The sequence below is a fragment of the Curtobacterium sp. VKM Ac-2852 genome (genome assembly GCF_013205045.1).
Classification (GTDB): Bacteria; Actinomycetota; Actinomycetes; order Actinomycetales; family Microbacteriaceae; genus Curtobacterium; species Curtobacterium flaccumfaciens.
In genome coordinates this window covers 425583-651119 of the sequence record NZ_JABMLI010000002.1, presented here as the reverse complement: position 1 = coordinate 651119, position 225537 = coordinate 425583, and the positions used below count along the sequence as shown (strand labels likewise).

Annotated in this window: 224 protein-coding genes, 6 tRNA genes and 1 pseudogene; 106 read left to right on the top strand and 125 right to left on the bottom strand. The window is 71.4% G+C overall.

Translation table 11 applies throughout. From position 1 onward, the window contains the following. Positions 1-43: 43 nt before the first annotated feature. Together HQQ79_RS09540 and treS are read right to left on the bottom strand one after the other, a co-directional pair. Positions 44-790, bottom strand: coding sequence for a 3'-5' exonuclease (locus HQQ79_RS09540; RefSeq protein WP_027465668.1), 747 nt, complete (start codon positions 788-790; stop codon positions 44-46). 35 nt (positions 791-825) lie between these two features. Further along, positions 826-2535, bottom strand: coding sequence for a maltose alpha-D-glucosyltransferase (gene treS / locus HQQ79_RS09535; protein ID WP_027465667.1), 1710 nt, complete (start codon positions 2533-2535; stop codon positions 826-828). A gap of 113 nt (positions 2536-2648) precedes the next feature. Between treS and HQQ79_RS09530 the strand changes: the two genes are divergently transcribed. Together HQQ79_RS09530 and HQQ79_RS09525 are read left to right on the top strand one after the other, a co-directional pair. Beyond that, on the top strand, positions 2649-3641 hold the full coding sequence (locus HQQ79_RS09530; RefSeq protein ID WP_254066182.1) for an alpha/beta fold hydrolase: 993 nt from the start codon (positions 2649-2651) through the stop codon (positions 3639-3641). Between the two features lie 5 nt (positions 3642-3646). Further along, the gene (locus HQQ79_RS09525; RefSeq protein ID WP_173034343.1) at positions 3647-4717 is read left to right on the top strand and encodes a glycosyltransferase family 1 protein; all 1071 of its coding nucleotides are present in this window, start codon (positions 3647-3649) and stop codon (positions 4715-4717) included. Positions 4718-4870: 153 nt separating this feature from the next. Here the strand turns inward: HQQ79_RS09525 and HQQ79_RS09520 are convergent, their stop codons facing one another. The 3 genes from HQQ79_RS09520 to HQQ79_RS09510 form a co-directional block, all read right to left on the bottom strand. Continuing rightward, positions 4871-5602, bottom strand: a complete 732-nt coding sequence (locus HQQ79_RS09520; RefSeq protein WP_173033918.1) for a hypothetical protein — start codon at positions 5600-5602, stop codon at positions 4871-4873. A 49-nt stretch (positions 5603-5651) separates the two neighbouring features. Then, positions 5652-6290, bottom strand: a complete 639-nt coding sequence (locus tag HQQ79_RS09515; RefSeq protein WP_111056426.1) for a histidine phosphatase family protein — start codon at positions 6288-6290, stop codon at positions 5652-5654. A gap of 100 nt (positions 6291-6390) precedes the next feature. Continuing rightward, entirely contained in the window at positions 6391-7224 is an 834-nt protein-coding gene (locus tag HQQ79_RS09510) for a Sir2 family NAD-dependent protein deacetylase (RefSeq protein ID WP_367948093.1), read from the bottom strand. Between the two features lie 217 nt (positions 7225-7441). Between HQQ79_RS09510 and HQQ79_RS09505 the strand changes: the two genes are divergently transcribed. After that, positions 7442-8260, top strand: coding sequence for an RNA methyltransferase (locus HQQ79_RS09505; protein WP_173033914.1), 819 nt, complete (start codon positions 7442-7444; stop codon positions 8258-8260). On the opposite strand, the gene HQQ79_RS09500 is transcribed toward HQQ79_RS09505, so the two are convergent. The 3 genes from HQQ79_RS09500 to HQQ79_RS09490 are packed head-to-tail and all read right to left on the bottom strand — an operon-like array spanning position 8257 to position 11629. Further along, positions 8257-9846, bottom strand: coding sequence for an AtzH-like domain-containing protein (locus HQQ79_RS09500; RefSeq protein ID WP_173033912.1), 1590 nt, complete (start codon positions 9844-9846; stop codon positions 8257-8259). The two genes, HQQ79_RS09505 and HQQ79_RS09500, sit on opposite strands and share 4 nt — an antisense overlap. Beyond that, entirely contained in the window at positions 9843-10955 is a 1113-nt protein-coding gene (locus tag HQQ79_RS09495) for an acetamidase/formamidase family protein (RefSeq protein ID WP_173033910.1), read from the bottom strand. The genes HQQ79_RS09500 and HQQ79_RS09495 overlap by 4 nt, the downstream gene beginning before the upstream one ends. Further along, a complete protein-coding gene (locus tag HQQ79_RS09490; protein ID WP_071244719.1) occupies positions 10952-11629 on the bottom strand; it encodes a FadR/GntR family transcriptional regulator in 678 nt (225 codons plus the stop codon). The genes HQQ79_RS09495 and HQQ79_RS09490 overlap by 4 nt, the downstream gene beginning before the upstream one ends. Positions 11630-11776: 147 nt before the next feature. On the opposite strand from HQQ79_RS09490, the gene HQQ79_RS09485 reads away from it, so the two are divergent. Genes HQQ79_RS09485 through HQQ79_RS09470 form a run of 4 tightly spaced genes read left to right on the top strand, consistent with a single transcriptional unit; the run spans position 11777 to position 16368 of the window. Then, the gene (locus tag HQQ79_RS09485; RefSeq protein WP_173033908.1) at positions 11777-13090 is read left to right on the top strand and encodes an amidohydrolase family protein; all 1314 of its coding nucleotides are present in this window, start codon (positions 11777-11779) and stop codon (positions 13088-13090) included. Continuing rightward, positions 13083-13733 carry a DUF1097 domain-containing protein gene (locus HQQ79_RS09480; RefSeq protein ID WP_173033906.1) on the top strand — a complete coding sequence of 217 codons (651 nt, stop codon included), beginning with the start codon at positions 13083-13085 and terminating at the stop codon, positions 13731-13733. Before HQQ79_RS09485 ends, HQQ79_RS09480 begins: the two co-directional genes overlap by 8 nt. Positions 13734-13758: 25 nt before the next feature. Then, positions 13759-14991 (top strand): D-alanyl-D-alanine carboxypeptidase, encoded by a 1233-nt coding sequence (locus HQQ79_RS09475; RefSeq protein ID WP_173033904.1) that lies wholly within the window; start codon positions 13759-13761, stop codon positions 14989-14991. A gap of 42 nt (positions 14992-15033) precedes the next feature. Next, a complete protein-coding gene (locus tag HQQ79_RS09470; protein ID WP_173034341.1) occupies positions 15034-16368 on the top strand; it encodes a serine hydrolase in 1335 nt (444 codons plus the stop codon). Positions 16369-16428: 60 nt separating this feature from the next. Here HQQ79_RS09470 and HQQ79_RS09465 read toward each other — a convergent pair whose 3' ends face one another. Beyond that, positions 16429-17223 (bottom strand): SGNH/GDSL hydrolase family protein, encoded by a 795-nt coding sequence (locus tag HQQ79_RS09465; RefSeq protein WP_071244716.1) that lies wholly within the window; start codon positions 17221-17223, stop codon positions 16429-16431. Between the two features lie 23 nt (positions 17224-17246). On the opposite strand from HQQ79_RS09465, the gene HQQ79_RS09460 reads away from it, so the two are divergent. From HQQ79_RS09460 to HQQ79_RS09430, 7 genes are all read left to right on the top strand, one after another. Further along, a complete protein-coding gene (locus HQQ79_RS09460; RefSeq protein ID WP_173033902.1) occupies positions 17247-18410 on the top strand; it encodes an acyl-CoA dehydrogenase family protein in 1164 nt (387 codons plus the stop codon). A 176-nt stretch (positions 18411-18586) separates the two neighbouring features. After that, positions 18587-19831 carry a DNA polymerase IV gene (dinB, locus tag HQQ79_RS09455; RefSeq protein ID WP_027465653.1) on the top strand — a complete coding sequence of 415 codons (1245 nt, stop codon included), beginning with the start codon at positions 18587-18589 and terminating at the stop codon, positions 19829-19831. A gap of 188 nt (positions 19832-20019) precedes the next feature. Continuing rightward, positions 20020-21810, top strand: a complete 1791-nt coding sequence (locus HQQ79_RS09450; protein WP_027465652.1) for a DEAD/DEAH box helicase — start codon at positions 20020-20022, stop codon at positions 21808-21810. 7 nt (positions 21811-21817) lie between these two features. Then, positions 21818-22027, top strand: a complete 210-nt coding sequence (locus HQQ79_RS09445) for a hypothetical protein (RefSeq protein WP_173033900.1) — start codon at positions 21818-21820, stop codon at positions 22025-22027. A gap of 32 nt (positions 22028-22059) precedes the next feature. Beyond that, positions 22060-23388 (top strand): NAD(P)/FAD-dependent oxidoreductase, encoded by a 1329-nt coding sequence (locus HQQ79_RS09440; RefSeq protein WP_027465651.1) that lies wholly within the window; start codon positions 22060-22062, stop codon positions 23386-23388. Between the two features lie 156 nt (positions 23389-23544). Then, on the top strand, positions 23545-24684 hold the full coding sequence (locus HQQ79_RS09435) for a zinc-dependent alcohol dehydrogenase (RefSeq protein ID WP_173033898.1): 1140 nt from the start codon (positions 23545-23547) through the stop codon (positions 24682-24684). Positions 24685-24695: 11 nt separating this feature from the next. Continuing rightward, entirely contained in the window at positions 24696-25280 is a 585-nt protein-coding gene (locus tag HQQ79_RS09430) for a hypothetical protein (protein ID WP_173033896.1), read from the top strand. A 362-nt stretch (positions 25281-25642) separates the two neighbouring features. On the opposite strand, the gene HQQ79_RS09425 is transcribed toward HQQ79_RS09430, so the two are convergent. Beyond that, a tRNA-Leu gene (locus HQQ79_RS09425) sits at positions 25643-25728 on the bottom strand. 161 nt (positions 25729-25889) lie between these two features. Between HQQ79_RS09425 and HQQ79_RS09420 the strand changes: the two genes are divergently transcribed. From HQQ79_RS09420 to mshC, 3 genes are all read left to right on the top strand, one after another. Beyond that, positions 25890-27218 carry a M20/M25/M40 family metallo-hydrolase gene (locus tag HQQ79_RS09420; protein ID WP_173033894.1) on the top strand — a complete coding sequence of 443 codons (1329 nt, stop codon included), beginning with the start codon at positions 25890-25892 and terminating at the stop codon, positions 27216-27218. A 62-nt stretch (positions 27219-27280) separates the two neighbouring features. Further along, positions 27281-28111, top strand: a complete 831-nt coding sequence (locus HQQ79_RS09415) for an undecaprenyl-diphosphate phosphatase (RefSeq protein ID WP_027465647.1) — start codon at positions 27281-27283, stop codon at positions 28109-28111. After that, the gene (gene mshC, locus HQQ79_RS09410; protein WP_027465646.1) at positions 28108-29352 is read left to right on the top strand and encodes a cysteine--1-D-myo-inosityl 2-amino-2-deoxy-alpha-D-glucopyranoside ligase; all 1245 of its coding nucleotides are present in this window, start codon (positions 28108-28110) and stop codon (positions 29350-29352) included. Before HQQ79_RS09415 ends, mshC begins: the two co-directional genes overlap by 4 nt. A gap of 660 nt (positions 29353-30012) precedes the next feature. Here the strand turns inward: mshC and HQQ79_RS09405 are convergent. Beyond that, positions 30013-30936 carry a proteasome assembly chaperone family protein gene (locus HQQ79_RS09405; RefSeq protein WP_027465645.1) on the bottom strand — a complete coding sequence of 308 codons (924 nt, stop codon included), beginning with the start codon at positions 30934-30936 and terminating at the stop codon, positions 30013-30015. 147 nt (positions 30937-31083) lie between these two features. Here HQQ79_RS09405 and HQQ79_RS09400 point away from each other — a divergent pair, with 147 nt between their 5' ends. The 9 genes from HQQ79_RS09400 (at position 31084) to HQQ79_RS09360 (ending at position 41724) form a co-directional block, all read left to right on the top strand. Further along, a complete protein-coding gene (locus HQQ79_RS09400; RefSeq protein ID WP_367948082.1) occupies positions 31084-31833 on the top strand; it encodes an HAD family hydrolase in 750 nt (249 codons plus the stop codon). After that, a complete protein-coding gene (locus tag HQQ79_RS09395) occupies positions 31830-33008 on the top strand; it encodes a tRNA (adenine-N1)-methyltransferase (protein ID WP_173033892.1) in 1179 nt (392 codons plus the stop codon). The genes HQQ79_RS09400 and HQQ79_RS09395 overlap by 4 nt, the downstream gene beginning before the upstream one ends. 42 nt (positions 33009-33050) lie before the next feature. Beyond that, positions 33051-33971, top strand: coding sequence for an FKBP-type peptidyl-prolyl cis-trans isomerase (locus HQQ79_RS09390; protein ID WP_083404126.1), 921 nt, complete (start codon positions 33051-33053; stop codon positions 33969-33971). A 71-nt stretch (positions 33972-34042) separates the two neighbouring features. Further along, positions 34043-35095: a WYL domain-containing protein gene (locus tag HQQ79_RS09385; RefSeq protein WP_173033890.1), complete on the top strand. Its 1053-nt coding sequence runs from the start codon at positions 34043-34045 to the stop codon at positions 35093-35095. Next, positions 35088-36059 (top strand): YafY family protein, encoded by a 972-nt coding sequence (locus tag HQQ79_RS09380; RefSeq protein ID WP_027465640.1) that lies wholly within the window; start codon positions 35088-35090, stop codon positions 36057-36059. The genes HQQ79_RS09385 and HQQ79_RS09380 overlap by 8 nt, the downstream gene beginning before the upstream one ends. A gap of 412 nt (positions 36060-36471) precedes the next feature. Next, a complete protein-coding gene (tatC, locus tag HQQ79_RS09375) occupies positions 36472-37224 on the top strand; it encodes a twin-arginine translocase subunit TatC (RefSeq protein ID WP_173034331.1) in 753 nt (250 codons plus the stop codon). After that, entirely contained in the window at positions 37221-39659 is a 2439-nt protein-coding gene (locus tag HQQ79_RS09370; protein ID WP_071244709.1) for an RNA helicase, read from the top strand. Before tatC ends, HQQ79_RS09370 begins: the two co-directional genes overlap by 4 nt. An 11-nt stretch (positions 39660-39670) precedes the next feature. Beyond that, a complete protein-coding gene (lnt, locus tag HQQ79_RS09365; protein WP_367948081.1) occupies positions 39671-41263 on the top strand; it encodes an apolipoprotein N-acyltransferase in 1593 nt (530 codons plus the stop codon). Positions 41264-41373: 110 nt separating this feature from the next. Beyond that, positions 41374-41724 carry an RNA polymerase-binding protein RbpA gene (locus HQQ79_RS09360; protein ID WP_027465636.1) on the top strand — a complete coding sequence of 117 codons (351 nt, stop codon included), beginning with the start codon at positions 41374-41376 and terminating at the stop codon, positions 41722-41724. A gap of 72 nt (positions 41725-41796) precedes the next feature. Here the strand turns inward: HQQ79_RS09360 and HQQ79_RS09355 are convergent, their stop codons facing one another. Continuing rightward, complete coding sequence (locus tag HQQ79_RS09355) at positions 41797-43002, bottom strand: SPFH domain-containing protein (protein WP_138803362.1); 1206 nt, start codon at positions 43000-43002, stop codon at positions 41797-41799. Further along, on the bottom strand, positions 42999-43472 hold the full coding sequence (locus HQQ79_RS09350; RefSeq protein ID WP_071244706.1) for an NfeD family protein: 474 nt from the start codon (positions 43470-43472) through the stop codon (positions 42999-43001). The genes HQQ79_RS09355 and HQQ79_RS09350 overlap by 4 nt, the downstream gene beginning before the upstream one ends. A gap of 154 nt (positions 43473-43626) precedes the next feature. Here HQQ79_RS09350 and HQQ79_RS09345 point away from each other — a divergent pair, with 154 nt between their 5' ends. From HQQ79_RS09345 to HQQ79_RS09320, 6 genes are all read left to right on the top strand, one after another. After that, on the top strand, positions 43627-44388 hold the full coding sequence (locus HQQ79_RS09345) for an SDR family oxidoreductase (protein WP_173033888.1): 762 nt from the start codon (positions 43627-43629) through the stop codon (positions 44386-44388). Positions 44389-44398: 10 nt separating this feature from the next. After that, on the top strand, positions 44399-44851 hold the full coding sequence (locus HQQ79_RS09340) for an NUDIX hydrolase (RefSeq protein WP_173033886.1): 453 nt from the start codon (positions 44399-44401) through the stop codon (positions 44849-44851). 91 nt (positions 44852-44942) lie between these two features. Then, the gene (locus tag HQQ79_RS09335; RefSeq protein ID WP_173033884.1) at positions 44943-47336 is read left to right on the top strand and encodes an excinuclease ABC subunit UvrA; all 2394 of its coding nucleotides are present in this window, start codon (positions 44943-44945) and stop codon (positions 47334-47336) included. Between the two features lie 123 nt (positions 47337-47459). Then, entirely contained in the window at positions 47460-47726 is a 267-nt protein-coding gene (locus HQQ79_RS09330) for a DUF4190 domain-containing protein (protein WP_173033882.1), read from the top strand. A 127-nt stretch (positions 47727-47853) separates the two neighbouring features. Then, a complete protein-coding gene (locus HQQ79_RS09325) occupies positions 47854-48009 on the top strand; it encodes a hypothetical protein (protein ID WP_163343611.1) in 156 nt (51 codons plus the stop codon). Between the two features lie 202 nt (positions 48010-48211). After that, positions 48212-48847, top strand: coding sequence for a copper resistance CopC family protein (locus tag HQQ79_RS09320; protein ID WP_173033880.1), 636 nt, complete (start codon positions 48212-48214; stop codon positions 48845-48847). A 16-nt stretch (positions 48848-48863) separates the two neighbouring features. Here the strand turns inward: HQQ79_RS09320 and HQQ79_RS09315 are convergent, their stop codons facing one another. Then, entirely contained in the window at positions 48864-49895 is a 1032-nt protein-coding gene (locus HQQ79_RS09315) for an alcohol dehydrogenase catalytic domain-containing protein (RefSeq protein WP_173033878.1), read from the bottom strand. Between the two features lie 155 nt (positions 49896-50050). On the opposite strand from HQQ79_RS09315, the gene HQQ79_RS09310 reads away from it, so the two are divergent. Continuing rightward, the gene (locus HQQ79_RS09310; RefSeq protein ID WP_027465627.1) at positions 50051-50491 is read left to right on the top strand and encodes a GNAT family N-acetyltransferase; all 441 of its coding nucleotides are present in this window, start codon (positions 50051-50053) and stop codon (positions 50489-50491) included. Positions 50492-50505: 14 nt separating this feature from the next. Here HQQ79_RS09310 and HQQ79_RS09305 read toward each other — a convergent pair whose 3' ends face one another. Next, the gene (locus HQQ79_RS09305; RefSeq protein WP_111057104.1) at positions 50506-51186 is read right to left on the bottom strand and encodes an SDR family NAD(P)-dependent oxidoreductase; all 681 of its coding nucleotides are present in this window, start codon (positions 51184-51186) and stop codon (positions 50506-50508) included. A gap of 102 nt (positions 51187-51288) precedes the next feature. On the opposite strand from HQQ79_RS09305, the gene HQQ79_RS09300 reads away from it, so the two are divergent. Continuing rightward, complete coding sequence (locus HQQ79_RS09300; RefSeq protein WP_173033876.1) at positions 51289-52122, top strand: helix-turn-helix domain-containing protein; 834 nt, start codon at positions 51289-51291, stop codon at positions 52120-52122. Here HQQ79_RS09300 and HQQ79_RS09295 read toward each other — a convergent pair. Continuing rightward, entirely contained in the window at positions 52109-53329 is a 1221-nt protein-coding gene (locus tag HQQ79_RS09295) for a beta-ketoacyl-[acyl-carrier-protein] synthase family protein (RefSeq protein ID WP_173033874.1), read from the bottom strand. The two genes, HQQ79_RS09300 and HQQ79_RS09295, sit on opposite strands and share 14 nt — an antisense overlap. Positions 53330-53383: 54 nt before the next feature. Between HQQ79_RS09295 and HQQ79_RS09290 the strand changes: the two genes are divergently transcribed. Continuing rightward, positions 53384-53962 carry a TetR/AcrR family transcriptional regulator C-terminal domain-containing protein gene (locus tag HQQ79_RS09290; RefSeq protein WP_027465623.1) on the top strand — a complete coding sequence of 193 codons (579 nt, stop codon included), beginning with the start codon at positions 53384-53386 and terminating at the stop codon, positions 53960-53962. A gap of 42 nt (positions 53963-54004) precedes the next feature. On the opposite strand, the gene dhaM is transcribed toward HQQ79_RS09290, so the two are convergent. From dhaM to dhaK, 3 genes are all read right to left on the bottom strand, one after another. After that, positions 54005-54739 carry a dihydroxyacetone kinase phosphoryl donor subunit DhaM gene (gene dhaM, locus HQQ79_RS09285; RefSeq protein WP_027465622.1) on the bottom strand — a complete coding sequence of 245 codons (735 nt, stop codon included), beginning with the start codon at positions 54737-54739 and terminating at the stop codon, positions 54005-54007. After that, on the bottom strand, positions 54736-55362 hold the full coding sequence (dhaL, locus tag HQQ79_RS09280; protein WP_173033872.1) for a dihydroxyacetone kinase subunit DhaL: 627 nt from the start codon (positions 55360-55362) through the stop codon (positions 54736-54738). The genes dhaM and dhaL overlap by 4 nt, the downstream gene beginning before the upstream one ends. Positions 55363-55498: 136 nt before the next feature. Further along, positions 55499-56500 carry a dihydroxyacetone kinase subunit DhaK gene (gene dhaK, locus HQQ79_RS09275; protein WP_173033870.1) on the bottom strand — a complete coding sequence of 334 codons (1002 nt, stop codon included), beginning with the start codon at positions 56498-56500 and terminating at the stop codon, positions 55499-55501. 316 nt (positions 56501-56816) lie between these two features. Here dhaK and HQQ79_RS09270 point away from each other — a divergent pair, with 316 nt between their 5' ends. Together HQQ79_RS09270 and glpK are read left to right on the top strand one after the other, a co-directional pair. Then, positions 56817-57542 (top strand): MIP/aquaporin family protein, encoded by a 726-nt coding sequence (locus HQQ79_RS09270; protein ID WP_071244695.1) that lies wholly within the window; start codon positions 56817-56819, stop codon positions 57540-57542. Positions 57543-57621: 79 nt separating this feature from the next. Then, complete coding sequence (gene glpK / locus HQQ79_RS09265; RefSeq protein ID WP_017887334.1) at positions 57622-59133, top strand: glycerol kinase GlpK; 1512 nt, start codon at positions 57622-57624, stop codon at positions 59131-59133. A 187-nt stretch (positions 59134-59320) separates the two neighbouring features. Here glpK and trpD read toward each other — a convergent pair whose 3' ends face one another. After that, on the bottom strand, positions 59321-60376 hold the full coding sequence (trpD, locus tag HQQ79_RS09260; protein ID WP_173033868.1) for an anthranilate phosphoribosyltransferase: 1056 nt from the start codon (positions 60374-60376) through the stop codon (positions 59321-59323). A gap of 70 nt (positions 60377-60446) precedes the next feature. On the opposite strand from trpD, the gene HQQ79_RS09255 reads away from it, so the two are divergent. From HQQ79_RS09255 to HQQ79_RS09235, 5 genes are all read left to right on the top strand, one after another. Next, a complete protein-coding gene (locus HQQ79_RS09255) occupies positions 60447-61085 on the top strand; it encodes a heme-copper oxidase subunit III (RefSeq protein ID WP_027465617.1) in 639 nt (212 codons plus the stop codon). Between the two features lie 21 nt (positions 61086-61106). Continuing rightward, positions 61107-61916 (top strand): cytochrome c, encoded by an 810-nt coding sequence (locus HQQ79_RS09250; protein ID WP_027465616.1) that lies wholly within the window; start codon positions 61107-61109, stop codon positions 61914-61916. Between the two features lie 33 nt (positions 61917-61949). Then, the gene (locus tag HQQ79_RS09245) at positions 61950-63014 is read left to right on the top strand and encodes a ubiquinol-cytochrome c reductase iron-sulfur subunit (protein ID WP_027465615.1); all 1065 of its coding nucleotides are present in this window, start codon (positions 61950-61952) and stop codon (positions 63012-63014) included. Beyond that, entirely contained in the window at positions 63014-64702 is a 1689-nt protein-coding gene (locus HQQ79_RS09240) for a ubiquinol-cytochrome c reductase cytochrome b subunit (RefSeq protein WP_071403835.1), read from the top strand. Before HQQ79_RS09245 ends, HQQ79_RS09240 begins: the two co-directional genes overlap by 1 nt. Before the next feature lie 165 nt (positions 64703-64867). Next, a complete protein-coding gene (locus tag HQQ79_RS09235; protein ID WP_071244690.1) occupies positions 64868-65827 on the top strand; it encodes a phosphodiesterase in 960 nt (319 codons plus the stop codon). A gap of 585 nt (positions 65828-66412) precedes the next feature. Here the strand turns inward: HQQ79_RS09235 and HQQ79_RS09230 are convergent. From HQQ79_RS09230 to HQQ79_RS09215, 4 genes are read right to left on the bottom strand one after another with little or no spacing between them, the layout of a single operon-like run. After that, on the bottom strand, positions 66413-67966 hold the full coding sequence (locus tag HQQ79_RS09230) for a stealth conserved region 3 domain-containing protein (RefSeq protein WP_173033866.1): 1554 nt from the start codon (positions 67964-67966) through the stop codon (positions 66413-66415). A 49-nt stretch (positions 67967-68015) separates the two neighbouring features. After that, positions 68016-68447: a DUF6804 family protein gene (locus HQQ79_RS09225; protein WP_173033864.1), complete on the bottom strand. Its 432-nt coding sequence runs from the start codon at positions 68445-68447 to the stop codon at positions 68016-68018. Further along, positions 68447-69031 carry a GDSL-type esterase/lipase family protein gene (locus HQQ79_RS09220; protein ID WP_071244688.1) on the bottom strand — a complete coding sequence of 195 codons (585 nt, stop codon included), beginning with the start codon at positions 69029-69031 and terminating at the stop codon, positions 68447-68449. The genes HQQ79_RS09225 and HQQ79_RS09220 overlap by 1 nt, the downstream gene beginning before the upstream one ends. Beyond that, positions 69028-70560 (bottom strand): SDR family oxidoreductase, encoded by a 1533-nt coding sequence (locus HQQ79_RS09215; protein ID WP_035808300.1) that lies wholly within the window; start codon positions 70558-70560, stop codon positions 69028-69030. Before HQQ79_RS09215 ends, HQQ79_RS09220 begins: the two co-directional genes overlap by 4 nt. Positions 70561-70603: 43 nt before the next feature. On the opposite strand from HQQ79_RS09215, the gene deoC reads away from it, so the two are divergent. The 3 genes from deoC (at position 70604) to HQQ79_RS09200 (ending at position 73222) form a co-directional block, all read left to right on the top strand. Next, positions 70604-71335, top strand: coding sequence for a deoxyribose-phosphate aldolase (gene deoC / locus HQQ79_RS09210; protein ID WP_173033863.1), 732 nt, complete (start codon positions 70604-70606; stop codon positions 71333-71335). A 147-nt stretch (positions 71336-71482) separates the two neighbouring features. Then, entirely contained in the window at positions 71483-72436 is a 954-nt protein-coding gene (locus HQQ79_RS09205; protein WP_110860105.1) for an ROK family protein, read from the top strand. Between the two features lie 195 nt (positions 72437-72631). Further along, positions 72632-73222, top strand: a complete 591-nt coding sequence (locus HQQ79_RS09200) for a hypothetical protein (RefSeq protein ID WP_173033861.1) — start codon at positions 72632-72634, stop codon at positions 73220-73222. A gap of 669 nt (positions 73223-73891) precedes the next feature. Here HQQ79_RS09200 and HQQ79_RS09195 read toward each other — a convergent pair. The 17 genes from HQQ79_RS09195 to ybaK all read right to left on the bottom strand — a co-directional run bounded on the left by HQQ79_RS09195 (position 73892) and on the right by ybaK (position 92281). Next, positions 73892-76216 carry a bifunctional (p)ppGpp synthetase/guanosine-3',5'-bis(diphosphate) 3'-pyrophosphohydrolase gene (locus HQQ79_RS09195; RefSeq protein ID WP_231495664.1) on the bottom strand — a complete coding sequence of 775 codons (2325 nt, stop codon included), beginning with the start codon at positions 76214-76216 and terminating at the stop codon, positions 73892-73894. A gap of 69 nt (positions 76217-76285) precedes the next feature. After that, positions 76286-76633, bottom strand: a complete 348-nt coding sequence (locus tag HQQ79_RS09190; RefSeq protein ID WP_173033859.1) for a rhodanese-like domain-containing protein — start codon at positions 76631-76633, stop codon at positions 76286-76288. Next, positions 76633-77637, bottom strand: a complete 1005-nt coding sequence (secF, locus tag HQQ79_RS09185; protein ID WP_138803340.1) for a protein translocase subunit SecF — start codon at positions 77635-77637, stop codon at positions 76633-76635. Before secF ends, HQQ79_RS09190 begins: the two co-directional genes overlap by 1 nt. Then, positions 77637-79388 carry a protein translocase subunit SecD gene (gene secD / locus HQQ79_RS09180; protein ID WP_110860016.1) on the bottom strand — a complete coding sequence of 584 codons (1752 nt, stop codon included), beginning with the start codon at positions 79386-79388 and terminating at the stop codon, positions 77637-77639. The genes secF and secD overlap by 1 nt, the downstream gene beginning before the upstream one ends. A gap of 91 nt (positions 79389-79479) precedes the next feature. After that, a complete protein-coding gene (yajC, locus tag HQQ79_RS09175; RefSeq protein ID WP_111024399.1) occupies positions 79480-79881 on the bottom strand; it encodes a preprotein translocase subunit YajC in 402 nt (133 codons plus the stop codon). Positions 79882-79971: 90 nt separating this feature from the next. Then, on the bottom strand, positions 79972-81015 hold the full coding sequence (ruvB, locus tag HQQ79_RS09170; RefSeq protein ID WP_027465603.1) for a Holliday junction branch migration DNA helicase RuvB: 1044 nt from the start codon (positions 81013-81015) through the stop codon (positions 79972-79974). Beyond that, positions 81012-81632: a Holliday junction branch migration protein RuvA gene (gene ruvA / locus HQQ79_RS09165; RefSeq protein ID WP_027465602.1), complete on the bottom strand. Its 621-nt coding sequence runs from the start codon at positions 81630-81632 to the stop codon at positions 81012-81014. The genes ruvB and ruvA overlap by 4 nt, the downstream gene beginning before the upstream one ends. Beyond that, positions 81629-82276 (bottom strand): crossover junction endodeoxyribonuclease RuvC, encoded by a 648-nt coding sequence (gene ruvC / locus HQQ79_RS09160; protein ID WP_173033857.1) that lies wholly within the window; start codon positions 82274-82276, stop codon positions 81629-81631. The genes ruvA and ruvC overlap by 4 nt, the downstream gene beginning before the upstream one ends. Before the next feature lie 2 nt (positions 82277-82278). Next, positions 82279-83046: a YebC/PmpR family DNA-binding transcriptional regulator gene (locus HQQ79_RS09155; RefSeq protein WP_017887357.1), complete on the bottom strand. Its 768-nt coding sequence runs from the start codon at positions 83044-83046 to the stop codon at positions 82279-82281. A 119-nt stretch (positions 83047-83165) separates the two neighbouring features. Further along, a complete protein-coding gene (gene pdxT, locus HQQ79_RS09150) occupies positions 83166-83777 on the bottom strand; it encodes a pyridoxal 5'-phosphate synthase glutaminase subunit PdxT (RefSeq protein WP_173033855.1) in 612 nt (203 codons plus the stop codon). After that, positions 83767-84687 carry a pyridoxal 5'-phosphate synthase lyase subunit PdxS gene (gene pdxS, locus HQQ79_RS09145; protein WP_173033853.1) on the bottom strand — a complete coding sequence of 307 codons (921 nt, stop codon included), beginning with the start codon at positions 84685-84687 and terminating at the stop codon, positions 83767-83769. Before pdxS ends, pdxT begins: the two co-directional genes overlap by 11 nt. A gap of 13 nt (positions 84688-84700) precedes the next feature. Further along, positions 84701-85369 (bottom strand): HIT domain-containing protein, encoded by a 669-nt coding sequence (locus HQQ79_RS09140; RefSeq protein ID WP_254066181.1) that lies wholly within the window; start codon positions 85367-85369, stop codon positions 84701-84703. After that, positions 85369-87273 carry a threonine--tRNA ligase gene (gene thrS / locus HQQ79_RS09135; RefSeq protein ID WP_367948092.1) on the bottom strand — a complete coding sequence of 635 codons (1905 nt, stop codon included), beginning with the start codon at positions 87271-87273 and terminating at the stop codon, positions 85369-85371. The genes HQQ79_RS09140 and thrS overlap by 1 nt, the downstream gene beginning before the upstream one ends. 240 nt (positions 87274-87513) lie before the next feature. Further along, complete coding sequence (locus HQQ79_RS09130; RefSeq protein ID WP_017887364.1) at positions 87514-88056, bottom strand: adenine phosphoribosyltransferase; 543 nt, start codon at positions 88054-88056, stop codon at positions 87514-87516. Positions 88057-88242: 186 nt separating this feature from the next. After that, positions 88243-88476 (bottom strand): hypothetical protein, encoded by a 234-nt coding sequence (locus HQQ79_RS09125; RefSeq protein WP_146238520.1) that lies wholly within the window; start codon positions 88474-88476, stop codon positions 88243-88245. A 616-nt stretch (positions 88477-89092) separates the two neighbouring features. Further along, a complete protein-coding gene (locus HQQ79_RS09120) occupies positions 89093-91699 on the bottom strand; it encodes an ATP-dependent Clp protease ATP-binding subunit (RefSeq protein ID WP_173033847.1) in 2607 nt (868 codons plus the stop codon). Between the two features lie 96 nt (positions 91700-91795). Continuing rightward, the gene (gene ybaK / locus HQQ79_RS09115; RefSeq protein WP_071244681.1) at positions 91796-92281 is read right to left on the bottom strand and encodes a Cys-tRNA(Pro) deacylase; all 486 of its coding nucleotides are present in this window, start codon (positions 92279-92281) and stop codon (positions 91796-91798) included. A gap of 66 nt (positions 92282-92347) precedes the next feature. Here ybaK and HQQ79_RS09110 point away from each other — a divergent pair, with 66 nt between their 5' ends. After that, complete coding sequence (locus HQQ79_RS09110; RefSeq protein ID WP_173033845.1) at positions 92348-92641, top strand: hypothetical protein; 294 nt, start codon at positions 92348-92350, stop codon at positions 92639-92641. 61 nt (positions 92642-92702) lie between these two features. Continuing rightward, a complete protein-coding gene (locus HQQ79_RS09105) occupies positions 92703-93440 on the top strand; it encodes a membrane protein insertase YidC (protein WP_173033843.1) in 738 nt (245 codons plus the stop codon). Here the strand turns inward: HQQ79_RS09105 and HQQ79_RS09100 are convergent. Continuing rightward, positions 93437-93652, bottom strand: coding sequence for a hypothetical protein (locus tag HQQ79_RS09100; RefSeq protein WP_027465592.1), 216 nt, complete (start codon positions 93650-93652; stop codon positions 93437-93439). The genes HQQ79_RS09105 and HQQ79_RS09100 overlap by 4 nt on opposite strands. Positions 93653-94024: 372 nt before the next feature. Between HQQ79_RS09100 and HQQ79_RS09095 the strand changes: the two genes are divergently transcribed. Together HQQ79_RS09095 and HQQ79_RS09090 are read left to right on the top strand one after the other, a co-directional pair. Further along, positions 94025-94675: a hypothetical protein gene (locus HQQ79_RS09095; protein WP_216852350.1), complete on the top strand. Its 651-nt coding sequence runs from the start codon at positions 94025-94027 to the stop codon at positions 94673-94675. A gap of 229 nt (positions 94676-94904) precedes the next feature. Beyond that, positions 94905-96266, top strand: coding sequence for an MFS transporter (locus tag HQQ79_RS09090; protein ID WP_173033839.1), 1362 nt, complete (start codon positions 94905-94907; stop codon positions 96264-96266). 732 nt (positions 96267-96998) lie between these two features. Here HQQ79_RS09090 and HQQ79_RS09085 read toward each other — a convergent pair. Both HQQ79_RS09085 and HQQ79_RS09080 read right to left on the bottom strand, forming a co-directional pair. Next, positions 96999-99080, bottom strand: coding sequence for a collagen binding domain-containing protein (locus HQQ79_RS09085; protein WP_173033838.1), 2082 nt, complete (start codon positions 99078-99080; stop codon positions 96999-97001). 208 nt (positions 99081-99288) lie between these two features. Further along, positions 99289-99768: an NUDIX domain-containing protein gene (locus HQQ79_RS09080; RefSeq protein ID WP_367948080.1), complete on the bottom strand. Its 480-nt coding sequence runs from the start codon at positions 99766-99768 to the stop codon at positions 99289-99291. A gap of 176 nt (positions 99769-99944) precedes the next feature. On the opposite strand from HQQ79_RS09080, the gene HQQ79_RS09075 reads away from it, so the two are divergent. Continuing rightward, entirely contained in the window at positions 99945-100814 is an 870-nt protein-coding gene (locus tag HQQ79_RS09075) for a universal stress protein (RefSeq protein ID WP_173033836.1), read from the top strand. Here the strand turns inward: HQQ79_RS09075 and HQQ79_RS09070 are convergent. From HQQ79_RS09070 to HQQ79_RS09060, 3 genes are all read right to left on the bottom strand, one after another. Further along, complete coding sequence (locus tag HQQ79_RS09070) at positions 100771-101778, bottom strand: SGNH/GDSL hydrolase family protein (protein ID WP_173033834.1); 1008 nt, start codon at positions 101776-101778, stop codon at positions 100771-100773. The two genes, HQQ79_RS09075 and HQQ79_RS09070, sit on opposite strands and share 44 nt — an antisense overlap. A gap of 134 nt (positions 101779-101912) precedes the next feature. After that, complete coding sequence (locus HQQ79_RS09065; RefSeq protein ID WP_027465587.1) at positions 101913-102269, bottom strand: PRC-barrel domain-containing protein; 357 nt, start codon at positions 102267-102269, stop codon at positions 101913-101915. 50 nt (positions 102270-102319) lie between these two features. Then, entirely contained in the window at positions 102320-103303 is a 984-nt protein-coding gene (locus tag HQQ79_RS09060) for a glycosyltransferase family 9 protein (protein ID WP_173033832.1), read from the bottom strand. Positions 103304-103403: 100 nt separating this feature from the next. On the opposite strand from HQQ79_RS09060, the gene HQQ79_RS09055 reads away from it, so the two are divergent. The 7 genes from HQQ79_RS09055 (at position 103404) to HQQ79_RS09025 (ending at position 110268) form a co-directional block, all read left to right on the top strand. Then, entirely contained in the window at positions 103404-103961 is a 558-nt protein-coding gene (locus HQQ79_RS09055; protein ID WP_173033830.1) for an HAD-IIIA family hydrolase, read from the top strand. Next, a complete protein-coding gene (locus tag HQQ79_RS09050) occupies positions 103958-105037 on the top strand; it encodes a glycosyltransferase family 9 protein (RefSeq protein WP_173033828.1) in 1080 nt (359 codons plus the stop codon). The genes HQQ79_RS09055 and HQQ79_RS09050 overlap by 4 nt, the downstream gene beginning before the upstream one ends. An 87-nt stretch (positions 105038-105124) precedes the next feature. After that, positions 105125-106126, top strand: coding sequence for a glycosyltransferase (locus HQQ79_RS09045; protein ID WP_173033826.1), 1002 nt, complete (start codon positions 105125-105127; stop codon positions 106124-106126). Continuing rightward, a complete protein-coding gene (locus HQQ79_RS09040; protein ID WP_071244668.1) occupies positions 106123-107451 on the top strand; it encodes a glycosyltransferase in 1329 nt (442 codons plus the stop codon). The genes HQQ79_RS09045 and HQQ79_RS09040 overlap by 4 nt, the downstream gene beginning before the upstream one ends. After that, the gene (locus HQQ79_RS09035; protein ID WP_035808290.1) at positions 107448-108071 is read left to right on the top strand and encodes an SIS domain-containing protein; all 624 of its coding nucleotides are present in this window, start codon (positions 107448-107450) and stop codon (positions 108069-108071) included. Before HQQ79_RS09040 ends, HQQ79_RS09035 begins: the two co-directional genes overlap by 4 nt. After that, positions 108068-109501, top strand: a complete 1434-nt coding sequence (locus tag HQQ79_RS09030) for a PfkB family carbohydrate kinase (protein WP_216852349.1) — start codon at positions 108068-108070, stop codon at positions 109499-109501. The genes HQQ79_RS09035 and HQQ79_RS09030 overlap by 4 nt, the downstream gene beginning before the upstream one ends. A 62-nt stretch (positions 109502-109563) precedes the next feature. Next, positions 109564-110268, top strand: a complete 705-nt coding sequence (locus HQQ79_RS09025; protein ID WP_027465581.1) for an SDR family oxidoreductase — start codon at positions 109564-109566, stop codon at positions 110266-110268. 710 nt (positions 110269-110978) lie between these two features. Here the strand turns inward: HQQ79_RS09025 and HQQ79_RS09020 are convergent. Beyond that, a complete protein-coding gene (locus tag HQQ79_RS09020) occupies positions 110979-112067 on the bottom strand; it encodes a glycosyltransferase family 9 protein (protein WP_173033824.1) in 1089 nt (362 codons plus the stop codon). A 134-nt stretch (positions 112068-112201) separates the two neighbouring features. Here HQQ79_RS09020 and HQQ79_RS09015 point away from each other — a divergent pair, with 134 nt between their 5' ends. From HQQ79_RS09015 to HQQ79_RS08990, 6 genes are all read left to right on the top strand, one after another. Then, positions 112202-113728, top strand: a complete 1527-nt coding sequence (locus tag HQQ79_RS09015; protein ID WP_173033822.1) for an aldehyde dehydrogenase — start codon at positions 112202-112204, stop codon at positions 113726-113728. Continuing rightward, entirely contained in the window at positions 113725-115218 is a 1494-nt protein-coding gene (gene rfaE2 / locus HQQ79_RS09010; RefSeq protein ID WP_173033820.1) for a D-glycero-beta-D-manno-heptose 1-phosphate adenylyltransferase, read from the top strand. The genes HQQ79_RS09015 and rfaE2 overlap by 4 nt, the downstream gene beginning before the upstream one ends. After that, positions 115215-116099 carry a glycosyltransferase family 2 protein gene (locus HQQ79_RS09005; protein ID WP_071244664.1) on the top strand — a complete coding sequence of 295 codons (885 nt, stop codon included), beginning with the start codon at positions 115215-115217 and terminating at the stop codon, positions 116097-116099. The genes rfaE2 and HQQ79_RS09005 overlap by 4 nt, the downstream gene beginning before the upstream one ends. 93 nt (positions 116100-116192) lie before the next feature. Then, on the top strand, positions 116193-116900 hold the full coding sequence (locus HQQ79_RS09000) for a VTT domain-containing protein (RefSeq protein ID WP_173033818.1): 708 nt from the start codon (positions 116193-116195) through the stop codon (positions 116898-116900). Continuing rightward, positions 116897-118144 (top strand): histidine kinase, encoded by a 1248-nt coding sequence (locus tag HQQ79_RS18920; RefSeq protein ID WP_173033816.1) that lies wholly within the window; start codon positions 116897-116899, stop codon positions 118142-118144. Before HQQ79_RS09000 ends, HQQ79_RS18920 begins: the two co-directional genes overlap by 4 nt. Further along, complete coding sequence (locus HQQ79_RS08990; protein ID WP_173033814.1) at positions 118141-118803, top strand: response regulator transcription factor; 663 nt, start codon at positions 118141-118143, stop codon at positions 118801-118803. The genes HQQ79_RS18920 and HQQ79_RS08990 overlap by 4 nt, the downstream gene beginning before the upstream one ends. An 86-nt stretch (positions 118804-118889) precedes the next feature. Here the strand turns inward: HQQ79_RS08990 and HQQ79_RS08985 are convergent, their stop codons facing one another. The 8 genes from HQQ79_RS08985 to HQQ79_RS08950 all read right to left on the bottom strand — a co-directional run bounded on the left by HQQ79_RS08985 (position 118890) and on the right by HQQ79_RS08950 (position 127997). Next, entirely contained in the window at positions 118890-119393 is a 504-nt protein-coding gene (locus HQQ79_RS08985) for a Dps family protein (RefSeq protein ID WP_071244661.1), read from the bottom strand. Between the two features lie 123 nt (positions 119394-119516). Beyond that, complete coding sequence (locus HQQ79_RS08980; protein ID WP_173033812.1) at positions 119517-119939, bottom strand: SIP domain-containing protein; 423 nt, start codon at positions 119937-119939, stop codon at positions 119517-119519. Positions 119940-119968: 29 nt separating this feature from the next. Next, positions 119969-120613, bottom strand: a complete 645-nt coding sequence (locus HQQ79_RS08975; RefSeq protein ID WP_173033810.1) for a TetR/AcrR family transcriptional regulator — start codon at positions 120611-120613, stop codon at positions 119969-119971. Beyond that, on the bottom strand, positions 120610-122706 hold the full coding sequence (locus HQQ79_RS08970) for a CocE/NonD family hydrolase (RefSeq protein WP_173033808.1): 2097 nt from the start codon (positions 122704-122706) through the stop codon (positions 120610-120612). Before HQQ79_RS08970 ends, HQQ79_RS08975 begins: the two co-directional genes overlap by 4 nt. Then, a complete protein-coding gene (locus HQQ79_RS08965; protein WP_173033806.1) occupies positions 122703-124490 on the bottom strand; it encodes an ABC transporter ATP-binding protein in 1788 nt (595 codons plus the stop codon). Before HQQ79_RS08965 ends, HQQ79_RS08970 begins: the two co-directional genes overlap by 4 nt. Then, positions 124487-125374, bottom strand: coding sequence for an ABC transporter permease (locus HQQ79_RS08960; protein ID WP_173033804.1), 888 nt, complete (start codon positions 125372-125374; stop codon positions 124487-124489). The genes HQQ79_RS08965 and HQQ79_RS08960 overlap by 4 nt, the downstream gene beginning before the upstream one ends. Further along, positions 125371-126399 carry an ABC transporter permease gene (locus HQQ79_RS08955; RefSeq protein WP_173033802.1) on the bottom strand — a complete coding sequence of 343 codons (1029 nt, stop codon included), beginning with the start codon at positions 126397-126399 and terminating at the stop codon, positions 125371-125373. The genes HQQ79_RS08960 and HQQ79_RS08955 overlap by 4 nt, the downstream gene beginning before the upstream one ends. Next, complete coding sequence (locus HQQ79_RS08950; RefSeq protein WP_027465569.1) at positions 126396-127997, bottom strand: ABC transporter substrate-binding protein; 1602 nt, start codon at positions 127995-127997, stop codon at positions 126396-126398. The genes HQQ79_RS08955 and HQQ79_RS08950 overlap by 4 nt, the downstream gene beginning before the upstream one ends. A 235-nt stretch (positions 127998-128232) precedes the next feature. Here HQQ79_RS08950 and HQQ79_RS08945 point away from each other — a divergent pair, with 235 nt between their 5' ends. From HQQ79_RS08945 to HQQ79_RS08935, 3 genes are read left to right on the top strand one after another with little or no spacing between them, the layout of a single operon-like run. Continuing rightward, complete coding sequence (locus HQQ79_RS08945; protein WP_173033800.1) at positions 128233-128826, top strand: molybdopterin-dependent oxidoreductase; 594 nt, start codon at positions 128233-128235, stop codon at positions 128824-128826. Then, positions 128823-129614, top strand: a complete 792-nt coding sequence (locus HQQ79_RS08940) for a ferredoxin reductase (protein ID WP_173033799.1) — start codon at positions 128823-128825, stop codon at positions 129612-129614. The genes HQQ79_RS08945 and HQQ79_RS08940 overlap by 4 nt, the downstream gene beginning before the upstream one ends. Continuing rightward, positions 129614-129883 carry a DUF6510 family protein gene (locus tag HQQ79_RS08935; protein ID WP_173033797.1) on the top strand — a complete coding sequence of 90 codons (270 nt, stop codon included), beginning with the start codon at positions 129614-129616 and terminating at the stop codon, positions 129881-129883. The genes HQQ79_RS08940 and HQQ79_RS08935 overlap by 1 nt, the downstream gene beginning before the upstream one ends. Before the next feature lie 284 nt (positions 129884-130167). Here HQQ79_RS08935 and HQQ79_RS08930 read toward each other — a convergent pair. Continuing rightward, a tRNA-Gly gene (locus HQQ79_RS08930) sits at positions 130168-130239 on the bottom strand. Between the two features lie 133 nt (positions 130240-130372). On the opposite strand from HQQ79_RS08930, the gene HQQ79_RS08925 reads away from it, so the two are divergent. Next, positions 130373-130579 (top strand): hypothetical protein, encoded by a 207-nt coding sequence (locus HQQ79_RS08925; protein WP_027465565.1) that lies wholly within the window; start codon positions 130373-130375, stop codon positions 130577-130579. A gap of 84 nt (positions 130580-130663) precedes the next feature. On the opposite strand, the gene HQQ79_RS08920 is transcribed toward HQQ79_RS08925, so the two are convergent. The 3 genes from HQQ79_RS08920 to HQQ79_RS08910 form a co-directional block, all read right to left on the bottom strand. Continuing rightward, entirely contained in the window at positions 130664-132046 is a 1383-nt protein-coding gene (locus HQQ79_RS08920; protein WP_173033795.1) for a hypothetical protein, read from the bottom strand. 65 nt (positions 132047-132111) lie between these two features. Continuing rightward, positions 132112-132327, bottom strand: coding sequence for a hypothetical protein (locus HQQ79_RS08915; RefSeq protein ID WP_139178758.1), 216 nt, complete (start codon positions 132325-132327; stop codon positions 132112-132114). Between the two features lie 74 nt (positions 132328-132401). Next, positions 132402-132995: an HdeD family acid-resistance protein gene (locus tag HQQ79_RS08910; protein WP_173033793.1), complete on the bottom strand. Its 594-nt coding sequence runs from the start codon at positions 132993-132995 to the stop codon at positions 132402-132404. 261 nt (positions 132996-133256) lie between these two features. Here HQQ79_RS08910 and HQQ79_RS08905 point away from each other — a divergent pair, with 261 nt between their 5' ends. The 7 genes and pseudogenes from HQQ79_RS08905 to HQQ79_RS08875 all read left to right on the top strand — a co-directional run bounded on the left by HQQ79_RS08905 (position 133257) and on the right by HQQ79_RS08875 (position 139232). After that, positions 133257-134000: an aldolase/citrate lyase family protein gene (locus HQQ79_RS08905; protein ID WP_173033790.1), complete on the top strand. Its 744-nt coding sequence runs from the start codon at positions 133257-133259 to the stop codon at positions 133998-134000. Positions 134001-134159: 159 nt separating this feature from the next. Then, positions 134160-135815: a catalase gene (locus tag HQQ79_RS08900; protein WP_173033788.1), complete on the top strand. Its 1656-nt coding sequence runs from the start codon at positions 134160-134162 to the stop codon at positions 135813-135815. Positions 135816-136118: 303 nt separating this feature from the next. Next, positions 136119-136571 (top strand): hypothetical protein, encoded by a 453-nt coding sequence (locus tag HQQ79_RS08895; protein WP_173033786.1) that lies wholly within the window; start codon positions 136119-136121, stop codon positions 136569-136571. Next, entirely contained in the window at positions 136568-137743 is a 1176-nt protein-coding gene (locus tag HQQ79_RS08890) for a zinc-dependent alcohol dehydrogenase (RefSeq protein WP_173033784.1), read from the top strand. The genes HQQ79_RS08895 and HQQ79_RS08890 overlap by 4 nt, the downstream gene beginning before the upstream one ends. A 51-nt stretch (positions 137744-137794) precedes the next feature. Continuing rightward, a pseudogene (locus HQQ79_RS18665) lies at positions 137795-138432 on the top strand (DUF1345 domain-containing protein). Between the two features lie 35 nt (positions 138433-138467). Beyond that, positions 138468-138701, top strand: a complete 234-nt coding sequence (locus HQQ79_RS08880) for a DUF4190 domain-containing protein (protein ID WP_173033783.1) — start codon at positions 138468-138470, stop codon at positions 138699-138701. 30 nt (positions 138702-138731) lie between these two features. Continuing rightward, positions 138732-139232: a GNAT family N-acetyltransferase gene (locus HQQ79_RS08875; protein WP_301565223.1), complete on the top strand. Its 501-nt coding sequence runs from the start codon at positions 138732-138734 to the stop codon at positions 139230-139232. Positions 139233-139235: 3 nt separating this feature from the next. On the opposite strand, the gene HQQ79_RS08870 is transcribed toward HQQ79_RS08875, so the two are convergent. From HQQ79_RS08870 to HQQ79_RS08855, 4 genes are all read right to left on the bottom strand, one after another. Then, a complete protein-coding gene (locus HQQ79_RS08870; RefSeq protein WP_173033781.1) occupies positions 139236-140288 on the bottom strand; it encodes a BLUF domain-containing protein in 1053 nt (350 codons plus the stop codon). Between the two features lie 245 nt (positions 140289-140533). Then, the gene (locus tag HQQ79_RS08865) at positions 140534-141028 is read right to left on the bottom strand and encodes a hypothetical protein (protein WP_173033779.1); all 495 of its coding nucleotides are present in this window, start codon (positions 141026-141028) and stop codon (positions 140534-140536) included. A gap of 76 nt (positions 141029-141104) precedes the next feature. Then, on the bottom strand, positions 141105-141251 hold the full coding sequence (locus HQQ79_RS08860) for a hypothetical protein (protein WP_173033777.1): 147 nt from the start codon (positions 141249-141251) through the stop codon (positions 141105-141107). 645 nt (positions 141252-141896) lie between these two features. After that, positions 141897-143081, bottom strand: coding sequence for an MFS transporter (locus HQQ79_RS08855; protein ID WP_367948079.1), 1185 nt, complete (start codon positions 143079-143081; stop codon positions 141897-141899). A gap of 149 nt (positions 143082-143230) precedes the next feature. Here HQQ79_RS08855 and HQQ79_RS08850 point away from each other — a divergent pair, with 149 nt between their 5' ends. Further along, entirely contained in the window at positions 143231-143692 is a 462-nt protein-coding gene (locus HQQ79_RS08850; protein ID WP_173033774.1) for a hypothetical protein, read from the top strand. 299 nt (positions 143693-143991) lie between these two features. Then, positions 143992-144981, top strand: coding sequence for a hypothetical protein (locus HQQ79_RS08845; protein WP_173033772.1), 990 nt, complete (start codon positions 143992-143994; stop codon positions 144979-144981). Here HQQ79_RS08845 and HQQ79_RS08840 read toward each other — a convergent pair. The 3 genes from HQQ79_RS08840 to HQQ79_RS08830 form a co-directional block, all read right to left on the bottom strand. After that, entirely contained in the window at positions 144978-145952 is a 975-nt protein-coding gene (locus HQQ79_RS08840; protein WP_173033770.1) for a hypothetical protein, read from the bottom strand. The genes HQQ79_RS08845 and HQQ79_RS08840 overlap by 4 nt on opposite strands. Before the next feature lie 98 nt (positions 145953-146050). Further along, positions 146051-147184 carry a hypothetical protein gene (locus HQQ79_RS08835; protein ID WP_173033768.1) on the bottom strand — a complete coding sequence of 378 codons (1134 nt, stop codon included), beginning with the start codon at positions 147182-147184 and terminating at the stop codon, positions 146051-146053. 166 nt (positions 147185-147350) lie between these two features. Further along, complete coding sequence (locus HQQ79_RS08830; protein WP_173033766.1) at positions 147351-147533, bottom strand: hypothetical protein; 183 nt, start codon at positions 147531-147533, stop codon at positions 147351-147353. 188 nt (positions 147534-147721) lie between these two features. On the opposite strand from HQQ79_RS08830, the gene HQQ79_RS08825 reads away from it, so the two are divergent. Beyond that, complete coding sequence (locus HQQ79_RS08825) at positions 147722-147919, top strand: hypothetical protein (protein ID WP_173033764.1); 198 nt, start codon at positions 147722-147724, stop codon at positions 147917-147919. A 195-nt stretch (positions 147920-148114) separates the two neighbouring features. Here HQQ79_RS08825 and HQQ79_RS08820 read toward each other — a convergent pair whose 3' ends face one another. From HQQ79_RS08820 to HQQ79_RS08805, 4 genes are all read right to left on the bottom strand, one after another. Further along, positions 148115-148495: a hypothetical protein gene (locus HQQ79_RS08820; protein WP_173033762.1), complete on the bottom strand. Its 381-nt coding sequence runs from the start codon at positions 148493-148495 to the stop codon at positions 148115-148117. A 123-nt stretch (positions 148496-148618) separates the two neighbouring features. Beyond that, positions 148619-148693: transfer RNA gene (locus HQQ79_RS08815), tRNA-Val, on the bottom strand. A 47-nt stretch (positions 148694-148740) separates the two neighbouring features. Continuing rightward, a tRNA-Cys gene (locus HQQ79_RS08810) sits at positions 148741-148814 on the bottom strand. 82 nt (positions 148815-148896) lie between these two features. Next, positions 148897-148968: transfer RNA gene (locus HQQ79_RS08805), tRNA-Gly, on the bottom strand. A 215-nt stretch (positions 148969-149183) separates the two neighbouring features. Between HQQ79_RS08805 and HQQ79_RS08800 the strand changes: the two genes are divergently transcribed. The 5 genes from HQQ79_RS08800 (at position 149184) to HQQ79_RS08780 (ending at position 155986) form a co-directional block, all read left to right on the top strand. Continuing rightward, positions 149184-149256, top strand: a tRNA-Val gene (locus HQQ79_RS08800). Between the two features lie 115 nt (positions 149257-149371). After that, the gene (locus HQQ79_RS08795; protein WP_173033760.1) at positions 149372-150937 is read left to right on the top strand and encodes a DUF3375 family protein; all 1566 of its coding nucleotides are present in this window, start codon (positions 149372-149374) and stop codon (positions 150935-150937) included. After that, positions 150934-151722 (top strand): DUF4194 domain-containing protein, encoded by a 789-nt coding sequence (locus HQQ79_RS08790; RefSeq protein WP_173033758.1) that lies wholly within the window; start codon positions 150934-150936, stop codon positions 151720-151722. The genes HQQ79_RS08795 and HQQ79_RS08790 overlap by 4 nt, the downstream gene beginning before the upstream one ends. Then, entirely contained in the window at positions 151719-155087 is a 3369-nt protein-coding gene (locus HQQ79_RS08785; RefSeq protein WP_173033756.1) for an SbcC/MukB-like Walker B domain-containing protein, read from the top strand. The genes HQQ79_RS08790 and HQQ79_RS08785 overlap by 4 nt, the downstream gene beginning before the upstream one ends. Before the next feature lie 611 nt (positions 155088-155698). Further along, the gene (locus HQQ79_RS08780) at positions 155699-155986 is read left to right on the top strand and encodes a hypothetical protein (RefSeq protein ID WP_173033754.1); all 288 of its coding nucleotides are present in this window, start codon (positions 155699-155701) and stop codon (positions 155984-155986) included. Positions 155987-156152: 166 nt separating this feature from the next. On the opposite strand, the gene HQQ79_RS08775 is transcribed toward HQQ79_RS08780, so the two are convergent. Further along, a complete protein-coding gene (locus HQQ79_RS08775) occupies positions 156153-157619 on the bottom strand; it encodes a peptide MFS transporter (protein ID WP_173033752.1) in 1467 nt (488 codons plus the stop codon). Positions 157620-157817: 198 nt separating this feature from the next. On the opposite strand from HQQ79_RS08775, the gene HQQ79_RS08770 reads away from it, so the two are divergent. After that, on the top strand, positions 157818-159956 hold the full coding sequence (locus HQQ79_RS08770; RefSeq protein WP_173033750.1) for an acyl-CoA dehydrogenase: 2139 nt from the start codon (positions 157818-157820) through the stop codon (positions 159954-159956). Positions 159957-160046: 90 nt separating this feature from the next. On the opposite strand, the gene csrA is transcribed toward HQQ79_RS08770, so the two are convergent. The 13 genes from csrA to HQQ79_RS08705 form a co-directional block, all read right to left on the bottom strand. After that, the gene (gene csrA / locus HQQ79_RS08765; protein WP_173033748.1) at positions 160047-160325 is read right to left on the bottom strand and encodes a carbon storage regulator CsrA; all 279 of its coding nucleotides are present in this window, start codon (positions 160323-160325) and stop codon (positions 160047-160049) included. A gap of 4 nt (positions 160326-160329) precedes the next feature. Beyond that, entirely contained in the window at positions 160330-161295 is a 966-nt protein-coding gene (locus tag HQQ79_RS08760; protein ID WP_173033746.1) for a hypothetical protein, read from the bottom strand. Continuing rightward, complete coding sequence (locus HQQ79_RS08755; RefSeq protein ID WP_173033744.1) at positions 161270-163324, bottom strand: flagellar biosynthesis protein FlhA; 2055 nt, start codon at positions 163322-163324, stop codon at positions 161270-161272. The genes HQQ79_RS08760 and HQQ79_RS08755 overlap by 26 nt, the downstream gene beginning before the upstream one ends. Then, positions 163321-164514, bottom strand: a complete 1194-nt coding sequence (locus HQQ79_RS08750) for an EscU/YscU/HrcU family type III secretion system export apparatus switch protein (RefSeq protein ID WP_173033742.1) — start codon at positions 164512-164514, stop codon at positions 163321-163323. Before HQQ79_RS08750 ends, HQQ79_RS08755 begins: the two co-directional genes overlap by 4 nt. A gap of 4 nt (positions 164515-164518) precedes the next feature. Then, positions 164519-165277: a flagellar biosynthetic protein FliR gene (locus HQQ79_RS08745; protein WP_173033740.1), complete on the bottom strand. Its 759-nt coding sequence runs from the start codon at positions 165275-165277 to the stop codon at positions 164519-164521. Continuing rightward, positions 165277-165552 (bottom strand): flagellar biosynthetic protein FliQ, encoded by a 276-nt coding sequence (locus HQQ79_RS08740; protein ID WP_027465541.1) that lies wholly within the window; start codon positions 165550-165552, stop codon positions 165277-165279. The genes HQQ79_RS08745 and HQQ79_RS08740 overlap by 1 nt, the downstream gene beginning before the upstream one ends. Positions 165553-165561: 9 nt before the next feature. Next, positions 165562-166398, bottom strand: a complete 837-nt coding sequence (gene fliP, locus HQQ79_RS08735; RefSeq protein ID WP_173033738.1) for a flagellar type III secretion system pore protein FliP — start codon at positions 166396-166398, stop codon at positions 165562-165564. Next, a complete protein-coding gene (locus tag HQQ79_RS08730; protein WP_173033737.1) occupies positions 166395-166955 on the bottom strand; it encodes a flagellar biosynthetic protein FliO in 561 nt (186 codons plus the stop codon). The genes fliP and HQQ79_RS08730 overlap by 4 nt, the downstream gene beginning before the upstream one ends. A gap of 9 nt (positions 166956-166964) precedes the next feature. Further along, positions 166965-167669, bottom strand: coding sequence for a flagellar motor switch protein FliN (gene fliN, locus HQQ79_RS08725; RefSeq protein ID WP_173033735.1), 705 nt, complete (start codon positions 167667-167669; stop codon positions 166965-166967). Further along, on the bottom strand, positions 167669-168547 hold the full coding sequence (locus tag HQQ79_RS08720) for a flagellar motor switch protein FliM (protein WP_027465537.1): 879 nt from the start codon (positions 168545-168547) through the stop codon (positions 167669-167671). Before HQQ79_RS08720 ends, fliN begins: the two co-directional genes overlap by 1 nt. A gap of 143 nt (positions 168548-168690) precedes the next feature. Then, on the bottom strand, positions 168691-169620 hold the full coding sequence (locus HQQ79_RS08715; protein WP_173033733.1) for a flagellar motor protein MotB: 930 nt from the start codon (positions 169618-169620) through the stop codon (positions 168691-168693). Between the two features lie 2 nt (positions 169621-169622). After that, on the bottom strand, positions 169623-170447 hold the full coding sequence (locus HQQ79_RS08710; protein WP_071244627.1) for a motility protein A: 825 nt from the start codon (positions 170445-170447) through the stop codon (positions 169623-169625). 1 nt (position 170448) lies between these two features. Then, positions 170449-170751, bottom strand: coding sequence for a flagellar FlbD family protein (locus HQQ79_RS08705; protein ID WP_110863815.1), 303 nt, complete (start codon positions 170749-170751; stop codon positions 170449-170451). A gap of 128 nt (positions 170752-170879) precedes the next feature. Between HQQ79_RS08705 and HQQ79_RS08700 the strand changes: the two genes are divergently transcribed. The 5 genes from HQQ79_RS08700 to HQQ79_RS08680 all read left to right on the top strand — a co-directional run bounded on the left by HQQ79_RS08700 (position 170880) and on the right by HQQ79_RS08680 (position 174963). Further along, on the top strand, positions 170880-171959 hold the full coding sequence (locus tag HQQ79_RS08700; RefSeq protein ID WP_173033731.1) for a hypothetical protein: 1080 nt from the start codon (positions 170880-170882) through the stop codon (positions 171957-171959). Between the two features lie 109 nt (positions 171960-172068). Next, a complete protein-coding gene (locus HQQ79_RS08695) occupies positions 172069-172908 on the top strand; it encodes a DUF4397 domain-containing protein (protein WP_071403907.1) in 840 nt (279 codons plus the stop codon). A 14-nt stretch (positions 172909-172922) separates the two neighbouring features. Beyond that, positions 172923-173555 carry a class F sortase gene (locus tag HQQ79_RS08690; protein ID WP_173033729.1) on the top strand — a complete coding sequence of 211 codons (633 nt, stop codon included), beginning with the start codon at positions 172923-172925 and terminating at the stop codon, positions 173553-173555. A 68-nt stretch (positions 173556-173623) separates the two neighbouring features. Next, positions 173624-174169, top strand: a complete 546-nt coding sequence (locus HQQ79_RS08685) for an RNA polymerase sigma factor (protein ID WP_071244624.1) — start codon at positions 173624-173626, stop codon at positions 174167-174169. Further along, positions 174166-174963, top strand: a complete 798-nt coding sequence (locus HQQ79_RS08680) for an anti-sigma factor (RefSeq protein ID WP_173033727.1) — start codon at positions 174166-174168, stop codon at positions 174961-174963. Before HQQ79_RS08685 ends, HQQ79_RS08680 begins: the two co-directional genes overlap by 4 nt. 48 nt (positions 174964-175011) lie before the next feature. Here HQQ79_RS08680 and HQQ79_RS08675 read toward each other — a convergent pair whose 3' ends face one another. Then, positions 175012-175632: a response regulator transcription factor gene (locus HQQ79_RS08675; protein ID WP_071244614.1), complete on the bottom strand. Its 621-nt coding sequence runs from the start codon at positions 175630-175632 to the stop codon at positions 175012-175014. Beyond that, positions 175629-176807 (bottom strand): sensor histidine kinase, encoded by a 1179-nt coding sequence (locus HQQ79_RS08670; RefSeq protein ID WP_173033726.1) that lies wholly within the window; start codon positions 176805-176807, stop codon positions 175629-175631. The genes HQQ79_RS08675 and HQQ79_RS08670 overlap by 4 nt, the downstream gene beginning before the upstream one ends. 151 nt (positions 176808-176958) lie before the next feature. On the opposite strand from HQQ79_RS08670, the gene HQQ79_RS08665 reads away from it, so the two are divergent. The 8 genes from HQQ79_RS08665 (at position 176959) to HQQ79_RS08630 (ending at position 185250) form a co-directional block, all read left to right on the top strand. After that, entirely contained in the window at positions 176959-178044 is a 1086-nt protein-coding gene (locus tag HQQ79_RS08665) for an ABC transporter permease (protein WP_071244612.1), read from the top strand. Then, positions 178041-178715, top strand: a complete 675-nt coding sequence (locus HQQ79_RS08660) for an ABC transporter ATP-binding protein (protein ID WP_173033724.1) — start codon at positions 178041-178043, stop codon at positions 178713-178715. The genes HQQ79_RS08665 and HQQ79_RS08660 overlap by 4 nt, the downstream gene beginning before the upstream one ends. A 108-nt stretch (positions 178716-178823) precedes the next feature. Beyond that, the gene (locus HQQ79_RS08655; RefSeq protein WP_173033722.1) at positions 178824-180392 is read left to right on the top strand and encodes a UDP-N-acetylglucosamine 1-carboxyvinyltransferase; all 1569 of its coding nucleotides are present in this window, start codon (positions 178824-178826) and stop codon (positions 180390-180392) included. Positions 180393-180607: 215 nt separating this feature from the next. Next, positions 180608-181741, top strand: coding sequence for a DUF475 domain-containing protein (locus HQQ79_RS08650; RefSeq protein ID WP_173033720.1), 1134 nt, complete (start codon positions 180608-180610; stop codon positions 181739-181741). Between the two features lie 115 nt (positions 181742-181856). Beyond that, positions 181857-183458 (top strand): Na+/H+ antiporter, encoded by a 1602-nt coding sequence (locus tag HQQ79_RS08645; protein ID WP_111223767.1) that lies wholly within the window; start codon positions 181857-181859, stop codon positions 183456-183458. A 265-nt stretch (positions 183459-183723) separates the two neighbouring features. After that, a complete protein-coding gene (locus tag HQQ79_RS08640; protein WP_173033716.1) occupies positions 183724-184572 on the top strand; it encodes a pentapeptide repeat-containing protein in 849 nt (282 codons plus the stop codon). Positions 184573-184683: 111 nt separating this feature from the next. Next, positions 184684-184839 (top strand): hypothetical protein, encoded by a 156-nt coding sequence (locus HQQ79_RS08635; RefSeq protein ID WP_017887460.1) that lies wholly within the window; start codon positions 184684-184686, stop codon positions 184837-184839. 120 nt (positions 184840-184959) lie between these two features. Next, positions 184960-185250, top strand: a complete 291-nt coding sequence (locus HQQ79_RS08630) for a helix-turn-helix transcriptional regulator (RefSeq protein WP_071244608.1) — start codon at positions 184960-184962, stop codon at positions 185248-185250. 25 nt (positions 185251-185275) lie between these two features. On the opposite strand, the gene HQQ79_RS08625 is transcribed toward HQQ79_RS08630, so the two are convergent. The 20 genes from HQQ79_RS08625 to HQQ79_RS08530 form a co-directional block, all read right to left on the bottom strand. Next, positions 185276-185965, bottom strand: a complete 690-nt coding sequence (locus HQQ79_RS08625) for a cation diffusion facilitator family transporter (RefSeq protein ID WP_173033714.1) — start codon at positions 185963-185965, stop codon at positions 185276-185278. Beyond that, on the bottom strand, positions 185947-186273 hold the full coding sequence (locus HQQ79_RS08620) for a helix-turn-helix transcriptional regulator (protein WP_111101187.1): 327 nt from the start codon (positions 186271-186273) through the stop codon (positions 185947-185949). Before HQQ79_RS08620 ends, HQQ79_RS08625 begins: the two co-directional genes overlap by 19 nt. 23 nt (positions 186274-186296) lie before the next feature. Next, the gene (locus HQQ79_RS08615; protein WP_173033712.1) at positions 186297-186482 is read right to left on the bottom strand and encodes a hypothetical protein; all 186 of its coding nucleotides are present in this window, start codon (positions 186480-186482) and stop codon (positions 186297-186299) included. Positions 186483-186665: 183 nt separating this feature from the next. Continuing rightward, complete coding sequence (locus HQQ79_RS08610; RefSeq protein ID WP_173033710.1) at positions 186666-187841, bottom strand: flagellar hook protein FlgE; 1176 nt, start codon at positions 187839-187841, stop codon at positions 186666-186668. Positions 187842-187921: 80 nt separating this feature from the next. Continuing rightward, positions 187922-188365 carry a flagellar hook assembly protein FlgD gene (locus HQQ79_RS08605; protein WP_027465521.1) on the bottom strand — a complete coding sequence of 148 codons (444 nt, stop codon included), beginning with the start codon at positions 188363-188365 and terminating at the stop codon, positions 187922-187924. A gap of 25 nt (positions 188366-188390) precedes the next feature. Beyond that, positions 188391-189806 carry a flagellar hook-length control protein FliK gene (locus tag HQQ79_RS08600; protein WP_173033708.1) on the bottom strand — a complete coding sequence of 472 codons (1416 nt, stop codon included), beginning with the start codon at positions 189804-189806 and terminating at the stop codon, positions 188391-188393. Next, positions 189803-190540 (bottom strand): C40 family peptidase, encoded by a 738-nt coding sequence (locus HQQ79_RS08595; protein WP_027465519.1) that lies wholly within the window; start codon positions 190538-190540, stop codon positions 189803-189805. The genes HQQ79_RS08600 and HQQ79_RS08595 overlap by 4 nt, the downstream gene beginning before the upstream one ends. Continuing rightward, on the bottom strand, positions 190537-190968 hold the full coding sequence (locus tag HQQ79_RS08590; RefSeq protein ID WP_071403924.1) for a flagellar FliJ family protein: 432 nt from the start codon (positions 190966-190968) through the stop codon (positions 190537-190539). Before HQQ79_RS08590 ends, HQQ79_RS08595 begins: the two co-directional genes overlap by 4 nt. Then, a complete protein-coding gene (locus HQQ79_RS08585) occupies positions 190968-192311 on the bottom strand; it encodes a FliI/YscN family ATPase (protein WP_110863829.1) in 1344 nt (447 codons plus the stop codon). The genes HQQ79_RS08590 and HQQ79_RS08585 overlap by 1 nt, the downstream gene beginning before the upstream one ends. Next, on the bottom strand, positions 192308-192979 hold the full coding sequence (locus tag HQQ79_RS08580) for a hypothetical protein (RefSeq protein ID WP_173033706.1): 672 nt from the start codon (positions 192977-192979) through the stop codon (positions 192308-192310). Before HQQ79_RS08580 ends, HQQ79_RS08585 begins: the two co-directional genes overlap by 4 nt. After that, the gene (gene fliG / locus HQQ79_RS08575; protein WP_173033704.1) at positions 192972-194012 is read right to left on the bottom strand and encodes a flagellar motor switch protein FliG; all 1041 of its coding nucleotides are present in this window, start codon (positions 194010-194012) and stop codon (positions 192972-192974) included. The genes HQQ79_RS08580 and fliG overlap by 8 nt, the downstream gene beginning before the upstream one ends. 8 nt (positions 194013-194020) lie before the next feature. After that, a complete protein-coding gene (gene fliF / locus HQQ79_RS08570; RefSeq protein ID WP_173033702.1) occupies positions 194021-195691 on the bottom strand; it encodes a flagellar basal-body MS-ring/collar protein FliF in 1671 nt (556 codons plus the stop codon). Next, positions 195691-196029, bottom strand: a complete 339-nt coding sequence (gene fliE, locus HQQ79_RS08565; protein WP_173033700.1) for a flagellar hook-basal body complex protein FliE — start codon at positions 196027-196029, stop codon at positions 195691-195693. Before fliE ends, fliF begins: the two co-directional genes overlap by 1 nt. After that, positions 196029-196424, bottom strand: a complete 396-nt coding sequence (locus HQQ79_RS08560; protein WP_071244596.1) for a flagellar basal body rod protein FlgC — start codon at positions 196422-196424, stop codon at positions 196029-196031. The genes fliE and HQQ79_RS08560 overlap by 1 nt, the downstream gene beginning before the upstream one ends. After that, entirely contained in the window at positions 196421-196765 is a 345-nt protein-coding gene (locus tag HQQ79_RS08555) for a flagellar basal body protein (RefSeq protein WP_017886135.1), read from the bottom strand. Before HQQ79_RS08555 ends, HQQ79_RS08560 begins: the two co-directional genes overlap by 4 nt. A gap of 508 nt (positions 196766-197273) precedes the next feature. After that, positions 197274-197600, bottom strand: a complete 327-nt coding sequence (locus tag HQQ79_RS08550; RefSeq protein ID WP_173033698.1) for a hypothetical protein — start codon at positions 197598-197600, stop codon at positions 197274-197276. Continuing rightward, positions 197590-198063 carry a flagellar export chaperone FliS gene (gene fliS, locus HQQ79_RS08545; RefSeq protein WP_027465510.1) on the bottom strand — a complete coding sequence of 158 codons (474 nt, stop codon included), beginning with the start codon at positions 198061-198063 and terminating at the stop codon, positions 197590-197592. The genes HQQ79_RS08550 and fliS overlap by 11 nt, the downstream gene beginning before the upstream one ends. Positions 198064-198074: 11 nt before the next feature. Continuing rightward, entirely contained in the window at positions 198075-199463 is a 1389-nt protein-coding gene (gene fliD, locus HQQ79_RS08540; RefSeq protein WP_367948078.1) for a flagellar filament capping protein FliD, read from the bottom strand. 106 nt (positions 199464-199569) lie between these two features. Further along, on the bottom strand, positions 199570-200427 hold the full coding sequence (locus HQQ79_RS08535) for a flagellin (protein ID WP_216852346.1): 858 nt from the start codon (positions 200425-200427) through the stop codon (positions 199570-199572). A gap of 118 nt (positions 200428-200545) precedes the next feature. Next, the gene (locus HQQ79_RS08530) at positions 200546-201361 is read right to left on the bottom strand and encodes a sigma-70 family RNA polymerase sigma factor (protein ID WP_027465507.1); all 816 of its coding nucleotides are present in this window, start codon (positions 201359-201361) and stop codon (positions 200546-200548) included. Between the two features lie 443 nt (positions 201362-201804). On the opposite strand from HQQ79_RS08530, the gene HQQ79_RS08525 reads away from it, so the two are divergent. The 5 genes from HQQ79_RS08525 (at position 201805) to HQQ79_RS08505 (ending at position 206177) form a co-directional block, all read left to right on the top strand. Then, a complete protein-coding gene (locus tag HQQ79_RS08525; RefSeq protein ID WP_027465506.1) occupies positions 201805-202290 on the top strand; it encodes a flagellar protein FlgN in 486 nt (161 codons plus the stop codon). Positions 202291-202294: 4 nt separating this feature from the next. Then, positions 202295-203716 carry a flagellar hook-associated protein FlgK gene (gene flgK / locus HQQ79_RS08520; RefSeq protein ID WP_173033693.1) on the top strand — a complete coding sequence of 474 codons (1422 nt, stop codon included), beginning with the start codon at positions 202295-202297 and terminating at the stop codon, positions 203714-203716. A 2-nt stretch (positions 203717-203718) separates the two neighbouring features. Then, positions 203719-204600: a flagellin gene (locus tag HQQ79_RS08515; protein WP_173033691.1), complete on the top strand. Its 882-nt coding sequence runs from the start codon at positions 203719-203721 to the stop codon at positions 204598-204600. Beyond that, positions 204597-204965: a flagellar assembly protein FliW gene (gene fliW, locus HQQ79_RS08510; RefSeq protein WP_027465503.1), complete on the top strand. Its 369-nt coding sequence runs from the start codon at positions 204597-204599 to the stop codon at positions 204963-204965. Before HQQ79_RS08515 ends, fliW begins: the two co-directional genes overlap by 4 nt. Positions 204966-205214: 249 nt before the next feature. Continuing rightward, on the top strand, positions 205215-206177 hold the full coding sequence (locus HQQ79_RS08505; protein WP_173033690.1) for a hypothetical protein: 963 nt from the start codon (positions 205215-205217) through the stop codon (positions 206175-206177). A 17-nt stretch (positions 206178-206194) separates the two neighbouring features. On the opposite strand, the gene HQQ79_RS08500 is transcribed toward HQQ79_RS08505, so the two are convergent. Then, positions 206195-206842, bottom strand: coding sequence for a hypothetical protein (locus HQQ79_RS08500; protein WP_173033688.1), 648 nt, complete (start codon positions 206840-206842; stop codon positions 206195-206197). A 38-nt stretch (positions 206843-206880) separates the two neighbouring features. On the opposite strand from HQQ79_RS08500, the gene HQQ79_RS08495 reads away from it, so the two are divergent. Continuing rightward, entirely contained in the window at positions 206881-207753 is an 873-nt protein-coding gene (locus tag HQQ79_RS08495; RefSeq protein WP_216852345.1) for a hypothetical protein, read from the top strand. Positions 207754-207823: 70 nt separating this feature from the next. Here the strand turns inward: HQQ79_RS08495 and HQQ79_RS08490 are convergent, their stop codons facing one another. Both HQQ79_RS08490 and HQQ79_RS08485 read right to left on the bottom strand, forming a co-directional pair. After that, positions 207824-208792 carry a beta-ketoacyl-ACP synthase III gene (locus HQQ79_RS08490; protein WP_027465501.1) on the bottom strand — a complete coding sequence of 323 codons (969 nt, stop codon included), beginning with the start codon at positions 208790-208792 and terminating at the stop codon, positions 207824-207826. Positions 208793-208854: 62 nt separating this feature from the next. Then, positions 208855-209262, bottom strand: coding sequence for a ChaB family protein (locus HQQ79_RS08485; RefSeq protein WP_111057211.1), 408 nt, complete (start codon positions 209260-209262; stop codon positions 208855-208857). Positions 209263-209361: 99 nt separating this feature from the next. Between HQQ79_RS08485 and HQQ79_RS08480 the strand changes: the two genes are divergently transcribed. Next, a complete protein-coding gene (locus HQQ79_RS08480; RefSeq protein ID WP_173033686.1) occupies positions 209362-210333 on the top strand; it encodes an aldo/keto reductase in 972 nt (323 codons plus the stop codon). A 119-nt stretch (positions 210334-210452) separates the two neighbouring features. Here the strand turns inward: HQQ79_RS08480 and HQQ79_RS08475 are convergent, their stop codons facing one another. Further along, a complete protein-coding gene (locus HQQ79_RS08475; protein WP_173033684.1) occupies positions 210453-211109 on the bottom strand; it encodes a tyrosine-protein phosphatase in 657 nt (218 codons plus the stop codon). On the opposite strand from HQQ79_RS08475, the gene HQQ79_RS08470 reads away from it, so the two are divergent. Continuing rightward, positions 211081-211686 (top strand): hypothetical protein, encoded by a 606-nt coding sequence (locus HQQ79_RS08470; RefSeq protein WP_216852344.1) that lies wholly within the window; start codon positions 211081-211083, stop codon positions 211684-211686. The two genes, HQQ79_RS08475 and HQQ79_RS08470, sit on opposite strands and share 29 nt — an antisense overlap. A 183-nt stretch (positions 211687-211869) precedes the next feature. On the opposite strand, the gene HQQ79_RS08465 is transcribed toward HQQ79_RS08470, so the two are convergent. The 14 genes from HQQ79_RS08465 to zapE form a co-directional block, all read right to left on the bottom strand. Then, positions 211870-212217, bottom strand: coding sequence for a hypothetical protein (locus HQQ79_RS08465; protein WP_173033680.1), 348 nt, complete (start codon positions 212215-212217; stop codon positions 211870-211872). Positions 212218-212615: 398 nt separating this feature from the next. Further along, entirely contained in the window at positions 212616-213449 is an 834-nt protein-coding gene (locus HQQ79_RS08460) for a hypothetical protein (protein ID WP_173033678.1), read from the bottom strand. Positions 213450-213562: 113 nt separating this feature from the next. Next, positions 213563-214402 carry a hypothetical protein gene (locus HQQ79_RS08455; RefSeq protein ID WP_216852343.1) on the bottom strand — a complete coding sequence of 280 codons (840 nt, stop codon included), beginning with the start codon at positions 214400-214402 and terminating at the stop codon, positions 213563-213565. 436 nt (positions 214403-214838) lie between these two features. Then, positions 214839-215327 carry a hypothetical protein gene (locus HQQ79_RS08450; RefSeq protein WP_173033675.1) on the bottom strand — a complete coding sequence of 163 codons (489 nt, stop codon included), beginning with the start codon at positions 215325-215327 and terminating at the stop codon, positions 214839-214841. Between the two features lie 78 nt (positions 215328-215405). Continuing rightward, entirely contained in the window at positions 215406-215930 is a 525-nt protein-coding gene (locus HQQ79_RS08445; RefSeq protein WP_173033673.1) for a hypothetical protein, read from the bottom strand. Positions 215931-216351: 421 nt separating this feature from the next. Further along, positions 216352-216699 carry a hypothetical protein gene (locus HQQ79_RS08440; protein WP_173033671.1) on the bottom strand — a complete coding sequence of 116 codons (348 nt, stop codon included), beginning with the start codon at positions 216697-216699 and terminating at the stop codon, positions 216352-216354. A gap of 3 nt (positions 216700-216702) precedes the next feature. Then, positions 216703-217014, bottom strand: coding sequence for an RNase A-like domain-containing protein (locus HQQ79_RS19160; RefSeq protein ID WP_173033669.1), 312 nt, complete (start codon positions 217012-217014; stop codon positions 216703-216705). Beyond that, positions 216948-217319: a hypothetical protein gene (locus HQQ79_RS08430; RefSeq protein WP_173033152.1), complete on the bottom strand. Its 372-nt coding sequence runs from the start codon at positions 217317-217319 to the stop codon at positions 216948-216950. Before HQQ79_RS08430 ends, HQQ79_RS19160 begins: the two co-directional genes overlap by 67 nt. Then, entirely contained in the window at positions 217319-219472 is a 2154-nt protein-coding gene (locus tag HQQ79_RS19155; protein WP_173033667.1) for an RNase A-like domain-containing protein, read from the bottom strand. Before HQQ79_RS19155 ends, HQQ79_RS08430 begins: the two co-directional genes overlap by 1 nt. Continuing rightward, a complete protein-coding gene (locus tag HQQ79_RS08420; protein ID WP_027465489.1) occupies positions 219469-219828 on the bottom strand; it encodes a DUF6507 family protein in 360 nt (119 codons plus the stop codon). The genes HQQ79_RS19155 and HQQ79_RS08420 overlap by 4 nt, the downstream gene beginning before the upstream one ends. A 45-nt stretch (positions 219829-219873) precedes the next feature. Then, positions 219874-220230 carry a hypothetical protein gene (locus HQQ79_RS08415; protein ID WP_173033665.1) on the bottom strand — a complete coding sequence of 119 codons (357 nt, stop codon included), beginning with the start codon at positions 220228-220230 and terminating at the stop codon, positions 219874-219876. Continuing rightward, on the bottom strand, positions 220227-221348 hold the full coding sequence (locus HQQ79_RS08410) for a DUF6177 family protein (protein WP_173033663.1): 1122 nt from the start codon (positions 221346-221348) through the stop codon (positions 220227-220229). The genes HQQ79_RS08415 and HQQ79_RS08410 overlap by 4 nt, the downstream gene beginning before the upstream one ends. Positions 221349-221446: 98 nt before the next feature. Then, a complete protein-coding gene (locus HQQ79_RS08405) occupies positions 221447-222691 on the bottom strand; it encodes an ammonium transporter (protein WP_254066179.1) in 1245 nt (414 codons plus the stop codon). Positions 222692-222932: 241 nt separating this feature from the next. Further along, entirely contained in the window at positions 222933-223883 is a 951-nt protein-coding gene (gene zapE, locus HQQ79_RS08400) for a cell division protein ZapE (RefSeq protein ID WP_254066213.1), read from the bottom strand. Positions 223884-224095: 212 nt separating this feature from the next. Between zapE and HQQ79_RS08395 the strand changes: the two genes are divergently transcribed. Further along, positions 224096-225007: a sulfurtransferase gene (locus tag HQQ79_RS08395; RefSeq protein ID WP_173033659.1), complete on the top strand. Its 912-nt coding sequence runs from the start codon at positions 224096-224098 to the stop codon at positions 225005-225007. Then, positions 225004-225462, top strand: a complete 459-nt coding sequence (locus HQQ79_RS08390; RefSeq protein WP_173033657.1) for a SufE family protein — start codon at positions 225004-225006, stop codon at positions 225460-225462. Before HQQ79_RS08395 ends, HQQ79_RS08390 begins: the two co-directional genes overlap by 4 nt. Positions 225463-225537: the final 75 nt, after the last annotated feature.

Sequence of the window (225537 nt, the reverse complement as noted above, 5' to 3'; positions counted from 1 at the left end):
GTTCGGCGCGCGAACACCGTTGTCTTGCGGGGGCAGTGCAAGGTCAGGCGCCGTTGCGGTGCGGCCAGCGGCCGTCGGCGGTGAAGTTCGGGTCGCGCTTCTTGCGCATGTAGTCCTGGAACGAGGTGGCCTGCTCGGCACACCAGCCGACCTGCTTGCGGTGGAGTTCCTCCGCGGAGATGCCGAGCTCGTCCGGGTACTTGCCCGCGATGGCCTGGGCGACACGCCCGGCAGCGATCGCGTCGGCGCCGGCGTCGTGGGCGTCGTCGAGCGTGACGCCGTAGAGCTCCGAGGCGGCTTCGAGCGTGCGCTTGCCCTTGCGGAAGGTGTCGAGCGCCTTGTCGATCACCAGCGGGTCGACGACGTTCCCGATGACGGGGGAGGCGAACCCGTGCCGCTTCGCTTCGCGGTCGAGGACGGTGAGGTCGTACGGGGCGTTGTAGATCACCAGCGGGATGCCCCGGGCGAACACGGCCTCGATCGCGGCGATGATCTCGGCCACGACCTCGGCCGCGGGACGCCCCTCGGCCTGGGCACGCTCGGTGGTGTACCCGTGCACGGCGGCCGCGCCCTCGGGGATCGGCACGCCGGGGTCGGCGATCCACGCACCCTCGACGATGGAGGCCCCGGTCATGTCGATGAGGCCGACGTGGGCGGTGACGATGCGGGCCGTCTCGACGTCGACCCCGGTGGTCTCGAGGTCGAAGACGCCCAGCGCGTGCCACCAGGGGCGACCCGTGAGGTCCTGGGACGGAGCGGGCGCGTCGAGCTGTGCTGTGGGGAACGTCACGCGGTCAGGCTAACGGGACGCACCGACACCCCCGACTACCGGGTCGGCGCGCCGACGTGCAGCCAGTAGAACGACTGCGTGCCCATGGTCAGGGTCACGTTGCCGTCCTCGTCGAAGGACGGGAACGAACCGCCGCCGAACAGGTCGTAGAGCGGACGCCCCGCGAACTCCGGAGCGGACACCGTGACCGAGGTCGGGTTCGTCGCGAACGAGAACACGCAGAGGACGTCCTCGGCGGACGGGCCGAACTGCTGGCCGGAGCCCTCCCACGAGCGGACGAAGGCGAGGACCGAGTCGTTCGAGGTCTCCTGCACGTGCAGGGACCCGAGGCCGAACACCGGGTGGGCCTTGCGCGTGTGGATGACGTTCCGGACCCAGTGCAGCAGCGAGCGCGACTGGGCGAGCTGCGCCTCGACGTTGACCTGCGCGTAGTTGTACACGAGCGACTGGACGACGGGCAGGTAGAGCTTGCCCGGGTCGGCCGTGGAGAAGCCGGCGTTGCGGTCCGGCGTCCACTGCATCGGCGTGCGCGAGGAGTCGCGGTCCGGCAGCCAGATGTTGTCGCCCATCCCGATCTCGTCGCCGTAGTACAGGAACGGCGATCCCGGCAGTGAGAACAGCAGCGCGTGGATGAGCTCGAGCTCGGCGCGGGAGTTGTCGAGCAGGGGAGCGAGGCGTCGGCGGATTCCGATGTTCGAGCGCATCCGCGGGTCGTAGCCGTACCAGCCGTACATCGCCTGCCGGTACTCCTCGCTCACCATCTCGAGCGTGAGCTCGTCGTGGTTGCGGAGGAAGACACCCCACGCCGCGCTGGCCGGCACGTCGAGGGTCTCGGAAAGGATCGCCTTGAGCTCGGCGGCGTGCTGGGCACGGAGCGAGTAGAAGATGCGCGGCATCACCGGGAAGTCGAACGCCATGTGGCACTCGGGCTCCTCGTCGGTCCCGAAGAACGCCGCCGTCTCGCGCGGCCACTGGTTCGCCTCGGCCAGGAGCACGCGGCCGGGGTACTCGTCGTCGACCATCGCGCGGAGCTTCTTGATGAACTCGTGGGTCTCCGGCTCGCCCTCGCCGTTGCCCTCCTCGGACTCGAACAGGTAGGGGATCGCGTCGAGCCGGAGCCCGTCGACGCCCATGTCGAGCCAGTGCCGGACGACGTCGTAGATCGCCTCGATGACCGCGGGGTTCTCGAAGTTCAGGTCGGGCTGGTGCGAGAAGAAGCGGTGGAAGAAGAACTGGCGTCGGACCGGGTCGAAGGTCCAGTTGGACTCCTCGGTGTCGACGAAGATGATGCGGATGTTCGAGTAGTCCTCGTCGGTGTCCCGCCAGACGTAGAAGTCGCCGTAGGGGCCGTCCGGGTCCTCGCGGGACTGCTGGAACCACTCGTGCTGGTCGCTGGTGTGGTTGATCACCATGTCGATCACGATGCGCATGTTCCGCTCGTGCGACTTCGTGACGAGCTCGCGGAAGTCGTCGAGCGTGCCGAACTCCGGCAGGATCGCCCGGTAGTCGGCGATGTCGTACCCGCCGTCGCGCATCGGCGACTGGAAGAACGGCGGCAGCCACAGGGCGTCCACGCCGAGCCACTGCAGGTAGTCGAGCTTGCCGATCACGCCCTGGATGTCGCCGATGCCGTCTCCGTTGGAGTCGACGAACGACCGGATCATGCACTCGTAGAAGACCGAGCGCTTGTACCACTGCGGGTCGAGCGTCAGGCCGGGCAGCTGGATCGGGGCTGTGAAGGTCACCGTGCTCCTCGTCGTCATCGACGGACCGGTCGACGGCCCGCCCCGGACACGATAGGCGCGAGATGCTGCGGGTGTCCGGGGTTTCGTGCGGTTCGCTCCCTAGACTGGCGCGGATGCAACCGCCCGTGCTCTCCCCGTACCAGTCGTTGATGGCCGCCACCCCGGTCGTGCACCGGGCCGTCCAGGTCGACGGCCGGACCACGCACTACTGGGTCTACGGGCCCGAGGACTCGGATCGCACCGTGCTCGCCGTGCACGGGTTCCGCGGGGACCACCACGGCCTCGAGACCATCGCCGCGCACCTGGAGGGTGTGCGGGTGATCGTGCCCGACCTGCCCGGCTTCGGCGTGTCCGATCCGCTGCCGGTGTCGGACGTCGACGCGTACGTGGCCTGGTTGACCGGGTTCCACGCCGCGCTCGGGCTCGGCCGCGACACCGTGGTGCTCGGGCACTCGTTCGGGTCGATCGTGGTGTCGGCCACCGTCGCCGCCGGGCTCGACACCCGACTGCTCGTCCTCGTCAACCCCATCGCCGCCCCGGCCCTGCAGGGACCGCGTGCCGTGGGGACCGCGATCGCGATCGGGTACTACCGCGCCGGCGCGGTGCTGCCGAAGCCGATCGGGCTCGGGATCCTGCGGAACGGCGCGATCGTCCGGGCGATGAGCATCGCGATGCTGAAGTCCCACGACCCCGCGGTCCGCCGGTGGGTGCACGACCAGCACGACCGGTACTTCTCGGCCTTCGCGAACCGCACGAGCGTGCTCGAGGCGTTCCGCACCTCGGTCACCCACGACGTCTCCGAGTACGCGGACCGGATCGAGGTGCCCGTGCTGCTCGTCGCGGCCGAGCACGACGACATCACCGCCGTCCCCGAACAGCGCGCACTCGCCGAGCGCCTGCGTGACGCCGAGCTCGTCGTGATCCCGGGTGTCGGCCACCTGGTGCACTACGAGACGCCGGCTCCGGCCGCGGCGGCGGTGCTCCGCCGGATGGCGGACACGACCCGACGTACCGGACGCCAGGGACGACCTGGACGCGGCGCTGCCACGACGGACAGCCGACCGTCGGGGGCGGGGCGGGCCTCCCGGACGGCGGACGCGTCGTGACGCGCCTGCGCATCGGCATCGACTGCCGGTACGTGCGGATCGGTCGGCACGACGGCATCAGCCGGTTCACCGCCGGGGTCGTCGCACACCTGCCGGACCGGCACGAGTACGTGCTGCTCGTCAGTGACGAGCGCCAGCTCGAGTCGCTGCCGAGCGACCTGCCGTGGGAGCTGCTGCCCGCACCGACGGACGCGGGGGAGCCGCTCGTCGCCCGGCGCGTCAACCGGCTCGGGCTCGACGCGGTGTTCTCGCCGATGCAGACGATGGGGTCGCGGGGCCGTCGGTACGCGCTCGTCCTGACGCTGCACGACCTGATCTACTACCGCAACCGCACGCCCCCGCGGGAGTTCTCGTGGCCGCTGCGGCTCGGCTGGCGGGCGTTCCACCTGTCCTGGGCACCGCAGCGGTTCCTGCTGAACGGCGCGGACGGGGTGGTGACGGTGTCGGAGACGACCGCCGGGCTGATCGCCGAGCACCGGCTGACGAAGCGACCCGTGACGGTCGCCTACAACGCGGCCGACCCGGCGACACCGCGGTCGACCGGAGCGCCGCGTCGACGCTCGCTCGTCTACATGGGCTCGTTCATGCCGTACAAGAACGTGGAGACCCTGGCGGCGGCGCTGCCGCTCCTCGGGGCGGACTGGACGCTGCACTGCATGTCGCGGGTGTCCGACGCGGACCGGGCACGGCTCGAGGGGCTCGCGCCCGCGGGGGCGATCGAGTTCCACGACGGCGCCACCGACGAGGAGTACCTGTCCGTGCTCCGTTCGGCCACGGCGCTGGCGACCGCGTCGTACGACGAGGGGTTCGGCATCCCGCTCGTCGAGGCGATGGGCGTCGGGACCCCGGTCGTCGTCAGCGACATCCCCATCTTCCGGGAGATCGGCGGCTCCGCTGCGGAGTACTTCGACCCGGCGTCGCCGTCCGCCGTCGCCGCCGCCGTCCGGCGGGTCGAGGAGCGGTGGGACGAGGCCTCGCGACAGTCGATCGAGCGTGCCGGCCGGTTCCGGTGGCAGGACTCGGCGGAGCAGGTCGTCCGGGCCGTCGAGCGGGCCGTGGGGGACCGGCGGGGCTGAGGGATGGCGCTGGTGCTGGCGCTGGCGTGGTCTCGCGGTTCGTGGTCTCGCGGTTGGTGCCGATGCGGAACGACGATGTCGATGTCGTACGACGTCGACGGTGTCGTTCCACGTCGTCCGCCCCGCCCCGCCCCGCCCCGCGACCACCGCCGATCACTTCGCCGCGATGACCTGCACGTCCGCCCCGGGGAACACCTTCTGCGTCTCCTGGGTCGCCCGCGCCACGATCGGCGGCACCGCGGCACCCCGACCCGGGGTCCGGACGACGACGGACTGGTCGCCCGCGGTGTCGGATGGGGCACCACCGCGCTCCCACGAGCAGCGGACCTCGGTGACACCGCCGATGTGGTCGAGCGTGTCCGCCAGTGCCAGGCGCTTCGCCGCGACCTCGCCGGCACCGGTGACGCCGATCTCCAGGTTGCCGAGGTCGGCGATCACGACGACCCGGACGCCGTTGCCTCCCGACTCGTCGGCAGCCCGACTGATGGCGGCCACCAGGTCACCCCGCGCCGCGGTGTCGAGCGTGGGGTCGGCGCGGACGGTGGCGACGGCGTCGTAGCTGGCGAACGCGGTCTTCGACGGGGTGTGGTGCCGTACGTCGGTGACGCCGGGCAGGGCACTCACCCGCTCGTCGAACCGGTCGAGCGCGACGTCCGGCCGCGGGAAGACCCCACCGATGCCGTTCTGGACACTCCCGATGATCGAGCCGAGCACCACGGCGATGACCACGGCGACCGCCAGGACACTCCCGCCGATGATGAACCAGGTGCGCGCCCGGGTGCGGGTCGGGACGCTCGCCGTCTCGGGACCGAACACCCGGTCGAGGTCGTCGTCCTGTTGGTCGAGGGCATGCTGGCCGTGTCGGCTGGTCCCGTCGTCGGACATGTGGCTCCCCTCACCCCGGTGTGCGGGTGCGTCGGAGCCTAGTCCCCGGTCAGCCCCGGCGTTCCAAGGGGTTCTGGTACTCGAACGCCGACCCACCGGTGTCGTCGGACACGTCGTCGATCGGGTCGTCGAACCGGACGAGTTCGGCGTGGAAGCGTTCGGGGTCCCACCGGAACGAGTGGATGGACCCGTTCCGGATCGGGGTGTGGCGGCGGTCGGCGGTGCCGGGGGCTGCGGCGTTCACGACGCTGCGGATCACCGCCCCGTGGGTCGCGACCACGACGACGCCGGCGTCGAACCGGACCGCGATCTCGCCGAGGGTCTCGGTGACGCGGGCGAGCAGCGCGGAGCGGGACTCCCGGCCGGGGATGTCGTCGTGCGGGTACCGTGCCGACACCTCGTCGTCGGTCAGGCCCTCGGCTTCTCCGTAGGAGCGCTCGGCCAGGCCCGGGTACGTCGTCGGTGCGTCGAGGCCCAGGCGGTCGGCGATGATCGCGCCCGTCTCGGCCGCACGCGACAGCGGGGACGCGACGACGGCGTCGAACGGCCGGCGGGTCAGGAGCTCGGCGGCCTCGGCGGCCTGCCGTCGTCCGGTGTCGTTGAGCGGGATGTCGGTGGAGCCCTGGATGCGGCGTTGCGCGTTCCAGTCGGTCTCGCCGTGCCGGACGAGGTACAGGAGGGTCGTCACCCGTCGATCTTCGCAGACGCGCCCGGCAGGCCCGTCCGGCGACCGTGCCCGGCAGGCCCGTCCGGCGACCGCGCAGGCCCGTCCGGCGACCGCGACCGCGCTAGTCGGTCGAAGCCGCCGCGCTGAGCCGCTCCGCCAGGCACACGAGCGTCTCGGTGGTGCCGGCGTCGAGCTTCACCGCCGCACGGCGGTCACTGCGGGTCTCGCCGCGGTTCACGATGACCACCGGGTTCTTGCGGCGTGCAGCGTGGTCGACCAGCCGCACGCCCGAGTTCACGGTGAGGGAGGAACCGACGACGAGCAGCGCGTCGGCGTCGGCGACGATCGACACGGCCTCTCGGAACTTCTCGGCCGGCACGAACTCGCCGAAGAAGACGACGTCGGGCTTCAGGTCGCCGCCGCACACGGAGCACGTGGGGACGACGAACCGCTCGACGTCGGTGATCTCGACGTCACCGTCCGGCTGCAGCTGCACGGACCCGGGCTCGTCGATCCAGGGGTTCGCCCGGTCGATGGTGGCGGCGAGGTCGGAGCGGGAGAACACCTGGCCGCACCGCAGGCACACGGCGCGGTCCATCGAGCCGTGGATCTCGACGACGCGGCGGGACCCGGCGCGCAGGTGCAGGCCGTCGACGTTCTGCGTGATGACCCCGGCGACGATCCCGGCGTCCTCGAGTGCGGCGAGCGCCCGGTGCCCGTCGTTCGGCACGGCGGCCGCGAAGCTCCGCCAGCCCAGGTGCGATCCGGCCCAGTAGCGCTGGCGCTTCGCGGGGTCGGCCAGGAACTCCTGGAACGTCATCGGCTTGCGCACCACCCGCCCGGCGCCGCGGTAGTCGGGGATGCCGGAGTCGGTGCTCAGACCGGCACCGGAGAGCACGGCGATGCGCTTGCCGCCGAGCACCTCGACGACGCGGTCCAGGTCGTCGGCGACCACCGACCCGGCGGCCGCCCCGGTGGTCGGTCCGGTCGTCGACGCAGCATCATCCAGCACCCTGTTCACGGTACCCTCAACACCCGACCGTCCCGGTCGCTTCCCAGGCGGATCGGACCGTCGGCGGACCCGCGCCAGCGCCGCCCCACCGGACCCACGCTGCGACCCACGCCGCGCCCCACACCACCCACACCCCCCGCACCACACCGAAACGAGCCCCGTGCACCCCGTCCGCATCGACTCCCTCGACGATCCCCGTCTCGACGACTTCGCCCGGCTCACCGACGTGGCGCTCCGCCGGGTCTCGGAGCCCGCGGGTGGCCTGTACATCGCCGAGTCGAACACGGTCATCGAGCGCGCGGTCCGCGCGGGTCACGTGCCGCGGAGCATCCTGGTGCAGGAAAAGTGGCTCGACAGCGTCCTGCCTCTGGTCGCGGAGCACGACGGCCCCGTGTTCGTCGGTGCCGACGCCCTGCTCGAGGAGCTCACCGGGTTCCGCATGCACCGCGGTGCGATCGCGGCGATGGAGCGCCCCGAGCTGCCGAGCGTCGCCGACGTGGTGCGGGACGCGAAGGTCGTCGTCGTGCTCGAGGACATCGTCGACCACACGAACGTCGGCGCGGTGTTCCGCAGCGTCGCCGGCCTGGGCGCCGACGCCGTGCTCGTCAGCCCGCGGTGCGCCGACCCGCTGTACCGCCGGAGTGTCCGCGTGAGCATGGGCACGGTGCTGCAGGTGCCGTGGACCCGCATCGGCGACTGGCCCGCGGCGGGCGAGGAACTCCGCGCGCAGGGCTTCCACCTGGCCGCGATGGCACTGACCGACGAGTCCGTCGACCTCGACGCCTTCGTGGCGGACCTGCCCGACAGGGTCGCGCTCGTGATGGGCACCGAGGGGCAGGGGCTGACGCCGGCCGCGATCGCGTCGGCCGACACGACCGTCCGGATCCCGATGGCGCACGGCGTCGACTCGCTCAACGTGGCCGCGGCGAGCGCCGTCGGTCTGTGGGCGGTCACCCACGCCCGGCGGCTCGCCTCCTAGCGCACCACCGAGACCGTCGGGAGGCCCGGGGCGGCCTGGTCGGGCAGCATGCCCCCGGCGCGGATCACCAGGGCACGGTCGGCGTCCGGCCCACCGACCAGGCAGACGCCGACGGGCGCGCCGTCCACGGACAACGCCGGTGCGCTCACCGCGGGCAGCCCACCGACGCTCGCGAGCGCGGTCATCGCCGTGGTGGCGGTCCGGGTTCGCTCGAGCGCCGCGGCGTCCTCGTGGAGCAGGGGTGCGGGTCCGGGGACGGTCGGGAACAGCAGGGTCCGACCGTCCAGGGCACGGCGGATCGTCGCACGGACCTCGTCGAGACGTGCCACGGCGTCCGCGGTCGCGTCGGGGTCGTTCGCCCGTGCCACGCGGAACCGGTCACCGACGACGGTGCTCAGGGCGCCGGGGTGCGCGTCGATCCAGGAGCCGTGGGCGGCGAGGGCCTCGGCGGCCTGGACGAGCCGCATCTGCTCCTGCAGCGCTGCGGGGTCCGGGATGCCGAGGTCGCGCAGCCGGACGGTCGCGACGGGTTCGTCGAGCGCTTCGACGAAGGCGGCGAAGGCCCGGCCGACGGCCGGTTCGACGAGTGCGACGAGTTCCTCCGGCACGACGAGCACGGTCGCATCGAGCGGCCCGCCGGGCACCGACGGTGGCGGGACGGTGGCGTCGAGTGCGGCGAGCAGCACCACGGGGCTCCGCGTGAGCCACCCGACGGTGTCGAACGACGGCGCGAGCGGGAGCAGCCTGTCGCGGGACACCGTGCCGTGGGTCGTCCGGAGACCCCAGAGCCCCTGGTACGAGGCGGGGACCCGGACCGATCCCGCGGTGTCCGTGCCGATCCCGATCTCGGCCGTGCCGAGGCCGACGGCCGATGCGGATCCGCTGGACGAGCCTCCAGGCAGTCGGGTGGGAGCCGCGCTGTTCGGCGGCGTGCCGTGGTGCGCGTTCCGGCCCGTCAGGTTGTACGCGAACTCGTCGGTGCGCGCGATCCCGCGGATCGACGCACCGGCGGCGAGGAGCGCGGCGACCGCTGCGGCGGGCGCGGTCTCGACCGGTGCTTCGCGCAGGTACGTCGGGTTGCCCGCGCCGACCGGTTGGCCGGGGACCGCGTAGAGGTCCTTGACGGCGACGGTCAGGCCGTCGAGCGATCCGGAGGCGGTGGGGGCGACGAGCGGGTCGCCGACGGCCCGCCAGACGGTGGTGTCGACGGCCTTCGGGCGGCCGGTGACGTGGGCCGCTTCGATGCGCCAGCCGGTGCCGCCGTCGCGGCACCAGAGCTGGGTCTGGAGGCCCTGCCCACCCGCGGCGAACCGGGACACCGACACGACGAGGGCGCGGTCCTCGGTCAGGGGGCGGACCTCGACGTGCGTCAGCGACCGGGTCGGCACCCCACCCCGCGCCCCGCGGAACGCGCTGATCGCGTCGTGCCCGACGAGCAGGCCACGGTCGTCGCCGCGCATCGTGCCGGGGGAGTCGACGAAGGCGGCGTCGAGGGCGTCGAGGTCGTTGGCCAGCAGGGCGGTCTCGTAGGCGTCGAGCGCCTCGAGCAGTCCGTCGGGCGCCGTCGACGTGGGGGGCGTGGTCATCGGACGGGCTCCTCGAAGTCGGCCTTGCGGATGCGGGCGTGGACACCGGTGACCAGGTCCACCACCTGCGAGATGTTGAAGTCGGTCGCCGCGGACAGGTACGCGTACGCCAGGTGGCGTTCCATGCCCCAGCGCGCGCCGAGGATCGCGACGGCGTGCCGGACGCACTGCCGGACGGCCTCGTCGAGGTCGGGGTCCATGCCGGTGGGCACGAGGAACTCCTGCGTCTCGGCGACGGGCCAGACCAGGTCCCCGAAGCGCGCAGTTGCCTCGGAAGCCGGGGTCAGGTCGAAGCGGATCGTGGCGCGGAGCGAGGCCTCCATCGCGGTGAGCGCCACCTCGCCGTCGCCCTGGGCGAAGTGCGGGTCACCGACGTGGGCGAGCGCGCCGGGGACGAGCACCGGCAGGTGCAGCTGCGACCCGGCCTGCAGCAGGTTGACGTCGATGTTGCCGCCGTGGCGACCGGGCGGGACGGAGTGCAGCCGCTCCCCGGGGGTGGCGACGCCCATGATCCCGAGGAACGGGGCGAGGGGGAAGTGCGCGAAGCGGTCGCGGGCGGCGGTGAGCGGGATGCGGCCCCGCCGGCCCCCGTCGGTGTCCACGACGTCGGCGAAGACGCTCACCGTCGTGCCGTCGACCGGGAACTCACCGTGCAGGGCACCGCGGCCGTGCCGGTTCGACACGACCCCGTAGTGCACCCGGGGCAGGGTCTCGAGGACCGTCATCGTCAGCACGTCCCCGGGACGGGCACCGCGCACCGCGATCGGCCCGGACACCACGTGTGGACCGTCCGCCGCGGGGTCGCGGTGGCCGGAGCGGGCGATCGCGACGGCGTCGGCGAGGACGTGCTCCGGTGCGACGCCGTGGCCGCCGAACCAGGCAACGGGGTCGCTGCCCTGGTCGGGGAGGATCCCCTCGTGGCTGACCGTGTCGATGGTGACCGACTCACCCGGGGCGATCGTCAGGGCCGGGGTGTCACCCTCGCCCGGCAGGCGACCCCACAGGACGGCCTCAGGGTCGACCGGCAGGAAGTGGTCGCCGCGGACGGGTCCGGCGCCGGGCTGCAGGGTCGCCACCGCCGGGGCGGTGGTCTCGTGTGCGGTGGTCATCGGTCCGTCCTCCGTTCGACCAGGTGGGCCACGTCGGCGAGGTGGTCGGCCATCGCCCGCGTCGCGCCCTCGACGTCGTGCTCCCGGATCCGCCCGAGGATCCGCTCGTGCCACTCGAACGACGACCGGCGCCCCTCGCTGGTGCTGTGCGAGCGGGCGCGCACGTCCTGCACCCAACCGCTGCTGAGCTCGCACAACGACACGAGCAGGGGGTTGCCCGAGGTGCGGGCGACCTGCACGTGGAAGGCGACGTCCTGGGCGAGCGACTCCTCCGGGCTCAGACCAGCGTGCGTCGCGGCGAGGATGCGTTCCAGGGTCAGCAGGTCGGCCTCGCCAGCCCGCGCCGCCGCGAGTCCGGCGACCTGCGGCTCGACGACGGTCCGGAACTCGGCCACGTGCTCGGCCCGGTGGTCCAGGTCGTCGCGGTGGTGGTCGAGCAGGGCGGACGCCTCCTCCGGTCGCGGCAGCACGACGGTGCCACGGCCGGGGGTCCGGGAGACCAGACGACGGCGCTCGAGTTCCTGCAGCGCCTCGCGGATGGTCGTGCGGGACACGGCGAGGTCCTCGGCGAGGGTGCGTTCCGGCGGCAGCTTGTCGCCGGGCTGCAGGTCGTCGAGCACGAGCGTGCCGAGGTGGGCGGCGGTCGCCGCGCTCAGGGTCCGTCCACGGTGCATGCCCTCGACCGTAGGGCCGGTTGGTCTGCTTGGTTCATTGGTACGACCATCTTTTACACGGCCGTCACACGCGGCGTCGGAACCCGAAACACGGCGGGCGAATGGTGGACCACGTCCCCACCCGCACCGACCGGAAGAGGGTTCGACGTGGACCTGGTCCTCACCAACGCACGGCTGACCGACGGCCGATCCGTCGACGTCGCGATCGCCGACGGCGTGATCGTCAGCGTGACCGACGCGCTGCCCGGTCCGGGCTCGGCGCACGGCACCGACACCGGTGCTGCTCCCACCCGCGTGGTCGACTGCGCCGGGCGCGTGGTCATCCCCGGGCTCATCGAGGCGCACCTGCACGTCGACAAGGCCCTGCTCGACCGGGAACGCCCGAACCCCGACGGCACCCTCGCCGGCGCCATCGCCGTCACGGGGGAGCTCAAGCGCGGCTTCACCCACGCCACCGTCCGCGACCGCGCCCGCACCCTGCTCGACCAGGCCGTCACGAACGGCACGACGCTCGTCCGCGCACACCCCGACGTCGACCCGATCGTCGGACTCACCGGCGTCGAGGTGCTGCTCGACCTGCGCGACGAGTACCGGGAGGCCCTCGACCTGCAGATCGTCGCGTTCCCCCAGGAGGGCATCGCCAAGGCACCGGGCACCCTCTCGCTGCTCCGTCAGGCGCTCGCCGCGGGGGCGGACGTCATCGGGGGCTGCACCTACAACGAGCACACCCTGGCCGCGTGCCACGAACACGTCGAGACCGTCCTGGACCTCGCCGAGGAGTTCGGGGTGCCGGCCGACCTGCACGCCGACTTCGCCGACGACACCTCCGACCCGCGGTACGCCCTCGCCGGGCACATCGCCGACCGCGTGACCGCCCGCGGGCTGCAGGGACGGGTGGCGCTCGGTCACGTGACCTCGGTCGCGAGCCTGCCCCGCGGCGAGCGCCGGGTGCTGTTCGACCGCCTCGCTGCCGCCGGGGTCGCCGTGGTGCCGCTGCCCGCGACCGACCTGCACCTGGGGGGACGGTCCGACGACCACGACGTGCGGCGCGGGGTCGTGCCGGTCCGCGAACTCTGGGACGCCGGGGTCACGAGCGCCTACGCGTCGAACAACGTCCGGAACGCCTTCACCCCGTTCGGCAACGCCGACCTGCTCGACGTCGGGCTGCTCCTGGCGCAGACCGGACACCTGTCCGGCCCGGACGACCTGCGACGGGTGCTCGCCATGGCCACCAGCGGGGCGGCCGAGGTCGTCGGTGTCGCGGACACCCACGGCATCCGGCCCGGCGCCGCCGCCGACCTCGTCGTGCTCTCCACCACCGACCCGGACGGCGTCCTGCTCGACCGGCCGGACCGTGCCCTCGTCGTCAAGCGCGGCCGGGTCGTCGCCGAGACCACCCGGACCGTCCGTCTCACCACCAGCCCCACCACGAACCGATCGAAGGAACTCAGCCATGCGTGAACGGATCCCGCACGAGATCGTCGCCTCCGTCCTGGCCGGTGCCACGGCGTTCATCGGGGGCAACGCCCTGCACCTGCCGACCTGGGCGATCTTCATCAGCTGGGCGGGGATGTTCCTGCTCGGCGGCAAGCCGACGCTGCGGAACGCCACCCGCCTGTGGGCCGCGATGCCGATCGGGTCGGCGTTCGCCCTGGTCATCGTCCTGCTCGACCAGCGGTTCGGCACCCTGTTCGGCGAGGGGCAGGCGGCGCAGAACACCGTGCTGGCGCTGCTCATCCTCGTCGTGAACTGCGCCCTGATGTACACGGGTCGCACGAAGCTGTTCGGGCTCGTCCCGGGGATGTTCCTCGGGTTCGCCTCGTTCTTCGCGACGTGCTTCGGCGGCTTCGGCTTCGACCCGGGAAACGCCTGGGCAGCCTGGGTGTCGGTCGTGCTGATGAACGCGCTCGGTCCGGTGTTCGCGTACCTGTCCCGCCGCCTGACCTTCGCCCGGCCCGAGCCGGCCGGCACCGTCGTCGAGGCCGAGGCCGAGGCCGACGCCGTCGTCGCGGCCAGCGGCGCAGTGGCCACCGGCGCAGTGGCCCCGGCCCCGGCCCCGGCTCCGGAACGCCAGCCCGACCAGCCCGTCGCAGCCTCGGCCTAGGAGCGGACCGGTACGCTCGGGTCCCGTGTCACCAGTCGTCCGCCGCCCCCGCTCCGCCGTCCGGAGGCCGGTCACGATCTCGGTGGTCGCCGTCCTGCTCCTCGTCGCCGGCTACCTCGTCGCTGCGGCGGTCGTGCCGTTCGCCCCCGCGAACGCGAGCACCACCACCTACTCGGCACCCACGACGAGCGTGCCGGACCTGCGGTTCCCCGGCTACGGTGCCACGGCGGTCGAGGCGACCGACTTCCCGGAGAGCCTCCGCACCAGCGGCGACACGAAGCCCCGGCCGATCGCGAGCATCTCGAAGATCGTCACCGCTCTCGTCGTCCTCGACGCGAAGCCCCTCGAGCGGGGCGAGCCGGGGCCCTCGATCGCGTTCAACCCGGAGATGCAGGGGTTGTACGCCAAGTACGCGGCGGTAAACGGCGAGGTCGCGCCGATGCCAGCCGGACTGAAGCTGTCCGAGTACCAGACCCTGCAGGTCATGCTGATGAAGTCGGCGAACAACTACGCCGGGGCCCTCGCCATCTGGGCGTTCGGGTCGCTGGAGGCGTACGACCGTGCCGCGGACGCGTGGCTCGACCGGCAGGGCCTCGACGACACCACGATCGAGGAGCCGACCGGCCTCGACGCGGACAACCGGTCCACCGCGACCGACCTGGTGGCGCTCGGTCAGCTCGCGCTCGCGAACCCGGTCGTGCAGCAGGTCGTCGGGACGAAGCAGGCGACCGTGCCCGGTGCGGGGCAGATCGAGAACTCGAACAAGCTCCTCGGCCTCGACGGCATCGAGGGGATCAAGACCGGCACCCTCGACGAGGCCGGCGCCTGTCTGCTGTTCGCGGCGACGTACGAACGCGGTGGCAGGAACGTCACCGTCGTCGGTGTGATGCTCGGCGGTGTCGACCACGACTCCCTCGACGTCGACGTGCAGCGGTTGCTGCGGTCCGTGGCGGACAACTTCCAGGTGGTGACCCTCACCCACCAGGGGCAGACCTTCGGCACCTTCTCGACCCCGTGGCAGGACGAGGCCGACGCGGTCACGACGAAGGCCGCCGAGGTGCTCGTGTGGGGCAAGACCACCGTCACCGCGAAGGCGAAGCTGCAGCAGGTGACCTTCGGCACGAAGGGCGAGCGGGTCGGGCAGGTCCGGTTCCGCATCTCCGACCACGACCCGGTCACGGTGCCGCTCGCGCTCGAGCGCACGATCGACGACCCCGGCGTCTGGTGGCGCTGGACGAACCCGTTCCAGGGGGCGTGACGCCCGTCGTCCGCCGACCGTAGAGTCGGTCGGGTGACGACGATGACGACGTTCCCCCGGACCACCCCCGCCGCCCTCGGCATCGATCCCGGCGGCGTGACCGCCCTGCTCGACGCCCTCGAGTCCACGCCCGACGTGGAGCCGCACAGCATCATGCTGCTCCGGCACGGCCAGGTGGCGGCCGAGGGCTGGTGGCACCCCTACGCCGCCGACCGCGTGCACCTGCTCTACTCGTTGAGCAAGAGCTTCACCGCCGCGGGGGTCGGCATCGCCGTCCGGGCGGGCCTGATCGACCTCGACGCGACCGTGCTGTCGTACTTCCCGGAGCTCGACGCCGACGTCACCGACGAACGCAGCCGCCGCATCCGCGTCCGGCACCTGCTCGCGATGGCGAGCGGCCACCGCGAGGAGACGATCGACCGCGCCCAGGCCCTCGACCCGACGAACACCGTGCGCGGGTTCCTGCTGCTCCCGCCGGACGCGGAGCCCGGCACGGTCTTCGCCTACAACCAGCCGTGCACCTACACCCTCGCCGAGATCGTCCGGCGGGTGACCGGCGGTTCCCTCGTCGCGTGGCTCCGCCCGCACCTGCTCGACCCGCTCGGCATCGACGACCTCGCCTGGCGCCGCGACGACACCGGCGCGGAACTCGGGTACAGCGGGTGCTACGCCCCGACCGACGCGGTCGCCAAGCTCGGCCAGCTGTACCTGCAGGGCGGCGTCTGGGACGGCGAGCGGATCCTCGACGCCGACTGGGTCGAGCAGGCGACCAGCACGCAGGTCGCCAACCCGGACGAGGCCAACCCCGACTGGTCCCAGGGCTACGGCTTCCAGTTCTGGATGGCCCGTCACGGCTTCCGCGGCGACGGCGCCTACGGGCAGTTCTGCGTCGTCCTGCCGGAGCAGGACGTCGTGCTCGCGATGACCGGCCAGAGCCTCGACATGCAGGCCGTCCTCGACGCGGTCTGGGAGCACCTGCTGCCCGCCGTCGACCGCACGCCCGACGCGGGCTCGGCATCCGCCCTGGAGGCCCGGCTCGCCTCCCTGGGACTGCCCGCCGTGGACGGTGGTCCGCTGCAGGGCCTCGCCGACGTCGGTCCGCTGGCCCGCGACGGCGACGGGTGGCGGCTCACGCTCGACGTCGACGGCGGATCCCTGTCGGTGCCGGTCGGGCAGGGGGAGTGGGCCGTCGAGGGCCCGCTCGCCGCGAGCGGTGCCGTCGCGGACGACGGGACGGTCCGTCTCGACGTGCGGTTCGTCGAGACCCCGCACCTGGCGCACGTCCGGATCGACCTCGGCACCGGATCGACGACGACGAGCTGGCAGACCGAGCCGCTGCACGACGGACCGCTCACGCTGCGGCGCCCCGCGGACTGAGGGCTCCGCGGCCCCGCGGCACCTCGGCCCCGCGCCGCGTCGCGTCGCGTCGCGTCGCGTCTACGGGGTGTCGGAGGGGTGCTCGGTGACGATCTGCAGCTCGGGTCGCTTCGCCGACACCCCGTCGCCGGACGAGGTGTGCTTGATGCGCCGGACCACCCACGGCACCAGGTACTCCCGGGCCCAACCGAGGTCCTCGGCACGGGCCTCGCGCCACGGCCGAGCCTCGAGCGGGTCCGGGTTGAACGGTTCGAGCCCGTGCGGCACGCCGAGGGTGTCGAGCACCGCCGCGGCGATCGTCGAGTGGCCCATCGGGGAGTGGTGCAGGCGGTCCGGAGCCCACATCCGCGGGTCCCGGAGCACCCGGAGTGCCCACATGTTCGCCACCAGGGCGCCGTGCTTCAGGGCGATGGCGTGCAGGTTCTCGTTGTAGATCGCCGTCTTGCCGCGGACCATGCCGAGCACCGGGGTCATCCCGACGTCCGGGCCGGTGAACAGCACGACGGTGGCTCCGTCGCGGCGCAGGTCGGCGACGAGGCGGTCCACGCGCTCGGCGAGCTCGTCCGGGTCCGAGCCGGGGCGGATGATGTCGTTGCCGCCGGCGGACACCGTGATGAGGTCCGGGTGCAGGGCGACGGCGGCCTCGGCCTGCTCGTCGATGATCTGCTGCAGCAGCCGCCCGCGGATCGCGAGGTTCGCGTAGGCGAAGTCGTCGGTCTGGTGTGCGAGCACCTCGGCGACGCGGTCCGCCCAGCCGCGGTTGCCGCCCGGGACGGTGGGGTCGGGATCCCCGATCCCCTCGGTGAACGAGTCACCGATCGCGACGTACCTGGTCCAAGGATGACGATCTGACACGTTCCGGACCCTAGTCTCGTGGCATGACGAAGGCCAACACGGACGCCGTCGGCTGGTCGGTGCCGGACGAGATGCTCGACCGCATCGCCGAGCGTGCCCCCGGCTACGACGCCGCGAACGCGTTCTGCACCGAGGACCTCGACGAGCTCCGCGCCGCCGGCTACCTGCGGATCGGTGTCCCCGTCGAGCAGGGCGGGGCGGGGCTCGGCCTCCGTGGCACCGCGCGGGTGCAGCGCGCCCTCGCCCAGGCCGCGCCGGCGACGGCACTCGGCCTCGGCATGCACCAGGTGTGGGTGCAGGCGGCCCGCGCCGTGCGTGCGCGAGGCGAGTCGTTCCTCCAGGCCGTCACCGACCACGCTGCGGACGACCACCTGCTCGCCTTCGGGGTGAGCGAACCCGGCAACGACGCCGTGCTGTTCGACTCGTCGACGACGGCTGAGCCGGACGGCGACGGCGGGTACCGGTTCACCGGCACGAAGGTGTCCACGTCCCTCGCACCGGCGTGGGACGTCATGAGCGTCTTCGGCAAGGACACCTCGGGGCCGGAGCCACGGCTCGTGCACGGGTTCGTCCTGCGATCCGACGGTGACGTCGAGCACCTGGACGACTGGGACACGCTCGGGATGCGCGCGACGCAGAGCCGCACCACGAAACTGCACGGCGTGCACGTCCCCGCCGACCGCATCGTCCGGTCGCTGCCGGTCGGGCCGAACCAGGACCCGCTCGTGTTCGGGATCTTCGCGTCGTTCGAGCTCCTCATCGCGTCGGTGTACGTGGGCGTCGCGGAGCGCGCGATCACCCTCGCGACGGCCGCCGTGGCGGGTCGCACCGCGGCCGACGGCACCAGGCGGTCGCAGGACCCCGACGTGCGCCGGGCGATCGCCGACCTGCGCGGTGCGGTGGACGCGATCACGCTGCAGGTCGACTCGCTGGCGCGGTCGGTCGACGAGCTCGACGACCTCGGAGCCCGCTGGTTCCCGCTGCTCGTCGGCACCAAGGCCCGGGCCGTGGACACGGCGCAGCACGTCGTGGACGAGGCCATGCGCGTCGTCGGCGGCTCGGCGTTCCGGTCGTCGAGCGAGCTGGCGCGGCTGGCGCGTGACGTCCGGGCGGGGCAGTACCACCCGTCGTCGCGGGACTCCGCGGCGCGGACGATCGCCGCGTCGGTGCTCGGCCCGCTCGGCTGAGCGCCGCGCTCGCACCGTGCGAGGCGCTGCGCTCCGGGGCGGTCCGGGGCGCTCCGGTGCGAGGTTCCGCACGTGGTGGCACCCGTGCCCCCTCGCACCACGTCCGGAACCTCGCACCGTCCGATCGCGATCGGCCCGGGCACGGCGATGTCGGCGGTGCCTGGCATCATCTCGGTGTGAGCAAGCAGGACGGACGGAACCGCCTCGTCTCCGACGCACCGGTGGACGACGTCTCGGCGACCGTGCTGCACGTCGACATGGACGCCTTCTTCGCCTCCGTCGAACTGCTCGACCGCCCCGACCTCGTGGGCCTGCCGGTCATCGTCGGGCACGACTCCGACCGCTCCGTCGTCACCGCCGCCACCTACGAAGCCCGTCGCTACGGCGTCAACTCGGCGATGCCGATGGCCGTCGCCAAGCGCCGCTGCCCGAACGCCGTCATCGTCGAACCGCACTTCGAGAAGTACCGGGCGCAGTCCGCCGCGGTGATGGCGATCTTCGACCGGTTCACCCCGCGGGTCGAGCGCCTCGGCATCGACGAGGCGTTCCTCGACGTCGCCGGCGCCCTCCGGCTGTACGGCACCCCGTGGCAGATCGGCCAGGCCATCCGCCGCACGGTCCTCGCCGAGACCGGTCTGCACTGCTCCGTCGGCGCGGCGTCGACCAAGTTCGTCGCGAAGCTCGCCTCCAGCCGGTCGAAGCCGGACGGCCTGCTCGTGGTCCCCGCTGCCGACACCGTGGCGTTCCTGCACCCGCAGCCGGTGTCCGCGCTCTGGGGCGTCGGCGGCAAGACGCAGGAGACGCTCGAACGCCGGGGCATCCGCACGGTCGGCGACCTGGCGAACACCCCGCTCGGGTCGCTGGTGTCGGCACTCGGCCCGGCCGGCGGGCAGCGGCTGCACGACCTGTCCTGGGGTCGGGACCCCCGCGTGGTCGACACCGGCGTCGGCGAGAAGTCGATCGGGCACGAGGTCACGTTCGGCCGCGACCTGACCGAGCGCGACGACGTCGCCCGCGAACTCCTGCGCCTGGCCGACAAGGTCGCCGTCCGCCTGCGCCAGGCCGACGTGCAGGCCCGGACCGTGGCACTCAAGGTCCGCTACACCGACTTCACCACCCTGACCCGGTCGCGCACCCTGGCGGAGCCCACCGACGTCGCGAAGCGCCTGCACCGCGAAGCCGTCGAGCTGTACGACGTGCTGCACCGACCGGGCAACCAGATCCGGCTGATCGGGGTGCGCGGCGAGAACCTCGTGCCCGCGGCCGCCAGCAACGCCCTGTGGGACGACGACGCGCCGTGGCGTGACACCGAGACCACGGTCGACGCGGTCGCCGCACGCTTCGGCGCCGGCGTGCTGCGACCGGCATCCCTGGTCCGCCGGACCCCTGACGGCGGCGTCCCGCACGCTCGGCAGGACTGACGGTGGCGGTAGAATCGGGTTCAGTGAGCGCAGCGGAGTACGAAGACCAGCAGCCCGCCACGCTGTGGGCGGAGTCGGGTGACGACCAGTCCGGCGCAGGCGGATCGTCGTCGACGCACGACGGCAGCCCGGCGTACCAAACCCAGGCGCAGGGTGACGCCGCCCGTGACGAAGCCGACGCCGCAGCCCTGGCCGAAGCGGCCGGCAACTCGGCCGTCCAGCACCTGTCGCCGGCGTTCCCGGACCGGGCCGCCTGGGGCACGGCGTCGAAGCTCCGCGCCTGGCAGATCGAAGCGCTCACGAAGTACTTCGAGAAGGAACCCCGCGACTTCCTCACGGCCGCGACCCCCGGCGCCGGCAAGACCACCTTCGCGCTGCGGCTGGCGACCGAGCTCCTCGCCCGCGGCACCGTCGACCGCATCGTCGTCGTGGCCCCGACCGAGCACCTGAAGCGCCAGTGGGCCGACTCCGCCGACCGTGTCGGGATCCGGATCGACCCGATGTTCAAGAACGGCGACGGCATGTTCGGCCGGCACTACCAGGGCGTCGCGATCACCTACGCCCAGGTCGGCATGAACCCCGAGGTGCACAAGCGCATCACCGAGGGCGGCCGCACCCTGGTCGTCCTCGACGAGGTCCACCACGGTGGCGACGCCCTGACGTGGGGCGACGGCATCAGAGAGGCGTTCTCCGGCGCGACCCGCCGACTCTCGCTGTCGGGGACCCCGTTCCGGTCCGACACCGCACCGATCCCGTTCGTGCAGTACGCCCCCGACGAGCAGGGCATCCGCACCTCGATCTCCGACTACAACTACGGCTACGGCCGAGCCCTGAAGGACGGCGTCGTCCGCCCCGTGCTGTTCATGGCCTACGCCGGACAGATGCGCTGGAAGACCCGGATGGGCGACGAGATGTCGGCGTCCCTGGGCGAACAGGTCACGAAGGACATCACGGCCCAGGCCTGGCGCACCGCACTGTCACCCGAGGGCGAGTGGATGCCGGCCGTGCTCTCCGCCGCCGACAAGCGCCTGACCGAGGTCCGTCGCGGTGTGCCCGACGCCGGCGGTCTGGTCATCGCCACCGACACCACCACGGCGCGCGCCTACGCCCGGATCCTGCAGCAGATCACGGGGGAGCGTCCCACCGTGGTGCTGTCCGACGAAGCCGCCGGGTCGAGCCGCATCAGCGCGTTCGCCGAGGACACCTCGCGCTGGATGGTGGCCGTCCGCATGGTCTCCGAGGGCGTCGACGTCCCACGGCTCTGCGTCGGCGTGTACGCCACGAGCGCGAGCACGCCGCTGTTCTTCGCCCAGGTGATCGGACGCTTCGTTCGTGCCCGTCGCCGCGGGGAGACCGCGAGTGTCTTCCTGCCGAGCGTCCCCGGCCTGATGGCCCTCGCCGCCACCCTCGAGCTCGAGCGCGACCACGCCCTCGACCGCCCGAAGGACGCCGACGACGGCATGTACAACCCCGAAGACGCGATGGTCGCCGAGGCCAACAAGGAAGACCGCGCGTCCGAGAGCCTGCTCGAGGTCCAGCCGTTCGAGGCGCTCGACTCGCAGGCGTCGTTCGACCGCGTCCTCTACGACGGCGGTGAGTTCGGCACCGGCGGCGAGGTCGGTTCCCTCGAGGAGCTCGACTTCATCGGCATCCCCGGGCTGCTCGAACCCGACCAGGTGCGCGACCTCCTGCGCGCCCGGCAGGCCACCCAGGCCAAGCGCTCCAAGGGCCGCACGGCCAAGGACGGCATGCCGAAGGCGCCCGAGCCCGACCGCCCGATGTACATGACGATCAAGGAGCAGCGCACCGAGCTCGCCCGGCTCGTGTCGATCTGGTCCCGGCACTCGAACGAACCGCACGGTGCGATCCACGCCGAACTCCGGCGGATCAGCGGTGGCCCGGCCGTGGCGCAGGCGAGCATCGAGCAGATCCAGAAGCGCATCGACATCCTGCGCTCCCGCATCGGCGGGCGACGGTGACCGCGGCGTGATCGAGCCGGTCGACGACCGCACCTGGTACGTCAAGCGCGACCCCGAGGCGTCACCCGAGGCGATCATCGACCGCTTCGGCGGCGGCTACCGACTGCGCCGCTTCTCGCTGACCGAGTCCCGCCGCACCCCGCACGGGGTGTACACGGGGCCCGAACTGGCCGAGACCGCGTGGTGGCGGCTCCGCGACAGGCCGCGGAACTCATGACGCGCCAAGCCAAAGTCCGGTAGACCGGAGGAATGGCAGACTCGATCCCTCACGTCCTCGTCCTCGGCGGCGGCTCCGCTGGCTACACCACGGTCAAGCAGCTCCAGAAGCACGCGGCCACGGTGCCCATGCGCATCACGCTCGTGGACCAGAACACCTACTACACGTACCTGCCGTTCCTGCCCGAGGTCGCCGGTGGCCACATCGCGCCGAAGGACGTCACCGTCGAGCTGCGCCGTGCACTGCGCAAGACCCGGGTGATCCAGGGCAAGGTCACCGCGATCTCCTCGGCGGACAAGACCGTCTCGATCGCGACCGCCGGCGGCGACGACCGCACCCTCGGCTACGACCACCTCGTCGTCGCCCTCGGTTCCGTCACCCGCACCTTCCCGACCCCCGGGCTCGAGGAGTACGGCGTCGGCTTCAAGAGCGTCGAAGAGGCCGCCTACGTGCGCGCCAAGCTCCTCGACAACATCGCGAAGGCCGCCGCCACCCGCGACGAGGACGAGCGTCGCCGTCTGCTGACCAGCGTCTTCGTCGGCGGTGGCTACACCGGCGTCGAGGCGATCGGTGAGCTGTTCGACGTGTCGCAGGCCGCCATCAAGACCTACCCGTCGCTCGCCGGTGAGCAGCCCCGCTGGGTGCTCATCGACGCCCTCGACCGCGTCGCGCCCGAGGTCGGCCCCGAGCTGTCCAAGTGGACGCTCGAGTCGCTCCGTGCCCGGGGCATCGACGTCCGCCTGAAGACCACCATGCCGAGCGCCGAGGGCGGCGTCGTCAAGTTCTCCGACGGCGACGAGTTCGCCACCGGTCTGCTCGTCTGGACCGCGGGCGTCAAGCCGAACCCGCTCCTCGACGCCTCCGACCTGCCGCGCGGGCCGAAGGGCCACCTCGCCGCGAACGCGAAGCTCCAGGTCGAGGCCGAGGACACCCACCAGGTCGTCGAGGGCGTCTGGGGTCTCGGTGACGTCGCGCAGGTGCCCGACCTGACCGCCGACAAGCAGCCGGCGTTCTACCCGCCGAACGCGCAGAACGCCGTGCGTCAGGCCGTGGTCGCCGCCGACAACATCGTCGCGACCATCACCGGCAAGCCGCTCGAGGAGTACCGCCACCCCTCCATCGGCACCGTCGCGTCGTACGGTGTCGGCAAGGGTGCCGCGAACATCAAGGGCATCAAGATGACCAACCTGCTCGCGTGGCTCGCGCACCGCGCGTACCACGTGTACGCGATGCCGACCCTGAACCGGAAGGCCCGCATCATCATCGGCTGGATCACCGGTGCCGTGTCGGGTCGCGACGCGACCTCGCTCATCAAGGAAACCGATCCGCGACGCAACTTCGTCGAGGCGTCGAAGAGCTAGACCCACCCACAGATCGGACGGGAGGCGCGGTGCCAGCTGGCACCGCGCCTCCCGTCCGTCTGTGCGGACGTCCACCGCCTGTCCGCCATCTGCGGTCCTGCGTCCGTTCCAACGTGGCGCGCGCCAGCGTGGACGCGACGAACGAGAGGAGCGTCCATGCGCGCCATGACGTACCGCGGCCCCTACCGGGTCCGCGTCGAGGAGAAACCGGACCCCCGGATCGAGCACCCGAACGACGCGATCGTCCGGGTGGAGCGGGCCGCGATCTGCGGGTCGGACCTGCACCTGTACCACGGCATGATGCCCGACACCCGCGTCGGGCACACGTTCGGCCACGAGTTCATCGGGGTCGTCGAGCAGGTCGGCTCGTCCGTCGAGACCCTGTCGGTCGGGGACCGCGTGATGGTCCCGTTCAACATCTTCTGCGGGACGTGCTGGTTCTGTGCCCGCGGACTCTTCGCGAACTGCCACAACGTGAACCCGAACGCGACCGCGGTCGGCGGGATCTACGGGTACTCGCACACCACCGGCGGGTACGACGGCGGGCAGGCGGAGCGCGTGCGGGTGCCGTTCGCCGACGTCGGACCGCAGGTGATCCCGGACTGGCTCGACGACGACGACGCCCTGATGATGACGGACGCACTGAGCACCGGGTACTTCGGGGCGCAGCTGGCGTCGATCCGAGAGGGCGACACCGTCGTGGTGCTCGGTGCCGGGCCGGTCGGGCTCTACGCCGCCAGGTCGGCGTGGTTCATGGGAGCCGGCCGGGTGATCGTCGTCGACCAGCTCGAGTACCGGCTCGAGAAGGCCCGGAGCTTCGCGCACGCCGAGACGATCAACTTCGCCGAGGTCGACGACGTCGTGCTCGAGATGAAGAAGCAGACCGACTTCCTGGGGGCGGACAGCGTGATCGACGCCGTCGGAGCCGAGGCGGACGGCAACTTCACCCAGCAGGTCACCGCCTCGAAGCTCAAGCTGCAGGGCGGTTCCCCGACGGCGCTCAACTGGGCGATCGACGGCGTCCGCAAGGGCGGCACGGTCTCGGCGGTCGGTGCGTACGGGCCGATCCCGAGCGCGGTGAAGTTCGGTGACGCGATGAACAAGGGCGTCACGATCCACACGAACCAGGCGCACGTGAAGCGCCAGTGGCCGCGGTTGCTCGAGCACATCCAGGCCGGGCACTTCAAGCCGAGCGACATCATCACGCACCGCATCCCCCTCGAACACATCGCCGAGGGCTACCACCTGTTCTCGTCCAAGCTCGACGGTTGCATCAAGACCGTCGTCGTGCCGTGAGGAGGCCCGACATGTCCGACCACATCCCGTACATCGCCGATCCACCCCGACGGGTGCCGTCCGCCGAGGCGCTCCGCGCCCGCATCCCGGGGTGGGGGAGCGACCTCGACCCGGCGGACCGGCCGTCCGTGCCGAAGCTCTCCCGCGAGGCCGGTTCGGCCACCGGAGCCCACTGGGACCTCCCGCCGCAGCAGGACGGTGCGCACGGCCGGGAGCGCTCGATCGAGCACGCCCACGTGACGCCGGTGTTCGGCACCGCGCAGCCGCTCCGAGGGGTGCCGGGAGCGGTGCGGCGCCTGGCGTACGCGAGGTTCAGCGAGGGCCGGCTGGCGCACTGGATGCTGCTCGTCGTCGGGGACCGCCTGGACGTCGCGACGCACCGGGTGACCGATGCGCTCCGGGGTCGGCCGGACCGGATGATCAGCGAGACCGGCGTCGCGGCGGAGCGTGGGCACCACCCCGTTGCGTCGCGCCTGGGGTCGAGTCGGTCGGACTGGCGGCACCAGGTGCTCGACCCGGTGGTCGCGAACTGGGGATGGCTCGCGGCGCTCGGTGCCGTGGTGCTGGTGGTGCGGCGGGTGCGCCGCTCGCACTGACCGTGCGCGCCGCCGGGCCGCCGGGCTTGCACCATGGTGCGGCGTTGCCCACTCGGTGCGACCTTGTTCCGTCACACGGAGTGCGCAACGTCGCACCGGCCCGTGACGTGCGCACGTTCCGGGCTGGAGGCGCGTTGCGGCCCCGCCCCGCGCCTCCAGTCCGCACGTCCCGCGTCCACCGCCCCCACCTGCCCCGGTCCTGATCGCCCTGAGCGCAGCGAAGTGGCACGTGGTCGCCCTGAGCGCAGCGAAGTGGCGCCTCAGAGGCGGTGACGCCCTGAGCGCAGCGATGGCGGCACTCGCCGGGAAGACACAACAGAAAATGCCCCCCGACCGAAAGGTCAGGGGGCATGCATTTCCTGTGTCCGAGAGGGGACTTGAACCCCTACGCCCTAATACGGGCACTAGCACCTCAAGCTAGCGCGTCTACCAATTCCGCCACCCGGACAGGGTGTCTGGTGTCTGTTTCCCGGGTTGAACCCGGCGTTCCTGCCGAGAGAAGACACTAGCACGGGTCTGAACGCGCGATGAACACGGTCGCGCATCCCGGGCGAGTCCTGCGTGTCGGGCTTCGGCGTCGGGGTCGGTGCCGACCGATACCGTGGAGCCATGACGAACCCGGAGCCCTCCGAGCCGCAGTCCGTGCCCGAGCTCGAGGCCACCGCGGCGATCGCCCGCGACCTCATCCGCATCGACACGACGAACTGGGGCGAGGGGAAGTCCCGTGGGGAGACCGAAGCAGCCCACTACGTCGAGGACAAGCTCCGCGCGCTGGGGCTCGAGCCGCAGTTGTTCGAGTCCGAGCCGGACCGGGTGAGCGTCGTGGCGCGGGTGCCCGGCCGGAACCGGGACAAGCCGGCGCTCGTGGTGCACGGGCACCTCGACGTCGTGCCGGCCGACCCGGCGAACTGGTCGGTCGACCCGTTCGGCGGTGTCGTGAAGGACGGATCGCTGTGGGGTCGGGGCGCCGTCGACATGAAGAACATGGACGCGATGATGCTCACGTCGCTGGCCGACGTCATCGAACAGCACGGTGCGCCCGAGCGTGACCTGGTGATCGCGTACTTCGCCGACGAAGAGGCCGGGGGAGTCCTGGGGTCCCACCACGTGGTCGACCAGCACCCCGAGGTCTTCGCGGGGGCGTCGGCGGCGATCAGCGAGGTCGGCGGGTACTCGATCACGCTCGGTGACCGTCGCGCCTACCTGCTGCAGACCGGCGAGAAGGCGCTCATGTGGGTGAAGCTGATCGCGCGCGGCACCGCCGCCCACGGCTCGCACGTGATCCGCGACAACGCCGTCACGAAGCTCGCGGCGGCGGTCGCCCGGATCGGCAGCGAGGAGTGGCCCGTCCGGCTCTCGGCCACGACGGACGCGATGGTCGCCGAGGTGGCGCGGTTCCTCGGGGTCGACCCGACGGTCACCGGCCCGGACGAGGTCGCCCTGGCCACCGGCTCGGCGTCGCGGTTCATCCACGCCGCGCTGCACACCACGTCGAACCCGACGGTGCTGACCGCCGGCTACAAGCACAACGTGATCCCGGACAGCGCCGAGGCCCTGGTCGACATCCGCTGCCTGCCGGGTGACGAGGAGACCGTGCTCGAGCGGGTGCGGGAGCTCGCCGGGCCCGACGTCGAGGTGGTCATGTCGTTCCGCGACATCGGCCTCGAGCAGGACTTCGGCGGTCCGCTGGTCGACGCCGTCCGCGACGTCCTCGGCCGGCACGACCCGGGCGCACCGGTCCTGCCGTACCTGCTGTCCGGCGGCACCGACAACAAGGCGCTCTCGACGCTCGGCATCGCGGGGTACGGGTTCGTGCCGCTGCAGCTGCCGGCCGGTGTCGACTTCCCCGCGATGTTCCACGGCGTGGACGAGCGGGTGCCGCTCGACTCGCTGGCGTTCGGTCGGCGGGTGCTGGCCGACCTGCTCGCCACGTACTGATATTGTTCATGGTCGCCGTCGTGGCGGTGCTCTGACCGACCTCCCCCTGAAAGGCCCGTGCGATGCACATCCTCGAGGCGATCTTCCTCGGCTTCGTCCAGGGGCTCACCGAGTTCCTGCCGGTGTCCTCCAGCGCGCACCTGCGCATCGTGGGGCTCTTCCTGCCCGACGCGAAGGACCCCGGTGCGGCTTTCACCGCCGTGACGCAGCTCGGCACCGAGACCGCGGTGCTCATCTACTTCTGGAAGGACATCACCCGGATCATCGGGCGGTGGTTCCGATCGGTGGTCAAGCGTGACGTGCCGAAGGGCGACCCCGACGTCCGCCTCGGCTGGCTGGTGATCCTCGGCACGATCCCGATCGGGGTCGCGGGGCTGCTGCTCAAGGACTCGATCGAGACCACGTTCCGGTCCCTCTGGATCGTCGCGATCGTCCTCATCGTCTTCGGTGTCGTGCTCGGGGTGCTCGACCGTGTCGGCCGCAAGGAGCGGCGCATCGAGCAGATGACGTTCCGCGGTGGTCTGCTCATCGGCCTGGCGCAGATGCTCGCCCTGGTGCCCGGTGTGTCCCGTTCCGGTGCGACCGTGTCGATGGGGCTCGCCCTCGGGTACACCCGACCCGCCGCTGCGCGCTTCGCGTTCCTGCTGGCGATCCCGGCGGTGTTCCTGTCCGGGTTCTACGAGGCCGCGACGAGCCTCGGCGACCACGGTTCGCCGTTCGGACTCGCCGACACGCTCATCGCCACCGTCGTCGCGTTCGTGGTCGGGTTCGTCGTGATCGCGGCGTTCATGAACTACATCAGCAAGCGCAGCTTCATGCCCTTCGTCGTCTACCGGATCGCACTCGGTATCGTGCTCATCGTGTTGTTGTCGCTCGGAGTGATCCAGCCGTGAGGGCCTGGCAGGCCCCATCCGTCCCCGACGTCCCCGGCGCCGCGCCCCGACCGGTCGTCCACGACACCGCAACGGGCAAGCCGGTGGACCCCGCCCGCGACGAGGACCGCGCTGCGCTGTACGTCTGCGGCATCACGCCGTACGACGCCACGCACCTCGGCCACGCGGCGACCTACCTGGCGTTCGACACGCTCGGTCGCGCGTGGCGAGACGCGGGGCTCGACGTCGAGTACGCGCAGAACGTCACCGACGTGGACGACCCGCTGCTCGAGCGTGCCGCCCGCGACGGCGTCGACTGGCGTGCCCTGGCGGCTGAGCAGGTCGACCTGTTCCGCCGCGACATGGAGTCGCTGCGGATCCTGCCGCCGGACGACTTCGTGGCCGTCACCGACGAGGTCGAGCGCGTCGCCGAGGCGGTCTCGTTCCTGCAGGAGTCCGGCTACGCGTACGAGGTCCCGACCGACGGCGCCGAGGGCGACGACCTGTACTTCGACGTGAACCGCCCCACCGACGCGTGGACCCTCGGTGACGAGAGCGGCCTGGACCGCGAGACGATGCTCGCCCTCGCTGCCGAACGCGGCGGCGACCCGGAACGTCCGGGCAAGCGGGATCCGCTCGACCCGCTGCTGTGGCGCGCCGCGCGCGACGGCGAACCGGCCTGGGACACCGAGATCGGCCCCGGTCGCCCCGGCTGGCACATCGAGTGCAGCGTCATCGCCGGTGACCGCCTCGGGCTGCCGATCAGCGTGCAGGGCGGCGGGAGCGACCTCGTCTTCCCGCACCACGAGATGAGCGCCGGGCACGCTGCCGCCCTCGCGCACCAGCCCCTCGCGAACGCGTTCGTGCACACCGGGATGATCGCCTACCAGGGGACGAAGATCTCGAAGTCGCTCGGCAACCTCGTCACCGTGCGCGGGCTGCTCGACGACGGCGCCGACCCCCGTGCCATCCGGCTCGCTCTGCTGTCGCACAAGTACTCCGACGACTGGGAGTGGTTTGACACCGAGCTGACGAGCGCCCAGACCCGGCTCGCCGGCTGGGACGCCTGGGCCTCGGGAGCCTCCGCCGGGCACGCCGACGACGCAGCGGACGTCGCGGCACGAATCCGCGCACGGGTCTCCGACGACCTCGACACCCCCGGTGCCGTCGCCGCGGTCGACACCGCGATCGCGGGCGGTACGGCGTGCACGGCGGAGCTCCTCGACCTGATCGACGCGCTGCTCGGCATCCGCCTGGCCTGACCTCGGCGCACGGGCCGTCGCGCCGGTGCTGTGACCGTCCGCGGAGTGGTCGCGACACGTCCGGTACGTGCCGCCGAGGGGTCAGGAACTGTCGCCCGGGCGGGCCGCAGCCGACAGTTCGTGACCACTCGCCGGACGTGACCGGTGTGTCGTGACCGCGCGGCGAGTGGCCGCGGCGCGTCGCGTGCGCGCTGCCGAGGGGTCAGGAACTGTCGCCTGGGCGGGCTGCAGCCGACAGTTCGTGACCACTCGCCGGACGTGAGCGGGGCGTCTTGACCGTTCGCGTTCGCCGGACAGGAGGCCCGTGGCGGTCCTGCCCCGCGCCTCCCGTCCGCGGAGTGGTCGCGACGCGTCGCGTGCGCGCTGCCGAGGGGTCAGGAACTGTCGCTCGGGCGGGCCGCAGCCGACAGTTCGTGACCACTCGCCGGACGTGATCGGTGTGTCTTGACCGTTCGCGTTCGCCGGACAGGAGGCCCGTGGCGGTCCTGCCCCGTGCCTCCCGTCCGCGGAGTGGTCGCGACGCGTCGCGTGCGTGCGGCCGAGGGGTCAGGAACTGTCGCCCGGGCGGGCCGCAGCCGACAGTTCGTGACCACTCGCCGGACGTGAGCGTGGTGTCTTGACCGCACGCACCACGGACGGGAGGCCGTCAGCGGGTGATGGCTACTGCTGGGGCCGCCACGGCCCCTCGCCACCGGCGGTGCCGCCGTCCTTGCCGTCCTTGCGCTCACGGCGACGGAGGTACTGCTCGAACTCCTGCGCGATGGCGTCGCCCGAGGCCTCGGGGGAGTCGACCGTGTCGCGCGCCTGCTCGAGCTGTCCGATGTAGGACGCCATGTCCTCGTCGTCGGCGGCGAGGGCGTCGATGCCCTCTTCCCACTCGGTGGCGTCGTCGAGCAGCGACCCGCGCGGCACCGTGACGTCCGTGAGCTCCTCGATCTTGTCGAGCAGCGAGAGCGTGGCCTTCGGCGAGGGCGAGTTGTGCACGTAATGCGGCACCGAGGCCCACAGGGACAGCGTGGTCAGCCCGGCCTTGTCCATCGCGTCGGCGAGGACCCCGAGGATGCCGGTCGGGCCCTCGTACGAGGACTTGTCGACGTCGAACGCGGCACGGACCCCGGCGTTCTCGCTCGACACGAATACCGAGATCGGTCGGGTGTGCGGGACGTCGGCGAGCATGGCGCCGACGAAGACGACAGCGTCGATCGAGTAGACGTCCGCCAGGTCGATGATCTCCGAGCAGAAACCCCGCCAGGTGCGCGACGGTTCCGGACCGACGAGCACGAAGACGTCACGGTCGGTGGGGGAGCCGGTGGCGCCGATGACCGGACGCCCCTCGGCACCGGGGCCGTGCAGCACGATCCGGGGCCACTGCACGCCGCGGTCGCCGTTGTCGTCGGTGCCGACGGTGGGCCGGTTGAACTGGTAGTCGACGTACCGCTCACCGTCGAGTTCGCGCAGCTCGTCGAGCCCGAGCGACTCGACGATGCGACGCGCCAGACCGCTCGCGGCCTCGCCGGCGTCGTTCCAGCCCTCGAAGGCGACGACGAGCAAGCGACCGTCGCTGAAGGGGGAGTGCTGTGGCACGGAGCGGACCTCCTGGTGGTGGAGCGGAGCGGGGCGGGAGCGATGCCCCCGGCCGGACACGATTCAGGCATCCACTGTAGGCCCAGGGGGTGTCGGCGCACGCGCGCGTCCGCGCCCAGCGGAACGGCCCCGGTAGACTCGTCGCCCGTGACCGCGCATCCTCCTGCCCTCGTCCCGCCCGCAGCCGTGCTGTGGGACATGGACGGCACGATCATCGACACCGAACCGATCTGGCAGCGGTCCCAGGTCGACCTGACGAACCGCTACGGCGCCGAGTGGACCCACGAGGACGGCCTGTCCCTGGTGGGCAGCGGTCTCGAGCGCTCCGGTGAGCTCCTGCGTGCCAAGGGCGTCGACATGGAGGTCGAGGAGATCATCCAGTGGATGACCGACTACGTGATGGAGCACCTGCGCGCCGGTGAACTGCCGTGGCGGCCGGGGGCCCGTGAACTCGTCGAGGAGCTCCACGCCCGCGGCATCCCGACCGCCCTGGTCACCATGTCCCGTCGCAAGATGGCACTCGTCGCCGCCGAGGCCCTGGGCGAGCGCGGCTTCTGCGTCGTCGTGGCCGGCGACGACGTCGACCGCCCGAAGCCGTTCCCGGACGCGTACCTGTCCGCCGCCGCGCAGCTCGGCGTCGAGCCCACCGCGTGCGTCGCGATCGAGGACTCCGCCACCGGCGTCGCGTCGGCCGTCGCGTCCGGCGCCGTCACGGTCGCCGTCGAGCACATCGTCCCGCTCTCCGAGATCGCCGGCGGCGACGTGCACCTGACCACCCTGGCGGGGGTCGACGTCGACCGTCTGGTCGAGTTGACGACGCCGGCACTGGCCGCACGGGCTGGAGGCGCGGTGCCGGACCCGGCGCACGCTGCGGACACCGAAGGGGTCACCCGATGAGCCACACCGACGACGCACGCGACGAGGCGGACGCGAGCAGCGCCTCCAGTCCGACCGCGGACCCGACCGCAGCGCTCCCGCACACCGCGGGCGGCGCACCGCACACGCCGCCTCGCGGCCCGTTCCGGGCCGGCGACCGCGTGCAGCTGACCGGCCCGAAGGGCAAGCTCACGACGCTGTCGCTCGAGACCGCGGGCGAGTACCACACGCACCGCGGGGTGCTCCGGCACGACGACGTCATCGGGCAGCCCGACGGCTCGGTCATCCGGGCGAGCACCGGTGACGAGTACCTCGCACTCCGCCCGCTGCTCAACGACTACGTGATGTCGATGCCGCGTGGCGCCGCGATCGTCTACCCGAAGGACGCGGCGCAGATCGTGGCATTCGCGGACGTCTTCCCCGGGGCCCGCGTGGTCGAGGCCGGCGTCGGCTCGGGGGCGCTGTCGCTGTTCCTGCTCCGCGCGATCGGCCCGACCGGGCAGCTGCAGTCGTTCGAGCGCCGCGAGGAGTTCGCCGCGATCGCCAAGGGCAACGTCGGCACCTTCCTCGGCGCCGTCCCGGACAACTGGTCCGTCACCGTCGGTGACCTGGTCGAGTCGCTGCCCGACGCGACCGAGCCGCAGAGCGTCGACCGCGTCGTGCTCGACATGCTCGCGCCGTGGGAGTGCGTGGACGCCGCGGCCGACGCCCTCGTGCCCGGCGGGCTCATCGTCTGCTACGTCGCGACCGTCACGCAGCTGTCCCGCACGGCCGAGGCCCTGCGTGACACCGGACGTTTCACCGACCCGATGCCGAGCGAGACCCTGGTGCGCACCTGGCACGTCGAGGGCCTCGCCGTCCGCCCGGACCACCGCATGGTCGGGCACACCGGGTTCCTCATCACGGCACGACGCCTGGCGGACGGGACGGTGCTGCCGAACCTGAAGCGCCGCGCGGGCAAGGCGGAGTTCTCGGACGAGGACATCGAGGCCTGGACCCCGGGCGCCGTGGGCGAGCGGGCGACGAGCGACAAGAAGCTCCGGAAGGTGGCTCGGCAGTCGGCGGCGCAGGCGCGCAAGGTCGCGGCGGCCGAGGCGTCGTCGGTGGCGGAGGGTGCTGCGGCGCCGTCCGGTGCCGGTGCGGCTCCGTCCGGTGCCGGTGCGGCTCCGTCCGGGGCCGTCGAGGACGAACGGTAGGCTGACGGCGTGCCCGTCCTGCATCGAACGGAAAGAGGGTCCGTGCGCACCATCCCCGCACTCCTGGTCACCATCGGTCTCGCGGTGTCCCTCACCGCCTGCGCCTCGAACGGTGCCGGCACCACGCCCTCGAGCTGTGCCGCTCCCGGCGCCGCGTCCGAAGCGGTGACCGCCACCGGCAAGTTCGGCTCGGAGCCGAAGGTGAACGTGCCGAAGGGTCTGACCACCAAGGGCACCCAGGTGTCCGTGCTGAAGCAGGGCTCCGGTCGCACGATCGACGACGGCACCCCCGTCCTGGTCGAGTACACCCTGGTCGACGGCTCCACCGGCGAGGTCGCCCAGACGAGCGGCTACTCCGGCCAGACGGCACCGATCACCGCCGGTGCGAGCAACTACGGGGCCCTCGGCGCCTCGCTGCAGTGCGCCCGTGTCGGCGACCGCCTGGCGGTGGCCCTGCCGAAGAGTGCCCTGAGCAGCACCGGCGGCACCGGTGCCAGCTCCTCGTCGAAGAAGACCGAGGACGCCGTGATCGCCGTCATCGACGTCAAGCGTGCGTTCGACGCCCGCGCCACCGGCACCCCGCAGCTCGCCGGCGACAAGATGCCGGCCGTGGTGCTCGCACCGTCCGGCGCCCCCGGCATCACGATCCCGTCGTGGAGCGCCCCGAAGTCGAACGAGACGCACCTGCTCCGCAAGGGCGACGGTCGCGAGCTCACCGCGAAGGACACCGCGGTCATCAAGTACACCGCCGTCACCTGGGGTGCCGACCCGTCCGTCGCCGGCTCGAGCTGGACCGACGGTTCCGGCGCGCAGGCCATCCCGCTCACCAAGGGCCAGGTCGACGAGGGCGTCCGGACCGCGATCGTCGGGCACCACGTCGGCGACCAGGTCCTGGCCATCGTCAACCAGCAGGGGACCGCGTACGCGTACGTGATCGACGTCCTCGGGGCGATCTCGAACTGACCCCGTCCGACCGTCCACGGACCGCGGCGCGGGTGCACTCCGGTGCACCCGCGCTGCCGTAGGATCGGCTCGTGCCAGCGACCCGTGTGCCCCGTGTGCCCGCCGAGGAGCGGCTGTTCAGCCTCGTGCTCGCGCTGCTCTCGACGGAGTCCGGGCTGACCAAGGCCGAGATCCTGGCCAACGTGCAGGGGTACCGGCAGCGGTTCTCGACCGGTGGCGACAACGCCTCGCTCGAGCGCCAGTTCGAACGCGACAAGGACGACGTCCGCGAGCTCGGCATCCCCCTCGAGACCATCGAGACCCCGGGTGCCGCGGGCAACAACCAGACGCTCCGGTACCGGATCCCGAAGGGCGAGTACGACCTGCCCGTCGACGTCCGCTTCACCCCGGACGAATCCGCGTTGCTCTCGCTGGCCGCGATGGCCTGGCGCGAAGGCGCACTGTCCGCCGACTCCCGTCGTGGCCTGCTCAAGGTCCGCTCGGCCGGTGCCGAGGACGACGACGGTGCGCTGCAGCTCGGGGTCGACGCGTACGCCCCGCGGCTCCGCGCCCGGGATGCCTCCTTCGAACCGCTCCGTTCCGCGCTCGACCGCGGTGCAGCCGTGCGCTTCGACTACATCACGCCGGGGCAGCACGACGCCCGTCGGCGCGAAGTAGCTCCACTCGCCCTGGTGCAGCACGGCGGCCGGTGGATGCTCGCCGCCCACGAGTTCGCGACGGACTCGGACAAGAACTACCTGCTGGCCCGCATCGTCGGACCCGTCACCCAGTACGAGGTCGGGCAGCACACCGCTCCCGTCGGCGCGGGGGAGCGCACCCTCGCCGAACTCGAGCGGATCTGGGCCGAGCGCACCGCGCGCATCGCCGTGACGCCGGGTTCCGACGCCGAACGCCGACTGACCCGTCGCCGCGACACCGAGACCGACGCCGACGGCGCGCTCGTGCTGCACCACGTCGACCCGCAGATCCTCGCTGAGGAACTCGCCGCCTTCGGGCCCGAGGTCCGGGTGCTCGATCCCGACGACCTGCGGGCACGGGTCGAAGAGCGCCTCCGCGCACTCGTGCGCGACCACACCGACGACGACCGTGCCGCAGCCCCCGGAGAGGACCCCGTTCGTGGCTGACGCCCAACCCCTGCAGGCGCAGGACAAGCTCGCGTTCCTGCTCGCCCTGGTGCCGTACCTGATCGACCGCGAGCGGGTCTCGGTGGCCGAGGCCGCTCGGCACTTCGGTGTGCCCGAGGCCCGCATCCGGCGCGCCGTCGAACTCATCGCGGTGTCCGGGGTGCCCGGCGAGACGATGCAGTACCAGCACGGCGACCTGTTCGACATCGCCTGGGACGACTTCGACCAGAACGACATGATCGTGCTGACCAACCTGGTGGCGATCGACGACTCACCGCGTCTCTCGGCTCGAGAGGCGTCGGCGCTCATCGCCGGCCTGCAGTACCTGTCCGCGCTGCCCGAGGCCGCCGACCGTGACGCCATCCGCGCGCTCATGGCCAAGCTGTCCCGCGGTGCCGGGGGAGCGGCGTCGACCGTCGCCGTCGGGCAGGACCTGCACGACGTCGCCCTCGCCACCATCCGCCGGGCGATGTCCGACGGCCGCGGCCTGGTCTTCGAGTACGCCGGACCGCGGACCCAGGGCGGCACCCGACGGGTCGATCCGCTCCGGGTCGAGTCCATCGACACCGATTGGTACCTGCGCGCCTGGGACCTCGACCGGCAGGCACTCCGGACGTTCCGGCTCGACCGGATGTCGGAGGCGCGCGTCGACGACCGCCCGGCCGAGAAGACCATCGACCAGGTCGTGATCCCGGACACGCTGTTCCAGCAGGCCGCCGACGACGTCATCGTCACGGTGGAACTCGACTCGACGTCGCTGCCCCTGGTCGCCGACTTCCTGTCCGACACCGCCGACGCGCCTGACGGTGAGGGGCGTGTGCGCATCCGGCTCGCGGCGTCGCACGGGTTCGACGGCGTGGTCCGGCTCGTCGCCGGGTTGCCCGGTCGTGCCGTGGTGCTCGACCCGCCCGCGGCCCGTGACGCCGTGCGCGACTTCGCGGCCGCGGCCCTCGCCGCGGGCTGACGTCTGCCGCTGCGGCGCCTCCGAGCACTGCACGTTCCGACCAGGTACGCCCGATCCTGCACGGTGGGCTTCGGGTACCTGGTCGTTCCGGGCGTCCCTGGTGTGTTGCTCTGACCAGGTACGCCCGATCTCGCCGGGTACGCCCGATCTCGCCATGTGAGCCCGCTCCCGCACGGTGGGGCTCGGGTACCTGGTCGTTCCGGGCGTACCTGGTGTGTTGATCTCGCCAGGTACGCCCGAACTCGCCAGGGCCGTCCCGAGACACCGCCCACCCCCGCCCACCCGCCACGCGGCCGCGCCGACCCCGGCGGACTGTCGGTCCCGACCCCGTAAGATCGACCACATGGCTTCGACGACCGCGCGCGGGCGAGCGAAGCGGCAGGGGCGCCAGAAGACCGACGCCGAAGGCCGCATGTCGCTCGGGCAGCACCTCATCGAGCTGCGCAACCGGCTCTTCCGCGCAGTCGTGGCGATCATCGTCGGCGCGATCGGCGGCTGGTTCCTCACCCCGTGGGTGCTCGACTCGCTGCGGGCACCGGTGACCGAGCTCGCCAAGGTCGGCGGCCACACGGCCGAGCTGAACTTCCCGATGATCACCGGGGCGTTCGACCTCAAGCTGCAGATCGCGATCACCATCGGCATCGTCATCGCCAGCCCCGTCTGGCTCTACCAGATCTGGGCGTTCATCGTGCCCGCGCTCGTCCGGCGTGAGCGGCAGTACGTCTGGGGCTTCCTCGGCACCGCGATCCCGCTGTTCTTCGCCGGGTGCTACTTCGGGTGGTACATCCTGCCGCACGTGGTCGGCATCCTCGGCAGCTTCGTGTCGAGCCAGGACACCTCGATCGTCGATGCGAAGGCGTACTACGACTTCGTCATCAAGCTCATCGTCGCGGTGGGCATCGCCTTCGTCCTGCCGGTCTTCCTCGTGCTGCTGAACTTCGTCGGGGTGCTGTCGGCGTCCGCGATCATCAAGAGCTGGCGCGTCGCGATCCTCTGCATCCTGGTCTTCTGCGCCATCGTGACCCCGAGCGCCGACGTCATCTCGATGTTCCTGCTCGCCGTCCCGATGGTGGTGCTCTACATCGCGGCCTGCTTCATCGCGTGGCTCCACGACCGCCGTGTGGCCAAGCGCCAGGCGAAGCTCGACGAGGAGTACGGCCTGTGAGCGGCACGAGTGCGGCCGAGCGGTTCGCCGCGGCCAAGGTGCGCAACCGGTCGCGAAACCTCGAGCTCTTCCGGACGGACCTGCGCTTCGACCTCGACCCGTTCCAGTTCGCCGCATGCGACTCGCTCGACCAGGGCCGCAGCGTCCTGGTCGCCGCCCCGACCGGCGCCGGCAAGACCATCGTGGCCGAGTTCGCCATCTGGCTCGCCATGCGCCAGCCGACGGCGAAGGTCTTCTACACGACGCCGATGAAGGCGCTCAGCAACCAGAAGTACGCCGAGCTCGTCGACGTCTACGGTGAGTCCGAGGTCGGGCTGCTCACCGGCGACACGAACGTGAACCCCCGCGCCCGCGTCGTCGTGATGACGACCGAGGTGCTCCGGAACATGATCTACGCCGACTCGGACCTGCTCGACGACCTCGCATGGGTGGTCCTCGACGAGGTGCACTACCTCGCCGACCGGTTCCGCGGTGCCGTGTGGGAAGAGGTCATCCTGCACCTGCCGACCGAGGTCCGCCTGGTCTCGCTCAGCGCGACGGTGTCCAACGCCGAGGAGTTCGGCGACTGGCTGCAGACCGTCCGCGGCGACACCGACGTCATCGTCTCCGAAGACCGCCCGGTGCCGCTCGAGCAGCACGTCCTGGTCGGTTCGAAGATGGTCGACCTGTTCGACTCGAGCGGTGCCGCGGCGACGAACCGCGTGAACCCGGAACTGCTCCGCATGGTCGGCGGCGGTTCCCGGAGTGAGCGGAACGGCGGCGGCCACCGCGGTCGGCGCGGTCGTGGTGGCTACCCCGAGCGTCGCGGGCCCCGCACCGAGAAGGTGCACCGCGAACAGATCGCGCACATGCTCGACGAGCGGATGCTCCTGCCCGCGATCTTCTTCGTGTTCAGCCGCAACGGCTGCGACCAGGGCGTCCGCAACGTCCTGCGCTCGGGCCTGTCCCTGACGACGGTGCAGGAGCGCAACGAGATCCGCGAGACGGCGGAGTACCACTGCCGCACCCTGCTCGACGAAGACCTGGCCGTCCTCGGCTACTGGGAGTGGCTCGAAGGGCTCGAGCGCGGGGTCGCGGCGCACCACGCCGGCCTGCTCCCCGCCTTCAAGGAGGTCGTCGAGAACCTCTTCCAGCGCAAGCTCCTCAAGGTCGTGTTCGCCACCGAGACCCTGGCACTCGGCGTGAACATGCCGGCGCGCACCGTCGTGCTCGAGAAGCTCGAGAAGTTCAACGGCGAAGCCCGTGTGCCGATCACCCCGGGGGAGTACACGCAGCTCACCGGTCGTGCCGGTCGTCGTGGCATCGACGTCGAGGGGCACTCGGTCATCCAGTGGACCGACGGGCTCGACCCGCAGGCCGTCGCGTCGCTGGCCAGCCGTCGCACGTACCCGCTCAACTCGTCGTTCAAGCCGACCTACAACATGGCCGTCAACCTGATCGACCAGTTCGGTCGGCAGCGCACGCGCGAGGTCCTCGAGACGTCGTTCGCCCAGTTCCAGGCCGACCGGTCGGTGGTCGACCTCGCCCGCAAGGTCCGCTCGCAGCAGGAGTCCCTCGACGGCTACCGTGAGGCGATGCAGTGCCACCTCGGCGACTTCACCGAGTACTCGGCGCTCCGTCGTGAGCTCTCCGACCTCGAGCGCACGAACGTGCCCGGCGGTCGCGAGGCGTCGCACGGCGCCCGCCAGGAACGTCAGGCCGCGATCACGGCGGTCCGCCGCCAGCTGCAGCGCCACCCCTGCCACGCCTGCCCGGAGCGCGAGGCGCACGCCCGCTGGTCCGAGCGCTGGTGGAAGCTCAAGCGCGCCAACGACAAGCTCGTCCAGCAGATCCGGTCCCGCACGGGCGCCGTCGCGACGACGTTCGACCGCGTCACCGAGGTCCTGCTCGAGCTCGGCTACCTGGTGGACGCCGGTAACGGCGAAGCCACGGTGGCCGCGGGCGGCCGTCGACTGCAGCGCATCTACGGCGACCGCGACCTGCTCGTCGCCGAGTGCCTCGAGGCTGGTGTCTGGAAGGACCTCACCCCGGCACAGCTCGCCGCCATGGCCGCGACGATCATCTACCAGCCACGCCGCGAGGACGCGCCCGGCACCGAGCACGCCCTGCCCCGCGGTGCGTTCCGCCCCGCGCTCGACGAGACACTGACCATCTGGTCGCGCCTCGACGACATCGAGCGTGCGGCGCGTCTGGCCGGTTCGCAGCCGCCGACCCCGGCGATGGCGGTCGGCATGTTCCGCTGGGCCTCGGGCTCGGCCCTCGACGACGTCCTCCGCACCCTCGACCTGCCGGCTGGCGACTTCGTGCGCTGGTCGAAGCAGGTCATCGACCTGCTCGACCAGATCCGGAACGCCGGCGACGACGAGCTCGCCCAGACCGCCCGACGGGCGACGGACGCGGTTCGCCGCGGCATCGTCGCCTACGCGGCGGTCTGACTGGAGGCACGGTGCGGGTTCCGGAGACCAGTGTGCGCGGGCTGCCCGCGCGCGTCGGCCGCGGGGCGGTCGCGACCGGCCCGTTCGCCGCGTTGCCGCTGGGCGCCGCGCTGCCGTTGGCCGTCATCGGCGGGATCCTCTTCGCCCTCGCGTTCCCGTCGCCCGGGTGGTGGTTCCTCGCCTACCCGGCACTCGCCTGCATGCTGCTCGCGGTGATGGGACAGCGGGCTCGGCGCGCGGCGTGGATCGGCTACCTCGCCGGCGCGGCGTTCTGGATCCCGGCCATCTCGTGGGCCGGTCGTTACCTGGGCCCGGTCCCGTGGTTCGCACTCGCCCTGCTCGAAGCCGCGTTTTTCGCACTCGGCAGCGTCGCCATCGCCCTGGCGTACCGCTGGGTCGCGCGCGTCGTACCCTCGACCGCCGGACGCGTGTGGGGCCTCCCGGCCGTCGTCGCCGCACTCTGGACCGGACGCGAGTGGTTCTCGGGGAGCTGGCCGTACGGTGGTTTCGCCTGGGGGCGCGTCGGCCTGTCGCAGTCGCAAGGGCCGTTCACGCACCTGGCCGCGTACGTCGGCGTCCTCGGGCTGACGTTCATCGTCGTGTACTGCGTCGCGGTCGTGGTGTCGCTCGCGCTCGTGGCACCCCGTGTGCCGGGCGTCACGCTCCGGCTGCCTGTGCGGGTGGCCACGGCGGGGCTGCTGGTCGCGGCAGTCCTGGCCGTGCCGGCGTGGCCGACGGCGACGAGCGGCACGATCCGGGTCGAGTCGGTGCAGGGCAACGGTCCCGCGGGGTACTTCGACCGTGCGGAGCCCGGCGACGTCCTGGCGGCGCAGGTCGCGGCGACGGACGTGGACGCGAAGGGTGTCGACCTCGTCGTCTGGCCCGAGGCCGGTGCGGAGTACGACCCGCGTCAGCAGCCGGTCATCGCGTCCGCCCTCGACTCGGTCGTCGACTCGCTCGACGCCCCGATCGTGGCGGGTGCCATCACGCAGACCCCGTCGGGAGTGCTGCACAACACGTCGTTCGTGTGGACCGCCGACGGCTGGCAGTCGTCCTACGACAAGAAGCGCCCGGTGCCGTTCGGTGAGTACGTGCCCGACCGCTGGTTCTTCTCCAAGCTCGCGCCGTCCCTGATCGGACTGCTGCAGCGCGACTACACGCCGGGGACGAAGCCGAACGTCCTGTCGGTGGCGGGGATCCGTGCCGGCATCTCGATCTGCTTCGACATCGTCGACGACGGGCTGACCGCCGACATGGTGCGCGGGGGTGCGCAGGTGATCCTCGCGCAGACGAACAACGCCGACTTCTCGGGCACCGACGAGAACCTGCAGCAGCTCGAGATCGCACGAATGCGGGCCATCGAGACCGGTCGGTCGCTCGTGAACATCTCGACCGTCGGAGCGTCGCAGGTCATCGACCCGAGCGGCCGCACGATCGACCGGGTACCGGAGTACACCGCGACCTCGATGGTGACCGATGTGCCGCTCGGCACGTCCACCACCCCCGCGTCGATCCTGTCCGGCTCGATCACGCTCCTGCTCTCCCTCGGCGGACTCCTCGTGCTCCTCGCCTGCGCTCCCTGGGGTCGTCGAACCCGCTCCTGATCCGACTCGCCGCGCCCAGCCACTGGGAACGGACTGTGAATGCGCCGGTACGGGATTGATGGGGCGTGGGACAGTGTTGTGGAGGGCAGACGAGCGAGAGGAGCACACACATGGCTGATCGGAGTCTCCGCGGCATGCGGCTCGGGAGTCAGAGTCTCCAGAGCGAAGAGGGCGTCGAGCTCTCGGATCGCAAGCGTGCGGTGTACCAGACGGATTCGGGTGAGACGTTCGACATCGTCTTCTCCGCTGACGCGGACGTCCCCCAGACGTGGTCCGAGCCCCGCTCCGGCCGTGAGGGCCGGCTGCTCGGTGACGACGGGATCCCCGTCGAGGTTGCCGAAGAGGACGTGAAGGCACCCCGCACCCACTGGGACATGCTGCTCGAGCGCCGCTCGCGCGAGGAACTCGAGGAGCTCCTCGAAGAGCGCCTGCAGGTCCTCCGCGCACGACGTGGCGCCTGACCCCACCGAACACACGACGACGCCCGCCCCGGTTCCCCGGGGCGGGCGTCGTCGTCCGTCCGTGCCAGCGCGTCAGCGCCGACCGGAGCCGTCGCTGGTCCGGTGACCGGAGGCGTCGTCGCCCGGCGTGGGCGGAGTGTCCTCGACCTGCTCGGCGGTGGCGTCGTCGGCTGCCGCCAGGTGTGCGTCGACACTGCGGTTCGACTCGGCCAGGCGCGCGTCGAGGTCGGACTCGGGGACGATGTCCGCGGCGGTGGCATCCGCACGCGGCATCGTGGTGTCCGCGGCTGCGGTGTTCGCCAGGCTCTCGTTCGCGAGCTTCGAGATCCGGGACAGGAAGTCCGTCCCGCCGGCAGCGCCGCCGACCGGACCGGCGCCACCGCCACCGCGGCTGGCACTGAAGCCCTTCGCGATGCCGGACAGGGCCTCGGTGAACTCGCTCGGGATCATCCAGAGCTTGTTCGACGTGCCCTCGGCGATCTTCGGCAGGGTCTGCAGGTACTGGTAGGAGAGCAGCTTCTCGTCCGGGTCACCGGTGTGGATGGCCTCGAACACCGTCGCGATGGCCTGCGCTTCACCCTCGGCGCGGAGCACCTGTGCCTTGGCGTCACCCTCGGCGGCCAGGATCGCGGCCTGCCGCTGCCCCTCGGCCTCGAGGATCTGGGACTGCTTGGTGCCCTCGGCCTGCAGGATCGCGGCACGACGGCTGCGCTCGGCACGGAGCTGCTGTTCCATGGCGTCCTGGATGGACACGGGCGGCTCGATCGCCTTGAGCTCGACTCGGCCGACACGGATGCCCCACTTGCCGGTGGCTTCGTCGAGGACGACGCGGAGCTGGCCGTTGATGTTGTCGCGGCTGGTCAGCGCCTCTTCGAGGTTCAGGCCACCGACGACGTTGCGGAGCGTGGTGGTGGTGAGCTGCTCGACGGCGCCGAGGTAGTTCGCGATCTCGTACGTCGCGGCACGGGCGTCGGTCACCTGGAAGTAGACGACGGTGTCGATCGAGACCACCAGGTTGTCCTCGGTGATCACGGGCTGCGGCGGGAACGAGACGACCTGCTCACGCATGTCGAGCAGCGGCCGCAGGCGGTCGATGAACGGCACCAGGAGGTTCAGGCCCGGGTTGAGGGTCTTGTGGTACTTGCCGAGTCGCTCGACGATCCCCGCGGTGGCTTGGGGAACGATCCGGATCGCCTTCGCCAGGACGACGATCACGAAGATGACGACGACGAGGATGAGCACGAGCAGTGCGATCGTCCCCGGGGAGATGCTGGTCACGAGGTGGCCCTTTCTGCGAGGCGCACGACCGCGGTCGACCCCTCGATCGACTCGACGACCACGGGGGTCCCGAGTGGCGGTGTGCGGTCGACGGAGTCCGCGGCGAACCGCGCACTCCAGGTCTCGCCGTTGGCCAGGCGCACCTGACCAGGACTGGAGGAGGTGAAGGCGACCGCGACCGTGCCGGCGAGCCCGATGAGCCCCTCGACGTTGGTGCGGTGTGGGTCGGCACCGCGGCCGAGCGCCACGAGCAGGCGCGGCCGGACGAGCGACAGCAGCACGAGGGCGGCGACCGCTGCGACGATGGCGGACAGCCACCACGGGGCGCCGAGCAACGCGGCGATCAACCCGCCGGCGGCACCCGCCGCGAGCATGATGAAGATGAAGTCGAGGGTGAAGATCTCGACCACGCCCAGGAGCAACACCAGGCCGATCCAGACGGTGCTCTGGATCCAATCGATTCCGTTCACGCGATCTCCCTCCCTCGGTCGCGCGCGGCGGCTCGCTGCGCAGCGACAGCCGGTACAACTCCGTTCAACATATCAGGGCCGTCCGACGGCCGTGCAGGCGATTGGTAGGCTCGGTGCGCCCGACCGGCCGGAACCAGACCTGGAGAACACGACTGTGAGCAACCCCCTCGCCCCCGGATCCCTCACCGACAAGCGCGCCGTCGTCACCGGTTCGTCCCGTGGCATCGGCGCCGACACCGTCGGGTACCTCGCCGAGGCCGGTGCGAAGGTCGTCGTGAACTACCGCAACAAGGCCAAGCGCGCGGAGCAGATCGCCGAGAAGATCGTCGAGGCGGGCGGTTTCGCCCTGGCCGTCGGCGCCGACCTCACCGAGCACGCCTCCGTGCAGGCGCTCGTCGACACCGTCGTCCAGGAGTGGGGCGGCATCGACCTGCTCGTGCTCAACGCCTCCGGCGGCATGGAGTCCGGCGTCGGCGAGGACTACGCGCTCCGCCTGAACCGCGACGCGCAGGTGGACATGCTGCAGACGGCCGTGCCGCACATGCCCGCCGGTTCCCGCGTGGTGTTCGTCACGAGCCACCAGGCCCACTTCGTCGAGACCGCCGAGACGATGGACGAGTACGTCCCGGTCGCCAAGAGCAAGCGCGCCGGAGAACTCGCCCTCCGTGAGCTCATCCCGCAGCTCGAGGCCGCCGGCATCGAGTTCGTCGTCGTCTCCGGCGACATGATCGAGGGCACGATCACCGCCACGCTGCTGAACCGTCTGAACCCCGGCGCGATCGAGGGTCGTCGGCAGGAGGTCGGCAAGCTCTACAGCGTGTCCGAGTTCGCGGCCGAGATCGCCCTGGCCGCCGTCGAGCCGATCCCCGCCGACCACACCAAGCTGGTCGGCGACGTCAGCGGCTTCGTCGGCTAACGTCGGGCGGGTGACCGCCAAGCCCGGCCTGCGCCGCACCTCCCGCATCCTGCTGCTCGACCCCGAGGGCCGCGTGTTCCTGATGGACACGAAGTCGCCCTCGTCTGACGGTGCCCACCGCTGGATCACGCCGGGTGGCGGGGTCGACCCGGGGGAGTCCCACCGCGACGCCGCGATCCGCGAGCTGCGCGAGGAGACCGGGATCGTCATCGACGAACCCGGCGAGCCGGTGTGGTCCTGGGACTTCACCGTCGAGTGGGACCTCGCCGACCACGACCGCGGGCACGCCGAGTTCTACGTCGTGCGCACGCCGGACTTCGAGCTGTCCGACGCAGAGTGGACCGACGACGAGCGCGTCGACATCCTCGCCTCGCGGTGGTGGACCGCCGACGAACTCGACGCGACCGACGAGGAGTTCGAACCCGCCGAGCTGCCGGACCTGGTGCGCCGTCACGGCGCCTGAGCACCGCACCACGGCCTGAGGGCCGACCCAGGACCGGACGGGAGGCCCGTGGCGGCCCCGCCACGGGCCTCCCGTCGGTACGCTGACCCGCATGCACACCGATCCGGTCGACGACGACCCCACCGGCGCCGACGCGCACCCGGCCGACCGGCACGACCGGATCCGGGTGCGCGGTGCCCGCGCGAACAACCTGCGCGACGTCGACGTGGACCTGCCGAAGCGGCGGCTCACCGTGTTCACCGGCGTCTCCGGCTCGGGCAAGAGCTCGCTCGTGTTCGGCACCGTCGCCGCCGAGTCGCAGCGGATGATCAACGAGACCTACAGCGCGTTCGTGCAGGGGTTCATGCCCTCGCTCGCGCGTCCGGACGTCGACCTGCTCGACGGCCTGACCACCGCGATCGTCGTCGACCAGGAGCGCATCGGTGCCGACCCGCGCTCCACCGTCGGCACCGCGACGGACGCGAACGCGATGCTGCGTGTGCTGTTCAGCCGACTCGGTCGACCGCACATCGGGGGGCCGAACGCGTTCTCGTTCAACCTCGCCACCGTGACGGCCGGGGGAGCGATCACGGTGCAGAAGGGTGCGGACGCGAAGGCCCAGAAGGTCTCGTTCACACGGCTCGGCGGGATGTGCGCCGACTGCGAGGGTCGGGGGCTGGTCAACGACATCGACCTGACACAGCTCTTCGACGACACGAAGTCGCTCGGGGACGGCGCGCTCACGATCCCCGGGTACGGGACCGACGGGTGGAACGTGCGGCTGTACGCCGAGTCGGGCTACTTCGACCGGGACACCCCGATCCGCGACTTCACCGAGCAGGAGCGGCAGGACTTCCTGTACCGCGAGCCGACGAAGCAGAAGATCGCCGGCATCAACATGACCTACGAGGGGCTCGTGCACCGGGTCCGCCGCTCGTTCCTGCAGAAGGACCGCGAGGCGATGCAGCCGCACATCCGGGCCTTCGTCGACCGTGCGGTGACCTTCACGACGTGTCCGGCCTGCGACGGCACCCGATTGAACGACACCGCCCGGTCGTCGAAGATCGCGGACCGCAGCATCGCCGACGTCTGCGCGATGCAGGTCACCGATGCCGTCACCTGGCTGCGGGGGCTCGACGACCCCGGGGCCGGGCCGTTGCTCGAGGGGCTCCGCGACCTGCTCGAGTCCTTCGTCGAGATCGGACTCGGCTACCTGTCGCTCGACCGCCCGACCGGCACGCTGTCCGGGGGAGAGGGGCAGCGCGTGAAGATGGTGAAGCACCTCGGCTCCTCACTCAGTGACGTCACCTACGTCTTCGACGAGCCGAGCACGGGGCTGCACCCGCACGACATCGAGCGGATGAACGAACTGCTCGTCCGGTTGCGCGACAAGGGCAACACCGTCCTCGTCGTCGAGCACAAGCCCGAGGTGATCGCGATCGCCGACCACGTCGTCGACCTCGGACCCGGTGCCGGATCCGGCGGTGGCACGCTCTGCTACCAGGGGCCCGTCGACGGACTGCGTGCCAGCGGCACCGTGACCGGTCGGCACCTGGACGACCGCGTCACCGTGAAGTCCGCGGTGCGTCGTCCGGACGGGGCGATCGCGATCCGCGGTGCCTCGGCCCACAACCTGCACGACGTCGACGTGGACGTTCCCACGGGGGTGCTCACCGTCGTCACGGGGGTCGCCGGCTCGGGAAAGAGCACGCTCATCGACGGGTCGCTGGCCCGGCGCGACGACGTGGTCGCCATCGACCAGAGCGGGATCCGTGGCTCGCGGCGGAGCAACCCGGCGACGTACACCGGCTTGCTCGAGCCGATCCGGAAGGCCTTCGCGAAGGCCAACGGCGTGAAACCCGCACTGTTCAGCGCCAACTCCGAGGGCGCCTGCCCGGCGTGCAACGGTGCCGGTGTCGTGTACACCGACCTCGGCATGATGGCGGGCGTCGCGAGCCCCTGCGTCGAGTGCGACGGCAAGCGGTTCGACCAGTCCGTGCTGGGGTACCGCCTGGGCGGGAAGGACATCAGCGAGGTGCTCGGCATGTCCGTCGCCGACGCGCTGGCGTTCTTCGCGGCGGGGGAGTCCGCACTGCCGGCGGCCCACACGATCCTCGCCCGGCTCGCTGACGTGGGGCTCGGGTACCTGACGATCGGGCAGCCGCTCACCACGTTGTCCGGGGGAGAGCGGCAGCGGCTCAAGCTCGCGACGCACCTCGGTGACCGCGGCGGCGTCGTGGTGCTCGACGAGCCGACCACCGGCCTGCACCTGGCCGACGTCGACCAGTTGCTCGGCCTGCTCGACCGGCTCGTCGACGCCGGTCGGACGGTCGTCGTGATCGAGCACCACCAGGCGGTGATGGCGCACGCCGACTGGATCATCGACCTCGGGCCGGGTGCCGGCCACGACGGCGGGCGGATCGTGTTCGAGGGGACGCCCGCCGAGCTGGTGGCGGCACGGTCGACGCTGACCGGGCAGTACCTGGCGGCGTACGTGGGAGCCTGAGCCGGGGAACAGAATCCACGGGTGAACCTGTACGCCAGCCGTGTGTGAGGACTACTGTTCTGACTGACGCTCACGATCGGCTACCCGGCCTGGATCGGCGTCCGGACCAGAAGGAGCTCCACCATGTCCAACCCCGGCAACGCGCCCGCGCAGTCGAACACCTTCGCCATCGTCTCCCTGGTGCTCGGCATCGTCGGGACCGTCGTGGGTCTGTTCGTGCCGATCGTCGGTGTGATCGGCGGCATCATCGGTCTCGTGCTCGGCATCTCGGCACGCAAGCGTGGCGGCAGCCGCGGGATGATCACGGCCGGCATCATCCTGTCGATCGTCGCCATCGTCATCGGCGTGATCGGCTTCATCATCAACGCGGTGGTTCTCTCGAACATGTGAGTGGTGCGCTTCGCATCGTGAGCAGCAATGGTCGAGTCCTGCGGATGGACTCGACCAATGCTGCTCACCAGGTGTCTCCGGCGTCGAGCTTGCAGCTGTTCAGGAACCGGGGCGTACCGTCCGGCGCATGAGCTACAGCCAGCCTGACCCAGCCGAAGAGACCACCCAGAGCGAGTCGCCGGAGCAGCCCGACACCGACCAGGACACCCTGGAGGAACAGGGCGGCGAGCCGGCAGCGCTCGAGATCGACGCCGACGACGTCCCGACGAAGCCCGCCGACTGACGCCGTCTTCACCCGGTGAGCAGAAGAGGTCGAGTCCGTACTCCGTAATCGACCTTTTCTGCTCACCAAGCGCTCCCCGTGGATTTCCGCCTGCGCGCCGATAATGCATATTATGTCAACTCAGGCTCATGTCGACTCAGGTGTTACCACCCGGTCCGCTCGGGTGACGGCACGCTCGACATCGCTTCCCTAGCGTGGACGTGTGCACGATCACCGAGATGCCCGACGCCGCTTGCGAACCGCGACGCCCCGGGTCCTGTTCGCCGTCACCCTGTCTGCGTTCCTCGTGCTGATCGGCACGACGCCCGCATCGGCGCACGCGGCGCTGACCTCGAGTGATCCGGCGGACGGCGCCACGGTGGCTGCCGACCTTGAGCGAGTCAACCTCACCTTCAGCGAGGCGCCGCTGGCCGGGCTCGAAGCCGGTCTGCGCGTCGAGGTCCGCGACGACGGCGGCACCGACGAGTCCTCGGGAGCGGTGACCGTCGAGGGCACCTCGATGTCGAAGGCGGTGTCGCTCTCCCCCGGCCCGCACACCGTCGTCTGGCGCTACGTCTCCCCCGACGGCCATCCCATCGAGGGGCAGCTCGCGTTCACGGTGGAACCGGCCGCATCGCAGTCCGTTCCCCCGCCCACGACCAGCCCGACGGCCGCGGCCACGGCGTCCGCGGATCCCACCGCAGCGGCAGCCGCATCGAGCACGGGCGATGGTACGCACGCGCACGGGCACGGCGGCCAGACGCTCCTGTTCGGGGTCGTCGGGATACTGGCGGTGCTGGTCATCGGCGCGGTCGTGCTGCGCATCCGCCGAGGCGCGGACGCGCGGACCGAGGGCTGACGGGAACGCCCGAGCCTCAGAACACCGCGACGGTCATGCCCGACGACGTCGCGGGTCGGTCCATCGCGACGAGCGCCTCGGGCAGGTCGTCGAAGCCGACGGTGCGGCCGATCGTCTGCTCCGGACGCAGTCGCCCCGCCACGACGGCGTCGAGCATCGCGCCGTACTCCCCGACCGCTGCGCCGTGGCTGCCGAGCAGTTCGAGTTCGTCGGCGATGACCCGGCCCATCGGGATCGCCGGAGTGGCTTCGTCGTCGAGGAGCAGGCCGACCTGCACGTGCCGACCGCGCGGACGCAGGGACGCCACGGCGGCGACGGAGGTGGCACGGCTGCCGTAGGCGTCGAGCGAGACGTGCGCTCCGCCACCCGTGCGGGATCGGACCGTCGTGACGGCATCGGCGTCCATCAGCACGGTGTCGGCGCCCAGGGCGGCGGCGCGCTCGAGTGCGGCCGTGGAGACGTCGACGGCGACGACGTGCGCGCCGGCGGCCACGGCGACCATGACCGCGGAGAGCCCGACTCCGCCGCAGCCGTAGACCACGACCCACTCCCCTGCTGCGACGCGTCCCCGGGCGTGCAGAGCGTGGAACGCGGTGCCGAACCGGCAGCCCAGTGCTGCCGCCACCGCGAAGTCCACGGCGTCCGGCAGTGCGACGAGGTTGAGGTCGGCGTGCGGGACGACCAGGGCGTCCGCGTACGAGCCCTGCAGGTCGAACCCGGGCTGCTGCTGGGCGGTGCACACCTGGGTGGCGCCGTCGAGGCATTCGGCGCAGGTCCCGCAGGCGAACACGAACGGGGCCGTGACCCGGTCGCCGACGGCGAAGCGCTGGACGCCCGCTCCGATCGCCGCGACGACGCCGGCGAACTCGTGGCCGGGCACGTGCGGCAGCCGCACCGAGTCGTCGTGCCCCTTCCACGCGTGCCAGTCGCTGCGACAGACACCGGTGGCAGCCACCCGGACGACGACGCCGTGCTCGGGCGCGACCGGTTCCGGCAAGTCGACGATCGAGGGGACGGAACCGAACTGGGAGTACTGGACGGCGCGCATGCGGCCATCCTGACAGACGCGACCCGCGCGTCGGGGTCCCCACGGGCCTCCAGGCCGACGGGCACCCGGCCACCCGGCCACCCGACCACGCGAGCGGTCCACCGCACCCCGATCGGCCGTTGCGCCGCAGGCGCGTCCGCCGGTTGACTCGTCACGTGACCGATCTGCGCTTCTCCGCCGACCCTGCCGACCTCGACGTCGACCGCGTGCACCGCTGGCTGAGCGAGGAGTCGTACTGGGCCCGCGGGCGTGACCGGGCGACGCAGGAGGCGATCATCGCCGGCTCCCGGAACTTCGGCGTGTACGACGCGACGACCGGCGCGCAGCTCGGTTACGCGCGGGTGATCACCGACGGCGTGACGTTCGGGTGGCTCGCCGACGTGTTCGTGGACCCCGACGCCCGGGGCCGCGGCGTCGGGGTCGCACTCGTGCGCGGCGTGACCGAGGCGGTCGAGCCGCTCGGCCTGAAGCGCTTCGCCCTGTTCACCGCGGATGCCCACGGGCTGTACGAGCGGTTCGGGTTCCGCCCGCTGCCCGACCCGGACGGCTGGATGATGCGCCCCGGGCCGGGGTTCGGTGCCGACGTGCACGACTGACGGAGCGTTGCCCCTCAGTACTCGATGCGTCCCTCGCGGTTGTGGAACTCCCCCGTCGGCCCGTCGGTGCCGATCGTCGCGAGCATGACCGTGGCGTCGGTGCCCTCGGTGATCGTCTGGTGTCCGCCGAACCCGTTGAACTCCGTCGCGGTGTAGCCCGGGTCGCTCGCGTTCACCCGGAACCCGGGCAGGTTCTTCGCGTACTGCACGGTCAACGCGATCACGGCCGCCTTCGACGCCGCGTACGGCACCGCCGGCACCCCGTACTCGTCGTGCCCCGGCGTCGTCAGCCAGCGCGGGAAGCCCACCCCCGACGAGACGTTCACGATGACGGGTGCTGCCGAGCGTCGCAGCAGTGGCAGCGCGGCCTGGGTCACCCGGACGATGCCGGTGACGTTGGTGTCGAGCACGGTCGCCATCGCGCTCGCGTCGAGGTCGTCGACCCCGAACGAGGTGCCGAGGATCCCGGCGTTGTTCACGAGGACGTCGAGCTCGGGGATCGTCGCGATCGCCGCGTCGATGCTGGCCTGGTCGGTGACGTCCAGCCGCACGACGTGGGCGCCGAGTGCGCGGGCGTCGTCGCCGCTGGCCGGGTCGCGCATGCCGGCGTGGACGGTGTGGCCGGCCTCGATCAGTCGGCGTGCGGTCTCGAGTCCGAGGCTGCGGTTGGCCCCGGTGATCAATGTCGTTGTCATGTGCCCAGCCTGCCCCCGCCGGCCCGGCTCCCCCAGGCACGGTGCGACGGTGGGACCGGCAGTACCACGACGGACAGGAGGCGCGGGGCGATGATGGTGGACATGAGCGAGTTCGCGAACGTGTTGCGTTCCTGGCGTGACCGGGTGCGTCCCGAGGCGGTCGGCCTGCCGGCCGGCCCCGGCAGACGGACCCCGGGCCTCCGCCGCGAGGAGCTCGCCGCGCTGGCGGGCGTGAGCGTCGACTACGTCGTCCGCCTCGAGCAGGGCCGGGCGACGAACCCGTCGCCGCAGCTGCTCGCGGCCCTCGCGACGGCGCTCCGGCTGTCGTCCGAGGAGCGGGACCACCTGTGCCGGGTGGCCGGCGTCGCCCCGCCGTCGCGCCAGGTGGTGCCGCGGCACATCACGCCCGGCGTGCAGCGGCTGGTCGACCGGCTCGGCGACGTGCCGCTCGCGGTGTTCACGGCGACCCACGACATCGTGCTCTGGAACGAGCTGTGGGCCGCGGTGAACGGCGACCCCTCGCGGTACGTCGGGCTCGATCGCAACCTGGTCTGGCGGCACTTCACGCAGGAGCGCGACGGGGTGGACTGGGACGACGAGCACCAGGAGGAGTTCTCGAGCGACCTCGCCGCCGACCTGCGGCAGGCCTACGGGCGCTACCCGGCGGACCGTGACCTGGCGGACCTGGTCGAACGGCTGCTGCGGGAGTCCCCCGAGTTCGCCCGCCGCTGGGAGACCGGCCGGATCGCCGAGCACCGTGCGAGCCGCAAGGTCGTGCACACGCCCGTCGGGCCGGTGGAGATCGACTGCGACGTGCTGAGCGTCCCCGGCGGTGACCTGCGGATCGTCGTCTACACGGTCGTGCCGGACTCCGAGGACGCCGCGAAGCTCGACCTGCTCCGGGTCACCGGCCTGCAGGAGCTCACGCCGCGGTGAACACCAGCGACGCGTTCTGACCGCCGAACCCGAACGAGTTGTTCAACGCGGCACGGAGCTGCGCGGTCCGGGCGGTGCCGGAGACGACGTCGAGGTCCACCGCGGGGTCGAGCCGGTCGAGGTTCAGGGTCGGTGGCACGGTCCCGGTCTCCAGCGCCCGCAGGGTCAGGATCGCCTCGACCGCGCCGGCAGCGCCGAACATGTGCCCGATGGCGCTCTTCGGAGCGGTGACCAGCGCTCCGGTCCCCACCGCACGGCTGATGGCGGCTGCCTCGCCGACGTCGCCGACCGGTGTACCCGTCGCGTGCGCGTTCACGTGGTCGACGTCCGCACCGGTGAGGCCCGCCATCCGGATCGCGGCGCGCATCGCCCGCTCCTGCTCGCTGCCGTCCGCCAGCGGTGCGGTGATGTGGTGCGCGTCCGAGGTGATCCCCCACCCGGCGAGCGTGCCGTGCGACCGCTGCCCTCGGGCGGCGGCGTGGTCGGCACGCTCGAGCACGACGATGCCGGCGCCCTCACCGAGGACGAAGCCGCGGCGGTCGGCGTCGAACGGACGGGACAGGGTCGTCGGGTCGTCGCCGTCGGGGTTCGCGAGGGCCTGCGACTGGGCGAACGACGCCATCGTCACCGGGGTGACCGCGGCCTCGGTCCCGCCGGTGATGACGACGTCGGCCTCACCGGTGGCGATGAGCCGCGCGGCGGTGGCGATGGCCTCGGCCCCCGAGGCGCAGGCCGACACCGTCGTGTAGGCGCCGCCCCGCGCCCCGTACGCGATGCTGATCTGCGCGGCGGCACCGTTCGCCATGAGCATCGGCACCGTGCGTGGTGAGACCCGTCGAGCACCGGACGCCCCGAGCACGTCGTGGGCGTCGAGGAGCGTCTCCACTCCCCCGATCCCGGTGCCGATGACCACGGCGAGGCGGTCGCCCTCCACCGCGGGGGCACCGGCGTCGGCCCAGGCCTCGTCCGCGGCGACGAGTGCCAGCTGCTGACTGCGGTCGAGACGGTTCGCACGGACCCGCCCGAGCGCCCCCTCGGCGTCGAGTGCGGCATCGGCGCCGACCCGGATCGGCACCTGTTCCCAGAGCGCTCCGTCGCGGTGCAGGGCCCGGACACCGGAGCGACCGGCCACCAGGGCGTCCCAGAGCGGCGTGACGCCGTGGCCGAAGGGTGAGACCGCGCCGTAGCCGGTGATGACGATGTCCACGGGAACTCCTCTTGTACGTTGAACAAGTTGAGTTGTACCACGTACAATTCCGACATGGCAACCACGGTGGACGGCTCCGGCACGGCTCGCGGCGCGGCGACACGGGCGAAGATCCTCGCCGCGACGGCCGGACTGCTCAGCGCGGGTGCTCGGAGCGTCACCGTCAGCGAGGTCGCCCGGGCCGCGGGTGTCTACCCGAACCAGATCACGCACCACTACGGATCGAAGGACCGTCTGGTGCTCGACGCCGCGTTCGCGCTGTTCCTCCGCGACACCACGCGACTGCAGGCGGCCGGCCGTCGTGCGCGCTCGCCGGAGTCGTTCCGACAGGTCCTCGCCCGCACCGCCCTCGCGATGCCGTCGACCCCGCTCGTGGTCCGCGCGCTCGGGGCAGCCGGGGACGACCCGGCGCAGCGTGAGCGCGTGCGGCTGCTGCTCGCCGTGCTGTTCCGGCAGTCCGAGCGCTACCTGGAGCGCGTCGTCGGCGACCAGGGCTGGACGAGCCCCAGCGGTGTCGCCCGGGACGCCCGCACGTTCTGGAGTGCCGTGTTCGGTGCCACCCTGCTCGCGGACGCCGGGGTCACCGGCGGCCCCTCGGACCTCGACCTGGCGGGGACGATCTCCATCCGTTGACCGGGACGGGCACCGCCGCCGGGGGCTCCCCCGGCGGCGGTGTCACTCGCCGAAGCCGGACCGGACCAGTTCCACCAGGGCGTCGACTGCGGCCTGCGCGTCCTGCCCCGTCGCGTCGATCGACACCGTCGCACCCTTCGGCAGCGCCAGGGCCATGATCGCCAGCAGGCTCTTCGCGTCCACGCCGTTGACGTGCACGCTCGCGTCGTACTTCGCCGCCGTCTTCACGAACTCCGCGGCGGGCCGGGCGTGCAGCCCGGTCTCGTTGACCAGCTCGACCGACGCACTGACGCGGTCGGACCCGGCCGCGTCGTCGACGGGGGCAGCCCCGTCGGCCGGCCCCGTGCCTCCAGGCTGGTCACCGGACGGACGGGAGGCGCTGCTCGCGTCCGCATCGGAACCCGCGGCCGATGCCGCGGCAGCCAGGACCGCGTCGGCGTCACCGCCCGTCTGGGCGGCGACCGCTGCCGCCACCGTGCCCTCGACCAGCGGGGCCTGCGACACGTGGACGCGGGCACGGACGTCGTCGTCCAGGAAGTCGAGCGCGGTGTCGGTCGTCAGGTAGGCGGAGCCGAGGTCGCACAGGACCACGACGGCGTCCGCCTGGGCGAGTTCCTCGATGCCGGCGGTGATCGCCTCGAACGAGGTGCCGATGCCGCCGTCGTCCGTGCCGCCCGCGGCGACGAGCGGAACGTCCGCAGCCATCTGCCGTGCCAGCTCGACGGTGCCCGTCGCGATCGCCGCGCTGTGCGAGACGACCAGGATGCCGACGGTCACGCTGCGTCCACCGCTGCGCGCAGGATGTACGCGGTCGACTGCGCACCGGGGTCGCGGTAGCCGATCGCGCGGTCGCCGAGGTAGCTCGCGCGGCCCTTGTGGGCGACGAGCGGCTCGGTGTCCGCCGCACCCTGCGCGGCGGCGTCGGCTGCTGCGGTGAGCACGGACTTCGGGTCGTCGCCGGCACCGGCAGCCGCTGCTGCGGCGTCGACCGCGGGGCTCCACGCGTCGACCATCGTCTTGTCGCCGACCGCGGCCTTGCCGCGGGAGACGACCCCGTCACGGGCGGCGGTGAGGACGGCGACGAGGGTGTCCGCGTCGAGTTCGGCCGCGTCACCGGCAGCCTGTGCCGCCTTCAGGTAGGCGGTGCCGAAGAGCGGGCCGGCAGCTCCGCCCACGGTCGAGATGAGCTTCGTCGCAACGGTCTTGAGGACGGCGCCCGGGGTGTCGAAGGACCCGGAGTCGATGGCCTCGAGCACGGCCCGGAACCCGCGGTCGAGGTTCTCGCCGTGGTCGCCGTCCCCGATCTCACGGTCGAGCGTGACGAGCTCGGCGCGGTGTTCGTCGATCGTCGCGGCGGTGCGACGGACCCAGTCGATGGCCCATGCGGTGTCGAGCGCCAATGCGGTTCCCTTCGTGTGTCCGGCCCGGTGGGGCCCGGTGTCGTGGTCCGGTGGTCGAGCGGCCGTGGTCGGTCGCGGTTGCGGTTGCGGTCGCGGTCGCCGTTGCCGTTGCGGTTGCAGTCGCGGTTGCGGTCGCTCAGCGTCCCCAGCGCAGGGCCGGGGTCTCCACCGGGGCGTCCCAGAGGGCAGTGAGTTCGTCATCGAGCACCGTGACGGTGAGCGAGAACCCCTGCATCTCGAGGGACGTGACGTAGTCGCCGACCAAACTACGCGTGACCTGGTAGCCGCGGTCGGAGAGGACCTCGGCGGCGCGTCGGTAGGCGATGTAGAGCTCGGACAGCGGGGTGCCGCCCATGCCGTTCACCAGGAGCAGCAGCGACGACCCGGCCGGGGCGTCGAGGTCGGTCAGGATCGGTTCGAGCACGCGGTCGACCAGCTCATCCGCCGGTGCCATCGCGATCCGCTCGCGGCCCGGCTCGCCGTGGATGCCGATGCCGAGCTCGACCTCGTCGTCGGCCAGCGCGAACGACGGCTCCCCCGCGTGCGGGACGGTGCCCGACGCCAGCGCGAGCCCCATTGACCGCGTGACGTCGTTGACGTGCCGGGCCACGGCGGCGACGGCGTCCAGGTCGTCCCCGCGCTCGGCGGCGGCGCCGGCGCACTTCTCCACCACGACGGTCCCGGCGACACCGCGACGGCCGGCGGTGAACAGGGAGTCCTGCACCGCGACGTCGTCGTCCACCACGACGGACTCGACGCGGACGTCGTCCATCGCCGCGAGCTCGGCCGCCGTCTCGAAGTTGAGCACGTCGCCGGTGTAGTTCTTCACGATGTGCAGCACGCCCGCACCGCCGTCGACGGCCTTCGTCGCGGCGACGATCGGGTCGGGCGTCGGGCTCGTGAACACCGGGCCGGGCACCGCGGCGTCGAGCATGCCGTACCCGACGAAGCCGGCGTGCAGCGGTTCGTGGCCGCTGCCACCGCCGCTGACGATCCCGACCTTGCCGGCGACGGGTGCGTCAGCGCGGTGCAGGTGGATCGGGTCCTCGACCAGGACGACGTGTCCGGCGTGTGCCCGGGCGAAGCCCCGGACGGTCTCCTCGACCACGGCCTGCGGGTCGTTGATGAGCTTCTTCATGCGGTGCCTCCACGGGTACGGGGTCGAACCGTGGCGGTCACACCGCGCGTCGTCGACCGGAGTGCGCCCAATCTACATCGACGGCACGGGCAGCCGTCCGCTCCCGATGCACGTTCGTGCAGTGCGCCGAGGACGCGTCACCGCCTCGGGATCGTGCGGGGGACACTCGTCCTGCACGTTCGTGCACGATGCCGCACTTCGCTCACGAATTCATCGCCGGGCCGTGAACCGCATCACTATGGTTGGCCTCAATCACTCAACGGGGAGTGCGGCGCAGCACGGCCGGACCCCCACCCTCACGCACTGGAGGTCACCGATGGACGGCATCGGCGTCAATTTCCTGTCCGAGCTCGTCGGTACGGCGATGCTCATCATCCTGGGTGGCGGCGTCGTCGCCGCTGTCTCGCTCGCGAAGTCCAAGGGCTTCGGAGCCGGGTTCCTGATGGTCACCATCGGCTGGGGCTTCGCGGTCTTCGCCGGTGTCACCGTCTCGTACAGCTCGGGCGGTCAGCTCAACCCCGCGGTCAGCCTCGGGCTCGCCCTGCTCGGCAAGATCACCGTCGGCGAGATGTTCCTCTACTGGCTCGCCCAGCTGATCGGCGCGATCATCGGCGCGGTCATCGTCTGGCTCGCCTACAAGCAGCACTTCGACGAGGAGCCCGACGCGGCCGCCAAGCTCGGCGTCTTCTCGACCGGCCCCGCGATCCGGTCGTACGGCTGGAACCTCGTCACGGAGATCATCGGCACCTTCGTGTTGGTCTTCGTCGTCATCGCGTTCTCGAACGGTCAGACGCCGGCATCGCTCGGCGCGATCCCCGTCGCCTTCCTCGTGATCGCGATCGGTGTCAGCCTCGGTGGCCCCACCGGCTACGCCATCAACCCCGCCCGTGACCTCGGCCCCCGCATCGCGCACGCCATCCTGCCCATCAAGGGCAAGGGCTCGAGCGACTGGGCCTACGCCTGGGTGCCGGTCGTCGGACCGCTGATCGGTGGCGCCCTCGCCGCCGGCCTGTCCGTCGCCCTGCTGCCCATCGTCAGCTGACCCACCCCACCCCGAAGGCGTGACCGGCCGTTCCGCACGACCGACCACGCACCGCACCGAACACCCGTAAGGAGCACCAATGGCCGACTACATCGTCGCCATCGACCAGGGCACGACCTCGACCCGAGCAATCGTGTTCGACCACTCCGGTTCGATCATCTCGACCGGGCAGAAGGAACACGAGCAGATCTTCCCGCGCGCCGGGTGGGTCGAGCACGACCCCGCCGAGATCTGGGACAACACCCGCGAGGTGATCGGTCAGGCACTGTCGCGTGCCGACATCACGCGCCACGACGTCGCAGCCGTCGGCATTACCAACCAGCGCGAGACCGCCGTCGTCTGGGACAAGACCACCGGCAAGCCGATCTACAACGCGATCGTCTGGCAGGACACCCGCACGCAGGCGCTCGTCGACAAGCTCGCCGACGGCGACACCGACAAGTACAAGGCCATCGTCGGCCTGCCGCTCGCGACGTACTTCGCCGGGACCAAGATCATGTGGATCCTCGAGAACGTCGAGGGTGCTCGTGAGAAGGCCGAGGCGGGCGACCTGCTCTTCGGCACCACCGACACCTGGGTCCTCTGGAACCTGACCGGTGGCGTCGACGGCGGCGTCCACAAGACCGACGTCACGAACGCGTCCCGCACGCTGTTCATGGACCTCGAGACGCTGCAGTGGCGCGACGACATCCTCGCCGACTTCGGCGTCCCGAAGTCGATGCTCCCCGAGATCGTCAGCTCCTCCGAGGTCTACGGCCACGTCGAGTCCTCGAGCCTGCTGCGCGAGGTCCCGATCGCCGGCATCCTCGGCGACCAGCAGGCCGCGACCTTCGGTCAGGCCGCGTTCGACCAGGGCGAGTCGAAGAACACCTACGGCACCGGCAACTTCCTGATCTTCAACACCGGTACCGAGATCGTCCGCTCCGAGAACGGCCTGCTCACCACCGTCGGCTACAAGCTCGGCGACCAGGAGACGCACTACGCCCTCGAGGGTTCGATCGCCGTCACGGGCTCGCTCATCCAGTGGCTCCGCGACAACCTCGGTCTGATCGGCAGCGCCCCGGAGGTCGAGGCCCTGGCCAAGACCGTCGAGGACAACGGTGGCGTGTACTTCGTGCCGGCGTTCTCCGGGCTCTTCGCGCCGTACTGGCGTCCCGACGCCCGCGGTGCGATCGTCGGTCTCACCCGCTTCGTCAACAAGGGGCACATCGCGCGTGCCGCCCTCGAGGCGACGGCGCTGCAGACCCGCGAGGTCCTCGACGCGGTCAACGCCGACTCCGGCGTGGACCTGACCGAGCTCAAGGTCGACGGTGGCATGACCGCGAACAGCGAACTCATGCAGTTCCAGGCCGACATGCTCAACGTGCCGGTCGTCCGGCCGGTCGTCGCGGAGACGACGGCGCTCGGTGCGGCCTACGCCGCAGGTCTCGCGGTCGGCTTCTGGGCCAACCTCGACGAACTCCGTGCCAACTGGCAGGAGGACAAGCGCTGGGAGCCGCAGCTCGACGCCGCCGAGCGCGAGCGCACGCTCCGCCTGTGGAAGAAGGCCGTCACGAAGACCTTCGACTGGGTCGACGAGGACGTGCAGTAACGAAGCACGCGCACGCTGACCGCGTGCACTGAACGCACCGACGGGAGGCCCGGTGCCGGTTCCTGGAACCGGCACCGGGCCTCCTGTGCGTTGCGTCTCCTGCGCGTCGGGCGCGGCAAGTCGTCGGGTGGTCGGGTGGCTGCCGGCGCGGTGCGGCACGGTGCGGCTCGGGCGGAAGCGGCGTGGACTACGCGGCGGGAGCTGCGCCGACCCAATCAGCCAGTTTGCGCGCACCGGCGCCTGAGTCGATCGCCTCGGCGGCGACGACCAGCTGCTCGCGGAAGCGCTGCAGGATCGGCCGGTCGGACTCGTTCGGGTCCTGCGCCAGGCGGAACGAGACGAGGCCGGCCGCGGCGTTCAGCAGGACGATGTCGCGGACGGGTCCGGTCTCCCCCGCGAGCACCCGGTGGACGACGCCGGCGTTGTGCTCGGGGTCGCCGCCGAGCAGGTCGTCCGTGCGTGCCCGGGCGATGCCGAGGTCCCGCGGGTCGAGGTCGTGCTCGGTCACGCGGCCGCCGGTGACCTCCCAGATGTGACTGTGCCCGGTGGTGGTCAGCTCGTCGAGTCCGTCGTCGCCGCGGAACACGAGCGCCGTCGCGCCGCGCGTCTGGAACACGCCCGTGATGATCGGCACGAGGTCGAGCTGGGCGACACCCACGGCGTTGGCCTCGCACCGCGCGGGGTTGACGAGCGGGCCGAGGAAGTTGAACACCGTCGGCACGCCGATCTCGCGCCGGACCGGGCCTGCGTGGGCGAAACCGGGGTGGAACGCGTTGGCGAAGGCGAAGGTCAGCCCGACACGCCGGAAGGTGTCCGCGACACGCGCGGCGTCCATCGTGAGATCGAGTCCGAGGGCAGCGAGCACGTCGCTCGACCCGGACTTCGACGAGCTGGCCTTGTTGCCGTGCTTGACGACGGGGACCCCGGCGGCCGCGATCACGATGGCCGCCATGGTCGAGATGTTCACGGTGCCGACCACGTCGCCGCCGGTCCCGACGATGTCGAGCGCCATCGGGTCGACGTCGAGCGGAACCGCGGCGTCCAGGATCGCGTCGCGGAACCCGACGACCTCATCGACGGTCTCGCCCTTCGCGCGGAGCGTCACGGCGAAGGCTGCAATCTGTGCCTGGGTGGCACGCCCGTGCACGATCTCCTCCATGGCCCATGTGGATTGCCTGATCGTCAGGTCCTCGCGCGCCATGAGCGCGCTGATCACCGCTGGCCAAGAAAGTGCGTCAGGCATGGCTCAATCGTAGTGAATTCGAGAGACCCGCCAGTCTCCTGCGAAAACACTGTCGGGGGTTTCGGCCATAATGGAGGACGTGACTAGCACCTCTCTCTCCAGATCAGCCAGCGGTCCGGCCCTCAACAGGCCGAACGCCGTGGCCGTGGGGACGATCGTGTGGCTGGGCAGCGAGGTCATGTTCTTCGCCGGCCTGTTCGCGATCTACTTCACGCTCCGCAGCACGTCCCCTGAGCTCTGGGCGACCGAGACCGCGAAGCTCGAGGTGCCCTTCGCCTCCGTGAACACGATCATCCTGGTGCTGTCCAGCTTCGCCTGCCAGTTCGCCGTGTTCGCTGCGGAGCGCTTCCAGGTGCACCGGACGAGCTGGAACCCGCGCCACTGGGGCATGACGGAGTGGTTCTTCGTCACCTACGCGATGGGTGCGATCTTCGTCTGCGGCCAGATCTTCGAGTACGCCAACCTCTGGCACGAGGGCGTGACGCTCTCCTCCAGCGCCTACGGCTCGGCGTTCTACATGACCACCGGGTTCCACGGGCTCCACGTGACCGGTGGCCTCATCGCCTTCCTGCTGACGCTCGGCCGCGGTTTCGCCGCCAAGAACTTCGGCCACAAGGAAGCGACCACCGCCATCGTCGTGTCGTACTACTGGCACTTCGTCGACGTCGTGTGGATCTTCCTCTTCGCCGTCATCTACCTTCTCAAGTAGGAACTGGACACCCCCCAGCACATGTTCAACAGAACCAAGTCCAAGAAGGGCCGCCGTTCACCGATGGCGACCGTGTCGCTCATCGTCGTGGGTCTCATGACCACCGGTGGCGCGTACGCACTGTTCAGCTCCACGGCGAACGCCGACGACAGCACGAACACCGTCGCCGCCTCGAGCCAGTCGCAGGTGAACGAGGGCGAGAAGCTCTTCGCCTCGAACTGCGCCACCTGCCACGGTCTCTCCGCGCAGGGCACGAGCGAGGGCCCGTCCCTCATCGGTGTCGGTGCCGCGTCGGTCGACTTCCAGGTCGGCACCGGCCGCATGCCGATGGCCGCTCAGGGCCCGCAGGCCGAAGAGAAGCCCGCGCAGTTCACGGACGAGCAGGTCGACGCACTCGCGCAGTACGTCGCCTCCCTCGGCCCCGGCCCGTCGGTCCCGTCCACCGAGCTCACCAACGGTGAGGACGGCGACGCTGCCGAAGGCGCCGAGCTGTTCCGCATCAACTGCGCCATGTGCCACAACGTGGCCGGCGCCGGTGGTGCACTGACCGAGGGCAAGTACGCCCCGAGCCTCGAGACGGTCTCCGGCAAGCACATCTACGAGGCCATGCTCACCGGCCCGCAGAACATGCCGGTCTTCAACGACCTGAACCTGACGCCGGAGCAGAAGGCCGACATCATCACGTACCTCAAGTACGTGCAGGACAACAAGTCCCCCGGTGGCTTCGCACTCGGCTCCCTGGGGCCGGTCGCCGAGGGTCTGTTCATCTGGATCTTCGGACTCGGCGCGGTCGTCGCGATGACCGTCTGGCTGACCGCGAAGTCCAACTGATCGTCCGTGTCGAACGACACTGAAGGGAACACCATGGCAGAGCACGACGACGAGACGCTGAACTCGTCCTCGGCTGTCGAGAAGCACGGCACGACCACCTCCCCTGGGATCGCGGTCCTCCCCGTCGACCCGTTCGAGAACCCGGGCGAGCCGCCGCACCGCCCGCGTCGCACCGACGTCGACCCGAAGAAGCAGCGTCTGGCCGAGCGCCAGGTCGCCGCCTACTTCTACCTGTCGATCGTCGGCAGCGTGCTGTCGATCGCGGCGTACGTCGCCTTCCCGATCGACCCGAGCGACTTCGGGACGGTCCGCACCGCGAACCTCTTCCTGGGCCTGTCGATCGCCCTCGCGCTCCTCGCCCTCGGCCTCGGCGCCGTCTACTGGTCGAAGTCGCTCGTCGTCGACCGCGAGATCACCGAGCTCCGCCACGGCACCCGCGGCACCGACGCGACCCGCGCCAAGGCGGTCGAGGCGTTCCAGCTCGCCGACAAGGAGTCGGGCTTCAGCCGTCGCAAGCTGATCCGCAACTCGATGATCGGTGCCCTGGCTGCGTTCCCGCTCCCCGGCATCGTCCTGGTCCGTGACCTCGCTCCGGCCGAGGACCCCAACGAGCTGCTCCGCCACACCTTCTGGAAGCAGGGTCTGCGCCTGACGAAGGACCCGACGGGTCTGCCGATCAAGGCCTCCGACGTCACCATCGGTTCGGTGTTCCACGTCATCCCCGAGGGCATGCTCGAGTCCGAGCACATGCTGGAGGAGAAGGCGAAGGCCTCCGTCCTCCTCATGCGTCTCGACCCGAAGGACCTCAACCCGTCCAAGGGCCACGAGAACTGGGGCTACGACGGCATCGTCGCGTACTCCAAGATCTGCACCCACGTCGGTTGCCCCGTCGCGCTCTACGAACAGCAGACGCACCACCTGCTGTGCCCGTGCCACCAGTCCACCTTCGATGTCTCGAACAACTGCGAGGTCATCTTCGGTCCGGCAGCACGCCCCCTCCCCCAACTTCCGATCGCGATCGACGACGACGGCTACCTGGTTGCCCAGAGCGACTTCCACGAGCCGGTCGGACCGTCCTTCTGGGAGCGTGAACGCTGATGACCAGCACCACCACCACCGCACCGAACACGTCGACGAACAAGCCGGCGCCGGAGCGCGGATCCCGCATCATCGGCGGGGTCGCCAACTACATCGACGAGCGCACCAGCATCTCGGGCCTCGTCAAGGAAGTCGGCCGGAAGATCTTCCCGGACCACTGGAGCTTCATGCTCGGCGAGGTGGCGCTGTACAGCTTCGTCGTCGTGCTGCTCTCCGGGACCTTCCTGACGTTCTTCTTCCAGGCGTCCATGACCGAGGTCGTCTACAACGGCTCGTACGTCCCGCTCAAGGGCGTGGCGATGTCGACGGCCCTGCAGTCCACGCTCGACATCTCGTTCGACATCCGCGGCGGGCTCTTCGTCCGTCAGGTCCACCACTGGGCGGCCCTGCTGTTCGTGGCGTCGATCATGCTGCACATGGCCCGCGTGTTCTTCACCGGTGCCTTCCGCAAGCCGCGTGAGCTCAACTGGGTCTTCGGCTTCCTGCTCTGGGTCCTCGCCATGGCCGAGGGCTTCACCGGCTACTCGCTCCCCGACGACCTGCTCTCCGGAAACGGTCTGCGGATCATCGTCGGCATGATCGAGGGTGTCCCGGTCATCGGTGTCTGGATCGCCTACCTGCTGTTCGGTGGGGAGTTCCCCGGGACCGACATCGTCGGCCGCCTGTACACGCTGCACATCCTGCTGCTGCCGGCGATCCTCGTCGCGGTGCTCGGTGTCCACCTCGTGCTCGTCGTGATCAACAAGCACACGCAGTTCGCTGGTCCGGGCAAGACCAACGAGAACGTCGTCGGTGTCCCGATCCTCCCGGCGTTCGCCGCGAAGGCCGGTGGGTTCTTCTTCATCGTCGCCGGCATCCTGGCCCTCATTGCGTCGCTGTTCACGATCAACCCGATCTGGAACTACGGCCCGTACGACCCCTCCCCGGTGTCCGCCGGTACCCAGCCCGACTGGTACATCGGCTTCGCCGACGGCGCGCTCCGACTGGTCCCGCCGCACTGGGAGGTCGTGTGGTTCGGCTACACGGTGTCGTTCAACATCCTGGCGCCGATCGCGGTCCTGGTGCTGCTCATCCTGGCGATCCTGCTCTACCCCTTCATCGAGGCGTGGGTCACGGGCGACAAGCGTGAGCACCACATCCTCGACCGTCCGCGCAACGCCCCGACGCGCACGGCGTTCGGTGCCGCTGGCATCACGCTCTACGCCAGCCTCTGGGCGGCGGCTTCGTCGGACATCATCGCGACGCACTTCCTGGTGTCGATCGAACACGTGATCCACGTGATCCAGGCGACGACGGTCCTCGGTCCGTTCATCGCCTTCTGGATCACGAAGCGTGTCTGCCTCGCCCTCCAGAAGAAGGACCGCGAGATCGTCCTGCACGGCTACGAGTCGGGCCGCATCGTCCGACTCCCCCACGGCGAGTACATCGAGGTGCACGAGCAGCTCGACGAGTACGAGCGCTGGAAGCTCCTGCAGTTCAACGAGTACAAGCCGCTGATGATCCGCCCGAACGCCAAGGGCAAGATCACGGGTCTGCAGAAGGTCCGCGCCGGCGTCTCCCGCTTCTTCTTCGAGGACCGCATCGAGCCGGTTTCGAAGGCAGAGCTCGAGGCAGCGCACGCCGCGCACCACGGCCCGAACCTCGAGGGTGGCCACCAGGCTCCCCAGGTCGGCCCCGGCGATCACTGATCGGTAGCACGAAGCAACCCCCGTCACGATGTGGCGGGGGTTTCTTCGTGTGAGGGGCAACACGCCGCCCCCAGTTCACGGCTGGTTCACTCCCGCGTGCTGGACTCGTCCAGGACGGTGTGGCAACGTGTTGCACCACGCATCCGCCAACGGAATGAGACCCCGATGGACAGCCGGACGGCCGAACACCCCAGGCCGAACCACTTCCTCCTCCACCTCAGTGACACGCACCTCGTCTCCGGGGACCGCAACCTGTACGGCGATGTCGACTCCGCCGCTCGGCTCTCGCAGATCGTCGCTGACATCGAAGCCTCGGGCACCCGTCCCGAAGCGATCGTCGTCACCGGCGACGTGGCCGACAAGGGCGAGCCGGGCGCGTACGCCCGTGTCCGCGAGATCCTCGAGCCGGCTGCGCAGCGCATCGGCGCGCAGGTGATCTGGGCGATGGGCAACCACGACGAGCGCGGTGCCTTCCGCCAGGAGCTCTTCGGCCTGCAGCCCACCGATCGCCCGGTCGACTTCGTCTACGACGTCAACGGGCTCCGCGTGATCACCCTCGACACCAGCGTGCCGGGTCACCACCACGGCGAGGTCTCCCCCGAGCAGCTCGACTGGCTCGCCGAGGTCCTGTCCGAGGCTGCGCCGCACGGCACCATCCTGGCGATGCACCACCCGCCCGTGCCGAGCGTCCAGGACCTCACCGTCCTCGTCGAGCTGCGCGACCAGCAGGCCCTGGCCGAGGTCGTCGAGGGCAGCGACGTCCTCGCCATCATCGCCGGTCACCTGCACTACTCGACCAGTGCCGTGTTCGCCGGCATCCCGGTGTCCGTCGCCAGCGCCACCTGCTACACCCAGGACCTCACCGAGTACCAGGGCGGCACCCGCGGCCGTGACGGTGCGCAGTCGTTCAACCTCGTGCACGTCTACGGGCACAACGTCGTCCACTCGGTGGTGCCGATCGGGCACTACGCCACCGTTGGGCAGCCCGTCTCCGCGCTCGAGACCGAGGCGAAGCTGGCCGCACACGGCGTGACGATCCCCGCGGCCGTTGAGCCGGCACCGGTCACCTCGAGCATCCCGGTGTTCACGCTCGACTCGGTGCCCGTCTCCCCCGTCCACCGGTAGCGCCGCGCACTTCGCGTGCAGAAGAGGTCGGGTCCGTCATGCGGACCCGACCTCTTCTGCTCACCAAGGGCGGGCGCGTGCGGTCGCGACTCCCCGTCACTCCAACGCAAGTGGTCACGTTCCGTCGGCTGGCGGCTCGGCAATCAACAGTTCGTGACCGCTCGGCGGGCAGCCAACGGGGTGTCGTGACCGCTCGGCGGGCGCGTCCCGACGGCGGACCCGACGGCCGGGAGGCCCGTGGCGGGCCCGACCCGCGCCTCCCGGCCCGCGGGGTGGTCGCGACACACCGCCGGTGCTGCGTCGCGTGGTCGTGTTCCGTTGTTTGCGGGCGGCGCAGCCGACGGGCTGTGACCGCTCGGCGTGTGGACGGCGGGGAGTCGTGACCGGTGGACGTCGGTGCCGCGTCCGAACCCGGGGGCTGGGTTCCGGCGCCGGGCTCGCAGGCTCGCCCGGAGCGCCCCAGCAGGCCGCTGGCGCGTCCTAAGCGCTGGGACGCTCCCAGCAGGCCGCTGGCGCGTCCTAGGCGTCCCGTGGGACCGGGCTCGCAGGCTCGCCCGGAGCGCCCCAGCAGGCCGCTGGCGCGTCCTAAGCGCTGGGACGCTCCCACGGCGCGGGGAACGGGAAGTAGCGCTCGAGGAAGTCCGTCACGCGCTGCGTGCGCTCCTCGTCGCTGACCTCCGGGAAGCTGCCGTCGTTGAGGCAGAAGAAGTCCACGTTCCGCTTCTTCAGCAGCTCGTCGAGGGCCTTGAGTCCGGAGACCATGGTCGTGTCGATGTACCCGACGGCCGCGTTCTCCTGGATGATCGCCCGACCGGTGAGCAGCGAGTAGTAGTGGTACAGCGAGTTCGTCACCGAGATGTTGTCGGCGGCGCGGAAGCGTGACGCCGCAGTGGCCGCGAACTCGTCGGCGAACTCGTGCTCCATCTCGGTCATGATCGAGGCGCGCAGGGGCGTCGGGGCGTGCTCGAGGTGCCGGGTCGTCACCGCACCGAAGCGCTGCTGCAGCAGGCGACGGTTCACGCGGGCGGAGTTCTCGAAACCGCTGCGTGCCGGGTTGTTGGAGCCGAGGCCGATCCGGGTCGACGCGAGGATGAACTTCGTGACCGATCCGGGGCTGTAGAACGCCGAGGGGTCGACGAGGCGCCCGAAGAACATGTCGTCGTTCGAGTAGATGAAGTGCTCGCTGATGCCCGGGATGTGGTGCAGCTGCGACTCGACGGCTTGCGAGTTGTGGGTCGGCAGCACGGACGGGTCGGCGAAGAACTCCTCGCTGCGGACGATCCTGACCTTCGGGTGATCGGCGAGCCAGTGCGGTGCCGGGGAGTCCGTCGCGATGTAGATCTGTCGGATCCAGGGCGCGAAGGTGTGCACCGAGCGGAGCGCGTACTTCAGCTCGTCGATCTGGCGGAACCGGGCCGGGGCGTCGTCGCCCTCGCCCAGGACGGCGTTCGACTGTGCGGCCTGGCGGGCGCGCTGGTACTCGATGGCGTTGCCGTCGACCCACGAGAAGACGATGTCGATCGGGAACCGGATGTCCGAGACGTGGTCGTCGAACATGTGCTCGACGGTGCGCCAGGTGCGGCCGTAGCGTTCGATGTCGACGAGCACGAACTCGTCGATCGGCAGGCTGCGACGCATCAGGGCGTTCTCGACGGGGGCGAGGACCTCGGTGTCGGTGACGCGCCAGAACTCGAGCTGGACGCTCGTCTCGGCGCCGTAGCGCAGGCGTCCGAGCGGCTCGAGCCGCGGGCGGAACACGCGGAGCACCGGTTCTTCGACGGAGCCGAGTCCGTCGTCCTGCACCAGCACCGCCGGCTTGCCCGGGGGCTTCGCGTAGAAGGGCTCGTTGACGGCCGCGGACATCACGGCGCTCTCCGCGCGCTGGCGGTCCCGCTCGTCGAGGGCGATCACCGGGCGCTGGTCGTTGCCGCGGATGAGCAGGTGGTCGACGTCAGCCGCAGTGAGCGCGTCGTCGAGGAACAGCAGGTCCTCGATCATCGACTGCTGGGGCGTGAGGTGTCCGTTGATCAGGGTCAGTCGCCCCTTGCGGACGACGACGTCGGATCGGTCGAGACCGCCGGAGGACGGTCGAGGGTTCAGCAGAGGACTCTCGGTCACCGGCTCGGTCTCGTCGTTCATCCATGCCCTTCGGGTCGTGCGGTCGGGTCCTGTACCCGACCTGCCGATCCTACCGTCCGTCCGACTCGCGGGGCACCTTGACGACGATGCCCACCGCGATGAAGAGCGCGGCGGCGACCAGCTGCAGGGCCGCCCACACCTGTCCGGGGATCGGCACCGTGACGAGCGGGTTCCAGCAGACGGCGACGGCGGCCATGAGGAGGGCTGCCCACCAGACCTTCCCGCGCACGCTGAAGACGAGCACGATCAGCGCGAGCACCGTGACGCCCCAGCGGGCGAAGACGAAGCCCGACGAGTCGACGATGGCGACGCAGGCCAGCAGCACGATCGCCGCGATCATCGACGGTGCCAGTGCGGGGCGGGTGAAGGGCGGCGTGGCACGGGCACCGCTGGCCGGTGCGGCCGGTGCGGGTCGAGGGGACCCTGCGGGCACGCCGTGCTGGGACGACCCCACCGGGGGCCGCCCCTTGCGTGCGGCCATCAGTCCGAGGAACCGTCGAGGTCGATCGCCTGGATCGACCGCGACATCGGCGGCAGGTCGCGGACGCGCTCGAGCGCCGGCACCAGTTCACCGACCAGCGCGCGGTAGCCCTCTTCGGTCAGGTGCAGGCCGTCCTCGGTGAAGCGCGCGTCCAGGTGGTCGCCGTCGGCCAGGGCGGGCCAGGCGTCGAGGTACTGCGCGTGGCAGGTGGCGACGAACTGCCGGAGGTGCCGGTTGGCCTGCTCGATCTTCGTGGCGTACTCGGCCTGCCGGGGCAGGATCGACACGAGCAGCAGACGTACGCCCGGCAGCTCGCGGCGGAGCGTGACGAGGATGGTCTCGACGTTGCGGACCACGTGCTCGGCGCTGGCGCGGTGGTTGCCGAAGTCGTTCGTGCCGATGAGCAGCACGATCACCTCGGGCTGCTCGGCGACGACGGCGTCGAGGCGCGTCAGCACGCCGTCGGTCGTGTCGCCGCCGATGCCCTGGTTCAGCGTGTGCTCGTCGGGGAGCCACGTGTCCCAGTCACCCTGTTCGGTGATGCTGTCCCCCAGGAAGAGGACGGGGCTGCGGTCGTCGGTCATGCTGCCTCCTCGTGCGCCGGCTCGGGGGTCTCGGTCTGCTGCGTCCGGTTGCGCTGCGTGGACCCGGTGTGGTCGGACTCCCGCTCGGCGGCGGCGGTGATGCGCTCGACCATACCGGGGAAGATGATGCCGTGGAACGGCAGGATGCCGTACCAGTACAGCCGGCCGGCGAGTCCCTGCGGGAAGTAGATCGCCCGCTGGTGGTAGTCGCTGCCGCCGTCGGGGTTCGGTGTGACGGTCATCTCGAGCCACGCACGACCGGGTGACTTGAACTCGGCGCGGAGCCGCAGGTACCGGCCGCGCTCCAGCCGTTCGACGCGCCACCAGTCGAGCGCGTCGCCCTGCTCCAGGCGCTGCTGGTCACGACGCCCGCGGTTCAGGCCGACGCCGCCGGCGATCTTGTCCATCCAGCCGCGGGCGACCCAGGCGAGCGGGAACGAGTACCAGCCGTTGTCCCCGCCGATCGACTCGACGACACGCCAGACGTCCTCGGCGGAGGCACTGGAGTGCCGCTTCCGGTCGTCGACGTAGACGGTGTGCCCGGCCCAGTCGGGGTCGTTCGGCATCGGGTCGGCCGAGGCGCTCGAGAGCGTCGCGCTCCGCCAGCTCGTCTGGACCTGACCGCTGCGCATCTTGTTCAGCGCGAGGCGGACGGCCCGACGGTACGAGGTGAGCCCGCCCTCGGGCTGCGGCACGACGTCGTCGATGTCGTGCTCGCGCTGCACGCACTCGAACTGCAGCGACTCGATGATCGGCGTCGCGAGCTTGCGCGGGATCGGGGTGACGGCGTTGAACCAGTGTGCGGCGAGGCGCGGGGTGAGCACCGGCAGGACCGTGATCGGGCGCTGGGGCAGCTTCGCCTCGACCGCGTAGCCGTTCAGCATCTGGCCGTACCGCAGGACGTCGGGGCCGCCGATGTCGAAGGTGCGGTTGACGTCGGCGGGGACGTCGAGCGCGGCCACCAGGTAGTACAGGACGTCGCGGACCGCGATCGGCTGGATGTGGTTGCGGACCCAGCGCGGCGCGGGCATCCACGGCAGGACGTCGGTCAGGTGCCGGATCATCTCGAACGAGGTGCTGCCCGAGCCGATCACGACCCCGGCCTGGTACGCCACCGTCGGCACGCCCGAGCCGAGGAGGATCTCCCCCACCTCCTTGCGGCTGCGGAGGTGCTTCGACAGCTCGCCGTCCGGGTGCAGCCCGCCCAGGTAGACGAACCGGCTGACCCCGGCCGCCTTCGCCTCGCGCGCCATGGTCTCCGCGGCCTCGCGCTCGGCCGACTCGAAGTCGCCGTCGGCCCCCATCGCGTGGGCCAGGTAGTAGACCGCCTCGATCCCGTCGACGGCGGCGCGCACCGCCTCGGCGTCCTGGAGATCGCCCTCCGCGACGTCGACCTCACTGCTCCACGGGACGTCCTGGAGCTTCCGGGGGTTGCGCACGAACACCCGGACGGAGTGGCCGGCTTCGAGGAGACGAGGGACGAGACGACCACCGATGTACCCGGTGGCGCCGGTGACGAGGACCTGCATGCCCTGCACGCTACGCGGCACGCCTGACGGGTAGGCTTGCCGGGTGGACAACGCAGCCTTCCCCGTCACCGTCGATGCCGTCCGCGGCCTCATCGACCACGCGATCCTGAAGCCCGAACTCACCCGCGCGGACGTCGACGCCCAGCTCGACGAAGCCGCCGCCCACCGCGTCTTCAGCGTCTGCGTCCGTCCGAGCGACGTCGCCCACGCCGTCGAGCGCCTCACGGGCACCGGTGTCGGCGTCGGCACCGTGATCGGCTTCCCGCACGGCACCACGTCCACCGCGGCGAAGGTCGCCGAGTCGCTGCAGGCCCTGGCCGACGGTGCGTTCGAGCTCGACATGGTGCAGAACATCGGCGCCGCGAAGTCGGGTGACTGGGAGCGCGTCGAGCAGGACGTCCGCGCGGTCGTCGACGCCGCCGGCGACACCGTCGTCAAGGTGATCCTCGAGACCGCGTTCCTGACCGACGACGAGATCGTCGCGGCCTCGCGTGCGGCACAGACCGCCGGCGCGGCCTTCGTGAAGACCTCTACCGGGTTCGCCGGCGGCGGCGCGACGGCCGAGCACATCGCCCTCATGCGCCGCACGGTCGGTGCCGACACCGGCGTGAAGGCCTCCGGCGGCGTCCGCGGGCTCGACACCCTGCTCGAGATGGTCGAGGCTGGCGCGAACCGCATCGGCACGAGCGCCTCGGCCCGCATCCTCGACGAGGTCGCGCACCGCGCGGAGACGGGTGCCGCCTCGGCGCTCGGCGACGACACGACGTCCTACTGAACCCACGGGCTGAGCCGACCTGGCTGAGCCCACCGGGCTGAGCCCACGCGCCCAGCACGACCCACCACGACCAGGCCGGTGCCCACCGGACGCGACGACGCGTCGGCGACCCGCACCGTGCCTCCAGACCGCCGCATCGGAGCGCGCATGTCCAGCACCGCACCTCAGTCCCCCGCCCTCGCCCTGGCCGTCGACCTCGGCGGCACGAAGGTCGAGGCCGCGCTCGTCACCGACCAGGGCGTCGTGCTGCCGGCGACCCGGTTCCGCAGCCCCACCGGGCCCCAGCGCACCTCGGACGAGCTGCAGGCCGCCGTCGACGAGGTCGTCACGGCCGCGCTCGGCGCGCTGCCGGCCGACGCGACGCTCGTGGGTGTCGGCGTCGGTTCCGCCGGGCCCGTCGACGAGGAGCACGGCCTCGTCTCCCCGCTCAACATGCCGGTCTGGCGTGGCCACCCGTTGCGCGACCGGATCGCTGCGCTCGTGCCGGACGACGTCCCGGTGACGCTCCGCATGGACGGCCTGGCGATCACCCTCGCCGAGCACTGGGTCGGCGCGGCCCAGGGGTACGAGCACGTCATGGGCATGATCGTCTCCACCGGCGTCGGCGGCGGGCTCATCCTGCACGGTCGCACCGTCAGCGGACCGACGGGCAACGCCGGCCACATCGGCCATGTCGAGTGCGGCGGCTACGACGACCCCTGCGCCTGCGGGGGCACCGGTTGCCTCGAGGCGATCGCCAGCGGCCCGAAGACCGTGGCCTGGGCACGTCGTCAGGGCTTCGCGGGCACGACCGGCGAGGAGCTCTCGGCCGCCTACGCCGCCGGCGACGAGATCGCCGTCGCCGCGGTGCAGCGGAGCGGCCGCGCCCTCGGGCAGGCCATCGCCGCCGCCACGAGCCTGGTCGACCTCGAGATCGTCGCCATCGGCGGCGGGTTCTCGCACGTCACGCCGGACCTGTTCGAGTACGCCCGGCAGGCCGTGGCGGAGCGTGTCGAGTTCGGGTTCGTCACGAAGGTGCAGATCGTGCCGACCGGGTTGTCCCAGGACGGTCCGCTCATCGGTGCCGCGGCGCTCGTGCACCGAGCTGACGTCCTGCGCTGAGCGCGCGCGTCCCGTCCGTCCGGGCTCGATCCGGCGCGCGGGCGCGACTGGTCGCGTCGTCGACGCGGCCCACGCCGTGGACGTGACCGGCGACGGCCTGGAGGCGCGGTGCTGGCCCGCCACGAGCCTCCCGGCCGGTCGGTGGCTTGTCCACAGGGCTGTCGGTCGCGCGCGCAGGTCGGGCAGGATGTGCGGGTGCCCCGCCCGCGACTGCTGACCAGTGACGACTGGCCGGAACCCGAGCTGCGTGCGGCGGTCCTGGCCGGCGAGCTGGTCGCCGTCGGTCCCTGCTGGGCCTCCCCCGCCGAACCGCAGACGCCGTGGTTGCGCGCCGCGGCTGCCGCATGGGTCCTTCGAGACGCGCGCCTGATCGCCTGTACTCTGACCGCCGCGTGGATCTGGGGTGCGGTGTCCCGGCCGCCGGCGCCGCTCGAGGCCTGCATCCCGCCGCAGGTGCGCGTGCACGTCGGGCCGGACGTCCGCCTGCGAGAGGTCCGGATCGACGTCGCGGACACCGTCGAGCTCTCGCGGCTGCGGGTCACGCTGCCGGCGCGGACCGCGGTCGACCTGCTCCGGACGCCGGGGCCGACGGCCGGTGCGTTCGGGGCTGCCGAGGCGACGGCCGTGCACGGGCTGCTCGCGATCGGGGCGGTCACGGCTGCCGAGGTGCAGGCGCGCCTGAGGTCGCTCGGGACGATCCCCATGGTGCGGCAGGCCGAGCGGCGGTTGTGGGGGCTGCCGGAGCTGCCGGACGCGGCCGGCAGCGCTGCGGGCGCTGTCCGCTAGGGCGTCGCCGGCGCGTTCGCCGAGCGGTCAGGACACCCCGCTCACGTCCGCCGAGTGGTCGCGGACTGTCGGTTGGCAGGGCCCCGGCTGACGGTTTGTGACCGGTCGGCGGTGCCCGTGCGACGTGTCGTGACCGGTCGACGGGCTGGAGGCACGGGAGGCGCGGGGCGGGGCTGCCGCGGGCCTCCGGTCCGGCGCGTGGGGGTGGTCAGGACACCCCGCTCGCGTCCGCCGAGTGGTCGCGGACTGTCGGTTGGCCGGGCCGCGGCCGACGGGCAGCGACCGGTCGACGGTGCCCGTGCGACGAGTCGTGACCGGTCGACGGGCGGGAGGCGCGGAGCGGGGCTGCCGTGGGCCTCCGTTCGGGCGCGAGCGGGCGGTCAGGACGCCCCGCTCGCGTCCGCCGAGTGGTCGCGAACTGTCGGTAGGCAGGGCCGCGGCCGACGGTTCGTGACCGGTCGACGGTGCCCGTGCGACGCGTCGTGACCGGTCGACGGGCGGGAGGCGCGGGAGGCGCGGGGCGGGGCTGCCACGGGCCTCCGGTCGGGCGCGTGCGGGCGGTCGGGACACCCCGCTCGCGTCCGCCGAGTGGTCGCGGACCGTCGGTTGGCGGGGCCGCAGCCGACGGTCCGCGACCGGTCGACGGACGGGCCGCGCGGGGCCCTGCCGCTAGCCCGCGCTGACGCGGTAGACGTCGTAGACGGCGTCGATGCGTCGCACCGCGTTCAGCACGCGGTCGAGGTGGATGGTGTCGCCCATCTCGAACACGAACCGGCTGAGCGCGAGACGGTCGGACGAGGTCGACACCGTCGCGGACAGGATGTTCACGTGGTGGTCGGTCAGCACCCGGGTGACGTCGCTGAGCAAGCCCGACCGATCGAGCGCCTCGATCTGGATCTGCACCAGGAACACCGACTTCGACGACGGCGCCCACTCGACCTCGATCATCCGGTCGGGTTCGTTCATGAGGGACTTCACGTTGGTGCACGACGACTGGTGCACGGAGACGCCCTGGCCACGGGTGATGAAGCCCACGATCTGGTCGCCCGGCACCGGCGTGCAGCACTTCGCGAGCTTCACGAGGATGTCGGGCGCACCGCGGACGAGCACGCCGCTGTCGCTCGTGCGCAGCTGCCGACTGGTGACCTGGCGCGGGAACGCGAGTTCCGGCTCGTCCGTCTCGGTCTCGGTCTGGACGTTGCCGAGGACCTTCTCGATGACCGACTGCGTCGACACGTGGCCTTCGCCGATGGCGGCGTACAGGGCGGAGACGTCCTCGTACCGCATCGACGAGGCGACCTCGGCGATGCTGTCCTGGCTCATGATGCGTTGGAGCGGCAGGTTCTGCTTGCGCATCGCCCGGGCGATGGCGTCTCGACCCTGCTCGATCGCCTCTTCGCGGCGCTCCTTGGTGAACCACTGCTTGATCTTGTTGCGCGCACGGGGGCTGCGGACGAACTGCAGCCAGTCCTGCGAGGGGCCGGAGTCGGGGTTCTTCGACGTGAAGATCTCGACGACGTCACCGCTGGACAGCTGGCTCTCGAGCGGGACGAGGCGGCCGTTGACCTTCGCACCCATCGTGCGGTGGCCGATCTCGGTGTGCACCGCGTAGGCGAAGTCGACCGGGGTGGCTCCGGCGGGGAGACCGATGACCTTGCCCTGCGGCGTGAAGACGTAGGTCTCCTTGGCGCCGATCTCGTAGCGCAGCGAGTCGAGGAACTCGCCCGGGTCGCTGGTCTCGGCCTGCCAGTCGGTGATGTGGGCGAGCCACGCCATGTCCTGGTCGTCCGTGGTCGACGAGGTCCCGGCGTCACGGCCGGCAGCCCGCTGCTTGTACTTCCAGTGGGCGGCGACACCGAACTCGGCGCGCTGGTGCATCTCGTGCGTGCGGATCTGGATCTCGACCGCACGACCCTGCGGTCCGAGCACCGTGGTGTGCAGCGACTGGTACAGGTTGAACTTGGGGGTCGCGATGTAGTCCTTGAAGCGACCGGGCAGCGGGGTCCACCGTGCGTGCACCGAGCCGAGCATGGCGTAGCAGTCGCGGACGGTCGGCACGAGCACGCGGATGCCGACGAGGTCGTAGATCTCGTCGAACTCGCGACCCCGCACGATCATCTTCTGGTAGATCGAGTAGTACTGCTTCGGCCGGCCCATGACGTCGCCACGGACCTTGGCGGCCTTCAGGTCCTTCTTCAGGGTCCCGATGACGTTCTGGACGAACTGCTCGCGCTTCGGCTGACGTTCCTTGACCAGGCTGTCGATCTCAACGTAGAGCTTCGGGTGCAGGACCGCGAACGACAGGTCCTCGAGCTCGAGCTTGATCATCTGGATGCCGAGCCGGTGCGCGAGCGGCGCGTAGATCTCGAGCGTCTCCTTCGCCTTGCGCGTGGCGGAGGCGGACTCGACGAAGCCCCACGTGCGGGCGTTGTGCAGGCGGTCGGCGAGCTTGATGACGAGGACGCGGATGTCCTTCGACATGGCGATGACCATCTTGCGGACGGTCTCGGCCTGCGCGCTGTCGCCGTACTTGACCTTGTCGAGCTTGGTGACGCCGTCGACGAGCATCGCGATCTCGTCGCCGAAGTCGGCCCGCAGCTGGTCGAGCTGGTAGTCGGTGTCCTCGACCGTGTCGTGCAGGAGCGCCGCCGCGATGGTGATCGTGCCGATGCCGAGGTCGGCCAGGATCTGCGCGACCGCGACGGGGTGCGTGATGTACGGCTCACCGGACTTGCGCTTCTGCCCGTCGTGCGCGCGCTCGGCGACCGAGTACGCACGCTCGATGAGCGTCACGTCGGCCTTGGGGTGGTGCGAGCGGACCGTGCGGATCAGCGTGTCCACCGCGCCGGCCGGCTGGGCGCGCGAGAACAGGCGCGGCAGCAGCGAGCGGAGGGAACCGAGGTTGCCGGTGGTGTTCGGACCGATCGGACTCGAGGGCCGTGGAGCGGAACCCGGGCGGCTCGGCGCGGACGGCTCTTCGCGGGTGTCCGTCATGATGCGCCTCCCAGGACTCGGTCCGAGAGCTCGATCCGAGCTCGATCCGACAAGACTACGCGTCCCCGGTCAGTGGCCGTGACGCGGTTCGCCCTGGGCGTCGCGCTGCACCGGCGCCCCCGCCTGCTCCCAGGCGAGCATGCCGCCGGAGAGGTTGACGGCCGGCACGCCCGACTGCTCGAGCGCCGCGACGATGCGCGACGACCGGCCGCCGGAGTGGCAGACGATGATGGCCGGCTGGTCGCCGCCGTCGATCTCCTGCCAGCGGTCCACGAACTCCGACATCGGCACGAGCGTGGCCTGGGGAGCGTGGACCTCGTCCCACTCCCCCTGCTCGCGGACGTCGAACAGGCGGGCTCCGGCGTCGAGGCGGCGCTGCGCCGCGGCGACGTCGATCTCCTGGATCTCGATGGGCATCAGACGCTCGCCTCTGCCGCGTCGACCTCACGCCGGCGCTTCTCGGCCGCCGCGGTCTTCTTGGCGTCGGACTCCTTGATCTTCGGCTCGTTCTCGCGCAGCTGCGCGTACATCGGCGACGCGATGAAGATCGTCGAGTAGGTGCCGACGATGATGCCGATGAACAGTGCGAGCGAGATGTCGCGCAGGGTACCGGCGCCGAGCACGTACGACCCGATGAAGAGGATCGCCGCGACCGGCAGCAGTGCCACGACCGAGGTGTTGATCGACCGGACGAGGGTCTGGTTCACCGCGAGGTTGACCGACTGCTTGAACGTCCGAATGGATTCCTGCGCGGTGTTCTCACGCACCTTGTCGAAGACCACCACGGTGTCGTAGAGCGAGTACCCGAGGATCGTCAGGAACCCGATGACCGCCGCGGGAGTGACCTCGAGCCCGACGATGCCGTACACGCCGGCCGTGATGAGCAGGTCGTGCAGCAGCGCCGCCATCGCGGACAGCGACATCTTCCAGGTGCGGAAGTACAGCGTCATGAAGACCGCGGCGAGGGCGAGGAAGATCACGAGACCACGGATGGCCTGCGCGAGCACGTCGGCACCCCACGTCGCACCGATGAAGGTCGCGGCGACCTGGCTCTCCGGGACGTCGTAGGCCTTCGCCAGGGCGTCCTGCACCTCGGTCGTCTGCCGGTCGGTGAGCTGCCCGGTCTGCACGCGGATGCCGTGCGTGCCGAGCTGCGAGACGCGCGGAATGGACTCCGGGACGACGTCCTCGACGGTCTCGGTGGCGAGGTTCTGGTCGAGCGTCTTGACGTCGGAGATCGTGAACTCCGAGCCGCCGGTGAACTCGATGCCGAGCTGGTACCCGCCACGGAGCCACGGGGTGACGAGTGAGATCACGATCATCGCGAGGGCGATCAGGTACCAGGTCTTCCGGCGCCCGATGATGTCGTACGACCGCTTCCCCGTGTAGAGGTCGCTGCCGAACTGGCTGAAGCTGGCCATCAGTCGTCCTTCCCGTCCGGCGTCGAGCCGTTGTCGCCGGAGGCCTGCTGGGCCTTCCGCTCCGCGATCGTCTGTCGGCGCTGTGCCTCACCGGCACTGCGCTGGCGCTTGCCGTCCACGACGGGTGCGCGGAACTGGGCGCGCCCTCGGTAGACGGCACCGAGTGCTGCCGGGTCGAGACCACTGAACCGGTGCCCCTCGCCGAAGAACCGGCTGCGGGCGATGAGCTGCATCATCGGGTGGGTGAAGAGCGCGACCACCACGATGTCGATCAGGGTCGTGAGGAGCAGCGTGAACGCGAAGCCCTTGACGTCGGCGACCGCGAGCACGTAGAGCGTGACGGCGGCGAGGAAGTTCACCGCGTCCGACGCCAGGATCGTGCGGAGGGCACGCTTCCAGCCGGACTCGACCGCGCTCTCGAGGGCACGGCCGTCGCGGAGTTCGTCACGGATGCGCTCGAAGTAGACGATGAACGAGTCCGCCGTGATGCCGATCGCGACGATCAGACCCGCCACACCCGCCAAGGACAGGCGGTAGTCGACGCGCCACGACATGATCGCGATCACCAGGTAGGTGAGCACCGCGGCGATCCCGAGCGACAGCACCGTGACGAACGCCAGGGCCCGGTACTGGATGACCGAGTAGATGATCACCAGGATCAGCCCGATCAGACCGGCGACGAGGCCACCGATGAGCTGTGCGGTGCCGAGCGTCGCCGAGATGTTCTCGTTCGACTGCACCTGGAAGTTGATCGGCAGCGCACCGTACTTGAGCTGGTCCGCCAGGGTCTTCGACGACTCGGCCGTGAACGAGCCGGTGATCTGCGCCTTGCCGTTCGTGATCGCGGAGTTCGTCGTCGGTGCGGTGATGACCGAACCGTCGAGCACGATCGCGAACTGGTTCTGCGGCTGCTGGAGCGAGACGAGACGGTTCGTGACGGTGCGGAAGTCCTTCGAGCCCTCGCCGTTGAACGTCAGGTTGACGGCCCACTGGCCGGTCGACGTGCCCTGCGAGTCGGTGGCGAGACCCGAGGTGGCGTTGCTGATGTCGGCACCGGAGACCTCGACCGGTCCGAGGATGTACTTCCCCGCGCCGTCCTGGTCACAGGTGACCAGGGGCTCGTCGTCGGGCGCCGTGGTGACGTCGTCCGGAGCAGCGCAGTTGTAGTTGGTGTACAGGTCCTGCAGCTTCGGCGTGACCCAGTTCAGGTCGCTCGCGTTCGTCGGCTTCGCGCTCGGGGTCGCGGCGAGCGAGGCCGGCGGCGAGTACGGCGTGGCCGATGCGGTGCCCTTGCCGTCGTCACCGACGGCGGAGTTCGTCGCGGCCTCGGTGAAGAGCACCGGACGGAAGGTCAGCTTCGCGGCTGCCTCGATGCGGTCGATCGTGGCCTTGTCGGGACGACCCGGGATCGAGACGACGATGTTGTTCGCGCCCTGGGTGTTGATCTCGGACTCGGAGACACCGGTGGCGTCGATGCGCTGGCGGATGATGTTCACCGCCTGCTGCAGCTGCTGCGAGGTGACGGAGTCGCCCTCGGTGTTCTGCGCCGCGAGGGTCAGCTGCGTGCCGCCCTGCAGGTCCAGAGCCAGCTCCGGCACCCAGCTCGCGCCCTGGTACCACTTGTCGGTGTCGTCCTTCGAAGAGCCGGCGAGGATCGACGCGGCGGTGTTCACGCCGGCGAGGATCGCCATCAGGATCACCAACCAGGTGAGCGAGCGCAGCGCCTTCTTGACGGGTGTCGATCGTGCCACCGGTCGTCTCGTCTTTCTGTTCAGGACCGTCGGCACACCGTGCGACGGCAGAGGGAAGCCACCGGGTCAGACGACCCGGCGGCCGAGGGCGTCAGTCGTCGGACTTGCGCTTCGTGGCGTCGGTCTCGTCGACACGGTCGGTGTCGACCCGCTCGCCGTAGACCGGCTCACCGTTGAGCTCGGCCACCGGCTTCGGCTCGTCCTCGGTGGTCGTGGTGGTCTCGACGTCGGACGCGTTGTCGTCGACGACGCGCGACAAGGTCTGACGGTGCACGGTGACGACGGTCCCCGGTGCGATCTCGACGTCAGCGGTGACCTTCTCCTCGTTCACGGAGAGGAGCGTGCCGTAGAGGCCGAAGGACAGCATGACCTTGGCGCCCGGGACCATCTTGTCCACGAGCTCGGCCTGCTGCTTCTTGCGCTTGCGGCTGTTGTAGAACATGAAGGCCGCGAACGCCACGACGATGACGATGAGGATGACTTCTTGACCCATGATGCGTTGCCTTCTCTGGTTGCTCGGTTTCGGGCCGTAGCAGTCTAGGGCACGCCGGTGTCCGTGGCATGTCACCCGACTGATCGGCGGTCAGGCGGTGGGTTCCGGGTCGTCGAAGAGCCCCGGCTGCCCGCCGTCGCCCTGCCCCGGGGTGAGGCCGAGGTGTCGCCAGGCCCGCGGTGTCGCGATGCGCCCGCGGGGGGTGCGGGTCACGAGTCCGACGCGGACGAGGAACGGTTCGACGACCGACTCGATGGTCTCGGATTCCTCGCCGACGGAGACGGCGAGGGTGTTCAGGCCGACCGGGCCCCCGTCGAACCGGGTCAGCATGGTCTCGACGACGGCGCGGTCGAGCCGGTCGAGCCCGAGTTCGTCGACGTCGTACAGGTCGAGCGCACCCTGGACCGCGGCCATGCCGTCGGTGGTGCGGTGCACGAGGGCGTAGTCGCGCACCCGGCGGAGCAGGCGGTTCGCGATGCGTGGGGTGCCTCGGGAGCGTCCGGCGATCTCGCGCAGGGCGGTCCGGTCGATGTCGAGTTCGAGCAGGTGGGCCGCGCGGATCAGGACCTGCTCGAGCTCGTCCTTCTCGTAGAACTCGAGGTGGGCGGTGAACCCGAAGCGGTCGCGCAGCGGGTTCGGCAGCAGGCCGGCCCGGGTGGTGGCCCCGACGAGCGTGAACGGCGCGAGGTCGAGCGGGATGCTCGTGGCACCGGCGCCCTTGCCCACCATCACGTCGATGCGGAAGTCCTCCATCGCCAGGTAGAGCATCTCTTCTGCCGAGCGGGCCATGCGGTGGATCTCGTCGATGAACAGCACCTCGCCCGGGACCAGGGACGACAGCACGGCGGCGAGGTCACCGGCGTGCTGGATCGCCGGGCCGCTCGACATGCGCAGCGGTCGCCCGGTCTCGTGCGCGACGATCATCGCGAGCGTGGTCTTGCCGAGGCCGGGAGGGCCCGCCATCAGGATGTGGTCGGGCGTGCGCTCCTGCATGCCCGCGGCCTTGAGGAGCAGGTCGAGCTGCCCCCGCACCTTGCGCTGCCCGACGAACTCGTCGAGCGAGCGCGGACGGAGCGCACCTTCGAACGCGAGTTCTTCCTGCGACTCGGCGCCGGCGGACGTGATGCCGCTCACCGGCCGGCTGCCGCGGGTCGGAGCGCACCGAGGGCGGCGCGGAGCAGGGCCTGGGTGCCCATCGCGGCGGCACCGGGCTCGTTGGCGACGGCGTCGTCGACCGCGGTCTGCGCCGCGTCTTCGCGCCAGCCGAGGCCGATGAGCGCCGAGACGACGTCGACCGCGGCGGGGTGGACTGCGGTCCCCCGTGCGGCGGCGACCACGGCAGCCTGCTCGAAGGCCACGAGCTTGCCGGAGAGCGCGACGATGATGAGCTTGGCGGTCTTCGGGCCGATGCCGGAGACCTTGCGGAACGCGCCGTCGTCCTCGTTCGCGACGGCGTTCGCGATCTGTGCCGGGTCCATGTGGGCCAGGACGCCCATCGCGGACTTCGGGCCGACGCCGGAGACCCCGCGGAGCAGGTCGAACACCTGCAGCGCGTCGGTCGACTCGAAGCCGAACAGCAGGTGCTCGTCCTCGCGCACGATCATGGCGGTCCGCACGAACACCTCGGACCCGTGGCGCATCGTCAGCGCGTGCGCGGGGGTCACGGTGACGGCGTACCCGACTCCCCCGACCTCGATCACCACGGCCGAGCCGGCGATGTCGATGCAGGTGCCCCGGAGACTCGCGATCATGCTCCGAGCCTAGGGCCGCCCACCGACGACGCCGACCTGCCACGCTGCGGGCGGGCCGCGGCGGCGGCCGCGCGGGCCAGCGGCGAGTCGACGGTGCCGCCCTGCGCGTCCCGCCAGGCGCGCTGTGCGGGGGTGAGGTTCGTGGCACGCGAGCCGGCGGCATCAGGTGATCCGAGCCTCCAGGCATGGCACACGGCCAACGCGAGCGCGTCGGCGGCGTCGGCCGGCTTCGGGACCTCGTCGAGCCCGAGCACGCGCGCGATCATGGTCTGCACCTGACGCTTGTCGGCGTTGCCGTAGCCGGTGACGGCGGCCTTGACCTCGGACGGAGTGTGCAGCCCGACGGGCAGGCCGCGGGCGGCCGCGGCGTGCAGCGCCAGGCCGGCCGCCTGCGCGGTCCCCATCACGGTGCGGACGTTCGCCTGCGCGAACACCCGCTCGACGGCCACCGCATCGGGGTGGTGTTCGTCGATCTCGGCGGCGATGCCGTCGGCGATGCGCAGCAGCCGCTGTTCGAGCGGCATGTCCGGCGGGGTGCGCACGACCGTCACGTGGACGAGTCGTGCGCGCCGGTTCGGTGCGACCTCGACGACGCCGACGCCGCACCGGGTGAGCCCGGGGTCCACCCCGAGCACACGGAGCACGGCTACTCGCCCTCGTCCTCGTCGAGCTCGGCCTGGACGTCCGCGGGGATGTCGAAGTTCGAGTAGACGTTCTGCACGTCGTCGGAGTCCTCGAGCGCGTCGATCAGGCGGAACACCTTGCGGGCGGTCTCGGCGTCGACCGGGACCTTGAGGCCGGGGACGAACTCGGCGTCGGCGGAGTCGTAGTCGATGCCGGCGTCCTGCAGTGCGGTGCGGGCGGCGACCAGGTCGCTCGCCTCGGTGATGATCTCGAAGCCACCGCCCTGGTCGATGACGTCCTCGACACCGGCGTCCAGCACCGCGGTCATCACGGTGTCCTCGTCGAGGCCGTCGGTCTTCGTGACCGAGATGACGCCCTTGCGCGAGAAGTTGTAGGCGACGCTGCCCGGATCGGCCATGGTGCCGCCGTTGCGCGACATCGCGGTCCGGACCTCGGCCGCGGCACGGTTCTTGTTGTCCGTGAGGCACTCGATGAGCATCGCGACGCCGTTGGGGCCGTAGCCCTCGTACATGATCGTCGTGTACTCGATGGTCTCGCCCGTGAGACCCGCACCGCGCTTGACGGCGCGGTCGATGTTGTCGTTGGGGACCGAGGTCTTCTTCGCCTTCTGCACGGCGTCGACCAGGGTCGGGTTGCCGGACATGTCGGCACCGCCCATCTTCGCGGCGACCTCGATGTTCTTGATCAGCTTGGCGAACGACTTGGCACGGCGCTGGTCGATGACCGCCTTCTTGTGCTTGGTCGTTGCCCACTTGGAATGCCCGGACACGGTTCTCCTTGCGTCTTGCGGAAAGTCCCGCTTAGTTTAGCGGCCCTGTGGGCCGAACACTGGCCTGGAGGCGCGGCGCGGCTTCCGTCCCGTCGGTACGGCGGGTGGACGGTGGCGCCTCAGGCGCTGCGCACCAGGTCGAGGAACCGGCGGTGGAAGCGGTCCTCGCCGGCGACCTCGGGGTGGAACGCGCTGGCGATGACGTTGCCCTGCTGCACCGCCACGACCTGCCCGTCCGGCAGCGCACCGAGGACGTGGACGTCGTCGCCGCGCTGCTCCACGACGGGGGCGCGGATGAACACCGCGTGCACCGGGGCCGCGCCGAGGTCGGGCATCGGGATGTCGATCTCGAACGAGTCGTTCTGCGCACCGAACGCGTTGCGGCGCACGGTGGTGTCGAGCACGTCGAGGGTCTGCTGCCCGTTGATGCCGTCGGTGATCCGCGACGAGAGCATGATCATGCCCGCGCAGGTGCCGTAGGTGGGCAGGCCACCGCGGATCGCGTCGGCGAGAGGATCGGCGACGCCGAACGCGCGGGACAGCTTGTCCATCACGCTGGACTCGCCCCCGGGGATCACGACACCGTCGAGGGTCTCGATCTCCTCCGGGCGACGGAGCGGCACCACGTCGGCGCCGAGCTCGGTCAGCGAGGCGATGTGCTCGCGGAAGTCACCCTGCAGCGCCAGGACCCCGATGCGGGGCCGAGCGCCGCTCGTCGGACTACCAGCCACGCTCGGCGAGGCGGTGCGGTGCGGGGACGTCGGCGACGTTGATGCCGACCATCGCCTCGCCCAGGCCACGGGAGACCTCGGCGATGACCCGGGGGTCGTCGTGGAAGGTCGTCGCCTTGACGATCGCGGCGGCACGGGCCGCCGGGTCGCCGGACTTGAAGACGCCGGACCCGACGAAGACGCCGTCGGCGCCGAGCTGCATCATCATCGCGGCGTCGGCCGGGGTGGCGACACCACCGGCGGTGAACAGGACGACGGGGAGCTTGCCGGTGCGGGCGACTTCCTGCACCACGTCGATCGGGGCCTGGAGCTCCTTGGCGGCGACGTAGAGCTCGTCGTCACGCAGGTTGCGGAGCGCCGCGATCTCCTTGGTGATGGTGCGGATGTGCTTGGTGGCCTCGGACACGTCGCCCGTGCCGGCCTCGCCCTTGGAACGGATCATGGCCGCACCCTCGGTGATGCGACGGAGCGCCTCGCCCAGGTTGGTGGCACCGCAGACGAAGGGGGTGGTGAACTTCCACTTGTCGATGTGGTTCACGTAGTCGGCCGGCGACAGCACCTCGGACTCGTCGATGTAGTCGACACCGAGCTCCTGCAGCACCTGCGCCTCGACGAAGTGGCCGATGCGGGCCTTCGCCATGACGGGGATCGACACCGCGGCGATGATCTCCTCGATCATCGAGGGGTCGGACATGCGGGCGACGCCGCCCTGCGCACGGATGTCGGCGGGGACGCGCTCGAGGGCCATGACGGCGGTCGCACCGGCTTCTTCCGCGATGCGGGCCTGCTCGGCGTCGACGACGTCCATGATCACGCCGCCCTTGAGCATCTCGGCGAGTCCGCGCTTGACGCGGTCGGAGCCGGTGATCGAGGTGCCAGGGGTGCCGGAGGTGCTGGTGCTGTCGCTCATGATGCCGACCAGTCTAGTGCGCCCGGGGCCACCCGTCGGCGACGAGTCGACGGGTCTCGCCGAGCAACTGCGACATGGACTTGGTCCGGGCGATGATCGGGAAGAAGTTCGCGTCCGACTGCCACCGCGGGACGATGTGCTGGTGCAGGTGTGCGGCCACGCCGGCACCGGCGACCTCGCCCTGGTTCATGCCGATGTTGAAGCCGTCGCAGTGCGACACCTCACGCAGGACCCGCATCGCGGTCTGGGTCAGCTCGCCGATCTCGCGCAGCTCGTCCGGCGTGGCCTCGTCGTAGAGCGGGACGTGACGGTACGGGCAGACGAGCAGGTGCCCGTTGTTGTACGGGAACAGGTTGAGCAGCACGTAGGCGTGCTCGCCCCGGGCCACGATCAGGGCGTCCTCGTCGGACATCCGCGGGGCTTCGCAGAACGGGCAGTCGTCGTCGTGCCCGCGACCCCGGCCTTCGCGGCCGGCGTCGATGTAGGCCATCCGGTGCGGGTTCCAGAGCCGCTGGAACGCGTCCGGGACGGCTGCGCCGGTGGCCGCGTCGCGGATCACCAGCGGATCGGTGTCCGCGCCCTCGGTGTCCGCACCCTCGGTGTCCGCGGCCGAGGTGGGACCGGCCACGTCGTCGACGTGACCGGTCCCCGCGGCCTGCTCCGGGCCTCCCGACGGTGTCATCAGACCTGCGCGCGCTCGCGGATCGCGGTGAGGATGCGGTCCACGGCGTCGTCGACGGGCACTGCGTTGTCCTGGCGCCCGTCGCGGAAGCGGAAGCTGACGGCACCGGCGTCGCGGTCGTCGCCACCGGCGATGAGCTGGAACGGCACCTTCGCCTTGGTGTGCGTGCGGATCTTCTTCTGCATGCGGTCGTCCGAGTGGTCGACCTCGGCGCGGACTCCGTGGGCACGGAGCTTCGCGATGACCTCGTCGAGGTAGTCGCCGTACTCGGCCGCGACCGGGATGCCGACGACCTGGACGGGCGACAGCCACGCCGGGAACGCGCCCGCGTAGTGCTCGGTGAGGACCCCGAAGAAGCGCTCGATCGAGCCGAACAGCGCGCGGTGGATCATCACCGGACGCTGGCGCGAGCCGTCGGCCGCGGTGTAGTCGATGCCGAAGCGCTCGGGCAGGTTGAAGTCGAGCTGCACGGTCGACATCTGCCACGTGCGGCCGATGGCGTCGCGGGCCTGCACCGAGATCTTCGGGCCGTAGAACGCCGCACCGGCGGGGTCCGGCACCAGCTCGAGGCCGGATTCCTCGGCGACCTCGCGCAGGGTGTTCGTCGCGACGTCCCAGATCTCGTCGTCGCCGACGTACTTCTCCGGGTCCTTCGTCGACAGCTCGAGGTAGAAGTCGTCGAGGCCGTAGTCGCGCAGGAGCGAGAGCACGAACTCGAGGGTCGTGGTCAGCTCCTCCTTCATCTTGTCCTGCGTGGTGAAGATGTGCGCGTCGTCCTGGGTCATGCCGCGCACGCGGGTCAGCCCGTGGATCACGCCGGACTTCTCGTTGCGGTACACCGTGCCGAACTCGAACATCCGGAGCGGCAGGTCGCGGTAGGAGCGGGGCTGCGACCGGTACGCCAGGATGTGCATCGGGCAGTTCATCGGCTTGAGGTAGTAGTCGGCGCCCTGCCGGGTGACGTTGCCGTCCTCGTCCTTGGCCTCGTCCATGTGCATGGCCGGGAACATGCCGTCCTTGTACCAGCCGAGGTGCCCGGAGGTCTCGAACAGGTCGCCCTTGGTGATGTGGGGCGTGTAGACGAACGAGTAGCCGTTCTCCTCGTGCCGACGGCGCGAGTAGTCCTCCATCTCGCGGCGGATGATGCCGCCCTTCGGGTGGAAGATCGCCAGGCCGGAACCGATCTCGTCGGGGAACGAGAACAGGTCGAGTTCGGCGCCGAGCTTGCGGTGGTCGCGCTTGGCGGCTTCCTCGAGGCGCACGAGGTACGCCTTGAGCTGGTCCTTGTCGGGCCAGGCGGTGCCGTAGATGCGCTGCAGCTGCGGGTTCTTCTCGGAGCCGCGCCAGTACGCGGCAGCGACGCGCATGAGCTTGGCGGCGTTGCCGATCCAGCGGGTGTGCGGGACGTGCGGGCCCCGGCAGAGGTCCTGCCAGAGCACCTCGCCCGACTTCGGGTCGACGTTCTCGTACACGGTGAGCTCGCCGGCACCGACCTCGACGCTCTCGCCGGAGTCGCCGTCGGACGCCGCACCCTTGAGGCCGATGAGCTCCTGCTTGTAGGGCTCCCCCGCCATCAGCTCGCGTGCCTGCTCGTCGGTGACGACCACGCGACGGAAGCGCTGGGCCTGCTTGACGATGCGGTCCATGCCCTTCTCGATCGCCTTGAGGTCTTCGGGGGTGAAGGGCTCGGCGACGTCGAAGTCGTAGTAGAAGCCGTCGGTGACGGGCGGCCCGATGCCGAGCTTGGCGTCCGGGTTGATCTGCTGCACGGCCTGCGCCAGCACGTGGGCTGCCGAGTGCCGCAAGATGTCGAGCCCGTCCTGCTCCTGCAGGGTGACGGCCTCGGCGGTCTCGCCGGCCTGCACGTCCGCCGCGAGGTCCTTCAGCACACCGTCGACGCGGATCGCGACGACGCCGCGCTCACCGTCGAAGAGCTCGGTGCCGGTCGTGGTCGTCGTCGCGGTCCGGGGCTCGGGTGCCTGGGGAAGCTCGGCGGGCGCGGGTGCGACTGACTCGGTCACGATGATGGGACTCCTCGATCGAAATGGTGCGTCAAGACTAGTGCGAGACGTGCTCGCGTGCGGACGCCGGGGATGCGCCTGTGGAGAGAACGGATGGGCGCCCGACCGGGCGGTTGCCCGCGCTCAGGCCGGGACGGCGCCGAGCGTCGCGACGGGCAGCCGCGGCTCGAGACGCTCGCGCCCGTTCAGGCCGTCGAGCTCGAGCAGGGCGGCGAAGCCGATGGCCTGGTACCCGGCGCGCTCGAGCAGCGTGATGGTGGCGGCGCCGGTCCCGCCGGTGGCCAGGACGTCGTCGACGACGAGCACCCGGGTGCCGGCGGGCAGCTGACCCGGCCGCAGTTCGAGTTCGGCCTCGCCGTACTCGAGCGCGTACTGCTCGCTGAGGACCTCGCCGGGGAGCTTGCCCGCCTTGCGCACCGTGAGCACGCCGACCTGGTGCTGGGCGGCGATGCCCCCGGCCAGTGCGAAGCCCCGGGCCTCGATGCCCGCGACCGCGTCGAACCCGGCTCCGACCGCGAACGGTGCCGCGAGTGCTTCGCACACGCGGCCGAACGCGACGGCGTCGGAGAACACCGGCGTCACGTCACGGAAGAGCACCCCCGGCTTCGGGAAGTCCGGCACGAGGGCGGTGAGGCGTTCGACGAGTGCAGCTGCGGTTTCGGTCACCCACCAACGGTACGGGAGGCCCGGGGTGCGTCCGACACGTCGGCGCACGGTGCGAGGGGTGCCCGGCATGGTGCGAGGTTCCGGACGTGGTGCCACCCCGAGGGGCGGCCACGGAGTACGGAACCTCGCACCATGCGCGCGAGCGTGTGGCGCCGGCGCGCAGCGCCGCCGACGCAGCACCGCGGGTCAGCGCCACATCCGCATGGCGGCGCCCTGGGTGATCCAGTCGGCCTCGCGCTGCTGGCGTTCGCGCTCGAGGCGGGCCAGCGTGGCGAGGTCGACTTCGGGCCGCTCCTTGCGGGTGCGTCGGCTCCAGATGATGAGCGACATCCCGACTCGGAGTGCGATGCGGTCGGCGAGTGAGACCCGACGGCGCACCGCGCGGGTATCGGGTGGACGGGTGGTGGTCTTCGTGGACACGGTGTTCCCCTTCAAGGCACGGCAGAGCTGCCCGGGTGTCGGGCAGGACGAATCCGCCCGGGTTGCGGGCAGCAGGAATTGAATGCGTGAGAATGCACTCCGGGATGGTCCGGAAATGTTCGGACAACGATCGCGGAATGCTCGTCGACACCGAGAGCGTCGCACTGTCCACCGACATTCTTCCGGCGTCGTCCGCGCAGATCGGACGGCACGCATCGACGAGTCGACGAGCCGTTCAGCAGACGAACGAACCGGTGCTGCGCGAGCCCGATCGGCTCAGCGCACGGTGCCCGGAGGCACAGGTGTCAGGAGAGTGGGACGCCCCGGGTCAGCGGACGCGGAACGGGGTACCGACGCGTCCACGGATTCCACGGAACGGAGTGGTCGTTGTGATCATCATGGGTCGGCCCCCTTTCGGTCTCGAGCTGGCGGAGTCGTCCGGGTCGAATGTTCGACCGTTCGCGACGAGTGAACACTATCGGCACCGCAATTCGGAGCGCAACCCCTTTTCCGAAAAAACGTCCGGAATTGCATTCCCGAACACCGCGGCGGTCCGTGCGCGCCGAAGGCCCGGTACCGAATCGGTACCGGGCCCTCGTGTGTGCGTGCGACCGGACTAGACCGCCGCGTGCTCCGCGACGCTCGCCGTCAGGGCATCGCCCTCGACGTCGATCCGCACGGTGTCACCCGCGGTGACCCCGCCCTCGACCACCAGGGTCGCAATGCGGTCGTCGACCTCGCGCTGGATGAGCCGACGGAGCGGGCGGGCGCCGTACTCCGGCTCGTACCCGTGCTCGGCGAGCCAGTCGACCGCCGCGTCGGACACCGACAGGAGCATGTCCTGTGCGACCAGCCGGAGCGCCGTGTCCTGCAGCAGCAGCGACACGATCGACGCGATCTGGGATCGGTCGAGCTTGCGGAACAGCACGATCTCGTCGATGCGGTTGATGAACTCGGGCCGCATCGCCTCGCGCAGCTTGCCCATCACGCGGGCCCGCAGGTCGTCTTCCGCGTAGCCGTCCGTCGCGCCGACCGGGGAGAACCCGAGCGCTCCCGAGCGGGAGGCCAGGAACTCCGAGCCGATGTTCGACGTCATGATGACGACGGTGTTCCGGAAGTCGACCGTCCGCCCCTGCCCGTCGGTGAGCCGGCCGTCGTCGAGGACCTGCAGCAGCAGGTTGAAGACGTCCGGGTGGGCCTTCTCGACCTCGTCGAGCAGGATCACCGAGTACGGGTTGCGGCGGACACGCTCGGTGAGCTGGCCGGCCTCGTCGTAGCCGACGTACCCGGGAGGGGCACCGACCAGGCGGGACACGGTGTGGCGTTCGCCGAACTCGCTCATGTCGAAGCGGAGCATGGCGGACTCGTCACCGAACAGCGACGACGCCAGGGCCTTCGCGAGTTCGGTCTTGCCGACGCCCGTCGGGCCGAGGAACAGGAAGCTGCCCACCGGACGACGCGGGTCGCCCATGCCGGTCCGGCTGCGTCGCACCGCCTTCGCGATCGCCCGCACGGCGTCGTCCTGGCCGACGACTCGGTCGTGCAGCTCGGACTCGAGCGCGGCGAGCCGCGTCTTGTCGGCCGAGCCGAGGCGGGTCACCGGGATCCCGGTGGCACGCGACACGACGGCGGCGATGTCGGCCTCCGTGATCGAGGTGTCCGCGGACTCCTGACGGGAGGGGCGGCTGGCGTCCGCCGACGAGGCGGCGGTGATCCGGGCCTCCAGTCCGACGATCTCGTCGCGCAGGTCGGACGCTTCCTCGTAGTGCTCCTCGGCGACCGCGCGGTCCTTGCGGGCCGTCAGGTCGGTGACCTGGGCACGCAGCGCCTCGACGTCGACGTCGCCCGACAGGGCGAGTCGACGGCGTGCACCGGCCTGGTCGATGAGGTCGATGGCCTTGTCCGGCAGGTGCCGGTCGGTCACGTAGCGGTGCGAGAGCTCGACGGCGGCGCGGAGCGCCTCGGGCGTGTAGGCGACGCCGTGGTGCTCCTCGTAGCGCGGGGCGAGGCCGGTCAGGATCGCGACGGCGTCCTCGACGTTCGGCTCCCCCACCGTGACGGGCTGGAACCGGCGCTCGAGCGCAGCGTCCTTCTCGATCCGGCGGTACTCGTTGAGCGTCGTCGCGCCGACCAGGTGCAGGTCGCCGCGGGCGAGTCGGGGCTTGAGGATGTTGCCGGCGTCCATCGAGCCGCCCTCGCCGCCGCCACCGGCGCCGACGACGGTGTGGAGCTCGTCGACGAAGACGATGAGCTCGTCGGCGTGCGCCGCGATCTCGTCCATCGCCTTGGTGAGGCGCTCCTCGAAGTCGCCGCGGTACCGGGTGCCGGAGAGCATGCCGGGCAGGTCGAGCGCGACGACCCGCTTGCCCTGCAACAGGGTGGGGACGTCACCGTCGACGATGCGCTGGGCGAGGCCCTCGACGATCGCGGTCTTGCCGACGCCGGGCTCACCGATCAGCACCGGGTTGTTCTTGGTGCGCCGGAGCAGGATCTCGACGGTCTGCTCGATCTCGTCGGCGCGGCCGATCACCGGGTCGACGTGCCCGTCACGGGCGCGCTCGGTCAGGTCGGTGCCGAACTGGTCGAGCGTCGGGGTGTCGCTGTCGGTGGCCTGGTCGGTGCCGACGGCGTCGGGTGTTCCGGGCATGGGGCGCCCCTCTCGTGCTGCTGCCGCTGCCTGCTGGGCGTAGTCCTGCATGACCTGCGGGGTGATCCCGGCGCTGGCGAGCAGCTGGCCGGTCACGGTCTCCTGGTCCATCACGAGCGCGAAGAAGACGTGCTCGGGGTCGGTGTAGGTGCTGCCGAAGCCCCGCGCTGCCTGCGTCGCCTCGACGAGGATGCGCTGGGCGGTGCCGGTCAGTGCCGGGCGGCCGGTCTGCTCGGCCAGTGGCTCGTGCGCCATCGGCAGGCGCTGCTCGATCTCCTCGGCGAGTCGCCGGGGGTCGACCCCGGCGGAACGCACGACGGCGTCGAACGGTTCGGTGCGGACGAGCACGTGCAGGATGTGCAGTGCGTCGATCTCGCGCTGCCCCTGCGCGACCGCGTACTCGGCGGTGTGCTGGAGCAGCTCGTGGGTCCGGCGGCTGAGCAGCCGGGTGATGTCGACCGGTCGACCGAACGCGCGGACGCGCTGCTGGTCACCGGTGCGCTGTGCCGCGAGCAGGCGGGCGAGGAACTCGTCGAACGAGTCATTGCTACCGGTCGGGCCGAACGTCTCTGGCAAAGGGACCTCCTGGGGAACTTGAGTGCCTTCGACTCAATGCAACGCAGGAGGGCCCGGGTCATTCCCGGGTCCGGAAAAAACTTGCGGCGACTCGACTCAGGTCCGCGCGATGGGTGCGGCGACCGCCTCGGTGATCCGCGCGAGGTCCGTCGGTGCCACCTCGACGTCGAATCCGCGACGACCGCCGGACACGAAGATGCTCGCGTACGACAGCGCCGACTCGTCGAGCACCGTGCGGAGCCGGGTCTTCTGGCCGACCGGGCTGATCCCGCCGACCACGTAGCCCGTGCGCTTCTCGGCGAGGGCGGGATCGGCCAGCGTCGCCTTCTTGCCCCCGACCGCGGCGGCGATCGCCTTGAGGTCGAGCCGGTTCGCCACCGGCACGATCGCGACGGCGAGGGTGCCGTCGACGGAGACGACCAGGGTCTTGAAGACCTGCTCCTCGCGCAGCCCGAGAGCGGCGGCCGCCTCTTCTCCGAAGTTGGTGGCGCTCTCGTGGTGCTCGTACACGTGCGGCGTGTACGGGACCCCGGCCGCCTCGAGCGCGACGGTCGCTGGGGTGCTCGGCGAACCTGCGGTCATGCCGTGATCCTCCCCCGCCGCACCTTCCGGTCCTCGACGGCACGCGGGCGTTACGCTGAACGGACCATGACCGCCGTCCTGCTGCTGCTCCGCGCCACCGCCGCGCTGGTGCTCGGCGACCCGGCCACCGGGGTGCTGCCCCTGCTGGCCGTGGCGGCACTCGGGCTGACCGCGGTCGCCGTGACCGTCGTCGTCGCTCGACTGCTCGTCGCGGTGCTCGCGGCCGTCCTCGGGGTCGGATCGGCATCCGTGTCGGATCGGTCGGCGGTGCCCGACCTGGTCACCCGGATCGGGTGGAGCCACCCCGACGCCGACGGCCACGTCCGCTCACGGGCACCGGGGGTCGCGACCCCGGCCTGACCACCGACCGGTGGCCGGGCCGCTCGCGCACCCCGCTGACCCACCACTGATCGGAACCGTCATGGACCTGTCCACCCTGCCCCTCGTCGGCCCGCTGCTGCACGGCGGCGCGGACCTCGTCACCGCCCTCACCGCGGCGCTCTCCCCCGTCGCCGGCTCGTTCGCCGCGGCGGTCGCCGTCGTGCTCCTCACCCTGGCCGTCCGCCTGGTGCTCGTCCCGCTGTCCGTGCTGCAGGTGCGGGCCGAACGGGACCGCCGGCGCCTCGCACCCCGGCTCGCGGCGCTCCGGAAGCGCCACGGCCGCGACACCCAGCGGCTGCAGCGAGCGGTGCAGCAGCTGTACACCGACGAGAAGGTCTCGCCGCTGGCCGGCTGCCTGCCCGTCCTGGCGCAGGCACCCGTGGTGTCGCTCGTCTACGCCCTGTTCACGCACGCCTCGATCGACGGCACCGCGAACGCCCTGCTGGAGGCGACGCTCGTCGGGGTCCCGCTCGGGCACTCGCTCATCGTCACGCTCACGTCGCCGCTCTGGCTGCACGCCTGGGTGGTGCTGGTCCTGCTGGCGGTGCTGGCGGTCGTCGTCGAGCTCAGCCGTCGGTCGAACGCCCACTGGAACCCGGTGCCGGCGCCGGAACCGGGCGTCCCCGGGGCCGCCGCGACCGCCGCCGTGGGTCGGTACGTGCCGTTCATCACGGTCGTGTTCGCGGCGATCGCACCGCTCGCCGCCGCGCTCTACGTCGTGACGAGTGCGGCCTGGACCTACGGCGAACGAGCCGTGCTGCGACGGCTGGTCCGCTAGCCGCCCTGGCCCTCCTGCTGCGGTCCCTGGTCGACCGGGTCGTACTCGGTGCCGCGGCCCTGCTCCTCGTCGGCGGTCGGCACGTGGCGTTCCGTGCCGGCGCCGCCGGGGCTGGTCGCGACGTAGTCGGCCTCGCCGGACTGGGTGTCGTGGCTCAGCGGCTCGAGGGTCTCGGCGTCGGCGTCGTGCTGCGGCATGGGGTCGGTGCTCATGCACCACGCCTACTCCCTCGTTCTGGGTGCGCGCGCACGGCTGCGCGGTGCCACGATGGACCTGTCCACGCGACCGGCAGAGCGGGAGTGCGCATGGCCCACGACGACGTGGCAGCGGAACGGGCACGGCTCGAGGCCGTCGCCTGGGGAGCAGGATCGAGCCCGGCGGACGCGGCGCGCGCCCGGATCGCGCTGCAGGACCTGGAACGCGGACGGCGACCCCGCGCGCGTGCGGTCGCGACGGCGCGGGATCCACTGCCGGGAGGCCCGGATCCGGTCCGCACGTCCGTCCCGTCCGCGACGCGATCGGGTACAGGGCCCGTGCCCGTGCCCGTGCCGGTGCCCGTGTCCTCGCCCGCTGACGCGGCGGTCGTGTCCTTGCCCGCCGGCGCGGCGGCGGTGCCTGCCGGAGCCGACGTGTCGGAGGCGACCGACGGCGGTGGGGGCGACCACGTCGACGACGCGAGGGGCGGTGGCGGGGACGAGCCGGGCCTCCAGGCCGAGCCGACCGGACGGACCCGGTGGCGGCGGTGGTTGTGGACGGAACGACCACGCGCCTGGATCGCGGGCGGCGCGGCAGCGGCGGTGGGCGTCGCGTTCGCCGCCGGGACGCTCGTCGGGACCGCGCGACCGGACGTCGCCGCAGCGCCGAGCGTCACGCCGACGGCGGGGACGATCACGCTCGAACAGCTGCTCGACGTCCCGCAGACGTACGCCGACCAGTTGCCGGGGCCGGTCGCTGCGCCGGTGAGCCTGCACACGACGCGACTGGTATTCACGAACCGGGCGCTCGACGGCGGGACCGCGGAGACACCCTGGAACGTCTGGGCCGGCATCGGGACGGACCGGTCGACGATCTGCCTGGTGGCGACGGCGGACCGCATCGAGTCGTCGACGGCGTGCTTCCCGCGGCAGGCGGCGCTGCACGGATCGGTGTCGATGTCGGCGCAGTCCAGGAGCGGCACGTTGACCATCGAGCTGCGCGGCGGTGGGGTCCAGGGCCGGGTGACGAACGAGTACTGAGCGAGCGACTCGGAGCTGAGTGTTTCGTTGGAGCGCTCCGATGTATTTGCTGGATGCCCTCGCGAGAGTCGTTCCATCGTGCAACACTGGATGAGCGCACTCGTCGTGGAGTCGTACCCACATCATCCACATCCGCCAGCGAGCGCGCCCCGCAGACCCTCCCGGTCACCGCCGTCAGAACGATCGGCATCGTCGCGCGCTCCACCGTGCCTCGGAGGAGGTCAGCAGCGTGTCCACCAACACCACCACCTCGGCCGTGTCGACCCACACGCGGCCGATCACCGTCACCAGCCAGTCGATCGTCGGCATCGCCGTGCTCGGACTGGCCACGTTCTTCGCCATCACCACCGAGCTCATGCCCGTCGGGCTGCTCGGCACGATGAGCGCCGACCTCGGCGTGACCGAGGCCACCATGGGCATCGTCATCACCGTGTACGCCGCGGCCGTCGCGCTCCTCGCGCTGCCGCTCACCGCGTTCACCGCGAAGCTGCCCCGCAAGACCGTGCTCGTCGCCACGCTCGTCGGCTACACCGTGTCGAACCTGATGGTCGCGCTCGCACCGTCCTTCGCCGTCGTCTGTGCCGGACGCGTCGTCGGCGGCGTCGCGCACGCACTGTTCTTCTCGGTCGCCTCGGCGTACGCCACCCGGATCGTCCCGCCGCGGCTGGCCGGGCGGGCGATCGCGTTCGTGTACTCGGGCAGCTCGCTCGGGTTCGTGCTCGGCGTGCCCGTCGCGACCTGGGTCGCGCAGCACATCGGCTGGCGCCAGGCCGTGTTCTCCGTCGGTGTGGCCGCAGCGGCACTCGCGGTCGTCGCCCTGCTGTTCCTGCCCGCCGTCCGCGGTGCCTCGTCGCCGCACATCGGGTCGCCGAAGGCCTGGGCGCGCACCGGACTGCTGTCCGTCGTGATCGCCGACATGCTGCTGTTCGGCGGGCACTACGTCGTCTACACGTACATCGGGCCGTACGCGATCGACGCGGGGCTCGACGCCGGCATGGTGAGCGGGGCACTGCTCGTGCTCGGTGGCACCGGTGTCGTCGGGCTGTGGCTCGCCGGCATGTTCGTCGACCGTGCGCCCCGGCAGACGCTGATCGCCTCGGTCGCCGTGATGGTCGTGGCCTTCGCGACGATGCCGTTCGTGCACGGCTCCCTGATCGGGACGATGGTCGTCGCCGGGGTCTGGATGGCCGCGAACGGCACGACCGGCACGCTCTTCATGGCCGCGGCGATCCGTGCCGGAGGCGTCTCCCCCGACATCGCCGGGGCGCTGGTCAACGGCGCGTCGAACATCGGCATCGCCGGTGGTGCGGCGTTCGGCGGGCAGGCCCTCGGGATCGTCGGGCTGCAGTACCTGCCGTTCGCCGGTGCCGCGGTGCTGGTCGGGGCACTCGGGGTCGTCGTGCTGGCGCGTCGCGGGTTCCCGGTGCACACGCACACGCAGGAGCACCTGTCGACCTCGTCCATCGAGGCCATCACGTCGTCGCTCGCGGTCGTCACCACGTCGGTGCCGGTCGTCGGGCGGGCGATCCAGACGGTCACGGGGTCGATCGGCGTCGTCACGGGTTCGGTGCGGCGGCCGCGGACGCGCTAGGAGCCGGCGGCGGTCGGGGCGTCGACCCGTCACGACTTGCCGTTGGCGGGGCGTCGGGGGTGCTTGAACTGTCGTCGGCGGGGGCGGCGGGCGACGGTTCGTGACCCCTCGGCGTACCCGCGGCGGCGTGTTGTGCGGCTGCGGCGGACGCGCGCGGTGCCCGGGCCTCGAGTGGTCACGACTTGCCGTTGGCGAGGCGTCGGTGTCGCACGAACTGTCGTCTGCGGGGGCGGCGGGCGACGGTTCGTGACCGCTCGGCGTCCCCGCGGCGGCGTGTTGTGCGGCTGCGGCGGACGCGCGCGGTGCCCGGGCCTCGAGTGGTCACGACATGCTGTTGCCGGGGCGTCGGGGGCGCTCGAACTGTCGTCTGCGGGGGCGGCGGGCGACGGTTTGGGACCGCTCGGCGTCCCCGCGGCGAAGTGTTGTGCGGCTGCGGCGGACGCGCGCGGTGCCCGGGCCCCGAGCGGTCACGACATGCCGTTGGCGAGGCGTCGGGGGCGCTCGAACTGTCGTCTGCGGGGGCGGCGGGCGACGGTTCGTGACCCCTCGGCGTCCCCGCGGCGGCGTGTTGTGCGGCTGCGGCGGACGCGCGCGGTGCCCGGGCCTCGAGTGGTCGCGACATGCTGTTGCCGGGGCGTCGAGGTCGCACGAACTGTCGTCTGCGGGGTAGGCGGGCGACGGTTCGTGACCCCTCGGCGGACCCGGGCGGCGTGTCCTGCGCCCGCCGCTCGGTCAGTCCTGCAGGTGGTCCGTGCGGCGGCGGTTGCGCACCGCGCGGTAGGTCAGCAGCGCTGCACCGAGCAGCACGAGCACCCCGGCGGCGATGAGTCCCGGGCCGAGGTCCGCGCCCGTGTAGGCGAGCGGTCCACCGTCCCCCGCATCGCCCTGGCCCGAGACCGGCGCGGAGCCGGAGCCCGACCCGGCGACGGGGCCGGTCGGGGCCGCCGAAGGAGAACCGCTCGGCGACTCCGACGGCGACGGTGCGGGAGCCGGAGCCGCCGCAGCCCGCACCACGAACGCCAGCGGCGTCGCAGCCCCGGACTCCGGGGTGACGACGGTCGCCGTCTCTGCCCCCTCGACGTCGACCGAGACGGCGTACTCCGTCGTGGGCTCCAGTCCGGTCAGGTCGAACGCACCGTCGTCGTCCGTGACAACCGACACGGGATCGCCGGACTGCGGGTCCGTCGGAGTCGCGACGACCTCGACGTCGGGAGCGGGTTCGCCGTTCGTGTCGACGACCGTGCCGGGCTGGTCGGTGGTGACCTCGGCGGCGGGGGCTGCGGAGGCGAACGGCAGGTCGGACGAAGCACGCTCGCCAGCGACGGCCGGCACACCGGTGTTCGACGTCGCCCCGGTCGCCCCTGGCTCGGGTCGTTCGGTCCGGACGGTGTACGTGCCCGCCGCGGTGGCGAAGACGTACCGACCGTCAGCGTCGGTCTCCGTCGATGCGACCACGCCGCCCGTGCCGTCGACGAGTTCGACCACCGCTCCAGCGGGCACGGGTGAACCGTCGAGCGAAATCACACCGGCGACCGTCGCGACGACGGCGGCCGGGGCTTCGACCTCGTCGGGGACTGCCGGTGCCGCGTCGTCGTCGCCGGTGGTGATGGTCACGGGCGGCTCGTCGGCGACGGACACGTCGAGGTCGGTGTCCGCCGGCAGGTCCGAGCCGGTGTAGACGCCGTCGCTGTTCGTCGTCGTGTCGACGAGGACGTCACCGGTGACCGGGTCGGTGATGACGACCTCGAGGTTCGAGACCGGTCGGCCGTCCTCGTCGACCACGGTGCCGATGACCGACACGGTGTCCTCCGGCGACGTGAACGCGAAGTCGGCCTGCTGGTCCACGCCGCCCGGCGAGCCGGTCTGCGCGAGGGAGACCCGAGCGGGCTGGTCAGGGCCCTCGGCACCGTCCGGCGGGGTGATCTCGACGCGGTAGTTCGCGATGACCGGCAGCTGCGGGAACGCGTAGGTGCCGTCGGCGTTGGTCGTCGTCGTGTACACGGTGCCGCGCGGGGCGGTGACGCGGACGATCGCCCCGGGGATCGGCGCTCCGTCGAGGGTCGCCGTGCCGGTGATCGCGGCGGTGCGGTTGGCGAACCAGGTCTGGTACACCGGGAAACCGCTGCGCTGCTGGTACGTGATCGTCAGGCTGGTGAGCGAGACGGTCGGCGTGAACCACGCCGTGGCGCCGGCGGTGTCGACCGCGCCGGTGTTGCCCGTCAGGGTCCGGGTGGCGGGGTCCCAGGAGGGCAGGTCCCGCCCGGTCGTGCCGTCGGGGTCGGCGGTGCACGACGGTCCTCCGGCGACGGCGGCCGAGCACGAGTTGTAGGAGCTCACGTAGCCGAGCTGCTCCGCGGTCGCGGCGCCGCCCCCGGAGACGGTGGCCGAGATGGTCGCCCGATCGGCGTCGACGTCGCCGAGCACGAACGACCAGCTCTGGGCGCCCGGTGTCGGCTCGGCGAACGTGTAGGTCGTCGTCGATGCGCCGGACGTGGGCGAGTCGACGTTCGGCCGCTGGTTCACGTAGGTCTGGCCGCGGCTCGTCCCGTAGACCGCGCCCGACGGGGTCGACGCCGACTGCCAGGTCGATGCCCCGCTGACGACGGTCGACTGCCGGGAGTCCGACGTGAAGGTCGTCTCAGGGAAGCCTGCGAGCGTCATCGTGCCGGTGTAGGCCCGGCTCGCTCCGCTGAGGGTGAAGGTCCCCCAGTTGCCGACCGGCTCGGCCGACGCACTGGTCGCGCCGCCGATCGCGAGTCCTGCTCCGAGTGCGAGGGCCGTCAGCCCAGCTGTGATCGCGCGCCAGCGCCGCATGTGTACTCCCATGGTGTGGCGCCGGAGAACCCGACACCCCCTCAGACTATCCAGTGGGCGCGGCTCGTGTCCGGGGCACGACACGAGCAAGAAGGTCCCGACGAGTGGTCAGGACCTGCTGCGCGCCGATCGCCGAGCGGCCGAGAAGTGTGGCCTGGAGGACCGCCGGACGACAGTTCGTGACCGCTCGACCGACACGAGCGGCGCGTCAGGAACCGCCAGCAGCGCGACCCAGCGCGACCAGGGCGTCGAGCGCAGCGACCTGCCCGGCCACCACCAGCTCCCGCGCCTCGTCGAGGCCGACCCACCGCGCGTCGTCCACCTCGGGCACCTCGACGAACCGACCGGACCCGCGCGGCAGCTCGAGCCGCACGGTGTTGCTCCGCACGGTGTCGACCGAGAACCCCGACGCCCGTGCCGCGAAGACCCGCACACGCTTGCCGGACGCCTGCCGGAACTCCCCCAGGTCGGTCAGGTCCGCGGCGCTCACCGGTGCGGGCACGCCGATCTCCTCCGCGAACTCGCGCAGCGCGGTGCCGAGCGGCTCCTCGCCCGCCTCGACCAGCCCCTTCGGGATCGACCAGCCACGCGGCCGGTTCCGCCAGAACGGTCCGCCCATGTGCGCGAGGAAGACCTCGGGCCCGGACGGACCGGCCCGGTGCAGCAACAGTCCGGCGCTCACGACCACGCCCCGAGACTACGCAGACCCGGCCGGGAGGCCCGGATCACCACACACACGCCGCGCACCACCCGACGGGCCCGGTTCCACCGCCGGTTCCCCACGTCGGCGCCGGGAGTACCGTGTGGCGCACGGAGCGCCGTGTGACGCCCCCGGAGGACCTGCGATGGAGGAGGCCGATCGGGATGGACGAACGATGGACGACGGTGACGCTGGCCGCGGACGCCGCGATGCCGCACGACGAGGCGCTGCGGTGGATCGCCGCCCGCGCGGACAGCGGGATCGAGCGGATCCGGATCATCGGTGCCGACCCGGCGATCGAGGGCCCCGGACCGGTCGCCGACCGCCTGGCCGAGGCAGCTCGAGCCGCCCTGCCCGGAGCGACCGTCGAGGTGCACCGGCACGCCGGGCCCTTCGCCAGTGCCCTGGTCGAGGAGTCCGACGGCGGAGACCTCCTGGTGATCGGGACCTTCCGGAGCCGACGGGGTTCGACCGCCGGCGGCGACCCGGCGCGGGTCGCGGTCCGCGCGGCCGTACCGACCGTGATCGTCCCCGAGGGCCCGCACCCGATCGACGGCGACGTGGTGCTGGCGGTCGAGGAACCCATCGACGAACGGGCCGTCTCGATCGCCGTCGCCGAGGCAGTCCGGCTGCACCGACGACTGACACTGCTCAGGGCATGGGAGATGCCCGTGCTGACCCGGACCGGACTCACCGACTTCGCCGAGGACCCCCTGCGGTGGCGCGCCCGGAACGCCGAACTGCTGCAGCGGGTCACCGAGGACCTGACCGCGCGGTTCCCGGCGGTGCGGATCCGGCCGCTGCTCGTCGAGGGACACCCGGGGCACGCCATCGCATCGCGCACCCGGCGGGCGTCGCTCGTGGTGCTCGGACGGGGCCACGTGCGGGTGCTGTCCGGCGCACTGCTCCACGACGTCGTCCGTGAGACGGCGGCACCGGTCTGCGTCGTCCCACCGGCGGCCCACACGGACAGCGCGGGGTCCGGACGGGTCAGCCGGCGAGTTCCCGGATCGCGTCGGCCATCTGGTCGGTGAGGTACGCGACTCCGCGGCCGTTCGGGTGCAGGGCGCCGGCCCGCAGGTCGATGCGTCGCAGGTCGCTCGAGCCGGTCAGGCTGACACCGGCGACGTAGCGCTCGTCCCGCGGGGCGCAGGCCGAGTGGGCCTCGGTGCGTTCGAGGACGTCGACGAACCGCACCCCGGCGGCGTCGGCGGCGGATGCGGACACGGCGTCGAGCTCCTCCTGCACACCGTGCAGGTACGCCACGTCGTCGTCGGTGAACGGGAAGGTGTCCGAGGGGAACGACCCCGCGAGCGTGCCGAGGTCGAGCGCCGAGCGGAAGCAGCCCTTCGCGGGGGTGTGCTCGGCGTCCGGGAAGATCGCCGGGTACCCGAGGAACACGACGACGGCGTTCGGCGCGGCCCGTTGCACCGCTGCGAGGGTGTCGGCGATCCCGAGCGCGACCCGCGACCGGATCTTCAGGCTGAGCTGGTCCTCACCGTCCTGCACGAGCGTGCTCTTGCACGACGGCGCGTCACGTCCGGAGAACACCGGGCCGTCGGCCGAGATCGCCAGGCACGACGCGGCCGTGCCGAACAGGTCCGCGTCGTTGCCGCCGATGGTCAGGGTCACGAGCCGGGTGCGCGAGGACAGCGACTCGATCTGCGGGGGGACACCCGTGAACTGGTGTCCGGTCGTGACGTCCTCGCTGGTGGCGCCCGCACACGTGACGTCGGTCAGGTCGAGGCCGAACCGTGCCGCGAGCCGGTGCGGGTAGTCACGGGCCGACTGCACGCACGCGCTCGTGGGCAGCCGGGTCCGGTCGCCGAGTCCGTAGCCGGCGGAGTACGAGTCACCGAGGGCGACGTACTCGCTGCCGGGCGGGAGGTCGGCGAGCGGCTCGGTCGGGTCGTCCGGCACCGGGTAGGGCTGCGGGACGGGCCACATCGGCGCGGCCGACGCCCGTTCCACCGGCCCCGGTGCCGCGACCCCGGCCACCACCAGCCCGACGACGGCGACCGCCGCCAGGGCGGCGAGCAGCGTCGTACGGGCGGTGCGGAGCAGTTGCGGCCTCCGGGCGGGTGCGGCGGATCGGTCGGTCGGGTGGGGGCGGTCGGTGGGGCGGGACGGGCTCAGCGGCGTCCGAGTCGGCGTTCGCCGCCGCTGCCGGTGCGGTACTCCAGCCCGTAGTGCTGGAACAGCTCGGGCTCGGTCGCAGCGTCGAGCTCCCCGTCGGTCGAGATCGACGGGGCGTCCTTGACGAGCTTCTTCGGGAACGTCACACGCAGGTGCTTCGGGGCGACGGTGGCGCCGAACAGCGGGACGAACACGAGCTTCTGGAACCCGACCATGCCGGTGGTCAGGGCACCGAACGCCGGCTCGGACGTCGCGGTGTCGTAGTAGATGCTCTCGAGCGTGCCGACCTTGTCGTCGGCCTCGTCGACGACGGGCAGACCGATCCAGTCACGGATGTTCGCGGCTTCGAACACGAAGGACTCCCTCCGAGCGTCCGGCAGGTCCGGGTGGCTCTCGGTCGACGCTACCGCCCGGCCGCCTGAGCGGTCACCCCGAGCCGGTCCACCGCGGCCAGCACGTCGTCCGGGGTCACGGCCAGGATCGCCGGGTCCGGGTCCTCGGCGAAGACGTCGCCGCGACGGACCGAGGCGTCGGTGAGCACGATGTGCGGGCCGGTCGACGGCGGGCCCCACGCCTCGGGCGGTGCCGGGCCGAACAGCACGACCGAGGGCACCCCGTAGGCGGACGCCAGGTGCGCAGCGCCCGTGTCGACCGTGACGACGAGTCGCGCCGCGGCGATCACCGCGGCGAAGGCCTGCAGGTCCAGGGTGCCGGCCAGGACCGCCTCCGGCGCCAGGCCGGCCGCGTCGGCGACGGCACGGGCGCGCACGACGTCGTCCGAGCCTCCTGTCAGGACCACGTCGGCACCGCGCGCCCGGAGCCCGCGCACCACGTCGGCGAAGCGGTCCGTCGGCCAGTGCCGTGCACCGTGGAAGGCACCCACGTGCACGACGGCCGCGTCGGCGACCACCGGCGGCTCGGCGGGGCGGTCGATGTGCACCTCGGTCGCGTCCGCGGGGATGCCGTGCCACGTGAGCAGGTCCGCCCAACGGTCGCGCTCGTGCACGTCATCCGGCCACTCCGGGCCCTCGTAGTCGTGGGTCGGGTCGGCGTGCCCGATGACCCGGCGCGGGGCGAGCGCGGCGACGAGGTCCGAGGACTCCGGGCCGGCGCCGTGCAGGTTGAAGGCGATGTCGACGGCACCGTGCGGCACCGCGATGGGGTGGTCGAGACCGTGCTGGGCCAGGTGGACGTCCACCGCCGGCACGAGTTCGACGACCGGCGCCAGCCACGCCGTGGTGGCCAGGGTGATGCGGTGGTCGGGGAACGCGCGGCGGAGCGCGTGCAGCGCGGGGACGGCGACGAGCAGGTCGCCGAGCTTGATGGCACGGAGGACGAGCAGTTCCGGGCGTCCGTCGGGGTCGGGCAGGTTCTCGAGGGCGGTCACCGCCGCGACGGTAGACCCGACACGCTGACGGTCCTGCCGGGACCGCGCTCCGCGGCTCTTCCTGGGGCGGTGCCCGGCCGTCGACCGGTAGTCACGGAGCATGGCCCTCGCACCGGACCGCGTCATCCGCGGCCTGCTCCTCGACCGCGACGACACCCTCGTGGTGGACGTCCCGTACAACGCCGACCCGCACCTGGTCGTCCCCGTCCCCGGTGCCCGGCGCGCCGTCGAACGGGCACGTGCCGCCGGGTTGCAGCTCGGTGTCGTCACGAACCAGTCGGTGATCGCGAAGGGCATGGCCACGCGCGAACAGGTCGATGCCACCAACGCCCGGGTCGACGAGCTCGTCGGCCCGTTCGACGTGTGGTGCGTCTGCCCGCACGACGCCGGTCACGACTGCGCGTGCCGGAAGCCCCGGCCCGGGATGGTCCTCGACGCCGCTGAGCGGCTCGGCATCCCGCCGGAGTCGATCGTCGTCGTCGGTGACATCGGCGCCGACGTGCAGGCCGCGCGGAACGCCGGCGCGCAGGGGATCCTCGTGCCCACCCCGCGCACCCGCCGTCAGGAGATCGACGAGGCCGACACCGTCGCCGCGGACCTGGACGAGGCCGTCACCCTGGTGCTCGAGCACGTCGGCAGCGTGGCGGACCGGGCGTGAGCGCCGGTCGGCGCGTCCTCGTCGCCCGACTCGACTCCTTCGGCGACGTCCTGGTCGCCGGACCCGCGGTCCGCGCGGTCGCCGCCGGTGCCGCGCACGTGACGATGCTCTGCGGACCGCAGGGGGCGCCGGCCGCCGACCTGCTGCCCGGCATCGACCGGGTGCGGGTCTGGGCGGCACCGTGGGTCACCGAGACCGCACGCCCGATCGACGACGCCCTGCTCGCCGAGTTCCGCGCGCTGGTCGCCGAGGAGCAGCCCGACGAGGCCGTCGTCCTGACGTCCTTCCACCAGTCGCCCCTGCCCCTCGCGCTGCTCCTGCGCCTGGCCGGGGTCCACCGGGTCTCCGGGGCCTCGGTCGACCACCCCGGGTCACTGCTCGACGTGCGGCTACGCCCCGGCGAGGACCTGCCCGAGGACCTCCCCGAGCCCGAGCGCGCGCTGCGGATCGCCGAGGCGGCCGGGTTCCGGCTGCCGCCGGACGACGACGGGAGGCTCGCGGTGCGCCACGACGCCGTCCTGCCCCCGCCCGTGGCCGGCCTCGACCGCTACGTGGTCGTCCACCCCGGAGCCAGCGTCCCGGCACGGTCGTGGCCGGAGTCCCACCACCGTGCGCTCGTCGCCGCCTACGCCGAGCGCGGCCTCCCCGTCGTCGTCACCGGCTCCCCCGGCGAAGGCGCGCTGACCGCCGCCGTGGCGGGTGACACCGGCATCGACCTCGGCGGCCGCACCAGCCCCGCCGAACTCGCGGCCGTCCTCGCCGGCGCCGAGGTCGTCGTCGTCGGGAACACCGGTCCGGCCCACCTCGCCGCGGCAGTCGGAGCGCCCATCGTGAGCCTGTTCTCGCCCGTCGTCCCCGCCGTGAAGTGGGCGCCGTACGCCCCGCTCGTCGAACTGCTCGGCGACCAGGCCGCACCGTGCCGTCTCAGCCGCGCTCGCGAGTGCCCGGTCCCCGGCCACCCGTGCCTGTCCGGAGTGCGCATCGCGGACGTCCTGGAGGCCCACGGACGGCTCCTCGACCGCGTTTCGCGGACTGATCCGAGAAGTCTGCGGGGCGGCCCAGAAGGCGCTGCGTAGCGTGCGCCACTGCTTCTCCTGCTCCTTCTCCTGCTGCTCCGGCAGCGGCGGGGAGCGAGCCCATCGACACCGACCGGAAGGCCCTGCATGCGGATCCTCGTGTGGCACGTGCACGGCGGCTGGATGGACGCCTTCGTCCGCGGCCCCCACGAGTACCTCATCCCGACCACGCCGCCGCGCGACGCCTGGGGACTCGGGCGCGGTGGGCGCGACTGGCCGGACTCCGCGATCGAGATCGACCCGGCCGACGTCGCCGAGGCCGAGGTCGACGTGGTCGTCCTGCAGCGCACCGAGGAGCTCGACGAAGCCCGTCGTCTGCTCGGTGGTCGCGACGTACCGATCGTCTTCGTGGAGCACAACGCGCCCCGGGTCGACGTGCCGAACAGCCTGCACCCGATGCGCGACCGCGACGACCTGACGATCGCGCACGTGACGCACTGGAACGCCCTGATGTGGGACTGCGGCACCACCCGGACCACCGTCGTCGAGCACGGCGTCGTCGACCCCGGCCCGCTGTACACCGGTGCGCTCGAGCGCCTCGGCGTCGTCATCAACGAACCCGTCCGGCGCAACCGTGTCGTCGGCACCGACCTGCTCCCCCGCTTCGCCGAGGTCGCCCCGGTCGACGTCTGGGGCATCGGCACCGAGCGGCTGCCGGAGCTCGGCTTCGGCGACCGCGTGGTCGCGCAGGGCGACGTGCAGGCCGACCCCATGCACGCGGCGCTGGCCGAACGGCGGGCCTACGTGCACCCGAACCGCTGGACCTCGCTCGGCCTGTCGCTCATCGAGTCGATGCACATGGCCATGCCGGTCCTGGTGCTCGCGACGACCGACGCGGCCCGCACGGTCCCGGGTGAGGCCGGAGCGATCGCGACCGACGTCGAGGAGCTGGTGCGGGCCTCCAGGCTGCTGCTGGAGGACCCGGACGAGGCGCGTCGACGGGGATTCGTGGCGCGGGAGGCCGTGCTCGCACGGCACGCGCTCGGTCGGTACCTGGCCGACTGGGACGACCTGCTCGACGACGCCGTCGCGCGCGGCGCGCGACGGAACCGTGCGGCGGGAGCCGCGCTCGAAGGGAGCCTCGGATGAAGATCGCCATGGTGTCCGAGCACGCGAGTCCGCTCGCCGTGCTCGGCGGGGTCGACGCCGGTGGGCAGAACGTCCACGTCGCCGAACTGTCCGGTGCACTGGCCGACCGCGGCCACCACGTGACCGTCTACACGCGGCGCGACGACGCGTCGCAGCCCGTCCGTGTGCCCCTGCGCCCCGGTGTGGACGTCGTGCACGTCGACGCCGGTCCCGCGCGTGCCGTGCCGAAGGACGAGCTGTTCCCGTTCATGGGGACGTTCGCGTCGGTGCTCGCCGCCGAGTGGTTCCTCGACCGTCCCGACGTGGTGCACGCGCACTTCTGGATGTCCGGCCACGCCGCCCTCGACGCGGTGACGCAGGTGCAGGCCCGGACCGGTGGGGTGCGGATCCCGGTGGTCCAGACCTTCCACGCCCTGGGTGTCGTGAAGCGTCGGCACCAGGGAGCCGCGGACACCAGCCCGGCCGAGCGCGAGTGGGTCGAACCCGCCGTCGGCCGGAGCGTCGACCAGGTCGTCGCGACGTGCTCGGACGAGGCGTTCGAGCTCAAGGCCCTCGGCGTCCCGCTGCACCGCATCTCCGTCGTGCCGTGCGGGGTCGACGTCTCGCTCTTCCGTCCGGACGGCCCGGTCGAAGAGCGCGACCGTCCGCTCCGGGTGCTCACCGCCTCACGACTCGTGCAGCGGAAGGGCGTCGGGACGACGATCGCCGCTCTCGCAGCGCTGGTCGAACAGGGCCGTGACGTCGAGCTCGTCGTCGTGGGCGGTGCCGGTGTCGCCGGTGCCGACCTGGTGGACGACCCCGAGTACCAGCGCCTCGACACCCTCGCCCGGTCGCTCGGCGTCCGCGACCACGTGACCTTCCGCGGGCAGCTCGGGCAGCACGACATGCCCGCCGTCTACCGCAGCGCCGACGTCGTCGTCTGCGCCCCCTGGTACGAGCCGTTCGGCATCGTGCCACTCGAGGCGATGGCCTGCGGCCGCCCGGTGGTCGCGTCGAGCGTCGGCGGGCTCATCGACACCGTCGTCGAGGACGCCACCGGCCTGCACGTGCCGCCGCGCGACGAGACCGCGGTCGCCGAGGCCGTCGGCGCACTGCTCGACGACCCAGAGCGCCGCGAGGCGTACGGCCGTGCCGGTCGACAGCGCGCCGAGTCCCGCTACACCTGGCAGAAGGTCGCCGCCGACAGCGAACGCGTCTACGAGCGCCTGCTCGCCGGCGCGACCTCGTCCGCCAGCACCACCGGGCCCGCCGCCGGCCGCTCGCGCACCACCCACGCCGGCCGGGTCACCCGCGCCGCGCAGTCGACGGAGAGGACCGCACGATGACCATCGACCAGCAGACCGGGCTCGAGGACCGCGCCGTCACCGACAGCGCCCGCGTCGTCGTCGACCACGTCGCGGCGTCGGTCCCCGTGATCGCCTCCCTCGTCGACCACCGGGACCACATCGCCGAGTGGGCGGACGACATCGCCGGGCGGCTCGTCGCCGGACGTCGGCTGCTCGCCGCGGGCAACGGCGGCTCGGCCGCCGAGGCGCAGCACCTGACGTCCGAGCTCACCGGCCGCTTCGAGGGCGACCGACCGGCGTACTCGGCCATCTCGTTGCACGCCGAGACCTCGGCCGTGACCGCCATCGGGAACGACTACGGCTACGACCAGGTGTTCGCGCGGCAGGTGTCGGCGCACGCCCGTGCCGGTGACGTCCTCGTGCTGCTGTCGACGAGCGGCAAGAGCCCGAACCTGCTGCGGGCCGCCGAGGCCGCACGTGCCGTGGGTGCCCGCTCCCTCGCGCTGACCGGGTCCGGACCGAACCCGCTCGCCGACCTGGTCGACGACGCGATCTGCATCGAGGGGCCGTCCGCCAACGTGCAGGAGGCGCAGCTCGTCCTGGTGCACGCGCTCTGCAAGGCGATGGAGCCGACGCTGCGTCGCGGGGGCCGTCGATGAGCGGCCCCGCTGCCGTCGCACCGCGTTCCGGCGCCGCCGGTGGCCGTGCCGCCGGACCGCGCTTCCGCATCGCCGTCGTCGGGGACACCCTGCTCGACGTCGACGTGTCCGGCACGAGCGAGCGGCTGAGCCCGGACGCCCCCGTCCCCGTGGTGGACGTCGCCACCGACGACCGCCGTGCCGGTGGCGCCGGACTCGTCGCGACGATGCTCGCCCGCGACGGCCACGACGTCACCCTGGTCACCGTCCTGAGCGACGACGGCCGTGCCCAGGAGATCCGTGACCTGCTGCCCGACGTCACGATCGTCGCCGGGCCGTCCGGAGTCCCCACCCCCGTGAAGACCCGCGTGCGCGTCGTCGACCACGCCCTCGTCCGGATCGACGAGGGCTGTGCGACCCCGCCCGTGCCCGAGGCCACCGATGCGATGACCGCCGCTCTCGACGGCGTCGACGCGATCGTCGTCGCCGACTACGGCCGCGGGGTCGCCGCTGCCCCGGCACTCCGTGACGCCCTCACCCGTGCGGCCGAGCGCCTGCCGGTGGTCTGGGACCCGCACCCCAAGGGCGCCGCCCCCGTCCCCGGCACCACCGTCGCCACCCCGAACGCTGCCGAGGCGCGACGCTTCACCGACGTCGAGGGACACGGTGTGCCCTTCGCGACCGTCGCCGCCGCCCGGCTCGTCGAGCAGTGGCAGGCCGGCGCCGTCGCGGTGACGATGGGTGACCGCGGTGCGCTGCTCGCCGACGCCCAGGGCGACAGCCGCTTCGTGCCCGCTCCGTCCGTCAGCGCCGGGGACCCCTGCGGCGCCGGCGACCGGCTCGCCGCGGGCGTCGCCGTCGCACTGGCGTCCGGCGCGGACGTCCCCGAGGCCGTCTCCGCCGGCGTGGTCGCCGCGTCCGAGTACCTGGCCGCAGGCGGCGTCACCGCGCTCTTCGCCGACGACGGCCCCGCACCGCTCGCCGTGCCCGGGGCCGACCGGGACGCCATGCGCCTGGTGCACGACGTCCGGAGCGCCGGCGGCACCGTCGTCGCGACCGGAGGCTGCTTCGACCTGCTGCACGCCGGGCACGCCCGCACCCTGTCGGCCGCCCGTGCACTCGGCGACTGCCTGGTCGTGTGCCTCAACTCGGACTCGTCGGTCCGCGCACTGAAGGGCCCGGACCGGCCGATCATGACCCAGGACGACCGGGTCGAGCTGCTCCTGGCACTCGACTGCGTCGACGCCGTCGTGGTGTTCGACGAGTCCACCCCCGACGAGGCCCTGCGCCGCTTCCGCCCGGACGTCTGGGCGAAGGGCGGCGACTACACCGCGAGCGAACTGCCCGAGACGGCGACCCTCGCCGAATGGGGTGGCCGCGTCGTCACCGTGCCGTTCCACCCGGGCCGCTCGACCACCCGGCTCGCCGCCGCGATCGAACGCGTCGGCTGAGCGTCCGCTCGCCGTTCCACACCAGCTCGACCACTTCCCGCACCACTACGCAAAGGACATCCATGCCCGTCCCCACCACCCCCATCGGCCGCGTCCTCGTCACCGGCGGCGCCTCCGGACTCGGAGCCGCCGTCGTGGCCGCCGTCACCGAGGCCGGCGGCACCCCGATCGTCCTCGACCTGCGGATCGACGCCGTCCCCGAGGGCGTCGACGCCGTCGCCGTGGACGTCTCCGACACCGACGCCGTCGAGCAGGCGGTCCGTGACGCTGCCGAGCGGCACGGTGGCCTCGACGCCGTCGTCACCGCCGCGGGCATCGACACCCCTGCCCCGATCGACGCGATCTCGTCCGGCAAGTGGGAGCAGATCGTCGGCGTCAACCTGATCGGCACCGCCTCGACCGTGCGCGCCGCCCTGCCCGCCCTCGAGGCCACGCACGGCCGCGTCGTCACCATCTCCTCGTCGCTCGCCCTGCGCGGCGTCGGCGACGGCACCGCGTACTCGGCGTCGAAGTTCGGTGTCCGCGGGTTCTCGCAGGCGCTGGCCGCCGAGACCGCCGGCCGCATCGGCGTGACGAACATCATCCCCGCCGGGATGCGCACGAACTTCTTCGCCGACCGGACCGAGCAGTACAAGCCGGGACCGGACGCGCAGCTCATCGAGCCGGAGTACGTCGCGAACTCGATCATCTTCGCGCTGTCGCAGCCGGCCGGCTGCGAGATCCGCGAGCTGTCGATCATGCCGGCGACGGAGCCGAGCTGGCCGTAGCCGCACGCCGCTGACGGACGGGAGGCGCGGTGCCGGCTGGCACCGCGCCTCCCGGTCGTCCGACGGTCGCGTCCGCCGCTTGGTGCGCGCTTCCGCACTCCGTGCGAGGGCCGGGGCGTCCCACGGAATGTGGAACCTCGCACCGGGCGGTCGTGACGCGCCACGCCGCCTCCGGGCCGTCAGTCGCGTGCGTCCGCCGCTTGGTGCGAGCTTCCGCACTCCGTGCGAGGCCCGGGGCGTCCCACGGAGTGTGGGACCTCGCACCGGGCGCTCGTGGCGCCGTGCGGCGCTGCCTGGAGGCGCGTGCCGGGCTGGCACCGCGCCTCCAGACCGTCCGACGGTCGCGTCCGCCGCTTGGTGCGCGCTTCCGCACTCCGTGCGAGGGCCGGAGCGTCCCACGGAGTGGGGAACCTCGCACCGGGGGGCCTGGAGGCGCGTGCCGGGCTCGCACCGCGCCTCCGGGCCGTCCGACGGTCCGTCCGCCGCTCGGTGCGAGCTTCCGCACCCCGTGCGAGGGCCGGAGCGTCCCACGGGGTGTGGAACCTCGCACCGGGGGGCCTGGAGGCGCGTGCCGGGCTGGCACCGCGCCTCCCGGCCGTCCGACGGTCGCGTCCACCGCTCGGTGCGAGCTTCCGCACCCCGTGCGAGGGCCGGAGCGTCGCACGGAGTGTGGAACCTCGCACCAGGCGCTCGTGGCGCCGCGCGCAGCGTCAGACCGTGCGGAGCAGGTCCTCGACGTCGGCGAGGACGGCCTCCGGCTCGACCTGGTCGACGTAGGACGGGTCGTGCTCACACCGCTCGGCGGTCCAGCCGACCTGGGTCACGTCCGCGCCGCACACCGGGCACTGCGTCACGAAGGACAGGTGCACCCGGTGCCGACCGCGGTCGAACGGCCCGGCGTTGATCACGTTACCGAACCAGAACACGCCGACGGTCGGGGTGCCCACGGCGACGGCGAGGTGCCGTGGGCCGGAGTCGTCGCCGACCATGACGTCGGCGGCGGCGAGGACGTCGGGCAGTTCACGCAGCGGCAGTGACCCGGTGAGGTCGTGCACGCGCTCCCGCAGCTCGGGCGGCAGCGACGCGACGATGGCGGACGACGCCGGCACGTCTGAGTCGTCACCGACGAGCAGCACGTCGTCCCCGGCGGCGAGCCGTGCACGGGCGACTTCGGCGAAGCGCGAGGGGCTCCAGCGGCGACGCGGGTCGGTGGCGCCGGGGTGGATCGCGACGAGTCGTCCCCGGACCCCGAGGCGCTGCCGGACCCCGGCCCGCGCGGCCTCGGGGACGTGCAGTCGGGGGTCGAGGGTGACCGGTTCGGCGCCGGCGAGCGAGGCCACCTCGAGCGCCCGGACGACCTCGTGCTGGTAGTAGACGTAGCGGACCCAGCGTTCCAGGACCTCGGCGTCCTCGGTGGCGGTGCCCACGGTGTGACGGGCGCCGAGCCGGAGCAGGAACGGGTTCGAGTTGCGGCCACCGCCGTGCACCTGCACCGCGAGGTCGAAGCGCCCGTGCAACCGGTCGAAGAACTCCTGCTCGGTCGGTGCGCCCTCGCCGGAGTCCCGGACGCCGGGGACGACGGGGAGCTCCTCGAAGGCGTGGACGGCGTCGGTGCGACCCTCGAGCACCGGCCGCGCCGACGGTGCCCCGAGCAGCGTGATCCGGGCTCCTGGGTACGCGGCGGCCAGGGACTCGACCGCCGGGAGGGCGAACATCAGGTCGCCCAGTCCCCCACCGCGGAGCACCGCGATCTCGCCGACACCGTCGAACCGTTCTCCGCCCACACCGATCTGTTGCACAGCTCCACGTCTACCGGTCGGACCCGTCCGGACGCCCAGCAGCGGCCCCGGATGGACGAGAAGCGCGATGCCGTGACCGCACACAGCGGAGCACGAGCACCGTGTGAGGCCCCGCCCGCCTCCGGAAGGACCCCATGACGATCGCACCCCCCGCCGCCGACGACCTCGTGGTGACCGACCCCGTGAACGGATCGATCGCGTCCACCGTGCGCCGCTCGACCGAGGACGACGTCCGCAGCGCCGTCGCCCGTGCCCGTGCCGCTGCCGGCGCCTGGGCCCGCACCGCGCCGGCCGAGCGCGGTGCCCTGCTGCACGCGGCGGCCGAGCACCTCCGTGCCCACGCGCAGGAGCTGGCGGACCTGAACACCCGCGAGACCGGCAAGGTGCCCGGCGACGCCCTCGGTGGGGTCGAGGCCGGCATCGGCACGCTCGTGCAGTACGCCGAGCTCGGGCCGGTGCACCGGGGTGAGGCCCTGCGCGGGCAGTTCGGTGCCGCCGACTGGTCGGTGCCGCACCCGCGCGGCGTGGTGCTCGCCCTGACGCCGTGGAACGACCCGGTCGCCGTTGCCTGCGGGATCCTCGGAGCAGCGATCGTCACGGGCAACACGGTGGTGCACAAGGGCAGCGAACGGTGCCCCGCGACCTTCGCCCGGCTCAACGCGCTGCTCGCCGAGGTCCTGCCGGACGGTGTGCTCATCGGCGTCGACGGCGACGCGACCACCGGCGAGCAGCTCCTGGCGCAGGAGGGCATCGACGTCTACGCGCACGTCGGGTCGACCGCGACCGGTGACCGCCTGAGCGAGGTGGCCGCGACCACCCGCGCCCACGTCATCCGCGAGAACGGCGGCAACGACCCCGTCGTCGTCGACGCCGACGTCGACCCGGAGTGGGCCGCCGCACAGGTCGCCCTCGGCGCCTTCGCGAACACCGGCCAGATCTGCACCAGCGTCGAGCGGGTGTACGTGCACCAGGACGTCGCCGAGCCCTTCGTCGCCGCGCTGGTCGCCGAGGCGGAGCGCCGCACGGCCGCACCCGCAGCCGAGTTCGGGCCGCTCGTGGACGACCGGCTGCGCGGGCTCGTGCAGCACCACGTCGACGACGCGATCGCCCGCGGCGCCGTCGTCCGGACCGGCGGCGTCACGCCCGGCGGGCTCGGGTCGTTCTACCCGGCGACCGTCCTGACCGACTGCGCGGACGACATGCTCGTGCTGACCGAGGAGACCTTCGGCCCGATCGCCCCGGTGCGCGTCGTGTCGGACTTCGCGGAGGGTCTCCGGCTGGCCGCGGCCGACCGCTACGGCCTCGCAGCCACCGTGCTGACGAACGACACCGCACACGCGCTCCGTGCAGCGGCCGAGCTGCCCGTCGGCACCGTCAAGGTGAACGCCGTGTTCGGTGGCGCTCCGGGCGGCAGCGCCCAGCCCCGCGGTGCCTCGGGCGCCGGGTTCGGGTACGGCCCGCACCTGCTCGACGAGATGACGACCACGACCGTGGTGCACCTCGAGGCCGCGCCGCCGCGCCGTACCGTCCAGCCGTCGACGGAAGCAGCCGGCAGCACCGCAGCCACCGGCAGCACCGGCGCCGCAGCGGGCGCCACCGGCCCCGCAGCCGCTGCCGGCGCCACCGCCGGCAGCGCCGACACCGTGGGAGGCACCCGATGACCGCCGACGTCCGGCTGGTCCGTGACCTCGTCGCCACGATCGACGACCGCGAGCCCCTCGTCGTCGTCATCGGCGACTGCATCCTCGACCGCTGGACGGTCGGCGAGGCGGAGCGCGTCTCCCGCGAGGCCCCGGCCCCCGTCGTCCGCGTGACCGAGACCATCGCGGTGCCGGGCGGCGCGGCGAACACGGCCGTGAACGCCCGTGCCCTGGGCGCCCGGGTCCGCATGGTGGGGCTCATCGGTGACGACGAGGCCGGTGACGTCCTGCGCCAGCGGCTCGAGGCAGCCGGCGTCGACACGTCGTTCCTGGTCGAGATCCCCGGCGCCCGCACCACGACGAAGTCGCGCGTGGTCGGCGGTGACCGCGTCGTGGTCCGGGTCGACGAGCTGGCCGCGACCCCGACCGCCGAGCACGGCGAACGCCTCGCCCGCTCGGTGGCCCGCGCCATCCGGTGCGCCGACGCCGCCGTCGTGTGCGACTACGGCCTGGGCGTCCGCGCCGAGGACGTCGTGCCGATGCTCGACCGTGACCGCCCCGGCGCCGTCGTGGTCGACGCGCACGACCTGACCCGCTGGGCCGCGCTGCACCCCGACCTCGTCACGCCGAACGCCGGTGAGACCGCCGCACTGCTCGGCACGGAGCTCGGCACCGGTGCCGACCGCGTCGGCACCGTCGTCGCAGCCCGTGCCGACGTGCTCGCCCGCAGCGGCGCCCGTGCTGCGGTGGTCACGCTCGACCGCGACGGCACCGTGCTGCTCGAGTCCGGCTCCGACCAGGGGTTCCGCACGCGTGCGACGCCCGCCTCGGAGCAGCAGGCCTCCGGCGCCGGTGACACCTTCTGCGCCGCCGCGACCGTCGCCCTCGCCGTGCAGGCACCCCTGCGAGACGCCGTCGCGGTCGCCCAGGCCGCTGCCGACGTCGTCGTCCGCGAGGCCGGCACGTCCGTCTGCACCGCCGCCGCCCTGCTCGACTCGGTGACCGCGCCGGCGGCGACCGTCGTCGACCACGACGAGCTCGCCACCGCGGTCGAGGCCGCACGGCAGGCCGGCCGACGCGTGGTCTTCACGAACGGCTGCTTCGACGTCGTGCACCGCGGGCACACCACGTACCTGCGCCAGGCCCGTGACCTGGGCGACCTGCTCGTCGTCGCCCTGAACGACGACGACTCGGTGCGCCGGCTGAAGGGCCCGGAGCGGCCGATCAATCCGGCTGAGGACCGCGCCGGCGTGCTCGCCGCGCTGGCCTGTGTCGACCTGGTCACGGTGTTCGCGACGGACACCCCCATCCCGCTCATCGAGCGGCTGCGCCCCGAGGTCTACGTCAAGGGCGGGGACTACTCCCCCGAGATGCTGACCGAGACCGAGGTCGTGCGCGGCTACGGCGGCGAGGTCGTCATGGTCGACTACGTGCCCGAGCACTCCACCAGCGCCGTCGTGCGCCGGATCCGCGAAGCCGCTGCGCGGCCCGAACCGGACCCGGCACCGTGACCGCCCGCTGGTCCGGGTCCTGGGCGAAGGCCCCCGATCCAGCGGACACGAGCACGGTCGACGTCGACGTGCTCATCCCGACCGTCGGCAGGCCGGCCGAGCTCGCCACGACGCTCGCCGGCCTCGCCGCCCAGACCGACGTCGACCTGCGCGTCGTGCTCAGCGACCAGTCCGCGGACGGAGACGCCGCCAGCGCGCCGGCGGTCGCCGCGATGCTCCGCGTCCTGGAGGCGCAGGGCCGGCCCGTCACGCTCCTCACCCACCCGGAACGGCGTGGCCTGGCAGAGCACCGGCAGTTCCTGCTCGACCACGCCGAGGCCGCCGCGGTGCTGTTCCTCGACGACGACGTCTGGCTCGAACCGGGGTCGATCGCGCGGATGCTCGACGCGCTCCGCACCCTGGGCTGCGGGTTCGTCGGCAGCGCCGTGCAGGGCCTGTCGTACCTGCAGGACCGACGCCCCCACGAGACCTCGGTGTTCGAGCGGTGGGACGGCCCGGTCGTGCCCGAGGTGGTGCGCCGCGGGACCCCCGGCTTCGACCGCTGGTCGCTGCACAACGCGGCGAACCCGACGCACGTCGCCGCCGACCTCGACCTGCACCCCGGCGAGTGGGTGCCCTACCGCGTCGCGTGGGTCGGCGCCTGCGCGCTGTACGACCGTCGTGCGCTCGAGGAGGTCGGGGGCTTCCGGTTCTGGGACACCCTGCCGCCCGAGCACGCTGGCGAGGACGTCGTCGCGCAGTGGCGGGTGATGGAACGGTTCGGCGGTGCGGGCATCATGCCCTCGGGTGCCGTGCACCTGGAGGCCCCGACCACCGTCGTCGACCGCCGGGTGGACGCGCCCGACGTGGTCTTCGCGGACGGGAACGTCATACCGCGGTAGGGGGTGGTCGAGACCACCGCGGGATGGCCAGCGCGCGCCGGTTCCGTAGCGTCGTCCTCGTCGACGAGTTCCGTCGGCGGGAGGGAGCACCCCGTGTTCGACCAGATCACCCCGCTCGTCGTCGAGCTGGCCGCGAGTCCGCTCGTCTACGTCGTCCTCTTCGCCCTGTGCCTGGTGGACGGCTTCTTCCCGCCGGTGCCGAGCGAGTCCGCCCTGGTCGCGATCGCCGCCGTCGCCGCGACGTCCGGGCAGCCCGTGCTCGCCGTGGTGCTCGCCGCCGCCGCCCTCGGAGCGGTCGCCGGCGACTCGATCGCGTACTGGATCGGGCGCCGGATCGGGTTCGCCCGGCTGGCCCGGTCGAAGCGACCACGGATCGCAGCGGCCTTCGCGTTCGCCGAGCGGCAGATGCAGCGCCGCTCCGCCAGCCTCATCCTGACCGGGCGCTTCATCCCGGTCGGCCGGGTCGCGGTCAACATGACCGCCGGCGCGACCGGCCTGCCCTACCGCCGGTTTCTCGCGATCAGCGCGATCGCGGGTGTGGCGTGGTCGGCGGTGTCGATCGGCATCGCCCTGGCCGCGTCGAGCGTGCTGCACGAACCGATCGTCGCGGCCCTGGTGTCGATGGTGGTCGCCGCCGGGCTCGGGATCGCGGTCGACCGGGTGCTCGGTACCATCAGCCGCAGGCGCGAAGCCCGCGAGGCCCGCGAGGCCCGCGCCGCTGCCGCTGCCGCTGCCACACCCGCCCCCGCCACCGCCCCCGAGCCCTGCCTCGTCCGAACCGGAGAGACCGCCCGCCCGTGACCGTCGTCCCGAAGCCCCGACCCACCTGGGTCCGGCCTGCCGTGCAGATCGGCTTCGTCGTCGTCGTGGTGTCCCTGTTCGCCGTCGCCGCACCCGTGACCGCGGTGTTCTACGGCGTCCCCGTGCCGCTCGCGCTGCTCGCGACCGCCGTGCTGTCGGCGAGCATCGGGCTCGCACCGCTCGTCCCCCGCACGGCGTCGGTCGCGCACCTCGTCGCCCTCGCCGGCCTCGGCATCCTGACGGCACCCGGCACCGTCGGGCCCTGGCCGGTCTCGGTCACGAGCATCATCGGCCTGAGCGTGCTGCTCGTCGTGCTGGGCGTCCGCACCACCTGGCGGCTCACCGCGGTGGTCTGGGTCGCGGCGACGCTGCTCACCCTGCTGCTCATCGGCGTGACGCCCGACCGGTGGGGGCAGGTCGACGTCTGGGCGACGAGCTTCGTGGTGAGCGCCGGTGACACCCTCGTCGTGGCGGCTGCTGCGGTGGTCATCGGGCAGCGCCGGACCGTGCGCGACGAGCTCGCCGCCGCCCGCCGCGACACCGAGCTCGAGCAAGCCCGACGCCGGACGGTCGAGGAGCGCTCCCGGATCGCCCGTGAGCTCCACGACGTCGTCGCCCACAGCATGTCCGTCGTGCACATGCAGGCCGAGTCCGCCCCGTACCGCGTCGCGGACCTGCCGCCGGAGGCCCGAACCGAGTTCGCCGCGATCGCCGAGACCTCGCGCACGGCCCTGCGGGAGATGCGGCAGCTGCTCGGCACCCTGCGTGGCGACGCCGACGCCGAGCGCGCACCGCAGCCGCGGCTCGCCGACCTGCACGCGCTCGTGCAGGCCACCCGCGCGGCCGGCATCCCCGTCGAGCTCCGACTCGACGAGGGGCTCGACCCCGACCTCGACGACGTCGACCGGCTCGCACAGCTCACCGTGTACCGGGTCGTGCAGGAGGCTCTCGGCAACGTGGCCCGGCACGCGCCCGGTGCGACCACCGTCGTGACGGTCGGGAGGCACGGGCCGGCCCTCACGGTCGAGGTCGCCAACACCGCGCCACCGGTCGGCAGCGTGCCCGGTGCGCCGCCGGACGACGGCGGCTTCGGCCTGGCGGGGATGCGCGAGCGCGTCGCCGCGCTCCGCGGCACGATCAACCACGGACCGGACCCGGACGGCGGCTTCCGCGTCGCCGTGCGCCTGCCCACCCGGCCCGCCGCGACCACGTCGCAGCCGACGGCCGACGGGGCGAGCCGATGACGCGGGTGATGGTGGTCGACGACCAGCAGATGTTCCGTGTCGGACTGCGGGCGATCCTCCAGGCCCAGGACGACGTCGAGGTCGTCGGCGAGGCCGCGAACGGGGCCGACGCGGTCGTGATGGCGATCCGGCTCCGGCCGGACGTGATCCTGATGGACGTCCGGATGCCGGAGCTCGACGGGATCGAGGCGACCCGGCGGATCACCGCGGCGCCCGCGGAGTCGCCCGTCCGCGTGGTGATGCTCACGACGTTCGACATCGACGACTACGTGTTCGACGCGCTCCGTGCCGGGGCCAGCGGGTTCCTGCTCAAGGACGCGAGCGCCGAGGAGCTCGTGCAGGCCGTGCGGACCGTCGCAGCCGGCGACTCCCTGCTCGCACCGAGGGTGACCCGGCACCTCGTCGAAGCCTTCGTCGCCGGTCCGCAGCCGACGGCCCCGCGGACCGAGGTGCTCGACGTGCTGACCGACCGGGAGCGCGACGTGTTCCTGCTGATGGCGCGGGGGCGGTCGAACGGGGAGATCGCGGCGGAGCTGTTCATCGCGGAGCAGACCGTGAAGACCCACGTCGGCCGGGTCCTGGCGAAGCTGCAGCTGCGGGACCGGGTGCACGCCGTCGTCCTGGCCTACGAGAGCGGGCTGGTCACGCCGTCCGCGTGAGGTGCGGGCCCGAGACGTGACCGCAGACGGACAGGAGGCCCGGTGCCAGCTGGCACCGGGCCTCCTGTCAGAGGTGTGGTCGCGACTCAGGCGGCGAGGTGCGCCTGCAGGAACCAGCGGTCCTTGGTCAGCGCGCGCTCGATCTCGATCGCGACGTCCTGGCTGTTGAGGTCGACCTCGTCGAGGCCGTCGACCGCACGGCGGACCTGCAGCAGCGCGGCGTCGATCTGGGCGATCACCTCGGTGATGGTGACGTCCGAGTTCTGGAAGCCCTGCGACAGCGGCGGCAGCGTGGTGTTCGCGGCGACGGTCGCGATGCGCGAGTCGACCGGCAGGCCGAGGGCGACGATGCGCTCCGCAGCCTTGTCCGCGTAGTCCTGCGCGTGCTCGACGATCTCGTCGAGGAGCTCGTGCACGCCGACGAAGTTGCGGCCACGGACGTGCCAGTGGGCCTGCTTGCCGTTGACGACGAGCGCCTCGAGGTCGATGACGACGGGGGCGAGGAACTGCGCGACCCCGGCTGCGAGCTCCGGCGTGGTCGAGAACGGGGACGTGGTGCTGGGGGTGGTGGTGCTGCTCTGCGTGGTCATGTCGTTTCCTCCTCCGTCGTGGCTGCACCCGCGTGCCTGGCCCTGTCCGGACCGGCGCGGTGCTGCCGATGGTCACAACCATGCCCGCCTCTCTTGCATGCCGCAAGGAAGAGCAGGCTGCCCTTACCCGCCGTGCTCGACCTGGACCTGCTGGCCGGCGTCGGTGAGTTCGAGCTGCACCATGGACCGTGCCCGCTCGATCCACGGGCTGTCCGCGCACCCGATCCAGACCGAGGTGCGGGGCTCGCAGCCCGTCACGCACCACTCGGCGGCCCAGCCGGTCAGGGCGTGTGCGAGGGCTTCGCCGTGGTCCGCGAAGACCAGCGGGGCGACGGCCGAGCTGCGGGCGCTCCGGACCAGCCAGGTCACGGTGACGCGCGGCGGAGCCGGCAGGATGCGGATCTGCTCGTCGAGGGCGACCTCGACGAAGACCTGCCCGTACGCGTTCTCGGGGAGTTCCTCGAGCTGGCGGTGGATCTCGACGAGGTCCTCGGCACCGCCCGCGATGAGGATGCGTTCGCTGGGCTGTCGCCGGGTCCGTGCCATGTGGCAACGGTAAGGGAAGCCTTACCTCATCACAAGGGGGAACGACCGGTTCCGGCGATGTCCACAGCGGGCACACCGAGTTCGTGCGACAGGAACCGCCACATCCACGACAGGGCGACGGTGTTCGTGAGCCCCGGGACGCCCTGGGCGATCTGCGTCGCGACGCCGTCGCTGTACGCGGCGAGTTGCAGCGCGACGGTGTCGGCATCGACGTCGACGAACACCCCGGCCTCCACCCCGCGCCGGATGATCCGCACCAGGCACGCCTCCCAGACGCGGATGCGTTCGGCGTACTCGGCCGCGACCTCGGGCCGTCGCACCACCGCGGTCCAGTAGTCGGACCAGATCCGCCAGTGCTGCCGGACCTGCTCGGTGTCGCCGAACAGCGGTGCGACGAGCATCCGCAGCCCCACCAGCACGTCGGGTTGGGCGTCGACGGCTGCGACGATGGCGCCGTAGAAGCGCTCCGTCTCGAGCACCACGACCTCGTTGAGGATCTCCGCGACACTGCCGAAGTGGTACGTCACGGTGCCGACGGAGACGCCGGCCTCGGCCGCGATGTCGCGCAGCCCCGTGGCACCGACGCCGTTCCGGACGATCACCGCGCGGGCGGCCTCGACGATCATCGCGCGTCGGACCTCCGGCCGCTGCCGGACCCGTGCCGCCGCGGTCACGCCGACGTCCGTGGGACGTCGTCGACGAAGATCCGCTCGGTGACGAGCACCTCGGCTTCGTCCGGTCCGCCGTCGCGGGCCCAGGCGCGCACGGTGTTGACGACGTGGAAGGTGTCGGCGTCGGCGGTGACCTCGGACGTCGTCTCGAGGCGCGCGGCCCACTCCGGCTTCGCCAGCCCGATGGCCCAACGGGAACTCGCCCGTGCGCTGGTCGGGTCGTCGGAGCGGATCCGGTACGTCTCGCGGGCGTCCTCGGTGAACACGAGGCCGTCCGGGTAGACCCGCCCGCCGCCGTACCCGGGGTCGACGTCGAGCGTCCACTCCCCCGTCTCGACGTCGTGCGTCACCGTGCGCTGCGGCAGCGGGTCGGCCGGCGCGACGCGCTCGATCACGAGGGGCTCGGACCGTTCGGGCTCGGCGAAGACCACCCCGTCGTCGGTCGACCGGGTCCAGGTGGGCAGGGTGACGCTCGAGGCGGTCGGGTCGATCGTCACCGTGGCCTCGACGCCGTGCGGCCACACCCACGGCCAGTAGGACGACGAGACCGCGATGCGCAGCCGGTGTCCGGCGGCGAACCGGTGTCCGGTCGAGACCAGGCGGACGGGCAGTTCGGCGGGCGTCCCGGGCACGAGCACGTCGTCGCGGTCCATGCCGTCGCGCTTCGCGGCGTTCAGCACCCCGCGCGTGACGAGCGTCGACGAGCCGTCCGGTGCGACGTCGCAGAGCCGGACGGTCAGGGTGGCCCGGGGCGCATCGCTCGTGACGGACAGCCGCACGAGCACGTTGCCGAGCAGGTCGAACGCCTTGCCGACGGGCAGGTCGAAGGTGACCGACCGGCCGTCCTCGGCGCGCTGGTCCGGCGGCAGGTCGGTGGCGTTGCCGAACGGGAAGAACCGACCGGCGTCCACCCCGGTGTGCTGCGGCGACCGCACGACGACCGGTCCGAGGTCACCGCCCCGCAGGGCGGCGAGCGGCAGGACGCGCTCGTGGGTCGCGGCGGAGGGCCATGCCTCGGCACCGATCCAGCGCCCGCGGCGACCGGCGTAGTACGGCGCGGGGGCTTCACCCTCGTTGATCCAGGCCCGCAGTGCGGGGTCGTCCTCGACGCCGGTGTCCACCCCGAGCAGCCAGCGGTCCCACCACCGCAGGGTCTCCTGCAGGAACCCGATCGACGGACCCGGCGCGAGTCCACGGTCCGGGTACTGGTGCGACCACGGGCCGACGATGCCCTTCACGGGGGCGCTGACGTGGTCGACGAGCCGGAGCACGGCGTCCCGGTACGGGTCCGCCCAGCCACCGACCGCGAGCACCGCGGCGCGGATGCCGTCGTAGTCCTCGGCCGCGCTGCCGTGCCGCCAGTAGTCGTCACGCTCCTGGTGCGCCAGCCACACGGGCGTCATCGGGCGGTTCGCCTCGAGGCGTTCCCGCCAGCGGTCGATCCACCCGGCGCCGACGACCTCGGGCCGGGGCGGCCGGGAGTTGAAGGCGAACATGGTCGCGCCCCAGGCCGCCATGTCGATGCCGAGCACGGCGCCGCCGACGTAGTGCACGTCGTTGTCGTACCGGTCGTCCGTCGAGCAGACCGTCACGATGGCCTTGAGCGCGGCGGGTGCCCGGGCCGCGAGCTGCAGCGCGTTGAAGCCGCCCCACGAGATGCCGAACATGCCGACGGCACCGGTCGACCACGGCTGCTCGGCGAGCCAGGCGATCACGGCCTCACCGTCGAGCAGCTCCTGCTCGCTGTACTCGTCGTCGAAGAACCCGTCGGACGAACCGGTGCCGCGGATGTCGACCCGCACCGAGGCGTACCCGTGCTGGGCGTACCAGGGGTGCCGCTCGGAGTCGCGTGGTGCGGTCCAGTCGTCGAGCCGGTACGGCAGGTACTCGAGCAGCACCGGCGTCGGACCGCCGGGGTCACCCGGCTGCGTCGGCGACTGCGACGGCGCCCAGATCCGGGCGTGCAGCCGCACACCGTCGGGCATCGGGATCCACTCGTCGCGGACCGTCACGCCCGCGGGCAGCGAGCCGGGGTCGCCGATGGCGGTGAACGTGGCGGCGGCGGTGCCGTGGTGGGTGCCGTCGTCGGTCGTCATGCGTCCTCCCAGTTGCGGGTGCGGTGTCCGTCGCCGTGGTCGGTCCAGCCGTCGGCGTGCCGCCAGCGCGGCACGCCGTCACCGACGTCGGGCAGGGTCGTGCTGCCGGGTTCGAGCGTCGCCGCGAGCAGCGTCGACGTGTACGGGTGGTTCGGGCCGGTGAACACCCGCTCGGTCGGTCCGATCTCGACGATCCGACCACCGGTCATCACCGCGACCCGGTCGGCCACGCCCCGCACCACGGCGAGGTCGTGGCTGATGAACAGGCAGGCGAGGCCCCGCTCGCGCTGCAGGTCGGCCAGCAGCGCGAGGATCCCCGCCTGCACCTGCACGTCGAGCGCGGTGGTGATCTCGTCGGCGATCACGAGCGACGGCTCCGCCGCGAGTGCGCGCGCGATCCCGACGCGCTGGCGCTGCCCACCGGACAGCTGCGCGGGCAGGCGGTCGGCGAACTCCGGCCCGAGCCCGACCTGGCTGAGCAGGGCACCCACACGCTCGCGCGAGGACGAGCCGCTGAACAGCCGGAGCGGCCTCGCGACGGCGGCACCCACGGTGCGCCGCGGGTTGAGCGACGTGTCCGCGTTCTGGAACACGAGCTGCACCGCGCGCCGCAGGTCGGGTGCGCGACCGGCGATCGGCTCGCGCAGGTCGCCGCGGGTCGTGCCGTCGTCGTACGTGAACGTCCCCGACTCGGCCGGCACCAGTCCGGCCAGCGCCGTGGCGAGCGTCGACTTGCCGCTGCCGGACTCGCCGACGACGGCGAGCGTCTCGTGCGCGGCAATCGTGAACGAGACGCCGTCGACGGCGGCCGGCAGTCCGCGGCCGTACCGGATCACCAGGTCGTCAGCGGTCACCACGGGGCGGGCGGTGCGCTCGGGAGGCGCGGTGCGGGTGGCCGTGGAGCCGACCGTCCCCGGGACGGTCGCGTCGTCGGACACGTGCCCCACGCCTCCAGGCCGTCGCCCGTCCGGCACCGCGGCCAGCAGGGCGCGCGTGTACTCGTGCTGCGGAGCGGCGAAGAGCGCCGCCGTGGCGGCGTGCTCGACGACCTCGCCGTCGCGCATCACGGCGATCTCGTCCGCCATGGCGGACACCACCCCGAGGTCGTGGCTGACGAGCAGGACGGCCATGCCGAGCTGCCGACCGAGGTCGGCGACCAGGTCGAGGACCGCGGCCTGGGTGACGACGTCGAGGGCGGTGGTCGGCTCGTCGAGGACGAGCACGCGCGGCCGGGCGGCGACGGCCATCGCGATGGCGATGCGCTGCTGCTGGCCGCCGGACAACTGGTGCGGGTACCGACGGACGATCGCGTCGGGGTCCGGCAGCCGGACCAGCCGCACCAGCTCGGCGACGCGTTCGGGGCCGTCGGGCTCGCCGTGGGCGCGGAGGGCCTCGCGGATCTGCTCGCCGACGCGCATCGACGGGGTGAGTGCCTGCCCGGCGTTCTGGGCGACGACCGAGGCGGTGCCGCCGCGGAGCGCCCGGCGGCCGGCCGGCGACAGGGCGAACACGTCGGCCCCGTCGACGCGGACCGTCCCACCGTCGATCGCCGACCCGGCGCGCAGGTGTGCGAGGAGTGTCCGCGCGACAGTGGACTTGCCGCTGCCGGACTCGCCGACCAGGCCCAGGGTGCGACCGGCCTCGATCGCGAACGAGACGCCCCGGACGACGGGGACGCGTCGCTTGCCGGCGGCGTACGAGATGGACAGGTCGTCGACGCGGACGATCGCGGCGGGCACGGTCGTCGTCGCGGCGGACGTCGTGCCGGTGTCGATGCGGGTCATGCGCTGACTCCCTGCTTCGCACGGTCGACACCGAGCGACTTGCTCAGGCCGTCGGCCGCGAGGTTCAGTCCGATCACCAGCGTGGCGAGTGCCACGATCGGGGCGAGTGTGCCGAGCGGCACCACGGTGAGCGCGGTGCGGTTCTCCTGCACCATCAGGCCCCAGTCCGGGGTCGGCGGGTTCGCGCCGAAGCCCAGGAAGGACAGCGACGCGACGAGCAGCACGATCCACGAGGCCCGCATCGCGTACTCGACGAGCACGACGTCGAGCACGTTCGGCAGGATCTCGCGGAACACGATCGACAGCGGTCGCTCGCCACGGGCGCGGGCCGCGGTGACGTAGTCCTGCGTGATCACGGTGCGGGCGGCGCCGCGGACGACACGGGTCACCGCGGGGGCGTAGACGACCGTGACGGCGAGGACGATGACCCAGAGGCCGGCGTCGAAGACCGTCACGACGACCAGGAGCGCGAGGATCGACGGCACGCTGAGCAGGGCGTCGACGACGCGCATGACGACCTCGTCGAACCAGTTGTCGGCGTAGGCCGTGACGCAGCCGAGCACGGTGCCGACCGCGACGGCGATCGTGGTGGCGAGGAAGGTCACGGACAGCGCGTACCGGCCGCCGTTCAGCGTGCGGGAGAGGACGTCCCGGCCGTACTGGTCGGTGCCGAGCCAGTGCGTCCACGTCGGACCGGCGAGCACGTCGCCGGCGTTCGTGGCGACCGGGTCGTGCCCGGCGATGACCGGCGCGAGCAGGGCGAGGACGATGTGCAAAGCGATGAGGCCGAGGCCGATGCTCAGCGCCGTCGACCCGCGCAGGGGTGCGAGCGCGCCGGCGAGCACGTCGCGTCCGACACAGCGGCGGGGTGCGGTGGCGGTCATGCGGCGGCCTTCCTGGTGCTGCGGGCGCTGCGGGTGCGCGTGCGCGGTCGTCGCTGGCGGGTCCGCAGCTTCGGGTCGAGTGCGAGCGCGACGAGGTCGGCGGCCAGGTTGCACACGACGTAGATCAGGGCGCTCAGCAGGGCGATCGCCTCGATGGTGGGCAGGTCGCGGTTGAACACCGACTCGAGCATGAGCTTGCCCATCCCCGGGTAGTTGAAGACGTTCTCGACCACCACGACACCGCCGAGCAGCCACGCGACGTTGAGCGCGACGACGTTCAGCGTCGGGAGCAGGGCGCTCGGGACCGCGTGCTTCCAGACCACGCGGCGCATCGTCAGGCCCTTGAGCTCGGCCGTCGTGACGAACTCCGACGCCATCACGTCGATGGTCGACGAGCGGGCCGTCCGCACGATGTAGGCGGCCATCGCGAGGGTCAGCACGATGATCGGCAGCCAGATGGTGGGCAGCAGTTCGGCGACGGTGGCGTCGCTCCCCCGCAGCACGACGGCGGGGAAGACCGGCAGGCCGATCGCGAACAGCAGCACCAGGACGGTGGCGACCATGAACTCCGGCACGCTCATCACGACCAGGCTGACGATCGAGATCACCTTGTCGCTCGGACGGCCGCGGCGGACACCGGCGACGACCCCGAGCGTCAGGGACACCGTGACGCCGACGAGCATCGCGGGCACGGCGATGAGCATGCTGTTCCGGAAGGCCGTGAACAGCGTCGGGGCGACCGGTTCGCCGCTGACGAGCGAGGTGCCGAAGTCGCCGTGCACCGCGCCGCCGAGCCACTGCAGGTAGCGGAGCCAGACGTTCTGGTCGAGGCCGAGGGTCTCGCGCAGTTGCTTGACGGCGTCGGGGGTGGCGTTCTGCCCGAGCAGCTGCTGGGCGACGTCGCCGGGGAGTGCCTGCACCGCGAGGAACACGAAGAGCGAGGCGAGCACCACGGTGAGCACGGCGATGCCGACGCGGCGGAGGACGGGGACGACGACGTCCGACGGCGTGTTCGTGGTCGTCATCGGCGTAGTCCGATCCGCAGGTAGTCGAACTCGAAGCCGTACTCCGAGTAGTTCACGACGTCGCGGGACAACCCCACGAGCCGGTCGCCGAACATCGGCGTCATGTCGGCACCGTCCTCGACGACGAGCCGCTGGGCGTCCTGGTACAGGGTGAGCCGCTTGGCGTCGTCCATCTCGGCGCGGGCGTCGTCGAGCAGCCCGTCGAAGGTCTCGTTCGACCAGGCGCTCTCGTTGTACGACGACCCCGAGCGGAAGATCTGGTTGAGCAGCTGGTCGATCGGCCGCCCCGTGAACCAGTAGCTCACCATGAGCGGCTTCTGCATCCAGATCTGCGTGTAGTACGAGTCCGAGCTGGCGTTGCGGACGGTCAGACGGATGCCCGCATCGGCGACGGCGTCCCGGTAGGCGACGGCCATCGGGGTGAACACCGACTCGTAGCTCGACGTGTAGATCGCGGCGCGGAAGTCCGCACGCCCGGCCTGTTTGAGCAGCGCCCGGGCCTTGTCCGGGTCGTACTCGCGGTGGTCGTCGACGAACGCGGCGAGCTGCGGCGGCACGGGGTTGTCCCAGCCTGCCGAACCGGTGCCCTGCAGCGCCGTGTCGACGATCTTCCGGGGGTCGTAGGCGAGCTTCATCGCCTGGCGCACCCGCGGGTCGCTGAACTCGTCGCTCGTGGCGAGCATCGGGATCGTGTACCACTGGGCGTTCTTCGACCGGGCGACGGTGGCCCGGTCGGACGCCGACACCACCCGGGCGGTCGCGAAGTCCAGGTTCGTCTGCGAGATGAGGTCGATCTGCCCGGCGAGCAGGGCGTTCACCCGCGCGGTGGTGTCCTGGATCGAGTAGAAGTCGATCCCGTCGAGCGCCGGGCGGCCGGCGAAGTGGTCCGGGAACGCCTCGACGCTGCCGGCACCGGCGGGGGTGAACGACGAGAGCCGGAACGGCCCCGTCCCGATCCCGGTGCGGCCGATGTCGGCGATGGCGTCGGCCGGCACGATGTAGCACTGGTAGGCGGTGAGCAGCGACGGGAACTCGGCGTTCGGCTTCGTCAGCGAGAAACGCAGCGTGTACGGGTCGACGGCGCGCATCGAGTCGGCGTCCATGACCTCGCCGAGCACCCCGGCCTGCGGGCTGCCGGTCTTCTCGTCGAGGATGTGCCGGATGCTCGCGATGGCGTCGTCGGCGGTGAACCGGGACCCGTCGTGGAAGACCACGCCCCGGCGGAGCGCGAAGGTCCACTCGGTGCCGTCGGCGTTCGCGGACCACTCCTCGGCCAGGTCCGGCACCGGGGTGCCCTGCTGGTCGAGCTTGACGAGCCGGTTGTACAGCGCGCCGAGGTACTCGTAGGCCGACAGCGAGCTCGCGGAGTCGAGGGTTTCGGCGGCGGATGCGGCGGGCCGTGCGATGCGCAGGCGTCCGCCCCGACGGGCGACGCCGGTTGCCGCGGCCTCGGGGATCGTGGGCGTGCCGGCGGACGCGCCGGAGCTGCATCCGGCGAGGGTGAGCAGGCCGAGGCCGGCCAGACCGGCGGCGCCGGTGATGAGCGCCCGACGGCTCGGACCGTGGGCGCCTCGGGGTTCGGGGACGATGGGCTGCATTCGGGGTGACCCCTCCTGTAATCGTTCCGGTGAACGATAGAGGTCCCGAGCCGATCCCCCAAGCCCGCTCCCGACGCGCGGGTCACCACCGCGTCCGACCCGATCGGCGAGCCCACGCGGATCCGCCGCCGCGCACGACCGTTCCGTCCACGGGTGGAACGTTTACCAACCCGTTACACGGCACCGTCCGGCACACGGCATGATCGGGAACGCACCGACGTCCCCGAGGAGGACCATGGCCACGTTCACCCGCGGGTTCGGCGGTCGCCGCGACGACCGCGACGACTCCCGCATCCCGCCCGGTCAGACCCTGGTCCGCGACTGGCCCGTCCTGTCCGCCGGGGCCACGCCCGACATCGAGCCGACCGACTGGGCCTTCTCGATCCGCACCGAATCCGGCCTGCACCAGTGGACCTGGGACGAGGTGCACGCGCTCGGCGTCGAGGACGTCACCGTCGACATCCACTGCGTCACGCACTGGACCAAGCTCGACATGCCGTGGCGGGGTGTCCCGCTCGACCGCCTGTTCGAGGACGTCGAGACCGAACTCGACTACTGCATGGTGCACAGCTACGGCGGGTACACGACCAACGTCCCGCTCGACGAGCTGCTCGACGGCAAGTCCTGGATCGCGTTCGAGGCCGACGGTGAGCCCCTGACGCCCGAGCACGGCGGGCCCGCCCGCCTGCTGGTGCCCCACCTGTACTTCTGGAAGAGCGCCAAGTGGGTGCGCGGCATCGTCATGCAGTCCGACGACGAGCCCGGCTTCTGGGAGAACGCGGGCTACAACCTGCACGGCGACCCGTGGAAGGAAGAGCGGTACTGGTGACGCTCCCCGACACCGGCCTGGAGGCACGGATCACCCCCGTCGCTCGTCCCGCCACGCGCAGGCGGCCGGCCTGGCACGCCGCCACCGTCGCGTCCGTCGGCCGCGAGACGACGAACGCGCGCCGGATCGTCCTCGACGTCCCCACCTGGCCGGGCAACGACCCCGGGCAGCACCTGGACCTGCGGCTGACCGCCGAGGACGGCTACCAGGCACAGCGCTCGTACTCCATCGCGTCGGCCGGCCCCGCGACCGACGTCGTGCTCGCGGTCGACCGGGTGGACGGCGGCGAGGTCTCGCCGTTCCTCGTCGACGCCGTCGAGGTCGGCGACGCGCTCGAGGTCCACGGACCCCTGGGCGGCTGGTTCGTCTGGCGGCCGGGTGAGTCCACCCGTCCGGTGCAGCTCATCGCCGGCGGGTCCGGCATCGTGCCGCTCGTCGCGATGGTGACCGCCCACGCCGAGGCGGACGACCCGGCGCCCTTCCGGCTCCTCGCGGCCGTCCGCACACCGGACGACGTGTTCTTCCGTGCGGAACTCGACCAGGCGCTCGCGAGCCGGGCACCGCTCGAGGTGACCCACGTGTACAGCCGCACCGCGCCTCCAGGCTCGTCCGTGCCGGCCGGTCGGCTGACGCGGGACGCGCTCGCTGCCGCGGTGTTCCCGCCGGACGCGGGTGCCCTGGTCTACGTGTGCGGGTCGACGCCGTTCGTCGAGCAGGTGCTGCGCTGGCTCACCGAGCTCGGAGACGACACGAGTGACGTCCGTGCCGAACGGTTCGGGGGCAACTGATGGTCGTCGTGGACGGCAACGCACTGGCGGGGACACTGGCCGACACGCTGGGACCCGAGCCGACCGTGGTCGCCCTGCGCTGCGCCGGGTGCGGTTCGCTCGGGGTGCTCGGGCAGACCACCGTCCACCGCTCCGCGATGGGGTCGGTGGCGCGCTGCCGCGGGTGCGACACGGTGCTCGTCACGGTCGTCGAGTCCGGGACCCGGCGCTGGGTGGGGTTGCCCGGTGCTCGCACGATGTCGGCGTCAATACCGGACGGCATCGAGTAGCACAAGGCTCATGCGGCGGGTCGTGCGGGTTTCCTGCGGGTTCCCGCAACCCTGGATCCGGTTCCCACCCGAACGGGGGACGGCTCCGGATACATCCTCGGAACTGCGCCGGGCCACCCACCCGGCGCGTGCCAGTGGGGGCAGGGTCGCCTCCGCGCCCGGTGGGCGCGGGTACCCGAAGCCTGCGCCCGCTGGGCCCCCACGCCTTCGGTGATGCAACGCCCCGCAACGACGGAACCCCCACCGCTCTTCCGAGCGACGGGGGTTCCGGTCTTCCTGTTCTGAGCGGATGACGAGATTCGAACTCGCGACCCTCACCTTGGCAAGGTGATGCGCTACCACTGCGCCACATCCGCATTCACACGCCGTGCTGGCCGTGCGGAGATGACTCTACCCGAAGAAGGGCGGCATCACCGGTTCCGGTGAAGGTTCCGGGCGTGTCCGGCGCGGCGCGAGCCGTCCGTCAGGTCGACGGAGTTCGATCGGACCATGAGCTACGTGCACGACAATCCCGGCGGGACCGAGGCCCACGGCGTCGACCTGGTCGACGGCGACGCCCCCGCGATCCGGATCCTGGTGCACGGCGACCTGCCGACCACGATCGAGCACGAGGGTCGCACCTGGCTCGCGACGGGCGACGCTCACGACGCGGGCGACGACGACACCCCGCCGATCGCGATCTACCGCCCGGTCTGAACCGGCGGGTCCGGCTGGGCTGACCGATCCGGGTGCGCCGGGTTGGCCGAGTACGCTGGGCCGTGTGCCGGGTGCGCCGGGCCGTCAGTGGCCGCGGACGTCACCCGTCAGGATCGCGTGCTCGACACCCGCTGACAGCTCGTCGTGCAGGGCGTCCGCGAAGAACTCGCCGGCACCCAGGCTGATGAGGTGCGCGACCGCGGCCTCCGCGGCCGGGAACCCGGGCTCCCACTCGTCGTGCAGGAACGCGCGGACGTGTCCGGACTCGTGCACGACGACCACGCCGATGTGCTCGTGCCGTGTGCCGTCCTCGAGCACGGCGTCGAAGACGATGGGCTCGGTGTCCTCGCCGAGTTCCTCGAGCAGGACGGTGCCGGTGCCCGGCCACTCCGTCCGGTACGGCGGCAGGTCGGGGGCGTGCAGGTGCCCGGCGAGTTCGTCCGACGCCGACTCGATGTGCCCGGTGGACAGGTACTCGTCGACGACGTCGTGGATGCGGGCGTGCAGGTCCGGCTCGTACTGCCACCAGCGCTGGTGCACGGTGCGGAGCCACTCCTGGGTCGCGGCGTCGGCCGAGGCCGAGATCCCCACGAGCTGCGGTGCGGTGCCGGGCGAACCGACGACCTCGAGCTGTTCGTCGTGCGTCTCCACCGTGATCGACCCCGTGGTCTCGTCCGGGTGCACGCCGTGGACGTCCTCGGGCGCGGCGGCCCAGATGCTGGCGGGGAGCTTCGGCGGCAGGTCGAACGGCACCGCGATCGCCGGTTGCGTCATCGCGTGGTCGATCGCGTCGCCGAGGTGCACCTCGTCCGACCGGGACCCCATCACGATGCCACCGGCCGGCGGCACGAGCGACAGGCGTTCCAGGTCGTCCGGCGCAGCGTTCATCGAGGTGAGCACCACGGTGTCGGCCCACTGCACGAACGCGCCGGCTGACCGGTCGTCCTCGCCGAACGGCACGTCCCACACCGTCGGGTCCATGAGCACCCATGATGCGGTGCGACCGGCCGGTCCGTGGCGGACGGCGTCGACGATCGCCGGCACCAGTCCGGGCAGCCCCCGGTACGCGGAGCGGACCGTGAGCCGGTCGACGGCGAGCAGGTCGGGCTTGCCGAGCATCTCGGCGGCGTGGGTCTGCAGCGAGAAGAACGTCTCCCCCGTCGCGTCCTGCGCGGCGACGGCGGACGCGAAGGACCCGGCGACGTCGGAGACCTGGTAGCCCAGCACCAGTGCCTCGAGCGACTCCGGTGCACGGCTCGTGAACGCGGTGACCTCGGCGACGGAGACCGCCTCGGTCTCGTCGTCGTCGGTGATCGGGACGCGGACGTCGATCACCCACCGGTCGACGTCCTGCCCGGGGTAAGCGTCACCGTCCTCGTCCGAGATCGTGATGTGCACCAGGCGCAGGGAACCGTCCCAGGCGTCGTGGACGTGCTGGGCGATGGCGGCATCGGGGTCGTCGTTCACGGACGCAACGGTACCGGTGCACGCGGCGTCGGTGCGTCGGTGCACCTCGCCTCGACGGTCCCCGCTCAGATCAGGGCGCGAGCGGCGAGCACGACGGCCGCTCCCCCGACGGTCAGTGCCGCGAGCACCGACAGCACCACCGCGACGGTGTCCCGCCGGGCCGGGGCGCTCGAGCGGACGGCACCGGCGACGAGCTGCTGGGCCGCCGCCAGGGACGCTGCGCTCCCGAGCGGCCGGTCGTCCTGGTCGAACGCCAGGAACCGCTCACGCACGTGCAGCACGAGCCCCAGGCTGGTCCCGTGGTCGCGCGCCACCCAGGACTTCGGTCCCTGTTGCTCCCACCGCACGGCGAGCATCAGGGGCCAGGGATCGGAACGCCGGCCCGATCCTCCTCCGGACGCGGCCAGCTGAACGCGACGACGAGCTGGACGACACCGAACACGATGAGCACGCTCCCCACCGCGGCCACCGTCACCAGCGCGCCGAGACCCGGCAGGTTCATCACCATGATTCCGCTCAGCACACTGAGCACGGCGAGCACCACGGTCAGCGGCCGGCGGCCCACCCACGGTGCGTAGACGAGTGCGATGCCCTCGAGGATCCAGGCGAACCCGAGCAGCAGCGCCACCCACCGCGCCCCGATCGGCGGGAACACGATCGCGACGACACCGCCGGCGACCACCAGCGCCCCGAGGACCACCAGCCCGGCCTGACGCCACCAGACCCGAGGGTGCACCTGGACCCCCCGGACGACCAGCGCCGCTCCAGACACGACCAAGTAGATCCCGAAGACCCACGACACAGCGAACAGCGTCGCGTGGGGCAGGACGATCGCAGCCAGTCCGGCGAGCACGCCCACCGCGCCGACGATCCCGAACGCCCACCGGATTCCGTCGCCGCCCGGCGGACGCGAGCCCGTCCGTCGATCGACGTCACCTTCGTCACGCATGTCCGCCCGACCTTCCTGCAGGTCCCGACTGGTGCTGTGGTGCTGGTTGGTGCTGGCGACCTGTGACCGCCCGTGCAGTGCGTCCTGCGCACAGGACTACACCCGGAGGTGAGTAGTTGTCCATGTCCCATGCGTGCGCATGGGGGCGCGGGCTGTCCCCGGCACCGCCGTGTGAGGGTCGAGGTCCCCGTGGGCGGTAGCCTGGCGCGCCGGACGCCGAACCATCGGCGCTCGCGATCGCAGACGAGACGGAGGACCACGGTGCCAGCACTCGGAGACGGCCGCGCCGACGGTGTGTGGTGCACCCTCGGCGAACCCCGCACCACCGCGCAGATCGCGCAGAACGGGTTCGCCTGGCTCGGCCTCGACGCCCAGCACGGCGCCTTCGACGACGCCACGCTCCTGGTGACGATGCCGGCGCTCGCCGCGGTCGCACCGCAGGTCCCCGTCGCCGTCCGGGTCGCCGAGGGCTCGGACGCCGTGATCGGCCGTGCGCTCGACCTCGGCGCCGACATCGTGATCGTCCCGATGATCGAGACCGTCGAGCAGGCTGAGCACGCCGTCCGTGCCGCGCACTACCCACCGCGGGGCCGACGGAGCTGGGGGCCGATGGCGGGACTCTGGGGCGGCGCGGCACCGTCCGCCGCCGCTGCCGACCCCGAGGTGTGGGTGATGCTCGAGACACCCGAGGGTCTCGGTGCCGCCGAGGAGATCCTGGCGGTCCCGGGCGTCTCGGCGGTGTTCGTCGGCCCCTTCGACCTGTCGATCGGACTGGGCATCGAGCTGGACGCACTGCTGCACGACGACGGCGCACTCCCCGCGATCGTCGCCGCAGCCCGCCGCGCGGGCAAGCACACCGGCGCCTTCGCCGGCGATCTGGCCCGCGCCGAACGGCTCCGCGCGCTCGGGTTCGACCGCGTCGCCGTCGTCACCGACGGGACCCTGCTCGCCCACGGTGCGGCCGCGGTGCTCGGTGCCGCAGCCACCGGTCGCACCTCGTACTGACGGGTCGTCCGCGGCGAAGTACTGCTGGGCCGTCAGCGGCGGCCGCACCGGCGACCGGCCCTCGTCCGCGTCCTCGGCGCCGCTGGGAGGGCGTGCCCGCGCCCCGGTCCACACTCGGTCGGGAACCCGAGCCGACCGCGACCGCAGAGAGGACGAGACATGACCGACGTCTCCAGCCAACCGCCCGCCGAGGGCGACGACCGCCGCATCCTGACGAACCGCCAGGGCCACCCCGTCTCCGACAACCAGAACCAGCGCACCGTCGGAGCCCGTGGCCCGGCGACGCTCGAGAACTACCAGTTCCTCGAGAAGATCAGCCACTTCGACCGCGAACGGATCCCGGAGCGGGTCGTGCACGCCCGCGGTGCGGTCGCCTTCGGGTACTTCGAGGCCACCGGCGCGTGGGGTGACGAACCCATCGCGCAGTACACCCGCGCGAAGCTGTTCCAGGAGCCCGGCAAGCGCACCGACCTGGCGATCCGGTTCTCCACCGTGATCGGCGGCCGTGACTCCTCCGAGGCTGCCCGCGACCCGCGCGGCTTCGCCGTGAAGTTCTACACCGAGGACGGCAACTGGGACCTCGTCGGCAACAACCTCGGCGTCTTCTTCATCCGCGACGCCATCAAGTTCCCCGACGTCATCCACTCCCTCAAGCCCGACCCCGTGACCTTCCGGCAGGAGCCGGCGCGCATCTTCGACTTCATGTCGCAGACCCCCGAGTCGATGCACATGCTCGTCAACCTGTTCAGCCCACGCGGCATCCCCGCGAACTACCGCACCCAGCAGGGCTTCGGCGTGAACACCTACAAGTGGGTGAACGCGGACGGTGACACCAAGCTCGTCAAGTACCACTGGATCCCGTCGGTGGGTGTGTCGTCGATGACCGAGGCCGACGCCGCCGCCGTGCAGGCCGGCGACCTCGGGCACGCGTCGAAGGACCTCTACGAGGCGATCGAGCGCGGTGAGTACCCCGAGTGGGAGCTCCGTGTGCAGCTCATGGACGACCACGAGCACCCGGAGCTCGACTTCGACCCGCTCGACGACACGAAGGTGTGGCCGGAGAACGAGTTCCCGCCGAAGCCCGTCGGCAAGATGGTCCTGAACCGCAACGTCACGAACCACTTCGCCGAGAACGAGCAGCTGTCCTTCGGCACCGGCGTGCTCGTCGACGGCCTGGACTTCTCCGACGACAAGATGCTCGTCGGCCGCACGTTCTCGTACTCGGACACGCAGCGCTACCGCGTCGGCCCGAACTACCTGCAGCTGCCGGTGAACGCCCCGAAGAACGGCGCCGTCGCGACCAACCAGCGCGATGGACAGATGGCGTACCACCAGGACCACGGCGGCGAGAACCCGCACGTCAACTACGAGCCGTCGATCACCGGCGGCCTGCGCGAGGCGGAGTACCCGACCCACGACGACCAGGGACCGGAGATCGTCGGGCGGCTCACCCGCAAGCGGATCCCCCGGACGAACGACTACACCCAGGCCGGACAGCGCTACCTGCTCCTGCAGGACTGGGAGCGCGACGACCTCGTCGCGAACTTCGTCGACCTCATCTCGCAGGCGGCCCGTCCGGTGCAGGAGCGCATGCTCTGGCACTTCTACATGGTCGAGGACGACCTGGGTCGTCGTGTCGGCGAAGGGCTCGGCATCACCCTCGAGGAGGTCAAGGACCTGCCCCCGCTGCAGTCACAGACGCTCAGCGACGACGAGCTCGCCCGCCTGGCGAACCTCGGCCACAACGGCTCCCGCGACGTCGAGGGCCTGATGATGACGCACTGCGTCCCCGACGAACGCGCCGTGCGCGTCTGAGACGCGACCCCAGGACGGACGGGAGGCCCGGTGCCAGCTGGTACCGGGCCTCCCGTCCGTCTCGCTCCCGTCACCTGCCGCAGCGCGTCGCGGACAACCCGGGACGGCGCCAGGGAGGCCACGCTCATCGTGGATCGACAGGAGCGACTCCGTGGTCCCGACCGGCACGATCGCGCGGTCGTCGCTCCCGTCCCGTTGATCCGCACCGATGCGACTCATGGAGGCCGCGATGGAACACACGAATCCCCGGCGGTGGGGCGCGAACGCGTCCGCTGCCCACCGACTCCTCGCTGGGACACCACGGTGAGGGCCCGGAACCTCGCCGCCGCTGCGATGGTCACGGCTGCCGTCGGCATCGTCGTCTCGCGCCGCCGACGCGGCGCACCCGGGCCCGCACGGAAGGTGCTGGCCGAACCGCGTTCCGGCTGGCACGCGGTCACGGTGAACCGCGGGCAGGACGCGGTGCTGCCAGGCGGGCGGATCCCCGCGCCGCTCACGGCGTTCGGGCAGGACGTCGAGGTGGAGGCCCGTCCCGCGCCCGGCGATCGTGGCACCGAGCTCCGTGCCCGGTTCCGAGGCGGCGGCCCGGACCCACGGGGTCGGCTGCGGGCCGCTCTGCGTGAGGCGAAGCAACTCATCGAGGTCGGCGAGGTGCTCCGGGTGGATCCGGTCCCCCACGGCCGACGGAAGGCCACACCCACCGGCGCGTTGGTGGACGTGGCGACGAAACGGAGCAACGAGGAGGGTGTGCTGTGAAGGCGCTCTGTTGGACCGGGGTCAACGAGACCGCGGTGGAGACGGTGGAGGACCCGAAGATCCTCAACGATCACGACGTGATCCTGAAGGTGCGTCTGAGCACCACCTGCGGCTCGGACCTGCACCTGCTCGGCGGGTACATCCCGACCATGCGATCCGGTGACGTCCTGGGGCACGAGTTCATGGGCGAGGTCGTCGAGACGGGTTCGGCTGTCACGAAGCACAAGGTGGGCGACCGGGTCGTCGTCTGCTCGTTCATCGCCTGCGGGCAGTGCTGGTACTGCACCCACGGGCAGTTCTCACTCTGCGACAACGGCAACCCGAACCCGGGCTTGACCGAGGCGATGTGGGGGTCGTCGATCGGCGGCTGCTTCGCCTACAGCCACGCGCTCGGCGGGTTCGCGGGCAGCCACGCCGAGTACGTCCGCGTGCCCTACGCCGACCAGGGGGCGTTCACGGTCCCCGACGGCGTGTCCGACACGGCCGCCCTGTTCGCCTCCGATGCCGCACCCACCGGGTGGACCGGAGCCGACCTGGCCGGGATCACACCGGGCGACACCGTCGCAGTGTGGGGCGCCGGTGGTGTGGGCCAGATGGCCGCTCGTGCGGCGATGCTCCTCGGCGCCGAGCAGGTGATCGTGATCGACCGTCTGCCCGAACGGCTGCGACAGGTGCGCGAGCACATCGGTGCCGAGACGCTCGACTACACGAGCGACGCCGTGCTCCCGGAACTCAAGGAACGCACCGGCGGTCGGGGTCCCGACGTCTGCATCGAGGCCGTCGGCATGGAAGCGCACGGCACCGGACCGCTGTACCTGTACGACCAGGCCAAGCAGCAGCTGCGGTTGCAGACCGACCGGCCGACCGCCCTGCGCGAGGCGATCTACGCCTGCCGGAAGGGCGGCAGCCTGTTCTCGCTCGGGGTCTTCGGTGGGGTCGTCGACAAGTTCCCGTTCGGCGCGATCATGAACAAGGGCATGACGGTCCGCGGCGCCCAGCAGCACGGACACCGCTACATCCCGATGATCCTCGACCGGATCGCCGCGGGAGAGATCAGCACCGAGCACCTCGCCACGCACGTGATGCCACTGTCGCAAGGGCCGCGCGGGTACGAGATGTTCAAGAACAAGGACGACGGCTGCGTCCGGGCCGTCTTCACCCCCGGCGTGTGACGACCGACCACGCAGCGGACAGGAGGAAGGAACGATCGTGAAGGCACGCCGATGAACGACCGGATACTCTCCACGCGCCGGGCGCTCGTCATCGCGGGGATCGGGGTCCTGGTCGGGGTCGCGTTGACCTTCACCGGGGCTCCGTCCCTCGGGCCGCTCGCGGCCTGGTGCACGGCCGGCTTGATCGCGCTGGTCCAGGTCTGGCACAAGTGCTGGCGCCAGGACGCCGACGGCACCGAGCGTCTCGCCCGGGAGGAGTCCGAGACACGGGTCAGTGACAACGCGCTCATCGTGGCCTGTTTCGCGAGTCTCGCCGCCGTCGTCCTGGCGCTGAGCGAAGCCGGCCAGGCGCGAGATCCGGCCTCGGACGCGGCGGTCATCCTGGGTGTGCTCGGCACGATGGTGGCGTGGGCGTTGGTCAACACGGTCTACGCCTTGAAGTACGCCCGGATGTTCTTCCTCGACCATCGCGGCGGGGGTTCGACGTCAAGCAGGACGGGCGGCCGACCTACAGCGACTTCGCCTACTTCGCCTTCACGATCGGCATGTCGTACGCGGCACCAGAGGTCGAGCCGGACGACAGCGAGACCCGGCGGAAGGCGCTGCCGCACGCGCTGCTGTCGTACTTCTTCGGGACGGTGCTGATCGCGGTCGCCATCAACCTCGTGACGAACCTCGGTCAGGGGTGAGCGGAGGGATCCTCGTCGCCCCGAGGCTGACCGGCGTGACCGACCTCGCTCCTGACCAGACCGCGCCGAGCGCCCCCGCGTTCGTGGCACCGATCGGCGGTCTCGTCGTCGGGTTCATCGTGCGGCGCGACGTGCGACTGACCGGTGAGCGGGGCGACGGCATCGCGTTCGCGGCGATCCTGATCGGGGCGACGCTGACGATGTTCGGGATCATCGTGCCGCTGTTCCTCGGCGGTGCGGGGTTCTTCGACCTGGACCTCCAGCTCTGAGCACCGGTCGCCGGTCGCTACCCTGACCGAGTGGGGAACGATGACGACGTCTCGACGCTGATCCGGCCGGCGACGCCCGCCGATGCGGATGCGATCGCCCACGTGCACACGGTGTCGTGGCGAGAGACGTACGGTCGGTTCGTCGACGACCCGGACACGAGCCCGTGGTTCGACGCGGGTCGCCGGGTCGACATGTGGCGGTCGACGCTCGCGATTCCTGGCGCCCGAGGAGTCGTCCAGGTCGCCCTGGACAGCACCGGTGTCGTGGGGTTCGCCGCGGCGCAGTCGACTCCCGAGCCGGATGCCGTCCGCCCCGAGGAGCTGACGACGCTCTACGTCCTGGCCCGTGCGCACGGGACCGGAGCAGGCCAGACACTCCTCGACACCGTGCTCGCCGATCGTCCGGCGTCGCTGTGGGTGGCCGCGGACAACCCGCGGGCGCACGCCTTCTACCGGCGCAACGGGTTCGCACCCGACGGTGCGGAGTCGGCGTTCGGACCGATCCCCCGGACCGTGCGTCTGGTGCGTTGAGGGTCAGTCCCCCGCCGGCGCGGAGATGTCCCACACGGTGGTCTCCTCGTACTGCTCGGACCAGCCGCGGCGCATTCGTGCGGCGGCACGGTCGAACGCGTCGACGACGTCGGTGTCCGGCGTCAGCAGCGCCTGCAGGCGGATGCCGTCGTAGAGGGCGAGCAGCTGCTGTGCCCCGCGGATCGGGTCCATCGTCGCCGGTTCGCGGCCGGCGCGGACGTCATCCTGCAGCGCGGTGCGCACGGTCTCGCGGAACTGCAGGTACGCGGACCGGTAGTAGTCGGCGCCGTCCGTCGACGGGTCGGTCGAGATCGCGAGCGTCGCCGCGATCAGCCGCATGAGGGAGGGGTCCTCGGCGTGGGCGGAGAGCAGCGCGTGCAGGAACGCCACCGTGCCCTTCTCGCCAGCGAGCGGCAGCAGCGGTGCCGACACCGCGCGGGTCCACCGCATCACCGCGGCGGCCAGCAGTGCGTGTTCGGAGGGGAAGAGCTCGAGGATCTCGGCCTGCCGCATCCCCGACCGGGACGCGACGCCCTCGAGCGAGAAGCGTGACAGTCCCCCGTCGTGGAGGACCGCGATCGCACCGTTGACCGCCCGGGTGCGCGGGACCTCCTCGTCCGCGGCGTTCTGGTTCGTCAGTGGTGCCAGCGGGTGCTTCCGGAACCAGTCCAGGAGTGCGCGAGCGCGGGAGGCCCCGAACGCCGGGTCGGTCGGGCGACCCGGGCTGAACAGGTCGCTGAACCCCGGAACGTCGTGCATCAGCGGGTCGAGGGACTGGAACGCCATCGACCAGTCCGGGAACGAGCGCTGTGTGATCGGCTCGTCGAGCAGCACGCGGACGTTCGTGTGTCGCGGGTCGGCTCGGACCTGGTCGAAGCGCTCCCGGACGACGTCGTCCTCGCCCTCGATGATCCCGATGCAGTTGTCGTCGCGGTGCGCGAGCATGCCGGTGACGCCGAGCCGGGTGTTCTTCTCTCGGCCGACCGCCAGGATCTGGGCGAGTTCGGAATCCGTGATCGGACGGGTCTGGGTGCTGGTGTAGACGAGCGATCGCATGGTGCTGCTTCCTGGTCGGACGGTCCCCCGGTGTGTGGGAGGCGCCGCCGTGTCGAACCCGAATCGACTCGACGGCACCTCGTGGTCACCGTAACCAGCGGCGACCACCTTCACTGCGACGCAAGACGGTCCGTGGCTGTTCAGCACCCGGAGGATGCCGACCTCTGAATGGAACCATCCGGCCGCGTCCGGCGGTACCCCCACTACGGGGAACGTACGTTCTCCGGCCGCTTTCTGGGCGAGCGTCAGTGCGCGCGGTCGGCCGACGGGGGCGCCTCGACGATGCGCTCGCCCGTCGTCGGGTCCCACCCGATGGTGCGGGGTTCCGTTGCTCGCGAGCGTCGTTCCTCGCGCGGGAAGAACGGACGGGCACTGGGCAGGTAGCTGAGCACCGCGGCGACGACGACGCAAACGGTGTCGACGAGGTTCCAGCCCACGCCGTCGGTGGCGATGGTGATCACTTCGCTGCAGGCAGTCAGCCCGGCGATGATGGCGAGCCAGAGTCGCGCGTTCCCGGAGCCTCGTCCCATCCGCGTCGCCAGCCACACGAACACGGCCGACCAGGCGAGGACGAAGAGGAGCCCGAGCGAAGCCCCGATGATCGCGCCGCCGGCTTCGCGCATGGACACGACGATGCCGGGCGCCGCGGCCACGAGGCTGATGATGACGGACGCCCACCAGAGCGCCACGGCGATCATGACGACCCGTGGTCGCGTGCGCGGTTCGGTGTGCTGTTCCATCAGGTGCTCCCCCGTCGTTCCGCTGGATGCGGCTCGACGATCCTACGGTGACGGCGCGGAACCACGGTCGCGCCTCCTAGGGGCGGTAGTCCTCACGACGTGGCGGGACCTGCGCCGCGTGCGAATCGGTGAACGGCTTCGCGCCCCGCATCCCGCCCATCGTCTTCGCGACCGTCGTGAGCAACCAGCCCAGTCCCCGTGCCACGGTGCTCAAGATCCTCATGGCGTCCCCTCGTCGGACCGACCTGCGGTGTCGGCCTCGTCCGGTCACACCGTACGCGGAGAAGCCGGATTCCCGCCAGGGACGGCAGCCTCTCGGTCCCGTCGTCGATCAGCGTCGCGCTGACGCTGGACGCCCGACCGGGGAGGAGTCGCGATGCCGGTGGCCCGCGAGCGAGTGCCGCTGTGGCGCACGCCCTGGTGGCACCCTCGCCGCTGGGAAGCCCGCATGTGGGTGCTGCTCGTCGCGGCTGCTGCTGGCGGCGTCCTCCGCGAAGTGGCGCATCCGTTCTCCGACGACGGGGTCGAGGCGATCGTGAAGTGGATCGGCCTCTGCGTCCCCGGGTGTGTGATCGCGTACGTCGTGGTCGGTCGGTGGATGAAGGGCCTGACCACGCTGTGGAAGCCGTCGTGGCGCGAGTTCCGACGGATCCTGGTCGCGGCACCGCTCGGGGTGCTGGCCCTGCGGCTGCTCATCGAGGACGACGACGGGTGGTTGTGGCTGCTCGCCGGGGTGTCCGCCGCGCTCGTCGCGCTCGCGGTGGCTCGCTGGGTCGCTGCCCTCCGCGATCGTCGACGTCGGACGAATGCGTACGGGACGGCGTCCGCTGACCCGTCCGCGGAGCGCCCGATGGGCTTCGTCTGTCCCCTACGCGTCCCGTGTGGCGGCCGTCTTCGACGGCAACTGCGACGCCACGAGCGTCCCGACGAGCGCCACCACCGCGAACGCCGCGAACCCGAACGGCAGCCCGATCGCGCTGCCGACACCACCGACGACGAGCGGTCCGACGGCGTCCCCGGTCTCACGCCCGAGCTCCGCTGAGCCCATGGTCCGCCCGAGCCGGTCGGGCGGTGTCGTGCCGGCGAGGTGCGCGAACGCGACGGGTGTCAGCGTGGCGACACCGGCTCCGGCGAGCAGGGCCGCGATGAAGACGGCCACCGCCGAGGGTGCGACGGCGACCACCAGGAAGGCAGCGGCAACCGCGGCCGTCCCGGCCACACCCGCCACCCCGGTGCCGAGACGCCCGGCGTCGTGCAGCCGCCCGGCGACGGGCTGCACGAGCGACGACGTCACCGCGAGGACGGCGACCGCGAGTGTCGACACCAGGAGCGGGATGCCGACCTCGGCACCGAGCGCCGGGAGCATCCCGGTCAGCGCGCCGATCGCAGCGCTGCCGACGGCCAGGACGACGACCGGGATCAGGAACTGGCGGTCCGTGGCCGCTCGGACCATCACGGCGAGCGTGGCCCGCTGCCGGGGCAGGGGCGTGATCGGCTCGACGGCGACGAACACCGCCACCGCCGTCACGAGGGCCATCACGACGAGGATCCCGAAGAGCCACTGCGTGCTGCCGAACTGCACCACGAGTGCACCGATGACCGGTCCCCCGGCGTAGCCGAGACCCTTCCACGAGCCGTACCGACCGAAGTACGTCCCGCGACGGTGTGCCGGAACGAGGCGGGCGACCGCTGCGGACGATGCCGGCGAGAACGCGGAGGCGCCGGCACCCTGCAGCAGACGCGCGAGGCCGAGCCAGAACGGACCGGTTCCGAAGACGCCGATGAGTGAAGCTGCCGCGAAGACGACGAGTCCGCCGACGATCACCGGTCGCGGGCCGATGCGGTCGGACAGTGCACCGAAGACCGGCTTGAGGACGAGTTCGGCGACGTCGTAGAGCGCCAGGAAGAGCCCCAGCCACGCGAGCGTCAGGCCGAGTTCGAGGTGCTCGCCACCGACCGCCGCGGCGATGCCGTTCGCCCCGAAGGCGGTCACGAACCCCGCGGCGTACAGCGGAGCGAGCCGAGGGGCGGTGGTCGTCGACGGGGCGGTCACGTGCCCACCTTGGCCGATCACGGGCCGGACCGCCAACGATCACGCTCATTCGTCGCGACGCGGAGCAAGCCTGCCGGAACCCTCACTGTTCGGTCTCGATCGACATGTCGTTGACGAATCGTCAGCGACCGCGACGCATCATGGGTGGCATGAAACCGTGGACTGTGGCCGAGACCACCGAGCTCATCGTCAAGAGCTGGTTGTGGATGACGCTCATCACCGCACCGGTCGCCACCGTCATCGCCGTTGCGTGGTGGAACCCCATCGCCCTCTCCCTCTTCGTTCCGGCCTCGCTCGTCTTCACCGGCATCGGAGCGGCCATCGGCGGCATCGCCTCCATCCCCTTCTCCCACGGACTCAGCCGAGCGCTGATGCGAGTTCGGAGCCGCCTCGTCCACGCCATCGCACACTCACTGCTCGCCGGCGCACTCGCGGCGGCATGCTTCGCGCTCTTCCTCGTCATGAACGATGGGGACGACATCTGGACGTGGCCGCTCATCGCCTCCGCAGCCGCCGGCATCGCCGCAGCGATCGCGCGGTGGCGGCTCGACCGCACCAGGATGACGACAGAGCCGACACCAGCGGACGCCGTCGAAGACGCCGGGGCATAGCCGGACCACGACCAGCGCCCGTCGGAACTCGGCGGCACAGGGAGCGACGGCGCCACGACCTGCGCCACACGGCGGCGAACCTGACCATGTCCGTTGGCGCACAGGTGCGGCTCGTACAGGACATGCTCGGACAGCACACGGTGCTCGCCCGGGCGGCTCCCGTCGTGGACCCGCCGCTCGGAAGTCCCGCTCGACCGGCGTCGGTAACGCCCTGCAGGTGGCACACGTCCTTCCGAGGATGAAGTCGAGTTCGTCCGAGGTGGCGACGGCCACTTCCGACCGGTCGATAGGGTCGGTTCGTGGGGAACTCCGTGATGCTGAACGTGCTGGCCGTTTCGTCGCCGATGGTGGGAGCCGACCCGGCTGTTCGCGCCGGGGAGGTCGACCTGGACGCGGTCACCGGTGAGTGGGAAGTGCAGTGGCTCCTGCCGTTCCTGTGGATGGGGTTCGTCCCCGAACCCTGGTTTGCAGCGCACGCTGACCGGCTCCTCGCAGCGCTTGCAGCTGGTGAAGACGAGAGCCCGGGCCGCGCCGATGTCGTCGTGCCCTGGTCCACCGCTGCTGAGGCGTTCCGGACGCGGCTGCCAGCGGTGGTCGCCGTGTGGCCGGAGTTCGCTGAGCCCGCGAATCGGTTCCTCTCGGATGTCACCTCGGTGGCGGAGCGGACAACGAACCCCGTCATCCGACTGCAGCTCGATGAGCTGGTCACGGCGTCGTGGGGCGATGAAACGGAACTCAGCCGGTACGTCGCCGACGTCCTCGCTGACGCGGACCAATGGGACGACCCTCGACGGACCGCTGAGGGGCGGGTGTCCGACTTCCACCGGGCAGCGACAGCAGACGAGCCAGGCCGGTCGTTCCTGCTCGGTGGTGAATGGATGTACGGCGGGTCTTCGTTGCCGCGTGACGAACCGGTGCCGTTGCCGGCTCCGAGCCGGGCGGCACCATCTGCGCCGCACGATGCACGCGTCGACCGTCAGGCGGAGACGCCTCGGGTGCCGAGACCTTCGTGGATCAACGAGCGGCAGTGGGCCGGCCGCTACGGGACCCGTGGTGAGGACCTCTGGCAGGTCGCAGCCTTGGCCGCAGCTCGGAAGGCCCGAGCGCAGGCGAACGTGTGGCCGTGGCACTGGGCAGTAGCGATCGCGGTGACGTTCGCAGTCGTGACGTGGCTCATCGTCGGCATGTTCTCCGACAGCATGCCGTGGGCAACCGTCGCTGGAGTAGTCGTCCTCGTCAGCGTTGCTGCGCTGTGGGGTCGCGCTGCAGCGCGAGCACGCCGAAGCTAGCGCAGCGGACGTCGCTGGTTCGACCGGGCGGTGCTGATGAACCGGTCGAGTGCGTCGCCGACGTCGTCGTGCCAGGAGCCGTCGGACCAGGCGCCGGCCTTCTCGTCGGTTGCCCAAACGTGCCAGCGGCCGTCCTCTTCGTCAAGCGCTGCCGCGTCGGCGGTCCCCCGCTCGCCGGGCCAGAGGACGCGCAGGCGTTCGTTGGCGACCACCGCGCGGGCTTCGTCCAGGTCGGTGAACGGCAGCGGTTTCCGCCACTGGTCGATGACGACGCCGATGCGCTTGCTGGGGGTGCCGTCCCAGTCGATGTCGAACCCTCGGTCGGTGAGGACGCTGGCGACCCGCTCACCGGCGGTCAGCTGGGACCGTTCGTTGACGGCTGCTTCACCGCGGGTGGAGAGCATCGACTTCGCGACCAGGTCGGGATCGATGTCAGGTGCTGGGCGGAACGACCCGTACGCGAGGCGGAGAACGCACCGGAGCAGGGCGAGCCCGTCCGTGTCCTGCTCGTGGAAGTACACGTACGCCCACTCTCGGTGTCCGTCGGGTGCTGTCTCGTCCGGGGTCCTCCGGTCACGTGCTTCCAGGAACCCGTCGCTCTGGTCGACGCCGAGGTTCATACCGGTGACGAAGCCGTCGCGGGCGAGCTCCGCGAAGGCGAACTGGAGACGGTCGTACTGGCTGCTGCGCCAGTCCCAGTTTGCTTCCTCTGTCCGGCGTGCATCCCAGATGAGTCGGGTGCGCTCGAGGACAGTGCGGCGGAGCTCGTCAAGGTCCGGTGCGTCGTCCTCGTACCATTCGATGACTGTTTCGACGATGTCGTCGAAGCGGCGGAACCCGGGCAGCATCTGCTCGGTGACCGTTTCGTCGATCATCTGCTCGTCGGGTGCAACCTCGTCGAGGATGTCGTACTCGGTCTGGTCGATGCTGTCGTCCGGCTTCCGCCGCCGCCACCTGTCGAAGATCCCCACGAACGGATCCTATGCGGCGACGGTGTCACGCCGCCCGGACGCGGACCACTGCGGGCTCAGGCAGACGAGGAGGCTCGCGGAACCGTGCGGTTCGCGGCCTACGTCTGCGTGAGGACCTTCGCGTGACCGTGGCCGTCGGCGAAGACGTACGCAGACCCTCCGCCGAAGTTCGAGCCGAGGGGGTCTTCGTCGAGCATCGCGACGAACCGGTATCCGTCCGGCGTCTCGTCGTTCTGGATCCACGCAGGGTTCCCGCCCCACTGGCCTGCGACGGTGACACCGTCGGCGCGCGCTTCGATCAACGCGTCGGAGTAGTCATCCGCCCCTGCCTGGTGCACGCCGAGGAGCCATGGTTCACCGGTGAGCACGGCGGTGCCGGACGGTGATGCCGGTCGTCCGGCCGGGTGCAGGTCGCGTCCACCGACGACGATGGCAGCGTTGGACCCGGCGTCCGGGTCCCAGGACGGGCAGGAGCCCGGGTCTGCCTGGCAGATGAAGACGAGGATGAGGCTGCCGTCGTACTCGAGCTGCGCGGTGAACTGCATCGGCTCGTCGTGTTCAGCGCAGGTCGGCCAGTCGAATCCATCGTGAACGGCGGGCAGCCCGCCGAGCCGCGAGGACACCAACGGCGCGGTGAGGTCCGACCGGTACGCGCCGAGGAGCCGAAGACCGGCTCGGGCTCGGTGCGCTGCGGCAGCGCGATGACCCCGGGTTGCCGAGGACGCCGCGCTGAGGCGGATGCTCTCCGGCGTTCCGCTGCGGATGGCGGTCACGACGAACGACGGATCGTCGGTCGGGAGCTCCCATCGCAGGAGGGACCGGTACGGCTCCTTCCCTGTCCCGGTGAACGGGGCAGGACCGTTGTCCTCCGCAAGGAGCATCCGCGCGACCTGCCAGACGTCCAGGGGTGGGTACCCGGCGGCAGTTGCCTCGGCGACGACTCGGGTTGCGGTTCGCCGAGCGGTCGCCTGCCGGCGCTGGCGGCCGCTCCGGTACAGGACGAGATGGAGCAGGTGCGCGACGATGGGGAACGGGAGCACCCACGCGGCCGCGAGGAGGGACGACTCCCGCTGACTGCGGTAGTCGAACGCGTCGTAGTAGACGGAGATGGCGATGTAGGCGATGACGCCGAACGTGTACACGAGCGTGTAGACGGCGCCGAACACCTTCAGCCCCGGCGGGGTGCGCACCGCGGCAGCGGCGCTGGTGTCGACGATGACGTCCGCCGGCATGTCCGCTGTCAACGGCGGGGACCGAGCGTGAGAGACGAGACGACGCCGATGACCGCCCCGCCGACGAACGATGCGACGGCATCTGCACCGGTGAGGACACCGGCGGACGGACGGTGTCGGTGTGGACGGTACGTGCTCATGCTGCTCCCCCGAGAGTGCTCTGCCCTCACGGTACCGCCAGATGCAGCGGGATCAGGCGGGGACCGCGTTGCACGTCGTCGCGGGCGGCGACGTGCAGGAGCGCCAGCACTGTGAGGCAGTCGGTGACGAGGCGGAGGGGCCGGCCGGGTGTCGCCTGCTCGGTGGCGATGCGGATGCTGGCCGCTTCTGCTGCGGTGGAGTCTGCCATCGGAGGGCGCAGGCAAGCCGTTGCCCACCCTGGCCGACCACGGGCCGCACCGCCAACGTCGGGCGTGTCCGACCTCCGACGACCCCGTGTGCGGGCTCGTGGCAGCGGCTCGCCTCCTAGGTCGGGGAGGCTGCGGCGGGCTGCTTCGTTCCCGGGTTCGTGGTCGTCGTCGACGGCATCGTCGGGCCGTGGATGCTGCACCACTTCCGGACGCACTCGTCGACGAGGCGCCGATCCTCGCGATGTGGGAGCAGGTCTCCGCGCGCCGGCCGCTCGAACACCACGTGATCGACACGACGGGACACGCACCCTCGGAGACACTCACCGCGGTCCGTGCGGCCGTCGAGGCAGGCACGTTCCTGCTGCGCCGGAACCCGGTCAGCTGAGCGGCGCGGGGCGGGGAACGGAAACGGGAACGACGAAGGGCCTGCAGGTCCGCCCCGGCGAGACCCCACAGGCAGCGCCCGACGGAGTCTGACCCGACCGATCAACCGATCGACCCCGGGATCTCAGCACTGTTGAGGCGCCGGATCATCGGCTCGGTCTGGGCCATCCCGGTCGGCCTCGAGGGAACGCCGTCGCTACAGCCGGATCGCCCACTCGATGGTCGGCGGTGATCCGCCACCGTGCCGGAGGGCGTAGTCGTCCAACACCGCCCGGCGGACGTCCACACCGCTCGCGAATCGTTCCAGGTGCGTCAGGAGCCACGCTGCCGGCGCCTCGTCGATCTTCTCCTGCCACGTCGGGCCGAGGACTTCGTCCAGCTGGAGCACTGCAGCGTGGGTGTCACGGCCGTCGAACTCGTAGACCGCGACTCGGCGCGCGGTGAACGCCAGCCAGACTCCTCGTTCGACGACGACGTCGCCGGGGGCCCGATCGTTCCGCTGCCACTCGCAGACCTTGTGGAACAGCACCGGTGTGGTGTCGCGTCGGGCACGCTTCCGCCTCCAGCCGATCTGCATGACCACCACCGTACCGGGCGGGGTCCACGGAGCATCGCGGTCCTGGCGGACCGGGAACGGCGAGCAGACCGGAACGAAGAAAGCCCCCGACCGGACCTGGTGGTCCTGCCGGGGGCTTTGTGGTGGTGGGCGATACTGGGATCGAACCAGTGACCTCTTCCGTGTCAGGGAAGCGCGCTACCGCTGCGCCAATCGCCCAAGTCCCTGCGTGGACCGGAGTCCATCAAGGTCTTGGAGGGTGGATCTGGAGGTGGGGACGGGATTCGAACCCGCGTGGACGGCTTTGCAGGCCGCTGCCTAGCCTCTCGGCCACCCCACCATCGAGGTTCACGTCTCCGTGAGTACCCGAACGGTGGGATACCCTCTGGTGAGTCGCGGGCCTTCGAGAAGACCCACACTCGAGCGGATGACGAGATTCGAACTCGCGACCCTCACCTTGGCAAGGTGATGCGCTACCACTGCGCCACATCCGCACTTGTCGTTCCGCTGTCGCGGCGACGACGTAAACTCTATACGCACCGGGGCACTTCCACCAAAATCCTCCCCGTTCACCGGGCGTGTCCCCCGAGTTCATGCGGATCGGGGCGGTTCGACACCCTCTGCGGCCAGCGCGCCACACCCGGGCCGCGCGATGTGTTCGATGCACCGCCGGACTTCCGCTAGTATCGATCCGCACGAACAGTGCAGGGGGCGATTGGCGCAGTTGGTAGCGCGCTTCGTTCACACCGAAGAGGTCATCAGTTCGAGTCTGGTATCGCCCACAGAGCAACACGAACACCACCGACAAGAGCCCGACGCAGCAGCGTCGGGCTCTTGTCATCTCATCAGGCCGCAGCACGCGGACCAGACCACCAGCACGATCGGACGAAGGGGCGCATGACCGACGTCGACCTCGAGTTCGCCCGGGTCCGAGCGGTCCTCGACCGTCCGACCCTGCGGCTCATGTCCCGGCCGACCAGCGCCACGGTCCTCGCCGTGTTCCGCACGGTCTTCGACCGCGACGTGCAGTACGTCCCCGCCGACCGCATGCACCTGCAGGTCGAGGAGCACGTCGCGCGCCTGCAGGCGGCGGGTGCCCGCGTGCCCGCCAGCGAACAGGCGGTGCCGGCAGCCGGCGCGCAGACCGACGGCGAACCGACCGAGGGTGAGCAGGAGGCCCGCCCGAACGGCCGCGCGCTGTGTCGAGAGTGGGTCGGCGCCCAGTGGCTCGTCCGCTCGAACTCCCCCGACGGTGACGAGCAGTACTCCCTGACCAGCCACGCCCTCGAGGCGCTGAGCCTCGTCGACGCCCTGTCGGCCGACCGCGCCCTGATCAGCGAGAGCCGGCTGGCGATGATCGTGGACGCGGTGCACCGGTGGGCGGCTCGCGCCGAACCCGACCCCGACGTGCAGATCCGCCGGATCGACGCCCAGATCGCCGAGCTGCAGGCTGAACGGGAGCGCCTGGAGCACGGCGACGACGTCGTGGCCGTCGACGACGACCGGATGCGCGACGGGTACACGAACATCTCCGACCTGATCCGGCAGCTGCCGAGCGACTTCAAGCGCGTGGAAGAGGCGGTCGCGACGATGCACCGCTCGATCGTCGAGGACTTCCGGCAAGAGGTCCGCCCGATCGGCGAGATCCTCGACGACTACCTGGTGCGTACGGACAACCTGATGGAAGCGACACCCGAGGGCCGTGCCTTCGAGGGTGCCTTCGAGCTCCTCCGCGACGACGCTCTGCTCCTGCGGCTCCGCGACGACATCGCGACGATCCTGGCGCACCCGTTCGCGCAGGGCCTCGGAGCCGGCGAGCGTCGGGCCTTCCGCAACACCGTGACGATCCTGCGCCAGGGCATCGAGGACGTCCTCGCCCAGCGCCGTCAGCTCACCGCCACGCTCCGCGACCAGATCGTCGCCCACGACGTGGTGCGCGACCGCGAGCTCGACGCGGTGCTCCGCTCGATCAACCGCGGCCTCGCCACCCTGATGGACCAGGGCGGCGCACGCGACCGGATCCCGCTGCCGCTCCTGCCGGCGGCGGCCGAGGTCGGCACGCTGCGCGAGCGCTTCTACGACCCGGACGCCGAGTCCGTGCCGCCGCCCATCGAGGAACCCGACGACGACGTCTTCGAGGACCTCGACGTCGAGATGCTCCGCAAGCACGGTGGGCCGCTCCTGACCGAGCTGCGCGCGGCGCTCCGCTTCGCCGAGGCCGACTCCAGCGTCGATGCGTTCCACGGGCTGCCGCCCGAGCAGCGCCGACCGGTCGAGCTCTTCGGCCTCGCGCACCTGCTGACGGGGCGCGACGACTTCGAGTCGGCCGCCCACGTCGCCGAGCACCGCACGGTCCGCCCCGACGGCACCGCGATCACCTTCCACATGCCCACCGCTGCGCTCGACGACGAGCGCACTGCGGTCGGCGACGCACACGACGAGAACGCACAGGAGGCACGGTGAGCGACACGACGCCGGCACCGGTCGACGAGACGGTCCCCTACGACGACCCCGCATCCGTGATGCAGGACGACGAGCGTGACGAGTCCAGCTTCGCCCTCTTCGAGGGCGACGAGGGCCGGCTCGACGAGCACCAGCGACGCGCCCTGGTGGCCCTGCTGCGGCACTCGTACGTCAGCTCCCGCACCCACCCCGACGAGTGGCGTGCGGTCCTCGACGCCGAGTACCAGCTGCGGTCCCGCCTGAACGACCTGTTCCTCGAGCTGCACGTCGACCGTGACCGCGAGGTCGCGTGGAAGCGCCAGGCCCGGTCGGAGAGCCAGCGCCGCACGTTCCCGACCCTGCTCCGCGACCTGCCGTACACCCGCGAGGAGACGATCGTCCTCGTCTACCTGCGGATGCGCCTGCGCGCCGACGCTCGACCGGGCCCGGACCAGGTCGTCGTCGACCGGTCCGAGATCCTCGGGCACGTGGCGGGCTTCCGTCCGGCGACCGCGACCGACCGCACCCGCGACGAGGGCCGGGTCGCCAAGGCCATCGAGCGTCTCGTGACCGCACGCATCCTGATCCGCACCTCCGACCCGGACCGCTTCCGGGTGGCGAGCGTCGTCGAGGTGCTGCTCCCCCTGGAGCGCCTGCTCGAACTGGACGCCTGGTTGCGGACCACCACCGCGCAGGGTGAGGCGACCACCCCGGGCGGCGAGCCGACCGACGGGGACGACCCGGGCCTCCCGGCAGACGGCGAAGCCGAGACCGACACCGACGACGAAGGCGAGACGGAAGCGTGACCGACACGTTCGAGATCCCGGCGCTCTTCGACACGGTCGCGCAGTGGCGCGCCGAGTCGATGCAGGTCGTCAACTGGGGCGGGTTCCACGGTCACCGGCAGGTCGAGCTGTCCGGCACGGCGACGCTCATCTCCGGCGCCTCGGGCACGGGCAAGTCCACGCTGATGGACGCCTACCTGGCCGTGATGATGCCGTCCGACGTGCCGTTCAACGGCGCCTCGAACGACGCCACCACCGGCCGCGCCCGCAGCGCAGACCAGCGCAACCTGCTCACGTACCTGCGCGGCAAGGTCGACACCCGGCGCGACCCGGAGACCGGCAGCCTGCGCGACGTGAACCTGCGCGGCGACGACCAGACCACCTGGGGCGCTGCGGCGGTCACGTTCCGGAACGACGACGAGCGGCGCTTCACGGTGCTGCGTGCGTACATCGTGCCGAAGCGCGCCCGCGGGGTCGGCGACATCCAGATGACCATGGCGACGGTCGACGACACCTTCGACCTACGCCGGCTCGAGGAGTTCGTGCCGTCGCGGTTCCACCACCTCGAGCTGACCGGCCGCGTGCCGGGGCTCGTCATCCGCGACACCTACCAGGAGCTCGCGTACACGCTGCAGACGCGGCTGGGCATCGGTGACTCCGGCGGCGGAAACCGGGCGATGCGCCTGCTCGCCCGGATCCAGGCCGGCCAGCACCTGCCGACCGTCGACGCGCTGTACAAGTCGCTCGTGCTCGAGACCCCCGGCACGTACGAGGCGGCCGACCGGGCCCTCGCGCACTTCTCCGCCCTCGACGAGGCGTACGAGGCGATGGACACCGAGGAGCGCAAGGTCCGCATCCTCTCCCCCATCACCGACCTGCACGACGAGATCTCGCGCGCGACCGAAGCCGCAGCGGCCCTGGACGGCATCGCGACCGGCGCCGAGGTGTCGCCGTTCGCGCACTGGACGGCCTCGCGGAAGCGCGACCTGCTCGACGCCGAGGTCTCGCGCAACGCCCGCGAACGCACGGCATCGCGCGCCGAGGTCGCCGCGGCCGAGGCCCGGCACGCCGCCGTCGAGATCGAGCTGCGCGACGCCGAGGCCCGGCTCCGCGACCAGGGCGGCAACGCGCTCGCCCAGCTCGAGGACCGCATCGAACGGCTCACCCGTGAGCGCGACGCCGTGGTCCGCACCCGCGCCACGTTCGACGAGCGCACGGCGGTGCTCGGCACGTCCGTCGCGACCGAGGCCGACTTCACCGCCGCGCAGCGCAGCTCGCACGAGTTCCTCGGGTCGTACACCGACTCGCGCACGGCCCTCGACGAGCGCCGCGACGCCCTGACCCGCGAGGAGTACCCGCTCCTCGACCGCGAACGGTCCCTGCGGCAGGAGCGCCAGTCGCTCGAGCACCGGCAGGGCGCCATGCCGCTGCCGATGCACGAGGCCCGGCTCGCGATGGCCCGCGCCGCCGGCATCGACCCGGCCGAACTGCCCTTCGTGGCGGAACTGCTCGACGTGCTGCCCGGCGAGGAGCGCTGGCGCACGGCCATCGAGTCCGTCCTGGCGCCCGTCGCCCGCACGCTGCTCGTCGACCAGGACCGCCTCGGCGACTTCAGCGAGGCGATCGACGCACTGCGCCTGCCCGTCCGCGTGCAGTTCGAGGGTGTGCCGACCGGCCCGCACCTGGACCTCGACGGCGACCCGGCGATGGTGTCCGGCAAGCTCGCCATCAAGCCGTCGCCGTTCAGCACCTGGGTGCGCGAGCGGATCGAGTCCGACCGCACCGACGCCCGCTGTGTCGCCTCGGCCTCGGACCTCGGCGGTGGTGGCCGCCGGGTCACCGAGTCCGGGCAGCTCCGCGACGGTCGTCGTGGCGCGCACGGTGACCGCCGCCAGTCGAACGTCATCGGCTTCACGAACGAGGCCCGCGTCGCCGCGGTCGAGCAGGAGCTCGCCTCGATCGCGCAGGACCTCGCCACGCTCGAGGCCCGCCGCACCGACGTCGCGCAGGACCTCACCGCGCTCGACGTGCTCCGCGCCGCGCACCAGCACGTGGTCGACGCCACGTGGGCCGCGATCGACGTCGACGGACTGGGGACGTCCCTCGCCCGGCTCGACGAGGAACGGCAGGCGCTGCTCGCCGCCGACGACGGCCTCCGGACGCTGCGGGCCTCGGTCGCCCGGCTCCGGAAGTCCCTCGACGAGGCTGCCGACCGTCGCTCCGCCGCACGACTGTCGGTCCAGCGGCTCGAGGAGCGCCACGCGGTGCTCGTCGACGGCCAGGACGCCGCCGCCGAGATCCTGGAGCGCTTCGAGTCCTCGCCCGGTTCGCTGCCGGACGACCAGCAGGCCCGCCTGCTCGAGGAGACCTTCGAGGAGATCGGCGCCCCGGACGGCGTCGACGGGTTCGACGACGCCACGCGACGGCTGAAGCGCCGGCTCGAGGAACGGCTCACGCAGGCGCTCGACGGTGCCGCGGCGGCCTCGACCTCGTTGACGCTGACGTTCCAGCGGTACCAGGATGCCTGGCCCGACCCGAACCTCGGCACCGGCGTCGCGTCGTACCCGGACTACCACGCGATCCTCGACCAGATCGTGGCGACCGGCCTGCACGCGCGTCGGAGCGAGTGGCGTCGACGCCTGTCGCAGTGGAGCGGCGAGGACCTCGTCCCGCTCGCCGGCGCCTTCGACCGCGCCGTCGTCGAGATCGAGGAGCGCCTCGAGCCGGTCAACGAGATCCTGCGGGAGCTGCCGTTCGGCGCGAACCGCGACCGCCTGAAGATCCAGATCCGCCGGGTCACCCGCGAGGACGTCACCGCCTTCCGCCGCGAGCTCCGCGCCCTGTCGGCCTCGGTCGACACCGAGCTGACCGACGACGTGCTGGAGACCCGGTTCCGACGGCTCCGGCGCTTCATGGCGGTCATCCGGCCCGACCCCGACGCCGCCCGCGGCCGCACCACCCAGCGCGACGCGGTGCTCGACGTGCGCCGGCACATGGAGATCACGGCCGTCCGGTACGACACCGACGGCAACGACCTCGGCGTGTACTCGTCGCTCGGCGACAAGTCCGGTGGTGAGACGCAGGAGCTCGTGGCGTTCATCGTCGGCGCCGCGCTGCGCTACCAGCTCGGTGACGAGACCCGTCCCCGGCCCCGGTTCGCGCCGGTGTTCCTCGACGAGGCGTTCATCAAGGCGGACTCGGAGTTCGCAGGCCGTGCGGTCACCGCGTGGCTCCGGCTCGGGTTCCAGCTCGTCGTGAGTGCGCCGCTCGACAAGGTCACGGCGCTCGAACCGTCGATGGAGCGGCTCCTGTCGATGCGCAAGCACCCCGAGACGGGCCACTCGTCCATCACCGAGATCGCCCGGGTGGAGCCGGCCGCCGTCTGACGCGGGCCGGGGTGGCGGTCGCGGGTGTCGGCTGGTCAGGACACCCCGCTCACCTCCGCCGAGCGGTCACGAACCGTCGGACGGCGGCGGCGCCGACGACAGTTCGTGACCACTCGACGCGGTGTCGGCGGGGTGTCCTGACCACCCGGCCCGCGCTCTGGACGCGACCGACAGCGGTCTGGAGGCGCGGTGCGGGCCCGCCACGAGCCTCCCGGCCGTCGTCCCGCCGGTCGCAACACCCCGCTCACCTCCGCCGAGCGGTCACGAACCGTCGCCTGGCGCCGCCCCCGCCGCCAGATCGTGACCACTCAACGCGGTGTCGGCGGGGTGTCCTGACCACCCGGCCTGCGCTCTGGACGCCAGCCGACGACGGCCGGGAGGCGCGGTGCGGGCCCGCCACGGGCCTCCCGGCCGTCGTCCCGCCGGTCGCAACACCCCGCTCACCTCCGCCGAGCGGTCACGAACCGTCGCCTGGCGGTGCCGAGGCCGACACTTCGTGACCACTCGACGCGGTGTCGGCGGGGTGTCCTGACCACCCGGCGGCCGGGCCGTCAGCGTGTCGGAAGGTGCCGCACAGACGTTCCATGACCACGCGCCGCTACGGTGATGGCGTGTTCGGACGACGCCGCTCCCCCAGTCCCCGCCCCGACGACGCTCCCGGTCTCGGCATCGGTGCCCTCGTGCAGGTCATCGACACCGATCGGGGTGGCGAGCAGTGGGCCGACCAGCCGATCGGGGTGATCGTGGCTCCCGGCGGGAGTCAGATCGGCGGAACACAGCGCACGTGGACCGTCGCGTTCGAGGAGCCCGTGTACACGAAGGACGGCCGCGGCCCCTTCGAGCGCGCGACCGTCCTGAGTCGTCAGCTGGTGCCGGTCACGACCGACAGCGCCGAGTAGTCCGGGTCAGGGACTCAGTACTCCTCGGAGCCGCTCTTCATCATGGCCGCGACGGCCATGCAGCACCCGACGCCACCGAGGACGCCGACGCCGATGATGATCCCTGCGATGAGTTCGAGCATGGGTGGTGACTCCTTGGTTGCGTCGGCGTGTGGCTCCGCTCAGGTTACCGGATGCCGCGCATGAGCCGCAGCACCGGCTTGGCCAGGAGCAGCAGGACCACGCCCACCACGACGGCGACCAGACCGAGGATCGTGAAGTACGGGGCCTCGTTCGCCGGGTCGTAGTAGCGGGACAGCACCCCGGTGACGGCGGTGCCGAGCGACACCGACAGGAAGAACAACGCGACCATCTGCGTCTGGAACTTCGGCGGCGCGAGCTTCGTGGCGACGGACTGGCCGACGGGCGAGAGCAGCAGTTCGGCGAGCGTGAACACCAGCAGGATGCCGACGAGCGCGAGCAGCGGCGTGCCGTTCTCGCCCGAGCCGGTGAACGGCAGGAAGAGCAGGAACGCGAGCCCCATGATCCCGGTGCCGAGGGCGAACTTCGTCGGGGTGGACGGCTGGCGGTCGCCGAGCTTGGTCCACAGCGCCGCGAAGACGCCGGACAGCACGATGATGAAGACCGGGTTGATCGACTGCACCCACGACACCGGCATCTCCCAGCCGAACAGCGAGCGGTCGAGGCGCTCGTCGGAGTAGACCGTCACGACGGTGAACTGCTGCTGGTAGAGCGACCAGAACACGGCGCTGCCGATGAACAGCGGGATGAACGCGAAGACCCGCGACCGCTCGTCACGGGTGATGCCGCTCGACAGGATCACGACGAAGTAGCCGATGGTCGCGAGCACGACGACCGCCACCACGACGGTGGGCAGGTTGCCGACGTTGAGCAGACCGGTCAGCACGGCGACGACGATGACGACGAGCGCGACGACGACGCCGGCACCGATGAGCGGCAGGCGGCGGCGGTCGACGGGGTTCGCCACGTGGCGGACGACCTCGGGCAGCTTCCCCCGCCTGATCGCGTACTGCACCAGGCCCGCCGCCATGCCGACGGCGGCCAGGCCGAAGCCCCAGTGGAAGCCGAGCGAGCTCTGCAGCAGCCCGGTGAGCAGCGGTCCGAAGAACGCCCCGAGGTTCACGCCGAGGTAGTAGAGCGAGAAGCCGGCGTCGCGGCGCGGGTCCTCGCGGCTGTAGAGGCCCCCGACGATCGTGGTGGCGGTGGCCTTGAGCCCGCCGGAGCCGAGCGCGATGAGCACGAGGCCGACCCCGACCCCGGCCACCCCGGGTATGAGCGCGAGGGCGATGTGCCCGAGCATCACGACGATCGCGCTGCCGAACAGGGTCCGGTCCGCGCCGATGAGCCGGTCGGCGATCCACGCCCCGATGATCGTGAACAGGTAGACCGCGCCGCCGTAGGCACCCATGATGCCGGTGGCGATGCCCTTGTCGATCCCCAGGCCGCCCTGCGTGACCGTGTAGTACATGTAGATGAGGACGATGCCCTGCATCCCGTAGAACGAGAACCGCTCCCAGAGCTCCACGGCGAACGGTGTCGAGAGCTCGAACGGTTGCCCGAAGAAGGTGCGTCCGGGACGGCCTTCGCGATCCGCGGGGGTGGTACGTGACATGGCGGCCAGTCTGCCCCTGGCCGGGTGGGCACGCCCAATCGTCGAACACGGCTCATGTCTTTGGAGGGTTCCCACGACCTCGTGACGCCACCGACGACACGGGGTTGTGCGGCCCGCACGGCGTTCCCGCCACTGTCGGCACCGGTGTCTAGCGTGGACGGTGCAACACGGACACCGCAGTTCAGGAGGACTCCGCCCATGGTCGACACCGCACCCGCCCAGCGCACCACCCCCGCCAGCGGCAACGACACCGCGCCGGACGTCGACGCGCAGCACGCCGCGCCGAACGCGGACGCCGCCGGCGACCCGGCAGCGGGCACCCCGACCGCCGGCACGGACACCGACGTCCGCATCGACGTCGAGCTGGTGCAGGAGCTCCTGCTCGGACGCTGGGCCGAGGACCGCCGGATCTCCCGGCGGCTCGCGCTCGACCCCGCGATGCAGAAGATCGAGGGCCAGCCGATCCCCGAGCACCGGGCACGCGTGCTCGAGCAGCTCCGGACCCTGGTCGACGCCGGGGCGATCCAGCGTCCCTACCCCGCCGAGTTCGGCGGCCAGAGCAACCACGGCGGCAACCTGGCCGCGTTCGAGGAGCTCGTCACCGCCGACCCGTCGATGCAGATCAAGGCCGGGGTGCAGTGGGGGCTGTTCGGGTCCGCCGTGCACCACCTGGGCACCGAGGCGAACCACCGCGAGTTCCTGCCGGGCATCGTCTCGTTCGAGGTCCCCGGCTGCTTCGCGATGACCGAGACCGGCCACGGCTCGGACGTGCAGAGCATCGCCACGACGGCCACGTACGACCCCGCGACCGAGGAGTTCGAGATCCACACGCCGTTCCGCGGTGCGTGGAAGGACTACATCGGCAACGCTGCCCTGCACGGGCACGCCGCCGTCGTGTTCGCGAAGCTCGTGACCGCCGGTGTCGACCACGGCGTACACGCGTTCTACGTCCCGCTCCGCGACGCCGAGGGAGCGTTCCTGCCCGGCGTGAGCGGTGAGGACGACGGCCCCAAGGGCGGCCTGAACGGCATCGACAACGGCCGGCTCGCGTTCGACCACGTCCGGGTCCCCCGCACGAACCTGCTGAACCGCTACGGCGACGTCGCCGCGGACGGCACCTACTCGTCGCCGATCGCCTCGCCCGGCCGCCGGTTCTTCACGATGCTCGGCACCCTGGTGCAGGGCCGGGTGTCGCTCGACGGCGCCGCGGTCGTCGCGCAGAAGATCGCGCTGCAGATCGCCCTGACCTACGCGATGCAGCGCCGGCAGTTCCCCACCGGTGACGGCACCGAGGGTGTGCTGCTCGACTACGGCCGGCACCAGCGCCGTCTCATCCCGCGCCTGGCGACGGTGTTCGCACAGTCGTTCGCGCACGAGAAGCTCCTGCGCACCTTCGACGACGTCTTCAGCGGGCGGGAGGACACCCCGGAGCGCAGGGAGGACCTGGAGACCCAGGCCGCGGCGTTCAAGTCGATGTCGACCTGGTCGGCGCTCGACACCCTGCAGGAGGCCCGCGAGGCCTGCGGCGGTGCCGGGTTCCTCGCCGAGAACCGTCTGACCGGGCTCCGCGCCGACCTCGACGTCTACGTGACGTTCGAGGGCGACAACACCGTGCTGCTGCAGCTCGTCGGCAAGCGCCTGCTCACCGAGTTCCGTGCGAAGGCCCCGAAGGACCCGGCGTCCACCGCGAAGTTCGTGGCGGCCGTCGCGGCGTCGAAGCTGGCCGACGCGTCCGGCATCCGCCGCCTCGGCCAGACCGTGGCCGACCGCGGCTCGCTGGCCGCCAGCGTCGCCGACCTGCAGGACCCCCGCACGCAGCGCGAACTGCTCGCCGGACGGGTCGACACGATGGTCGCCGAGATCGGCATGCGCCTGGCGTCGGCCGGCAAGGACCGCGCCCGCGCCGCCCGACTCCTGAACCGCTCCCAGCACGAGCTCATCGAGGCGTCCAAGGCGCACGCCGAGCTCATGCAGTGGGACGCCTTCACCGAGGCGCTCGACGAGGTCACCGAGGGCGACACCCGACGCGTGCTGGTGTGGCTGCGCGACCTGTTCGCGCTCGGCCTGCTCGAGCAGCACCTGGACTGGTACCTGCTGCACGGCCGGCTGTCGGCGCAGCGTGCCCGTGCGGTGTCGGCGTACATCGACCGGCTCGTCGCCCGGGTCCGGCCGGTCGTGCCGCAGCTGATCGAGACCTTCGGCTACGAGCCCGGTCACGTCCGCGCGCCGATCGCTCTCGGTGCCGAGCAGGCCCGACAGGACGAGGCACGTGCCTGGTTCGCCGCCGAGGCCGCCGCCGGCCGCCTGCCCGAACAGGAGAAGAAGCCCCGTCCGTGACGGAGGTGCAGCCACGTCCGTGACGGACGTGCAGCGTCGTCAGTGACGGGCACGCGGCCGCGCCCGTGACGGGCGTGGCCGTGTCGGCCGCTAGGAGTCGGTCGGCTCCGGCGGAGCCTGGCCGTCCGCGGCAGCCCCGCCACGCGCCCCGAGCGCCGCGCGCAGCTGCGCCTCGGCGTCGTCACCGGCAGCGGCGGCCTCGGCGTTCGCCTCGGCGACCGCACGCACGACCTCTTCGCGCTGGATCTTCACGCCGCGCGGGGCGTCGATGCCGATCCGGACGCCGTCGCCCCGGGAGTCGAGCACCGTGATGACGATGTCGTCGCCGACGAGGATCCGCTCGCCGACCTTCCGCGTGAGTACCAGCACCCGTTCAGCCTAGCGACACGACGGGGAGCCCCAGCAGGTCCACCGACCCGGGCGTGGCGGTCTCCCCCGCACCGATCGCCACGACGCCGACCACGGGCAGTCGCGAGGCCACCGCGGACACCATCGCGGCCGAGTCCGCGGGCTTCCGCCCGACGTCGACGACGACCCACACCTGGTCGGCCTGCAGCGCGTCGCTGGTCGCCCGGTCGTCCCACGCGGCGACGGCGAGCACGGCGTGCCCGTCGCGGACACCGTCGGCCCGCGCCAGGATCGCCGCACGGCGGTCGGCGGCGTCCGTCGGCCGGAGCGCGTGCCGCACCGCGAAGAGCCCGGCGGCCGCGTCGACGTCGTTCGGTCGCCCGACCAGGAGCACCAGGTCACCGTCCGCGGACCGCACGGCCGGGGCGGTGGGCCGGCCCACCGGTGCCGGCGAGGGCGCGTCGAGGACGCGGGACGGGCCTCCCGACCGGGTCTCGACGACCGGCTGCGCGACGGCCACCGCCTGCGCGTCCGCCACCGTCTGCGCGTCGACGGCGGCCTGGAGGCGCGGGTCGACCCCGGTGGGCGCGTCCGGCTGGGACGGCGCACGCGTCGGGCGCGGGGCGCTCGGCGTGATCCCGTCCGCCTGGAACCCGTCGAGCACCGACGCGAAGGCGTCGGCCCGCGTCGCCCTGGTGCCGTCGGTGCCGGCGATGCGAGCCTCGGCCGCCTCGGCGTCGGCGAGCAGCGCGGCGATGCCGACGCGCTGCACGGGCGAGTCGGCGATGACGACCCGGGCGGTGGGCTGGTCCCCCGGTTCCGGCACCTCGACGGTGGCCTCGACGTGCGCCTTGCGGAACAGCCCGCCGAAACCCGGCGTGGTCACGCGTTCGGCCGCGACGATCCGCGCACCCGCGCCGAACTCGGTCCGGACCGCGTCGCGGAGGGACTCGAGCGTGGCGCCGCTACGCTGCAATCGGGTCGGCGGCACGGACCACTCCCACGGTCTCGATGGTGGAGCCCGCGGCGGTGGCCTCCTGGTACGACAGCACCGGGAGCCCGTTCGACTGGGCGGCGACCATGCGGTGCACGGCCGGGCGGAGCTGCGGGGCGCAGACCAGGACGGCGGAGAGCCCCTGGTCCTCCACGGAGCGCACGGCGTCGCGGACGGAGCCCAGGACGTGCTCGATGCGGTGCGCGTCGAGCACGATCTGGCTGCCCTGCTCGGACGGCCGGAGCCCCTCGAGCATCGACTGCTCGAGCATCGGGTCGATCATGATGACGCGCAGGGTGCCGGCGTCGGTGTGTCGGGCGGCGAGGGCCGGGCCGAGGGCCGCACGGGCGGACTCGACGAGCCCCTCGGGGTCGGTCGACACCTTGGCGCGGAGCGTGAGGGCCTCGCAGATCCGGCCGAGGTCGTTGATCGGCACGCGCTCGGCGAGCAGGCCCTGCAGCACCCGCTGCAGCTCGGCCATCGAGAGCATGCCGGGGACGAGTTCCTCGACCGCGGCGGGGTTGACCTGCTTGACGCCCTCGGTCAGGACCTTGACGTCCTCGCGGGTGAGCAGGCGCGCGGCGTTGTCGCCGATGACCGCCTGCAGGTGAGTGACGAGCACCGAGACCCGGTCGATCACGGTCGCGCCGGTCATCTCGGCGGCGTGCCGGAGCTCGGCGGGCACCCACTTGCCGGTCAGGCCGAACACCGGCTCGACGGTCGAGGTGCCGGGCAGCCCGTCCAGGTGGTCGCCGAGCGCCAGGACGCTGCGGGCGGGTGCGGTGCCCCGACCGGCCTCGACGCCGGCGATCCGGATGGCGTACGTCGACGGAGGCAGGTCGATCGAGTCGCGGGTGCGGACCGGCGGGACGACGATCCCCATGTCGATCGCGATCTTGCGGCGGAGGGCACGCACCCGGCCGAGCAGGTCGTCGGAGGCGCCGGAGACCATGTCGACCAGGTCGGGGGCGAGCAGGATCTCGAGGGCGTGCACGCGCATCTGCTCGAGCAGGTCCTCCGGGGTGTCGCCGGTCGGTGCCGCCGCCGCGAGTGCCTGCTGCTGGGCGGCGTCGGCCTCGGCCCGGGCGGCGTTCCGGCCGATGCGCCAGCCCGTGAAGAGCAGGGTCGCGCCGACGAGCAGGAAGGGCAGGATCGGCATGCCGGGGATGAACCCCATCGCGATCGCGGCGACGCCGGCGATCATCAGGGCGTTCCGCGACTGCGACAGCTGGGTCGCGGCCGAGGAACCCATCTCGGACTCGGCGCCGGACCGGGTGACGATCATGCCCGTCGACACCGCCATCAACAGCGCCGGGATCTGCGTGACCAGGCCGTCGCCGATCGTCAGGATGCCGTACTTCGACAGGGCGTCGGTGGCGGACAGCCCGTTCTGCAGCATGCCGATCGCGATGCCACCGATCAGGTTGATGATGATGATCAGGATGCCGGCGATCGCGTCACCCTTGACGAACTTCGACGCACCGTCCATCGCGCCGTAGAAGTCAGCCTCGGCGGACACCGCGGCGCGGCGCTCCTTGGCTTCCTGGTCGGTGATCAGCCCGGCGTTCAGGTCGGCGTCGATCGCCATCTGCTTGCCCGGCATCGCGTCGAGGGTGAAGCGTGCCCCGACCTCGGCGACGCGCTCAGCACCCTTCGTCACCACGACGAACTGGATGACGATGAGGATCAGGAAGATGACCGCGCCGATGATGATCGACCCGGAGACGGCGACGTGGCCGAACGCCTGGATGACGTCGCCGGCGAAGCCCTCGCCGAGCACCAGCCGGGTGGATGCGACGTTCAGGCCGAGCCGGAACAGCGTCGCGACGAGCAGCAGGGACGGGAACACCGAGAAGTCGAGCGGCTTCTTCACGAACAGCGTCGTGAGCAGGATCACCAGCGCCAGCAGGATGTTGATGATGATCAGGAAGTCGAGCAGGAACGACGGCACCGGCAGGATCAGCAGCAGGATGATGCCGACGATGAACACCGGGACGACGAGCTTCGGCAGGTCCTTGCGGTTCATGCGGGGAGTCCTTCGGTCTGGTTCTCTGCGGTGCGCGGTGTGCGGAGCCTGCGGGGGCGGAGGTCCCCGGTCAGGGTGGCGGGGTCGATGACGCTCGCGACCTCGTCCGGGCTGGTCGGCCGCGGCGGCGCGTGCGTGCCGGCCGCGGTGCCGCGCGCCTTGAGCGCCATCACGAAGGACAGGACGCGGGCCACGGGCGTGTACAGGTCGACGGGGATCTCGTGCCCGAGCTCGCACGTGGCGTGCAGAGCCCGGGTGAGCGGGACGTCGCGGACGATCGGCACCCGCTCTTCCTCCGCACGGGCGCGGATCACGTCGGCGACCGGGCCGGCCCCCTTCGCCACCACCCGGGGCGCGGACTTCCCCGGCTCGTACCTGATCGCGACGGCGTAGTGGGTCGGGTTCGTCATCACGACGTCCGCGGTGCCGATGGCCTGGATCATCCGGTTGCGGCTCATCGCGAGCTGACGGGAGCGGCGCTGCGACTTCACCAGCGGGTCGCCGTCGCTCCGCTTGTTCTCGTCCTTGACCTCGCGCTTGGTCATCATCGTGCGCTTCCGGTTGCGGCGGATCACCACGAACACGTCGAGGGCTGCGAGGACGAGCCCGGCGACGATCGCGGCGCGCAGCAGGGTGCCGGACCCGGCGGCGGCGGCCTCGAGCACGGCCGACAGCGGCAGCGAGCCGCTCGTCATCAGGACCGGCATGAGCCCCTGCACCGCGAACCACAGGACGAGCCCGACGACGGCGGTCTTCAGCAGCGCCTTCGCCCCGTTCCAGAGCGCCTGGGTGCCGAACACGCGCTTCAGTCCGGCGATCGGATCGAAGTGGTCGGGCTGCGGCGTCATCTTGCGGAAGTGCACCCCGCCCTGGGTGACGGCGGCGGCGAGCACCGCGACCGCGACGACCGCGAGCATCGGGCCGAGGGTCGCACCCATCGAACCGAGGGCATCGGCGAGCAGGGCCTGCACGGCACCGAGCTCGGGGTCCTCGATGACGCGCTGCACGGCGAGGAGCTGGTCCTGTCCGGCGGCCGCGGCGTTGCCGATCGCGGCCGGGATCATGAGCGCCGCGACGGCGATCCCGATCCACGCGCCGAGGTCCTGCGAGCGACCGATCTGGCCCTTCTCGTGGACCTCGCGCATCCGCTGCTGGGTTGCCTGTTCGGAACGTTCTCCGCTGTCGGACACGTCGTCACCCCCGTCCCGTGATCGCCTCGACGGCGTCGCCGGTCAGCGACGACACCACCGAGGGCAGGGCCATGAAGAGCGCGCCGGCGAACAGGACGGTCAGGCCGATCTTGATCGGGAAGCCCATCTGGAACGCATTGAGCGCCGGTGCCACACGGGTCAGCAGCCCGAGGCCCACGTCGGCCAGGAAGAGCACGACGACGAGCGGACCGGCGATCTGCAGGGTGGCGAGGAACATCTGCGACATCGCGGTCACGAGCATCGACGCGAGCCCGTCCACCGCGAAGGTGCCGGTGAGCGGCACGGCGTCGAACGACCGCACCAGGCCGCCGACGATGAGCTGGTAGCCGCCCGAGGTGAAGAGCAGCGCGAGCGCGGTCATCTGGAACAGGCGGGTGAACTGGGCGCCGTTGACCTGGGACTGCGGGTCGAACGCCTGCGCGAGCGTGAACCCGCCGAACAGGTCGATGAGCGCACCCGCCGACTGCACGGCGGCGAACACCAGGAACACCAGGAACCCGAGGGACAGCCCGACGACGAGCTGGGTGAGCAGGGCGAGCAGGAACGGCCCCGTGTCGAGCGACTCGTAGCTGACGGCGACGCGCGGGGCCACGCCGATGGCGAGCCCCAGCCCGAGGATCACCTTGACCGTACCGGGGAACGCCCGGTACGAGAACGGCGGCGCGATGACGAAGAACGCGACGAGCCGGACGCCGGCGAGCATGGTCGCCTCCAGACGGTCGGCGTCGATGCTGAGCTCCATCAACCGGCCCCGAGCAGCTTCGGGATCATGTCGAAGGCGACGTGCGTGAACGCGATCATCTCCGAGATCATCCAGTTGCCGCAGACCACCAGGGCGATCGCGACGGCGACCGCCTTCGGCACGAACGAGAGCGTGACCTCCTGGATCTGCGTCACCGACTGGAAGAGCGAGATCGCGAAGCCGACGACGAGCGAGGTGATGAGCACCGGGGCGGCGAGCTTGCCGGACACCAGGAGCGCCTGGAGCACGAGGTCGATGACGGCCTGCTGGTTCATGCGTGCCCCCTAGACAACGTGGTAGCTCTCGATGAGCGACGTGATGATGAGGCCCCAGCCGTCGACCAGCACGAAGAGCAGGATCTTGAACGGCAGCGAGATCATGACCGGCGGGAGCATCATCATGCCCATCGACATCAGGGCCGCGGAGACGACGAGGTCGATCACCAGGAACGGAATGAAAATGACGAACCCGATGATGAACGCGCTGCGGAGCTCCGAGATGATGAACGCCGGGATCACCGTCGTCATCGGCACGTCCGCCATCGACTTCGGGTTGTCCAGCCCGGCGGCTCGGGTGATCAGGGCGACGTCCTCGTCGCGGGTCTGGTGGAGCATGAAGGTCCGCAGGGGCTTCGTGCCGATCTCGACGGCCTGGTTGAAGTCGAGGTGCCCGGCCAGGTAGGGCTGCAGGGCGTCGTCGTTGATGTGCCCGAGCACCGGCGCCATCACGAACAGCGACAGGAACAGTGCCAGTCCGGCGATCACCTGGTTCGGCGGGATCGACTGCAGCCCGAGCGCGTTCCGGGTCATCGCGAGCACGACGAAGATCTTCGTGAACGACGTCATCATGAGCATCAGCGCGGGCGCGACGCTCAGCAGCGTGATGCCGATGAGCGTCACCACGGCCGACGACGGGGTGCCGTCCGGGCCGTTCACGCTGACGCTGAAGTCACCGGTCGCGGGGGCGGTCGGGGTCGCCGGGGCGGTGGGTTCGACGACACCGGCGGCGTGCGCACCGGTCGTCGTGAGCATCAGGAACCCGGCCACGACCGCCAGGACGAGCAGGACGAGGGCGACGAGTCGACCCGACCGTGCCAGCCGGTGCGGCCCTGCCGCGCTCACCCGGCCCGCCGGTTCCGCAGCGCGGCCGCGGCCTGGCGCCAGGTGTCGACCGACAGGATCGAGCCCTGCAGCTGCTGTGTGCTCGGCACGGCGCGCTGCGGGCGACGGTTGCGCGGGCGCATCGGCAGCGGCGCGCCGGCACTGGTCGCGTCGGTCGCCCAGGTCACGTCGTCCGTGCCTGCCGGGAGGCCCGTGGTGGCGTCCGACTGCTGCGCGAGTTCCCGACCGAACGCGTCGGCCGACGGGGCGGGACGCACCGGCAGTGCCACCGGTCCGGTCACGATGGTGAGTTCCGGCGCGGGCGCCTGCCCGCTGGTGAGCAGGTTGACCCCGTGCTCGGACACGCCGAGGACGAGCCGCTCCCCCTCGACGTCGACCACGACGACGCTCGCCTTGCCGCCGATGCCCTGCCGACCGACGACCTCGACGGTCGCGGCACGACGGCCCGACGGCTTGCCCGAGAAGCGCTTGCGGCTCGCGCGGTGCAGCACCCACATGAGGGCGAGCACGACGCCGAGCGAGAGCGCGACGCGGAGGGTGACGACGAGGGTGTCCACGTGCGGATCTCAGACGCTCTCGGCGACGTCGAGGATGCGGGTGATCCGGACCGCGTAGTCCTGGTCGACGACGACGACCTCGCCGTGCGCGATGAGGCGGCCGTTCAGCAGGACGTCGGCGGGGGCGCCGGCACTGCGGTCGAGCTCGACGACGGCGCCGGGCTCCATGCCGAGCACGTCGCGGACCGACATCCGGGTGCGGCCGATCTCGACCGTCAGGGTCATCTCGACGTTGTTGATCCGGCCGAGGTTGCCGGCGGGCAGGTTCGCCACGACGGGCGCCGACACCGTGCCGTTCTCGCGGACCCGGATGCCGAACCACCCGGCGGGCAGGCCACCGGCAGCCAGTTCGAACACGACGGTGTCCGGGTCGGCCAGCAGCGACGCGGCCGACTCGCGGTTCGCCTCGCCGAGCACCCCGACGCCGAGGACCGAGGCCGCGGCCTCGAGCGACGGACGCAGCACGTCCGTGACGGCCACGATGCCGTGGTCGGTGCCTCCGGCGGCCGTGATCGCCTCGAGGTCGGTGAGCACGAGCGCCAGGTCGGCCGACAGGCCGCCGACGAACGAGGCGACCACGGCGTCCGTCGCCGCGTCGAGCACGACCGGTGTCGCGCCTCCAGGCAGGAGCACCGCGGTCAAGGGGGCGGCCGTCGGGAGCTGCGCCGCGAGCGACTCGGCCGCTGCGGTGTGGAGGGTGGTCGTTTCGGTCATCAGTGCTGCTCCGTGCTCGTGGTGGTGACGACGATGCCGGCGAGGCGCGAGCCGTTCGCGCCGACCGCGGCGGTGCCGACGGGTTCGCCGTCGACCGCGATGGTGAGGGGCCGGTGCTGCGGGTGCGGCAGCGGCAGGACGTCGCCGACGGCGAGCCGCAGGACCTGCGTCGGCAGGACCGCGGCCGGGGCGAAGCGCAGGCTGACGCCCACGGGCACGCTCTCGAGCTGCGCGTCGAGCAGGGCTCGGGCGTCGGCCGGCGACACGTGCGCTGCGGCCTCGCCGAGCTGCGGCAGGACGGCCTCGGCCGGCAGGGCCAGCGTGCCGGGGGCGATGCGGTCGCCGACCCGGATCGAGAACGAGGCGACGATCATCAGGTCGCCCTTCTGCGCGGCCTGGGCGAACTGGCTGTTGAACTGGAACCCGCCGACCGCGACGTCCTGCGCGAGCAGCCCGCCGAACGAGTAGCGGAGGTCGTCCAGGGCGTCCTCGACGATCTTGCGGACCAGGGCCTGCTCGATGGGCGTGAAGGTGCGGTCCGGCGTCGGCAGCGGCTTCGAGGCGCCCAGTGCGTGCGACACCCACGTGAGCGCAGCGTCGAGCGGGACCTGCAGCACGCCCTTCGGGGTCAGGCCGGTGATCGGCAGCAGCACCATGCCGGTGAGCGCGGGCAGCGACGCGGCGTACTCGTCGTACGTCGTCATCTCCACCTGCTCGCAGGTGACCTGGCTGACCGCGCGGACCTTCGCCGTCAGCTGCGTGCCCCACTGGCGCGCGAACGTCTCGAAGGCGAGCTCGAGGACCCGGGCGTGCTCACGGGCCAGCGTCGACGGGCGCGCGAAGTCGTACACCTCGGGCGCTGGCAGGGTCTCGGTCACGGGTGCGTCTATCGGTCACCTGTGGGGCACCCGTCAGTGCTGTACCCCGTAGTGGGGCGGTGGCGTCAGCGCTGGTGCACTCCGCGCGGTGCGTGCCTCAGCCCTGCTGCGCTCCGTGTCCCGGCCCCGCTGCGCTCGGTGTCTCAGCCCTGCTGCGCTCCGTCCTGTGCCTTCGCCAGCGCCGGCATCAGCGCGCTGACGTCCTGGTCGGCGTTCGACAGCACCACGATGTCGACCCGCCGGTTCAGGGCGAGGTCCCGGTCCGTGCCGCCCTTCGCCAGTGGCCGGCTCGACCCGAACCCGACGCTCTGCACGTGCTCGCCGGGCATCCCGCCCCGCTCGACCAGGTCGCGCAGGACCCCGGTCGCCCGCGCTGCGCTGAGCTCCCAGTTGGTGGCGTACGGCGCGGTCGAGTTCCGCTGGTCGGCGTGCCCCTCGACGCTGACGTCGTGGTCGGAGGTCTTCAGCACCGGCGCGATGGCGTCCATGATCGACCGCGCCTGGTCGGACAGGTCCGCGCTGTTCGTGCCGAAGTACGTCTCGCTGCCGATCAACCGGACGATCAGGCCGCGGGCGTCCACGGTGAACTGGACGTTCTCGGTCTGGCCCGCCTTCGCCAGGTTGTGCTGGATCGCACGCTCGAGCTTCGTCAGGTCGTCGAGCTCGCGCTTCGCCTCGGCGAGGTCCTGCTTCGTCGCCGTCGTCGGCACCACCGTCGACGCGGGGTCGACGTTGGTGTCCTTCGTGCCCGACGATGCGGTCGAGTGGTCGGCCTGGGACTTGTCCGTCGAGTAGCCGGATCCGTCCTCGACCTGGTCCTTCGTCACGACGGTGCCGCTCGCGGTGTCGATCTTCTGCGAGTCGACCTCGCCGAAGCCGGTGGCGAGCGACTGCTTCAGCTGGATGTACTTCTCCTGGTCGACGGTGGACATCGCGAAGAGCACGAGGAACATGCACATCAGCACCGTGATCATGTCCATGTACGACGCCATCCAGCGCTCGTCGGGGTGCTCGGCCTCGTCGTGGGACTTCTTCGCGCGACCGCGGCCGCGGCCCCGGGGGTTGGCGCTCACGGTCAGGCCGCCAGCTGCTGGTCGTCGGCCGCGTCGGCCTTCTTGCCGGCCTTGCCGGCCTTGCCACCCGTGTCGGCGCGGGCAGCGGGCGGGACCATGGCCTTCAGCCGCTCACCGAGCAGGCGGGGCTGGCTGCCGGCCTGCACCGCGAGCAGCCCCTCCATCAGGAGCGTCTGGCGGTCCGACTCGAGCTGGGCGAGTTTGCGGAGCTTGCCGCCGATCGGCAGCCACATGAAGTTCGCGGTCAGCAGACCCCACAGGGTGGCGACGAACGCGCTGGCGATCAGCGGTCCGAGCTCGTCGGGCTTGCCGAGGTTGGCGAGCACGTGGGTCAGCGAGACCACGGTGCCGATGATGCCGACGGTCGGGGCGAAGCCGCCGAGGCCCATGAAGAACGCACTCGCGCTCCGGGTCGGGGCCGCGTTCGACTCGATCTCGTCCTCGAGCAGGATCCGCAGCTCGTCGCCGTCGGTGCCGTCCGCGATGTTCTGCAGCGCCTTCTTCATGAACGGGTCGTCGTGCTTGTCTGCCTCCTGCTCGAGGGCGAGCAGGCCGTTGGCGCGGGCGGTCTCGGCGAGCCCGACGACGTCGTCGATGACCGACGCCGGCGGGGTGACCTTGCCGGTGAACGCCTTCGGGACCGCCTTGAAGCTGGCGATCGCGTCCTTCAGCGTGGTGCTGGCGATGCCGCAGCCGATGGTGGCGCCGAACACGAGCAGCATCGGGGCGGGCAGGAAGAGTCCACCGAGCTCGACGTGCTCCATCTGGACCATGCCGAACAGGGCGCCGAAGGCGAGCAGGATGCCGACGATCGTTGCGATGTCCACGTCAGCGACCCCCGTCCAGCGCGCGGCCGTGCTGCGTGGAGCGGAGTGCGGCGACCGGGGCGAGCGTGGGCTGCGGGCCGGTGTTCGTGCTCGAGCGGGGGGCCTGGTCGGTGCCGTAGGCCATCCCGACGATGCGGGCGCGGTACGCGGCGATCAGGTCGATGACGTCGGCCATCGACTCCCGCACGATGTACTTCGCGCCGTCGACCATGATGAGCGTCGTGTCCGGCGTCTCCTGGATGCGCTCCACGAGATCGGGGTTCACAGCGAATCCGCTGCCGTTCAGTCGTGTGACGACGATCATGGCCCGTCCTGGTTCTCGATCGTCCCGCCGCCGTCCGTGGGGCGGGATGCGGGCCCGTCCGTGGGCCTGCACGGAGGACTATCGGCGGGTGCGACGGGTGCGTTAGCGGCCATCACTAGCCTGGTTCGGTGATCGATGCCTCGGACCTGCTCGCCCACCCGCGTGGCCGGCGCTTCTGCCTGGAGCTCGTCAGCGGTGTCCAGGACCCCGACGACCCGGCCGCCCTACAACTCGGCGACCTGCTCTTCTGGGCGGAGCACCACCTCGGCGTCGAACGCGGCGACGACCGAACGCTCTTCGGCATCGGTGGTGCGGTCGAACCCGATCCGGCTCCGAACCTGGCAGCGGTGGCGAGCGCACTCGCGGCGGTGTCCCTGCCGTCCGTGGGCGAGGACGACGTCGTGGTCGCACTCGAGTCGACTGCGGAGAGCGCGCTGTGGTGGCAGCAGCCCGATGCGCTGGACGCGCTCCTCGCTCGGACGGAACTGCTGGCCGCGCTTCGGCGGCTCGCTCGGTGGGCGGTCGACAGCCCGGTCGTGCGCCGGCTCTCCGACCCGCAGGGCGGAGCATGGAGCGTCGAGTTCGACGAGGGCGACCAGCCCCGTCGTCCGAGCGCGGAGGCGGCACTGGCCGACTGGGCGCTGGAGCTGCGGGACGAGATCTCCGAGGGAAGTCCGGGGACCGGCAGCGGGGTGTGGTGGACGACGCCGCCGTGGCCGCTCGCGCAGCACACGCGAGCGCCGTTCCCGTCCGCCGGTCCGCTGGCGCTCTGGGCGGTCGAGGACTCCTTCGGGCAGGAACGCGCCGTCGTCTCGGCGGTGCCGGCCGATGCCACGGCGCGCGTGTGCACCGTCGACGGTCCCGCCGACTGGGCCGCGCTGTGCCGGCGCTGGCCGCTCGACGTGACGGGGACGACCCGACGGAACGACTGGCCCGTGGCGACCGGACGGCAGGGCGACTGGGTGCTGCCGGACTGGTCCGCGGTGGCCACCGAGTACGACGTCGTGCACCTGACCGTCGCGGGCTGGTTCCGCACTTCCGGGCTCACCGTGCCGGTCGACGGCAGCCGCGCGAGCGTCGTCGCCGGGTGGACGCCGGACTCCGCGTACCGGCTCACCGACCTGGGAGCCGGGGACGAGGCCGTCACGGGCGATCCGGAGACCTGGTCGCGTCCGGGCAACGCAGGGGTCTGGCGCCGTCTCAGCTGATCCCCAGGAAATCGCTGCATCCGATCGGGGTGCTCCGGCGGTAGTGGGGGTACGACGTCGAGGACGACGTCGTCCGCACCGGCCCGGACAGGCCCGAAGGAGACACGTCATGCGCAAGACACTCGCCACCGGCCTCAGCGCCGGTGTCCTGTTCGCCGCCGCCGCGGCCGTACTGCCCGCGACCGCTGCGACCGCCGCCACCGGCGAGGCGACGCTCTCGGTCCTCCACGCCGTGCCGGACGTCACCGTCGACGTCTACCTCGACGGCGAACGTGCCATCGACGACTTCACCCCGGGCACCCTCGCCGGCCCCATGATGGTGCCGGCCGGTGCACACCAGCTCGCGATCACCGCCTCGGACGCCACCGACGCATCGAAGCCGATCATCGGCCCGGCGGACGTCTCGTTCGACGCCGGCGGCAACTACACCGCCGTCGCCCACGACGCCACGGACGGGTCACCCACCGCCACGGTGTTCACCAACGACACCTCGGCCGTCGCGGCCGGCCAGGGACGCCTGGTCGTCCGGCACGTCGCCGCCGCACCGGCCGTCGACGTCCTCGCCGGCGGGAAGGCCGTCGTGTCGAACCTGTCGAACCCCGACGAGCAGGCACTCGAGCTGCCGGCCGGCACCGTGTCCGCGACCGTCGCCGCCACCGGGACCACCGACCCCGTGATCGGCCCGGCGGACGTTGCGGTCACCGCGGGCTCGTCGACCATCGTCTACGCCTGGGGCAGCCTGGACGACGACAACCTCGCCCTCGCCACGCAGACGATCGCGGACCTCGGTGGCACGCCGAACGGCGTCCCTGCCGGGAACGCCGGTCTCGTGGCCACGAACGACCAGGACCCCCTGCCCCTGGTCGGCGCAGCGGCGGCCGCACTGGCCGCCGCTGCCGCGATCGGGGCCGTGGTGCTCCGCCGCCGGCACGCGGCGACCCGCCGCTGAACGTGCCACGCCCCGTGCGGTCCGCCACGGTGACGCTCGTCGTCGCCGTGGCGGCCTCCGCCCTGACCGGGTGCTCGTCGGCCGGGACCACCCCCGGCGGGCAGCCGTCCGTCCTGATGACCACCGCCCCCACACCGGTCCCGTCGGCGTTCTCGACCGAGGTGCCGCAGCAGGCCGCCACGATCCCCCCGGTCCGGGACGCCCCCGCCCCGACCACCATCACCGTCGACCACGCCGGTATCAGCGCGCCGATCCGTCCGGAGGGGGTCGACGAGGACGGCGCGATGGCGCTCCCGCCCGACCCGGCCACCGCGGGCTGGTACCGGTTCGGTGCCGCACCGTCGTCCACCGAGGGCACCGTCGTCATCGCGGCCCACGTCGACGCGGTCGGCTACGGCATCGGTCCGTTCTCCCGCCTCGGCGACACCCCGTCCGGCACCCGGGTCACCCTGACCGACGCGGACGGTGCCGAGACCGCGTGGCGGATCGACTCCGTCAGCATGCTCGAGAAGCAGGGACTCCCCTGGGGTGAGGTGTTCCGTGACGACGGGCCCCGACGGCTCGTCCTGGTGACCTGCGGCGGGACGTTCGACGCAGCCACCGGACACTACGAGAGCAACCTCGTCGTCACCGCGGTCCCCGCCTGACCGTGGCGACGATCCGCCCCCTACGATCGGACCGTGGTCGACGACGACCGCGCCAGCGACAGGAAGACGTGACGACCATCCTCCCGGACGACAGCGAGCTCTCTGACGCGTTCCGCGCCGGGGGCGAGCACGCCCTGCGAGCCGTCTACGAGCGGTGGTCGTCGCTCGTGTACTCGCTGGCCCTGCGCGCCCTGGCCGACCCGGCCGCCGCGGAGGACGTCACGCAGCAGGTCTTCGTGAAGGCCTGGCAGCGCAGCACGAGCTACGACCCCGGCCGCGCCCCGCTCGGCGCGTGGCTGGTCGGCATCACCCGGAACTGCATCGCCGACGCGCAGAACGAGCGCCGTCGGCACGCCAGCGCCGCCGACCCGGACGTGGTCGAGGAGACCACCCCGGCGCCGGAACCGGCCTTCGACCTGGCCGAACGCGCACTGGTCGCCGGAGAGCTCGAGCGGCTCGACGAGGTCCCACGGCGCGTGATGCGACTGGCGTTCTACGACGACCTCAGCCATCGTGAGATCGCCGAACGGCTCGAACTGCCGCTGGGCACCGTCAAGAGCCACATCCACCGAAGTCTGGCTCGGCTCCGAACACGTCTGGAGGTGATCGAATGAAGCACGTCGACGACGAGACGCTGGCGATGCTCGCGGTCTCCGACCAGGTCGCGACCGACGACGTCGCCGAGCACCTGGCGTCCTGCGACCGGTGCCGCGACGAGGTGGCCGCGCTGCAGCGGGTCGCCGCGGTGACCCGGGCGTCCGAGGACGTCACGCTGGCCGCGCCCCCGGAGCACGTGTGGGACCGGATCGCGGCCGAGATCGCCCGGACGCCGCAGCAGGCCGCGGCGCCGGCGACCGAACCCGGCCGAGCGGCCGAACGCGCGTCCGGCGGGACCCGGTCTGGCGCCCAGCACCACGCCGTGGCCCGCCGACCCCGATCCCGTCCCCGTCGTCGCCGAGCCCTCGCCATCGCGATCGCCGGCGTCGGTGTCCTGGCCGTCGTCCTCGGCATCGGTGTGGCGTCGGGGATCGTCCCCGGACTCCCCCGCGGCGACACCGAGACCGTCCTGGCGAACACCGAGCTCGCAGCGCTGCCCGGTTGGTCGGGGACGACCGGCCGCGCCGAACTCGAACGTGACCAGGACGGCCGGGTGACCCTGCTCGTCGACCTGCACGGAGAGCGCGGTCGCTCCGGCACCGGTCCGCTGCGCGAAGTCTGGATGATGCGGTCGGACCTCGGCGGACTGGTGAGCGTCGGCTACCTCGACGGCGACCAGGGCCGCTTCACGGTGCCCGACGGCGTCGACACCGCGGAGTTCCCGGTCGTGGACGTCTCGGCCGAGGCCGACGACGGTGATCCGGCGCACTCCGGTGACTCGATCGTCCGGGGCACCCTGACCGATCCCTGAGCGGTGCGATGCCCTGGTGTCCGCGAGCGGGAAGTACCGTCAGCTCCGTCAGCGGAGGATGCCGAGCGCCCGGGCCTCGGACACCGCGGCGGTCCGGGATCCGACGCCGAGCTTGGAGAACACGTGGACCAGGTGTGACTTCACGGTGGCGTCGGTGATGTGCAGGCGTGCTGCCACGTCGACGTTCGAGGCGCCCTCGGCGACGAGCCGGAGGACCTCGATCTCGCGAGCGGACAGACTGACCCGTGGCGCACGCATCCGTGCCATCAGGCGGCTGGCGACCGCCGGCGCGAGGGCGCTCTCACCGGCGGCTGCGGCGCGCACCGCGGCGAGCAGTTCGTCGGGTGGCGTGTCCTTGAGCAGGTACCCGCTGGCCCCCGCTTCGACGGCGCCCAGGATGTCGCCGTCGCTGTCGTAGTTGGTGAGGACGAGGACGTACGGCGCGGCGTCGGTCGAACGGATCTGCCGGGTGGCGTCGGCACCGGTGCGGTCCTGCCCGAACTGCAGGTCCATGAGCACGAGGTCGGGGTCCAAGGACGACACGAGCGCTGCGGCTTCGTCGGGTGTCGCGGCTTCCCCGACGACGTCGATGTCGACCGCCCCGTCGAGGAGTGCGCGCAGGCCGGCGCGGACGACGGGGTGGTCATCCGCGATGACGAGTCGGATCACGGGCCGCCGACCTCCACGGTCGCGGTGATGGTGGTGCCGTTCCCGGGTGCGCTGTCGATGGTGAGACGGCCACCCAGCTGGTCGACACGTTCACCCATCGCGCGGAGCCCGAATGCGTCGGACGTGCCGGAGCGGGTGCCGACACGGTCAGGGTCGAAGCCGCAGCCGTCGTCCTGCACCCGCAGGGACGCGTGCGTCGCGCTGACGTCGAGGTTGATGTCGACGGTCGTGGCACCGGCGTGCTGGGCGACGTTCGCGACGGCCCCCTGGGCGATGCGCAGCAGAGCGGTCTGCACGTCCATCGTCAACTCCGACGCTTCGGGTGCGGCCGTCACGGTGATGCCGAGCCCCTCGCGGTGCCACTGGTCGCTGAGGCGGCGCAGTGCCGCGGGGAGGCCGGCATCGAGGGACGGCGGTGCGAGCTCCCGGATGAAGCGCCGCGTGTCGGCGAGGCCGTCGGCCGCTGTGGCGCGTGCGAGGCGGATGTGCTCGATGCCCGGCCGGCTGCCGTCGGCTGCTTCGGCGGCGTGGAGGAGCATCTGGATGCTGGAGAGGTCCTGCGCGACGGTGTCGTGGATCTCGCGTGCCAGGCGGGCGCGTTCGGTGAGGACGCCCTGCTGCCGTTCGGTCGCGGCGAGTCGGTCGCGGGTGGCGAGGAGTTCTGCCAGCAGCGCCTCCCGCTCGACGGACTCGCGGGCGAGCGCCCGGTAGCCGAGGCCGATGAGCAACGCGACCCCGGCACCGACGAGGGGCCCGATCACCCCGCCCACGGTGAAGCCGCCGTGCAGGCCCAGGGCGACGACCGCGATCAGGGTCGCTGCGACCACGGCGGCCGGCCCGACGATCCGGGGCAGGACGTGCAGGTAGAGGAAGAACAACGGGAACACCAGGTACGCCGCTTCCGGCACCAGGACGAGCAACGCCACCCACACGACGGTCAAGGCGGTGATCCAGGCCGCTCCCACCACGGCTCGGCGTGCCTCCGGCGCGGCGGCGACACCGGCACCGAGCAGGTACAGGACCGCGAACCCGGCCACCAGGGCGATCGCCGCCCACATGGTCGGGTCGCGGACGACGAGGACCCGGACGACGACGAGTGCGACGAGCGCGGCGAACAGCACGTGCAGTCCGGTGCGGAGCCCGACGAACACGGGCGTGAGGGTGCTGTGTGCCATGTCCGTTGCAGCGTACGGCGGCCACGACCCACCGGACATCAACCAGAAGTTGGACGAGAGCAGTCAACCTCCCGGCGATGGCACCTGGACCCACGACGGCGAGGCTCGTCTGGACGGCAGGGAGCGCCCCTGCCGTCGGGAAGGAACCATCGTGTTCGTCGCTTGGCGCGACCTCCGATCCGCCCGTGGCAGGTTCGTGCTCATCGGGTCCGTGGTGTCGTTGATCACCCTCCTCGTCGGCTTCCTCGCTGGCCTGACCGGCGGCCTCGCCGCGCAGAACGTGTCCGCGGTCCTCGGCCTCCCCGGGAACCGGCTCGTCCTGCAGGGGCCCTCGACCGGGCAACCATCGTTCTCGCAGTCGACGATCGACGCCGCGACGGTGTCCGCGTGGCGGGAGTCCTCCGGCGTCGAGCAGGTCACGCCGATCGGGATCGCACAGGGGCGCGCCGCTGTGCACGCCGAAGCCGCACCAGCGGTCGCCGTCGCCCTGTTCGGCGTCCCACGGGGAGCCCCCGCGTCGACGGTCACCGACCTGGCTCCGAGGTCCGACGACACGGTGGGTCTGTCCGCCGGCGCAGCGAAGGACCTCGACGTCGCCGTCGGGGACGCCGTCACGATCACCGGGACGACCTACCGGGTCGCCACCGTCGGCGGAGACGCCTGGTACAGCCACACCCCCGTCGTCGCGCTCTCCCCGACGGCGTGGGCGTCGACCGACCGGCGCCTCGGCGGGGACGGCGAAGCGACCGTGCTCGCCGTCTCCGGAACGCCGGACTGGGGCAGCACGGCGGACCGCACGCGCACCGTCGCCGTGTCACCGCTCGCCAGCCTCACCGCGATCGAGACGTTCAAGTCGGAGGTCGGGTCCCTCGGACTCATGATCGTGATGCTCTTCGGTGTCTCCGCGCTCGTCGTCGGGGCGTTCTTCACCGTGTGGACGCTGCAGCGTGCCGACGACATCGCCGTCCTGAAGGCCCTCGGCGCCTCCGACGCGTCGCTCGTGGGCGATGCCCTCGGCCAGGCACTCGTCGTCCTGGCCGCGGGCGTCGGGGTCGGGATCGGTCTCGTGTCGGTCCTGGGGACGCTCGCGAACGGTGTCCTGCCGTTCCTGCTCAGCCCGCTCACCACGCTGCTGCCGGCCGCCGTGATGGTCGTCCTCGGCTTGGCCGGTGCCGCCGTCGCACTCCGCACCGTCACCAAGGCCGACCCCCTCACCGCACTCGGGAGCAACCGATGATCACCCTCGACGACGTCACCCTCACCTTTCCTGACGGCGACTCCCGCATCACCGCAGTGGACCGCGTGTCCCTGACCGCTCCGAGCGGGGTCGTCACGGGCATCACCGGGCCCTCCGGCTCCGGGAAGTCCTCACTCCTCGCGGTCGCGGCGACCCTGATCCGCCCGGACTCCGGGCACGTGTGGATCAACGACGTCGACGCAGCGACCCTGAGCCGGAACGAGGCGACGACGCTCCGCCGCGACCAGGTCGGCATTGTCTTCCAGCAGTCGAACCTCATCGAGTCGCTCACCGCTCGGGAACAGCTGCTCGTCATGGCGGAGCTCGGCGGCGGCCGCCGAGACCGGACCGCGGTGCGCACCCGTGCCGATGCCCTGCTGGCAGCGGTCGGTCTGGCCGAGCACCGCGGCAAGCGTCCCGCGCAGCTCTCCGGCGGCCAGCGGCAACGGGTCGCCATCGCCCGCGCCCTGGTGAACACCCCGTCCGTCCTGCTCGTCGACGAACCCACCAGCGCGCTCGACCAGGAGCGAGGTGCCGACATCATGGCGCTGATCGCGCGCCTCACGCACGAGCAGGGCACGGCGACGATGCTCGTCACGCACGATCTCGTCCACCGCGACGCGCTCGACCGCCTGGTCACCGTCGTCGACGGCCGCCTGACCGATGCCTGAGCGTTCGTCCCCCGAAATTCCCAACTGTGACGTATTCGAGACCTCAGGACGCGCAACGGGTGTCGATCTTCCATCGGTTTATCTCATGAGCGTGTTAGCGTGGCGCGCATGACCGACACCACCACCGTCGTCTCGCCGTCATCTCCGGCGACCGCAGCACCCCTCCGTGAGGTCGGCGCCCTGATCCGGGGCGCCCGCAAGGGCCGCAGCATGACGCAGGCCCAGCTCGCCGAACGCGTCGGCACCAGCCAGAGCGCGATCAACCGCATCGAGCAGGGTGGGCAGAACCTGTCCCTCGAGATGCTCACCCGCATCAGCGACGCCCTCGACCAGCAGATCGTCTCGATCGGCGGCGCCCCGCAACGCGCCCACCTGCGCGTGCAGGGCGGCCGGAAGCTCAGCGGCTCCATCGCGGTGAACTCGAGCAAGAACGCCGCCGTGGCGCTGCTCTGCGCCTCGCTGCTCAACCGCGGCGTGACCCGTCTGCACAAGGTCGCCCGGATCGTCGAGGTCGACCGCATCATCGACGTGCTCCGCAGCCTCGGCGCGAGCGTCACCTGGTCGGAGGACGGCGAGACCCTCGAGATCGTCGCCCCCGACGACCTGCACCTCGACGCGATCGACGCCGACGCCGCCCGCCGCACCCGCAGCGTGCTCATGTTCCTCGGCCCGCTCAGCGGCCGGTACGAGTCCTTCCGGCTGCCCTACGCCGGCGGCTGCGACCTCGGCACCCGCACGGTCGAGCCGCACCTCATCGCGCTGCGTCCGTTCGGCGTGGACGTCGAGGCGACCTCCGGCTGGTACGAGGTCGACGTCGCGAACCAGGCCGTCCCCACCAAGTCGGTCGTGCTCACCGAGCGCGGCGACACCGTGACCGAGAACGCGATCCTGGCCGCCGCGGCCCGCGACGGCGAGACCGTCATCCGGAACGCCAGCCCCAACTACATGGTGCAGGACCTCTGCTTCTTCCTCGAGCTGCTCGGGGTGCAGATCGAGGGCATCGGCACCACCACGCTCCGCATCACCGGCAAGAGCAAGATCGACGAGGTCGTGGACTACTGGCCGAGCGAGGACCCGGTCGAGGCGATGAGTCTGCTGACCGCCGGCATCGTCACCGCGTCGACCCTCACCGTGACGCGTGCGCCGATCGAGTTCCTCGAGATCGAGCTCGCGACCCTGGCCGAGATGGGCCTGCGCTTCGACGTCAGCGAGGAGTACCCCGCCGCCAACGGCCGTACCCGCCTCGTCGACATCACGGTGCACCCGTCCGAGCTGCACGCGCCGATCGACAAGATCCACGCGATGCCGTTCCCCGGCCTGAACATCGACAACCTGCCGTTCTTCGTCGTCATCGCGGCCATGGCCGAGGGCACCACGCTCGTGCACGACTGGGTCTACGAGGGCCGGGCGATCCACCTGCTCGACCTCACCCGCCTGGGCGCGAGCGTCACCCTGCGTGACCCGCACCGCCTCGACGTCACCGGCCCGACGCACTTCTCGGGTGCCGAGATCAGCTGCCCGCCGGCGCTGCGGCCCGCCGTGGTGATCCTGCTGGCGATGCTCGCGGCGAAGGGCGAGAGCGTCCTGCGCAACGTCGGCATCATCGCCCGTGGCTACGAGCAGCTGCAGGAGCGTCTCAACTCGCTCGGCGCGTCCATCGAGACGTTCCACGACTGACGCTGAACCCGACGCAAAACACCGGTGTTCGCCGGTTGAACACGCGCAGACCGCGGTTCAACACGCGAACACCGGTGTTTTGCGTTTCCCCCGACCGGCCCGTCCCCGCAAGTGGGGACGGGCCGTCACCCGAGTGGCGGGGTCCCCACGGGCCTCCAGGCCGATGCCCAGGAGCGCTCCATGCGCCGCCCAGGCCGACCGTGCTGGATGGGCAGATGGCCACGAGATCACTCCTGACCGTCCCCCTGCTCATCACCGTCGCGGCCGCCGCGGCGGCCTGGCTGGTGCTCGGCCCCGCCGCAGCGCTCGCCTTCGTGGCCCTCGCGTTCCTCGAGATCGCGATGGCCGCGGACTCGTCCGTGCCGATGGCCGGCATCGCCGGCCGACTGCACTCCCCCGCCCGGCGGCTGTTCCTGTCGCTCGGCATCGTCGCGGGCGTGCTCGCGATGCGCCTGCTCCTGCCGCCGGCCGCCGTCGCGGTCGGCGACGCGACCGACCCGGCGAGCTCGGTGGAGGAAGCCGTCTTCGCACCCGGCTCGTTCTCCGCGCACCTGGCCGAGGTGCGTCCCGCCCTCGCCGCCTTCGGCGCCGCGTTCATCTGGCAGGTCTTCGCCGAGTACCTGTTCAACACCGACCGCGCGTCCCGCAGGTCGTGGCTGGGCAGCCTGGAGGCGCGGCTCGCCTCCGTCGCGCGACCCCGCGTCTGGTCGCTGGTCACCGCTCTGACCGGGGTCGTGGTGACCTCCGTGCTCGTCGGGTCGCGTTCCGGGTGGGCCGCCGGTGCGCTGCTGCCGGTCGCGCTCGGCGGGGTGGCCGGCATCGCCGCGTACCTCGTGTCGAAGCGGACCGCGGCGTGGGCGCTGCGCAGCGGCCCCGTCGGCGGCGGGTCGGACACGGCGTCGATCGGGGTCGGCCGCGGAGCCTGGCGCATCCACCTGTACGCGTCGACCGTCGTGTTCGAGCGGGGGCTCGTCGTGTTCATGCTGTTCGAGATCGTCGACGGCGTGTACAGCCTGTCGGGGTCCGGGCCGCTCGGATCGGACGGGCTCGGGGCCCTCGAGCAGGCCGCCGTCGCCATCGGGGCGATCGGGGTGGGCGCGGTGTCCCTGGCCCGCCTGACCTCGCGGGTCGACCAGGCTGCGGGGCTCAAGCGGCTGCGGTACCTGAAGGCCGGGGCGGCGTACGTGCTCGGGGTGCTGTCGGTGCTGCTGTGGGCGAGTCTGCTCGTGCCGATCCCGGGCGTCGTCGTGGGGTGGTTCGGGACCGTCGTGATCGGGTCGGCGCTGGTGAGCTCCCTGCCGTGGCGCGCGTGGTGGCGGCGGGTGGTGCGGCGGCCGCGGGCGGTGTGATGCGGCGGCTCGTGACGCGTCGTGCGGGTGTGGTGCGGCGCGTCGTCCGGCTGTTCTGGAAGGATCCACCGTGGATCGGCGTTGACTGGCGGGTCGGACGACGATCGGAGTGCACGTGCTGGGACCGGAACTGGTGGTCGTGCTCGGCCTCGCCATCGCACTGACGGCGGCCGTGGCCGACCGGATCCGGATCGCGCCACCCGTGCTGCTCCTGGTCTTCGGCGCGCTGCTCGGGCTTGTGCCGGAGTTCGCGGACGTGGAGCTCCCCGCCGAGGCCGTGCTGCTGCTGTTCCTGCCGGCGCTGCTCTACTGGGAGAGCCTGACGACGTCGCTCCGCGAGATCCGGAAGAACCTGCGCGGCATCGTCCTGATGGGCACCCTGCTCGTCGTGGTGACCGCCGGCGCCGTCGCCGTGCTGCTGCACCTGCTCGGGATGCCGTGGGGGCCGGCCTGGGTGCTCGGCGCCGCGGTCGCCCCGACCGACGCGACCGCGGTCGGCGTGCTCACGAAGATGCTGCCGCGGCGGAACGTCACGGTGCTCCGCGCCGAGAGCCTGGTGAACGACGGCACCACCCTCGTCGTCTACGGCATCGCGGTGGCCGTCACCGTCGGCACGCAGGAGCTCACGTTCTGGGGCGTGTCCGGCATGCTCGTCCTGTCCTACATCGGCGGGGTCGCCGCCGGGCTCGCCGCCGCCTGGATCGGGACGATGGTGCTGCGGCGCGTCGACACCGTCGTGCTCGAGAACCTCGTCACCCTGCTCGTGCCCTTCGCAGCCTTCCTGGCCGCCGAGGCCATCGGCGCCTCCGGCGTGCTCGCCGTCGTGGCGGCCGGCATCGTCGTCAGCCAGGTCGGCCCCAAGCTCGACCGCGCCGAGACCCGACAGCAGGTGCGCGCGTTCTGGTCGTTCCTGACCTTCCTGCTCAACGGCGCGCTGTTCGTCCTGGTCGGTATCGAGGCGATGGTCGCCGCCCGCGCGCTCGACCCCGCCGACCTGCTGCGTGGGACCGGGATCGTCTTCGCGGTCGCGGTGCTGCTCGTCATCGTGCGGTTCGCGTTCCTCAACGCCGCGGGCGGGACCATCTGGCTCGTCACCCGGCGCACCGGCGGGGAACCCCGCGAAGGGCACCGCGACCGGCTCGTCAGCGGGTTCGCCGGGTTCCGGGGCGCGGTGTCGCTCGCCATGGCCGTCGCCGTGCCGCGCACCCTGGAGTCCGGTGGCGACTTCCCCGAGCGGGACCTCATCGTCTTCGTCACCGCCGGCGTGGTCATCGTCACGATCGTCGGCCAGGCCCTCGTGCTGCCGGCCGTCCTGCGTCGCGCCGCGCTGCCCGAGGACGAGTCCGTCAGCGAGGAACGTCGCTACGCCGAACGCACCGCGATCGAGGAGGCGCTCGATGCGCTCCCCCGCCTGGCGCGGTCGACCGGAGCCGATCGTGCCACCGTCGATCGCCTGCGGAAGGACTACGAGGCGCACCTCGACGTGATCGAGGCCCGCGAGGGGGACGACGACGACCACCCCGCGCTGCAGCGGCACGACAACGCGGTCGCCCTCGAGCTCGCACTCGTCCAGCACAAGGCGAGGACCCTGTTGCGCCTGCGCGACGCCGACGAGATCGACGACCTGGTGCTGCGCCAGGTGCGTGCGGGGTACGACGCGGAAGAGGCGCGGTTGGACGGCATCGAGTCGGTGGCGTCACCGCCCACGTCGTCGTAGGGCGACTCCGCGCACACCTGGTCGAATCGGGCGTACCCGGTCTGTCGTTCTGACCGGGTACGCCCGATTCCCGTTCCCGCCGCACCGGGAACGCTAGCCTGGCCGCAGTGATCCTCCGTCTCTCTCGGTGACCCACCGGTCACCCAGCACCACCGGTTCGCCCCGCCGACGCGCGGGGGTGGTCTCGTGCGCCCGGACGGGGAGCTCCACCAGGAGTTCCCCCGCACCCGGCACACCATCCAGACCACCAGAGGAAGACCACTCCATGACGACCACCGACCGGTCCGCCCTGCGCGCGGACTGCGGCAGCTGCTTCGCGCTCTGCTGCACCGCCTTCGGGTTCCAGCGCTCCGCCGACTTCCCGATCGACAAACCCGCCGGCACCCCTTGCGGCAACCTCGCTGACGACTTCTCCTGCTCCATCCACCAGGCGCTGCGGCCGCGCGGGTTCCGGGGCTGCACCGTCTTCGACTGCTCCGGTGCTGGCCAGTACGTGTCCCAGACCCTCTACGACGGGGTCAGTTGGCGTGACCACCCGGACTCCCGCGCGGAGATGTTCCGGGTGTTCCCGATCGTCCGCAGGTTGCACGAGATGCTCTGGCACCTCGCCGAGGCGCAGGACCGCGCGGTGACCCCGGACTCAGCAGGCGACACTGCCCTCCTCGCGGAGGAGATCCGGCGAAGCCTCGACGCTGGCCGGCCGATGCTCCTCGCGCTGGACGTGGAGCCACTGCACGCTCGAGTGCGCGATGTCCTCGTCGAGGTGAGCGCCGAGGTACGGGGCCGGTACAGCGCCGGTGCGGACGACGCACCGGACGGCCTGCTGCGACCGGGGGCGGACCTCGCCGGTTCCGACCTCCGCGCACGCTCGCTGCGCGGGGCCGACCTGCGGGGAGCCACGCTGATCGCGGCGGACCTGCGCGGTGCCGACCTGTCCGGAGTCGACCTGCTCGGCGTCGACCTGCGGGATGCACGGGTCGACGGAGCGGACCTGTCCACGGCGGTGTTCCTCACACAGGCGCAGGTGAACGCGGCACGCGGTGACTCCGCCACTCTGGTGCCCGACGGGATCGACCCACCGTCGCAGTGGTCGTCGTCGGCGATCGAGCGCTGAGCGAGCTCGGTCCCGGAGTTGACACCGGTTCTCATCTATAAATGTATTGCTACTTCTGCATATGTAATCTACGCTGAGGGCATCCCAACCGACGATCAGCAGGAGGTCACCATGGCCGAGCACGAGAACAGCGCAGAGCACACCGTCGCCGAGCACACCCACCAGGACGGCTGCGGCCACGAGACGGTCCAGCACGAGGACCACGTCGACTTCGTCCACGACGGACACAAGCACGCCCAGCACGGCGACCACTACGACGAGCACTGATCTCCTGATCAGCGCAGGCCCGGAATCAGCACCGATCGACGGACCTGCACGACGGCCCCGACGCACCGCGCCGGGGCCGTCGTGTTGCATGCACGTATGCGCGTGCGCTTACATGAGTCCATGTCAGACGGGATCGAAGCAGCAGCCGAACTCTTCAAGGCGCTGTCCTCGCCCGCCCGACTCCGGATCCTGTCCGCGCTGATTCCCCAGCCTTCCGACGTCGGCTCCCTCGCCGAAGCGACCGAGCTGTCGCAGCCCCTGGTGTCCCAGCACCTTCGCACGCTGCGGCTCGCGGGCATCGTGCAGGTCGAGCGCATCGGGCGGAACGCCGTCTACTCGCTGCACGACGAGCACATCGCCCACATCGTCGGTGACGCGGTCAGCCACGTCAGCGAGTCCGAAGCCGGCTGAACCGCCGGCCACAGGCAGACTCCGATCAGCAGCAGTCGCAACCCTCGCGCTCGCGCTCCCCGGTCAGTGCCGACACCGGCTGCTTGCACGCGTCACCGCGCCAGGCTTCGAGACCCTCGCGCACGGCGAACACGACCACGACGAGTCCTGCGAGCGGATCGGCCCACCACCAGCCGAACAGGCTGTTCGCCAGCAGGCCGAGCAGCACCGCCGCCGACAGGTAGCTGCAGATCAGCGTCTGCTTCGAGTCGGCGATCGCCGACGCCGAGCCGAGTTCGCGTCCGGTCCGCCGTTCGACGAGGCTCAGGAACGGCATGACCGCCAGGCTCACCGCGGCCAGGCTGATGCCGACCGGACTGTGCTCCGGCGACCGGACACCCGTGAAGGTCAGGACGGCATCGACACTGACCACCAGGGCGAGCCCGAAGAACGAGACCGCGATCACCTTCAGCGCCGTTCGTTCCCGGGCTTCCGGGTCACGCGCGGCGAACTGCCACGCCACGGCCGCTGCCGACAGGACCTCGACGATCGAGTCGAGCCCGAAGCCGATCAGCGCGGTGGAGGACGCCACCGAACCGGCGGCGATCGCCACGACGGCCTCGATCACGTTGTAGGCGATGGTCGCCGCGACGATCCACCTGATCCGTTGCCGGAGCACGCCGACACGGGCCGGCGCGAGCGACATCGCAGCCGTGGTCACCGCTCGACCTCGCATCCGTCGTCGTCGGCGACGTCGACCGCCAGGACCACGTCGACCAGGGACTCGAGCGCGCGGGTGAGGTTGCGGTCCGCGATCTCGTAGCGGGTCCGACGCCCCTCAGGCACGGCGACGACGATCCCGCAGCCGCGCAGGCACGCCAGGTGGTTCGACACGTTCGTCCGCGTCAGCTCGAGTTCCTCGGCGAGCCGCGCCGGGTAGCCGGGTTCGTCGAGCAGCCGGAGCAGGATCCGCGCACGCGTGGGGTCGGAGAGCGCCCGCCCGAGACGGTTCAGCACGTCGTGCCGCGAGGCAATGGTCAGCATGCGCTGACCATACCCGCTCGGGCTCAGACCTCCCCGAGCCGCCGCCCGGTCAGCGCGTCGTTCCAGCTCGTGCGGCCGCCGGGAGCACGCGACTCGTGCACGCCGTCGTGGCCTGGTGGTCGATCACACCGCCAGCGGTCGAAGACGCTGCAGCAGCGGTGGTCGGACTGGTGGTCGGACTGGTGGTCGGTGTCGTGGTTCTCGCGCATCGCACCGATGAGACGTCGCGACGCAGCGTTTCGTCACGAACCGGCGCCGAACTCCCTGCACCACGAACGATGGTGAGCAGGAACGGTCGAGTCCCCCTTCAGCACCCGACCGTTCCTGCTCACCAAGCACCCGGCGACGCGAGCGGCCGGCGACGCGAGCGCCCGCGACGCGAGCCCCCGCGCCTAGCGCTTCAGGTTCGTGAGCTCCTGCAGCACCTCGTCCGAGGTGGTGATGATGCGGGCGTTCGCCTGGAACCCACGCTGCGCCACGATCAGGTTCGTGAACTCCTGCGACAGGTCGACGTTCGACATCTCGAGCGTCCCCGCAGCGAGCGAACCGACGCCCGCCGAGCCGGGACCGCCGACCGTCGCACCGCCCGAGTTCGCGGTGGCGCGGTAGCCCGACGCCCCGGTCTTCTCGAGGCCGGCCGGGTTGGCGAACGTGGCGAGGGCGATGCGTCCGAGCGCGAGCGATGCGCCGTTCGAGAACGTGCCGGTGACGGTGCCGTCCTTCGAGATCGAGTAGCCCTGCAGCGCGCCGGCCTCGCGGCCGTTCTGCGAGCCGATCGCCGCGGTGTTGAGCGAGGCGAACCCGGTCAGGTCGCCCATGTCGACCCGGATGCCACCGACGGCGAGGGTGCCGCCGGCGGTCAGCTTGCCGTCGGTGCCGAAGGTCAGCGAGGTCGTCGCCGTGGTGCCCTGGCCGTTGCGCCCGGTGACGTCCCAGCCGTCGGCGGTGCGCGTGTAGGCGAGCGACATCGTGTGCTTGGCACCCGAGGCGTCGTACACGGTGGCCTCGCGCGTGATGGTCTGGCCGACCGCGGTCTCGGACGGCAGGTTGCCGGCGACGGTGGCGGCGGTGGTGCGGACCGCCGGGGCCGCTGCTTCGAGCGGCAGCGTGATGTCGGACAGCTGGCCGTTCTCGTTGACGACGCCGTTCGTGGCCGGGTAGCCCTGCACGATCTTGCCGTCGGCGGTGACCAGGCGGCCGTCCGCGTCGAAGTCGAACGCTCCGGCGCGGGTGTAGACGGTGTCGTTGCCCAGGCGGGTGACGAAGAAGCCGTCGCCCGAGATCATCAGGTCGGTGGCCTTGCCGGTGGCCTGCGCCGAGCCCTGCGAGAAGTTCGTGGAGACCCCGGCGACCTGGACGCCCAGGCCGATCTGGGCGGGGTTCGTGCCGCCGATGCCGGTCTGCGGTCCGCCGGCACCCTGGGTCATCTGCGACAGGGTGTCCTGGAAGACGGTGGTCGACGACTTGAAGCCGACCGTGTTGACGTTGGCGATGTTGTTGCCGGTGACGTCGAGCATCTGCTGGTGGGAGCGGAGGCCGGAGATCCCGGAGTAGAGCGAGCGGAGCATGGTGCGTCCTTTCGGAGAGGCAGGAAGAGCGAGGAAGAACGAGGGAGTACGAGGACGAACGAGGAAGGAACGAGCGGGCGTCAGGACGCCGGAGCGGTGGTGGTGATGCCGGAGATCACGTCGAGAGCGACCTCCTTCCCGTTCACGGTGACCGTGGGGACGCTGTTCGCGTACGACACGGCCGAGGCGGTCCCGGTGACGGACTTGCCCGAGTCGGCGTCGGTGTAACTGACCTGCTTGCCGACGAGGTTCGCTGCGGCGATGCGCATCTGGAGCGAGAAGTTCTCGTTCCCCGTCGTGGTCTGGTTGGTGATCTGCTCCATCATCGCGAGCTGCGTCTGCTGGCTGATCATCTGGTTGGTGTCCATCGGCGAGGACGGGTCCTGGTTGCGCAGCTGCGTGACGAGCAGCTTCATGAAGACCTCGGAGTCCATCGTCTGGGACTTCTGGGCCGTCGAGTTGGCGGCCAGGGCCGCTGCCTGCGCGGTCGGGTCCACGCTGCCGGTGATGCCGTCGATGGGCATGGTGAGTTCCTGTTCGTGAGCCGGATCAGGCGAGGACGTCGAGTCCCGCGGTGCGGATGGAGGGCGTGTGGGCGGTGGGCTGCGCGCGCGGGGTGACCCGCGCCTCCAGGCCGGGGTCGCCAGGCAGGGCACGCGCGGCCGGACGCTCGTCGCGACCCGGCGCGTCCTGCGGCTGGTTCTGCGACGACAGGTCGAGCGTGGTGCTCGCACCGGTGCCGGCCGCGTCGCGCCGCAGGTCCGGCAGGACCTGGCGGACGGCCTCGCGGCCGGCGTCCGACGCGGCGAACAGCTCGACGTGCATGCCGTGCGCGGTGACGTGCGCGCGGACCGTGACCGGGCCGAGGCTCTCCGGCACGACCTGCACCGTGACGACGTGCTCGCCGGGGCCGGCCTGTGCGAGCGAGAACACCGGTCGCGCCAGCTGCTGCGCGAGCGGTGCCGGGGCCGGCGCGGTCGTCGCGGCGGGCGCGGCGGTCGGCGTCGTCGACATGACGAACGGCGTCTCGCCACCGCGGCTGGGGGCGACGGCCGGGAGGCCCGGATCACCCGGCGTCGACGCCTGCTGCTCCGTCCCGTGGCCGGCTCGGGAGCCGGTGCCGGCTGCCGGGGCGGCCGTGACGACCGGCGCCTGGCCCGGGGCCACGGTGGCGGTGTCGCCGTCGGTGGTGCGGGTGGCGGCGGGGGCCGCGATCGCGGGAGCGGCCGCCGGGGCGGTGGTCGCCACGTCGGTCGCGGCTGTGGTCGCCGAGACAGCGGTCGTCGCGGCTGTGGTGGTCGCGGGGGTGGCGCCCGCGACGATCGTCGCGGCGGCGGCCGGAGACGCGGTGCCAGCGGGCGACACGGCGGTGGTCGCCGTGCCCGTCGTCGCTCCGGCGGCGTTCTGGCGTGCACCGCCCGATGCCGGTGTCTGCTGCGGGGCCGCCGTGGCGGAGGCGGTGGTCGGCGCCGGGGTCGACGGGACCGGCGTCGAGGTGTGCTCGTTGACCGACGCCGGTGTCGCAGTCGTTCCGGCGGTCACCCCCGTGGCCACGGCGACGTGCTGGTCGCCAGCGGGCGTCTCGGCGGCGCCGGTGGCCGACTGGTCCTCCGGGCCACTCGTGAGGCCCGCCGGAGCGGTCGGTGCGGCCACGGTCACGAGTCCGGCGGCGAGCAGCGCCTGCGCGTCGACCGACGGGGAACCGGTCGCGAGCACCGACTGGTCCGACGCGGACGCGGACGCGGACGGCGTGGCGGCGGTGCTCGGCGTCGCGGCCGAGCCGTCCGCCGTGCGGCCGTCGGTGTCGTCCCGCCCGGCGGCACCGTCTCCTGGGCGCCGCTCGGTCGCGACGGCGGCGGTCAGTGCTGCGCCGAAGGACCCGGCAGCAGCGGGGTCGGACGATGCACCCCGGGTGGGGCCCGGTGCGGTGGACACGGACGGCTGGGTGGCGATGGTCAGGCTCATGCGGCGCTCCCGGACTGCATCATGGACAACAGCGCGGCGGTCTGCAGGTCGGTCGCGGAACGCGCTGTCGAGGCGGTCGGCGCGGCGACGGCCGCCGGGGCCGCCTGTGCGGGGACGATCCGGCGGATGGTCGCGATGTCGCCCTGGGAGTACCAGTTGTCGACGATCCGGACGTCCTTGCCGGGGCGCGGCGCGTGCAGCACCTTGCCGTCGCCGACGTAGATGACGACGTGGCCCTCGCCCTTCGGGATGATCAGGTCGCCGGGCTGCGCGTCCTTCAGGGAGCCGACCTCGACGCCCATCTTCGCCTGGTCCGGCACGACCCGGGGCATCGTGACCCCGAGGTCCTTGAAGACCGTCTGCACCAGGCCCGAGCAGTCCATGCCCGCGGTCGTCTCCCCGCCGAACACGTACGGCACACCGAGGTACTTCTTCGCGTCGGCCACGACGTCGGCGCCGGTCGCACCGCTGCCGGTGGCGAGGGTTCCGGCCCCGGCGTCGACCGAGGTCGCGGGGGCACGGGTGCCCGTCGCGGAGGCTGCTGCGGTCGCGCCGGCAGCGGTCGCCGCGCCGGTCGTGCCGTCGGCGGTGGCGAGGGCGTCGGCGAAGGCCGAGGACCCCGCGGCACCGCCGGTGGCGGACGCGCTCGGGGCAGCCGTGGCCGTCCCGCCGCGCAGCGTGTCGATCTGGGACCGGATCTCCGAGATCCGGGAGAGCACCGCTTCGACGCTCATCGGGCACCACCTTCCGTGCGGCGTCGTGCCGCGATCTCGTCGAGGGCGTTCTGTTCGGTCCGGAGTTCCTCGGCCGCCTGCTGCTCGGTGTGCTTGCCCTCGAGCTTCTCGAGGCCGACGGCGGCACGACGGGCGGCGGTGTAGTCCTGCTGTGCCCGGTCGGCGTCGGCACGGCGGTTCTGCACCACGGCGTCGAGCTCCTCGAGCATCCCGCGGGTCGCGGCACGTGCTGCGGCGACGGCGCTCAGGGTGGCGGCGTCCTGGATGGGCTGGGCGTCCTCGCTGTCGGCGAGGCTCCGGCGTGCGGCGATCCGGGCGTCGGCTGCGTCACGGACGCGCTCGTTCGCGGTGGCCAGCGTGGCGGCGGCACGGTCCTGTTCGGTGTGACGCAGGCGTAGGAGTCCGGCGAGCGGGAAGCGGCGGGCCATCACGACACCCCCAGCTGCTGCACGAGGCCGCCGAGGCGCTGCCAGGACGCGTCGGCGGTCGCCCGCTCGTCCATGCCCTGGCGCAGGAACGCGTCGATCGATCCCTGGTGGTCGACGGCGGCGTCCACGAGCGGGTTCGACCCGCGCTGGTACGCACCGACGTCGAGCAGGTCCTGGGCGCCGGCACGGGCGGCCATCACCTTCCGCAGCACGGTGGCGGCGGCACGCTGCTCGGGTCGGGTGACCTTCGAGGCGACGCGGGACACCGAGCCGAGGGCGTCGACCGACGGGAAGTGCCCGGTGATCGCGAGCTTGCGGTCGAGCACGACGTGGCCGTCGAGGATGCTGCGGGCCGCGTCGGCGATCGGCTCGTTGTGGTCGTCGCCGTCGACCAGCACGGTGTACATGCCCGTGATGCTGCCGACGCGGTCGGTCCCGGCGCGCTCGAGCAGACCCGCGAGCACCGAGAACGTCGACGGCGGGTAGCCCCGGGTGGCCGGCGGTTCCCCCACCGACAGCCCGATCTCACGCTGCGCCATCGCGACGCGGGTGAGCGAGTCCATCATGAGCACGACGTCCTGGCCGGCGTCGCGGAACGACTCGGCGATGCGGGTGGCCACGAACGCGGCACGCAGGCGCATGAGCGCCGGCTCGTCAGAGGTGGACACGACGACGATCGAGCGGGCGAGCCCCTCGGGTCCCAGGTCGTCCTCCAGGAACTCGCGCACCTCGCGGCCGCGCTCCCCCACCAGGGCGATGACGTTGACGGCCGCGTCGCTCCCGCGCGCGATCATCGACAGCAGCGACGACTTCCCCACGCCGGACCCGGCGAACAGGCCCATGCGCTGCCCGCGGCCGACGGTGGTCAGGGTGTCGAGCACGCGGACGCCGAGCTGCATCGGGGTGTCGATGCGGGTCCGGGCCATCGCGCTCGGGGTGTCGTGGTCGAGCGGGACCCAGGTCACCGGTTCGCCGCCGGGACCCTCGAGCGGGCCGCGGTCGTCGATCGGTCGGCCGAGTCCGTCGAGCACGCGGCCGAACAGACCGGATCCGGTCGGCACGAGCACCGGGCGGCCGGTCGGACGCGCCGGCGTGCCCGCGGTCACGCCGGTCAGGCGGCCGAGCGGCATGCAGCGGACGCCCGAGGCATCGGTGGCGACGACCTCGACCGCGGTCTGCTCGCCGTCCTCGGCGCCGACCGTGACGACCTCGCCGACGCGGGCGTCGAGCCCGGCGATCGTCAGCCCCAGGCCGACTGCGCTCGTGACCACACCGACCCGCTGGGGTGCGGCCCGAAGCAGCGCCTCGTCGAGACCGCGCGGACGGAGCAGCGTGGCGGTCACCGGTCGGTTCCCGTCGCGTCGACCCCGAGAGCGGTGCGGGCGCGGTCGAGCGCCGTGGCGATGCGCGCGTCGAGCATGCCGTCCGGCAGGTCGACGACGGCGTCGCCGTCGCGCAGGGCGCCGTCGGCGACGACCGGCACCGGCAGGTCGAGGTCGGCGACGCGCGCGGCGTCCGCCGGGCTCAGCCGGACGGCCACCGGGATCGTGCGGTCCACGGACGCGAGCGCCCGCCGGACGGTGGCCTCCGCGCCGGACGCGATCCGGGCCTCCCGGCTGCCCGGTCCGTCCGGACCGACGACGGTCGCGTCGTGTGCGGGCCTGGAGGCGCGGACCACGTTCCCGACGATCGCCTCGGCCAGGTCGACTGCCGCGCTCGCGACCGACGCCTCGGCGTCCGCCAGGACGGGTGCGACCGTGGAGAGCATGGCGTTCGTGGCGGCATCGAGGACCGCGATCCGGCGTGCCGTGTCGGCCTGCAGCGCGGTGACGCGCGCGGCGTGCTCGGCCTCGAGCCGGTTGCGCAGGGCGTCGGTCTCGGCCTGAGCGGCCCGCAGGCCGGCGGTGTACCCGGCCGCGTGCCCGCGGACGTCCGCGCTCGACGCGCGCTCGCGTCCGGCGGGGTCGGCGAGCACCGGGAAGGCGACGCGGTGCACGACGGTGTCAGTCAACGAGCTCGTCCTCCTCGGCGCGGTGCACGGTGACGACGCCCTGGGCCTCGAGCTCGCGCACGGAGCGGACGACCTCGGCACGGGCTTCCTCGACCTGCGAGACGCGGACCGGGCCCATGGCCTGCAGTTCGTCGTCGAGGAGTTCGCGGTTGCGCTCGGACACGTTCGCGCGGATGGTCTCGACGACCGGCCCGGCTGCGCCCTTCATGGCGGTCGCGAGGATCTTCGAGTCGATTCCGCGCAGCACCTGCTGGATGTCGCGGGACTCGAGCTTCACGATGTCCTCGAAGGTCAGCATGCGGGAGCGGATGTCCTCGGCGAGCTCCGGGTCGCGGGCTTCGAGTCCCTCGAGCACGGCCTTCTCGGTCGCGACGTCCGAGCGGTTGATGATGTCGACCAGGGGCGCGATGCCACCGACGACCTCGACGCTCTCGCGCGGCGACACGACGGCCCCGGCGCGCTGGCGCAGCACACCGGCGACGATGCCGACGGCCTCGGGGGTCGCGCTGCCCATCGTGGCGAAGGCCTGGGCGACGTCGGTGCGGACGCGCTCGTCGATCCCGGCGAGCACGGCACTGGCCTGCCCGGGGCCCAGGTGGGCGAGCACGAGCGCGATCGTCTGGGGCAGCTCGCCCTCGAGCAGGGAGATGACCTGGCCGGGTTCGGCGTCGTCGAGGAAGTCGAACGACTGGCCGGCGAGGTTCGAGGCCAGACGGTCCATCACGCCTGCGGCCCGCTCGGCGCCGAACGACGCCTCGAGCAGCCCGAGGGCGGTCTCCTTGCCGCCGCGCTTCTGCAGGCGGCCGCTCATCGTGATCCGGTGGAACTCCGACAGCGTCCGGTCGACGACGGTGTCCTCGACGCGGCGCATCCGGACGATCTCGGCGGAGATCTCCTCGGCCTCCATCTCGGTGAACTGCTTCATCACCTCGGCGGCGCGGTCGGTCTCCATCTGCATGAGGATGAGCGCGACCTTCTGCGCACCGGTCAAGGCACGGTCGCTCGGACCGGAGCCGCCGCCGGGGCTCGGCATCAGCGCGCTCACACCGGTGCCCGGTCGTCGAGGAGCCCGCGCAGGAGCTCGGCGGTGCGCTTCGGGTCGCGCTCGGCCAGGGCGGAGATGTCCTGACGGCGGCGCTCGGCGGTGATCTCCTCGGTCGTCAGCACCTCGGTGGGGGCGTCCCCGCCGGGCATCGCCGACAGCACCGCGGTCGGGGCGTCACCGGCGCCGAGCGTCGCCTGGTCGTCGACGCCGTCCATCGCGAGGGGCAGCTGGAACGTCTCGCCGGCGAAGGCGTCGAGCTCGCCGAGGTCGACGGCCTCGCGCTCCTGCTTCCGGTTGCGGCGGGCGACGAAGAACATGATCGCGATGACGGCGAGGACGATGCCGATCACGATGCCCGCGGTGCGGATCGACGACCACAGTGCTTCCTGCTGGTCGGCCTTCTGCTGGGCCTCGAGGGCCTTCGCGGCCTGGTCGGAAGCGCTCGTGTCGAAGTCCATCATCGCGACCTTGACCTGGTCGCCACGGTTCTGGTCGACACCCGCGGCGGCGGACACCAGGTCGTTGATGCTCTGCAGGTTCGCGTTCTGCACGGCGTCGGCCTTCGAGTTCAGCGCGACCGAGATGGTCTGCCGGTCGAGCCCGCCCGAGGGGATCTGCGTGGTCTCGGTGGTGTGGTCGACGGCGTTGTTCTTCGTCGCCGATTCGTTCTTGTACCCGTCGTCGCCGGTGCCGCTCGTCGCGGTGCCGTTCGGGACGGCGATGTTGTCCGGACCGAGGACCCCGGTCGCGCCGGACCCCGCGCCGGCGCCGGCGCCGTACTCCTCGGTGGTGCTCGACTCGTTCAGCGCGACCGGGCCCGACGTGGGAGACGTGTAGCTCTCGGACGTCCGGGTGCCGGACTCCTGGTTCATCGTCCCGGAGACCACGACGGTCGCGTTGCCGACGCCGAGCGTGGTGTCGAGCAGGTCCTGGATCTTCTTGCTCGTCGCCGCGTCGTAGTCGGCGGCCTGGTCGGCGCCGCTGCCGGTCGCACCGGTGCCGACGGCGGACAAGGTCTGGCCCTTCGCGTCGACGACCGAGACGTCGGTGGGCTGCATGCCCTCGACCGAGGCGCTCGTCAGGTGCACGATGGCCTGCACCTGGTCGGTGCTCAGCTGCGTGCCGTTCTCGGTCGCGATGAACACCGACGCGGTCGGGTCCTTCTCCTCGGAGACAAACACCGACTTCTCCGGGATCGCGAGCTGCACGGTGGCGGTCTGCACACCGTCCATCGCACCGATGGTCTTGGCGAGCTCGCCCTCCATCGCGCGCTTGTAGGTGACGTCCTGCTGGAACTCCGAGCTCGTCACGCCCATCTTGTCGAGCAGCGAGTAGCCGCCCTCGTTCGACGACGGGAGGCCGTTCGACGCCGCCTTGAGCCGCTCCGAGTACACCTGCGCCTGCGGCACGAGGATCGTCGCGCCGCCGTCGGTGAGCTGGAACGGCACACCGTCGGTCTGCAGCTGGTCCGTGATGGAACTCGCGTCGGCCGCGGCGAGCCCGGTGAAGAGCGGCGCGTAGGACGCCTTGCCGAGCCAGGACGCGAGGGCGATCCCGCCGAGCACGAGCGCCGCGATCGCCAGGATCGCGATGGTGCGCTGGGCGGCGGAGAAGCCCTTCACGTAGGCGCTGAGGCGCGCGAAGACGTTCTTGACGGCGACGGGCATCAGGCCTGCATCCTCATGATCTCGTTGAAGGCGTCGACGCCCTTGTTGCGGACGGCGGAGACGAGCTCGAGCGTGACCTGCGCGCGGGTGGCGGCGATCGTGGCGTCGTGGATGTCGTCGAGGTTGCCGGTCACGGCCTTGAGCGCCAGGGTCTTCGAGTCGCTCTGCAGCGACTGCAGCCCGTCGACGGCGTTGCCGAGGCTCGCGGCGAACCCGCTGCCGTCGGTCGCGCCGGCGGCACCGGTGGCGTTCGTGCGGTCGCTGGACGTCCCCGAGACACTCGTCAGGGCGTTCGTCATCGCGTTGGTGGTCACACCGTTCACGGCGTCGATGGGCATCAGTTCTTCCCGATCTGCAGTGCCGCCTCGTAGGCGGTCTTGGCACGGTCGACCACGGCGGCGTTCGCCTGGTAGCCGCGCTGGGCCATGATGAGGTCCGCCATCTGCGTGCCGAGGTCGATGTCGGGCATGCGGACGTAGCCCTCCTCGTTCGCGAGCGGGTTGTCCGGGTCGTAGGTCACACGGCCGGCGGCGCTGCCGAACGCTGCGCCCTTGACGTAGGCGCCGGAGACGCCGTTGCCCTCCTGCACCTCGACGTAGCGCGCCTGGAACGCGGTGTCGTCCATCGACTTCACGGTGTTCGCGTTGGCGATGTTGTCCGAGACGGCGTCGAGCCACTTCCGGTGCACGGTCAGGCCGGTGCTCGCGATGCCGATCGCGTCGAAGGTCGTCACGAGTTCGTCCGCATCGCCGCACGGACGCTCGTGAGCTCGGAGTTCATCGCCTGCGTGGCGAACTGGTACCGCAGCACGGTGTCGATGTTCGACAGCGTCTCCTCGTCGAGGTTGACGTTGTTGCCGTTCGTGTTCGTCGGCTCGAGGCTCCGCGCCATCGTCGGCGTGGTGGCACCGTCGCCGTCCACGATCGACTTCGCCAGGGCGTCCTCGAACTGGACCTTCTCGGCGTGGTAGTTCGTCGTGTTGATGTTCGCGATGTTGTTCGCGATCACCTTCTGGCGCATCGACAGACCGTCGAGTGCGCTCTGCAGCGCGACGCTCGTCACGGAATCGAACACGAAAGGGTCCCCTCGTCAGGCGTCGTCAGTGCGACGTCGCCGTGCGGTGGTGGCCGATCCCTGGCCGAACTGGTGAGCGATCCGTGCTCGAGTGGCGCTATCGGAGTCCGTCGTCCGCCGCGTTAGGCGTCGCCCCGAACGGGGGGCGGGGGGGGGGTGCGGGTGCGGCGTCGGTGTGCGGTGTCGCCCGTTGCGCGCGCCAGCAGTTGCACGCGCACGGGAGCGACACCGTCGACGTCGTACGACATCGACATCGTCGCCCCGTGCACGCGCCACCAGTTGCACGCGCGCGAGAGCGACAGGGTCGCCGTCGTACGACAACGACGACGTCGCCCGTTGCGCGCGCCAGCAGTTGCACGGGCGCGGAAGCGACCGGGTCGTCGTCGTACGACGACGACATCGTCGCTCCGTGCAGACGCTGCCGGTTGCGCACGCGGGCAGTTGCACGGGCGCGGAAGCGACAGGGTCGCCGTCGTACGACGACGACATCGTCGCCCGCGGGCGCGGGTCAGGCGGAAGCGTCGAGGTACACGGAGCCGCGGGGCTCGCGCGTGGCTTCGACGACGCGCAGGGCACCGAGGTGCTCCAGCGTCGAGCGGCGGTCCGCCTCGAGCACCGTCATGCGGTCCCGCTGCGCGGCGAGCAGCCGGGAGGCCCGTCCCACCAGGTCCCGCGGCAGCGGTCCCAGCCCGGCCGGCTCCGACCACCCGGCCACGGCCGTGGAGTCGGCCGCCTGCCCGGCGGCGTCGTGCTCCAGGGAGGTGAGCAGGGCCTCCCATGCGGCTCGTCCGTCCGGCTGCTCAGGCGACAGCTCTGCGGACGGATCAGGCGACACCGAGGGCTCCCCCGGTCGGCTGCTGCGTGGTGGGCGTCGCGGGCAGCGACGCGGCTGCCTCGTGCCACGACTGACGCAGCGGCTCGAGGATCCGGATGCAGTCACGGGTGGCCTGCACGTCGCGGTGCACGTTCGCCGTGATGAGCGAGGTGGAGGCGTAGTTGTAGACGGCGAGCAGACCCTCGCCGCCGTCCCAGACGTCGATCCGGAGGGTGCTCGAGAGCTCACCGACGATCGCCTGGGCGTGCAGGAGCTGCTCGCGGGCCGCCTCCCAGTCGGCGGCGACCTGCGCGGCCTCGGCACGGTGCAGGTCGAGCAGCAGCCGGTCGTAGAGCATCGTCACGAGCTGGGCCGGCGTCGCCGACAGCACGGCCTCGTTCGTGTACTGGGCGCGACGCTGGTCGGTGACGGTGCGCGGCTGGGCGGCCTGGCGGAAGGCGGCTGCCTGGAAGTCGAAGGTCATGGTCGTTCCCGTCAGCTCGACGTCGAGGCCAGCTGGCCGGCGAGCCAGCTCGACTGCGACTGGAGCTTGCTGAGGCTGGTCTCGAGGGATGAGTAGAGGGTCTGCAGCGCGGCCCGGCGCCTCGTCAGCCGGTCGGTCCAGCTGTCGATCTGGGTGTTGAGGTCCTTGGCGACGGCCTGCTGCCCGGTGATGGACGTGGTGACGGAGCCGTCGTACTTGTCGGAGGCGGCGCTGGCCGCGGCACCGACGTTCGCGGCGACGCCGGAGAGCATCGCCTGGGTGGCCTTCGGATCGGCGGCGAGTGCCTTCTGGAAGACCTCCGGGTCGAAGGTGAAGCTGCCGTCCCTCGTGATCACGATCCCGATCGTCGACGGCGACTTGCCGTCGACGGGGGCGGACATCGTGCTCGTGAGCCGCTGCACGGCGTCGCGGGACGCACCGTCGCCGAGCAGGACGCCGGCCTTCGTCGTCGTGGTGCCGGACGTCGCGCTGGTCGAGCTCGACACCGCGGTGTTCGTCTTGTAGTAGGCGGCGACCGCGTTCATCGCGTCGACGAGCCCGGAGGCCACGGACTGGGCCTTGGTGGTGTCCTGCGCGACCGTCACGGTGACGGGTTCGGTGGTGGCCTTCGACACGGTGACGTCGAGCCCGGGGACGAGCCCGGTGAAGGTGTTCGTCGCGCTCGTCACCGACTGCGCGGCGGCGGTGCCGGCCCAGAGAGTGACGCTGGCGTCGGTCGCCGTGGTGACGACGGCGGCACCGGTCTCGGTGAGGACGTTCGTCGCGGTGCCCGCTGCCACGTCGTCGGCGCCGCCCCGGTACACCTGGAAGCCGCCGGCCGCCCCGGTCGTGGCGGACGTGAGCTGCAGGCGGTAGAGCTTGCTGCCGTCGGCGTCGGTGCCGGCGGAGACCTTCGTCGCGGTGACGCCCGCACCGGACTTGTTCAGGGCGGACACGGCGTCGTCGAGGGAACCGGACGCCGGCGTCACGGTGGTCGACTTGCCGTCCGCGCCGACGATCGTGATCGGCTGCGCACCGGTCGACCACGTCGACATCGCGGCCGTGACCCCGACCTGTGCCGAGGCGGTCGAACCGACGGTGAAGCTGATGGAGCCGGCGGTCGCCCCGGTACCGGTGACGGCGGTGACGGTCGGCGCGGTGCTCGTCGCGGCGAAGAGGTCGAGCGACGAGGCCTTCGCGGCATCCGTGGCCTTCGTGGCGAGCCCCTGGATCAACCCGTTGAGCGTCTGCAGTGACGAGATGAACGAGTTGGTGGTGATGAGCTTGTTCTTGAGCAGGGTCTGCGGGACCCCCTCGACGCTCATCAGCGAGTTGATGAGGTCGGTCGTCTTGAGACCGCTGACCAGACCGTCGATCGCGAGGCTGCTGCTCGAGGACACGGACGAGGACATCGTCGACACTCCCTGGCGTCGTGGAGGTGGTCAGGATGGTGGCGTCCGTCCTCCGGGACACCCGATCGGGCCCGGAGGACGGACGTCGTGATGGCTAGCGCAGGAGCGAGAGCACGCCCTGGGTGCTCTGGTTCGCCTGCGCGAGCATCGAGGTGCCGGCCTGGCTGAGGATGTTGTCGCGCGTGTACTTGACCATCTCCTGCGCCATGTCGACGTCGGTGATGCGCGAACCGGCAGCGGTGAGGTTCTCCTTGGCCACGTTCGTCACGTTGATGGCGTGGTCGAAGCGGTTCTGGACCGCACCGAGGTTGGAACGAGCCTCCGAGACCGACTTGATCTGCGCGTCGAGCTCGGTCACCGCGAGGCGAGCGTTGTCGCCCGTGGTGAAGTCGAGCTCCTTGACTGCCTTGGCGACCGTCGAGACGTTCGCACCCGTGAGGTCGACGTCGATCTTGCTGGCGTCGGAGCCGTCTGCGCCGACCTGGAAGGTCAGCTTGCCGGTACCGGGACCGGCCGCCGTGGTGGAGGCCTCGCCGTCGAGCAGCTTGATCCCGTTGAAGTTGGTCGAGTCCGAGATGCGCTGCAGCTCCTCCTGGAGCTGACCGACCTCGGTCGTGATCGCCTTCCGCGAGTCCTCGTTGTTCGAGTCGTTGCCGGCCTGGACAGCCAGGTCGCGCATGCGCTGGAGGATCGAGTGGGTCTCGGTGAGGCCACCTTCAGCGGTCTGCACGACGGAGATGCCGTCCTGCGCGTTGCGGGCGGCGACCGTGAGGCCACCGACCTGGGACTTCAGCCCCTCGGAGATCGACAGACCGGCAGCGTCGTCGGCAGCACGGTTGATGCGGAGGCCGGTCGAGAGCTTCTCGAGGGACTTCGACAGGTCGTTCTGCGTCGCGTTGAGGTTCCGGTACGTGTTGAGTGCCGAGAGGTTGGTGTTGATGGACATACCCATGGTGGTTTCCTCCGTGAATGTGGGTCGTGCGTCGGCCCGTCCGTGGGCTGACATGGATGACTCTCGGCCGGTTGCCGGGAGTCGTTAGGGGATCGGCGGAGAAGTTTCCGCCGACGTCTCAACTCGCCGCGACGGCCGGGCCGGACGCGGCGTCGTGCACGGCACGGGCGACACCGGCGGCGGCGTTCGTGGCGACACGGGCGAGGTAGGCGCTGCGGCGGGCCGCGGTGGTGCGGCTCGCGGGCTCGACGGTGGTGCCGTCGCCGTAGTGGGCGGCCAGACCGTCGTGGAGCAGGCGCATCGCCTCGGACCGCTGCTGCGAGACGGCCGAGTGCGTGATGCCGAGCTCGGCGGCGACGTCGGTCACCGAGCGGTCGCCGAAGTACACGGCCTCGACGATGAAGCGCATCCGCTCCGGCAGGGCCTCGACCGCGGCGCGGAGGTACCGGCGCTTCTCGGTCTCGAGCAGGTCGTCCCCGGGGAGCGGCAGGTCCGCGGCGACGAGGTCGTGCACGGTCTCGTCGAGCGGCGCGACGGTCCGGGCGGCGTCGCTCATCGCGTCGACGGCGGTCTGCTTGTCGACGCCCATGGCATCGGCGATCTCCTGGGCACCGACGCTCCGACCGAGGCGTGCGGACAGGGCCTCCTGCGTTGCCAGGGTCTCGCGGATCCGCTTCCGGGTGCCGCGGGAGGCCCAGTCGGCCGAGCGCATGTCGTCGGCCAGCGCACCGGCGATCCGGGTGCGGGCGTAGGCGCCGAACGGCACGCCGAGGGTGGGGTCGAAGGCCTCGGCGGCTGCGACGAGAGCGAGCGATCCGACGGCGGCGAGGTCGTCGCGGTCCAGGTGCGTCGCCCGGGAGCGGACGTCGGCCACGATGTAGCCCACGAGCGGGAGGTGCTCCACGATCATCGCGTTGCGTTCGGTGCGGTCCATGCTGTTCCCCTGGTCGACCTGACGTGTGTCGGCTCACCCGTCCGTGGGCGCGACGGACGCCGGCCTCGGATGGCCGGTGCGTACGCCGAAGACCCGCCCGGGTCCCTCCGAGCGGTGCACCCCGCATCGTTCCCGAGCGGTTCCGGGTGTCCCCCGGGGTGCGTTCTGAATGTATCGGCTGGCAATGCGCTGAACAGGTGCACAACCGTCCCCAGTGCGGGGGTGTCAGGCCCCGTTTCGGGTCGGCATTTGGGGGGACCCGGGGTCGGGAACGCTCGTTCTTGTCCCCCGACGGGGGTCATCGGGTCACAGAGTCGACGAGTACGGGGGACGGCACTCGGCCGCCGGGGCTTACGGTCGCGGTCACGGAGTCGATAGGTCCCGGTGTCCGCAGGATGACGGACCGGGGACCACCCCGACGAACCACCACCTGGGAGGAGCTGATGAGCGTGAACGACCTGTCCGCCGTGCTCTGGCGCGAACGCGAGCTGCTCGAACTGCTCACCTTCAAGCTCGAGGAGGAACAGCTCCTGCTCACCGCGGGCCGCTCCCGCTGGGTGTCGCACGCCAGCCGCGAGGTCGAGCAGGTCCTCGACCGGCTCCGCAGCACCGGTCTCGAGCGCGCCGCGCAGAGCGCCGAGGTCGCCGAGGAGTGGGGCGTGGCCGCCGACGCTCCCCTGCGCGACGTCGTCGCCGCGGCACCGAACGGGCCGTGGGGCGAGATCCTGTCGTCACACCTCACCGCGATGGTCGAGCTGACCACCCAGATCGGTGCCCTCCGCGACGAGAACGACCGGTTCCTCCGTGCCGCCGCCCAGGCCACCGAGGAGACCCTGGCGGGGACCGTCACCGGCGCCGCCACCTACGACGCCAGTGGCACGTCCGGCGCAGGCCAGGACGGCGCCCGCCTGTTCGAGGGGACGCTGTAACACCGTGGTCAGCACCTTCGGATCCCTCGCGACCGCCTACTCCGGCCTCGCAGCCGCCCGTGCCGGCATCGACGTCACCGGCCAGAACATCGCGAACGCCGGCACCGCGGGCTACACGCGGCAGCGCGTCACGCAGAACTCGATCCCCGCGACCCAGACCGGGTTCATGCGGGGCACCGCGGCCCTCGCCGGCCAGGGCGTCTCGGTCGACGGCATCGCCCGCCTGGCGTCCCTGACGCTCGACGCCGGTGTCCGAGTCGCCGCCGGTTCCTCGGCCTACGCCGATGCCCGCGCCACGACGCTCTCCGCCCTCGAGACCGGGTTGCACGAGCCCGGCAAGGACGGCCTGAGCGCCAAGCTCGACGCGTTCTGGTCGTCCTGGAGCGAGCTCGCCAGCCACCCCGACGACCCGGGTGCCGCCAGTGCCGTGCTCGGGTCCGCGGGCACCGTCGTCGCCGCCCTGGCCGCCGGCTCGAAGGCCGTCGACGCGCAGTGGTCCTCGGTGCGCGGCACCCTGACCGGGCAGGTCGCCCAGCTGAACGGCGCCGCGGAGCAGGTCGCCGACCTGAACGGCCAGATCCGCACCGCGCTCGCCTCGGGCGGCAACGCCAACGAGCTGCTCGACCAGCGCGACCAGCTCACGCAGCAGATCGCCACGCTCGCCGGCGGCACCACCCGGACGAACGCCGACGGCACGGTCGACGTGCTCCTCGGCGGCAACCCGCTCGTGCAGGGCACCGACGCCCGCTCGGTCGCCCTCGGCGGCGGCGAACGTCTCACCGACGGCACCGCGGTCACCCTGACCTGGACCACCGGCACGGCCGGGGCGGTCGGACTGGGCGGCGGGTCGATCGGTGGCGCCCTCGCGGTCCTCGCACCCGCGTCCGGCACCGGCACCGGCGGCGCACTCGCCGAGGCCTCCGCGTCCTACGACGCGGTGGCCACCCGGCTCGCCACGACCGTGAACGCCCTGCACGCCGCCGGGACCACCCCGGACGGCACCACCGGCGCCCCCTTCTTCTCCCTGGCGGCCGGCGTCCCCGCCGCCCAGGCACTCGGCGTCGTCCCCACGGACGCCGGTGGGCTGGCGACGCGGAACGCGGCGGGGGAACTCGACGACTCGTTCGCCGACGCGCTCGCGCGACTCGGGGCGTCGTCGGACGGCGCCGACCAGGTCTGGGCGACGTTCGTGGCGGGGGTGGGCACCGCCTCCAGGTCGGCCACGTCGGAATCGACGATGACCGGACTCGCGCTCACCAACGCGCGCACCCAGCAGCAGTCGAGCGCCGGCGTCGACCTCGACGAGGAGAACGTCAACCTGCTGAGCTACCAGCACGCGTACCAGGGCGCGGCGCGCGTCCTGACCGCGGTCGACGAGATGCTCGACACCATCATCAACCGCGTCGGACTCGTCGGGAGGGGCTGATCGTGATCACCCGTGTGACCACCCAGATGTCGATGGCGGCCGCCTCGGCCCGGCTGCAGGCCGGTGCCGCGCGGGTCGCCGAGCTCACCGACCAGGCCACGACGCTGCGTGCGATCCAGAAGCCCTCGGACGACCCGGTCGGCACCGCGTCGTCGATGCAGGTGCGCAAGGAGCAGGCCGCAGCCGCGCAGTACTCGCGGAACGCGAACGACGCCGCGGCGTGGCTCGCGACCACCGACAGTGCGCTGTCCGGCGTGTACTCGGTGCTCAACAACGTCCGCGACCTCACGGTGCGGGCCGCGAACTCCGGCACCATGAGCGACACCGACCGCGACGCGTTCGTCACGCAGTTCCGGTCGCTCAAGGCCGACCTCGAGGCACGCGCCAACACGACCTACGGCACCCGTTCGGTGTTCGCGGGATCGTCGACCGCCGCTGTCGCCTACGACCCCGCGACGGGTTGGGCGGCATCGGGCACCGACGTGTCCCGTCGGGTCGGCGACGGCACCACGGTGCGGGTCGACACCTCCGGCGCCGCGGTCTTCGGCTCCGGCGACGACTCGGTGTTCGGCATGATCGACTCCATCGTCAGCGACCTGCAGAACGGGGTGAACGTGAACGCTCGCATCGGGGACGTCGACACGGCGCTCGGGACCGTCCGCGGCGCCCAGGCCGACGTCGGCGTCCGGCACGCAGCCGCCCTCGCGGCACAGGACTCGCTGAAGTCCGCGACCGTCTCGCTCGAGAGCCGCCGCGCCGACATCGAGGACGTCGACCTCGCGAAGGCCGTCCTCGACCTGCAGGTGCAGCAGACCAACTACCAGGCAGCCCTCGCCGTCACCGCGAAGGTCCTGCAGCCGACCCTGATGGACTACCTCCGATGAGCATCTCCCTGACCTTCGCCGTCCCGCCGTTCGGGCTCGCTCCCGCCGCAGCCTTCGAGCTCTCGCCGGTCGACGGCGCCGAGGGGCTGTTCACGCTCGTCGGCGACGACGCACGGCTGTTCCTGCTCGACGCGGCGGTGCACCTGCCGTCGTACGCGCCGGAGCTCACCGACGAGCAGGCCGCCGGGCTCGGGTTGACCGACCCCGCCGACGCGATGCTGCTCGTGGTCGCGAACCCCGGAGCGTCCGGCACCACGGTGAACCTGCTCGCGCCGATCGTCGTGAACGCCCGGACGGCCGTGGGCGCGCAGGTCATCCTCGAGGAGCAGGACCTGCCGCTGCGGGCGGAGCTCGCGCGGGTGTAGGTGGGGGGCGGGGGCGGGCCCGGTCGACGCGGAACGACACTGTCGACGTCGTACGACATCGGTGCTGTCGCACCTCCGCGTCTGCAACAGTTGCGCACGCGTGACAGCGACAGAGTCGCCGTCGTACGACATCGACATCGTCGCAAGTTGCGTCCGCGTCATCCCTCCACAGCCTGGAGGCGCGGTTCGTCATCCACAGATCGGCTCACCGTCGCCCCGTGGTCGGTCCCGGCGATCGATGGTTGATCCATGGACGACCGCGCACGCACCATCCCCCTCATCCGCACGACCGGCAAGCCCAGCGCCGAACGCCGGGCACTGCAACGCCGGGTCCGTCGGGGCGAGTTGGTCGCGGTACGTCCGGGGGTCCTGGTCTCCCCGTCGTCGGTCGTCGGACTCCGGCCCGAGGACCACCTGTTGCTCCTGGTGCGCGCAACCGCGCCGATGATCCACGCGCCGAGGGCCTTCGCGCGCTCGGCTGCGGCTGCCGTGCACGGACTCCCCTTCGTCCATGCCCCTCCGGCGAAGGTCGACGTGGTCGATCCGCGCCGCGAACGCTCCGACACGTCAGCACATCTGCGGCTCCATCCCGGACCGCTCGTCCGCGAGCCGACGCCCAACGCACGGTGGGCCGGCCTGCCCGCGACCACCCCCGCGGAGATCGACGGAGCGCCCGTCACGTCATTGGCACGGACCCTCGTCGACATCGCGGGTTCGTCCACCCTCGAGTTCGCGCTGCCGATGATCGACCAGGCGCTCCACGATCGGCATCTCCTGCCCGAGGTCCTGCTCGACGAACTCGCCGCGACGGGGCCCACGGGCCACGACAAGGCAGGGATCGCCGTGGGGATGGGCTCGGCGCTGTCGGGGTCACCGGCGGAGTCGGTGTGCCGCGTCCGCTTCCGCGAACTCGGCGTGCCGGAGCCGGTGCAGCAGCACGTGTTCGCCCGGGCCGGATCGGCCACGGCGATCGTGGACTTCTGGTTCCCCGACCAGGGCGTGGTGGTCGAGGTCGACGGCCGCGCGAAGTACGAGGACCCGGCGCTGCTCGACGGGCGATCCACCGCGGACGCGCACTGGCGCGAGAAACGTCGTGAGGACTTCATCCGGTCGTTCCCCGAGGTCCGTGTGGTCGTCCGACTCTCGTGGTCCGACCTGATGCAGCCCGACCGGGTGCGGGCTGCTCTCCGGCGGGCGGGTGTCCCGTGCTGAGGCTGCGTGTTCGGCGATCAGCGCGGAAGACGCGGCGCATCCGGGTGGTATGTGCGCTGACGCTCGATCCTCGGCCGATCGGACGCTTCACCGGCGTGCGCCACCCCACCGACCACGACCTCACCGAGTCCCACGCGGACACCACGGACCGGCCCGGTGCCCTTGACCACGCCGCCGCGGTGGTCCGGGTCGGGTTCGCGGTGGTCGCCGCCGTCCTCGAGCTCGACGTCGCGCACGGAAACCGCTCCGAGCACCTGCGCGCCCTCGCCGATCCGCGCCGGCCCCTCGACGAGACACCCTGCCGTCAGGCGAGCCCGACCACCGATGACGACGTCGGACCCGTCAGCCACGATGGTCACCGGGCCCGGGCCGAGTTCGGCACCCTCGCCGATGTGCACGGCCGACGCCGACGCGACGACGGTCACGGGTCCGGGGCCCAGGCGGGCACCGGCGGCCAGCGTGATCACCCCACCGTGCCGGGTCTCGAGCGTCGTGGACGGGTACAGCTCCACGCCGGGCAGGACCGACACGCCCACCCCGACCAGGACGGACGCGGGATCGAGCACCCGGACCTCGGGCGCGAGGGCGGCCACCTGCCGGACGGTCAGGAACCCGGCCGCACGACGGGCGTCGTCGAGTGCTCGCTGCGCGGGGTCGGTGTCCATCCAGCGAGCCTCTCACGTGTGCGGCGTACGGTGATCGCATGGCCCGCGCCCCGAAGGACCAGTCGATCGTGCCCCTGCCGACCGCACCGGTCTCCCCCACCGCTTCCGACCCCCGAACGCAGCAGGTCCAGCCCTCGGGCTGGGCCAAGTGGCTCGATCGGGTCATCAGTGTGCAACGCCCCGTCGTGGTCGCGCACGTCAACGCGATCCGTCGCCGCAAGCCCGACGCGACCCCCGCCGAGGTGATCCAGATCCTCGAGCGGCAGTACCTTGCCGCCGTCACGACCGGCGGTGCCGCGGTCGGTGCGAGTGCGGTGATCCCCGGGGTCGGGATGGCCGCTGCGCTCGGACTGAGCGGCGCCGAGACGGTCGGGTTCCTGGAGACCACCGCCCTGTTCGCACAGTCGGTGACCGAGGTGCACGGCATCGCACTGGACGACCCGGAGCGCGCCCGCACCCTGGTGATGGCGATGATCCTCGGCGCACCGGGCACGCAGCTCATCAAGCAGCTCGCCGGACAGGCCGCCGGCGGTCAGGCCCGGACCGCGTTCTGGGGCGAGATGGTGACGTCCTCGCTGCCGAAGCAGGTCGTCAACGGCATCGGCGGACAGGTCCGTGACCAGTTCATCAAGCGCTTCGCCATCCGACAGGGCGGCTCGGTGCTCGGCCGCGCGCTCCCGTTCGGCATCGGAGCGGCCGTCGGCGGTCTGGGGAACCACGCCCTGGGGCGCAAGGTGATCCAGGCGTCGCGGACGGGGTTCGGCATGCCGCCGGCGGAGTTCCCGATCGTGCTGACGGTCACACCGGCTGCCGAGAAGACCCGGCGTGCCCTGCCGTGGAAGCGCGGCGCGGGCAAGGACCAGGACCTCTGGACCGAACCGGGCCACGACGGCCCCCGCGCGAAGCGTTAGCGGGACGACCGAGCAGGGCCCGGGCGCGGTTGCTCAGCAGCCGAGCCCGGGCCGTTCGTGCAACTGCGCCTCAGAAGGACCGCACCGGCGTCGTCACGACCTGCCCGGCATGGGCGAACCCACCACCGAACCCGAACAGCAGCGCCGGCACCCCCTCCGGCAGGTCGCCACGCTCCCACGCCTTCGACAGCCCGAGCGGCACGCTCGCGGCCGAGGTGTTCCCGGACTCGACGACGTCGCGGATGACGAACTTCGACTCGCCGCCGAGCGCGGTGACGAGCGGCTCGATGATCCGCAGGTTCGCCTGGTGGAACGCGAACACCTCGATGTCGTCCATCGACAGCCCGGCGGCCTCGACGACCTTGCGGGCGTGCCCCTCGGCCTCGGTGATGGCCCAACGGTAGATCGAGCGGCCCTCCTGGTTGAACCGCCCGGGCGAACCCTCCACACGGACGGCGTCGAGCAGGTGCGGCACGCTCCCCCACGACACCGGGCCGATCTCGGGCGTCTCGGCGACCCCGAGCACGGCGGCACCGGCCCCGTCACCGACGAGTACGCACGTCGACCGGTCGGTCCAGTCGGCGATACCGGACAGAACCTCGGACCCGATGACGAGCGCGACGTCGGCCGAACCGGTGCGGATGGACTGGTCGGCGAGCCCGAGCGCGTACTCGAAACCGCTGCACGCGGTGTTGATGTCGATCGGCGCCGGGCCGTTCGTCATGCCGAGAGCGGCGGCGACCCGACCTGCCGTGTACGGGGCGCGGTCCTGGTGGGTGGTGGAGGCGACGATGACGAGTCCGACGGCCGAGGGTGACACGCCGGCGTCGGCGAGGGCGCGGCGTCCGGCCTCGATCGCCATCGACGTCACGGTGTCGTCGGGCCCGGCGATCCGACGCGTCTGGATCCCGGTGCGGGTGCGGATCCACTCGTCGTTCGTGTCGACCATCGTCGAGAGCTCGTCGTTGGTCAGGACGCGTTCGGGCTGGTGGTGTCCGAACCCGAGGATCCGGCTGCCGCGGAGTGCTGGGATGTTCATCGTCGGCACGTTACCCCCTCATTCCACCGCCGCATGCCGATGGGGGAATGGAGACCACCGCATCACTTCCGCGCCGCTGCGGTCGCGCGGTCGTTCGCCTTGCCGATCGCCTCGACCAGCTCGTCCTTGGTCATCTTCGAGCGGCCGCTGACGTCGAGCCGCTTCGCGACGTCCATCAGATGCGCCTTCGAGGCGTTCGCGTCGACGCCGCCCTCGGTCTTCCCCGAAGAACGCGAACCGGAACCGCGGGAGCCAGCGGCACCGGAGTCGGACGGCCCGGAGGACTCCTTCTCCTCCCAGTGGTCGCCGACCTTCTCGTACTCGTGCTTCACGGCGGCGAACGCCGTGCGGTGCGCCCGCTCGCCCGGGCCGTACGTCTCGTTCGCCGAGTCCAGTGTCTTCTCGAAGACCTCCTGCGCGTGCTCCGGTGACCGCTGCAGGGTGCTGGGGATCTCGTCCTTGGCTGGCATGACTGCTCCTCTCGAGTGGTACCCCCTGACTACTCCCCACCCCTCGACCGGTACTCCCAGGGCCTGGCGCCCGCAGCGCGTCACGAGTAGACCCGTCTCATGGACTACACACACCTCGGACGGACAGGGCTGTCGGTCTCGCGCGCCGTGCTCGGCACGATGAACTTCGGCCCGGAGACCAGCGAGGACGACTCGCACGCGATCATGGACCGGGCCCACGAGCTCGGCGTCAACTTCTTCGACACCGCCAACGGCTACGGCGGCTCGGTGGGCAAGGGCGCCACCGAGGAGATCATCGGCCGCTGGTTCGCCAAGGGCGGCGGACGTCGCGAGAAGACGGTCCTCGCCACCAAGGTCTACGGCGAGATGATCGACTGGCCGAACGGCGGCAAGCTCTCGGCGTACAACATCCGCCAGTCGCTCGACGCTTCGCTGCGCCGCCTGCAGACCGATCACATCGACCTGTACCAGATGCACCACGTGGACCGGGACACCCCCTGGGACGAGATCTGGCAGGCCATGGAACTCGCGGTCGCACAGGGCAAGGTGCTCTACGTCGGCTCGTCGAACTTCGCCGGCTGGCACATCGCCCAGGCGCAGGAAGCCGCGAAGCACCGCGACTTCCTCGGCCTCGTCAGCGAGCAGTCGATCTACAACCTCGTCGTCCGCGACGTCGAGCGCGAGGTCCTCCCCGCCGCCCGCCACTACGGACTCGGCGTGATCCCGTGGTCCCCGTTGCAGGGCGGCCTCCTCGGCGGCGTGATCGAGAAGACCGAGAACGGCTCGCGTCGCCTCTCCGGCCGCAGTGCCGAGTACGTCGACTCGCACCGTGACCAGCTCCAGGCCTACGAGTCCTTCGCGAAGGAGCTCGGCCACACCCCCGGCGAGCTCGCCCTCGCGTGGCTGCTGCACCAGCCCGGCGTCACCGCGCCGATCACCGGCCCGCGCACGATGGAGCAGTGGGAGTCCGCGGTCCGCGCCGTCGACATCCGCCTCGACCAGCGTGCGCTCGACCGGCTCGACGAGATCTTCCCGGGGCACAAGACCTCGCCGGAGGACTACGCCTGGTGACGTCGCCGACGGAACCAACGGGTCGCTGACGCGACCATCTGCTTGGAGGCGCGGGGCGGGTCGGACCCGCACCGCGCCTCCAGTGCGTGGTCACGTCCAGAACGCGACCAGCGTCGCGATCAGAGGCGCGCGATCTCGTCGTCCTGCAGGCCGATCGCCCGCAGGTACGCATCGACCGAACCCCAGCGACGCTCGACGTGGTCGATGACCGTGGTCATGATCTCCGGCACGCACCGTTGCGCGATCGCGGTGGCCTCGGGGTCGGCGCTCGCTGCGCGTTCCCGCGCGAAGCGGTCGACGAGCCGGTCCGCACTCATGGCGTAGTCCTCACCGATCGCGTCGATGTCCGCGCCCCAGTGCCGTGCGAGCAGCGCGCTGACGATCCCAGTGCGGTCCTTCCCGGCCGAGCAGCAGACCAGCACGTCGCCGTCGGTGGCAGCGACGGCGCGGAGTGCTTCGGCGATCCCGGTGCGGTGCCGGTCGAGCCAGTCGATGTACTGGTCCTCGAGGGCGATCGCCTCGGCTGCCGACTCGAGCCCCGACGACGGATCGAACATCGGGACACCGAGGTAACCCGGCGACGCCGCGAGCGGATGCGGCACGGCGGCGGTCTCGTCGACTCGGCGGAGGTCGACCACCGCGGCGAGACCGGGCGGGTAGGCGTCCGGCCCCACCGGTTCGGTGTTCGCCCGGTACACGGTGCGGGGGTGGTCGGCCTGGAGGGCGGTACCGCCGACGGGGCGGAGGTTGGCGAGGCTGCTCGTCGTCGAGGTCATGCTTCCACTCTGCCGGGAACGACCCGTCTGCGAGGATCGAACCATGAGTGAACACACCGAACTCATCGTCGCCCTCGACATCGCCGAGCGTGATCAGCGACGAATGGCTGCCGACGTGAACGATTGGCTCCGCGCGTCCGGCTGGAGCGTCCGATCGGCGTCCGCGAACGGGCCGGATGCCCTCGGTGCGCACGCGGACTCGTTCCGTGAGTCGACGTCGACGTGGAGGAGCGCACCGTCAAGCGCGATCCTCTGCTCCGTCGAGGACTCGATGTGGGACGCGGTCAGCGACATGGAAGGTCCGCGCTGCTGGCAGTGCGACAGCGAAATCGCCGACGAGGACATCTCGCACCTCGGCGACTGGATGTCCGGCCCAGAACCGGTGTTCACGTGCGGCCAGTGTGGAGCAGTTGCCCTCGCCGGCGACATGAACGTGGCGAGCAGTGTCGTGTTCGGGAACCCAGGAATCACGATCGAGTGTTTCGGGTACGACGGCATTGCCCTCGCGCGGCGGCTGCTGACCGAGGTCCGTGGATCATTCGCGAACCGATGGGCTTACGTGCACCGCCAACGGTGACCTCGTCTCGAAACTGGCGTGGCCCTGTCGTCCCGGCGCTCACGCGGAGCGCGGTAGCGCTCCTCGCCGCCCCCGTGACCGTCCGAGCGCCGTGATGGCAACGTTCAGCTCAATGCCCGAGAACGTCGCCGGTACGAAGGGGAGGTCGTGTTCGGAACTCGGTCGAGTCCGAGTGCTCACCATTCAGTCGAAGACCTTTGGAACCGCGCCGTCGGCGAGCTCGTCTACTCGCTTGCCAACTTCGCGCAACAACGCCCGACCTGACCCGGAACCAAGGCGGTGGTTCGCGTTCATCCGACGAAGAAAAGCGTGTACCTCCCGATCCTCGGCGCCGTCAGCACCCAGCGAGACGAACTCCTTCGACATTCCAGCAAGCTCTTCGCGGCTGAACCCGTCGATGTAGAAGTCGACGTAGTCGGCAACGGACGAGTAGTCATCCCACCAGTATTGGTAGAGGTTCTCCAGGAAGCCCCCAAGGAGAGGAATCGCTTCGGAGTAGTTCTCGTACCCGATCTCGGTCAATCCAGTCATCTCACCCTCCGAGGCGTGTCGGGTACGCGGTCCGGACCAGGAAACCGCCTGGACTGTTCTTGTCCCACAACAACTGCATCCACATCTGCTCCTCGTCTGCGAAGACCCCGTCACCGAACCGCCGTCCGATCGCCTGATCGAACGTCGCGGTGATGTGAAGATCCTGGGTTTGGGTTTGGGTTTGGGTTTGGGTTTGGGTTTGGGTTTGGGTTTGGGTTTGGGTTTGGGCTTGGGCTTGGGCTTGGGCTTGGGCTTGGGCTCCATGTTCAACCGGTTCGAGGTCTTGTCGACTCAGCTGTCCCGGGTGCGGCCGATCAAACGGTTGAGATCGTCCCCAGGGAGACGGAATCCGTCCCGTCGGGCTCGGCGTTCACACCCGAAGCTCAGCCGTCCGCTGATCAGGATGCCGACTGCGCGTTGAGGAGTTCTTGACTGGCGAGAGCTACAAGCGGACCCATCAGGGCCTCGACATTGACCCGGACGACGTCGTCATCGTCGAGCGCCGCTCTTGTTGGCTCCGCTGCATCCGCAGTCGACCCCGGTCTGAACTCGATCAGTCCGCCCTCGGACGCCTCACGACAGAGGCGCAAGACCTGCCCGACATGCGTCGAGCCGACGAGTTCGCTGGAGACGACCTCAGCAACTTGATCTGCTTCCACTGCAACACCGTCGTCATCGCTACCGGCCTGGATGGCGTCGCGGATCATGTCTCGAACGATCATCCAGTTCTCGCTGCTCGCGAGCGGCGCGAGCACTGGCTGCCAAGCATCCACGAAACGAAGCGGATTGGCTGCGAGGCGCTGGACGAGCCACTCCGGCGTGGTCTTGGCATCCCGCGGGTACTGCTTGAGATCTTCGCGAAGCTGCGTGGTCTCGATGCGCTCAGATTGCACGATGCTGCCATCGAGGTCGACCTGGACCGGCCACAGCGGCTCAGTGTCCCAGTCGAAATCGAACCGATAGGCTCCGGAGCTCTCGACCTGGAGTCGCCCCGTGAACCAAGCGCCGTGGTCCGCATCAGACATGAAGGCTCGAAGATCCTTCCAGGCTTGCCACTCCGCCAGGTCGGCGGGAGGGCCGAAAGTCACCCCGCTCGCGGTGAGCACCGCCCGCTGCAGTCGCGACGAGACACCAAGGTTCACAAAGACTGAAGTCGCGCGCGACCACGCGCTCGGCATGCGGTCGAAGGTCAAGATCGCAAGGCGATTCTGCAAGCCGACCAGATCTTCCACTGAGTTCAACCTTTCAGTCCCCGGCTCGGTCAACATCTCGAAGGGAACGGGATTATCATCTCAGGCGACGAATTCCTGAAGTCGTACCAGGAGGAGTGGTCCCGGAGCTCATCTCAAGACTTCACGACGTTCGCGATCTCCTGGTCCGCGAGCTGGTCGATGAGCGACAGCAGCACGACGACGTTGCGATGGAACGCTTGGTCGTTGCTGATCGCGTCTCGCGACGGGCCACCCTCGTCCGAATTCAGCTGCGCAGGCTCGTCGACCACACCCGCTGCCGCTGCATCTCGGAGTAAGCGCATCATCTGACTCACCCGTGTCGATGCCAGCAACTCACTGTAAACCGCTTCGGTGATCACATCACGTTCTAGTACGGCATCTCGATCATCGCCGAGCAGCTGGATCGTGTCACGGACCATGTCCCGGACGATCGACCAGTTCGGGCTGCTCCCGAGCGGCTCGAGTCGGGCGTCCCACCTGTCGGAGAAGTGCAGCGGAGATGCGCCGAGACGCTCGACGAGCCATGGTGGTGTCGTAGCCGCAGGCCGCGGATGCATCACCATGTCTTCTCGCAATTCCGAGTTCTCCACCGGCAACGAGTCCACGAGCTGTCCATCGATGTCGATCAGCAGTGGCCATCGGGGCTCGTCGTCCCAGGAGAACTCGAACTGGTAAGCACCACTTGAATCGAGGCGCAGGCGCCCTGTGAACCAGGCACCCTGTTCTGGTTCGGCCATGACTTCGCGCAGACGACTCCACGCCTCGAATTCCGCGAGGTCAGCGGGAGGGGTGTGAATGACTGCAACACCAGTGTCGACGGCCCGCTCGATCCGCGCGGTCACGCCGAGACTGACGAAGACACTCGTCGAACGTTGCCACCCTGATCCCAGCCGGTCGAACGTGAGGATCGCGAGCGCATTCTGTTGGTCGATGACGTCAGATACAGAATTCAATCTGCGAGGCCTCCGGCCCTTGTTGCCGCCTCATGCGAGACGTGGTTCGTGACGCGGACTTGTTGCAGGTGCTCGACACCGTCCCGTCCCCAGTGGACCAGAATATCGACCCACGATCAGCGCGGCCAACATGCTGTATCTCGCGGCTCAGGTACACCGAGGTGTTCGGATCTTCCCGCAGCAACTTGGAGATGGAGTTCTCCACCCTCCGGGCTGCTCCCAGACTGACACTTCGGCCGTGTTCCGGAGTGAGATCCACTCCGTACGCTGAACCGCCATGGTCGGCCGACAGCAGGTGCCCACCATGGTCTTCGGCAAGTCGGTCCGGACCGCCAGCCAGCCGCTGCTCATCAGCGTCCCGCACGCGCTCGCGCACGCTGAGCAGGTAGTGGCGATCGATCATCGCTTCACAACGACTCGGGCGGCACTGTCTACTTCAGCCGAACTCGACACGAACATCCGAGGCACCCCAGATGTCTTTGATCCTCATGCCAAGGCCTCGGAACCGTTCGTCCGCGGAGATCGGCAAATCGATTTCTACCGCCTCGCCGAAGCGCCGACCCCGAAAGTCCACAACGAACTCGTTCGGTTTGTTGATGATGGTCTGAAACGCCGCACCAGCCGTGACCGATGCATGCAGCATTGACCCACCAGAAATCACTGAAGCCAACGAAAGCGTGAATCCCCGCGCCGGTTCCGCAACGCCGTCGACTTTGTACGGCGACGAACCGACGAGTCCGGACCATGACCGCTCATCTGCACTATCGACGTTCTGATCGTTGACCGTCCATATTCCATCGAACACAGGCAGCGCAACCTTGATCGCGGCGGACGTGTCAACCAGGCGGGCAGCGATCACGTTCGCAGACTCGGGCCTTGCATCCCAGTCGGCCACGAGGTACCAGTCGGTGACATTGGTCTTCACGCTGAGGCAGGGTCCGATCGAAGCTCAGGCCTCACGGGTTGTCTCGGTTCAGACAAAAAAGCCCCGTTCGCTCCCAACTCATTCACCGAGAAGGTCCTCAGGAGCACGGTCGGCAACCTTCATGCTCTCTGCCTCCCAGAGCACCTCGAGGGACTTTGCGAGGTCAACGAATGCTTCGAAACCCGGACCCGACGTGCTCAGAGTCACCGGCTCGCCGAAATCCACCAAAGAAAAGTCCACAGAGACCGAGTTCGGTGCCACCCGTCGCGTTTGATGTGTGGCACCGGCACGCACGCGGATGGCCGCATAGCTACCGTCAATCACTGGCGAGAGCAGCAAGAAGCTGAACCCCCGAGCCGGATCCGGCTCACCGTCGACACGCAGCAGGCTCGATCGCACGAGTTCGGGCACTGCGTTGTCCCTGTACTCGACTGAGCCGACCTCGCTGCTCACCTTCCACGCTCCCTCAAACTCCGGGAACGCTCGGACGAACCGATCGCAACTCTGCAATGCGAGATCCGCGATCTCCTCAGCGGACTGTTGCCGCGCTGCCCACTGCACTTTCATCTGCCAACCTGAAACGTCAATGACGCTGCTCACCATCCTGCAAACCCATCCGGTAGAGGCCGGTATTCCACGACCAGTCCATCGTAGTCGGCGGCGAGTCGAGCGAACTGTAGTGCTCACCACCGAACGGAACTGAATCAGTCATTGATCTTCCTTCATGAAATCGGGTAGTCGCCCGTCGTGTCCACGAAGACCCGTTGACCGTCCTCGACGCGGAGCCGTCGAGCGCGGTCTATCGGCCGTGTTCGGTGCGGATGACCAGCTCGGGGACCGTGCCGTCACCAGCTTGTTGGATACCCGTCGAGTACTGCTGCTCGGCCAACCCTGCATTGTTGCGCTTCACCAGTTCCCACGTCGCGGTGGCGCGGTCAGACTGCAGTTCGACGTGTCCGATGACCGGCTGGTCCCCGGGAGTGAACGCAAGCAGTTGTTGTCACCGCGGCTGAAACCGATGTCGCTAGGCCGACGGCCGGAACACGTGAGTTACAACTGCGTTCGCGAATTCCTTGAGGAACGCCCGCCCACCCAATCCGGTGTGGGTCGTCGGGTCGACGCTGGCGTTCAGCTCGAGGATGAGAGCCGACACAGCCGCATCGTCCATGTCGGTATTGAGTACTGAGTCAATCTCTGCCCGTACATCAGTTGCGGACTGCACAGAAAATCCTTCAAGAGCATCATCGAATGCTTCAGAAGCATCACGATAGTCCATCTCCCAGGTGGGGTAGAAAATCGCAGGGAGAAGAGATGAAAGCGCAGGAAAGGTTCGACGAAGTTCTACTGCACCCAGATCTTCGATGTCCGGCATGTATCACGCCTCCGGAGGCGTTGGGAATGCGGTCTTGATGAAGAAGCCCTGCGGTGCAGCGGTGTCGCGTCTGAGGATCACTGTGACCGTGTGGCTATCGACGACTTCATGAAGGTAGTACCGACCAATCGGGTCCCGGAACGTCGCGGTGAACGCTTTAACCTTGTCTGTTCCCGCCAACCACCCGTCCACGGAGCCCTTGTTTGCATCGAGCGTCTCACCGAGAACTCTATTGAGATCATCGACAGTCAGCCGGAACGCGCCGTACGATTGCCATGATCCGCCGGCTTCGAGGCCCCATCCGTTAGAGTCCACAGAAGGTGTGCAAACGCTTGATCAGTCATCTCAAATTCAGAGTCGACCCAGAGATCCGCTCCAGACACTTCGAACAGGTGCGCAAGCTCGGCGCCGGTAGGAGCAGCGGCGAGAACCCCTGAGACCTCCTGATGGATCAGGCCGCGGCCGGCCGTAGTGTAGCCACTGAGGCTATCATCTAGCGCGTCTCGAGCCGATGCGAAATCATCGCGCCAGTCCGCGTGGAATGTTGCGTTGAGAAGATTCCAAAGCTCCGGAAACTCCTGTTTCATCGCACTTTCCGTCAGCCGATCGATTTCCACCATTAACCCTCTCCAGTAAATGTCGGATAGGCAGTCTTCACGTAGAAGCCCCCTGGCGACGTTGGATCTCGCTGCAGCACGATCCGCACGCTCTTCGAGTCGGTAAATTCCGTCCCGTAATGACGCCCGATGACGGTCTCGAACTCGGCATCGAACGCACTCGACGGACTCTCACCACCGAGCCATTTTCGGACGCCACCAGCATTTGCATCGATCCCGTCCCCGATGACACGGTGAAGGTCGTCCACGTTCAGTCGGAACGCACCATTGCCCGACTTGGGCATGGGTTCACGGCTCGCGATCTCGGCGTCCGTCTTCAACGACGCACCGTCGCTTCCCCAGTAGTGTCTGTCCAATGTGTGAGCGCGCTCATGCAACTGCTCGACAGATTGCAGCCCGCCCTGCTCGCGAAGTGCTTCCGAGAAGCCGTGGTCCTCGATCGTCACCGGGGTGCCGTCCACGAACACCGAGCCAGATTCGTAGCGGACCGGATCAGGCACCGATTTGGAGACGAGATCGGAAGAAGGGCTCTCGGGCCCATCATTGTCTGGACTCGCGCCATCGGCCTCGACGTCTGGTCGCCCGGTCGTGTTCTCGTCGGCCGCACGGCCGGTGCCGTGCACACCGCCATCATGTGAAGTGCCGCTGTCCGGATCGGCAGAGTGCGACGCTGCTGCGTCCGCAGGCGAGTGCTCAAAGCGCGTCGGGGTGCCTCCACCATCCACCCGATCCGCCACCGAGTGCAACCAGTGCCCACCCGAACCCGGGTTTCCCACCTCGATGTGTGGCCGCCCGACCCCGACGCCGAACCCGTCCGGCGTCGCCATGGCGTGCTCGACGCTGACCTTCACGGTCGGGATCTTGTCCCCGAGCCCCCGGAGCGCATCCGCGAACCCGCCACGCCCCCGCGCCAGCAGGTCCGAGACTCCCGACAACGCCTTGCCCGGCAGGCCCGACAGCGCATCCCCGACGCGCACGATCGTGGTGCCGGCGGCAGCGACCTTGGACCCGATGAGCGCGAGCTTGCTGCCGTCGGCCCCGAGCACCGCGAGCCGCGACCCGAGCGCCGCCACCTTCGCGCCCGCGCCGATCTCGCCCGCGCCGGGGATGAACAGCGTGCCGATGTTGAACGCGGCACCACCGGCGGCGTGGGCGGGGTCGTCCCGCCAGTCCTCCGGCGACCCGACGAAGCCCTCGACGAGGGTCTTCTGCTGGTCCATGATGTTCCGCGCGGTGTCACCGACGACATCCGGCAGGACGCCCTTGGGGAGCGCCGCGGCGATGAGCAGCGGCGGGCTGCCCAACAGGACGATCAGTCCGAGGGACTCCGCGAAGCCCTTCCAGGACTGCGCCGCCCAGTCTCCGTCGCCCCACTCGCCGGTCTGCGAGTTGTAGCCGACGAGGCCGCCGAGTCCGTCGATGGTGCCGGTCAGGGCATCGTCCATGCCGGAGTTGAACGACTCCGAGCAGGACTGGTCGCCGCGCCCGGTGCTCCCCCATGGCATCGGTTCGTTCGCCTTGACGGCAGCGTTGTAGTCGACGGCCTGTACCTGGGGCAGACACATGTCCGTGCGCAATCCGTTGATCGCGTTGACGCACTCGGCGGAGGCGGCGGAGAGCTTCGTCTCCTGCGCGGCGACCTTGGTGAGCAGCTCGTTGTTCTCGTCGACGTACGGCGTGTACTGGTCCCACGGCAGGTGCACGTCGTCGAATTGCTGGCCGAAGTTCTCGACGAGCCCGACGATGCCCTGGTTGGCCGGGTGCTCGGGGTCCCACGGGCCGACGGTCTTGCCCTTGAGCGCCTTCTCGACGAACGTCTCGGCCTCGGCCTTCAGCTCGACGAGCCGCTTCGCGATGGGCGCGACCGCGGTCGCGTAGTCGCCGATGAACGTCGACGCCTTCTGCAGGGTCGCGGCGAGTGCGGCGGTGTCGGTCTCGACGCCGTCCATGACCGCGAGCAGTTCGGTGGAGTCCGGCGTGGTGTAGCTGCTGCCGAGCTTCGCCCAGGCGGTCTTCACCTCGCCGCCGCGCGTCTCGACGTCGGTGGCCGACGTCGAGAACGCCGTGCCGGCGGTCTCGACCTTCGCCGCGTCGATGTTCGCGCCGGGGATCGCGTCCGGGTCGATCAGGCCGTCGGCGCGGCACTGGCCGCTCACTGGTCACCACCCAGGTCGAAGGCCGAGAAATCACCGGTACTGGAGGCCCGGATCGCGTTTGTCTGCGCCGTCGCGGCCATCTCCTCGTCACCGTGGTAGTAGGCGAGGGTCGCGGTGGCAGCGCCGGCCAGACCGGCGGTGATGTGGTTGCCCACGCGGGTCAGGAGGGCCGAGTGGCTCTCGATGAGTGCCGCGACGGCGCCGGCAACCGCCTGGTCGTCGCCGACGGCGGTCGTGAGCGCCGCGTGCGCGTCGGCGAGACCGTCGAACGCGGTCGAGAGGTTCGTCGCCGCGGTCTCGGTGTCGGTGAGCGTCGTCTGCACGCCCGCGGGCTCGATCTGCCAGCCGTTCCCCATGGCTCCCCCTGGTCGTCGTCCCGCTCGGTCAGAGCGATCGCGTGGTCAGTGCACGGCTCGGGACGCAGCCGTTCCCCCGGCGGCGTCCGCGATGCTGTGCACGATCCGCTCGGCCGTCCCCCGGAACGGGGGTTGCGCGGCCGTGTGGATCTCGGTCCACCATAGCCGATCACCCGCCACCGACAACGGTCTGGTGAGCAGCCGCTCCGCGTCGATGACGCTGTCGAGACGGCGGGACTGGAAGAGCGTGAGGAGCACCACCCCACCGTCCGAAACGAGCTGCAACGCATCGCCCGCCCAGAGCTGCCGGATGCCGATCATCGGGTCGACCGCAGCGGCCCCGGTCAGCACGGCGGCGGCGTCCACGTGCTCGGCGCTGAGGATGGTCCACTCGGCGCTCATCGGTCCGCCCCGAACCCGAGCAGTGCGACGGCACGGGGGCCGAGCGCGGTGCCGAGCTCGGCCAGCCGCCGCCAGCGGGCCTCCACCTCGGCGCCCCCGGTCAGCCCTGCGGTCGGCGGCGAGAAGTCGAGCAGCAGCGACGGCACGCGCGGCGGACCGACCGGGGTGGCACCCACCGGCACCGAACCGGCGTCGATGCCGAGGTCCCGCACGGCGGCGGCGCCGAGAACTGCTCCGAGGGGGACGGGCATGCCGTGCTGCCGAGCGGCGAGGGTCGCGTCTGCGTGCCCGCCCGACCGCCACGCCGTTGCGAGCAGCACTCGCTGTCGACGCGCGAGGTCGGCCAGGACGTCGACGACCGGACCGTCCACCGGAGGCGAGTCGTTCCCGTGGACCGGCACCGTGCCTCTCCCCACCGGCACGGCCGGCCCGCCGCTGGCGCGTCGCCCCGGAACCGGCGGCGTGGGCCCTGGCCGTGGCAGTGCCAACCGTGTCTCCTCGGTGACGCCCGTCGCGGACCGTTCGATGCGGAGTTGCACCGCACCGAACCCGCCGTCGACCGGGGCGACGGCGACGAGCCGGGTCGGACGGGGCGCGCGCCCACGGGCGAAGTCCGTGACGGCACCGACGCTCCACGCGAGCGTGGCCGGCTCGACCGTGCCCCAGGCCGTGGGCGCACTGCCGGCGAGTCCCTCGAGCAGGAGCTCAGCGGTGCGACCGATGCCGGCCTGCTCGGTGGCGGGGTGGTGGACGGACACGATCAGCTCGACCCAGGGGACCTCGTCGGCGCCGAGCCGGGTGGTGCGCGGCGAGGCCTGCGGGGCGAACATCGCGGTCGCGACGTCGTCGACGACCTCGGTGGAGCCGGCGGCGCGGTAGCGGTCGCCCTCGCGGACGACCCACGCGCTGCTCGTGCGCCGGAGCATCGCGAGCATCGCCGGGGTGAGGCGGCTGGTGGGCGGGGTGAGCAGCACGAACGCGAGGTCGGCGGCCCGTGTCTCGAGCACCACGCCCATGCGGGCGGAGGACAGCGACACGATCGCGGCGTCGGTCTCGGAGACGACGAAGCCGGGCCCGACCGCGTCGACGAGCGGGTGCGCGAGGGTGACGTCGTCCACGCCGGAACCCTACCGGCCGGGGATGGTCCCGCACACGACGACGGGCCCCGCGCTGCTGTGTGCGCGGGGCCCGTCGTCGTGCGGGTGGTGGAGCGTGTCTAGCGGACGCTGACCGGGCTGTCGTCGGTCTGCTCGTAGAGGACGTAGCCCTCTTCGCCGTGGACCGCGGTGTCGATGCCGGCGACCTCGTCCTCGGTCTTGACGCGGAAGCCCATCGTCTTCTCGATGACCCAGCCGATGATGAAGGCCAGGACGAACGAGTACGCGCCGACGGCACCCGCTGCGGCCGCCTGCTTGCCGAGCTGCTCGAACGAGCCGGAGTAGATCAGGCCGGTGTCGTTGGCGAAGAAGCCGAGGAACAGCGTGCCGAAGATGCCGCCGACCAGGTGCACGCCGACCACGTCGAGCGAGTCGTCGAAGCCCAGGCGGTACTTCCAGTCGATGGCGAAGCAGCAGACGATGCCGGCGAGGAAGCCGAGCAGGATGCCCCAGCCCGGGGTCAGGTTGGCACAGGCCGGGGTGATCGCGACCAGGCCGGTGACGGCACCCGAGGCGGCACCGACGGAGGTCGCCTTGCCGTCCTTGAGCTTCTCGACGAGCAGCCAGCCGAGGACCGCGGCTGCGGGAGCGGCGAGCGTGTTGATCCAGGCGAGCGACGCGACACCGTTCGCGGCACCGGCGGAGCCGGCGTTGAAGCCGAACCAGCCGAACCACAGGATGGCGGCGCCGAGCAGGACGAAGGGCGGGTTGTGCGGCTTGTGCGCGCCCTTGGCGAAGCCGACACGCTTGCCGAGGACGATCGCCAGGGCGAGACCCGCCGCACCGGCGTTGATGTGCACCGCGGTGCCACCGGCGAAGTCGATGACGCCCCACGTGGCGGCCCAGCCGGAGGTCAGGTTGAAGACCCACGAGGCGACCGGGAAGTAGACGACCGTGACCCAGATGCCGGCGAAGACCATCCACGCGCCGAACTTGGCGCGGTCGGCGATGGCGCCGGAGATGAGCGCGACGGTGATGATCGCGAACGTCGCCTGGAAGCCGACGAACGCGAGGTCGGGGTAGGTGGCGGCGAGCGTGGTGGCCTGGGACTGTTCGAACGCCTGGCCGAGGCCGATCTGGTTCCAGTCGATGCTGAAGAACCCGACGACGCCGCTGACGGCCGTGTGCGGCCCCGTGTTGGCGAAGGCGATCGCGTAGCCGTACAGCACCCAGAGGACGCCGACGAGCGCGATCGCACCGAAGGACATCATCATCATGCTGATGACGGACTTCGCCTTCACCAAACCGCCGTAGAAGAAGGCCAGGCCGGGTGTCATGAACAACACCAGCGCAGCCATGATCATGATGAAGCCTGTCTGGCCCTGATCAAGCATCTGTTCACCTCTCGATTGCACGAGCGGCTCTTGGACCGCCTCGGGTGTCACCGAGTCTGGCGAGGCGAGGTTTCACGAGGGAGCACGAACTGTTTCGCGGATGTAACGCGACCGCGCCGTTTGTAAACGTCGTGTTTCCGCCGGCCCGATGTCCCCTGCGCGAGGGGCCCGAGACCGCCGTGGACAGATCGGTCCGGGCAGCGAGCGACGTTCAGGCGCGGGTGAGCGCCACGACGCGGGACGCCGCGCGCAGGTACTTCTTGCGGTAGCCGCCCTCGAGCATCACGTCGGGGTACACCTGGTCGAGCGGGGTCCCCGAGGCGACGATCCGCACCTGCGCGTCGTACAGCCGGTCCACCAGGGCGACCCAGCGCAGCGCGTCGGTCTGGTCGGTGAACGCCTGGACGTCGGTGAGCCCGACGGCGTCGAGGTCCTCGACCAGCGCGACGTACTTCGAGGGGTGCACGGAACCCAGGTGCGCGACCACCGCGCCGAAGTCGTCGAGCGTCACGGAGCCGGACGGCAGCGCGGCGGGCACGTCGGACACCACCTGCGCCGACTCGTCCACGGCACGTCGGCGGTAGTCGAGGCCGTCGATGCGCATGGTGTCGAAGCGGTCCGACATGGCCTGGATCTCGCGCAGGAAGTCCTGCGCGGCGAAGCGTCCCTCGCCCAGGGCTCCCGGTGGCGTGTTCGACGTCGCGGCGAAGCGGGTGCCGGTCTCGGTCAGTTCCTTGATGAGCCGGGTCATCACCATCGTGTCGCCCGGGTCGTCGAGCTCGAACTCGTCGATGCACACCAGTGCGGTGCCGCGGAGCAGGTCGACCGTCCCCTGGAACCCCAGGGCGCCCACGAGCGCGGTGTACTCGATGAAGGTGCCGAACGTCTTCCGCCCGGTGGCCGCGTGGTAGGCGGCTGCGAGCAGGTGGGTCTTGCCCACGCCGAACCCGCCGTCCAGGTACACGCCGGACTTCGCCGCGGGTTCCGCCGACTGCTTCCGGCGCCCGAACAGCCCGCGCCGCGGGGCGTCCGCGGGACCGGCGGCCACGAACGCGGCGACGGCATCGCGGACCGAGGCCTGCGAGTCGTAGTCCGGATCCGGCCGGTACGAGTCGAACGACGCGTCCGTGAACTGGGGCGGGGGCACGAGCGCCGCGGCCATCTGCTGCGGGGTCACCCGGGGATCACGGTCGACGAGGTGAGCGGGCAATCGGGGAACCCTTCCGGGAAGCATGTCGTGGGGTGTCACGTTGCGTCAGGGGCACGGTACGTCCGCGTACCGTTGCCCACAGGCACCGACGCCCGATCCTAGTCCGGCGCCAGCAGCACGCTCCCCAGCACCACGCTCCCCCGCACCCCCTGGAGGTACCCCCGATGACCGCACCGGTCGACCCGTCCGAGAAGTTCGCCGCCTACGCGCACCCGGAGCGCCTCGTCTCCACCGAGTGGCTGCAGGAGCAACTCGACGCCGGGGCCGGCGCGCCCGACCTGGTGGTCGTCGAGTCCGACGAGGACGTCCTGCTCTACGAGACGGGGCACATCCCGGCCGCCGTGAAGATCGACTGGCACACCGACCTCAACGACCCGGTGCAGCGCGACTACATCGACGGTGCCGCCTTCGCCGAGCTCCTCGGCGGCAAGGGCATCGGCCGCGACACCACGGTCGTGATCTACGGCGACAAGAACAACTGGTGGGCGGCCTACGCCCTCTGGGTGTTCACCCTGTTCGGCCACGAGGACGTCCGCCTGCTCGACGGTGGTCGTGGCAAGTGGATCGCCGAGGACCGCGCCCTGACCACCGACGAGACCCCGGTCACGCCCGTCGAGTACCCCGTCGTCGAGCGCCACGACGAGCCCGTCCGCGCCTTCAAGGACGACGTCCTCGCGCACCTCGGCAAGCCGCTCATCGACGTCCGCAGCGCCCCGGAGTACAGCGGGGAGCGCACGACGGCGCCCGACTACCCTGAAGAGGGCGCGCTGCGCGGCGGCCACGTCCCCACCGCCGTGAACATCCCCTGGGCGACGGCCGCAGCCCCCGACGGCACCTTCAAGTCACGCGACGAGCTCGACGCCGTCTACCGCGACGGCGCCGGCATCGGTGACGCCGACGAGGTCATCGCCTACTGCCGCATCGGTGAGCGCTCGAGCCACACCTGGTTCGTCCTGCAGCACCTGCTCGGCTACGACAACGTCCGCAACTACGACGGCTCGTGGACCGAGTGGGGCAGCGCCGTCCGCGTCCCCATCGTGCAGGGATCCGAGCCGGGTACTGTTCCGAACCGATGAACGCCAGCACCGACGCACCACTCCCCGCCACCCTCGCCGAGATCCGCGACGACTTCCTCGCCCTGGGTCAGAAGGACCGCCTGCAGCTCCTGCTCGAGTTCTCGAACGAGCTGCCCGCACTGCCCGAACGCCTGCAGGGGCACGAGGATGAGCTCGAACGCGTCGAGGAGTGCCAGTCCCCCGTCTTCATCACCGTGACGGTGGGCGAGGACGGCGACACCCCGGACGTGGTCCGGATGCACGCCACCGCCCCGCGCGAGGCGCCGACCACCCGCGGCTTCGCCTCGATCCTGGCGCAGGGACTGTCCGGCCTGACCGTCGAGCAGGTGCTCGCCGTGCCGACGGACTACCCGCTGACCATCGGCCTGTCCGAGGCGGTCAGCCCGCTGCGGATCCGCGGCATGGTGGGCATGCTCGGACGCGTCCAGCGTCAGGTGCAGGCGGCGGTCGCGTAGACGCGACCCGTTGACGGACAGGAGGCGCGGTGCCCGCTGGCCCCGCGCCGCCCGGCCGGGGTGGGGGGCGGACAA

What these genes read in the sequence shown, in the direction of transcription:
- HQQ79_RS09530 (WP_254066182.1), top strand. Translation starts at nt 2,649, where the DNA reads ATGCAACCGCCCGTGCTCTCCCCGTACCAGTCGTTGATGGCCGCCACC.
- HQQ79_RS09520 (WP_173033918.1), bottom strand. Translation starts at nt 5,602, where the DNA reads ATGTCCGACGACGGGACCAGCCGACACGGCCAGCATGCCCTCGACCAA.
- HQQ79_RS09500 (WP_173033912.1), bottom strand. Translation starts at nt 9,846, where the DNA reads ATGACCACGCCCCCCACGTCGACGGCGCCCGACGGACTGCTCGAGGCG.
- HQQ79_RS09495 (WP_173033910.1), bottom strand. Translation starts at nt 10,955, where the DNA reads ATGACCACCGCACACGAGACCACCGCCCCGGCGGTGGCGACCCTGCAG.
- HQQ79_RS09490 (WP_071244719.1), bottom strand. Translation starts at nt 11,629, where the DNA reads ATGCACCGTGGACGGACCCTGAGCGCGGCGACCGCCGCCCACCTCGGC.
- HQQ79_RS09480 (WP_173033906.1), top strand. Translation starts at nt 13,083, where the DNA reads ATGCGTGAACGGATCCCGCACGAGATCGTCGCCTCCGTCCTGGCCGGT.
- HQQ79_RS09470 (WP_173034341.1), top strand. Translation starts at nt 15,034, where the DNA reads ATGACGACGTTCCCCCGGACCACCCCCGCCGCCCTCGGCATCGATCCC.
- HQQ79_RS09460 (WP_173033902.1), top strand. Translation starts at nt 17,247, where the DNA reads ATGACGAAGGCCAACACGGACGCCGTCGGCTGGTCGGTGCCGGACGAG.
- HQQ79_RS09440 (WP_027465651.1), top strand. Translation starts at nt 22,060, where the DNA reads ATGGCAGACTCGATCCCTCACGTCCTCGTCCTCGGCGGCGGCTCCGCT.
- HQQ79_RS09435 (WP_173033898.1), top strand. Translation starts at nt 23,545, where the DNA reads ATGCGCGCCATGACGTACCGCGGCCCCTACCGGGTCCGCGTCGAGGAG.
- HQQ79_RS09430 (WP_173033896.1), top strand. Translation starts at nt 24,696, where the DNA reads ATGTCCGACCACATCCCGTACATCGCCGATCCACCCCGACGGGTGCCG.
- HQQ79_RS09420 (WP_173033894.1), top strand. Translation starts at nt 25,890, where the DNA reads ATGACGAACCCGGAGCCCTCCGAGCCGCAGTCCGTGCCCGAGCTCGAG.
- HQQ79_RS09415 (WP_027465647.1), top strand. Translation starts at nt 27,281, where the DNA reads ATGCACATCCTCGAGGCGATCTTCCTCGGCTTCGTCCAGGGGCTCACC.
- HQQ79_RS09395 (WP_173033892.1), top strand. Translation starts at nt 31,830, where the DNA reads ATGAGCCACACCGACGACGCACGCGACGAGGCGGACGCGAGCAGCGCC.
- tatC (WP_173034331.1), top strand. Translation starts at nt 36,472, where the DNA reads ATGTCGCTCGGGCAGCACCTCATCGAGCTGCGCAACCGGCTCTTCCGC.
- HQQ79_RS09360 (WP_027465636.1), top strand. Translation starts at nt 41,374, where the DNA reads ATGGCTGATCGGAGTCTCCGCGGCATGCGGCTCGGGAGTCAGAGTCTC.
- HQQ79_RS09335 (WP_173033884.1), top strand. Translation starts at nt 44,943, where the DNA reads ATGCACACCGATCCGGTCGACGACGACCCCACCGGCGCCGACGCGCAC.
- HQQ79_RS09330 (WP_173033882.1), top strand. Translation starts at nt 47,460, where the DNA reads ATGTCCAACCCCGGCAACGCGCCCGCGCAGTCGAACACCTTCGCCATC.
- HQQ79_RS09325 (WP_163343611.1), top strand. Translation starts at nt 47,854, where the DNA reads ATGAGCTACAGCCAGCCTGACCCAGCCGAAGAGACCACCCAGAGCGAG.
- HQQ79_RS09315 (WP_173033878.1), bottom strand. Translation starts at nt 49,895, where the DNA reads ATGCGCGCCGTCCAGTACTCCCAGTTCGGTTCCGTCCCCTCGATCGTC.
- HQQ79_RS09305 (WP_111057104.1), bottom strand. Translation starts at nt 51,186, where the DNA reads ATGACAACGACATTGATCACCGGGGCCAACCGCAGCCTCGGACTCGAG.
- HQQ79_RS09300 (WP_173033876.1), top strand. Translation starts at nt 51,289, where the DNA reads ATGAGCGAGTTCGCGAACGTGTTGCGTTCCTGGCGTGACCGGGTGCGT.
- HQQ79_RS09290 (WP_027465623.1), top strand. Translation starts at nt 53,384, where the DNA reads ATGGCAACCACGGTGGACGGCTCCGGCACGGCTCGCGGCGCGGCGACA.
- dhaK (WP_173033870.1), bottom strand. Translation starts at nt 56,500, where the DNA reads ATGAAGAAGCTCATCAACGACCCGCAGGCCGTGGTCGAGGAGACCGTC.
- HQQ79_RS09270 (WP_071244695.1), top strand. Translation starts at nt 56,817, where the DNA reads ATGGACGGCATCGGCGTCAATTTCCTGTCCGAGCTCGTCGGTACGGCG.
- glpK (WP_017887334.1), top strand. Translation starts at nt 57,622, where the DNA reads ATGGCCGACTACATCGTCGCCATCGACCAGGGCACGACCTCGACCCGA.
- trpD (WP_173033868.1), bottom strand. Translation starts at nt 60,376, where the DNA reads ATGCCTGACGCACTTTCTTGGCCAGCGGTGATCAGCGCGCTCATGGCG.
- HQQ79_RS09255 (WP_027465617.1), top strand. Translation starts at nt 60,447, where the DNA reads ATGGAGGACGTGACTAGCACCTCTCTCTCCAGATCAGCCAGCGGTCCG.
- HQQ79_RS09250 (WP_027465616.1), top strand. Translation starts at nt 61,107, where the DNA reads ATGTTCAACAGAACCAAGTCCAAGAAGGGCCGCCGTTCACCGATGGCG.
- HQQ79_RS09245 (WP_027465615.1), top strand. Translation starts at nt 61,950, where the DNA reads ATGGCAGAGCACGACGACGAGACGCTGAACTCGTCCTCGGCTGTCGAG.
- HQQ79_RS09240 (WP_071403835.1), top strand. Translation starts at nt 63,014, where the DNA reads ATGACCAGCACCACCACCACCGCACCGAACACGTCGACGAACAAGCCG.
- HQQ79_RS09235 (WP_071244690.1), top strand. Translation starts at nt 64,868, where the DNA reads ATGGACAGCCGGACGGCCGAACACCCCAGGCCGAACCACTTCCTCCTC.
- HQQ79_RS09230 (WP_173033866.1), bottom strand. Translation starts at nt 67,966, where the DNA reads ATGAACGACGAGACCGAGCCGGTGACCGAGAGTCCTCTGCTGAACCCT.
- HQQ79_RS09225 (WP_173033864.1), bottom strand. Translation starts at nt 68,447, where the DNA reads ATGGCCGCACGCAAGGGGCGGCCCCCGGTGGGGTCGTCCCAGCACGGC.
- HQQ79_RS09220 (WP_071244688.1), bottom strand. Translation starts at nt 69,031, where the DNA reads ATGACCGACGACCGCAGCCCCGTCCTCTTCCTGGGGGACAGCATCACC.
- HQQ79_RS09215 (WP_035808300.1), bottom strand. Translation starts at nt 70,560, where the DNA reads ATGCAGGTCCTCGTCACCGGCGCCACCGGGTACATCGGTGGTCGTCTC.
- HQQ79_RS09205 (WP_110860105.1), top strand. Translation starts at nt 71,483, where the DNA reads ATGTCCAGCACCGCACCTCAGTCCCCCGCCCTCGCCCTGGCCGTCGAC.
- HQQ79_RS09195 (WP_231495664.1), bottom strand. Translation starts at nt 76,216, where the DNA reads ATGACGGACACCCGCGAAGAGCCGTCCGCGCCGAGCCGCCCGGGTTCC.
- HQQ79_RS09190 (WP_173033859.1), bottom strand. Translation starts at nt 76,633, where the DNA reads ATGCCCATCGAGATCCAGGAGATCGACGTCGCCGCGGCGCAGCGCCGC.
- secF (WP_138803340.1), bottom strand. Translation starts at nt 77,637, where the DNA reads ATGGCCAGCTTCAGCCAGTTCGGCAGCGACCTCTACACGGGGAAGCGG.
- yajC (WP_111024399.1), bottom strand. Translation starts at nt 79,881, where the DNA reads ATGGGTCAAGAAGTCATCCTCATCGTCATCGTCGTGGCGTTCGCGGCC.
- ruvA (WP_027465602.1), bottom strand. Translation starts at nt 81,632, where the DNA reads ATGATCGCGAGTCTCCGGGGCACCTGCATCGACATCGCCGGCTCGGCC.
- pdxS (WP_173033853.1), bottom strand. Translation starts at nt 84,687, where the DNA reads ATGAGCGACAGCACCAGCACCTCCGGCACCCCTGGCACCTCGATCACC.
- HQQ79_RS09140 (WP_254066181.1), bottom strand. Translation starts at nt 85,369, where the DNA reads ATGACACCGTCGGGAGGCCCGGAGCAGGCCGCGGGGACCGGTCACGTC.
- ybaK (WP_071244681.1), bottom strand. Translation starts at nt 92,281, where the DNA reads ATGACCGCAGGTTCGCCGAGCACCCCAGCGACCGTCGCGCTCGAGGCG.
- HQQ79_RS09110 (WP_173033845.1), top strand. Translation starts at nt 92,348, where the DNA reads ATGACCGCCGTCCTGCTGCTGCTCCGCGCCACCGCCGCGCTGGTGCTC.
- HQQ79_RS09105 (WP_173033843.1), top strand. Translation starts at nt 92,703, where the DNA reads ATGGACCTGTCCACCCTGCCCCTCGTCGGCCCGCTGCTGCACGGCGGC.
- HQQ79_RS09100 (WP_027465592.1), bottom strand. Translation starts at nt 93,652, where the DNA reads ATGAGCACCGACCCCATGCCGCAGCACGACGCCGACGCCGAGACCCTC.
- HQQ79_RS09085 (WP_173033838.1), bottom strand. Translation starts at nt 99,080, where the DNA reads ATGCGGCGCTGGCGCGCGATCACAGCTGGGCTGACGGCCCTCGCACTC.
- HQQ79_RS09075 (WP_173033836.1), top strand. Translation starts at nt 99,945, where the DNA reads ATGGACGAACGATGGACGACGGTGACGCTGGCCGCGGACGCCGCGATG.
- HQQ79_RS09055 (WP_173033830.1), top strand. Translation starts at nt 103,404, where the DNA reads ATGGCCCTCGCACCGGACCGCGTCATCCGCGGCCTGCTCCTCGACCGC.
- HQQ79_RS09045 (WP_173033826.1), top strand. Translation starts at nt 105,125, where the DNA reads ATGCGGATCCTCGTGTGGCACGTGCACGGCGGCTGGATGGACGCCTTC.
- HQQ79_RS09040 (WP_071244668.1), top strand. Translation starts at nt 106,123, where the DNA reads ATGAAGATCGCCATGGTGTCCGAGCACGCGAGTCCGCTCGCCGTGCTC.
- HQQ79_RS09035 (WP_035808290.1), top strand. Translation starts at nt 107,448, where the DNA reads ATGACCATCGACCAGCAGACCGGGCTCGAGGACCGCGCCGTCACCGAC.
- HQQ79_RS09030 (WP_216852349.1), top strand. Translation starts at nt 108,068, where the DNA reads ATGAGCGGCCCCGCTGCCGTCGCACCGCGTTCCGGCGCCGCCGGTGGC.
- HQQ79_RS09025 (WP_027465581.1), top strand. Translation starts at nt 109,564, where the DNA reads ATGCCCGTCCCCACCACCCCCATCGGCCGCGTCCTCGTCACCGGCGGC.
- HQQ79_RS09015 (WP_173033822.1), top strand. Translation starts at nt 112,202, where the DNA reads ATGACGATCGCACCCCCCGCCGCCGACGACCTCGTGGTGACCGACCCC.
- rfaE2 (WP_173033820.1), top strand. Translation starts at nt 113,725, where the DNA reads ATGACCGCCGACGTCCGGCTGGTCCGTGACCTCGTCGCCACGATCGAC.
- HQQ79_RS08990 (WP_173033814.1), top strand. Translation starts at nt 118,141, where the DNA reads ATGACGCGGGTGATGGTGGTCGACGACCAGCAGATGTTCCGTGTCGGA.
- HQQ79_RS08985 (WP_071244661.1), bottom strand. Translation starts at nt 119,393, where the DNA reads ATGACCACGCAGAGCAGCACCACCACCCCCAGCACCACGTCCCCGTTC.
- HQQ79_RS08980 (WP_173033812.1), bottom strand. Translation starts at nt 119,939, where the DNA reads ATGGCACGGACCCGGCGACAGCCCAGCGAACGCATCCTCATCGCGGGC.
- HQQ79_RS08970 (WP_173033808.1), bottom strand. Translation starts at nt 122,706, where the DNA reads ATGACGACCGACGACGGCACCCACCACGGCACCGCCGCCGCCACGTTC.
- HQQ79_RS08965 (WP_173033806.1), bottom strand. Translation starts at nt 124,490, where the DNA reads ATGACCCGCATCGACACCGGCACGACGTCCGCCGCGACGACGACCGTG.
- HQQ79_RS08960 (WP_173033804.1), bottom strand. Translation starts at nt 125,374, where the DNA reads ATGACCGCCACCGCACCCCGCCGCTGTGTCGGACGCGACGTGCTCGCC.
- HQQ79_RS08955 (WP_173033802.1), bottom strand. Translation starts at nt 126,399, where the DNA reads ATGACGACCACGAACACGCCGTCGGACGTCGTCGTCCCCGTCCTCCGC.
- HQQ79_RS08950 (WP_027465569.1), bottom strand. Translation starts at nt 127,997, where the DNA reads ATGCAGCCCATCGTCCCCGAACCCCGAGGCGCCCACGGTCCGAGCCGT.
- HQQ79_RS08945 (WP_173033800.1), top strand. Translation starts at nt 128,233, where the DNA reads ATGGCCACGTTCACCCGCGGGTTCGGCGGTCGCCGCGACGACCGCGAC.
- HQQ79_RS08935 (WP_173033797.1), top strand. Translation starts at nt 129,614, where the DNA reads ATGGTCGTCGTGGACGGCAACGCACTGGCGGGGACACTGGCCGACACG.
- HQQ79_RS08925 (WP_027465565.1), top strand. Translation starts at nt 130,373, where the DNA reads ATGAGCTACGTGCACGACAATCCCGGCGGGACCGAGGCCCACGGCGTC.
- HQQ79_RS08910 (WP_173033793.1), bottom strand. Translation starts at nt 132,995, where the DNA reads ATGCGTGACGAAGGTGACGTCGATCGACGGACGGGCTCGCGTCCGCCG.
- HQQ79_RS08900 (WP_173033788.1), top strand. Translation starts at nt 134,160, where the DNA reads ATGACCGACGTCTCCAGCCAACCGCCCGCCGAGGGCGACGACCGCCGC.
- HQQ79_RS08870 (WP_173033781.1), bottom strand. Translation starts at nt 140,288, where the DNA reads ATGCGATCGCTCGTCTACACCAGCACCCAGACCCGTCCGATCACGGAT.
- HQQ79_RS08865 (WP_173033779.1), bottom strand. Translation starts at nt 141,028, where the DNA reads ATGGAACAGCACACCGAACCGCGCACGCGACCACGGGTCGTCATGATC.
- HQQ79_RS08860 (WP_173033777.1), bottom strand. Translation starts at nt 141,251, where the DNA reads ATGAGGATCTTGAGCACCGTGGCACGGGGACTGGGCTGGTTGCTCACG.
- HQQ79_RS08850 (WP_173033774.1), top strand. Translation starts at nt 143,231, where the DNA reads ATGAAACCGTGGACTGTGGCCGAGACCACCGAGCTCATCGTCAAGAGC.
- HQQ79_RS08835 (WP_173033768.1), bottom strand. Translation starts at nt 147,184, where the DNA reads ATGCCGGCGGACGTCATCGTCGACACCAGCGCCGCTGCCGCGGTGCGC.
- HQQ79_RS08830 (WP_173033766.1), bottom strand. Translation starts at nt 147,533, where the DNA reads ATGGCAGACTCCACCGCAGCAGAAGCGGCCAGCATCCGCATCGCCACC.
- HQQ79_RS08820 (WP_173033762.1), bottom strand. Translation starts at nt 148,495, where the DNA reads ATGCAGATCGGCTGGAGGCGGAAGCGTGCCCGACGCGACACCACACCG.
- HQQ79_RS08795 (WP_173033760.1), top strand. Translation starts at nt 149,372, where the DNA reads ATGACCGACGTCGACCTCGAGTTCGCCCGGGTCCGAGCGGTCCTCGAC.
- HQQ79_RS08775 (WP_173033752.1), bottom strand. Translation starts at nt 157,619, where the DNA reads ATGTCACGTACCACCCCCGCGGATCGCGAAGGCCGTCCCGGACGCACC.
- HQQ79_RS08770 (WP_173033750.1), top strand. Translation starts at nt 157,818, where the DNA reads ATGGTCGACACCGCACCCGCCCAGCGCACCACCCCCGCCAGCGGCAAC.
- HQQ79_RS08755 (WP_173033744.1), bottom strand. Translation starts at nt 163,324, where the DNA reads ATGAACCGCAAGGACCTGCCGAAGCTCGTCGTCCCGGTGTTCATCGTC.
- HQQ79_RS08745 (WP_173033740.1), bottom strand. Translation starts at nt 165,277, where the DNA reads ATGGAGCTCAGCATCGACGCCGACCGTCTGGAGGCGACCATGCTCGCC.
- HQQ79_RS08740 (WP_027465541.1), bottom strand. Translation starts at nt 165,552, where the DNA reads ATGAACCAGCAGGCCGTCATCGACCTCGTGCTCCAGGCGCTCCTGGTG.
- fliN (WP_173033735.1), bottom strand. Translation starts at nt 167,669, where the DNA reads ATGACCGAAACGACCACCCTCCACACCGCAGCGGCCGAGTCGCTCGCG.
- HQQ79_RS08705 (WP_110863815.1), bottom strand. Translation starts at nt 170,751, where the DNA reads ATGATCGTCGTCACACGACTGAACGGCAGCGGATTCGCTGTGAACCCC.
- HQQ79_RS08695 (WP_071403907.1), top strand. Translation starts at nt 172,069, where the DNA reads ATGCGCAAGACACTCGCCACCGGCCTCAGCGCCGGTGTCCTGTTCGCC.
- HQQ79_RS08680 (WP_173033727.1), top strand. Translation starts at nt 174,166, where the DNA reads ATGAAGCACGTCGACGACGAGACGCTGGCGATGCTCGCGGTCTCCGAC.
- HQQ79_RS08670 (WP_173033726.1), bottom strand. Translation starts at nt 176,807, where the DNA reads ATGGCACACAGCACCCTCACGCCCGTGTTCGTCGGGCTCCGCACCGGA.
- HQQ79_RS08660 (WP_173033724.1), top strand. Translation starts at nt 178,041, where the DNA reads ATGATCACCCTCGACGACGTCACCCTCACCTTTCCTGACGGCGACTCC.
- HQQ79_RS08655 (WP_173033722.1), top strand. Translation starts at nt 178,824, where the DNA reads ATGACCGACACCACCACCGTCGTCTCGCCGTCATCTCCGGCGACCGCA.
- HQQ79_RS08650 (WP_173033720.1), top strand. Translation starts at nt 180,608, where the DNA reads ATGGCCACGAGATCACTCCTGACCGTCCCCCTGCTCATCACCGTCGCG.
- HQQ79_RS08640 (WP_173033716.1), top strand. Translation starts at nt 183,724, where the DNA reads ATGACGACCACCGACCGGTCCGCCCTGCGCGCGGACTGCGGCAGCTGC.
- HQQ79_RS08635 (WP_017887460.1), top strand. Translation starts at nt 184,684, where the DNA reads ATGGCCGAGCACGAGAACAGCGCAGAGCACACCGTCGCCGAGCACACC.
- HQQ79_RS08630 (WP_071244608.1), top strand. Translation starts at nt 184,960, where the DNA reads ATGTCAGACGGGATCGAAGCAGCAGCCGAACTCTTCAAGGCGCTGTCC.
- HQQ79_RS08625 (WP_173033714.1), bottom strand. Translation starts at nt 185,965, where the DNA reads ATGCGAGGTCGAGCGGTGACCACGGCTGCGATGTCGCTCGCGCCGGCC.
- HQQ79_RS08620 (WP_111101187.1), bottom strand. Translation starts at nt 186,273, where the DNA reads ATGCTGACCATTGCCTCGCGGCACGACGTGCTGAACCGTCTCGGGCGG.
- HQQ79_RS08615 (WP_173033712.1), bottom strand. Translation starts at nt 186,482, where the DNA reads ATGCGCGAGAACCACGACACCGACCACCAGTCCGACCACCAGTCCGAC.
- HQQ79_RS08610 (WP_173033710.1), bottom strand. Translation starts at nt 187,841, where the DNA reads ATGCTCCGCTCGCTCTACTCCGGGATCTCCGGCCTCCGCTCCCACCAG.
- HQQ79_RS08605 (WP_027465521.1), bottom strand. Translation starts at nt 188,365, where the DNA reads ATGCCCATCGACGGCATCACCGGCAGCGTGGACCCGACCGCGCAGGCA.
- HQQ79_RS08600 (WP_173033708.1), bottom strand. Translation starts at nt 189,806, where the DNA reads ATGAGCCTGACCATCGCCACCCAGCCGTCCGTGTCCACCGCACCGGGC.
- HQQ79_RS08595 (WP_027465519.1), bottom strand. Translation starts at nt 190,540, where the DNA reads ATGAGCGTCGAAGCGGTGCTCTCCCGGATCTCGGAGATCCGGTCCCAG.
- HQQ79_RS08590 (WP_071403924.1), bottom strand. Translation starts at nt 190,968, where the DNA reads ATGGCCCGCCGCTTCCCGCTCGCCGGACTCCTACGCCTGCGTCACACC.
- fliG (WP_173033704.1), bottom strand. Translation starts at nt 194,012, where the DNA reads ATGCCGAGCCCCGGCGGCGGCTCCGGTCCGAGCGACCGTGCCTTGACC.
- fliF (WP_173033702.1), bottom strand. Translation starts at nt 195,691, where the DNA reads ATGCCCGTCGCCGTCAAGAACGTCTTCGCGCGCCTCAGCGCCTACGTG.
- fliE (WP_173033700.1), bottom strand. Translation starts at nt 196,029, where the DNA reads ATGCCCATCGACGCCGTGAACGGTGTGACCACCAACGCGATGACGAAC.
- fliS (WP_027465510.1), bottom strand. Translation starts at nt 198,063, where the DNA reads ATGACCTTCGACTTCCAGGCAGCCGCCTTCCGCCAGGCCGCCCAGCCG.
- HQQ79_RS08535 (WP_216852346.1), bottom strand. Translation starts at nt 200,427, where the DNA reads ATGGGTATGTCCATCAACACCAACCTCTCGGCACTCAACACGTACCGG.
- HQQ79_RS08530 (WP_027465507.1), bottom strand. Translation starts at nt 201,361, where the DNA reads ATGGACCGCACCGAACGCAACGCGATGATCGTGGAGCACCTCCCGCTC.
- HQQ79_RS08525 (WP_027465506.1), top strand. Translation starts at nt 201,805, where the DNA reads ATGAGCGTGAACGACCTGTCCGCCGTGCTCTGGCGCGAACGCGAGCTG.
- fliW (WP_027465503.1), top strand. Translation starts at nt 204,597, where the DNA reads ATGAGCATCTCCCTGACCTTCGCCGTCCCGCCGTTCGGGCTCGCTCCC.
- HQQ79_RS08505 (WP_173033690.1), top strand. Translation starts at nt 205,215, where the DNA reads ATGGACGACCGCGCACGCACCATCCCCCTCATCCGCACGACCGGCAAG.
- HQQ79_RS08500 (WP_173033688.1), bottom strand. Translation starts at nt 206,842, where the DNA reads ATGGACACCGACCCCGCGCAGCGAGCACTCGACGACGCCCGTCGTGCG.
- HQQ79_RS08495 (WP_216852345.1), top strand. Translation starts at nt 206,881, where the DNA reads ATGGCCCGCGCCCCGAAGGACCAGTCGATCGTGCCCCTGCCGACCGCA.
- HQQ79_RS08490 (WP_027465501.1), bottom strand. Translation starts at nt 208,792, where the DNA reads ATGAACATCCCAGCACTCCGCGGCAGCCGGATCCTCGGGTTCGGACAC.
- HQQ79_RS08485 (WP_111057211.1), bottom strand. Translation starts at nt 209,262, where the DNA reads ATGCCAGCCAAGGACGAGATCCCCAGCACCCTGCAGCGGTCACCGGAG.
- HQQ79_RS08480 (WP_173033686.1), top strand. Translation starts at nt 209,362, where the DNA reads ATGGACTACACACACCTCGGACGGACAGGGCTGTCGGTCTCGCGCGCC.
- HQQ79_RS08475 (WP_173033684.1), bottom strand. Translation starts at nt 211,109, where the DNA reads ATGACCTCGACGACGAGCAGCCTCGCCAACCTCCGCCCCGTCGGCGGT.
- HQQ79_RS08465 (WP_173033680.1), bottom strand. Translation starts at nt 212,217, where the DNA reads ATGACTGGATTGACCGAGATCGGGTACGAGAACTACTCCGAAGCGATT.
- HQQ79_RS08445 (WP_173033673.1), bottom strand. Translation starts at nt 215,930, where the DNA reads ATGGTGAGCAGCGTCATTGACGTTTCAGGTTGGCAGATGAAAGTGCAG.
- HQQ79_RS08440 (WP_173033671.1), bottom strand. Translation starts at nt 216,699, where the DNA reads ATGCCGGACATCGAAGATCTGGGTGCAGTAGAACTTCGTCGAACCTTT.
- HQQ79_RS08430 (WP_173033152.1), bottom strand. Translation starts at nt 217,319, where the DNA reads ATGGTGGAAATCGATCGGCTGACGGAAAGTGCGATGAAACAGGAGTTT.
- HQQ79_RS08420 (WP_027465489.1), bottom strand. Translation starts at nt 219,828, where the DNA reads ATGGGGAACGGCTGGCAGATCGAGCCCGCGGGCGTGCAGACGACGCTC.
- HQQ79_RS08415 (WP_173033665.1), bottom strand. Translation starts at nt 220,230, where the DNA reads ATGAGCGCCGAGTGGACCATCCTCAGCGCCGAGCACGTGGACGCCGCC.
- HQQ79_RS08405 (WP_254066179.1), bottom strand. Translation starts at nt 222,691, where the DNA reads ATGATCATGGCTGCGCTGGTGTTGTTCATGACACCCGGCCTGGCCTTC.
- zapE (WP_254066213.1), bottom strand. Translation starts at nt 223,883, where the DNA reads ATGGCCGCGGCGCTCGTGCCCCCGCCCCAGTTCACGGACGCGTCGTTC.
- HQQ79_RS08395 (WP_173033659.1), top strand. Translation starts at nt 224,096, where the DNA reads ATGACCGCACCGGTCGACCCGTCCGAGAAGTTCGCCGCCTACGCGCAC.
- HQQ79_RS08390 (WP_173033657.1), top strand. Translation starts at nt 225,004, where the DNA reads ATGAACGCCAGCACCGACGCACCACTCCCCGCCACCCTCGCCGAGATC.